General features: G+C 63.7%; 215 protein-coding genes, 4 tRNA genes, 1 pseudogene and 1 riboswitch (2 of these 221 running past the window's edge). Of the genes and pseudogenes, 108 read left to right on the top strand and 112 right to left on the bottom strand.

Annotated elements, in window-relative coordinates; translation table 11 throughout:
- Window positions 1-36, bottom strand: the beginning of a protein-coding gene (gene argH / locus DW352_RS22390) for an argininosuccinate lyase (RefSeq protein WP_115693406.1). The gene continues 1,347 nt to the left of window position 1, outside the view; only the first 36 of its 1,383 coding nucleotides appear in the window; it begins with the start codon at window positions 34-36; its stop codon lies beyond the left edge, outside the window.
- 30 nt (window positions 37-66) lie between these two features.
- Here argH and tlpA point away from each other — a divergent pair, with 30 nt between their 5' ends.
- The gene (tlpA, locus tag DW352_RS22385; protein ID WP_115693405.1) at window positions 67-726 is read left to right on the top strand and encodes a thiol:disulfide interchange protein TlpA; all 660 of its coding nucleotides are present in this window, start codon (window positions 67-69) and stop codon (window positions 724-726) included.
- A gap of 230 nt (window positions 727-956) precedes the next feature.
- On the opposite strand, the gene DW352_RS22380 is transcribed toward tlpA, so the two are convergent.
- Complete coding sequence (locus tag DW352_RS22380; RefSeq protein WP_115693404.1) at window positions 957-1,157, bottom strand: hypothetical protein; 201 nt, start codon at window positions 1,155-1,157, stop codon at window positions 957-959.
- A gap of 125 nt (window positions 1,158-1,282) precedes the next feature.
- Between DW352_RS22380 and DW352_RS22375 the strand changes: the two genes are divergently transcribed.
- Genes DW352_RS22375 through DW352_RS22365 form a run of 3 tightly spaced genes read left to right on the top strand, consistent with a single transcriptional unit; the run spans window position 1,283 to window position 3,110 of the window.
- Complete coding sequence (locus tag DW352_RS22375; RefSeq protein ID WP_115693403.1) at window positions 1,283-1,696, top strand: ArsR/SmtB family transcription factor; 414 nt, start codon at window positions 1,283-1,285, stop codon at window positions 1,694-1,696.
- Window positions 1,594-2,424: an SRPBCC domain-containing protein gene (locus DW352_RS27405; protein WP_245434216.1), complete on the top strand. Its 831-nt coding sequence runs from the start codon at window positions 1,594-1,596 to the stop codon at window positions 2,422-2,424. The genes DW352_RS22375 and DW352_RS27405 overlap by 103 nt, the downstream gene beginning before the upstream one ends.
- A 35-nt stretch (window positions 2,425-2,459) precedes the next feature.
- Complete coding sequence (locus tag DW352_RS22365) at window positions 2,460-3,110, top strand: glutathione S-transferase family protein (RefSeq protein WP_115693402.1); 651 nt, start codon at window positions 2,460-2,462, stop codon at window positions 3,108-3,110.
- 105 nt (window positions 3,111-3,215) lie between these two features.
- Here DW352_RS22365 and DW352_RS22360 read toward each other — a convergent pair whose 3' ends face one another.
- From DW352_RS22360 to DW352_RS22350, 3 genes are all read right to left on the bottom strand, one after another.
- On the bottom strand, window positions 3,216-4,097 hold the full coding sequence (locus DW352_RS22360; RefSeq protein WP_115693401.1) for a 3-hydroxybutyryl-CoA dehydrogenase: 882 nt from the start codon (window positions 4,095-4,097) through the stop codon (window positions 3,216-3,218).
- A 130-nt stretch (window positions 4,098-4,227) separates the two neighbouring features.
- Window positions 4,228-5,172 carry an electron transfer flavoprotein subunit alpha/FixB family protein gene (locus tag DW352_RS22355; RefSeq protein ID WP_115693400.1) on the bottom strand — a complete coding sequence of 315 codons (945 nt, stop codon included), beginning with the start codon at window positions 5,170-5,172 and terminating at the stop codon, window positions 4,228-4,230.
- Window positions 5,173-5,174: 2 nt separating this feature from the next.
- Window positions 5,175-5,924, bottom strand: a complete 750-nt coding sequence (locus DW352_RS22350; protein ID WP_115693399.1) for an electron transfer flavoprotein subunit beta/FixA family protein — start codon at window positions 5,922-5,924, stop codon at window positions 5,175-5,177.
- Between the two features lie 218 nt (window positions 5,925-6,142).
- Between DW352_RS22350 and DW352_RS22345 the strand changes: the two genes are divergently transcribed.
- From DW352_RS22345 to DW352_RS22335, 3 genes are all read left to right on the top strand, one after another.
- Window positions 6,143-6,337: a twin transmembrane helix small protein gene (locus DW352_RS22345; RefSeq protein ID WP_115694557.1), complete on the top strand. Its 195-nt coding sequence runs from the start codon at window positions 6,143-6,145 to the stop codon at window positions 6,335-6,337.
- 70 nt (window positions 6,338-6,407) lie between these two features.
- Window positions 6,408-6,980 carry a cob(I)yrinic acid a,c-diamide adenosyltransferase gene (locus tag DW352_RS22340; RefSeq protein WP_115693398.1) on the top strand — a complete coding sequence of 191 codons (573 nt, stop codon included), beginning with the start codon at window positions 6,408-6,410 and terminating at the stop codon, window positions 6,978-6,980.
- Between the two features lie 100 nt (window positions 6,981-7,080).
- Window positions 7,081-9,228, top strand: coding sequence for a glycosyltransferase (locus tag DW352_RS22335; protein ID WP_115693397.1), 2,148 nt, complete (start codon window positions 7,081-7,083; stop codon window positions 9,226-9,228).
- A 346-nt stretch (window positions 9,229-9,574) separates the two neighbouring features.
- Here DW352_RS22335 and DW352_RS22330 read toward each other — a convergent pair whose 3' ends face one another.
- The 4 genes from DW352_RS22330 to DW352_RS26965 form a co-directional block, all read right to left on the bottom strand.
- On the bottom strand, window positions 9,575-10,195 hold the full coding sequence (locus DW352_RS22330) for an acyl-homoserine-lactone synthase (RefSeq protein ID WP_162827133.1): 621 nt from the start codon (window positions 10,193-10,195) through the stop codon (window positions 9,575-9,577).
- A gap of 138 nt (window positions 10,196-10,333) precedes the next feature.
- On the bottom strand, window positions 10,334-11,062 hold the full coding sequence (locus DW352_RS22325; RefSeq protein ID WP_162827132.1) for a LuxR family transcriptional regulator: 729 nt from the start codon (window positions 11,060-11,062) through the stop codon (window positions 10,334-10,336).
- Between the two features lie 177 nt (window positions 11,063-11,239).
- Window positions 11,240-11,839 (bottom strand): SCO family protein, encoded by a 600-nt coding sequence (locus DW352_RS22320; RefSeq protein ID WP_115693394.1) that lies wholly within the window; start codon window positions 11,837-11,839, stop codon window positions 11,240-11,242.
- 20 nt (window positions 11,840-11,859) lie between these two features.
- Window positions 11,860-12,018, bottom strand: coding sequence for a hypothetical protein (locus tag DW352_RS26965; protein WP_162826667.1), 159 nt, complete (start codon window positions 12,016-12,018; stop codon window positions 11,860-11,862).
- A gap of 194 nt (window positions 12,019-12,212) precedes the next feature.
- On the opposite strand from DW352_RS26965, the gene DW352_RS22315 reads away from it, so the two are divergent.
- Window positions 12,213-13,103 carry a polysaccharide deacetylase family protein gene (locus tag DW352_RS22315; RefSeq protein WP_115694556.1) on the top strand — a complete coding sequence of 297 codons (891 nt, stop codon included), beginning with the start codon at window positions 12,213-12,215 and terminating at the stop codon, window positions 13,101-13,103.
- A gap of 48 nt (window positions 13,104-13,151) precedes the next feature.
- Here the strand turns inward: DW352_RS22315 and DW352_RS22310 are convergent, their stop codons facing one another.
- The gene (locus DW352_RS22310; protein WP_115693393.1) at window positions 13,152-14,114 is read right to left on the bottom strand and encodes a LysR family transcriptional regulator; all 963 of its coding nucleotides are present in this window, start codon (window positions 14,112-14,114) and stop codon (window positions 13,152-13,154) included.
- Window positions 14,115-14,205: 91 nt separating this feature from the next.
- Between DW352_RS22310 and DW352_RS22305 the strand changes: the two genes are divergently transcribed.
- Genes DW352_RS22305 through DW352_RS22295 form a run of 3 tightly spaced genes read left to right on the top strand, consistent with a single transcriptional unit; the run spans window position 14,206 to window position 17,677 of the window.
- Window positions 14,206-15,690, top strand: coding sequence for a glutamine synthetase family protein (locus DW352_RS22305; protein WP_162827131.1), 1,485 nt, complete (start codon window positions 14,206-14,208; stop codon window positions 15,688-15,690).
- A 23-nt stretch (window positions 15,691-15,713) separates the two neighbouring features.
- Complete coding sequence (locus tag DW352_RS22300; RefSeq protein WP_210209879.1) at window positions 15,714-17,087, top strand: aromatic ring-hydroxylating oxygenase subunit alpha; 1,374 nt, start codon at window positions 15,714-15,716, stop codon at window positions 17,085-17,087.
- Window positions 17,084-17,677 carry an aromatic-ring-hydroxylating dioxygenase subunit beta gene (locus tag DW352_RS22295; protein ID WP_115693391.1) on the top strand — a complete coding sequence of 198 codons (594 nt, stop codon included), beginning with the start codon at window positions 17,084-17,086 and terminating at the stop codon, window positions 17,675-17,677. Before DW352_RS22300 ends, DW352_RS22295 begins: the two co-directional genes overlap by 4 nt.
- Before the next feature lie 3 nt (window positions 17,678-17,680).
- Here DW352_RS22295 and DW352_RS22290 read toward each other — a convergent pair whose 3' ends face one another.
- Entirely contained in the window at window positions 17,681-17,899 is a 219-nt protein-coding gene (locus DW352_RS22290) for a hypothetical protein (RefSeq protein ID WP_115693390.1), read from the bottom strand.
- Window positions 17,900-18,219: 320 nt separating this feature from the next.
- Here DW352_RS22290 and DW352_RS22285 point away from each other — a divergent pair, with 320 nt between their 5' ends.
- A complete protein-coding gene (locus DW352_RS22285; RefSeq protein ID WP_245434215.1) occupies window positions 18,220-19,464 on the top strand; it encodes a lytic transglycosylase domain-containing protein in 1,245 nt (414 codons plus the stop codon).
- A gap of 66 nt (window positions 19,465-19,530) precedes the next feature.
- Here DW352_RS22285 and DW352_RS22280 read toward each other — a convergent pair whose 3' ends face one another.
- The gene (locus DW352_RS22280; RefSeq protein WP_115693389.1) at window positions 19,531-20,166 is read right to left on the bottom strand and encodes a L,D-transpeptidase; all 636 of its coding nucleotides are present in this window, start codon (window positions 20,164-20,166) and stop codon (window positions 19,531-19,533) included.
- A 313-nt stretch (window positions 20,167-20,479) separates the two neighbouring features.
- On the opposite strand from DW352_RS22280, the gene DW352_RS22275 reads away from it, so the two are divergent.
- Together DW352_RS22275 and DW352_RS22270 are read left to right on the top strand one after the other, a co-directional pair.
- A complete protein-coding gene (locus tag DW352_RS22275) occupies window positions 20,480-24,007 on the top strand; it encodes an EAL domain-containing protein (RefSeq protein WP_115693388.1) in 3,528 nt (1,175 codons plus the stop codon).
- A gap of 226 nt (window positions 24,008-24,233) precedes the next feature.
- Window positions 24,234-25,187 carry a 1-phosphofructokinase family hexose kinase gene (locus DW352_RS22270; RefSeq protein ID WP_115693387.1) on the top strand — a complete coding sequence of 318 codons (954 nt, stop codon included), beginning with the start codon at window positions 24,234-24,236 and terminating at the stop codon, window positions 25,185-25,187.
- 217 nt (window positions 25,188-25,404) lie between these two features.
- On the opposite strand, the gene DW352_RS22265 is transcribed toward DW352_RS22270, so the two are convergent.
- Together DW352_RS22265 and DW352_RS22260 are read right to left on the bottom strand one after the other, a co-directional pair.
- Entirely contained in the window at window positions 25,405-26,103 is a 699-nt protein-coding gene (locus DW352_RS22265) for a glucosaminidase domain-containing protein (RefSeq protein WP_162827130.1), read from the bottom strand.
- Between the two features lie 152 nt (window positions 26,104-26,255).
- Window positions 26,256-27,059: a GntR family transcriptional regulator gene (locus DW352_RS22260; RefSeq protein ID WP_115693385.1), complete on the bottom strand. Its 804-nt coding sequence runs from the start codon at window positions 27,057-27,059 to the stop codon at window positions 26,256-26,258.
- Between the two features lie 30 nt (window positions 27,060-27,089).
- Between DW352_RS22260 and DW352_RS22255 the strand changes: the two genes are divergently transcribed.
- The 4 genes from DW352_RS22255 (at window position 27,090) to DW352_RS22240 (ending at window position 31,009) form a co-directional block, all read left to right on the top strand.
- Window positions 27,090-27,986, top strand: a complete 897-nt coding sequence (locus DW352_RS22255) for a fumarylacetoacetate hydrolase family protein (RefSeq protein WP_115693384.1) — start codon at window positions 27,090-27,092, stop codon at window positions 27,984-27,986.
- Window positions 27,987-28,012: 26 nt separating this feature from the next.
- Window positions 28,013-29,005, top strand: a complete 993-nt coding sequence (gene dctP / locus DW352_RS22250; protein WP_162827129.1) for a TRAP transporter substrate-binding protein DctP — start codon at window positions 28,013-28,015, stop codon at window positions 29,003-29,005.
- A gap of 174 nt (window positions 29,006-29,179) precedes the next feature.
- On the top strand, window positions 29,180-29,698 hold the full coding sequence (locus DW352_RS22245; protein WP_115693382.1) for a TRAP transporter small permease: 519 nt from the start codon (window positions 29,180-29,182) through the stop codon (window positions 29,696-29,698).
- A 12-nt stretch (window positions 29,699-29,710) separates the two neighbouring features.
- Window positions 29,711-31,009 (top strand): TRAP transporter large permease, encoded by a 1,299-nt coding sequence (locus DW352_RS22240; protein WP_115693381.1) that lies wholly within the window; start codon window positions 29,711-29,713, stop codon window positions 31,007-31,009.
- Between the two features lie 36 nt (window positions 31,010-31,045).
- On the opposite strand, the gene DW352_RS22235 is transcribed toward DW352_RS22240, so the two are convergent.
- Window positions 31,046-31,119: transfer RNA gene (locus DW352_RS22235), tRNA-Gly, on the bottom strand.
- A 303-nt stretch (window positions 31,120-31,422) separates the two neighbouring features.
- Between DW352_RS22235 and guaD the strand changes: the two genes are divergently transcribed.
- Together guaD and DW352_RS22225 are read left to right on the top strand one after the other, a co-directional pair.
- Complete coding sequence (guaD, locus tag DW352_RS22230; RefSeq protein ID WP_115693380.1) at window positions 31,423-32,820, top strand: guanine deaminase; 1,398 nt, start codon at window positions 31,423-31,425, stop codon at window positions 32,818-32,820.
- A 14-nt stretch (window positions 32,821-32,834) separates the two neighbouring features.
- Window positions 32,835-33,800, top strand: a complete 966-nt coding sequence (locus tag DW352_RS22225) for a putative antibiotic biosynthesis monooxygenase (RefSeq protein WP_115693379.1) — start codon at window positions 32,835-32,837, stop codon at window positions 33,798-33,800.
- A 15-nt stretch (window positions 33,801-33,815) separates the two neighbouring features.
- Here the strand turns inward: DW352_RS22225 and DW352_RS22220 are convergent, their stop codons facing one another.
- Window positions 33,816-34,871: a 2'-deoxycytidine 5'-triphosphate deaminase gene (locus DW352_RS22220; RefSeq protein WP_245434506.1), complete on the bottom strand. Its 1,056-nt coding sequence runs from the start codon at window positions 34,869-34,871 to the stop codon at window positions 33,816-33,818.
- Window positions 34,872-34,992: 121 nt separating this feature from the next.
- Window positions 34,993-35,071, top strand: a riboswitch (SAM riboswitch).
- Between the two features lie 76 nt (window positions 35,072-35,147).
- Between DW352_RS22220 and DW352_RS22215 the strand changes: the two genes are divergently transcribed.
- Entirely contained in the window at window positions 35,148-36,335 is a 1,188-nt protein-coding gene (locus DW352_RS22215) for an O-succinylhomoserine sulfhydrylase (RefSeq protein WP_115693377.1), read from the top strand.
- Between the two features lie 149 nt (window positions 36,336-36,484).
- Here DW352_RS22215 and DW352_RS22210 read toward each other — a convergent pair whose 3' ends face one another.
- Genes DW352_RS22210 through DW352_RS22200 form a run of 3 tightly spaced genes read right to left on the bottom strand, consistent with a single transcriptional unit; the run spans window position 36,485 to window position 39,285 of the window.
- Window positions 36,485-37,345 carry an SGNH/GDSL hydrolase family protein gene (locus DW352_RS22210; RefSeq protein ID WP_162827128.1) on the bottom strand — a complete coding sequence of 287 codons (861 nt, stop codon included), beginning with the start codon at window positions 37,343-37,345 and terminating at the stop codon, window positions 36,485-36,487.
- A 21-nt stretch (window positions 37,346-37,366) separates the two neighbouring features.
- The gene (locus DW352_RS22205; protein WP_162827127.1) at window positions 37,367-38,080 is read right to left on the bottom strand and encodes an SGNH/GDSL hydrolase family protein; all 714 of its coding nucleotides are present in this window, start codon (window positions 38,078-38,080) and stop codon (window positions 37,367-37,369) included.
- 50 nt (window positions 38,081-38,130) lie between these two features.
- Window positions 38,131-39,285, bottom strand: coding sequence for an OpgC family protein (locus DW352_RS22200; protein ID WP_115693374.1), 1,155 nt, complete (start codon window positions 39,283-39,285; stop codon window positions 38,131-38,133).
- 92 nt (window positions 39,286-39,377) lie between these two features.
- Here DW352_RS22200 and apaG point away from each other — a divergent pair, with 92 nt between their 5' ends.
- Entirely contained in the window at window positions 39,378-39,770 is a 393-nt protein-coding gene (apaG, locus tag DW352_RS22195) for a Co2+/Mg2+ efflux protein ApaG (RefSeq protein WP_115693373.1), read from the top strand.
- Between the two features lie 10 nt (window positions 39,771-39,780).
- Here apaG and DW352_RS22190 read toward each other — a convergent pair whose 3' ends face one another.
- From DW352_RS22190 to DW352_RS22175, 4 genes are all read right to left on the bottom strand, one after another.
- The gene (locus DW352_RS22190) at window positions 39,781-40,482 is read right to left on the bottom strand and encodes a hypothetical protein (protein WP_115693372.1); all 702 of its coding nucleotides are present in this window, start codon (window positions 40,480-40,482) and stop codon (window positions 39,781-39,783) included.
- A gap of 22 nt (window positions 40,483-40,504) precedes the next feature.
- A complete protein-coding gene (locus tag DW352_RS22185; RefSeq protein ID WP_115693371.1) occupies window positions 40,505-41,518 on the bottom strand; it encodes an Hsp33 family molecular chaperone in 1,014 nt (337 codons plus the stop codon).
- A gap of 174 nt (window positions 41,519-41,692) precedes the next feature.
- Entirely contained in the window at window positions 41,693-42,619 is a 927-nt protein-coding gene (gene argF / locus DW352_RS22180) for an ornithine carbamoyltransferase (RefSeq protein WP_115693370.1), read from the bottom strand.
- Window positions 42,619-43,824 carry an aspartate aminotransferase family protein gene (locus tag DW352_RS22175; RefSeq protein ID WP_210209878.1) on the bottom strand — a complete coding sequence of 402 codons (1,206 nt, stop codon included), beginning with the start codon at window positions 43,822-43,824 and terminating at the stop codon, window positions 42,619-42,621. Before DW352_RS22175 ends, argF begins: the two co-directional genes overlap by 1 nt.
- A gap of 429 nt (window positions 43,825-44,253) precedes the next feature.
- Between DW352_RS22175 and DW352_RS22170 the strand changes: the two genes are divergently transcribed.
- Complete coding sequence (locus DW352_RS22170; RefSeq protein ID WP_115693369.1) at window positions 44,254-44,742, top strand: GcrA family cell cycle regulator; 489 nt, start codon at window positions 44,254-44,256, stop codon at window positions 44,740-44,742.
- A 193-nt stretch (window positions 44,743-44,935) separates the two neighbouring features.
- On the opposite strand, the gene phoB is transcribed toward DW352_RS22170, so the two are convergent.
- The 10 genes from phoB to DW352_RS22120 all read right to left on the bottom strand — a co-directional run bounded on the left by phoB (window position 44,936) and on the right by DW352_RS22120 (window position 54,273).
- On the bottom strand, window positions 44,936-45,637 hold the full coding sequence (gene phoB / locus DW352_RS22165; protein WP_115693368.1) for a phosphate regulon transcriptional regulator PhoB: 702 nt from the start codon (window positions 45,635-45,637) through the stop codon (window positions 44,936-44,938).
- Between the two features lie 15 nt (window positions 45,638-45,652).
- Complete coding sequence (gene phoU / locus DW352_RS22160; RefSeq protein WP_115693367.1) at window positions 45,653-46,375, bottom strand: phosphate signaling complex protein PhoU; 723 nt, start codon at window positions 46,373-46,375, stop codon at window positions 45,653-45,655.
- A gap of 31 nt (window positions 46,376-46,406) precedes the next feature.
- Window positions 46,407-47,225, bottom strand: a complete 819-nt coding sequence (gene pstB, locus DW352_RS22155) for a phosphate ABC transporter ATP-binding protein PstB (RefSeq protein WP_115693366.1) — start codon at window positions 47,223-47,225, stop codon at window positions 46,407-46,409.
- Window positions 47,222-48,058, bottom strand: a complete 837-nt coding sequence (pstA, locus tag DW352_RS22150; protein ID WP_115693365.1) for a phosphate ABC transporter permease PstA — start codon at window positions 48,056-48,058, stop codon at window positions 47,222-47,224. Before pstA ends, pstB begins: the two co-directional genes overlap by 4 nt.
- Before the next feature lie 4 nt (window positions 48,059-48,062).
- Window positions 48,063-48,977 carry a phosphate ABC transporter permease subunit PstC gene (gene pstC, locus DW352_RS22145; protein ID WP_115693364.1) on the bottom strand — a complete coding sequence of 305 codons (915 nt, stop codon included), beginning with the start codon at window positions 48,975-48,977 and terminating at the stop codon, window positions 48,063-48,065.
- Window positions 48,978-49,215: 238 nt separating this feature from the next.
- On the bottom strand, window positions 49,216-50,253 hold the full coding sequence (pstS, locus tag DW352_RS22140) for a phosphate ABC transporter substrate-binding protein PstS (RefSeq protein ID WP_425374619.1): 1,038 nt from the start codon (window positions 50,251-50,253) through the stop codon (window positions 49,216-49,218).
- Window positions 50,254-50,505: 252 nt separating this feature from the next.
- The gene (locus DW352_RS22135) at window positions 50,506-51,720 is read right to left on the bottom strand and encodes an ATP-binding protein (protein ID WP_115693362.1); all 1,215 of its coding nucleotides are present in this window, start codon (window positions 51,718-51,720) and stop codon (window positions 50,506-50,508) included.
- A gap of 3 nt (window positions 51,721-51,723) precedes the next feature.
- Window positions 51,724-52,776 (bottom strand): putative bifunctional lysylphosphatidylglycerol flippase/synthetase, encoded by a 1,053-nt coding sequence (locus DW352_RS22130; protein ID WP_115693361.1) that lies wholly within the window; start codon window positions 52,774-52,776, stop codon window positions 51,724-51,726.
- Between the two features lie 316 nt (window positions 52,777-53,092).
- Entirely contained in the window at window positions 53,093-53,944 is an 852-nt protein-coding gene (locus tag DW352_RS22125) for an SDR family oxidoreductase (RefSeq protein WP_342634882.1), read from the bottom strand.
- Between the two features lie 71 nt (window positions 53,945-54,015).
- Window positions 54,016-54,273 carry a hypothetical protein gene (locus tag DW352_RS22120; protein WP_115693359.1) on the bottom strand — a complete coding sequence of 86 codons (258 nt, stop codon included), beginning with the start codon at window positions 54,271-54,273 and terminating at the stop codon, window positions 54,016-54,018.
- Between the two features lie 301 nt (window positions 54,274-54,574).
- Here DW352_RS22120 and DW352_RS22115 point away from each other — a divergent pair, with 301 nt between their 5' ends.
- The 3 genes from DW352_RS22115 to DW352_RS22105 are packed head-to-tail and all read left to right on the top strand — an operon-like array spanning window position 54,575 to window position 57,367.
- Window positions 54,575-55,135, top strand: a complete 561-nt coding sequence (locus DW352_RS22115) for a sigma-70 family RNA polymerase sigma factor (protein WP_115693358.1) — start codon at window positions 54,575-54,577, stop codon at window positions 55,133-55,135.
- Complete coding sequence (locus DW352_RS22110) at window positions 55,132-55,809, top strand: hypothetical protein (protein ID WP_115693357.1); 678 nt, start codon at window positions 55,132-55,134, stop codon at window positions 55,807-55,809. The genes DW352_RS22115 and DW352_RS22110 overlap by 4 nt, the downstream gene beginning before the upstream one ends.
- A gap of 28 nt (window positions 55,810-55,837) precedes the next feature.
- A complete protein-coding gene (locus tag DW352_RS22105) occupies window positions 55,838-57,367 on the top strand; it encodes a S8 family serine peptidase (RefSeq protein ID WP_115693356.1) in 1,530 nt (509 codons plus the stop codon).
- Here the strand turns inward: DW352_RS22105 and DW352_RS22100 are convergent, their stop codons facing one another.
- Both DW352_RS22100 and DW352_RS22095 read right to left on the bottom strand, forming a co-directional pair.
- Complete coding sequence (locus DW352_RS22100) at window positions 57,368-57,553, bottom strand: hypothetical protein (RefSeq protein WP_115693355.1); 186 nt, start codon at window positions 57,551-57,553, stop codon at window positions 57,368-57,370. It lies immediately after the preceding gene.
- Window positions 57,554-57,579: 26 nt separating this feature from the next.
- Window positions 57,580-57,903, bottom strand: a complete 324-nt coding sequence (locus DW352_RS22095; protein ID WP_115693354.1) for a c-type cytochrome — start codon at window positions 57,901-57,903, stop codon at window positions 57,580-57,582.
- Window positions 57,904-58,078: 175 nt separating this feature from the next.
- On the opposite strand from DW352_RS22095, the gene DW352_RS22090 reads away from it, so the two are divergent.
- Window positions 58,079-58,273, top strand: coding sequence for a hypothetical protein (locus DW352_RS22090; protein ID WP_115693353.1), 195 nt, complete (start codon window positions 58,079-58,081; stop codon window positions 58,271-58,273).
- A 33-nt stretch (window positions 58,274-58,306) separates the two neighbouring features.
- Here DW352_RS22090 and DW352_RS22085 read toward each other — a convergent pair whose 3' ends face one another.
- Complete coding sequence (locus DW352_RS22085; RefSeq protein ID WP_210209877.1) at window positions 58,307-58,981, bottom strand: GntR family transcriptional regulator; 675 nt, start codon at window positions 58,979-58,981, stop codon at window positions 58,307-58,309.
- A gap of 187 nt (window positions 58,982-59,168) precedes the next feature.
- On the opposite strand from DW352_RS22085, the gene DW352_RS22080 reads away from it, so the two are divergent.
- Genes DW352_RS22080 through DW352_RS22070 form a run of 3 tightly spaced genes read left to right on the top strand, consistent with a single transcriptional unit; the run spans window position 59,169 to window position 61,861 of the window.
- On the top strand, window positions 59,169-60,008 hold the full coding sequence (locus DW352_RS22080; protein ID WP_115693351.1) for an ABC transporter permease: 840 nt from the start codon (window positions 59,169-59,171) through the stop codon (window positions 60,006-60,008).
- Between the two features lie 37 nt (window positions 60,009-60,045).
- Entirely contained in the window at window positions 60,046-60,840 is a 795-nt protein-coding gene (locus tag DW352_RS22075) for an ABC transporter ATP-binding protein (protein WP_162827126.1), read from the top strand.
- 25 nt (window positions 60,841-60,865) lie between these two features.
- Window positions 60,866-61,861, top strand: coding sequence for an ABC transporter substrate-binding protein (locus DW352_RS22070; protein ID WP_115693349.1), 996 nt, complete (start codon window positions 60,866-60,868; stop codon window positions 61,859-61,861).
- Window positions 61,862-62,177: 316 nt separating this feature from the next.
- Here DW352_RS22070 and DW352_RS22065 read toward each other — a convergent pair whose 3' ends face one another.
- The 4 genes from DW352_RS22065 to DW352_RS22050 form a co-directional block, all read right to left on the bottom strand.
- Window positions 62,178-63,182, bottom strand: coding sequence for an isopenicillin N synthase family dioxygenase (locus tag DW352_RS22065; protein WP_115693348.1), 1,005 nt, complete (start codon window positions 63,180-63,182; stop codon window positions 62,178-62,180).
- A 117-nt stretch (window positions 63,183-63,299) separates the two neighbouring features.
- Window positions 63,300-64,229: a LysR family transcriptional regulator gene (locus tag DW352_RS22060; RefSeq protein ID WP_115693347.1), complete on the bottom strand. Its 930-nt coding sequence runs from the start codon at window positions 64,227-64,229 to the stop codon at window positions 63,300-63,302.
- A 12-nt stretch (window positions 64,230-64,241) separates the two neighbouring features.
- Complete coding sequence (locus DW352_RS22055; RefSeq protein ID WP_162827125.1) at window positions 64,242-65,981, bottom strand: GMC family oxidoreductase; 1,740 nt, start codon at window positions 65,979-65,981, stop codon at window positions 64,242-64,244.
- The gene (locus DW352_RS22050) at window positions 65,978-67,168 is read right to left on the bottom strand and encodes a thiamine pyrophosphate-dependent enzyme (protein ID WP_162827124.1); all 1,191 of its coding nucleotides are present in this window, start codon (window positions 67,166-67,168) and stop codon (window positions 65,978-65,980) included. Before DW352_RS22050 ends, DW352_RS22055 begins: the two co-directional genes overlap by 4 nt.
- Window positions 67,169-67,316: 148 nt before the next feature.
- Between DW352_RS22050 and DW352_RS22045 the strand changes: the two genes are divergently transcribed.
- Window positions 67,317-68,279 (top strand): amidohydrolase family protein, encoded by a 963-nt coding sequence (locus DW352_RS22045; RefSeq protein ID WP_115693344.1) that lies wholly within the window; start codon window positions 67,317-67,319, stop codon window positions 68,277-68,279.
- A 14-nt stretch (window positions 68,280-68,293) separates the two neighbouring features.
- On the opposite strand, the gene DW352_RS22040 is transcribed toward DW352_RS22045, so the two are convergent.
- Window positions 68,294-69,520 carry an amidohydrolase family protein gene (locus DW352_RS22040; RefSeq protein ID WP_115694552.1) on the bottom strand — a complete coding sequence of 409 codons (1,227 nt, stop codon included), beginning with the start codon at window positions 69,518-69,520 and terminating at the stop codon, window positions 68,294-68,296.
- Window positions 69,521-69,882: 362 nt separating this feature from the next.
- Between DW352_RS22040 and DW352_RS22035 the strand changes: the two genes are divergently transcribed.
- Window positions 69,883-70,653: a ferredoxin--NADP reductase gene (locus DW352_RS22035; protein WP_115693343.1), complete on the top strand. Its 771-nt coding sequence runs from the start codon at window positions 69,883-69,885 to the stop codon at window positions 70,651-70,653.
- Window positions 70,654-70,743: 90 nt separating this feature from the next.
- On the opposite strand, the gene DW352_RS22030 is transcribed toward DW352_RS22035, so the two are convergent.
- The 7 genes from DW352_RS22030 to DW352_RS22000 are packed head-to-tail and all read right to left on the bottom strand — an operon-like array spanning window position 70,744 to window position 76,445.
- A complete protein-coding gene (locus DW352_RS22030) occupies window positions 70,744-71,079 on the bottom strand; it encodes a cupin domain-containing protein (RefSeq protein WP_115693342.1) in 336 nt (111 codons plus the stop codon).
- A 16-nt stretch (window positions 71,080-71,095) separates the two neighbouring features.
- A complete protein-coding gene (locus DW352_RS22025; RefSeq protein WP_162827123.1) occupies window positions 71,096-71,968 on the bottom strand; it encodes a branched-chain amino acid ABC transporter permease in 873 nt (290 codons plus the stop codon).
- The gene (locus tag DW352_RS22020; RefSeq protein ID WP_115694551.1) at window positions 71,961-72,734 is read right to left on the bottom strand and encodes an ABC transporter ATP-binding protein; all 774 of its coding nucleotides are present in this window, start codon (window positions 72,732-72,734) and stop codon (window positions 71,961-71,963) included. Before DW352_RS22020 ends, DW352_RS22025 begins: the two co-directional genes overlap by 8 nt.
- A complete protein-coding gene (locus DW352_RS22015; protein WP_115693340.1) occupies window positions 72,731-73,705 on the bottom strand; it encodes a branched-chain amino acid ABC transporter permease in 975 nt (324 codons plus the stop codon). Before DW352_RS22015 ends, DW352_RS22020 begins: the two co-directional genes overlap by 4 nt.
- On the bottom strand, window positions 73,677-74,402 hold the full coding sequence (locus DW352_RS22010) for an ABC transporter ATP-binding protein (RefSeq protein WP_115693339.1): 726 nt from the start codon (window positions 74,400-74,402) through the stop codon (window positions 73,677-73,679). The genes DW352_RS22015 and DW352_RS22010 overlap by 29 nt, the downstream gene beginning before the upstream one ends.
- Window positions 74,399-75,544, bottom strand: coding sequence for an ABC transporter substrate-binding protein (locus tag DW352_RS22005; RefSeq protein ID WP_115693338.1), 1,146 nt, complete (start codon window positions 75,542-75,544; stop codon window positions 74,399-74,401). The genes DW352_RS22010 and DW352_RS22005 overlap by 4 nt, the downstream gene beginning before the upstream one ends.
- Window positions 75,545-75,593: 49 nt before the next feature.
- Window positions 75,594-76,445 carry an IclR family transcriptional regulator gene (locus DW352_RS22000; RefSeq protein ID WP_162827122.1) on the bottom strand — a complete coding sequence of 284 codons (852 nt, stop codon included), beginning with the start codon at window positions 76,443-76,445 and terminating at the stop codon, window positions 75,594-75,596.
- Window positions 76,446-76,719: 274 nt separating this feature from the next.
- On the opposite strand from DW352_RS22000, the gene DW352_RS21995 reads away from it, so the two are divergent.
- The 9 genes from DW352_RS21995 to DW352_RS21955 all read left to right on the top strand — a co-directional run bounded on the left by DW352_RS21995 (window position 76,720) and on the right by DW352_RS21955 (window position 86,948).
- Window positions 76,720-78,786: a hydantoinase/oxoprolinase family protein gene (locus DW352_RS21995; protein ID WP_115693336.1), complete on the top strand. Its 2,067-nt coding sequence runs from the start codon at window positions 76,720-76,722 to the stop codon at window positions 78,784-78,786.
- Between the two features lie 5 nt (window positions 78,787-78,791).
- Window positions 78,792-80,339, top strand: coding sequence for a hydantoinase B/oxoprolinase family protein (locus DW352_RS21990; protein ID WP_115693335.1), 1,548 nt, complete (start codon window positions 78,792-78,794; stop codon window positions 80,337-80,339).
- Between the two features lie 194 nt (window positions 80,340-80,533).
- Window positions 80,534-80,848, top strand: a complete 315-nt coding sequence (locus tag DW352_RS21985; protein WP_115693334.1) for an STAS domain-containing protein — start codon at window positions 80,534-80,536, stop codon at window positions 80,846-80,848.
- Between the two features lie 159 nt (window positions 80,849-81,007).
- Window positions 81,008-82,636, top strand: coding sequence for a Na/Pi symporter (locus DW352_RS21980; RefSeq protein WP_162827121.1), 1,629 nt, complete (start codon window positions 81,008-81,010; stop codon window positions 82,634-82,636).
- Window positions 82,633-83,799 carry a PP2C family protein-serine/threonine phosphatase gene (locus tag DW352_RS21975; protein ID WP_115693332.1) on the top strand — a complete coding sequence of 389 codons (1,167 nt, stop codon included), beginning with the start codon at window positions 82,633-82,635 and terminating at the stop codon, window positions 83,797-83,799. The genes DW352_RS21980 and DW352_RS21975 overlap by 4 nt, the downstream gene beginning before the upstream one ends.
- A gap of 4 nt (window positions 83,800-83,803) precedes the next feature.
- Window positions 83,804-84,211 carry an ATP-binding protein gene (locus DW352_RS21970; RefSeq protein ID WP_115693331.1) on the top strand — a complete coding sequence of 136 codons (408 nt, stop codon included), beginning with the start codon at window positions 83,804-83,806 and terminating at the stop codon, window positions 84,209-84,211.
- A gap of 23 nt (window positions 84,212-84,234) precedes the next feature.
- Window positions 84,235-84,573 carry an STAS domain-containing protein gene (locus DW352_RS21965; protein WP_115693330.1) on the top strand — a complete coding sequence of 113 codons (339 nt, stop codon included), beginning with the start codon at window positions 84,235-84,237 and terminating at the stop codon, window positions 84,571-84,573.
- A gap of 45 nt (window positions 84,574-84,618) precedes the next feature.
- On the top strand, window positions 84,619-86,565 hold the full coding sequence (locus tag DW352_RS21960; protein ID WP_115694550.1) for a response regulator: 1,947 nt from the start codon (window positions 84,619-84,621) through the stop codon (window positions 86,563-86,565).
- Window positions 86,566-86,576: 11 nt separating this feature from the next.
- A complete protein-coding gene (locus DW352_RS21955) occupies window positions 86,577-86,948 on the top strand; it encodes a response regulator (protein ID WP_115693329.1) in 372 nt (123 codons plus the stop codon).
- Window positions 86,949-86,978: 30 nt separating this feature from the next.
- Here the strand turns inward: DW352_RS21955 and DW352_RS21950 are convergent, their stop codons facing one another.
- Together DW352_RS21950 and DW352_RS21945 are read right to left on the bottom strand one after the other, a co-directional pair.
- Window positions 86,979-89,399: a response regulator gene (locus DW352_RS21950; protein ID WP_115693328.1), complete on the bottom strand. Its 2,421-nt coding sequence runs from the start codon at window positions 89,397-89,399 to the stop codon at window positions 86,979-86,981.
- Window positions 89,400-89,477: 78 nt separating this feature from the next.
- Window positions 89,478-90,350, bottom strand: coding sequence for a cation diffusion facilitator family transporter (locus DW352_RS21945; RefSeq protein ID WP_115693327.1), 873 nt, complete (start codon window positions 90,348-90,350; stop codon window positions 89,478-89,480).
- Window positions 90,351-90,792: 442 nt separating this feature from the next.
- On the opposite strand from DW352_RS21945, the gene glsA reads away from it, so the two are divergent.
- Entirely contained in the window at window positions 90,793-91,794 is a 1,002-nt protein-coding gene (gene glsA, locus DW352_RS21940; RefSeq protein WP_115693326.1) for a glutaminase A, read from the top strand.
- 297 nt (window positions 91,795-92,091) lie between these two features.
- Here glsA and DW352_RS21935 read toward each other — a convergent pair.
- A tRNA-Arg gene (locus DW352_RS21935) sits at window positions 92,092-92,168 on the bottom strand.
- A gap of 270 nt (window positions 92,169-92,438) precedes the next feature.
- Here DW352_RS21935 and DW352_RS21930 point away from each other — a divergent pair.
- On the top strand, window positions 92,439-94,727 hold the full coding sequence (locus DW352_RS21930) for an efflux RND transporter permease subunit (protein ID WP_115693325.1): 2,289 nt from the start codon (window positions 92,439-92,441) through the stop codon (window positions 94,725-94,727).
- A 5-nt stretch (window positions 94,728-94,732) separates the two neighbouring features.
- Here DW352_RS21930 and DW352_RS21925 read toward each other — a convergent pair whose 3' ends face one another.
- Together DW352_RS21925 and DW352_RS21920 are read right to left on the bottom strand one after the other, a co-directional pair.
- Complete coding sequence (locus DW352_RS21925) at window positions 94,733-95,209, bottom strand: hypothetical protein (protein ID WP_115693324.1); 477 nt, start codon at window positions 95,207-95,209, stop codon at window positions 94,733-94,735.
- Between the two features lie 13 nt (window positions 95,210-95,222).
- Window positions 95,223-95,822 (bottom strand): nucleoside deaminase, encoded by a 600-nt coding sequence (locus tag DW352_RS21920; RefSeq protein WP_162827120.1) that lies wholly within the window; start codon window positions 95,820-95,822, stop codon window positions 95,223-95,225.
- Between the two features lie 184 nt (window positions 95,823-96,006).
- Between DW352_RS21920 and DW352_RS21915 the strand changes: the two genes are divergently transcribed.
- A complete protein-coding gene (locus tag DW352_RS21915; protein ID WP_245434214.1) occupies window positions 96,007-96,681 on the top strand; it encodes a DUF2147 domain-containing protein in 675 nt (224 codons plus the stop codon).
- Here the strand turns inward: DW352_RS21915 and hpnN are convergent.
- Window positions 96,631-99,225, bottom strand: coding sequence for a hopanoid transporter HpnN (gene hpnN, locus DW352_RS21910; RefSeq protein ID WP_115693321.1), 2,595 nt, complete (start codon window positions 99,223-99,225; stop codon window positions 96,631-96,633). The genes DW352_RS21915 and hpnN overlap by 51 nt on opposite strands.
- A 211-nt stretch (window positions 99,226-99,436) precedes the next feature.
- Here hpnN and dxs point away from each other — a divergent pair.
- The 4 genes and pseudogenes from dxs to DW352_RS21890 form a co-directional block, all read left to right on the top strand.
- Window positions 99,437-101,353: pseudogene (dxs, locus tag DW352_RS21905) on the top strand (1-deoxy-D-xylulose-5-phosphate synthase); the annotation flags it as partial.
- A 125-nt stretch (window positions 101,354-101,478) separates the two neighbouring features.
- Window positions 101,479-102,477 (top strand): 4-hydroxy-3-methylbut-2-enyl diphosphate reductase, encoded by a 999-nt coding sequence (gene ispH, locus DW352_RS21900; RefSeq protein ID WP_115693319.1) that lies wholly within the window; start codon window positions 101,479-101,481, stop codon window positions 102,475-102,477.
- On the top strand, window positions 102,440-103,606 hold the full coding sequence (gene hpnH / locus DW352_RS21895) for an adenosyl-hopene transferase HpnH (protein ID WP_115693318.1): 1,167 nt from the start codon (window positions 102,440-102,442) through the stop codon (window positions 103,604-103,606). Before ispH ends, hpnH begins: the two co-directional genes overlap by 38 nt.
- 118 nt (window positions 103,607-103,724) lie before the next feature.
- Window positions 103,725-104,822, top strand: a complete 1,098-nt coding sequence (locus DW352_RS21890) for a Spy/CpxP family protein refolding chaperone (RefSeq protein WP_115693317.1) — start codon at window positions 103,725-103,727, stop codon at window positions 104,820-104,822.
- Between the two features lie 191 nt (window positions 104,823-105,013).
- Here DW352_RS21890 and shc read toward each other — a convergent pair whose 3' ends face one another.
- From shc to DW352_RS21860, 6 genes are all read right to left on the bottom strand, one after another.
- Window positions 105,014-106,981 carry a squalene--hopene cyclase gene (shc, locus tag DW352_RS21885; RefSeq protein WP_115693316.1) on the bottom strand — a complete coding sequence of 656 codons (1,968 nt, stop codon included), beginning with the start codon at window positions 106,979-106,981 and terminating at the stop codon, window positions 105,014-105,016.
- Window positions 106,978-108,261: a hydroxysqualene dehydroxylase HpnE gene (gene hpnE, locus DW352_RS21880; protein ID WP_115693315.1), complete on the bottom strand. Its 1,284-nt coding sequence runs from the start codon at window positions 108,259-108,261 to the stop codon at window positions 106,978-106,980. Before hpnE ends, shc begins: the two co-directional genes overlap by 4 nt.
- Window positions 108,248-109,084: a presqualene diphosphate synthase HpnD gene (gene hpnD, locus DW352_RS21875; protein ID WP_115693314.1), complete on the bottom strand. Its 837-nt coding sequence runs from the start codon at window positions 109,082-109,084 to the stop codon at window positions 108,248-108,250. Before hpnD ends, hpnE begins: the two co-directional genes overlap by 14 nt.
- 8 nt (window positions 109,085-109,092) lie before the next feature.
- Window positions 109,093-109,971: a squalene synthase HpnC gene (gene hpnC, locus DW352_RS21870; RefSeq protein WP_115693313.1), complete on the bottom strand. Its 879-nt coding sequence runs from the start codon at window positions 109,969-109,971 to the stop codon at window positions 109,093-109,095.
- Entirely contained in the window at window positions 109,968-111,116 is a 1,149-nt protein-coding gene (locus tag DW352_RS21865) for a glycosyltransferase (protein WP_115693312.1), read from the bottom strand. Before DW352_RS21865 ends, hpnC begins: the two co-directional genes overlap by 4 nt.
- A 388-nt stretch (window positions 111,117-111,504) precedes the next feature.
- A complete protein-coding gene (locus DW352_RS21860; RefSeq protein WP_342634881.1) occupies window positions 111,505-111,852 on the bottom strand; it encodes a ribbon-helix-helix domain-containing protein in 348 nt (115 codons plus the stop codon).
- Between the two features lie 421 nt (window positions 111,853-112,273).
- Here DW352_RS21860 and DW352_RS21855 point away from each other — a divergent pair, with 421 nt between their 5' ends.
- From DW352_RS21855 to DW352_RS21815, 9 genes are all read left to right on the top strand, one after another.
- Window positions 112,274-114,589, top strand: coding sequence for a putative bifunctional diguanylate cyclase/phosphodiesterase (locus DW352_RS21855; protein ID WP_115693311.1), 2,316 nt, complete (start codon window positions 112,274-112,276; stop codon window positions 114,587-114,589).
- 221 nt (window positions 114,590-114,810) lie between these two features.
- Window positions 114,811-114,999, top strand: a complete 189-nt coding sequence (locus tag DW352_RS21850; protein WP_115693310.1) for a Flp family type IVb pilin — start codon at window positions 114,811-114,813, stop codon at window positions 114,997-114,999.
- A gap of 60 nt (window positions 115,000-115,059) precedes the next feature.
- A complete protein-coding gene (locus DW352_RS21845) occupies window positions 115,060-115,248 on the top strand; it encodes a Flp family type IVb pilin (RefSeq protein ID WP_115693309.1) in 189 nt (62 codons plus the stop codon).
- Window positions 115,249-115,297: 49 nt separating this feature from the next.
- Window positions 115,298-115,843, top strand: coding sequence for an A24 family peptidase (locus DW352_RS21840; RefSeq protein ID WP_115693308.1), 546 nt, complete (start codon window positions 115,298-115,300; stop codon window positions 115,841-115,843).
- The gene (cpaB, locus tag DW352_RS21835; RefSeq protein WP_115693307.1) at window positions 115,813-116,697 is read left to right on the top strand and encodes a Flp pilus assembly protein CpaB; all 885 of its coding nucleotides are present in this window, start codon (window positions 115,813-115,815) and stop codon (window positions 116,695-116,697) included. Before DW352_RS21840 ends, cpaB begins: the two co-directional genes overlap by 31 nt.
- Window positions 116,694-117,890, top strand: a complete 1,197-nt coding sequence (locus tag DW352_RS21830; RefSeq protein ID WP_115693306.1) for a CpaE/TadZ family protein — start codon at window positions 116,694-116,696, stop codon at window positions 117,888-117,890. Before cpaB ends, DW352_RS21830 begins: the two co-directional genes overlap by 4 nt.
- Before the next feature lie 2 nt (window positions 117,891-117,892).
- Complete coding sequence (locus tag DW352_RS21825) at window positions 117,893-119,266, top strand: TadA family conjugal transfer-associated ATPase (protein WP_115693305.1); 1,374 nt, start codon at window positions 117,893-117,895, stop codon at window positions 119,264-119,266.
- Between the two features lie 8 nt (window positions 119,267-119,274).
- A complete protein-coding gene (locus DW352_RS21820) occupies window positions 119,275-120,219 on the top strand; it encodes a type II secretion system F family protein (RefSeq protein ID WP_245434213.1) in 945 nt (314 codons plus the stop codon).
- 10 nt (window positions 120,220-120,229) lie between these two features.
- Entirely contained in the window at window positions 120,230-121,171 is a 942-nt protein-coding gene (locus tag DW352_RS21815) for a type II secretion system F family protein (RefSeq protein WP_115693303.1), read from the top strand.
- A gap of 52 nt (window positions 121,172-121,223) precedes the next feature.
- Here the strand turns inward: DW352_RS21815 and DW352_RS21810 are convergent, their stop codons facing one another.
- The 3 genes from DW352_RS21810 to DW352_RS21800 all read right to left on the bottom strand — a co-directional run bounded on the left by DW352_RS21810 (window position 121,224) and on the right by DW352_RS21800 (window position 123,319).
- A complete protein-coding gene (locus DW352_RS21810; RefSeq protein WP_245434212.1) occupies window positions 121,224-121,562 on the bottom strand; it encodes a TadE/TadG family type IV pilus assembly protein in 339 nt (112 codons plus the stop codon).
- A gap of 80 nt (window positions 121,563-121,642) precedes the next feature.
- The gene (locus DW352_RS21805; RefSeq protein ID WP_115693301.1) at window positions 121,643-122,107 is read right to left on the bottom strand and encodes a TadE/TadG family type IV pilus assembly protein; all 465 of its coding nucleotides are present in this window, start codon (window positions 122,105-122,107) and stop codon (window positions 121,643-121,645) included.
- Window positions 122,108-122,116: 9 nt separating this feature from the next.
- Complete coding sequence (locus DW352_RS21800) at window positions 122,117-123,319, bottom strand: DUF7305 domain-containing protein (protein ID WP_162827119.1); 1,203 nt, start codon at window positions 123,317-123,319, stop codon at window positions 122,117-122,119.
- Between the two features lie 431 nt (window positions 123,320-123,750).
- On the opposite strand from DW352_RS21800, the gene DW352_RS21795 reads away from it, so the two are divergent.
- From DW352_RS21795 to DW352_RS21785, 3 genes are read left to right on the top strand one after another with little or no spacing between them, the layout of a single operon-like run.
- Window positions 123,751-125,262, top strand: coding sequence for a type II and III secretion system protein family protein (locus DW352_RS21795; protein WP_115693299.1), 1,512 nt, complete (start codon window positions 123,751-123,753; stop codon window positions 125,260-125,262).
- Between the two features lie 22 nt (window positions 125,263-125,284).
- On the top strand, window positions 125,285-125,674 hold the full coding sequence (locus DW352_RS21790) for a hypothetical protein (RefSeq protein ID WP_162827118.1): 390 nt from the start codon (window positions 125,285-125,287) through the stop codon (window positions 125,672-125,674).
- A 33-nt stretch (window positions 125,675-125,707) separates the two neighbouring features.
- On the top strand, window positions 125,708-126,253 hold the full coding sequence (locus DW352_RS21785; RefSeq protein WP_115693297.1) for a tetratricopeptide repeat protein: 546 nt from the start codon (window positions 125,708-125,710) through the stop codon (window positions 126,251-126,253).
- Window positions 126,254-126,414: 161 nt separating this feature from the next.
- Here the strand turns inward: DW352_RS21785 and DW352_RS21780 are convergent, their stop codons facing one another.
- The 6 genes from DW352_RS21780 to DW352_RS21755 all read right to left on the bottom strand — a co-directional run bounded on the left by DW352_RS21780 (window position 126,415) and on the right by DW352_RS21755 (window position 134,532).
- Window positions 126,415-128,544 (bottom strand): serine protease, encoded by a 2,130-nt coding sequence (locus DW352_RS21780; protein WP_162827117.1) that lies wholly within the window; start codon window positions 128,542-128,544, stop codon window positions 126,415-126,417.
- On the bottom strand, window positions 128,510-129,445 hold the full coding sequence (locus DW352_RS21775; protein WP_115693295.1) for a S1 family peptidase: 936 nt from the start codon (window positions 129,443-129,445) through the stop codon (window positions 128,510-128,512). The genes DW352_RS21780 and DW352_RS21775 overlap by 35 nt, the downstream gene beginning before the upstream one ends.
- A complete protein-coding gene (locus DW352_RS21770; protein ID WP_115693294.1) occupies window positions 129,442-130,434 on the bottom strand; it encodes a S1 family peptidase in 993 nt (330 codons plus the stop codon). Before DW352_RS21770 ends, DW352_RS21775 begins: the two co-directional genes overlap by 4 nt.
- Window positions 130,431-132,545 carry a hypothetical protein gene (locus tag DW352_RS21765; protein WP_115693293.1) on the bottom strand — a complete coding sequence of 705 codons (2,115 nt, stop codon included), beginning with the start codon at window positions 132,543-132,545 and terminating at the stop codon, window positions 130,431-130,433. The genes DW352_RS21770 and DW352_RS21765 overlap by 4 nt, the downstream gene beginning before the upstream one ends.
- 131 nt (window positions 132,546-132,676) lie before the next feature.
- Complete coding sequence (locus DW352_RS21760) at window positions 132,677-134,008, bottom strand: LLM class flavin-dependent oxidoreductase (RefSeq protein WP_115693292.1); 1,332 nt, start codon at window positions 134,006-134,008, stop codon at window positions 132,677-132,679.
- A gap of 131 nt (window positions 134,009-134,139) precedes the next feature.
- On the bottom strand, window positions 134,140-134,532 hold the full coding sequence (locus DW352_RS21755; RefSeq protein ID WP_115693291.1) for an ArsR/SmtB family transcription factor: 393 nt from the start codon (window positions 134,530-134,532) through the stop codon (window positions 134,140-134,142).
- A gap of 344 nt (window positions 134,533-134,876) precedes the next feature.
- Between DW352_RS21755 and DW352_RS21750 the strand changes: the two genes are divergently transcribed.
- Genes DW352_RS21750 through DW352_RS21725 form a run of 6 tightly spaced genes read left to right on the top strand, consistent with a single transcriptional unit; the run spans window position 134,877 to window position 140,628 of the window.
- Window positions 134,877-135,734 (top strand): ABC transporter substrate-binding protein, encoded by an 858-nt coding sequence (locus DW352_RS21750; RefSeq protein ID WP_115694548.1) that lies wholly within the window; start codon window positions 134,877-134,879, stop codon window positions 135,732-135,734.
- Between the two features lie 9 nt (window positions 135,735-135,743).
- Window positions 135,744-136,877, top strand: coding sequence for an LLM class flavin-dependent oxidoreductase (locus DW352_RS21745; RefSeq protein ID WP_115693290.1), 1,134 nt, complete (start codon window positions 135,744-135,746; stop codon window positions 136,875-136,877).
- A gap of 6 nt (window positions 136,878-136,883) precedes the next feature.
- Window positions 136,884-137,198: an NIPSNAP family protein gene (locus DW352_RS21740; RefSeq protein ID WP_115693289.1), complete on the top strand. Its 315-nt coding sequence runs from the start codon at window positions 136,884-136,886 to the stop codon at window positions 137,196-137,198.
- 11 nt (window positions 137,199-137,209) lie between these two features.
- The gene (locus DW352_RS21735) at window positions 137,210-139,066 is read left to right on the top strand and encodes a TRAP transporter large permease (protein WP_245434211.1); all 1,857 of its coding nucleotides are present in this window, start codon (window positions 137,210-137,212) and stop codon (window positions 139,064-139,066) included.
- Between the two features lie 15 nt (window positions 139,067-139,081).
- On the top strand, window positions 139,082-140,080 hold the full coding sequence (locus DW352_RS21730; RefSeq protein ID WP_115693288.1) for a TRAP transporter substrate-binding protein: 999 nt from the start codon (window positions 139,082-139,084) through the stop codon (window positions 140,078-140,080).
- A gap of 59 nt (window positions 140,081-140,139) precedes the next feature.
- Window positions 140,140-140,628 (top strand): flavin reductase family protein, encoded by a 489-nt coding sequence (locus tag DW352_RS21725; RefSeq protein WP_115693287.1) that lies wholly within the window; start codon window positions 140,140-140,142, stop codon window positions 140,626-140,628.
- A 108-nt stretch (window positions 140,629-140,736) separates the two neighbouring features.
- On the opposite strand, the gene DW352_RS21720 is transcribed toward DW352_RS21725, so the two are convergent.
- On the bottom strand, window positions 140,737-141,630 hold the full coding sequence (locus tag DW352_RS21720) for a LysR family transcriptional regulator (RefSeq protein WP_115693286.1): 894 nt from the start codon (window positions 141,628-141,630) through the stop codon (window positions 140,737-140,739).
- Between the two features lie 155 nt (window positions 141,631-141,785).
- On the opposite strand from DW352_RS21720, the gene DW352_RS21715 reads away from it, so the two are divergent.
- Window positions 141,786-142,433 carry a hydrolase gene (locus DW352_RS21715; RefSeq protein WP_115694546.1) on the top strand — a complete coding sequence of 216 codons (648 nt, stop codon included), beginning with the start codon at window positions 141,786-141,788 and terminating at the stop codon, window positions 142,431-142,433.
- Between the two features lie 310 nt (window positions 142,434-142,743).
- Complete coding sequence (locus DW352_RS26960) at window positions 142,744-142,899, top strand: hypothetical protein (protein WP_162827115.1); 156 nt, start codon at window positions 142,744-142,746, stop codon at window positions 142,897-142,899.
- A 127-nt stretch (window positions 142,900-143,026) separates the two neighbouring features.
- Here the strand turns inward: DW352_RS26960 and DW352_RS21710 are convergent, their stop codons facing one another.
- From DW352_RS21710 to DW352_RS21675, 8 genes are all read right to left on the bottom strand, one after another.
- Window positions 143,027-143,914, bottom strand: a complete 888-nt coding sequence (locus DW352_RS21710; RefSeq protein ID WP_115693285.1) for a LysR family transcriptional regulator — start codon at window positions 143,912-143,914, stop codon at window positions 143,027-143,029.
- A gap of 370 nt (window positions 143,915-144,284) precedes the next feature.
- On the bottom strand, window positions 144,285-144,956 hold the full coding sequence (locus DW352_RS21705) for a DUF4286 family protein (RefSeq protein ID WP_115693284.1): 672 nt from the start codon (window positions 144,954-144,956) through the stop codon (window positions 144,285-144,287).
- 12 nt (window positions 144,957-144,968) lie between these two features.
- Window positions 144,969-145,403, bottom strand: coding sequence for a GlcG/HbpS family heme-binding protein (locus DW352_RS21700; protein WP_115693283.1), 435 nt, complete (start codon window positions 145,401-145,403; stop codon window positions 144,969-144,971).
- A gap of 9 nt (window positions 145,404-145,412) precedes the next feature.
- Window positions 145,413-146,315, bottom strand: coding sequence for a dihydrodipicolinate synthase family protein (locus DW352_RS21695; RefSeq protein WP_115693282.1), 903 nt, complete (start codon window positions 146,313-146,315; stop codon window positions 145,413-145,415).
- Between the two features lie 107 nt (window positions 146,316-146,422).
- On the bottom strand, window positions 146,423-147,673 hold the full coding sequence (locus DW352_RS21690) for a flavin-dependent oxidoreductase (RefSeq protein WP_115693281.1): 1,251 nt from the start codon (window positions 147,671-147,673) through the stop codon (window positions 146,423-146,425).
- 580 nt (window positions 147,674-148,253) lie between these two features.
- The gene (locus DW352_RS21685) at window positions 148,254-149,219 is read right to left on the bottom strand and encodes a Bug family tripartite tricarboxylate transporter substrate binding protein (protein WP_115693280.1); all 966 of its coding nucleotides are present in this window, start codon (window positions 149,217-149,219) and stop codon (window positions 148,254-148,256) included.
- 594 nt (window positions 149,220-149,813) lie between these two features.
- Complete coding sequence (locus tag DW352_RS21680) at window positions 149,814-150,188, bottom strand: hypothetical protein (protein WP_162827113.1); 375 nt, start codon at window positions 150,186-150,188, stop codon at window positions 149,814-149,816.
- Between the two features lie 261 nt (window positions 150,189-150,449).
- Window positions 150,450-151,379, bottom strand: a complete 930-nt coding sequence (locus DW352_RS21675; protein ID WP_162827112.1) for a LysR substrate-binding domain-containing protein — start codon at window positions 151,377-151,379, stop codon at window positions 150,450-150,452.
- 106 nt (window positions 151,380-151,485) lie between these two features.
- On the opposite strand from DW352_RS21675, the gene DW352_RS21670 reads away from it, so the two are divergent.
- From DW352_RS21670 to DW352_RS21640, 7 genes are all read left to right on the top strand, one after another.
- Window positions 151,486-153,243 (top strand): GMC family oxidoreductase, encoded by a 1,758-nt coding sequence (locus tag DW352_RS21670; RefSeq protein ID WP_115693277.1) that lies wholly within the window; start codon window positions 151,486-151,488, stop codon window positions 153,241-153,243.
- Window positions 153,243-154,163: a branched-chain amino acid ABC transporter permease gene (locus tag DW352_RS21665; RefSeq protein ID WP_115693276.1), complete on the top strand. Its 921-nt coding sequence runs from the start codon at window positions 153,243-153,245 to the stop codon at window positions 154,161-154,163. Before DW352_RS21670 ends, DW352_RS21665 begins: the two co-directional genes overlap by 1 nt.
- A gap of 1 nt (window position 154,164) precedes the next feature.
- Window positions 154,165-155,136 (top strand): branched-chain amino acid ABC transporter permease, encoded by a 972-nt coding sequence (locus DW352_RS21660; RefSeq protein ID WP_210209876.1) that lies wholly within the window; start codon window positions 154,165-154,167, stop codon window positions 155,134-155,136.
- Window positions 155,133-155,888, top strand: coding sequence for an ABC transporter ATP-binding protein (locus DW352_RS21655; RefSeq protein ID WP_115693275.1), 756 nt, complete (start codon window positions 155,133-155,135; stop codon window positions 155,886-155,888). Before DW352_RS21660 ends, DW352_RS21655 begins: the two co-directional genes overlap by 4 nt.
- Window positions 155,888-156,592: an ABC transporter ATP-binding protein gene (locus tag DW352_RS21650; protein ID WP_115693274.1), complete on the top strand. Its 705-nt coding sequence runs from the start codon at window positions 155,888-155,890 to the stop codon at window positions 156,590-156,592. The genes DW352_RS21655 and DW352_RS21650 overlap by 1 nt, the downstream gene beginning before the upstream one ends.
- A 30-nt stretch (window positions 156,593-156,622) precedes the next feature.
- Window positions 156,623-157,789 (top strand): ABC transporter substrate-binding protein, encoded by a 1,167-nt coding sequence (locus tag DW352_RS21645; protein ID WP_115694544.1) that lies wholly within the window; start codon window positions 156,623-156,625, stop codon window positions 157,787-157,789.
- A gap of 129 nt (window positions 157,790-157,918) precedes the next feature.
- Entirely contained in the window at window positions 157,919-159,367 is a 1,449-nt protein-coding gene (locus DW352_RS21640) for an NAD-dependent succinate-semialdehyde dehydrogenase (protein ID WP_210209875.1), read from the top strand.
- 109 nt (window positions 159,368-159,476) lie between these two features.
- Here DW352_RS21640 and DW352_RS21635 read toward each other — a convergent pair whose 3' ends face one another.
- On the bottom strand, window positions 159,477-160,547 hold the full coding sequence (locus DW352_RS21635; protein WP_162827109.1) for a mandelate racemase/muconate lactonizing enzyme family protein: 1,071 nt from the start codon (window positions 160,545-160,547) through the stop codon (window positions 159,477-159,479).
- A gap of 127 nt (window positions 160,548-160,674) precedes the next feature.
- Here DW352_RS21635 and DW352_RS21630 point away from each other — a divergent pair, with 127 nt between their 5' ends.
- The gene (locus tag DW352_RS21630; protein WP_115693272.1) at window positions 160,675-161,655 is read left to right on the top strand and encodes a LysR family transcriptional regulator; all 981 of its coding nucleotides are present in this window, start codon (window positions 160,675-160,677) and stop codon (window positions 161,653-161,655) included.
- On the opposite strand, the gene DW352_RS21625 is transcribed toward DW352_RS21630, so the two are convergent.
- The 5 genes from DW352_RS21625 to DW352_RS21605 all read right to left on the bottom strand — a co-directional run bounded on the left by DW352_RS21625 (window position 161,642) and on the right by DW352_RS21605 (window position 168,231).
- Window positions 161,642-162,724, bottom strand: coding sequence for an ABC transporter ATP-binding protein (locus tag DW352_RS21625; protein WP_162827108.1), 1,083 nt, complete (start codon window positions 162,722-162,724; stop codon window positions 161,642-161,644). The genes DW352_RS21630 and DW352_RS21625 overlap by 14 nt on opposite strands.
- Window positions 162,725-162,765: 41 nt before the next feature.
- Window positions 162,766-164,439 carry an ABC transporter permease gene (locus DW352_RS21620; RefSeq protein ID WP_115693271.1) on the bottom strand — a complete coding sequence of 558 codons (1,674 nt, stop codon included), beginning with the start codon at window positions 164,437-164,439 and terminating at the stop codon, window positions 162,766-162,768.
- Window positions 164,440-164,485: 46 nt separating this feature from the next.
- Window positions 164,486-165,544, bottom strand: a complete 1,059-nt coding sequence (locus DW352_RS21615) for an ABC transporter substrate-binding protein (protein WP_115693270.1) — start codon at window positions 165,542-165,544, stop codon at window positions 164,486-164,488.
- 153 nt (window positions 165,545-165,697) lie between these two features.
- Window positions 165,698-166,015 carry a YciI family protein gene (locus DW352_RS21610; protein WP_115693269.1) on the bottom strand — a complete coding sequence of 106 codons (318 nt, stop codon included), beginning with the start codon at window positions 166,013-166,015 and terminating at the stop codon, window positions 165,698-165,700.
- 83 nt (window positions 166,016-166,098) lie between these two features.
- On the bottom strand, window positions 166,099-168,231 hold the full coding sequence (locus tag DW352_RS21605) for a TonB-dependent receptor (RefSeq protein WP_245434210.1): 2,133 nt from the start codon (window positions 168,229-168,231) through the stop codon (window positions 166,099-166,101).
- Between the two features lie 411 nt (window positions 168,232-168,642).
- Here DW352_RS21605 and DW352_RS21600 point away from each other — a divergent pair, with 411 nt between their 5' ends.
- From DW352_RS21600 to DW352_RS21590, 3 genes are all read left to right on the top strand, one after another.
- Window positions 168,643-169,755, top strand: a complete 1,113-nt coding sequence (locus tag DW352_RS21600; protein ID WP_115693267.1) for an ABC transporter substrate-binding protein — start codon at window positions 168,643-168,645, stop codon at window positions 169,753-169,755.
- 62 nt (window positions 169,756-169,817) lie between these two features.
- On the top strand, window positions 169,818-170,819 hold the full coding sequence (locus DW352_RS21595) for a FecCD family ABC transporter permease (RefSeq protein WP_245434209.1): 1,002 nt from the start codon (window positions 169,818-169,820) through the stop codon (window positions 170,817-170,819).
- A complete protein-coding gene (locus DW352_RS21590; protein ID WP_115693265.1) occupies window positions 170,816-171,592 on the top strand; it encodes an ABC transporter ATP-binding protein in 777 nt (258 codons plus the stop codon). Before DW352_RS21595 ends, DW352_RS21590 begins: the two co-directional genes overlap by 4 nt.
- Here the strand turns inward: DW352_RS21590 and DW352_RS21585 are convergent.
- The 5 genes from DW352_RS21585 to DW352_RS21565 all read right to left on the bottom strand — a co-directional run bounded on the left by DW352_RS21585 (window position 171,589) and on the right by DW352_RS21565 (window position 174,169).
- On the bottom strand, window positions 171,589-172,212 hold the full coding sequence (locus DW352_RS21585; protein ID WP_115693264.1) for a hypothetical protein: 624 nt from the start codon (window positions 172,210-172,212) through the stop codon (window positions 171,589-171,591). The two genes, DW352_RS21590 and DW352_RS21585, sit on opposite strands and share 4 nt — an antisense overlap.
- Entirely contained in the window at window positions 172,209-172,811 is a 603-nt protein-coding gene (locus tag DW352_RS21580; protein WP_115693263.1) for a hypothetical protein, read from the bottom strand. The genes DW352_RS21585 and DW352_RS21580 overlap by 4 nt, the downstream gene beginning before the upstream one ends.
- 7 nt (window positions 172,812-172,818) lie before the next feature.
- Entirely contained in the window at window positions 172,819-173,340 is a 522-nt protein-coding gene (locus DW352_RS21575; RefSeq protein WP_115693262.1) for a hypothetical protein, read from the bottom strand.
- A 405-nt stretch (window positions 173,341-173,745) separates the two neighbouring features.
- Window positions 173,746-173,925, bottom strand: coding sequence for an avidin/streptavidin family protein (locus DW352_RS27660; protein ID WP_210209874.1), 180 nt, complete (start codon window positions 173,923-173,925; stop codon window positions 173,746-173,748).
- 154 nt (window positions 173,926-174,079) lie between these two features.
- Window positions 174,080-174,169, bottom strand: a tRNA-Ser gene (locus DW352_RS21565).
- Window positions 174,170-174,341: 172 nt separating this feature from the next.
- Here DW352_RS21565 and DW352_RS21560 point away from each other — a divergent pair.
- From DW352_RS21560 to mobA, 8 genes are all read left to right on the top strand, one after another.
- Window positions 174,342-175,034: an ABC transporter permease gene (locus DW352_RS21560; protein WP_115693261.1), complete on the top strand. Its 693-nt coding sequence runs from the start codon at window positions 174,342-174,344 to the stop codon at window positions 175,032-175,034.
- A gap of 2 nt (window positions 175,035-175,036) precedes the next feature.
- Window positions 175,037-175,756, top strand: a complete 720-nt coding sequence (locus tag DW352_RS21555) for an ATP-binding cassette domain-containing protein (RefSeq protein ID WP_115693260.1) — start codon at window positions 175,037-175,039, stop codon at window positions 175,754-175,756.
- 187 nt (window positions 175,757-175,943) lie between these two features.
- Entirely contained in the window at window positions 175,944-176,777 is an 834-nt protein-coding gene (locus tag DW352_RS21550) for an ABC transporter substrate-binding protein (protein ID WP_115693259.1), read from the top strand.
- Between the two features lie 5 nt (window positions 176,778-176,782).
- Entirely contained in the window at window positions 176,783-177,535 is a 753-nt protein-coding gene (locus DW352_RS21545) for a molybdate ABC transporter substrate-binding protein (protein WP_115693258.1), read from the top strand.
- Window positions 177,536-177,641: 106 nt separating this feature from the next.
- Window positions 177,642-177,851: a TOBE domain-containing protein gene (locus DW352_RS21540; RefSeq protein WP_115694542.1), complete on the top strand. Its 210-nt coding sequence runs from the start codon at window positions 177,642-177,644 to the stop codon at window positions 177,849-177,851.
- Window position 177,852: 1 nt separating this feature from the next.
- On the top strand, window positions 177,853-178,356 hold the full coding sequence (locus tag DW352_RS21535) for a hypothetical protein (RefSeq protein WP_115693257.1): 504 nt from the start codon (window positions 177,853-177,855) through the stop codon (window positions 178,354-178,356).
- Between the two features lie 59 nt (window positions 178,357-178,415).
- Window positions 178,416-179,291 (top strand): formate dehydrogenase accessory sulfurtransferase FdhD, encoded by an 876-nt coding sequence (locus DW352_RS21530; RefSeq protein WP_115693256.1) that lies wholly within the window; start codon window positions 178,416-178,418, stop codon window positions 179,289-179,291.
- A 264-nt stretch (window positions 179,292-179,555) separates the two neighbouring features.
- Window positions 179,556-180,188 carry a molybdenum cofactor guanylyltransferase MobA gene (gene mobA / locus DW352_RS21525; protein ID WP_115693255.1) on the top strand — a complete coding sequence of 211 codons (633 nt, stop codon included), beginning with the start codon at window positions 179,556-179,558 and terminating at the stop codon, window positions 180,186-180,188.
- 151 nt (window positions 180,189-180,339) lie between these two features.
- Here mobA and moeA read toward each other — a convergent pair whose 3' ends face one another.
- The 4 genes from moeA to DW352_RS21505 form a co-directional block, all read right to left on the bottom strand.
- A complete protein-coding gene (moeA, locus tag DW352_RS21520) occupies window positions 180,340-181,608 on the bottom strand; it encodes a molybdopterin molybdotransferase MoeA (RefSeq protein WP_115693254.1) in 1,269 nt (422 codons plus the stop codon).
- On the bottom strand, window positions 181,608-182,348 hold the full coding sequence (mobB, locus tag DW352_RS21515) for a molybdopterin-guanine dinucleotide biosynthesis protein B (protein WP_210209873.1): 741 nt from the start codon (window positions 182,346-182,348) through the stop codon (window positions 181,608-181,610). Before mobB ends, moeA begins: the two co-directional genes overlap by 1 nt.
- 83 nt (window positions 182,349-182,431) lie before the next feature.
- Window positions 182,432-184,429: a molybdopterin biosynthesis protein gene (locus DW352_RS21510; RefSeq protein ID WP_115693252.1), complete on the bottom strand. Its 1,998-nt coding sequence runs from the start codon at window positions 184,427-184,429 to the stop codon at window positions 182,432-182,434.
- Window positions 184,426-185,541 carry a MoeA family protein gene (locus DW352_RS21505; protein WP_115693251.1) on the bottom strand — a complete coding sequence of 372 codons (1,116 nt, stop codon included), beginning with the start codon at window positions 185,539-185,541 and terminating at the stop codon, window positions 184,426-184,428. The genes DW352_RS21510 and DW352_RS21505 overlap by 4 nt, the downstream gene beginning before the upstream one ends.
- Before the next feature lie 93 nt (window positions 185,542-185,634).
- Here DW352_RS21505 and DW352_RS21500 point away from each other — a divergent pair, with 93 nt between their 5' ends.
- Together DW352_RS21500 and DW352_RS21495 are read left to right on the top strand one after the other, a co-directional pair.
- Window positions 185,635-186,810, top strand: a complete 1,176-nt coding sequence (locus DW352_RS21500; protein ID WP_115693250.1) for a cobalamin-independent methionine synthase II family protein — start codon at window positions 185,635-185,637, stop codon at window positions 186,808-186,810.
- A gap of 120 nt (window positions 186,811-186,930) precedes the next feature.
- On the top strand, window positions 186,931-187,155 hold the full coding sequence (locus DW352_RS21495) for a sulfurtransferase TusA family protein (protein WP_342634880.1): 225 nt from the start codon (window positions 186,931-186,933) through the stop codon (window positions 187,153-187,155).
- Window positions 187,156-187,268: 113 nt separating this feature from the next.
- Here DW352_RS21495 and DW352_RS21490 read toward each other — a convergent pair whose 3' ends face one another.
- From DW352_RS21490 to DW352_RS21480, 3 genes are all read right to left on the bottom strand, one after another.
- The gene (locus DW352_RS21490; protein ID WP_115694541.1) at window positions 187,269-188,108 is read right to left on the bottom strand and encodes a nitroreductase family protein; all 840 of its coding nucleotides are present in this window, start codon (window positions 188,106-188,108) and stop codon (window positions 187,269-187,271) included.
- 29 nt (window positions 188,109-188,137) lie between these two features.
- Window positions 188,138-190,450: a xanthine dehydrogenase family protein molybdopterin-binding subunit gene (locus tag DW352_RS21485; RefSeq protein WP_115693248.1), complete on the bottom strand. Its 2,313-nt coding sequence runs from the start codon at window positions 190,448-190,450 to the stop codon at window positions 188,138-188,140.
- Window positions 190,451-190,536: 86 nt separating this feature from the next.
- Complete coding sequence (locus tag DW352_RS21480; protein WP_115693247.1) at window positions 190,537-191,292, bottom strand: GntR family transcriptional regulator; 756 nt, start codon at window positions 191,290-191,292, stop codon at window positions 190,537-190,539.
- Between the two features lie 190 nt (window positions 191,293-191,482).
- On the opposite strand from DW352_RS21480, the gene DW352_RS21475 reads away from it, so the two are divergent.
- The 3 genes from DW352_RS21475 to DW352_RS21465 are packed head-to-tail and all read left to right on the top strand — an operon-like array spanning window position 191,483 to window position 194,287.
- Window positions 191,483-192,472 (top strand): ABC transporter substrate-binding protein, encoded by a 990-nt coding sequence (locus DW352_RS21475; RefSeq protein WP_115693246.1) that lies wholly within the window; start codon window positions 191,483-191,485, stop codon window positions 192,470-192,472.
- A gap of 29 nt (window positions 192,473-192,501) precedes the next feature.
- Window positions 192,502-193,443 carry a 3-carboxyethylcatechol 2,3-dioxygenase gene (locus DW352_RS21470; protein ID WP_115693245.1) on the top strand — a complete coding sequence of 314 codons (942 nt, stop codon included), beginning with the start codon at window positions 192,502-192,504 and terminating at the stop codon, window positions 193,441-193,443.
- A gap of 4 nt (window positions 193,444-193,447) precedes the next feature.
- The gene (locus DW352_RS21465; protein WP_115693244.1) at window positions 193,448-194,287 is read left to right on the top strand and encodes an alpha/beta fold hydrolase; all 840 of its coding nucleotides are present in this window, start codon (window positions 193,448-193,450) and stop codon (window positions 194,285-194,287) included.
- A 112-nt stretch (window positions 194,288-194,399) separates the two neighbouring features.
- Here DW352_RS21465 and DW352_RS21460 read toward each other — a convergent pair whose 3' ends face one another.
- From DW352_RS21460 to DW352_RS21450, 3 genes are all read right to left on the bottom strand, one after another.
- On the bottom strand, window positions 194,400-197,072 hold the full coding sequence (locus tag DW352_RS21460; protein WP_115693243.1) for an acetate--CoA ligase family protein: 2,673 nt from the start codon (window positions 197,070-197,072) through the stop codon (window positions 194,400-194,402).
- A gap of 122 nt (window positions 197,073-197,194) precedes the next feature.
- Window positions 197,195-197,458 (bottom strand): hypothetical protein, encoded by a 264-nt coding sequence (locus DW352_RS21455; protein ID WP_115693242.1) that lies wholly within the window; start codon window positions 197,456-197,458, stop codon window positions 197,195-197,197.
- Window positions 197,459-197,610: 152 nt separating this feature from the next.
- On the bottom strand, window positions 197,611-198,180 hold the full coding sequence (locus DW352_RS21450; protein WP_115693241.1) for an HPF/RaiA family ribosome-associated protein: 570 nt from the start codon (window positions 198,178-198,180) through the stop codon (window positions 197,611-197,613).
- 172 nt (window positions 198,181-198,352) lie between these two features.
- Between DW352_RS21450 and DW352_RS21445 the strand changes: the two genes are divergently transcribed.
- The 3 genes from DW352_RS21445 (at window position 198,353) to DW352_RS21435 (ending at window position 200,946) form a co-directional block, all read left to right on the top strand.
- On the top strand, window positions 198,353-199,495 hold the full coding sequence (locus tag DW352_RS21445) for an alpha/beta fold hydrolase (protein WP_115694540.1): 1,143 nt from the start codon (window positions 198,353-198,355) through the stop codon (window positions 199,493-199,495).
- Between the two features lie 20 nt (window positions 199,496-199,515).
- Window positions 199,516-199,971, top strand: coding sequence for a DUF3775 domain-containing protein (locus tag DW352_RS21440; protein WP_115693240.1), 456 nt, complete (start codon window positions 199,516-199,518; stop codon window positions 199,969-199,971).
- 93 nt (window positions 199,972-200,064) lie between these two features.
- Window positions 200,065-200,946: a DMT family transporter gene (locus DW352_RS21435; protein WP_115693239.1), complete on the top strand. Its 882-nt coding sequence runs from the start codon at window positions 200,065-200,067 to the stop codon at window positions 200,944-200,946.
- Here the strand turns inward: DW352_RS21435 and DW352_RS21430 are convergent, their stop codons facing one another.
- A complete protein-coding gene (locus DW352_RS21430) occupies window positions 200,947-201,804 on the bottom strand; it encodes an HTD2 family dehydratase (RefSeq protein ID WP_115693238.1) in 858 nt (285 codons plus the stop codon).
- A complete protein-coding gene (locus DW352_RS21425; protein ID WP_115693237.1) occupies window positions 201,801-202,748 on the bottom strand; it encodes an amidohydrolase family protein in 948 nt (315 codons plus the stop codon). The genes DW352_RS21430 and DW352_RS21425 overlap by 4 nt, the downstream gene beginning before the upstream one ends.
- 232 nt (window positions 202,749-202,980) lie before the next feature.
- On the opposite strand from DW352_RS21425, the gene folD reads away from it, so the two are divergent.
- Window positions 202,981-203,862, top strand: a complete 882-nt coding sequence (gene folD, locus DW352_RS21420; RefSeq protein ID WP_115693236.1) for a bifunctional methylenetetrahydrofolate dehydrogenase/methenyltetrahydrofolate cyclohydrolase FolD — start codon at window positions 202,981-202,983, stop codon at window positions 203,860-203,862.
- An 18-nt stretch (window positions 203,863-203,880) separates the two neighbouring features.
- Here folD and DW352_RS21415 read toward each other — a convergent pair whose 3' ends face one another.
- A complete protein-coding gene (locus tag DW352_RS21415) occupies window positions 203,881-204,687 on the bottom strand; it encodes an AtaL-like protein (RefSeq protein WP_115693235.1) in 807 nt (268 codons plus the stop codon).
- A 271-nt stretch (window positions 204,688-204,958) separates the two neighbouring features.
- Here DW352_RS21415 and DW352_RS21410 point away from each other — a divergent pair, with 271 nt between their 5' ends.
- Both DW352_RS21410 and DW352_RS21405 read left to right on the top strand, forming a co-directional pair.
- Window positions 204,959-205,630 (top strand): TetR/AcrR family transcriptional regulator, encoded by a 672-nt coding sequence (locus DW352_RS21410; protein WP_115693234.1) that lies wholly within the window; start codon window positions 204,959-204,961, stop codon window positions 205,628-205,630.
- A 237-nt stretch (window positions 205,631-205,867) separates the two neighbouring features.
- Entirely contained in the window at window positions 205,868-207,106 is a 1,239-nt protein-coding gene (locus DW352_RS21405; protein WP_115693233.1) for an acyl-CoA dehydrogenase family protein, read from the top strand.
- Window positions 207,107-207,191: 85 nt separating this feature from the next.
- Here the strand turns inward: DW352_RS21405 and DW352_RS21400 are convergent, their stop codons facing one another.
- From DW352_RS21400 to DW352_RS21390, 3 genes are all read right to left on the bottom strand, one after another.
- Window positions 207,192-208,880 (bottom strand): thiamine pyrophosphate-binding protein, encoded by a 1,689-nt coding sequence (locus tag DW352_RS21400; RefSeq protein ID WP_162827106.1) that lies wholly within the window; start codon window positions 208,878-208,880, stop codon window positions 207,192-207,194.
- A 148-nt stretch (window positions 208,881-209,028) separates the two neighbouring features.
- Entirely contained in the window at window positions 209,029-210,003 is a 975-nt protein-coding gene (locus DW352_RS21395; protein WP_115693231.1) for a cyclase family protein, read from the bottom strand.
- A gap of 25 nt (window positions 210,004-210,028) precedes the next feature.
- Window positions 210,029-210,715: a TetR/AcrR family transcriptional regulator gene (locus DW352_RS21390; protein WP_115693230.1), complete on the bottom strand. Its 687-nt coding sequence runs from the start codon at window positions 210,713-210,715 to the stop codon at window positions 210,029-210,031.
- Window positions 210,716-210,808: 93 nt separating this feature from the next.
- On the opposite strand from DW352_RS21390, the gene DW352_RS21385 reads away from it, so the two are divergent.
- From DW352_RS21385 to DW352_RS21365, 5 genes are all read left to right on the top strand, one after another.
- The gene (locus DW352_RS21385) at window positions 210,809-211,690 is read left to right on the top strand and encodes a beta-keto acid cleavage family enzyme (RefSeq protein ID WP_115693229.1); all 882 of its coding nucleotides are present in this window, start codon (window positions 210,809-210,811) and stop codon (window positions 211,688-211,690) included.
- An 85-nt stretch (window positions 211,691-211,775) separates the two neighbouring features.
- Window positions 211,776-212,060, top strand: a complete 285-nt coding sequence (locus tag DW352_RS21380) for a hypothetical protein (RefSeq protein WP_115693228.1) — start codon at window positions 211,776-211,778, stop codon at window positions 212,058-212,060.
- Between the two features lie 69 nt (window positions 212,061-212,129).
- Window positions 212,130-213,044 (top strand): Bug family tripartite tricarboxylate transporter substrate binding protein, encoded by a 915-nt coding sequence (locus DW352_RS21375; protein WP_162827105.1) that lies wholly within the window; start codon window positions 212,130-212,132, stop codon window positions 213,042-213,044.
- A gap of 120 nt (window positions 213,045-213,164) precedes the next feature.
- Window positions 213,165-214,334, top strand: a complete 1,170-nt coding sequence (locus DW352_RS21370; RefSeq protein ID WP_115693226.1) for an enolase C-terminal domain-like protein — start codon at window positions 213,165-213,167, stop codon at window positions 214,332-214,334.
- 330 nt (window positions 214,335-214,664) lie between these two features.
- The gene (locus tag DW352_RS21365) at window positions 214,665-215,411 is read left to right on the top strand and encodes a GntR family transcriptional regulator (RefSeq protein WP_162827104.1); all 747 of its coding nucleotides are present in this window, start codon (window positions 214,665-214,667) and stop codon (window positions 215,409-215,411) included.
- Between the two features lie 19 nt (window positions 215,412-215,430).
- Here DW352_RS21365 and DW352_RS21360 read toward each other — a convergent pair whose 3' ends face one another.
- The gene (locus DW352_RS21360; protein ID WP_115693224.1) at window positions 215,431-216,777 is read right to left on the bottom strand and encodes an amidase; all 1,347 of its coding nucleotides are present in this window, start codon (window positions 216,775-216,777) and stop codon (window positions 215,431-215,433) included.
- Window positions 216,778-216,794: 17 nt separating this feature from the next.
- Window positions 216,795-217,175 carry a cupin domain-containing protein gene (locus tag DW352_RS21355; protein ID WP_115693223.1) on the bottom strand — a complete coding sequence of 127 codons (381 nt, stop codon included), beginning with the start codon at window positions 217,173-217,175 and terminating at the stop codon, window positions 216,795-216,797.
- 197 nt (window positions 217,176-217,372) lie between these two features.
- Here DW352_RS21355 and DW352_RS21350 point away from each other — a divergent pair, with 197 nt between their 5' ends.
- From DW352_RS21350 to DW352_RS21340, 3 genes are all read left to right on the top strand, one after another.
- The gene (locus DW352_RS21350) at window positions 217,373-218,344 is read left to right on the top strand and encodes a Bug family tripartite tricarboxylate transporter substrate binding protein (protein WP_115693222.1); all 972 of its coding nucleotides are present in this window, start codon (window positions 217,373-217,375) and stop codon (window positions 218,342-218,344) included.
- Between the two features lie 213 nt (window positions 218,345-218,557).
- The gene (locus DW352_RS21345; RefSeq protein WP_115693221.1) at window positions 218,558-219,757 is read left to right on the top strand and encodes an FAD-dependent oxidoreductase; all 1,200 of its coding nucleotides are present in this window, start codon (window positions 218,558-218,560) and stop codon (window positions 219,755-219,757) included.
- Window positions 219,758-219,804: 47 nt separating this feature from the next.
- Window positions 219,805-220,497, top strand: coding sequence for a DUF2848 domain-containing protein (locus DW352_RS21340; RefSeq protein WP_115693220.1), 693 nt, complete (start codon window positions 219,805-219,807; stop codon window positions 220,495-220,497).
- Window positions 220,498-220,666: 169 nt separating this feature from the next.
- Here DW352_RS21340 and DW352_RS21335 read toward each other — a convergent pair whose 3' ends face one another.
- On the bottom strand, window positions 220,667-222,340 hold the full coding sequence (locus tag DW352_RS21335) for a sensor histidine kinase (protein ID WP_162827103.1): 1,674 nt from the start codon (window positions 222,338-222,340) through the stop codon (window positions 220,667-220,669).
- A 340-nt stretch (window positions 222,341-222,680) separates the two neighbouring features.
- Between DW352_RS21335 and DW352_RS21330 the strand changes: the two genes are divergently transcribed.
- A complete protein-coding gene (locus DW352_RS21330; RefSeq protein ID WP_115693218.1) occupies window positions 222,681-223,625 on the top strand; it encodes a helix-turn-helix transcriptional regulator in 945 nt (314 codons plus the stop codon).
- 128 nt (window positions 223,626-223,753) lie between these two features.
- Complete coding sequence (locus DW352_RS26955; protein ID WP_162827102.1) at window positions 223,754-223,930, top strand: hypothetical protein; 177 nt, start codon at window positions 223,754-223,756, stop codon at window positions 223,928-223,930.
- Window positions 223,931-223,947: 17 nt separating this feature from the next.
- Here the strand turns inward: DW352_RS26955 and DW352_RS21325 are convergent.
- From DW352_RS21325 to DW352_RS21310, 4 genes are all read right to left on the bottom strand, one after another.
- Window positions 223,948-224,024, bottom strand: a tRNA-Arg gene (locus DW352_RS21325).
- Window positions 224,025-224,077: 53 nt separating this feature from the next.
- A complete protein-coding gene (locus tag DW352_RS21320) occupies window positions 224,078-224,620 on the bottom strand; it encodes an isoprenylcysteine carboxyl methyltransferase family protein (RefSeq protein ID WP_115693217.1) in 543 nt (180 codons plus the stop codon).
- Window positions 224,613-225,665 carry a type III polyketide synthase gene (locus DW352_RS21315; protein WP_115693216.1) on the bottom strand — a complete coding sequence of 351 codons (1,053 nt, stop codon included), beginning with the start codon at window positions 225,663-225,665 and terminating at the stop codon, window positions 224,613-224,615. Before DW352_RS21315 ends, DW352_RS21320 begins: the two co-directional genes overlap by 8 nt.
- A gap of 110 nt (window positions 225,666-225,775) precedes the next feature.
- A protein-coding gene (locus tag DW352_RS21310) for a sensor histidine kinase (RefSeq protein ID WP_115693215.1) crosses the window boundary here: on the bottom strand, window positions 225,776-226,597 show its 3' portion. Its footprint extends 663 nt past the window's final position; 822 of the gene's 1,485 nt are visible here — the last part of the coding sequence; its start codon lies off the right edge, out of view — the gene reads right to left on this strand; the stop codon is at window positions 225,776-225,778.

Here is a 226,597-nt window from a genome sequence, read left to right as displayed (position 1 = left end):
GGAGGCAAACCGCCCGCCCCACATTTTGTTGCTCATGACGTCCGCGACCTGAAGGTTTTTCCCGACATGACCGACCGATCTTCCAGCTTCGCCAAGAAACGGTTCGCCATGGTCCTGGCGGGCGGCGCGGCCGGCGTGATCGTCGGGTTGGGGGCGGTATACGGGATAGCCACCCTCACGCGCAATGCAGGGGGCGATAAGGCCTGCCGGCCCGCGGTGGCGCTGGCCAAGAAGGTCGCCCCCTTCGCCAAAGGCGAGGTCGCGGCGGTCAAGATGGCGCAGGACCCGCTCAAGGTGCCGAACCTGTCCTTCCACGACGTCGCGGGCAAGCCCGTCACGCTCGCGGATTTCAAGGGCCGCACCGTGCTTCTCAATCTATGGGCGACCTGGTGCGTGCCCTGCCGCACCGAGATGCCGGCGCTCAACGCGCTGGAAGAGAAACTCGGCAGCCCGGATTTCCAGGTGGTGGCGGTGAATATCGACACCCGCGATCCGGACAAGCCCAAGGCCTTCTTGAAGGAGGTCGGCGCCAATCACCTCGCCTATTACGCCGACGGCAATGCCAAGAGCTTCCAGGAGCTCAAGGCGGTCGGCCGCGCCTTCGGCATGCCGACGACGCTGCTGGTCGATCCGGCCGGCTGCGAGATCGGCACCATCGCCGGCCCCGCCGAATGGGCGAGCGAGGACGCGGTGAAGCTGATCACCGCGGCGCTGGGCAAGTCGTAATCCGAAGCACTGTCGCCGGGCCCGAACTAAACAGTGATGTCCAGATTCTGTCCGAGGTGATCCGGCAGGTTGCGACGCCGGTTGGCCGTCCCTGGATTGGGCCCCGCCGTCTCCTTGCCGCCATCGGCGCTTTCGCTGCGCCGGGCGCGCACGGGTGCGATCCTCTGCACCGCAACGAAGCGCGCCGTCACCATGCCGGCTGCTAGGGAGACCGGTTCCATGGCGCCCGATTAGACGGAAATATCCAGATTCTGGCCGACCCCGGCGCCGACATTGGCAAGGCGGTTCAGGTTCTGCGTCGCCGCGTCGAGCACCTGCGCGATCGCGCCCTGCGAGTCGGCGTTCATCTTCAGCATCTTGGCGGCGAGCGCCATCTGCACGCTGCCCATCTGGGCGCCGGCCATGGCTGAGACGAGAGAGGTCGGATCCATGACCCCTCTCATACGGTTTCCTTCCTCAACAAATGGCAAACGTCCGACTTGACTCCGGACGCCCGCAGGCAAATACTTAACCTATCGGTTTAGTATTTACACCCCCGCCCGACGAGCCACGCCCCATGAGCCTCGATCAAACCTTCGCAGCGCTCGCCGACCCGACACGCCGCGCGTTGCTCGCGCAGCTCTCCGAGCGCGACACTTTGTCCGTGAGCGAATTGGCGCGACCGCACGCGATGTCGCTGCCGGCGGTGATGAAGCATCTCGATGTCTTGTCGGATGCCGGGCTCGTCGAACGCAGCAAGACCGGCCGTACCGTGTCCGTGCGCCTGCGCGCCACGCCGATGCAGGAAGCCACCGACTGGCTCAACCGCTACCAGCGCTTCTGGAGTGAAAGCCTCGATCGTCTCGCGGCGTTTTTGGAGGAAGAAACATGTCAACCGACGTCGTCACCAAGCCAAGCCTCACCATCAAGCGCCGTTTCAACGTCCGCCCCGAAAAAGTCTTCCAAGCCTGGGCGGACCCGGAAAAACTGAAGAAATGGCTCGGGCCTGGCGAAGTTCGCTGTACGTCCGTCGAGGCCGATGCGCGGGCAGGCGGCCGCTACCGCTTCATCATGCAAAAGCCCGGCGCCCCGGAAGAGCATAACGTCGCCGGCGTCTATCGCGAGGTCGTTCCGAACGAGAAATTGGTTTTCACCTGGGCGTGGAAATCGACACCGGAACACGAGTCGCTCGTCACCGTCACGTTCAAACCGGATGGCGACGGCACGCTGATGACGCTCACGCACGAAAACTTCTTCGACGCGGATGCGCGCGACAGTCACAACCAAGGTTGGACCGGTGCCCTGCTCAAGCTCGAGACCTATCTGCACACGGCCGACGCGAAGCCGCATGGCAAGTTCATCTGGAACGAACTCAATACGCAGCATGTCAACGCCGCCCAGCGCTTTCTCGGCACCACGATCGGCTGGACCTTCGAGGCCATGGGCATGCCGGGCTTCACGTATTGGATCATCAAGAACGGTGATGACCGCGTCGGCGGCCTGTACGACACAAGCGCCGACGAGCGCTGCAAGGACGCGCCAGAACATTGGCTCTCGTACATCGCCGTCGACGATGTCGACACACGCTTCAAGACAGCGCTCATCGCCGGCGCCAAGGAAGTGCGCGCGCCGTCCGATATTCCGGGCGTCGGCCGTATCGCCATCCTCGAACAACCGGGCGGCGCCAAGATCGCGATGATCACGCCGCGGCCGATGTAACGCATCCGACTGTTGATCTAGGAAGGAGTAGTGACATGATTTCGGTAAGCGCTTTCCGCTGGGTACCCGAATTCGCGCGCGGTCTGGTGCGTGATCTGCGCGTGCGCTGGGCGTTGGAGGAAGCCGGCCTCCCCTACGATACATGGCTCATCGGGCCAAACGATCAGCAATCCGACACCTACCGGCGACTTCAGCCGTTCGGCCAGGTGCCGACCTACGAAGAGGACGGCTTCGTGCTGTTCGAGTCGGGCGCCATCGTCCATCACATCGCGACGAAGTCCGACACCTTGATGCCACGCGAGGAGAAAGCGCGCGCCCGCACGCTCACCTGGATGTTCGCCGCACTCAATTCGATCGAGCCGCACATCCAGAACCTGACCGCGATCGATCTCTTCCACGCCGATAAAGACTGGGCGAAAGAGCGCCGACCCGGCGCGCTGCAACTCGCGCAGTCGCGACTCGAGGCCTTATCGCAATGGCTCGACGGCCGTGACTATCTCGAGGAGCGCTTCACCGCCGCCGATTTGCTGATGGCCAGCGTGCTGCGCATTCCGCGTCACTGCGATCTGGTGACGGCGATGCCGGTGTTGGAGAACTATCGCCTGCGCTGCGAGGCGCGGCCGGCCTTCAAGCGCGCGCTGGCGGCACAGATGAACGACTTCGCGGAAAAGCCCGTGGCGGCATAGCGGCCGGCCTCGTCCCGAGGCGGGGGGCGCCCACATCCTTCGAGACGCGCTCCTTCGGAGCGCTGCTCAGGATGATGGCGGAGGGAGGTTGCGCGTAAAGAGCGCTTACCGCGTCGGCACCGGCTTTTCGCCGCGGTAATCGTAGAAGCCGCGCTTGGTCTTGCGGCCGAGCCAGCCGGCTTCGACGTATTTCACCAGCAGCGGGCACGGGCGGTACTTCGAGTCGGCAAGGCCCTCGTGCAGCACCTGCATGACCGACAGGCAGGTGTCGAGACCGATGAAGTCGGCCAATTCGAGCGGGCCCATCGGATGATGCGCGCCGAGGCGCATGGCGGTGTCGATCGCCTCGACGTTACCGACGCCTTCGTACAGCGTGTAGATGGCCTCGTTGATCATCGGCAGCAGGATGCGGTTGACGATGAAGGCCGGGAAATCTTCCGACACCGCGATGGTCTTGCCGAGCTTGCTGACGAAGGTCTTGCTGGCTTCAAAGGTGACATCGTCGGTGGCAATGCCGCGAATGAGCTCGACCAGCTCCATCAACGGCACCGGATTCATGAAGTGGATGCCGATGAAGCGCTCGGGGCGGTCCGTGGCCGAGGCCAGCCGCGTGATGGAGATCGACGAGGTGTTCGAGGCGACGATCGCCTCGGGCTTCAGCACCGTGCAGAGATCGGAAAAGATCTTGCGCTTGACGTCTTCTTTTTCGGTCGCGGACTCGATGACGAGATCGCAGTTCGTCAGGTCCTCGTACTTCTCGGCAGGCTTGATCAGCGCCAAGGCATTCTTACGCTCGTCCTCCGAGATCGTCTTCTTGGACACTTGGCGCGCCAGGTTACCTGTAACCGTCGCGATACCCGCTTTGATGCGGTCCGCCGACACGTCGTTGAGCATCACCGGGAAACCAGCAAGCGCGCAGACATGAGCGATACCGTTGCCCATCTGGCCTGCGCCGACGACCCCGACAGTTTTTATAGTCACAGCCATGTTCTTATTTCCGATCGATGGATATCCGGCGCACGCGGCCCCGAATGTCGTGAAGCGCGGCGGTTCGGCTCTCTTTGTACGCCGAACCGCCGGATCGCACCACCGGCGGTTCGGTCATTCTGACGCAGGCTCAGCGCTTGACCTTATCCAGCTCCGCCGACAGCTCCGGCAGCGCCTGATAGAGGTCGGCGACCAGACCATAGTCGGCGACCTGGAAGATGGGCGCCTCCTCGTCCTTGTTGATCGCAACGATGACCTTGGAATCCTTCATGCCGGCGAGATGCTGGATCGCGCCGGAAATGCCCACCGCGATGTACAGCTCCGGCGCCACCACCTTCCCGGTCTGACCCACCTGCCAGTCGTTCGGCGCGTAGCCCGCGTCGACCGCCGCGCGCGAGGCGCCGACGGCGGCGCCCAGCTTGTCGGCCACCGGCTCGATGTACTTGGTGAAGTTCTCACGGCTCTGCATGGCGCGGCCGCCGGAGATGATGATCTTGGCCGAGGTGAGCTCGGGACGATCCGACTTCGATAACTCCTCGCCGACGAAAGACGACAACGCCGGATCGCTCGCCGCCGTCGCGCTCTCGATTGGCGCCGAGCCGCCCTGCCCCGCCGCCTGGAAGGTCGAGGTACGGACAGTGATGACCTTCTTCGCGTCGGTCGACTTCACCGTCTGGATGGCGTTACCGGCATAAATGGGCCGCTCGAAGGTGTCGGGGGCCACAACCTTGATGATGTCGGAGATCTGCATCACGTCGATCAGGGCGGCGACGCGCGGCATGATGTTCTTGCCGTTGGTCGTGGCCGGCGCGACGAGTGCGTCATAAGAGCCCGCGAGCGAGACGATCAGCGCGGCCATCGGCTCGGCCAACTGATGCTCATAGGCATCGCCTTCGGCAACGAGCACCTTGGCAACGCCGTCGAGCTTGCTGGCGGCCTCGGCGGCGGCCTTAGCATCCTTACCCGCGATGAGGACGTGCACGTCGGCGCCGAGCGCCTTGGCCGCGCTTAGCGCCTTCGTGGTGGCATCCTTGAGCGACTTGTTATCGTGCTCGGCGATGAGAAGAGTGGTCATCGTTACAGCACCCCCGCTTCGTCTTTCAGCTTGCTCACGAGTTCGGCCACCGAGCCGACCTTGGCGCCCGACTTGCGGCCCGACGGCTCGGCCGTCTTGAGCACTTCAAGCCGCGGCTTCACGTCGACGCCGTAATCGGCCGGCGACTTCTCGTCGATCGGCTTCTTCTTCGCCTTCATGATGTTCGGCAACGAAGCGTAGCGCGGCTCGTTGAGACGCAGATCCGTCGTCACGATCGCCGGCGCCTTCAGCTTCACCGTCTGCAGGCCGCCGTCGACTTCACGCGTCACGCTGACGCTGTCGCCGTCGATGGCGAGCTTCGAGGCGAAGGTGCCCTGCGCCCAGCCGAGCAGCGCGGCAAGCATCTGGCCGGTCTGGTTGCTATCGTCATCGATGGCCTGCTTGCCCAGGATGACAAGGCCGGGCTGCTCGGCCTCGACGATGGCCTTAAGAATCTTGGCGACCGCGAGCGGCTCCACGACGCCTTCCGCCTTCACGAGGATACCGCGGTCGGCGCCCATCGCGAGCGCGGTGCGGATGGTCTCGGAGGCCTGCGCGGGGCCGATGGAGACGGCGACGATTTCCGTCGCTTTGCCGGCTTCTTTCAGTCGGATCGCTTCCTCGACGGCAATTTCGTCGAAGGGATTCATCGACATCTTGATGTTGGCGAGCTCCACGCCGGAGCCATCCGGCTTGACGCGGATCTTGACGTTGTAGTCGACGACCCGCTTGACCGGCACGAGAATTTTCATTGAGACCCCAGACCAGATAGACTTTTGGCGGAATGCGGCCGGAAGCTAATGGCGGTGCCATTGGCGTGTCAACGTCAATGCTGCGCCGCACGCAGGGCGCGCAATGCGAGCCGCCCTGCCCTGGCGGCTCCGTCTTCGTATACAGGCACTCCGGCGCGGCGGGCAGCCATGTCCAGACCGATTGGCCGGTCCGCAGCAAGGGTGCTAGAAGCCGGCGCATGTCGAATTTCATGTCGTTTTATCTGGTGCCGGCCGCCATCGCCGCCGTGGCGGTGGTGCTGCTGCTCGGGCTCGTCAATATGATGCGCGGCGGGTCGCCCAACCGCTCGCAGAAACTGATGCGACTGCGCGTGCTGCTGCAGTTCGTCGCTATCATCATCATTATGGCGACGATCTGGGTCATGGGCCGATAGCGTCCGCGACGCCCGCTCTGACTAAGATTGCGTCACGCTGAAGTTTTAATCGGCTATCGGGATCCGGAAAATGGTCGTGCTCAACCGCATCTACACCCGCACCGGCGACGACGGAACAACCTCGCTCGGCTCGGGGGCGCGACGCAAGAAATACGACCTGCGCGTGGACGCTTACGGCACGCTCGACGAGGTGAACGCCGTCCTCGGGCTGGTGCGGCTGTACACTGCGGGCAGTGCCGCGCTCGATCAGGCGCTCTCGCGCATCCAGAACGACCTTTTCGACGTCGAGGCCGACCTCTGCCTCGCCGAGAAGGGCCCGGGCGGAGCCCGGCTCACCGTGACCGAGGCGCAGGTCGCCTGGCTCGAGGCGGAAATCGACCGACTGAACGACACGTTGGAACCGCTACGGTCCTTCATCCTGCCGGGCGGCAGCCCCGCCTCGGCCTATCTGCACCTCGCCCGCACCGTCTGCCGGCGCGCCGAGCGCATCATGGTCGCGTTACAGGACCAGCCGGGCGAAGAGGTGTCGGCGCCATCCCTGCAATACGTCAACCGCCTGTCGGATTACCTGTTCGTCGCCGGCCGTTATGCCAACGACAAGGGTGCCGGCGACGTCCTGTGGCAGCCGGGACAACATCGCTAGCTGCGGCCTGCAACCGATTTTATATATTTTACAATTTAAAGTAGAAAAATAGAACGTACCACGATACGCTTGCCTGTGGTGGGGTAAGGGTGCGTGGGGCATGTCCGTTGCGGTCTTCGCCACAAGGGCCGGCGTGCGCGCCGCGTTCAAGCCCGGCGCGGCCGGCGTTCCCGCAACGGACGACCTGCCGCCGGACGGCAGCTTTCCCGAACTCGCATGCATTCGTCGCCACGTGCCGCCGGCGGGCCTCGCCATGGCGGAGATGCGCGCCGAGCGGGTCGGAGCCGGCGCCGACGTTGCGTTGGTCGCCGCGGGCGTCATCAGTGAGGAGGACTATGCGCGTGCGCTCGCGGCCGCGCTCGAGACGGCGTTCGAGCCGCTCGACGGGGCGCTGCGCGGGCGGTGCCCGGTCGACGACGTGCGGCTCATCGAGGGCGCGGCAGCGGGGCTCTTGCCGCTGGCGGAGGAAGAGGGATTGACGCTGGTGCTGGCGCCGCGCGGCGTCGCGGCGCGCCGCATCGTGCAGATCGCCAAGGACGATCCGAGGTGGCCGAAGCGCTTTCGCTTCACGACGCGGGAGCGGATGGTGCGCTTCGTCCTGCGCCACGCCGGCGCGACGCTTGTCGCGCGCGCCTGCAACCGGCTCAAGAACGAGATGCCGCTGTTCTCGGCCGCCGCCCCCCATCCCCCGAGCCGGATCGCGGCGCGCGTCGCGCTCGCGCTTGTCGCTGCGGCGGCAACGGTTGCTCCGTCCGCAACCCTGCTCGCCCTCTCCCCCATCTTGGCACTCGTATTTCTCGGCTGGCTCGGCTTGCGCTTGATCAGCGCCGCGACCGAGCAATCCCGCCCGAAGCCGTTGCCGGCCGTCGCGGACATCGAACTGCCGATTTACACCATCATTGCCGCGCTCTACCGCGAAGCAAGATCGGTTGAGGGGCTCCTGAACGCGATCGCGCGGATCGACTACCCGATTGAGAAGCTCGACGTCATTCTTGCGGTGGAGGCCGACGACCTCGAAACACGGTCGGCGATCGCCCGATGTCGAAGCCGCCTGCCTATCACCGTCATTCCGGTACCGGCCGCCGCGCCGCGCACCAAACCGAAGGCGCTCAACGCCGCACTGCCTTTCGCGCGTGGCGCCTTTACCGTTGTCTATGACGCCGAAGACCGCCCCGAACCCGATCAACTGCGCCGCGCTCTGCGCGCATTCGGCAGACATGGGGACGAACTGGCCTGCGTGCAGGCGCGGCTGTCCATCGACAACACGTCGGACAGTTGGCTCACGCGCCTCTTCACCGCGGAATATGCGGCCCATTTCGATGTGTTCCTCAACGGCTTGAGTCATCTAGGGCTACCATTGCCGCTGGGCGGCTCTTCCAATCATTTCTACACCGACGTGCTGCGCAAGATCGGAGCCTGGGATCCTTACAACGTGACTGAGGATGCCGACCTCGGCATGCGGCTCGCGCGCCTGGGCTATCGCTCGGCCGTGATCGACTCAACGACTTATGAAGAAGCGCCGGCGCGCCTCGGGCCGTGGCTGCGCCAGCGAACGCGGTGGTTCAAAGGCTGGATGCAGACATGGTGCGTACACATGCGCCAGCCGCGCCGATTGTTACACGACCTCGGCCCCGCAGGCTTTTTCGCCTTCCAGTTCGCGGTCGGCGGCAACGTGCTGGGAGCCCTGGTACATCCGTTCTTCCTCGCCGGCGCCGTCGCGTTCGTCATAGCCGGCCCGCCTGCAGGCGAAGAAAACGAGACGACTGTCGCCATCCTTGCGGCGTTGTATGGAATCAATGTTCTCGTTGGCTATTTCACCTCGGCCTTGCTCGCATGGATTGGCCTCAGCCGACGCGGACTGTTGCCGACGGCATGGATACTGCTTCTCACACCGCTGAACTGGCTATTGTTGTCGATCGCTGCTTGGCGAGCAGCCTATCAATTCGTGGCCGCGCCGTACCGTTGGGAAAAGACAGAGCACGGACTCGCCAAAAGCTCACGGCGCATCGACGCTCTCGTACGCTCTCTCACCGATCTCGAGCGCCAATTGCGCGGCAAAGCGGCGACCAGCACGCACTCTTTATCGAAGAAGGCCCGAGAGCGCATCGCGGCGCTGCGCTGGACATCGCGGCAGAGCGCTCACAAACGCCGCCCCCGCGCCCGCATGCGAGGACGCTTGGATACCCGAGAACGATCGACTGGCTTGCCGGAAGAATCCTCAGCCGGGCAATCGTCGAGGTCCGAGTAGCCGAACATGACCATGGTCAATTCGAGTTGGAGCATATCAAGAAGCTGGGTGGCAAAGCGCAGTTGGTTCCGCGCTGCCACTTCGTTAAGCTTGGAAACCGTCGACAACAACTCGTTGATCTCCTCGTCGCGCCCAGACATTCCTTCAATTCTCCAGACGTGGATTTTCAGATGACATGTTCACAGACGCGCTCAACCGAGCCGGGCGACACAGGCAGCGGAGCGCCGGATCCCGGTGAGGGACTCCGGCTTTTGAAAGCGTTCATGACGATCGCGGATCCCACGATACGCACCGCGATCGTTGAGTTCGTGGAATCGATGGCGGGCGCACATGCGCGAAGCGCCGACTAGGCCGTTGCAGCGATGGGTTCGGTCATCAGGATTGGGCCCGGCACACCCAGACATGCGCGGGTCTGATAGAGCGTGCTGAAATCGAATCGCATGTGTACCGCTACGACCTGTTCGCCTTCCATTTCCACCGGTAGCCCCAACAAATTCACCTCGAAGCCCATCTCGAGATGGCGATCGATGAATTTCGGATTGTACTCGACGACGACGTCGCGCACGCCATGCATGAACAGCCACTCCATGCCGGCGAGTTGCACGCGCGCTGCGACCTCACCCCATTTCGACCGCCCGCGCTTGAGCGGCTGGACACAATAACGGGTCCACTCCCAGATCGCCGGACCGCGCGGCTCGGGCCGCGCGCATAAATGCCCATGCACATCGGCCAGCAGATGCGGATGCGTTGTCGGCGTCATCCGCATGTGGCCAATGACTGAATTCCTCTCCAACGCCAGGACATAGATGCATTGAGGTCCGTCGAACTGATCGACCTCCCGCCCGTCCGGTTTGCGCAGATCTTCCCACCTCTTCTCATCGACGAAGACCCGATGGCGCAACTTGAACGCCCCCTCGAGCAGCCGGTCGCAGCCGGGGCGAATGCCTTGCAAAACCTTGATTTCCACGATTTTCTCCGCGATCGAAGCGATCGCGGAGAACCTGCGGGAACCCCCTCAGGTCGGGAATCATCGTTTCCTATGATTGACGTTGGCGCTTGGTCGCGACGCCCGACTGCTTCGCGGGCAAAATCGCCGTACGCCGCCCTACGACAAAATGCCCCAGCGAATGGCCCGTGCAGTCGCCTGCGCGCGAGTGACCACATCGAGCTTACGGCACAAATTGGTGATGTGGGACTGCACCGTCGGCAGCGAGACGGACAGAATGTCGGCGATATCCTGAGACGTCTTGCCCTCGGCGGTCCACTTCAAGACTTCGATTTCGCGCGGGGTCAACGGCCGCTGCTGATCCGGATGCAGCGGACGTACGCCCATGATCTCGCGCATTTTGTCGTGCGCGTAGATCGCGATCAGCAGAATCGCGGGCCTGTCCTCCCAGGCCACTTCGAAGCGATCGCCGGCGAACATGACCGTCGCGAGTTGTCCCTTCAGCGACTGGATCGGAACGTTGAAGCCCGTCAGCAGATCGAACTCGGTCGCTTCGTCCATGATCGCGCGGGCGGCAGCTTCCTTGCTGCGATCGACGGCCACTTCGTGCCACGCGAATGGTTGTGTGGAACGGCGCAGACGTTTGATGACGGGGTCGCTGTTGAGATACTGGCGTTCGAGGTAGCGCTCATGCCATCCCGCCGGCCACCGCTCCGCATACGAATAACGTTCGAAGTCTTGATGTGTGTGGGGAATGCTGGTGACGGCGCAGGCTTTGTTAAAGCCGAATTGGGCGCCGACCTTCGCCAAGATAGCCATGAGTTCATCCGGCTTCTCGGCGCGCTTTATCTCTTCAATGGTGTCGAAAACGAACGCCGTGCGGTCCATGCCGCGTGCCCGCCCCCTCGAACTCCCCATTGGCACTCTGAGAGGAAACGGATGTTCTCGCAAGGCAATGTTGCAGACCTAACGAATGATAATTAGTTCGATTAAGTAACCTCAGGTTGAATAATTTTCAGAGTACGATCTGAAGCATATTCACAAATGAAGCGACCACAACCTGCGCTACATGTAACGACGCAATTCGGTTGCAGCCTCTTCGGGGCTACGCTTCAAACTGAACGGCGCGACAAAGCGGCCTTGCTTGTCCATCAAGTAGACGAGCGCCGTGTGATCCATGGTGTAGTCGCCGCCGTCTGTCGGGATCTTCTTGGCGTAGACCCGATATGCCTTCTCGGCGACGTCGATCGCCGCACGATCCCCGGTCAAGGCCCGTAAATGTGGATCGAAGCTCGACAGATAGTCCTTCATGGCGGCCTGCGTATCGCGCTCAGGATCGACGGTAATGAAGTAGGCGGCCATCCGGTCAGCGTCCGGACCGAGCGCCCGCAGCACTTCAGAGACCTCAAACAGCGTGGTCGGGCAGACATCCGGACAATGCGTGTAACCGAAGAAGATCAGCGTCGGCTTTCCCTTCAGGTCTTGATCGGTCACCTGCTTGCCGTTCTGGTCGACGAGCTGGAAAGGGCCGCCGATGGCGCTCACCGCGGGAGCGCGGCCGCCCGTCAGCTGGCCTGTCGCGTAAAGGAAAACAGCGAGAAAAACCGCCAACCCGGCGGCAAAAGCGGCAAGAACGAGCAAGAAATGCTTGGCGCGCGCGGTCATGCTGGCCCTACGTCTTGAGTTCAGAAGCAGGCCACCCAGCCGGTACGGATGACTTCAAAGAACACCGCAGTACCATAGAAGACCCACAGGCCTGCCGTTGCAGCCAACAGCAGACCGCCGACCAGACCGGCAACGAGCAGCGGCCGTGCCATCACACCAGGGGTAACGATCGTGGACATGCCATAATCCGAATTCGACGAGAGTGAGATAGGCCCGATTGTCACTCAAAGCAATTCGGTGCGACACACGGCCGTTAACCATTGCGGCATTGAGGGTCATGGAACTGTGGCGAATCACCGACTCGCGTTGACTCAAAAGGTTAAAGTCGCGATGAATAAGGCGAACTTTTGCCATTTCCGACATGGAGACCGTAATGCGTAACGCTTTGGCGATGGCCGCAGCAATTTCACTGTCGTTAGCGGCCGGCAGTGCCTGGGCGCAGAATGCTCCAGCTCAAGCTCCCGCCGCCACGCAGGCGAAATGCGACAATCCTAATGCGCTCGGTGTCGCGCGCATCGTTCAGATCGACACTACCGGCGGTCCGGGCTTCGGCTTTGAGCACTTCAAGGCTTACGACTTCCTGCGCGACAAAGAGGTCGTGCTGACGTTCGACGACGGTCCGTGGCCGGGCCACACGCCGGCCGTGCTGAAGGCTCTGGCCGATGAATGCACGAAGGCGTTGTTCTTCCCGATCGGCAAGCATGCCGGCTGGTACCCTGAAATTCTCAAGCAGGTCGCGGCCGGAGGACACACGATCGGCTCGCACACCTGGTCGCATAAGGACCTGTCGCGCTTGTCGACGGAAGAAGCCACCGCCGAAATCGAAAAGGGCATCGCGGCCGTCAGCATCGGCCTCGGCAACAAGCCGACCGCACCGTTCTTCCGCTTTCCTGCTCTGCGCCACCCGCCGGAGCTCGTGAAGTATCTCGGCGAGCGCAATGTCGGCATCTTCTCCACCGACCTCGACTCGTTCGACTTCAAGATGCGTAAGCCCGACCAGGTCGTGAAGTCGGTGATGACCAAGCTGGAAAAGCACGGCAAGGGCATCATCCTGATGCACGACTTCCAGCAGGCAACCGCCCATGCGGCGGCCGATCTGCTCAAGCAGCTCAAGGAAAAGGGCTACAAGGTCGTGCAGATCGTCGGCAAGACGCCGCTCGAGCCGAAGAAGGAATATGTCGACATGGTCATGAAGGAGATCGGCGGCGGCCTCGAGACCGCTCGGCCGATGTCCAGCGTCATCCAGACCATCGAAGGCAACTAAGCAGCGTTCGTTCCTGATGGCCGGCCGCGCGGCACCCGCGCGGCCGGCTTATTTTTTGGCGCTGCGCAAATCGCGGGCTGCCCGCTTGAAGCAATCGACCAACCGTTGCGCGGCCGGCGACAGACCGCGCTCGCGCGTGTGCGCCATTACGACAGGCGATGGCCCGGCCAGGCGCGGCAGTTTCACGATGCGGAGCGCGCCGAGCTTGGCGAAGTAGTCGGCAATATCGGACGACAGCACCCACAGCAGATCGCGCTCGGCCATCAGCGCCACATTGGTCTGGATCGAGGACGATTCGATCAGCGCACGCTTGGGATGCTGGCGCAGACGCCCAAACAGCGCTTCCACGCCATTGCGCATGGGCGTGCCGGTTTCGGGCAGTATCCAGTCGTAGGCCAAGACCTCGTCCCAGCTCGGACGCGATCCGCGCGCGAGCGGATGGCGCGGGCCGCAGACGATGTTGGTTGATGGATTGTACAGCTCTTCGACGACCAGAGCCCGATCCGCGCCGCTGAGGTCGAGCCGGCCGACGATCAGGTCGAAGCGCCCGCCGCGCAGGCCTCCAAGCAGTTCCTCGATCGTGCCTTCACGGACACGCACGGAGATATTGGGCGCGCTGCCCAGCAAACTGTCGAGCGCGCGCGGCACCAGGGCATAACAGGAGCCGACGCCCGCGCCGAGGCTGATCGACCCGATAAGCCCCGCCTCGATTGCATCCAACTCGCCCTGGGCCCGGTCGAGATCGCCGACGAAGGTCGCGGCGCGGCGCAGCAGCGCACGCCCGGCCGCCGTCGGCCGCAAACTGCGCCCTGCCCGCTCGAACAGCGTCACACCGAGATCGACCGCTAACGTGTGGAGCAGCTTGGACGCGGCCGGCTGCGAGAGGTTCACTTCGCGGGCCGCCGCGCTGAGCGTCGGTGCATGATCGAGAGCCGCCAGGAGTTCGAGCTGTCGCATCCGCAAGCGGTTGCGCAGGCTGCGGCTGGGGGCGCGGCGGGCTTTGGTCGTCATATGCCTCTTTCGGTATGAATTAGCGCCAACAATTCATTTGATTATACTAAGTCGAAATCAGCACACTCGCAGCATGTCAGGCAATTCCCGGATGGCGTCTCCGCAAGGTTTCATCGAGAAGCACGGTCTGTGGACCGATGCACAACAAGCGCGGGCGGCGGAGATCAAGCGGCGCCTCGACGGCGGCCACATCAAGCTCGTCCGCGTCGCCTGGGCTGACCCGCATGGCGCCTCACGCGCCAAAACAGTGACCGCCGGGGCTTTCATCGGCGCCCTCACCAGCGGCTACAACATCAACGTCGCGACCACGACATTGGACTCGGCCGGCGCACGCACCTTCGCCTCGTTCACGCGCGGCGGCGGCATGGGCCTTACCGAGATGACCGGCTCGCCCAACCTCACCATCGTGCCGGACCCGTTGACGTTCCGTGTGCTGCCCTGGGCGGAAGACATCGGCTGGGTGCTGTGCGACGAGTACTTCAACGGTGGTACGCCCTATCACTTCTCGCCACGGCAACTGCTGAAGAGGCAACTCAAGCGTCTCGCCGACCGCGGCATGGAATGTCGTATCGGACTCGAGGTCGAGTGGTATTTGCTCAAGCCGCTCGAGGACCTGAGCGATGACCATGTCGGCGCGCCGGGTGTGCGCGGCCGCGCCCTCCGCACAGCGCCGATCGAGCCGGGTCTCTCCTATCATTCGGAGACCAACTTCGACCTGATGCAGCCGGCGCTGTCGATCATGGCCGACGCCTACGAAAAGCTCGGCCTGCCGTTGCGCTCGATCGAAAACGAATGGGGACCCGGCCAGGTCGAATGCACCTTTGCCCCCAAAACGGCGCTCGAAACCGCGGACAACATGCTTCTGTTCCGGACAGCCACCCGACAGGTCGCCCGACGTCTCGGCCTGTTTGCAACGTTCATGACGCGGCCCGCGGTCAAAGGCTGCGTATCGAGCGGGTGGCACCTGCATCAGTCGCTGGTCGATGTGGACGGACGCAATCTGTTCATGCCGGGCGCGAACGAAAGGCACCTCTCTTCGCTCGGGAAAACCTGGCTCGGCGGGCTCATCGAGAAGGCCGCCCCAGCGAGCCTGTTCTCGTGCCCGACGGTCAACGGCTATCGGCGCTACCGGCCGAGCTCGCTGGCGCCAGACCGCGCCTGCTGGAGCTATGACCACCGCGGCGTGATGCTGCGCGTGCTCGGCGGCCCGAACGACCCGGCAACCCGTATCGAAAACCGCGCCGGCGAGCCGATGGCCAACCCGTATCTGTTCATCGCCTCACAGATCATTGCCGGTCTCGATGGCGTCGATAACAAGCGCGATCCCGGACCGTCGGAGGAAGAGCCCTACACCGCCGACCGGCCGAAGCTGCCGGTGACGCTCGGCGATGCGCTCAAACTGGCCAGCGGCGATGCCCTCTACCGCGCCGAATTCGGGCCAGTCTTCATGGACTATTACACGCGCTTCAAGGGCACCGAACTCGGCCGCTTCGAGACCTTCCTTGCCGAGCGCGGTATCCCCGCCGGCAACGACACCACCGAGTGGGAGCAGAACGAGTACTTCGACTTCTTCTGAGCGCACGATAAGGAGCGCAGACAATGCTTGAGAAAGTGCCCGGACCGCGGCTCGAGATGCCACCCACCTACGATTGGGACGATCTCGTCCAGGCGGACCGCGTCCACCGTACGCTCTACACCGACCCGAACATCTTCGCGCTGGAGATGACCCATATCTTCGGCGGCACGTGGGTCTATCTCGCACACGAAAGCCAGATCCCGAACAACAACGACTTCGTCACCGCCAAGCTCGGACTGCGGCCGCTCATCGTCACGCGCGACGCCAACGGCAAAATCCGCGCGCTGTATAATCGCTGCACGCATCGTGGCACAACCTTGTGCCGCTGGGACAAGGGCAACACAAAGTCGTTTCAGTGCCCCTATCACGGCTGGAACTTCCTTAACACCGGCCAACTGCGCGGCGTGCCCTGGCCCGACGGCTACACGGCCGACATCCGCGATCCGAAGTTCAATCTGGCACAGCTCGAACGGGTCGAAAGTTATCGCGGCTTCATCTTCGGCACGCTCAATCCGGACATGCCGCCCCTAATCGAGTGGCTCGGGCCGATAACCAAGCCGATCGACGATTGGCTCGATCGCAATCCCGGCGGCAAGGTCGTCGTTTGTGAAGCCAATCGCCTCAAATACAAAGGCAACTGGAAGCTCGCCTACGACAACTCCTCCGATGGCTATCACGTCATCTATTCGCATCGCTCGCTGATCGAGACGGAAAATCGCTTCAACGATCCGACCGGCAAGGAAAAGGGTATGGCCTTTTACAAAGGCTCGCCCGACAAGCTGGAGATGTACGTCGCCTATACCGGCAACGGCCATCACTTCAAGGACAAGCGGCCGAACATCGAGAAGCGCGCCGGCGGCCTATGGGCGATCGAGTCGCTGCACCCCGGCATGGAGTATTACGCCGAAAAGTTGCGCAAGCGGCTCGGGCCACGCGCTGACGCAGCGCTAGACCTCGCCGGTTCCGAGCCCGTCAACATCAACGTGTTCCCCAACCTCTCGCTCTTGGGCAACCATATTCAGGTTTTCGAGCCGGTGTCGGTGAATGAAACCAATGCCGTCTGGTATGGCACGCGCGTCGAGGACGACGGCACCTGGGACCAGGAGACCATCGACGACATCAATGCGCTGCGCATGCGCACGCAGGAAGGCTTCCCGAATCTCGGCGAAGTCGACGACATCACCAATTTCGAGCAGATCCAGGTCGGACTTGGCTGCCTCGAAGATGAATGGGTCTACATGAACCGCGGCTTCGGCATGCCCGAACGCTTCCGCACCGACGAGCAGGGCGTGATCTACGGCCCCGCCACCGATGAAGTGTTCATGCGCGAATACATCAAGGAGTGGAAACGGCTGATGCAGGCCGATCCGAATCTCATTGTGAGGCGCGATCCATGAACGCACCGGTCAAACACGATCCCGCCCGCAGCTCCTATTATCTCGGCGACGACCTCTATCAGGAGATCGTCGACGGCTATGCCGACTGGCAGAACGACGCACTTCTCGTCGAGGACCGGAACGTCACGGCGCACTTTGAGCGCCTACTTTACCGCGAGGCACGATTGCTCGATCGCGGCCTCTATGAGGAATGGCTGAAGGTCTTCGCGCCGGAATTCGTCTACTGGGTGCCGGGCACCGCTGATGGTGGCGACCCGCGCCGTGAGATCGCCGTGACCTTCGACGACCGGCGCCGCACGGAAGACCGCATCTTCCGCTTTCGTACCGGCTACGCGTGGTCGCAGTCGCCGCCTTCGCGCACCGTGCACTTGATCGGCAATGTCGAGGTGTTCAGAACGGCGCGCGAGCGCGTGATGATGGTACGCTCCAACTTCTCGATCAGCGAGTTTTGGAGCGGCGCGACGCGCACGCTAACCGGCTCCTACGGCCATCGCTTCATCGAGATCGGTGGACAATGGCTGATCCGGTGCAAGCGCGTCGACCTGATCGAATGCGATCAGTGCCTCCGCAATCCGAGCATCGTCCTGTAGCGCTCAGCGCCGCGGCTTGCGGCGGCGCTCCGGCAATGTCTCGATATTGATCATTTGCGCCGCATAGACCTTACGGTGGCCACAGCGGGGGCAATTGACTGAAAACTCCTCGGCGACCGCCGCGAGCTTGCGTAGGTAGATCGGGCTTTGACATTTCGCGCAGGCGACCGCGCCGCGCTGATAGGTCCCGATTGTCTGGCGGGGCGATTGGTACAGCAACATCCTGTTTGCATCCTGGTTGGCTTTGAATCCAACTTGAATGAAATTGCCTGCAGTCGCCTTAAGCGTGGAACGACCAGAATATGAATCGCCGTTAGCGATGACGCAGAGCGATCCAGCGGCACAAACAGAAATAACTGTGCGATTCGGTATTCCGCTAGGCATTTTGCGCGGCAAGCGACGGAACTAAGGCGCGACTACGGCGCCACTGCCACAATGCCTCCCTCTTGCCGCGTCAGCTTCAAATAAGTGTCTCGTTCTGAGGCGACACGGGCGATCCGCGAGGGGGAATACTCCTTACCAACCACTCAAAGCAGCCGCGCATGCGCGGCGTGCAACAGGACTCTCAACGGATGCGGTGGCTGTTCGTACCCGCTTGCCTGGGCTTGACGGCGTTGTCGGCGCCGGTGGGCAATGACTTCGGCATACCGTTCGAACAGCTCAATCACGCACGTGTCGCGACGTCCGCTTCAGTGTCAGAGCCCCTCCCGTCAATTGCAGCCGACGGGCGCGAAGAACAAGCAACGGAAGAAGCCCTGTCGAACGACAAGCCGGCCGTTCCGACAGAGCAAGAAACGGCCTCATCGCAGATCGACAACGCGCTGATCGGCGTCGCGCCGCTTCCCAAGCCGAAGCCTGAGATCAAGCCGGTCATCTATCGCAGCAAGGAAGAAGTCTGCGACACGCTGACGAAGGCCGCGCACAACAACGGCTTGCCGGTACCGTTCTTCATTCACCTGCTCTTCCAGGAAAGCCGCTTCAGCCCCGGTGTCGTCAGCAACGCCGGCGCGCAAGGTATCGCGCAGTTCATGCCGGACACGGCATCGGAATGGGGCGTCGACAATCCCTTCGATCCGCTGCAGGCCATTCCCGCTTCGGCGCGGCTGCTGCGTAATCTGTTCGAGCGATTTGGCAATCTTGGCCTCGCCGCCGCGGCCTATAATGCAGGCCCCAGGCGCATCCAGGATTGGCTCGCCAAGAAGGGCTCGCTGCCGCAAGAGACCCAAGGATATGTGAAGACCATTACCGGCAGGCGGCCGGAGGGCTGGACCGGAAACGAAAGCGGCACACCCGCGCTGAAGCTGCCGCGCCATGCGCCCTGCCAGGACGAGGCTGGCCTGCTGGCCTGGAACGGGCCCGACGAAATCCCGACGCCGATCGTGGCACCGCATCGGCGGTCGAAGGAACCCGTGGTGGTCGCAGCTGCGGCACCGTCGAAGAAGGGCGATATCTCGGCCGGCAAGAATGCGAAGTCGGAGGCAAACACCGAGACAAAGGGCGAGGCCAAGGCCGAAGCGAAGGCTGGCGTAAAGATCACCCACAGCGGCGGCCATGCGACCGCGACGATCAAAGTTGCCGACGCCTCAGGCGGGCTCCCGCACGTTGCCTCCTTACGCGACAACGACAGGCACGGCGCACGCAAAAAAGACGAGCCCAAGAAAATCGTCGCCGAGGAAAAGAGCAAGCCAGCGGCTGAAAAAAAGGCGGCAAAAAGCAAAAACGCAAAGGAAGCGCTGCAACTGGCGGCGCGCAAGCATCCGCGCAAACTGCGCGTTTCCGAGCGCTAAGCCGTGACCAAAAGCTGGTGCCGTCGCTCACGCGACGACACCAGTTGTATTGCCGATTGAGCGCGGTCAGCCCTGGATCACCGTAACCGTGGTGCCGACCGGCACGCGGTTGTACAGGTCGATGATGTCCTGGTTGAGCAGGCGGACGCAGCCCGAGGACACCGCACCACCGATGCTGTCCGGCTCGTTGGTGCCGTGCAGACGGAAATAAGTGTCGTGGCCATCGCGATAGAGATAGAGCGCACGGGCGCCGAGCGGGTTCTCGATGCCGCCGGGTAACCCGCCGGCATAAGCGCGATAGCGCGGGATCGACGCGATCATGTTGGCCGTCGGTGTCCAGTGCGGCCACTTCTCCTTGCGGCCGATCACCGCGGTACCGCGGAAATTCAGCGCCTCGGAACGGCCGACGCCGACGGCATACCGATAGGCGCGCCCGCCCGGCTGGATGAGATAGAGCCGGCGCTCGGGGATGTTGACGACAATGCTGCCCGGCTTCTGCGGACCGCGCCAGGCGACCTCAGTGCGCTGCAGGCTCGCGTCGAAGTTGTCCGCAGCGGGGATGAGCACGCCGCCATCATTGACGGCGCCGTAGGTGCCCCAGCCAGCGCCAAAGCCGTCATTGTTTGTGACGCAGCCGGCGGCCAGAAGCGGAAGACCAAGAACGAAAAGGCGGCGGGAGAGACGATCTGCGGGAGGTACCATGGGAATGAATTATGAGCCGTTTCTGGCCGCGCGCTGAGCCGGTCTTCGAGATCCCCAGCAATCGTTGTCGAGCAGACGAAAGGCGCGGGACACACGTTTCATTGCAAAGCGACGTGGGCGACGTGAATGATAAGCTGTCTTGATATAACGGGCTAAGACGAAGCGTAAGTGACCGCGTGCACGCAGCCCTAGACGGTGTCGGCATGTGGCGCGCGGGCAACTATTTACAGCACATTCACCACCGCCGGTAAAATGGAACTAGGTGGCCGATCACCAGAATTTTAGTGAAAGGTCTCGGATTTAATCTGAGATCATGCTTGCGTCTCGGTTTTTTCCCCGCAAAGCCCTACGCGATCACGGCGCGGAGTTCCCGCAGCCGGACGGCGCGAATGCGCGCGCCACCGTCTTTGCATCTCCGGCCTCTCGGCACGCCAATCCCGCCCGGCTGATCGCCGCCGGCGGATTCGTCCTCACCGTTATGATCGCGGTCGCGACCTGGACACTCCTCGCCAGCCTGCGCGCGGATCAAATCAAAGAAACGCAGGGCAATCTGGAGAGGCAGACGCTAATGCTCGCCGAGCAGATCGACCGCAGCATGCAGTCGATCGAACTCATCCAGCAGGCGGTGATCGAACGCGTCAGAAGCCTGGGGATCGTCTCGACCAGAGACTTTGAGGCCCTGATGGTCGACTACGAGACGCACCGGCGTCTCAAGGACCAGATGCGGGGCATGCCGTACATCGACGCTTTGGTCCTTACGAGTCCTGACGGCAAGCTGCTCAACTTCACGCGCGCCTGGCCGATTCCGCAAGACCTTGGAATCCCCCAAAACGCCTTGCCCGCCTTTGAGGCGTTTAAGAACGACCCCGAGCGTATGGTCTTTATCGGCCGGCCGTTGCGCAACCCTATCAATGGCGCCTGGACCATACCAATCGCCCGCCGAATCACGGGCCATCTCGGCGAATATCTCGGAGTCACCTTCGGCACCATCAGCGTCAGCTATCTCGAAGACTATTTCCGATCCGTTTCGAGCAACCAAGACCACTCGATCTCACTGTTTCGGCGCGACGGCACCGTGATCGCCCGGTATCCGGTAAGCGAAACGGTACGCCAACGTTCGTTCGCCAATCGCCCGTTGTTCAATGATGTACTGCCAGCGCGGGGCTTTGGGACACTGATCGAACGCGGCGCGCTCGAAGATCGGCAGCTCATGGTGTCCGGCCGCAACCTGCAGCACTACCCCATGGCAATCGTCGTGATCAAAAGGCTCGACGATGCTTTGACAAGTTGGCGCTACGCCGCCATCTACATTGCCGGCGCCGCGCTCATAATTACGCTGCTGATTGTGGGCGGCGCTACGTTCATGGCGCGCAAATTCGGTCGCAACTTACAGGCACAGAACCGTAAGCTCGATGCCGCCCTCAACAATATGTCGCAAGGCCTGACGATGTTCGACGGCGCCGGGCGGCTGATCGTATACAACGACCGCTATCGTGACCTTTACAAGCTGCCCCCAGAATCACTGAAGTCCGGCATCGCGCTGCGCGACGTGCTGCAGCTCCGGGCCGAAAGCAACACGTGCTTCGTTCCGTCTCATAAGAGCGTGGACAACTACATCGACGAATTGCTTGCCAAGGTGAAAGAAGGAAGCCCGTACTCATTCATTAGCGAGATCGGCGACGGACGCACCATTGCGATCGTCAATCACCCGATGCCGGGCGGCGGTTGGGTGGCGACGCATGACGACATCACCGAAGCCAAGAGGCGCGAGGAATCCTTCCGTCTCCTATTCGATGGCAACCCTATACCAATGTGGGTGCACGATCTTGGCTCGATGCGTTTTCTTGCGGTCAACGAGGCCGCAGTCGCGCATTACGGCTACAGCCGCGAACAGTTCATGACCATGAATGTGTTCGACGTGCGAGTACCGGAGGAGCATGACGATCTAACCGCATTGTTCCGCCGCATCGACGACGCGACTTCTCACGAGCAGATTGCGCGGCACCGGAAAGCGGATGGCAGCGTCATCGACATCGTCGCCAACATGCGCGTCTTGAATTACGAAGGCCATCGCGCAACACTGGTTGCACTGCAAGACGTTACCTCGCGCAAGGCCGCTGACGAACAACTCCGCCGCACCCAGAACTTCCTCGACACAATCATCGAAAACGTGCCCGTTCCGATCCTGGTGAAGGAGGTTCCACCGGCGATCAACGACGTCGCCAAATATCGCTACACCCTGATCAATCGCGCCGCCGAGGACTTGTTCGGCATCAGCCGCGACTACATCATCGGCAAGACCCCGGCCGAACTCTTTCCCCCCGAACAGGCGCGGTTTATCACCACCAATAATGGCGCAACCCTGCACTCCGACTCACCGCTATTCCAGACCGACCATCCGATCGACACGTTCCTGAACGGCCGACGGCTGGCTACGGCGAAGAGCGTTGCCGTACGCGATGGCCACTGCCGGCCGCAATATCTCGTCACGGTCCTCGAAGACGTCACCGACCGACGGCGCGCCGAGCAGGGAATTGCCCGCATGGCCCACCACGACGCGCTGACGGACCTGCCGAACCGCACCGCATTCAACGCCGCCATCGAGAGCGCGATCGAAAGGGCGGAGAAGAACGGCGAAGCTTTCGTACTGCTCTCGCTCGATCTCGACGGCTTCAAGGAGGCGAACGACAGCTATGGTCACGCTGTCGGCGATGCATTGTTGCGCGAGGTCGCACGCCGCTTGCAACTCGCGGCGGACCAGGATTTCGCCGCGCGTATCGGTGGCGACGAGTTCACCGTGATCGTGACCGGCCGCCGCCAACCCGAAACGGCCTTCGTAGTGGCCGAGCGCCTGATAGCGAGCATCAGCGACGACATCGAAATCGACGATCGTCGCGTAAGTATCGGCGCGACGGTCGGCGGCGCGATTTACCCTACGGATGGCGCCGACGCCAGGATGCTGATGATCAACGCCGACATGGCGCTCTATCGGGCAAAGGCCGCTGCCCGCGGTTCGGTCGTATTCTACGAGCCGGCCATGGGCGACCAGCAACGGGAACGCCGTGCGCTCCAGGACGAACTGCGCTTTGCCATCGCCCGCGACGAACTGCTGCTCCATTACCAGCCGCAATTCAAGATCGCGGGCGAGATCGTCGGTTTTGAAGCTTTGGTCCGCTGGCAATCGCCGGGACGCGGCTTGGTGTCGCCAGCGCAGTTCATCCCGATCGCCGAGGAATGCGGGTTGATTATGCCGCTTGGAGACCTCGTCTTACGGCACGCCTGCCGCGAGGCGGCGCGCTGGCACATGCCGCTGACCGTGGCGGTGAACATTTCTCCGGCTCAGTTCCGCAACGGCGACTTGCCACATCAGGTGCACACCGTATTGATGGAAACTGGCCTATCGCCCGCCCGCCTCGAGCTCGAAATCACCGAGAGCGTATTGATCGACGATTTTTCACGCGCCATCTCGATCCTGTCACGTCTCAAGGCCCTCGGCGTTCGCATCACGCTCGATGATTTCGGCACCGGCTATTCGTCGCTGTCCTATCTGCACTCGTTCTCGTTCGACAAGATCAAGATCGACCGCGCTTTTATCGGCGACTTGGCGACCAATCGGCACTCCAAGGCGATCGTGCGCGCGGTAATCGACCTTGGGCATAGCCTCAACGTGCCGATCCTTGCCGAGGGCGTGGAAACGTCCGAGCAGCTTGCGCTGCTTGAACAGAGCGGCTGTGACGAAGTGCAGGGCTACCTGACAGGACGGCCAGAGCCAATCGCGGAATACGGCGACCTCACCGGCCGAATACATGTGCGTCCACGTGGCTATGCAGCCGCAGGCTGACGACGATCAGACTCCCTGCCGCGACAGCCATTAAAGCGATCGACCCACTGTTCCCCCGGCAACGACCCAGCGATGCGGCATCGCACCACATCACCGGGAACAGTCATTGCGCGCGTGCGTTGACGGCCCGCGGGGCACTCCTCGTGGCCTTCGCCGCAGATGCAATTCGACAAGATATGAACTAATTTCTACGACACGATTGAGAACTGCAAGAAGCGGACAAGCCGTGCCGGACATCGCCACCATCACCATCAATCCTGCCGTGGATATTTTCTTCAACGTCGACCGCGTGGAGCCGACGCGCAAGCTGCGCTGCTCGGCGCCCAAACGCGACCCAGGCGGCGGCGGCATCAACGTTGCGCGTGCCGCCCATAGGCTCGGCGGCAGCGTCGTCGCAATTTATCCGATCGGCGGCGTCATCGGCAAACTGTTACAGCGGCTGGTGGAGCGCGAAGGCATCGACAGCATCGTCACGCCATCCCACGTCGAGACACGCGAAAACTTCACCGCGTACGAAGAGTCGACGGGCGATCAATACCGCTTCGTCTTGCCGGGATCGACGTTGCACCGCGCGGAATGGGAAGCGTGCCTAGATAAGCTGGTCACGTTGCCGGAAAAGCCGAAATTCGTCGTCGCCAGCGGCAGCGTGCCGCCGGGCGTGCAGGACGATTTCTTCGGTCAAGTCGCGCGTGCCGCCGAGCGGCTCGGTGCGAAGACGGTTGTCGATACATCCGGCCCGGCGCTGGGCGAAGCGCTCAAGGAAGGCATTTGCCTGGTCAAGCCTAATCAGAACGAACTGAGCGAGTTCGTCGGAGCGCCGCTCAGTACTGATTCAGAGCGCATTTCCGCCTGCCGCAAGCTGATCGACGACAAGCGCACCGAAATGGTTGCGCTGACGCTGGGCGAGGATGGTTCGCTGCTGGTGACGAAAGACGGTGCTTGGCGCGCCGAGGCAATGAAGATCGACGTCGTAAGTGCCGTTGGCGCCGGGGATAGCTTTCTCGGCGGGCTCGTCGCGGGGCTCGCGAAGAGTTTGCCCCTCGATCAAGCGTTTCGTCTGGCGGTCGCTGCCGGCACCGCCGCTGTTATGAGCCCGGGCACGGAGCTGTGCCGTGAGCAGGACGTCAAGCGCCTTCTAACAGACGTAAAGATCACAGCGATCGCCACGGCCGCCGCTTGATCATTGGCTCGCGTGTTCTTGGCTCGTGGCAGGGTACAATTCATTCTGCACGACGCCATACATTCCGAGCCAAAAGATCACCGGCAAATAAAAGAGCATTGGCATTGACGTTAACTCCTATACGGCGGGCTAACGTCCGGCGTTTCAGGCGAGTTCCAACCGATCACGCGAGCGTGGCAATCGATCACGGCGCCGTGCGCGAAAGACAAACTGGGGACTAGCGGTTGGCCACGTTCTGCGGCCCGCAGAAGCGGCTCTCATACTTATCGGCGATACGCTGCATCGTGGTGGCATAGCCGTTCTTGTCGCTGCCGGTCCATTGCCGCGCGAGATCGCTGAAGGTGACGGGCCGCTTCAGACGGCGCATGACCTCCTGCACGTCGTGCTGCACCTGACGTGTGCGGTTGGCGACAGGTTCGGGCACCCGCGTCGTCGAGTACATCAACACGTGCTGCAGATGCGCTAGCACGCCGGTGGTAACGTCCTTGAAACGCTCGCCGGGTTTGCCACTGATCGCGGCGCCGACGCCCGCGAAGTTGTTGTCTTGCGGCACAACGGAGGCGGGCACGCCGTTCGGGCGCAGGAAGGTCAGGTAATTGGTCTCGATCAGCATTTGGAAGAACGCGTAATCCCAGCGCACGGCGACACATTTCTCCGGCGCGCGCGCAACGCAAGAACCGAGCCGCTGGTAAGTGGAGGCGATATCGGCAAAGCGCGGATCGACAGCCGGTGCAGGGTGACGCGCGCTGTTGCGCTCTTCGACGAACTGCATCAGGCGAGCCGGCTGAACACAGGCCGGCACGGCATTGTCTGGGCCGGCGACGATGGCCGGAAGGCTGCCGGCGATCGCAGACCCTGCGAGCAGCATACACACGGACAACACCGAGACACACACGGCGACGCGACGCAAAGACATGGGTCGACGCGTGTAGACAATTTTAGTTAATAGCTGCTTGAAGGCTCGCAGAACCGCCCGCCGCCTCATCCCCGTACCCCTGTTGTAGGGGCCGCGTAACACGCGGTGCGACGGAACCGGGCTTACTTCCTTACCGGCAGGTCCTTTGGGCCTTAGGTGTTGCTGCTTTTAAACAGGTCGGCAACGAAGTTCCATGTGCGGGTCAAGTGCTCGCGCAGCAGCCCGACTGCTTGCGGGTCGCGCCTCAGCGTCGCTTCGAGCAACGCGCGATGCTCCTGGGTGATGTCGCGGATCAGGAGTTCCGAGGGGCTGCGCAAGAGGCGCAGGGCGCGATAGCGCTCGGTCTGCTCCACCGTTTGTTCAACCAGCCGCAGCAAGCGCGGCGCCGGCGCTGCGACAACCAGCGCCGCGTGGAAAGCCCGGTGGCGCGCTTCCCATTCCATCGCCCGGCTGGCGCGCTCGTCTTCTGGGCCAGTACCCGGCAAAGGCGCACGCTCTAGCCGGTGGCAGGCAGCGACGGCCGCCGCTTCCCAGTGATCGTCGCCATGCTTCATGGCCAGGGCGAGGGCCTCGCATTCGAGCGCGATGCGGATGCGATAAACATCGTCGAGATCGGCGCAGGACGGCAAGGGCACCCGCACGCCCTTATGGCCGCTCGCCACCAGGAAGCCCTCGCCGACCAGGCGCGCCAGGGCCTCGCGCAACGGGCTGATGCCGCAGCCGTACCGCGCCAACAATTCGCGCGTCAGCAAGGCCGCGCCGGGCGTGAATGCCCCGGTCAGAAGGTCAGCTTTGATCTGTTCGTAGACTTGCTCGGCGACGGTCCGGCCGGCCCGGGCGGCATCCATGAGGGTCATGGCGCTTGTCTGCCCCGATTTGCGCGGCCCGTCAATGTTTTCCAATTTGCGTACTATTTTCCAAAATCCGTTGACTCGCGCCGAGACACGGACCAGCATGACCCTGCGAGACAAGGAAGAGGCGCGGACATGTGGGCTGTGGCGACGGCTGAAATCGACGGCAAGGCGGTGCCCTGCCTTCAGGTCGAGGGTCGGCTCTACCCTTTCCCGAGTCTCGACATGGGGCTGCCTTCGGCCACCATCGACCTGTTCGTCGACTGGGCGGGCGCCAATGCGCGGCTTGAGGACCTCGCCGCCAAGATCGCCAATGGCGCAGGTCCAGCGCCGCTGCCAGCCGGCAGCAAATTGCTGGCCCCGCTGCTCTATCCGGGCAAAATCCTCTGCGCCGGTGCCAATTACTACGATCACATGGCCGAGATGGGCTTCCCCGGCGTCAAAAAGGAAACGCAGCGGCTCTTCTTCTTTATGAAGCCCCCGCGTAATGCGGTCGTGGGTCCGGGCGCAACTGTGGTGAAACCACGCGGCACGCAGAAGTACGACTGGGAGATCGAACTCGCCGCCGTCATTGGCAAGACCGCGCGTTACGTCACGCCAGAGCAGGCGCTCGAGCACGTCGCCGGCTACACCATCGCCATCGACATGTCGGCGCGCGACTTCAACATGGCGCCCGACCAGTTCTACAAACTCGACTGGGTCGCCGGCAAAGCGACCGACACCGGCTGCCCGATGGGCCCGTGCATCGTGCCGGCATCAGCCTTCGCCGACGTGCAGAACATCCCGCTCAAGCTGTCGGTCAACGGCGTCGTCAAACAGGATTCGACGACCGCGCAGATGATCTTCTCCGTCGCCGAGCAGATCGCGCGCGCCTCCGAAATCATGACGCTCGATCCGGGCGACGTGATCCTCACCGGCACACCGGCGGGCGTCGGCGTGCCGAAAGGCACTTTCCTGAACGTGGGTGACCGCATCGACGCCGAGATCGCCGGCATCGGCACATTGTCGGTCAGCATCGCACGCGAAGCGTGAGCTCGATAACAGAGGGGATGAGAGCCATGACGACACGCAGACAATTCGTTGCCGGCGCGTTGGCCGGCGTTGCCGCCGGCAGCCTGATCGGCCGCGCCGAGGCGCAAAGCGGCACGCAGATTCGCATCTCGACCGCCGCGCCGCCGAGCGACTTCCTCGCGAAGGCGCTGGAGCAACTCAAGACCGAGGTCGAAGCCGCCAATGTCGGCCTGAATGTCAGCGTGCATCCGGCCTCCACGCTGTTCAAACAAGGCACCGAAGTGCCGGCTCTCCAGCGCGGCAATCTCGAAATGAGCACCATGACCACCTTCGAGGTGGCGCAACAGGTGCCGGCGCTCGGTCTGTTCAACCGCGGCTATCTGTTCAAGGACTACGCGCATATGCGCCGCGTCTTCGACGGCCCGATCGGCGCGGACTATCGCAAGATCGTCGCGGACAAGATGGGCATCGAGATCCTCGCCACGCCTTATCTCGGCACGCGCCAGGTCAACCTGCGCCAGAAGCGCAATGTGAAGTCGCCCGCCGACCTTGCGGGCGTGAAGATGCGCATGACGGCGGGCCCGGAATGGCTGCTGCTCGGCCGCTCGCTCGGCGTCAGTCCGGTGCCGATGGGCATGCCGGAAGTCTATCTCGCGCTGAAGACCGGCACCGTGGACGGCCAGGAGAACCCGCTCTCCATCCTCAATGCCGCCAAGTTCTACGAAGTGACCGAGCAGGTGATACTGACCTCGCACATGATCCAGCCGGTGTTCTTCAATATCGCCAAACCCGTCTGGGACAAGCTGAGCGCGGCGCAGAAGAAGGCACTGCAGGACGCGGCGATCAAGACTGCCAAGGCCGGCAGCGATGCCCGCCTTGCCGACGAGACCAACATCGCCTCGGCGCTGAAGCAGCGCGGTCTTTCGGTCGACGAAATCGACTTGGCACCGTTCCGCGCCGAAGCCGACAAAGTCTATGCCGGCTCCGACTACGCCAAGTCGTGGGACAAGGCGCTGCTCGACCGCGCGCTCAAGGCGTAAGCGCTGAACCTGATCCGTTGGACTGCAATCGCCTATACTCCGCTCGTCCCAGCGCAAGAAGCACAGCTCAGTACCAAGTCCCCTGGATTCCGGATTGCGCGGGAATGAGCGGAGCGTGTTGCAGCGTCACCGGAAAACAGCAATTCCATCAGATATACTGAAAATGTCGAAGTCATGAGCGCGCCGCAGCAGGACGATGACGCCAGCAACCAGCCCACCGGCTGGGCGGGCCGCGCACGCTCCTTCGCGAACCTCGTCTCGGGCCTGATGTTCGCGTCAGTGTTCCTGATCTTCAATTACAAGATCATCACCCGCTATCTCGAGCACGATGAGGCGGTGTGGGCCGACGAAGTGTCGGTGATCCTGTTCATCTGGATCATCTTCTGGGCCAGCGCTTTTCTGGTGCGCGACAAGGAACAGATCACCTTCGACCTCGTCTATCGCCATGTTGGCGACAACGCCAAGCGCTGGATGGCGCTTTGCCGCCTCGTCCTTGTCGGCGGCATCTTCCTCTGGGCCCTGCCCGGCTCACTCGACTACATCATGTTCCTATGGCGTGAGCGCACGCCGGTGCTCGATTGGCGCCTTGATTATGTCTACTCCTGCTTCGGCATTTTCCTCGTCGCCGTCGTCGTGCGCTCCGCCTTCGGCATCGTGAAGCTTCTCGGCCCGCATTGGCGCCGTTTCATCTAGAGGGCCGAGACGATGTCCGAAGGTCTGTGGGTCCTGCTCGGCGTATTCACGCTCGCCGCTGTGCTCGGGGCCCCACTCGGCCTGTCGATGCTGGCCGCGGGCTTCGCTTACCTCATCTCGTCGCATCAGGACGTTGGCCTCGTCGTCGATCAGACCATGAACGGTCTGTACAACAGCTATCTTCTCATCGCCGTGCCGCTGTTCATTTTCGTCGCCAACATCATGAACGCGAGCGGCGTGATCGAGCGCCTGCTCGGCTTCGGCGCGGCGATGGTCGGCCACCTGCCGGGTGGCCTCGCCCAGGTCAACGTCGTCTCGAACCTGATCTTCTCCGGCATGAGCGGCAGCGCGGTCGCCGACGCCTCGGGCCCCGGCCTGATCGTCGCGCGGATGATGACCAAGAACGGCCGCTACCCGGCCGGCTTCGCCGCGGCAACCTCAGTCGTATCGGCGACGCTCGGGCCGCTAATGCCGACGTCGATCCCGATGATCTTCTACGCGCTGATCGCCAATGCCTCGGTCGGCGCCATGTTTCTCGGCGGCCTCGTGCCGGCGGCGTTGATGGCGCTGTCGATGATGGTCGTCATCGGAATCGTCGCCCGCCGCCGCAACTTCCCGCGTGAGGAGCGCGTGCCGTGGTCGGATATGCCGCACGTGCTTGGTCGGGCGGTGCTACCGCTCGCTCTACCGGGCATCCTGCTCGGCCTCATCTACTCGGGCGTGACCACGCCGACCGAAGCCGCAGCCATCGCCGCGAGCTATGCGCTGATCCTGGCGCTCGTGGTCTACCGCACGCTCCGCCTGCCGCAGTTGCTGACCGTGATCTCGGACACGGTGCGCGCCACAGCGATGATCGCGCTGATCATGGCCGGCGCCTTCGTGTTCAACTACGCGGTGGCGAACGAGAACGTGCCGCAGCTCATCCGCAACACCTTTACGGCGTGGAATCTATCGGCGACCGGATTCCTGCTCTGCGTCGACGTGTTGATGCTTGGCCTCGCCATCGTGCTTGACGAGGTCACGATCCTGTTGGTGATAGTGCCCCTCCTGGTGCCGATCGCGCAAAGCCTCCACATCGATCTCGTGCATTTCGGCATCGTCATCGTCGTCAACATGATGGTCGGGCTGACGCTGCCGCCGCACGGCCTGCTGCTGTTCGTGATGGCCGGCCTCACCGGCACGCCGCTGTCGGAAATCTTCCGCGAGGTGCCGCCCTTCATCGTGGCGATGCTGGGCATCGTCCTCTTGGTGACGTTCTTCCCCGAGCTCGCACTCTGGGTGCCGCGCGTCGCCGGGCTGATCAAGCCCTGACGATCGCCGATTCTCGTTGGAAACCTGCGGGAAAGTTGGAGCGGGCGAAGGGAATCGAACCCTCGTATGCAGCTTGGGAAGCTGCCGTTCTACCATTGAACTACGCCCGCGTCGGCCGGGACCATAGCGAAAGCAGGGGCGGTCCGGCAAGCAGGACGTCGTCTTGGCCAGCTTCAGCCTGTCGGCGCCCGACTTTTACGGGGCCCTAACCAGAGGCGAGCATTCCGTCCCGCGCAACGGGACGAACCGCTTGCAGACAGCATTCCCCCGGTTCCGACTTAACCAAATCTAATGCCTGTATCGCCCATAAGTTGCCGCGACGCCTGTTGCGGCCTCGGCGCCGCACGCGTGCCGTTCACGACATCGCTCCCTGACCGCTGCGTTCAACATCCGCCTTACGGGAAACTCTCGCCATGAGCACCATCGGAATCCGAGGGACTTTTTTCGACTTCGTCGACGACCCGTGGAAACACCTTGGCAAGGAGCAGGAAGCCGCCCGCTTCCACCAAGACGGTCTGCTGGTCGTGACCGACGGCATCATCCGTGAGTTCGGCGCCTACGATACGCTGGCAGCCGCCCATCCCGGCATTGCGATCACGCATATCAAAGACCGCATCATCGTTCCCGGCTTCATCGACGGCCACATTCATCTGCCGCAGACCCGCGTGCTCGGTGCCTATGGCGAGCAACTCCTGCCGTGGCTGCAGATGTCGATCTATCCTGAGGAGATCAAATACAAAGACCGCAATTATGCCCGCGAGGGCGTGAAGCGCTTTCTCGACGCGCTGCTCGCCGCCGGCACCACGACCTGCCAAGCCTTCACCAGTTCGTCGCCCGTCGCGACGGAAGAGCTTTTCGAGGAGGCGGGCCGGCGCAACATGCGCGTCATCTCCGGCCTCACCGGCATCGACCGCAACGCGCCGGCCGACTTCATCGACACGCCCGAGAATTTCTACCGCGACAGTAAACGGCTGATTGCTCAGTATCATAACAAAGGCCGCAATCTTTACGCGATCACGCCGCGCTTTGCCTTCGGCGCTTCGCCGGATCTGCTCAAGGCGTGCCAACGCCTGAAGCAGGAACACCCGGACTGCTGGGTCAACACCCACATCTCCGAGAACCCTGCCGAATGCCGCGGCGTGCTGATCGAGCATCCCGACTGCCAGGACTATCTCGGCGTTTACGAGAAGTTCGGCCTGGTCGGCCCGAAGTTCTCCGGCGGACACGGCGTGTATCTCACCAACAGCGAATTCCGCCGTATGTCGAAGAGCGGCGCCGCCGTGGTGTTCTGCCCTTGCTCCAACCTCTTCCTCGGCAGCGGTCTGTTCCGCCTCGGCCGCGCCACCGACCCCGAGCACCGAGTGAAGATGTCGTTCGGCACCGACATGGGCGGCGGCAACCGCTTCTCGATGCTCAATGTGCTCGACGACGCCTATAAGGTCGGCATGTGCAACAACACCATGCTCGACGGCAGCATCGATCCGGTTCGCATGGATGTCGCGGAAGCTGAGCGCAACAAGCTTTCGCCCTATCGCGGCTTCTGGTCGGTCACGCTGGGCGGCGCCGAAGGCCTCTACATCGACGACAAGCTCGGCAACTTCCAGCCAGGCAAAGAAGCCGACTTCGTTGCCCTGGACGTCAACGCCGGACCGCTGGCGCAGGCTTGGCATCAATCGCTGATCGCCGAAGATGGCCGGCCGCACACCGTCGAGCAGGCGGCCAATTTGCTGTTCAGCGTGATGATGGTCGGCGACGACCGCTGCGTCGACGAGACCTGGGTCATGGGCAAGCGCCTCTACAAGAAGAACTGAGCGGATAGCGCCCGATGTCTGCCAGCCAGGAGCCCCCTGACGGCCCGGTCGCCCTCGTCATCCAGCGACGTATCGCCGACGAGGGCTTCGCCGCGTTCGCACGCTGGAACGGCAGGGTCGGCGAAGAGCTCAAGTCCTGGCCGGGCTTTCTCGGTCAGGAGGTGGTGGCGCCGCAGCCGCCGGGCATTGTCGACTGGGTGCAGGTCCTGCGCTTCGGCAACGCGGCGGGCGCCCGCGCGTGGCTGCAGAGCGATGTACGGGCCCGCCTCGTCGACGAGGTGCGACCGTATTTCGTCGGGCCGGAGGACGTTCACATCCTGCCCGACACCGGCGTGCAGAAGGACACGGCGGTTTCCGTCGTCATCTCCTTCAAGGTGCCACCCGGGCTGGAGCGCGATTTCCTTGCTTGGCAGCAACGCATCCAGGCCGCCGAGGCGAAGTTCAAAGGCTTCCTGCGCCACAAGATCGAGCACCCGCTGCCCGGTCTGCACGACGACTGGATCATCATCCTGGCCTTCAACAGCGAGACCAATCTCAACGCTTGGCTCGAGTCGCCGGTGCGTGAGCAACTGCTGAACGAGGGCAAGCGCTTCAATGTCGACATGAACCTGAAGCGCGCGGGCTACGGCTTCAATTTCTGGTTCCCCACCGGCCAGACCGCGCCGCAAGGTCCCTCTTTCATCCTCAAGAGCAACCTCATCGTCCTACTGGTGCTCTATCCGACGGTCTTTCTCTGGGGCCACTTCATCAGCAAGCCGCTGATCGACGCGCACGGCGTGCCGTTCTGGCTGTCGCTGTTCGTCGGCAATCTCGTGAGCACGCAGCTGCTCGGCTGGTGGTTCGTGCCGGCAGCCTTCAAGGCCTTCGGCTGGTGGCTCGACCCGAAAACCACGGCCGGGCGGGTCGGCGGCTATTGTGTCGTCGCGGCGCTCTATGCCGTTTCCATGGCCGTTTATGCCTTCTTGCTCGCTCGCAACTGAGGCAAGAGCGGGGACTTACGCCTTGAAGTGCTTGGACAGCTTCAGGGTCTGCGCCTGATAGTTCGAGCCAATGCCCTGGCCGTAGAGCTTGTCCGGCATCGCCAGCATCTTCTCGTAGACGAGCCGGCCGACGATCTGGCCATGCTCGAGAATGAACGGCACTTCGCGCGAGCGCACTTCGAGCACGGCGCGCGCGCCCTTGCCACCCGCGCCGGCATAGCCGAAGCCGGGATCGAAGAAGCCGGCGTAGTGGACGCGGAATTCGCCGACCAACGGATCGAACGGCACCATCTCGGCGGCGTAGCCGGGCGGGACCTGCACCGCCTCCTTGGAGGCGAGGATATAGAACTCGTTGGGATCGAGGATCAGGCTCTTGTCGGCACGCGCCGGAATTGGCTCCCAGAAATCCGGAACCGCATAGCCGGCCCGCCGCTCGACATCGATCAAGCCGGTGTGGCGCTTGGCGCGATAGCCGACCAGGCCGCCGGGGCCGAGACCGGACAGGTCAACGCCGACTGCCACGCCTTCGCTGACGTCCGCATTGTCGCTGTCGACCAGGCGCTCACGCGCATGCAGCGCGCGCAGGCCGTCCGCATCGAGCAGTGCGTGGCCATGACGGAAGCGGATTTGCGACAGCCGCGAACCCTCACGCACCAGCACCGGGAAGGTGCGTGGACTGATCTCAGCGTAGAGCGGGCCGTGATACCCGGCGGCGATGCGGTCGAAGCCGCGGATCTCGTCGGCAATGACGCGGGTGAACACGTCAAGCCGGCCCGTGGAGCTCTTCGGGTTGGCGGCCGCAACGATATCATCCGGCAGCGCCAGGCTCTCGAGCAGCGGCACAATGTAGACGCAACCGGTCTCCAGTACGGCACCGTCGGTGAGCGAGAACTCATGCAGCTTGAGCTCGTCAATGCGCTTGGCGACGGTTGTGGAGCCGGGCAGGAAGCTGGCGCGCACGCGATAGGCGACATCGCCGAGGCGCAAATCGAGGCTCGCCGGCTGAATCTGGTCCGCCGCGAATTGATAGGCGGGCAGGATCCCACCATCCGCGGCGAGCTGCGCGATCATGCGGTCAGGCAGAATGCCCTTGTCTTCGACGGCGAAAGTGAGAGCCACGACCTTTACTCCAGACGAGCCGATCTAACCCGACGGGTGCCTTGACGGGAAGCCGTGCGCCCCGCTACAAGCGGCCTTATCCCGTGGTCATTTGAGCCGGCCGGCTTGCAGCCACGTAAAACAAATCGCTAAAAGGCCGGGGACGCGTGTGCCCGGCCGAGATTATTCTCCGGCCGGTTTTTTGTTGCCCGCGCGGGACCGGAGCCCGGCAGGCTCAAGGAGGTCGGCATGGCTGCGTCTGAGAAGAATTACCGCCCCGAAACAATCCTCGTCCACGGCGGCACACTGCGCTCGCAATTCAACGAGATGTCCGAGGCGCTCTACCTCACGCAGGGCTACATTTACGAGAGCGCCGAGGCCTGCGAGGCCCGCTTCTCCGGCAAAATCCCCGGTTACGTCTACTCGCGCTATTCGAACCCGACTATGAGCATGTTCGAGCAGCGCATGGCGCAGCTCGAAGGCGCCGAGGCCTCACGGTCGACGGCGACAGGCATGGCAGCCGTCACCACCGCGCTGATGGGCCAGGTCAAAGCCGGCGATCACATCGTCGCGGCCAAGGCCCTGTTCGGCTCGTGCCGTTGGGTCATCGAGGACTGGCTCGGCCGTTTCGGCGTCACCTCGACCTTGGTCGACGGCGCCGATCTCAACCAATGGAAAAACGCCGTCACCAAGAACACAAAGGTGTTCTTCATGGAGACGCCGACCAACCCGACCTTGGAGGTCTATGACATCCAGGCCGTCGCCGACATCGCACACAATGCCGGCGCGACGCTCACGGTCGACAACGTGTTCGCGACGCCCCTCTACCAGAGCCCGCTCAAGCTCGGCGCCGATTGCGTCGTTTACTCTGCGACCAAGCACATCGACGGCCAGGGTCGCGTGCTGGGCGGCTGCATTCTCGCCTCCGAGAAGTTCATCATGGACAACGTGCACAATCTGATCCGGCAGACCGGACCGTCGTTGTCACCGTTCAATGCGTGGGTGCTGCTCAAGGGTCTCGAGACGCTGCCGGTACGCGTCGAGCGGCAGACCAAGAGTGCCGCCGCGATTGCCGATGCACTGGCCGGCCACAAGAAGCTCACGCGCCTGATCTACCCAGGGCGCAAGGATCATCCCCAGGCCGACGTCGTTGCCAAGCAGATGAAGGCAGGCTCGACACTCGTTTCATTCGAGGTGAAGGGCGGCAAGGAAGGCGCATTCCGTTTCCTGAACGGGCTCAAGCTCACCGGTATCACCAACAATCTCGGCGACTCCAAGAGCCTGATCACGCATCCGACCACAACGACGCATCAGCGTCTGACGCCGGAGCAGCGCGCTGAACTCGGCATCGGTGATGGTTTGGTGCGTTTCTCCGCCGGTCTCGAACATCAGGATGACCTGATCGAGGACCTGCTGACCGCGCTGGACAAAGTCTAACCGCGCGACCACGCGTCAAACATTCGGACGTCGCCGGCCGCGTTTACGCCTCGCAGGCGCGCGCTGGCGGCGATCCACACCCGAAAAACTATGGCGTCCGACGGTGCGGCTTCCGGGGCAGGCTTTCAGCCAGGCCCCGGCGTGACGGTTTATCGGGAGGAACGGACCGTGGCCGCCTGCACCGGGCGCTGTGCCGCTTCGGCGATCACATCGGCGAGACCTTTGGCCATACAGGCATAGCTCCAATCGTTCAGGTGCAGCCCGTCAGGTGAGACGAAGGTGTCGAAGCTCAGATGGTCGACCTGATACCAACGCTTCATCAACTCGTAGCGACGGAACAGATCGATATTCTCCTGCTTCGCGGTCAGCGCCAAAAACTCGACCATGCGCTCGGCATCCGGCTTGGCGATCACGCGGGGCACGTATTGCGGATCGATCAGCACGACGTCGGCGCCGATGGCGCGAATCTGTCTCAGGCCGTCGCGAATGAGAGACCCGTGGGCGCCGATCTGCTGATCGCGCATCACGGAATTGGTGCCAAGCTGCCAAAGCACCAGATCGGGCTTCAATGCCACAACGTCCGTGCCGAAGCGCTTGAGCATGTCGCCAATCTCTTCGCCGTTGACGCCGCGATTGAGCACGGTCAGCGTATGGCCCCGAAAGTGCGCCTTAAGCGCGGCCTCCAATTGGCTCGGATAGCTCTTGGCGGGCGAGCTCGCGCCGGCACCCGCCGTCGACGACGAGCCGATAGCCACGACCGTAATCGGGTCAGTGGTTGTCAGCCGATGCTGAAGTCGCTTCAGCGGACTCGCGAGACGGAGGAGATCGAAGGGGTTGTTGCACCGCGGCACGGCGGTGCCCGCCCAGGCGGCGAACGGAAACAAACCTGCAATGAGCGCGGCGGTCAGCGGCCGAACCGCGCGACGAAAAAGGGCATGCCTTAACAAGCGGCGTACTCCTGGCCCCCGGCGATGAGACTCACACTGCACAATCAGCCGGAAGAGCTTCAAGAGCAGCCCCTTTCTAGGGGATCACTTGTCAGGCGCCGGCGCGGGCGGCGCCTCCGGTTTCGCTGCGGCCACGATCAGGTCCGCCAGCAACCGCCCAATGCAATCATGAACACGCCCCGCTATGTCAAGTTTTTTAGTCGCGGAGTATAAATCAAAGGTTCCCAGATCGCCCCAAAGCTTCATCACGCTGAAACGATCGAACAAGGGGACTTCCCGCTGCACTGCAACCCAGCGAAGGGTTTCGCCGTACGAGCCAAGGGCGATCATCGCATCGGTGCGGGGACTGTACTGGGAGTTGACCAGGACCACGTCGGCACCAGCGGCCCGCGCCTTGGCTATGCCTTTGCCAAGGGCTTGGCTGAACTCATCTTGGTCCACCCCCTGCATGGCGTCGACCGTGCCGGTTTGCCAGACAACCAATTCGGGTTTGGCTGCCGCAATATCCTCCGGCAGCACCTTGACCATCTCCAGCGCGGTCCGCCTCGCCTTCACATCGGTGGCGAGCGAAATTTCGACACCGGGAAATTTTTCGGCCAGGGCGGCACGCAGCCGTGCTGGATACGCGTTTTGCGCGCCATTCGGTCCTGGCAATAGCGAGGAGCCGGCTCCGACGACCAGGATGGACAGACGTTTGTTGGCGATCGCCTTGGTGACGCGCGGCAGCGGAATCCCGTTCTCGACCAGATGCTCGGCCACCCGGCATTCCGCGGGCATGTCGCCCACAGATTGAGCCATCGCCGCTCCTACCGGCAGCTGCAATGCCAGCAAAAGTAGTACTCGCCCGATCATGCGTCGCCCCCCGCGTAGCCCGGCCTGGTCGTTGGCGGACGCGGTCCCTGTCGCTCGACGCGCTTATACCACGAAAGCAGCGCCGCCGCGCCCACCATCACGAGGATGCCGATGAGGCTCACCACGAACTGGACGAGCACGCGGTTCGATACCTCGGTGAAGACGAAGTGCGCGGCAAAGGACAGGAACACACCGAGGCAGAACGTTTCGAGCGAATGCTGGCCACATACAACGGCTGGCCATAAGGCTTTGGAGCGCAATGCCGGCCAGTCACGCGGGACGAAATAGACCGTGATGATGGCGAGCGATAGAAAGTGGAGGATCCGCAAGACATCGAGGTTAGTCTTGTCGATCGGATAAATGAGGTCGCCGACCACTTCCGGCACGTACGAGCCAAGCCGTGGAAAATACCACGTCAGCGCGATAAGAAATGCGAACAGCAGATAAGCAACGGCAAGGCCCACCAGCACCGGCGAATTGATCCACCGCGTCAGATTTCGGGCGCCGCCGAGGGCGCACCAAGCACCGAACACGAACAGCAACTGCCAAGCCAGCGGGTTGAATACCCAGCTGCCGCTCGGATAGGCAGGAAAATTCCAATCGAACAACCATGTCAGCGTATACAGCACCGCGGATGCGATAAGCGCCAGCGACGGTGCACGCAGCAACAACCACAACACCGGCGCAAAGCCGGCCAGCAACACGATATAGAGCGGCAGCACGTCCATGTTCACCGGTTTGAACTTCAGCACCAGCGCCTGAAGGATCGTGACGTCGGGGTTCTTCAGAAAGTCGAGGACACCCATTTCTTCCGTGTAAAGCGGGTTGTCGAAGGAATGGGCGACATAGGAAATCTCGGCGAGATAGATCGCAAACAAGAAGACATGTGCGACGTAGATCTGCCAGGCGCGTTTGAGCACGCGTGCCCCTGCCACCATGATGCCATGCTCCTGCATGGCGCGGCCGTAAACGAACGCCGCAGTGTAGCCCGAGATGAAGACGAAGATCTCGGTCGCGTCGGAAAACCCATAGTTGCGGATAGTGATCCAGCTCACCGCGTTCGACGGAATATGGTCGAGGAAGATCAGCCAGAGGGCCAAACCGCGGAACAGATCAAGCCGCAGGTCGCGTTCGGTCTTAACCGGAGCCATGGACGCCGTTTCTTTCGTGCGAGCTTTCGGTCATAATCCAGGCGCGGGTCGCGAGAGCAACAGCCGCCGTAAAGTAGCAGGATTCTAGATAGATGTATCGCGCGGTTACCCGCAAGATCGAGGTCACAGTGACGCCCCGCTTCGTTTCGGAGCGGTCGTCGCCCAGCAACGGTTATTACTTTTGGGCCTATACGATCGACATTACAAATCTTGGTGATGAAACTGTCCAACTCAAGACACGCCATTGGCGCATCACCGATGCAACCGGTCGCCTGCAGGAAGTCAAAGGCCCCGGCGTCGTGGGCGAGGAACCGGTGCTCAAGCCCGGCGAGTCATACGAATACACAAGCGGCGTGCCCCTGCCGACCCCATCCGGCTTCATGGTCGGCAGCTACGGCATGGTGACGGCCGACGGAGAACGATTCGACATCGAGATCCCAGCCTTCTCGCTCGATTCAAGCTACGCAGAGCGCACGATCAACTGAAGCACGACGGTCACGGCAAACAGCCCTTGAAGCGCTCGAGCGCCTGATGCGGCAGAATGGCGAGCACGGCACCGCTTTCGGCAAAGCGCTGGAGACTAATGAGCTGCGGCTCGGGCAAAGCGACGCAGCCGCCAGTTCCTTTATTATTCGGCGTCCACAGATGGACGAAAATGCACGAGCCACCGCGCGCCGCGCGGCTGGTGGGATAATCCACCAGGAGGCCATGCCGGTAGTAGGGCACGCGCGCCATGTTCTCGCCATGCACCTCGCTGCCGATGCGCGCACGCGAGGTAATGGTGTTGTAGGCAGGAGATGACGCGTCGTCGACGCAGACGGTATCGGCGCGTATCCGCAGTTGGTCCTGGCGTAACGACGGCGTAAATCCGAAGCTCGCACCGAGACGATAGAAGCCGATCGGCGCGCGCTTGTCGCCTTCGGTCTTGATCGGCTCGCCGGGCCGCGCCATGCGGCGAAACGCATATCCCCATGCGACGCCGTTGCGGCCGATCAGCGCCGTTGTCGGGCCTCCGTCTGCCAGCCACGGCGATTGAAGTGAGGCGCGGGTAAAGCGTTGCAGGCTTGCCGTGCTGCTTGCAAGCGTCGTGGCTGTCACCAGAACAAGTTTATGGGCGGCGGCGAGCGGTGCCGGACAACTTTCCGCACTTGCGGCGGCGGGCGCGATCACCAGCAGAGCGGCGAGAATCGGGCGCATGCCGCCATGCTAGCACGCGCCGTCAGCTTTCGTTGGCGCCCACATCGGCGGGCGCGAACTCGTAATTCGCGCTGCAGAACTCGCAGGTAACGGAGATCTTGCCGTTCTCGACCATGTGATCGCGGTCATCCTGCGAGAAGCTTTTGAGCATGCTCTCCACGGCGTCACGCGAGCAGGAGCATTCCGCGCGCACATCAGTGGCCTCGAACACGCGCACGCCCGGCTCGTGGAAGAGCCGATAGACGAGGCGCTCGCTCGACAGTTCAGGATCGATCAGTTCGACGTCCTCGACAGTCGACACCAGCGCGCGGCCTTCGACCCAGGACTCGTCCTCCACGACGGCATGCGCCTCGACGCCTTCCGGCGCATCGCCAGGATGAAGGTCGGCGACGCGCGCGCGGTCCGCTGACTTCGGCAGGAACTGAAGCATGATACCGCCGGCGCGCCAGCGATGCGTGGCACCGCCCTCGCGCGCGCGCAGTTCCTCCGCGACGGCAAGCCGGACGCGGGTCGGAATCTGTTCGGAGCGCAGGAAATACTCGTGCGCGGCATCCTCCAGGCTGCCGCCATTGAGGGCCACGAGCCCTTGATAGCGGCTCATATCGGGCCCCTGGTCGATGGTCATCGCGAGATGGCCGTCGCCGAGCAACGTACCGGCATCGGTCTTGCCCGCGGCAATAGCCTCGGCAACGCGATCCTGATCGAAGCGCGCGCAGGCGCGCACCTTGTTGGGCGCCATGAAATCGACCACCAGCATCCGCACCGGGCCATCGGCCTGCGTCTGCAAAATGAAGCGGCCCTCGATCTTGAGGGCCGAACCGAGCATCACCGTGAGCACCAAGGCTTCACCGAGAAGTTTGGCCACGGGTTGCGGGTAGGCGTGTTTCTCGAGGATCTCGTCCACCACGGGGCCGAGACGGACCACGCGGCCGCGCAGATCGAGGCTAGAAACCTCGAACGGCAGCACGGCATCGTCCACGGTGGCAGCGGACGGTGCCCGGGTCGGGATCGCTGAATAGTCGCTCATGTCGGTCATGACGTCTTATGTAGCGCACGAGCGCCGAATTTCGAGTCCTGAGATCTCGGTCGTCCCGTCCGGCTTTATGCCGGGCGTCCACGTCTTCTTAGCGACAGCAGTGTGGCTGGCCGGGCACATTACGGCCGCGCCGCCGGACGGCAGCGCGGGTGGATCCGCTGTAACGCCGCTCTCTCAGGCGTCGGCGTGCAGGCACCAGGCGAGGAGGCCCTTCTGCGCGTGCAGACGGTTCTCGGCCTCGTCGAACACCACGGACTGCGGCCCGTCGATCACCTCGTCGGTGACTTCCTCGCCGCGATGCGCCGGCAGGCAGTGCATGAATAACGCGTCCGGCTTCGCCTTGGCCATCAGGCTGGCATTGACCTGATAGCGCTTGAGGATGTTGTGGCGGTGCTTGGCCTCGCGATCGCCCATCGATACCCAGGTGTCGGTGAAGACGCAGTCGGCATCCTTCACCGCCGCTTCCGGATCATCGCCGATCTCGATCGCCGCCTTGGAGGACTTCACCCAGTCCATCAGCCACTTCTTCGGCTTGAGTTCCGGCGGGGTCGCGACGCGCAGACGGAAGTCGAAGCGTTCCGCAGCGTGCATCAGCGAGGCGCAGACATTGTTGGCGTCGCCCGACCAAGCCAGGGTGCGCCCCTGGATGGGGCCGCGATGCTCGACATAGGTCATGATGTCGGCCAGCACCTGGCAGGGATGCGACCGGCGCGTCAGCCCGTTGATCACCGGCACCGTCGCATAGCGCGCGATCTCCGCGACCGCCTCGTGATCGAGCGTGCGGATCATGATGGCGTCGACGAAGCGCGACAGGACGCGCGCGGTGTCGGCGAGCGTCTCGCCGCGTCCGAGCTGCATCTCCTGAGCGGTCAGCATGATCGCCTCGCCGCCGAGCTGGCGCATGGCGACGTCGAAGGACACGCGCGTGCGCGTCGACGGCTTGTCGAAGATCATCGCCAGCGTCTTGCCCTCGAGCGGCGCGCGACGCACGCCTTTGGCACGCTCGGCCTTCATCGCACGGCTCTTGTCGATGAGCCCATGCAGGACCGGCTTCGGAATATCAATCAGATCAAGGAAATGCCGCACGTCGTTGCCAGACATCAGGCGGCTCCCTTGGCGGGAGCGTGGGCCTGCGCCAGCCGCTGGCAGGCGCGATCGATGGCGTCGACTGCGAACGCAATCTCTTCGTCGCCGATGATCAGCGGCGGCAGGAGGCGCAGGACGTTGTCGCCGGCGGCCGGCGCCACCATCTTCTCGGCCCGCAGCGCATCCACCATTTCGGCGACCGGCGGCACCAAACGCAGGCCGATCAGCAGGCCTTCGTTGCGCACCTCGGCGATCACGGAGGCGTGGCGATCCTTCAGCTCGGCGAGCCGCTGCTTCAGCTTGAGCGTCTTTTGCTTGACGCCCTCGAGGAAGCCATCGGCCATCACCTCGTCGAGCACCGCGTTGGCGACTGCAACGGCGAGCGGGTTGCCGCCGAAGGTCGAGCCGTGTGTGCCCGGGGTCATGCCCTTGGCCGCTTCCGCCGTGCCGAGGAAAGCACCAATGGGGAAACCGCCGCCGAGAGCCTTGGCCAGCGTCATGATGTCGGGCTCCACGCCCGAGAGCTGATACGAGAACAGCGCGCCGGTGCGGCCGATGCCGGTCTGGATCTCGTCGAAGATCAACAGGAGACCGTGCTGGTCGCACAGCTCGCGCAGCGCCCGCAGGAAGGAATGCGGCACGACGCGCACGCCGCCCTCGCCCATCACCGGCTCGATGAGGATGCCGGCGGTTGCCGGACCGATGGCCTTCTTGACCGCCTCGATGTCGTTGTAAGGCACCTGGTCGAAGCCTTCGACCGGCGGGCCGAAGCCTTCAAGATACTTCTTGTTGCCGGTCGCGGCGAGCGCCGCCAGCGTGCGGCCGTGGAACGCGCCTTCGAACGTAATGATGCGGAACCGCTCGGGCCGACCCGATACGGCGTGATACTTGCGCGCCATCTTGATGGCGCCTTCCATGGCCTCGGTGCCGGAGTTGCAGAAGAACGCAAAGTCAGCAAAGGAGGCCGCGCACAAGCGATCGGCCAGCCGTTCCGCGCCGGGAACACGGTACAGATTGGACACGTGCCAGACCTTGTGCGCCTGCTCGGTCAGCGCCGCGATCAGCTTGGGATGGGCGTGACCGAGTGCATTGACGGCAACGCCCGAGGTGAAGTCGAGATAACGCTCGCCCGTAGCCGTATAAAGCCAAGCGCCCTCACCCCGCTCAAAAGCGAGATCGACGCGCGCGTAGGTCGGCAAAAGGTGCGAGGTCACGGCCAACTTCTTTCATCATCAGGCCGATCCTGCTCGGTATCGGCTGGATGTCTCCCCGCGCCGGTCGCCCGGGTTCGGGTGCATGCGCGGGCCAAAACGAAACGTGCCGCCTCGCCGGGCGGCACTGTTACGACGTATTTTATTGCCGGGCGGCTCCAAGTCAACCTTTTGGCGCCGAGCGATTCGCGGACTCAATTACGCCGCAAGCCCGGATTCTATTGGAAAACTGTTGGTAGCTGCGGTTTGGGCCCGCGCGGTGCTTGCACGCGAGTCACCCCATATTGTAGCGTTTTGGTCAAGTCAGTACGACATTTCGTACGGCGAGATAGATTTCTAGTTCATCCCTGGAGCGTACGCGTCCGGGTGCCCGCTTGGGGAGGCACCGGTCGTCGGGGATGGATTCTAACCAAGGCTAGGGCGCCTGGGAGAATACCGATGGGCTGGACGGACGAGAGGGTCGAACTTCTCAAGAAGCTGTGGTCGGACGGGCTTTCCGCCAGTCAGATCGCGGCCGAGCTTGGCGGCATCACCCGCAACGCGGTGATTGGCAAGGTGCATCGCCTGGGCCTCTCCGGCCGCGCCAAGAGCCCGTCCTCGGCCGCGCCGCGGCCGCGTAAAGCGCGCTCTTCCGGTCACATGCTGCGCGTTTCGCGGCCGGCAGTCCGCGGCAATACCGCGCTCGCTTACGAGTACGAGCCGGAGCCCGAGCCGGAACTGATCGAAATTCCGACGGAGCAGCGCAAGACGTTGCTGCAGCTCAACGAGCATACCTGCCGCTGGCCGGTGGGTGATCCGGGCGCGTCGGACTTCTTCTTCTGCGGCGGCGACACCTCGAACGAACAACCTTACTGCTCGTTCCACTGCCGCGTGGCCTATCAGCCGGCCAATGATCGCCGACGTGAGAAGCGGGCATTCAGAGGCTGAGCGCAATCAACCGATCACGAAAAAGGCCGGGCGCACTGCCCGGCCTTTTTGTTTTTGCTTTCTTATCCTTCCCTGAAAGGGGAGGGTCCGGCGCGCAGCGCCGGGGGTGAGTAACGTCGCAATTGAAAGCGACCCCCACCCGGCTCGCTTCGCTCGCCACCCTCCCCGCGAGCGGGGGAGGGATAAGCGCGCACTAGTTCATCCGCCCGAAGCGGTCGTCGAGCGCGTAGCCGGCGCCGCGCACGGTCCGTATCGGATCGGCGGCTTGGCCACGATTGATCGCCTTGCGCAGACGGCCGACATGGACGTCGACGGTCCGCTCATCGATGTAGATGTCCGAACCCCAGACGCCGTCGAGCAACTGCTCGCGCGAGAACACGCGACCCGGACGCTCCATTAGGAACTCGAGCAGGCGATACTCGGTCGGGCCGAGATCGATCGCACGGCCCGAACGCGAGACGCGTTTCTTTTCACGGTCGAGCTCGAGATCGCCGATGGTCAACACGTTGGCGACCCGCTCTGGATTGGCCCGGCGCAGCAGCGCGCGCACACGCGCAAGCAGTTCCGGCACCGAGAACGGTTTGACGATATAATCGTCGGCGCCGGTCGCCAGACCGCGCACCTTCTCGCTCTCCTCGCCTCGCGCGGTGAGCATGATGATGGGCAATTGCCGTGTTTCGGGGCGGGCCCGCAGACGACGGCAAAGCTCGATGCCGGAGAGGCCCGGCAGCATCCAATCGAGCACGACCAGGTCGGGGGTCGCTTCTTTCAGGCGGGTATCGGCCTCATCGCCGCGGGCGGCGGTTTCGACCTCGTATCCCTCCGCTTCGAGATTATAGCGGAGGAGCATCGTCAGCGGCTCCTCGTCTTCGACGATCAGGATGCGGGCGCTCATCTTATGGTCTCGCGGTTACTCCCCCGCCGCACGCAACGCCGGGATGGTCGTGGTGTCGCCCTTCGGCCGCTTGTCGGCAATCGGGCGCCCTTCGATGATGTAATGCACGGTCTCGGCGATGTTGGTGGCGTGATCGCCCATGCGTTCGATATTCTTCGCGCAGAACATCAGGTGGATGCAGAAGGTGATGTTGCGCGGGTCTTCCATCATATAGGTGAGCAGCTCACGGAACACCGAGGTGCACACCGCGTCGATCTCTTCATCGCCGCGCCACACCGACAGCGCCTTGCTGATGTCGCGGCGCACATAAGCATCGAGCACCGTCTTGAGCTGCTCGAGCAGTAGATCGGTCATGTGCTCGACGCCGCGGATCAGCTTCGGCGGGGGAAATTCCGCATTCAGCGCAATGACGCGTTTGGCAATGTTCTTGGCGAGATCGCCGATACGCTCCAGATCGTTGGCAAGGCGCAACGCGCCAACGATCTCGCGCAGGTCGACCGCCATCGGCTGACGACGTGCGATGGTGAGAACCGCCTTTTCCTCGATCTCGTGCTGCAGTTTATCGATGCTGGTGTCGGCCTCGGTGATGCGCTGCGCCAGCGCGGTGTCGCGCCGGGCCAGAGCGGCAACGGCTTCGGCCACCTGCTTTTCGGCAAGTCCGCCCATCTCGGCAACCATGCGGGACAAGTCCTGCAAGTCGGAATCGAAGGCTTTCGCGGTATGTTGCTGGTCGGTCATTTGTCGTTGTCCTTCGCGCTCTTGTCGCGCGCTAGCCGAAGCGGCCGGTGATATAATCCTGAGTGCGACGATCGGTCGGGGTCGTGAAGATCTTGGTGGTCTCGTCGAATTCGACCATTTCGCCGAGATACATGAAGGCCGTGAAGTCGGAGACGCGCGCCGCCTGCTGCATATTGTGGGTGACGATCGCGATCGTGTAATCGTCCTTGAGCTCGTCGATCAGCTCTTCGATCTTGGCCGTCGAGATGGGATCAAGCGCCGAGCACGGCTCGTCGAAGAGGATCACCTCGGGGCGCACGGCGACCGTGCGGGCAATGCACAGACGTTGTTGCTGGCCGCCCGACAGCGATTGTCCGTTGGCGTTGAGCTTGTCCTTGACCTCGTTCCACAGCGCGGCCCGCTCAAGGGCGCTCTTGACGCGGTCGTCGAGCTCCGACTTAGACAGCTTCTCATAAAGCCGGATGCCGAAGGCGATGTTCTCGTAGATCGTCATCGGAAACGGCGTCGGCTTCTGGAACACCATGCCGACCTTCGCGCGCAGCAGGTTGAGATCCTGCGACGGCGCCAGGATATCTTCGTTATCCAAGCGGACGTGACCAGCGGCGCGCTGGTTCGGATAGAGATCGTACATGCGGTTCAGGATTCGCAGCAGCGTGGACTTGCCGCAGCCGGACGGACCGATGAACGCCGTGACCTTACCCTTATAGAGCGGCACGTTGATATTCTTCAGCGCACGATGCTCGCCATAGAAGAAGTCGAGATCGCGCACGGAGATCTTCTCCGTCAAACCTTCGACGTTGATCGGCGCATTGTTGACGGTCGGAACGGTGAACGATGCTACGCTGTTCATGACTTTCTCTGTGCCGCGAGGGAACGTGCGGTGATGCTAAGCGCCAGCACCGCCAGGGTGATGATGAGAGCGCCGGTCCACGCCAGTTCCTGCCAGTCCTTGTAGGGACTCAGCGCAAACTGGAAGATCACGACCGGCAGGCTGGCCACCGGCGCATTCATGTTCATGCTCCAGAACTGATTGTTGAGCGCGGTGAACAACAGCGGAGCGGTTTCGCCGGAGATGCGCGCCACGGCTAGCAGCACGCCGGTGACCATGCCGGCGCGCGCGGCGCGGTAGGCGACTTTCTTGATCATCAGCGAACGCGGCAAACCGATCGAGGCGGCTGCTTCGCGCAGCGTGTCGGGCACGAGAGTCAGCATGTCCTCGGTCGTGCGAACCACCACCGGCACCACGATGACGGCGAGGGCGATGGCCCCGGCCCAGCCGGAGAAGTGGCCCATCTGCGCCACGACGATCTCATAGACGAACAGACCGACGACGATCGACGGAGCGCTGAGCAGGATGTCGTTGATGAAACGCACCACTGCGGTGAGTTTATCGTAGCGCCCGTACTCCGCCATGTACGTGCCGGCGAGCATGCCCAGCGGCGTACCGATCACGACCGCGATGACGGTCATGATCAGGCTGCCCATGATCGGGTTTAGCAGACCACCGGCCGCGCCAGGCGGCGGCGTCATCTCGGTGAAGACGCGCAGGGACAGGCCGCTGAAGCCTTCCCAGAGCAGGACCGCAAGGATCAGCACCAACCAAGCAAGGCCGAAGAGGGTTGCGGCGATCGCAAGGCCGACGGCCAACTTGTTGCGGGCGCGGCGGGTGTCGTAAAGCGCCATGGCGTTAGCCTCCCACCTTGGCATTGAGGCGCATCAGCATCAGTCGCGCGAAGGCGAGAACGATGAAGGTGATGACGAAGAGGATCAGACCGAGCGCGATCAGCGAGGAGGTGTAGAGATCGCCGACGGCCTCGGTGAATTCGTTGGCGATGGTCGCCGAGATCGTCGTGCCCGGCGCCAGGATCGAGCCGGATATGTGGTGGGCATTGCCGATGACGAAGGTCACCGCCATGGTTTCGCCGAGCGCACGGCCAAGGCCGAGCATGACGCCGCCGATGACGCCGACGCGGGTATAGGGCAGCACGACGTAACGGGCGACTTCCCAGGTGGTGCATCCGAGGCCGTAGGCCGCTTCTTTCAACACCGGCGGCACCGCCTCGAACACGTCACGCGAGATCGAGGTGATGAAGGGCAACACCATGATGGCGAGGATCAGACCGGCGGTCAGCACGCCGATGCCGTAAGGCGGGCCGGCGAACAGCGTCGACAGCACCGGAACGTTGCCGAACACCTCGATCAGGAACGGCTGCACATATTGCTGTAGGAAAGGGGCGAACACGAACAGGCCCCAGATGCCGTAGATGATGCTGGGGATGCCGGCGAGCAACTCGATGGCGATGCCGATCGGGCGGCGCAGCCACATCGGGCACAGCTCGGTCAGGAACATCGCGATGAACAGACCGACCGGAACCGCGATCAGCATGGCGATGACCGAAGTGACGATGGTGCCGTAGATCGGCGCGATCGCGCCGAAGCGCTCCGTCACCGGGTTCCAGGACTCATCGACCAGGAAGGTCAGACCGAACGCACGCAGCGCCGGCCACGAGCCGTAAACCAACGAAATAATGATACCACTGAGAATGATCAGAACGGTAATGGCCGCGGCACGCGTCAGACCGCGGAACACCGCGTCACTCATGCGCAGGCGTTGAAGAACCTTAGCCCGATCGACCTGCTGGGCCACGCTGGCAGCCCCGCCCTGTAACGCAACGTCCACCACGGGTCCCCTCCGGGATGATTGCACGCGGGCTCTCCTTCGGCTTGCACTGCGTCAGGGAGCCACTCAACCGACCTTGCGGCCGTAAGACAAGCCACCTCTGGCGAGGCGGTGAGAAAGGGAGAGGCACCCATGGCGCCCCTCCCCAACTTTCCTTGGATTAGAACAGCGACTTACCGCTGGCGTCCTTGATGTCGGACTTCCAGGTAGCCTCGATGTCCTTCACGACATTGGCCGGCATCGGCACGTAGTCGAGTTCTTCAGCCATCTTGCCGCCGTTCTTGTAGGCCCAAGCGAAGAACTTGAGCGCTTCGGTGGTGGCGGCAGCGTCGGCCGGCTTCTTGTAGACGAGGATCCACGTCGCCGCGGTCATCGGCCAGGACTTGTCGCCCGGCTGGTTGGCGAGGATCACGCCGTAGCCCGGCTGCGACTTCCAGTCGGCGTTGGCAGCCGCGGCCTGGAACGCTTCCGAGGTCGGCGACACGGTCTTGCCGCCCTTGTTGACCATCTTGGTGAAGGTCAGCTTGTTCTGCAGCGCGTAGGCGTACTCGACGTAGCCGATCGAGCCCTTGGTGTTGCCGACGTTGTTGGCGACGCCTTCGTTGCCCTTGGCGCCGATACCGGCAGGCCATTGCACCGCGGTGTTGGTGCCGACCTTCGACTTCCAGTCGGGGCTGACGTCCGACAGGTAGTAGGTGAAGTTGAAGGTGGTGCCCGACCCGTCCGAACGGTGAACGAGGGCGATCGCCTGCTTCGGCAGCTTGGCGTTCGGGTTCAGCTTGGCGATCGCGGCGTCGTCCCAGGACTTGATGTCGCCGAGGAAGATCTTGGCCAGCGTCGGGCCGTCGAGCACGAGGTCACCCGGCTTCACGCCGTCGAGGTTCACGACCGGCACGATGCCGCCCATCACCATCGGGAACTGCGAAAGGCCGGCCTCGTCGAGCTCCTTGCCCGGCAGCGGCGCGTCGGAAGCGCCGAACGTCACGGTCTTGGCCTTGATCTGCTTGATGCCGCCGCCGGAGCCGATCGACTGATAGTTCAGACCGTTGCCGGTCTCCTTCTTATAGGCATCCGCCCACTTGGCGTAGACCGGATAAGGGAAGGTCGCGCCGGCGCCCGAAATGTCGGCGGCGCTCGCCGGTACGAAGGCGGCGGCGGCAAGGAAGCCGGCGGCTGCCAGTGCGGTCCAATGTTTCACGGGTTTTCTCCATGTTGACGGCCAGAGACGCGCACGGAGCCGAACGCCCCATGACACCCTCGTTGCGCCCAACCTCGGGCGGCCGCTGTTGCTCAAAAATACGCTCTCCGTGCGTGCCTCAGAGGGCTTTGTCATTGCGCGAGCGCAAGCCGTTCCGAGATCGCGGGGCCAGCCATAGGCATCGCCCGTCACCGTTCTATGAACTTTAGATGACAGTACGATGACGTATCAAGTATATGATTTAACTAGATTTTATCCGCCGATGACGGACTCGGCGGTGCGCAAGGGCAGGTGCATTGTAAAACTCGCTCCCTGGCCCAAAGTGCTCTCGATCGACAGTCTGCCGCCATGGCGATTGAGCACATGTTTGACCAAGGCGAGGCCCAAACCGGTGCCGCCTTGCTGGCGGCTGTCCGCCACGTCGACCCGATAGAAGCGCTCGGTCAGCCGCGGGAGATGCTCCGGCGCGATGCCGGGACCGTAATCACGCACCGACAAGCGCGCCTCCGGCGCGCCGGCCCGGGTCTGGCCGGGCGCCAGCGTAATATCGACCCGCTTTCCGGCCGCGCCGTATTTGAGCGCGTTCTCGACCAGGTTCTCGAGCGCCCGGATGAGCTCGTCACGATCGCCGAGCACAATCACCGGCGCCTCCGGGGTCGCGACCTTGATCTCGACCTCACGGTCGCGGGCGAGGGTCTGCAAGCCGTCGACCACCTGCCGCACGATCACGGCAAGATCGACCGGCGTGCTGGGCTGCAAGTGCGCGTTCAGCTCTATGCGCGACAGCGACAACAGATCGTCGATCAGCCGCGCCATGCGGGTGGCCTGCGCCTGCATGATGCCGAGGAACTTCTCACGCGCCACGGCGTCGGATCTGGCCGGCCCCTGCAAGGTTTCGATGAAGCCGAGTAGCGCGGCGAGCGGTGTACGCAATTCGTGGCTCGCATTGGCAACGAAGTCGGCGCGCATTTCCTCAACCCGGCGCAGCGGCGTCAGGTCGTTAAACGTCAGCAGCAGAATGTCGGGCCGGCTGTCCGCCCCCCCAGCAAGCTTTACCGGCGTGACAAAAGCTTCAAACCAGCGGTCGAGCGGTACGCGCTCGAAAAATTCGACGCGTTGCGGCTCGCGCCGTTTGCCAGCCCGGCGAATGGCGTCGACCAGTTCGGGCATGCGCAGCGAAATCAGCGCCGGCTCGCCCCGGCGCAGAACAGGAGCGATCGATGTCGCCGCGCTGTTGAAGGCGATGACGCGGCTATCCCGATCCAGCACGATGGCTGGGCCGGGCAGGCCACCGATCAGCGACTCGATGAGTGGCGCCTGCGCATGGAAAGAGCCATTTGCCAAAGGCGGAATGGCGCCGGTCCCGTTGTCGATCGGCGTGCCGCGCAATACTTTCCAAGCCTGACGCAATCGGCCCGGCCAATTCGAGCGCGGCGCGCGACTGAGCGCTTCGTCATTCACGGCCATGGCTTAAACGGCATCGGTCTTTTCGGGCTCGAACTCGCTGCGCATAGGCTCGCTCGCATGTACCGATTTCAATTCAGGCTTGCGGCGCGCGCCATGCGTACTGAGCCAGAACTCGCGAATGCCAAGAATGACGAGCGCCACCGCGAACGGCACGAGATAATACAGCAACCGGAACAGGAGCAAGCCGGCCAGCAGATCTTCCTTGTCGAACTCCCACAGCGCCACAAGCATCGCGGCGTCGAACACGCCGAGACCGCCGGGCGCATGGCTGGCGAAGCCGAGCAACGTCGCCGAAACAAAGACGACGGCCAGGGTGACGAAACCGATTTGCGGCTCGGCCGGGATCAGCATGTACATGGCCAAGGCGCAGAAGCCGAGATCGAAGATGCCGATCACGATTTGCAGCAGGGTGTTCGGCCCGCTGGGCAGATGCACTTTCCAACCGCCTTTGCCGATCTCGCGCGGCGCGGTCCACACCCAGGCGACGTAAGAGCCAAGCACCGCCAAGATGCCGCAGGCGATGATGCGGTTGAGCCAGGCTGGAAGCTGGGTGATCGGCTCGGCGGCGTGCGGCGTGATAGCGACGCTCAGGCCAAGCACGGTGGCGTTGCCGAGCCAGAAGGTCAGACCGGCGACGAAACAGATTTTGGCAACGTCGACGGCATCCAGGCCGTAGGCGGAATAGATCCGGTAACGCACTGCGCCGCCGGTGAAGACCGTCGCACCGACATTGTGACCGACCGAATAGCTCGTGAATCCGGCCATCGCCGCAATGCGATACGGCACGTCGGCCTTGCCGATCGTGCGCAAGGCAAACAGGTCGTAGAACGTCAGCGTGAAATAGCCTAGGGCAACGAAAAGCGCGGCGAGCGCAATGTGCCGGCCTTCAACGGCTTTCAGCGCGTTGTAGACCTCGTTGACCTGGATATCGCGCAGCATGTGGAAGAGCACATACGCGGCGATGCCGATAATGGCGGCGCTGAGCACGACACCGATACGATTCCAGCCGATCGTCACCTGAAAAAAACGCGCCACCGCGCGCAACGCATCGAGCATCGTTCCTCCGGACTGGCGCCCCGGCCAACTGGCCTGCCCCCACAGCGCCATGCGCCATCGACGGCGCACCCATCCGCCCCCACTAGCAGAACTCCATGCTGCACGCGAGAGCGCCGGGTGCCGCTCACGGTGCTATGGCAAACACGGCCCGAATGAGGCCGGATACTGCAGGGGCCCGTGGCCGCGCCACGAAATCCCGGAAATGCGCTTTTTTGTCGCCTAGAGCGCCGGACATGGGCGGTCTCGCCAGACCGCCACGCAACCATGACAGTCTGACGAAGGGGATATTGCGCGAGGATGTCCGTCCCCACCCTGCTCAGATGGCGGTCACCGTCGTACCACCGTCGACGACGAGTGTTTGGCCGGTTACGAAGCTCGCGGCATCGGAACATAGGAACGCCGCGGCACCGGCGATCTCGTGCGGCTGCCCCCACCGGCCGAGCGCCGTGCGGGCCGCAAGCCGTGGCCCCACCTCCGCATTGTTCACGATACCTAGATTGGTTTCGGTGGCAAAAAAGCCGGGCGATATGGCGTTGACGGTAATGCCATGCGGCCCGACTTCGGCGGCGAGGGAGTGCGTCAGCGCCTCGAGCCCGCCTTTCGAGGCGACGTAAGCCGCGTCCGGCAAAATCGCCATGCGCGCCGCGATAGACGTCACATTGATGATACGGCCGTGCCGCCGTGGGATCATAACCTGCGCGGCGGCGCGCGCGAGCCACATCGCGCCGATGAGATTGGCTTCGATCTGCTCTCGGATCTCGGCGAGAGACAAATCGAGCAGGCCCTTGCGATTGCGCGTACCGACATTGTTGACGAAGCCGTCGAGACGGCCATGCGCCGCGGCAACCGCAGCAATGGCCGCGGCCGCGCGATCGAGATCCGTGACATCAAAGACCGCGGCAGAGGCCCTACCGCCCTCACCACGGATGGCCGCCGCGGCACCTTCGGCGCGTCCGCTATCCCGGCCATTGACGACAACATGGCCGCCGCAGCGCGCCAACAGCCGGGCCATCTCGAAACCAAGACCGCGCGTCGCGCCTGTCAGAAGCACGACCCGCCCAGTGAGGTCGAAAGGGTTAGAGGTGCTAGCGCTCATGTCCGATCGTTCCTTGCTCGGCGCTCCTGTCACAATTGACCCGCGGCGGAGTGTCAAGGGAAGCCCGGCCATGCGCAAATGACGAGAGCCCCGGCTCCGCCTTACGCGAAGCCAGGGCCATCAATAGTCACTGAGCGATCCGATCAGTCGCAGACCAGCACGCGGCGGAATTTCTTGCCGTAGGGCGTGAAGACCACACGGCGCACATAGTAGCAGTCGCCGCCGGCGGCATAGACCGGCGCACCGTAGAAGCCGAAGCCGCCGCCGTGCCAACCGTGATGATGATGCCAATGCGGGCCCTTAAACTTCGGGCCGGGGCCGGCCGAGGCGGCGGTGGGGGCAAGCGCGGCGGCGCCGAGAGCGGCGGTGGCAGCGAGGGCGATGGTAAGCTTGCGGAACATGGCGTCTCTCCTGGGTTCGGGGGGCGTGGTCATCACGTCCACGGCCATGGGTCGGCGCCGCCGCGGAAAAGGTTCATAAGTTTTTCCGGTATGCCGGCATTCCGACCTACCGGGCGTGGCGAAGTTCAAGAAATACAAACGTAATCTTGCGGCTACCGACGGTGACGCTTGCCCAAATGAGGCGGACAAGGGCAATTTAGGCGGCCTCTGCCAGATCCCGGCCGCGGCAATTTTCTTCGGTTTTGCTTGAACCTAACGCGGGTCCCGCACGACCCATTCACGAGTTGGTCGAGTTCTGGCGATGCAAACGAGTTCGGACGAGGTCCTGATCGGACGTATCGCAGGCGGCGACCGGCTCGCCATGCAGGTGCTGTATGCGCGGCATCATGTGCGGGTCTACCGGTTTGTGTTGCGGCTGGTGCGCAACGAGGCGACCGCCGAAGACCTCATCAGCGAGGTGTTCCTCGACGTGTGGCGGCAGGCAGGCAAATTCGAAGGCCGCTCCGCCGTGTCGACCTGGATGTTGAGCATTGCGCGCTTCAAGGCCCTGTCGGCCTTGCGGCGCAAGCCGGAAGACGAACTGGACGACGAGACGGCGGACGCGATCGAGGATCATTCAGACGATCCCGAAGTCACGCTCGCCAAGAAGGACAAGGGTTCGGCCTTGCGGCAATGCCTGGCCGGACTTTCGACGGAGCATCGGGAAGTGATCGACTTGGTCTACTACCACGAGAAGTCGGTGGAAGAGGTCGCCAAGATCGTCGGCATACCGGAAGCGACGGTGAAAACGCGCATGTTCTACGCGCGCAAGAAGCTGTCCGAGCTCCTCAAGCAGCAAGGGATCGATCGAGGTTGGCCATGAGCCAGAATACCCAGGACGCACAGCAAAGCGACATCGAAGCGCTGCTGCCGTGGCATGCGGCGGGCACTCTGAACCGCCGCGACGCGCAGCGCGTCGAGGATGCGCTCCAGCGCGATCCCGAGTTGGCGCGTCGCTATGAGCTGGTGCGCGAGGAGCTGGGCGAGACCATCCATCTCAACGAGACGCTGGGCGCGCCGTCGGCGCGTGCGATGGAGGCCTTGTTCTCCAAGATCGACGCCGAGCCGGCCCGCAAGAGCGCGGCGGCCGGTGGCGGCTTCGGCCTGCGCATGACGGAGTTCTTCGCAAGTTTCTCGCCACGTACCTTGGCTTATGCCGGCGCCGTCGCTGTGCTTGCCATCGTGCTGCAAGCCGGCCTGATTGGCGGGCTGTTGTTCAAGGAGACCTCCGGCGGCGGCTACCAGACAGCGTCGGCGCCTTCGACCGATCCGGGAGTTGGCGCCTTCACGCTGGTCCGCTTCGCGCCGCAGGCGACCTCGGACGACATCAATCGCTTCTTGTCGGAGAACAAGCTGTCGATCGTGGCGGGACCGATGCCCGGCGGTTTGTACAAAGTGCGGGTCGGCATGGCGGCGATGCCGAAGGCCGATCTCGCCGAGGTCGTGAAAAAGCTCCAGCAGGACAAGACCATAGGCTTCATCGCCGTCACGCAGTGAACGATACGCGACAACGGAGGTCCGCCCCATGTCGATCGCCATCCGCGTCCGCCGAACCGCCCTCGCATGCATGCTGGCCGCAACGACGTTGAGCGTCGTGGCCGCAAGCGCCTCGGCGCAGAAGTACGATAGCCGCAGCGTCAATATCGGCACCGGCCGGCCGCCGGTGACCACACCAGCGGCACCGACACCATCGCGTGGTGGTGGATCGGGGAGCGGATACAACGGCGGCGGCCATCGCGGCCCCGGCTGGGGCACGGTCGTGCCGGGCATCATCATGGCCGTGCCGGCGATGATTCCGCCATCCAATCCGCGCTTTGTCGACGACGGTACGGTCGTTGAAGACATCGATCGGCCACGCCGGCCGCAGCGTCAGCGCGCGCAACGTCCGAGCAATGCACCGGGCGCGAACGAACGCCGTATGGTCCCGGACGAAGTCGTGATCGAAGTCGCCCGCTCGGTGACGCCGCAGCAGATCGAAGGGTTACAACGGCGCCATCGGCTCACGCGCATCGAGTCACGCACGATGACGCTGACCGGCACCACCATGTTCCGCTGGCGCATCCCGGACCGGCGCTCGGTTGCCACCGTGGTGCGGGCGCTCGAAGCCGACCGCGTGGTCGCCTCGGCGCAACCGAACTACGTGTTCACGCTGCAAGAAGTCGTGGCGAAGGCCAGCGACGCGCTCCCTCAGTACGAGCTCGACAAACTCAAGCTGCCGCAGGCGCATGCGATCGCCAAAGGGGATGGCGTCCTCGTCGCTGTGATCGACTCCGGCATTGACGCGTCGCATCCGGAACTCGCCGGCAGTATCGCCGAGTCATTCGACACGCTCGACAAGCCGATGGCGCCGCATGCCCATGGCACTGGCGTTGCGGGCCTGATCGCCGCGCATGGCAAGCTCCAGGGTGCAGCACCGGATGCCCGCCTTCTTGCCGTCCGCGCCTTCGATCCCGACGATAAGGGCGCCCAGGGGACGACGTTCAACATCCTTAAAGGTCTCGACTGGTCCATCGAGCGCCGCGCACGCATTATCAATATGAGCTTTGCCGGTCCGCAGGATCCCGCCCTTGGCCGCAGCCTCGCCGCGGCCGCCAAGAAGAACACCGTGCTGATCGCCGCGGCTGGGAATGCCGGCGCAAAATCGCCACCGCTTTATCCGGCGGCCGACCCCCATGTGATCGCCGTGACCGCGACCGATACCAACGACAAACTGTTCGAGGCCGCCAACCGCGGCAAGCATATCGCCATCGCCGCGCCGGGTGCGGATATCCTGGTGGCCATTCCGGACGGCGGCTACGAAATCTCGTCCGGTACGTCGCTCGCCGCGGCGGAAGTGAGCGGCATCGCCGCGCTGATGCTGCAGCACAGGCCCGACCTCACGGCGGCGAAGCTGCGCGAGCGGCTCATGACGACCGCAACAGATCTCGGCCCGAAAGGTCGCGACGCGATGTATGGGGCGGGACGGGCCGATGCGTACGGCGCATTGGTCGCCGACGACGCACCGGTAGCGCAGACAATCCCGCTGCCGGTCGAGCGCGTGAGCAGCGACCGCTAGTCAGTGCGCCGTCCGCGGATGGCGGTCGTGCAGATAGACCGCAAGCGCCTCGCGAAAGCCATCGTCCTTGGTTTGGACCGCCCCTTCGAACAGGAGCTGCTGCGCTTCCTGCGACAGCTCGCTCCACCGCGCGATAGTCGCCTTGCCGAGCGCCTGCAGGAACTCGCCGTCGAAATCCGCCGCCATTTGCGTGACCCTCCGTTTGCCGCGGATCAACGTTGCGGCTCGGGACGCGGTTCCGGCTCCGCCTGGACCGTCCGCAAGTAATCGCGGACGGCGCGGGCGCTCGCTTCGTTGAACTTGAACTCGGGCATGTCGGGATGGTTCGAGGAGATGCCGCGCTCCAGCAATTGCGGAAAACGATCGAGATCGAAGCTGCGCGCCAAGGTCCGAAACGGCGGCGCGTCCGCATGCGGGCTCGCACCTGTCTTGCCCGTGGCATGGCACGGTCCACAGAACTCCTCGACGATTTGCCGGCCTTGCACGACCGGGTCTTGCGCCTGCGCCGGCAACGAAAACGTCAGAAGCGTCAACATCGCACCCGCCGACCGCACGCCGATAGCTCCGTCTGATGATTCGAATGGTGTCATTCTAACCGCAACCGCGGCCGATGTGGCGCCCAGCGGTCGAGGGGCGTACCGGAACTGGCGCGAGCACCGTGCGTTTGCGTTGTGAGCATGACGAATTGGCCCGATCGCGCGGAGGCATAACATGACGGCCGCCATCTACCGCATTGTCCCGGCGACTGACGGATTCTGCATCGAACACGATGGTGACCGCACCGGTGCCTACGCGACCCGTGAAGCCGCGCTGGAGGCAGCACTCGGTCCGGCATCGAACGCGATCAAAATGGGCTACGACGTGACCATTCAAATCCCGAGCACCGGCAGCAAGAACGCCAATTAGCGCAGCGTGGGCCGCTCAATCGCAGACAGCAATTCAATCATAGACGGCAATGAAATCCGCGAGATCCTCGCTGAGCAGGCTGACGTGGTGCCGCATCACCTCGTCAGCCTTATCCGGATCGTGTGCGCGGATCGCGTCGATGATCTGCTGATGTTCCGTGATCGTCGTCCGGAAGCGATGCGGCTTGTACGTCACGCGGCGCAGATATGGCGCCATGCGGTTACGCAAGCGGCGCGTTTCCTGCGCCAAATAAGCGTTGCGTGCCGCCCCGTGAATGAGACTGTGAAAGGCAAGGTTGATCGCGTCGAACTCGTCGACGTCGCTGCCCGCGGCGGATGACTTCAGGCGCTCGTGGATCCGCCCCAACTCCGCGTCCTGCTCCGGCGACATGCGCCGAGAGGCCAGCCGCGCGCACAGGCCTTCCAACTCGGCCAGCACCTGAAACATTTCGATCACCGTATTGACGCCGATCTTGCGCACGATGACGCCCTGTCGGCTGCGCAGGTCGACCAGATCGTTGGCCCCGAGCAGCCTGAACGCCTCACGCACCGGCGTCCGCGACACGCCATAGCGCTTTGCCACCTCGACCTCGTCGAGCCGGTCGCCGGGCTTCAACTCGCCTTTGAGAATGCCCTGCTCCAACTCGCGATGCAGGACTTCCGCCAGCGTCTCGCCGGACTCGCGTGGCGGGAGCGCACCTTCCGCCACGGCGGTCGTTTTCTTTCTCGCCTTTTGCATACTTCTTGTTCAGTCCTGCATACAAATTTGACGGCAAGGGTCTGCCGGGCGCTCGTCCGGTTATAAAATTAGGCCACAAAAGGCTCGTTTGCAACGAAATCCCCTGTATGCACATTGGCCCGGTCCTTGCTTCGATGGTCGCACACTGGATTTCGGCATGCGGACATCTGCAACAAATTTTCCCCATACGACCGCCGATGCAATTCCTGCGTCGGAGCCTGCGGCCACGCGCTTCTCCGGCTTCGGTCCGAACGCCACCGATGTGCTGATCAGCCTCATCTCGGTGCTGTCGCTCATCGGCGCCTGGTATCTCGGCTCGTGGGCGCTCTCGGAGAAAGTCCTTCCCGCCCCTCATGTGGTCGCGGAAGTCCTCTACGAGGCCATGGTCAAAGGCGCGATCTGGAAGGACATCGGCATCACGCTCGGCCGCATCGTCATCGCCTTTTCGATTGCCATGTCGATATCGGCGGCGCTCGGCTTCACCATCGGCCTCGTCCCGGCCGCCGCCGTGTTCTTCCGCGTCTGGATCGTCTGCTTCATCACCATCCCGGCGCTGGTGATCATGCTCACCTGCTACATGGTCGTCGGCCTCAACGACAAAGCCGCGATCCTCGGCGCTGCCATCCCGATCATACCGATCCTGACGATCAACATTCGCGACGGCGTCAAAGGCATCGACCCCAAGCTGCTCGGCATGGCCAAGGCGTTCCGCGCCAGCCGCGCACAACAGGTCTTCGAGGTCGTCGCGCCGCAAGTCGCCCCGATCCTGGTCGCATCGACTCGCTTCGGCCTCGGCCTCATTTGGAAGATGGTGCTGTTCGCCGAGTTGCTCGGCCGCGGCGACGGCATCGGCTACCAGATCGAATTCTATTACCAGATGTTCAACATGAAGGAGGTGCTCGCGCATGCGCTGAGCTTCCTCTTCGTCATGCTGTTCATCGAATTGGTCATCCTCGGAACCCTCGAGAAATGGATCTTCCGCTGGCGCTCGCAGTGATCGCCTGCGGCGGCCCTCTCATGATGGAAAACAGCGCGTGCCGCAGATCGATCTGAAACGCATTCGCAAGGAATTCGGCGGCAAGCGCGGCACTCGCCGCTGGACCGCGATCAATGGCGTCGATCTATCGGTGGAGGTGGGGGAGATTGTCGGCATTCTCGGCCCTTCCGGCTGCGGCAAGTCGACCTTGCTGAACATCGTCGCCGGTCTCGAAAGCGACTACGACGGCGAGTTCACGATCCAGGGCAAAGCGTTCGGCCAGCAGATCGCCTCCGGCTTCCGCGTCGCTTACGTTTTCCAGGAGGCGCGCCTGCTGCCCTGGAAAACCGTTCGCGGCAATATCGAATTCGCGCTGAAGGCGGCACAATTTCCCGCCAATGAATGGCGCGACCGCGTCGACCGCGTGCTCGAACTGGTCGAGCTCACGCGCTTTGCCGGCTTCTATCCGCAGCAGCTCTCCGGCGGCATGCAGCAGCGCGCATCGATCGCGCGCGCCTTCGCCATCGAGCCCGACATCCTGCTGATGGACGAGCCCTTCAGCGCGCTCGACGAGATGACGGCCCAGCATCTGCGCCAGAGCCTTCTGAAAATCTGGTCGGCCTTCCGCACCACAATTCTGTTCGTCAGCCACAACGCCATGGAGGCGTCGTTCCTGGCCGATCGCGTGATGGTCATGAGCCAGGGCCCGGGGGCCACCATCCGCGAGGAGGTCAGCATGGCCGGCGTCACGCGCCCGCGCTCCTACGACGACAACAGCCTGATCGAAAAGAGCAAGGCCGTCGTCAACGCACTGCGCCGCCACTCCGGCCGGTCCGAAGTCGCTCTCGTTTAGCCCGCGTCAACAAGGAAAGCCCCCGATGTCTCTGAGCCGCCGACAGTTCACGACCGCCGCCCTCGGCCTCGCCGCCGCGTCGACCTTGCCAAAGGGATCGTTCGCCGCCGCAAAAGGCAATGGCGGCACCATCCGCATGATGCTCAATCCGGCGGGCACGATGTCCTTTCCGCCCTTCGTCATCAAGAAATTCAAGCTGGACGAGAAGTACGGCTTCAAGTTCGAGACGATCAACTACACCAACGCCAACACGGCGACGGCGGCGATGCAGAGCAAAAGCGCCGAGATGATCGTCTACGAATGGCTGGCGACCGCGCGCATCATCGACGGCGGCATCCCGATCGTCGGCGTTGCGCCGTTCATGACCTACGTCAACACCGTGCTGGTGCCGAAGGATTCGCCGATCAAGACGCTCGCCGATCTCAAGGGCAAGCGTCTCGGCGTGCACAGCAAGACGTCCTACGACTGGATGATCATGCAGGCGGCCGCCAAGCAGAAGTACGGCGTCGACCTCGCCAAGGAAGTTACCATCCAGGAAGCGGCCGCGCCGCTGCTGCGCGGCTCGATCGACCAGGGCCAGCTCGACGCCACGCAGATGTGGAATTCGCTCGCCGCCGACATGCTGGCCTCCGGCAAGTACAAGACGCTGGTGACGATCCGCGCCATCACCGAGGACCTCGGCATTCCCACCGTGCCCTATCTCTTCTTCGGCATGCGCGCCGATTACGTGAAGGAGAACCCGGACAACGTGAAGGCCTTCGTCGCCGCCTATCAAGAGGTCTACGAAATCCTGAAGACCAACGACGACGTCTGGGAAGAGCGCGGCAAGGAAATGAAGCTGTCGCCCGAGGGCATCAAGGAATTCCGCGACCAGGTCCGCCGCGATCTGGTGAAGACCTTCACGCCGGACATGAACCCCGCATTACAGAAGACGTTCGACATCGTGCTCAAGGTCGCCGGCCCGGAAGTCATCGGCTTCACCAAGCTGCCGCCGAACATGCTGTCGCTGGACTACCAGTAAGCGCATCGCTGACGCTGAAATGAAAAGGGCCCCGCAAGGGGCCCTTTTTGCGTGGCGGCCTTCGCTGCGAGCAGATGGCGATTTGCCTCACTCTCCATAAACAGCTCTAGTGCGTCGTCGTTTTGGATTGAGTCGCCGCTCGCTCCCTTCACCTCTCCCATAGGGAGAGGTCGCCCGCCGAAGCTTTAGCGAAGGCGGGCGGGTGAGGGGTTATCGACATCGAGAGTCACGAGCCCCCTCACCCCAACCCTCTCCCCAACGGGGAGAGGGAGCGCGCAGTGCTCGCGGCGGGCGCTTTCACCTCACTCAATCATCCTTAAGCGGCCGCCTGCGCCTTGGCCGCGGCGCCGTAGCTGCGGCTGTACATTTCCTGCATGTGTTCGGCGACCGTCACGGTCGGGTATTTCGGCGTCTCGCCCGGCTTGAGGCAGCTCGGGATGCAAGCAAGCGGGTGATCGGCATTGCCAGAATAGAAGAACGGGATCGAATAGCGCTCCTTGCCGGAGACGTTGACGACCCGGTGCAAGGTCGAGCGATAGAGGTCGTTGGTCCAGCGCGCGATGGCATCGCCGATGTTGACGACAAACGTTCCCGGAATCGGCTTGGCGTGAATCCAGGTGCCGTCGACATCGCGCACCTGCAGGCCGCCATTGGCATCCTGCAGCAGCATGGTCAGCGTGCCGTAGTCGGTATGCGCGCCGGCGCCGATCTGGTTGGTCAGGGCGTCGAGCGGCTGCGGCGGATAATAGAGCAGCCGCAGGGTCGACAGCGGATCACGGTCGAAGCCGTCGAAATAGTCTTCATCCAGATCGAGCGACAGCGCGAGGCCGACCATCAACCGCTCGCCGAGATCAAGCTGCGCGGCGTGATAGGCGCGCATTGTCGCCTTGAAGCCGGGTAGATCCACCGGCCATTGGTTCGGGCCGTAATTGAACTTGCCGGCGACAACCATCGGATGGTCGAGCGGCAGATCGAGACCGAGATAGAAAGTCTCCTTCAGATCCGGCGGCGCGGTGACATCGAGCGACTGCGCCTTCAGCGGCTCCCAGCCGCGATTGCACTTGGACTGGGTCTTGGCGACCTGCGCCTTGAGGGCGTCGGGCTGGCTGAAGAAGCGGCGCGTCTGTTGCTCCACCGCTTCGATCAGCCCTTGCGGGATGCCGTGGTTCGAAATGTAGAAGAAGCCGTTGTCGATACAGGCGGCACGGATCTTGGCGCCCACAGCCTTGCGATCCTCTGCGCGCGAGGACGAGAGGCCGGAGACATCGATGACAGGAAGCTGGTTGGGGGAGATCTCGGCAGCGCTAAGAGCGTCGGGCATGGCGATCCTCGTTGAAGGCTGATGGGGCCGGCACCCCCGGTATCGGCGGCAAGCTTAGGCGGACTTGAGCGCTCTCCGAAAGCAGAGACAATCGCTCAGGGTGATGCCCTGGCGGCATCAGGCACCCGCCTCGGCTTCCTGCCGGGCGCGCAGTTCCTCACCCAGCCTCTGGCACAACAGATCGACCGGCGCGGGCAGCGAGGACTGCGCCCGGCACAGGATCGAAACCGTGCTGATGACCGGGCCGCCGGCATCGAGCGGCACATGAACGAGGGTGCCTTCGGCGAGCGAGCGGTCGATGCCGAACCGCGTCTGGATGCCAATGCCCACCTTGCTTTCGACCAGCGCCCGAATCGCATCGATGGAGTTGGTGCTCACCGTAGGCGACGGCCTGGCGTTGAGCCGGGCAAAGGCCGGTGCGAGAAACTGCATGATCGACACCGCGTCCTCCGGCAGCACCAGGGGATAGCCAAGCAGGGCGGATAATGGGATGCGCGCCTGCCGGCTCATCTCGTGCTCCGGGTGCATGATGACGCCGATCGCGAATTTGGCGGCGAAGACCTGGCGCAGGCCGGGCACCACCGGCAGGTCGAAACCGACGCCGAGATCGACATCGCCGGATATAAGGCTTTGCTCGATACGCAAGGACTCGGTCCGCCGCAGCGACACCGTGATACGCGGCGCCTTGGCGCGCAGCGCGGTGATGACCTGCGGCATCACCGACATGCAGATGCCTTCGGCCGCCGCCACCGTCACATGGCCAGCGTGGACGCCGACGAGTTGGTCGAGCTCGGCGCTCAACCGCTCGGCGTCCTGCAAAACAAAGAGCACATGCCGCGCGAAGACTTCACCCGCCGCGGTCAACCGCACGCCGGTGGCGATACGCTCGAACAGCGGCAAACCGATATCCTGTTCGAGCTGGAGAATCTGGCGGTTGACGGCGGAGGACGCAACATTGAGCCGGCGCGCGGCTTCACGGATCGAGCCGGAGCGGCGCACCGCGTCGAAGTAGAGCACGACGGTCGAATGCAGCCGCGGAAATCTCATGCGCTCTCCCGCTCAAGGCACCTGTCGCGCCGTCCGCGCCCGCAGGATCGCTTCGCTCAGCTTCTCCGCGATCATCATGGTCGCGAGATTGGTGTTGGCGCGTGGCAGCGACGGCATCACCGAAGCGTCGATGACGCGCAAAGCCTCGGCGCCATAGACGCGGCCTTCGGTGTCGACCACCGCCAGCGGATCGTCGGGCCGGCCCATGCGGCAGGTACAAGTGACGTGCGAAACGCTCATCGCGTAGGTTTTGAGATAGGTCTTGAGCGTGTCGGCATCGGCCAGCAACGCGTCGAGGCTCGGCGCGTTCGATAGCACACGACGTACCAGCAGCCGACGCAGCCAAGCCGGGCCGTCGAGCAGCTTGCCGAGCGCGCCCATGACCAAGCGGTTCGTCGCGTGGACCTGGGTCATGAAGCGGATGAAGGGACTGAAGCGCACGGCAAAAGGATGCTCGATGACGGCCGCCATGTCCCGGCCGCGAATAAGCCCGGCGATGAACCGGAAGCCGTCGGCAAGGCGGTCGACATCGCCCTCGGCGCCGAGCAGGTTCATGCGCACGATCGGCATGCTGCGCGGATCGGTGTCCTGCAGCACGACCTCGCCGGTCGAGCGCGACTTGTTGAGCCAGACATAGAAGTAGGCGACGCGGCGGCCGACGCCATGCCAGGCGGACGACAGGCCGCTGTGCATATAGAGGTCGGACGGCAGCGCCGCCGCCGACGACGAGGTGAAGCGCAGCGCCACGTGGCCGGATTTCTTCAGCCGCGCCGGCATGCGCGCGGCGGGCTTCACCAGCGCGCAGAGATGCGTGCCGGGATGATCGCGCAGGTTCTTGCCGACGCCCTCGCGGATGGCGACCACCGGAATGCCGTGCGCCGCCAGCACTGCGGCCGGACCGATGCCCGCGCGCATCAGCATCGCCGGGGTCTGCAAGGCGCCGAGCGCGAGCAGCACCTCGCCGGCGCCGATCGTGCGCGTACGGCCGCCCTTCTCAAGCGCGAGACCGTCCGCCCGGTTGCCGGCGAAGGTGATGCGATCGACGTTGCATGCCGTCACGATGGTGAGATTGGGCCGCGCGCGCACCGCAGGCGTGAGATACGCCATCGCCGCGGAAACGCGCTGCTGGTTCTCGTTGGTATAGGCCGGCGCGAAATAGCCGTCGGTGAAAACGCCGTTCTGGTCGCCGATATCGGCGAGGGCGGCCTGTTCGGCGGCGGCGGCAAGCCGCACCGAGAATTCCGGCCATTCGTCGCGCGGCACGCGATAGATCGGGATCGGCCCATCGGCACCGTGCATCTGGCTGTCGGCGCCATAGTCGACGTCCCGCTCCAGCTTGCGAAAATACGGCAGCACGTCGTGCCAGCCCCAGCCGGCCGCGCCGAGCCGTTCCCATTCGTCGTAGTCGTCCGGAAGACCGCGATTGCCAACCTGCGCATTGACGCTGGAGCCTCCGCCGAGCACGCGGCCCTGTTCGTAGAACCGCGACTTGCGGCGGTGCAAGAACGGAACGACGCGGAGCTTGGGCCACAGATACCGCGTGCCGTGGAAGATCGCGACCGGCGCCGGACTACGGATTTCAGCCGGCTCCTGGCCCGGCGGCGTATCGGCACCCGCCTCGACCAGCAGCACGGTGATAGACGGATCCTCCGACAACCGCGCCGCTGCCACGCAACCGGCCGAGCCGCCGCCGGCAACGACATAGTCGAACCGCGGCGGCAGCGCATCGATCGACTTAGCGTCGGCGTTCACGACTTCAACCGCGTCAAGTTGAACGTGGGCACGAGCGCGAAGGGCCGCAGACACCCATCCATCCAACGCAGCGCGTCGCGGATCGCCGGCTTGATGTCGTCGAGACGCTCGATCACCCGGTGATTGATGCGCATGGCGCGCAGCACATCCGGCGTCACCTCGCCGCCTTCGGCGAAGAATTCCTGATCGCCGGTGTCGCCACGGAATTCGGTAACGATGAGCGTCGGGATGCCGTAGCTCATATGGCCGCGCAGCAGATGATAGACACCGGCGAAAAGCCCGAAATTCTCAATCAGCGCCGCCGGCCGCCGTCCCGCGAGCCACGCGCCGGCGCAAAGGCCGAGGCCGGTCCCTTCGTGCGGCACAGAGATGTAATCGAACGTGCCGTCCCTGAGCAGCAAATCCTGCGCCGCCGAAAAGCCGCTGCACGGCAGACCGACCGCGAAGTCGATACCGTTCTCTTTCAGGCCCTCGTACAGCACCTGACCGAAACCCGATTGCCCGACATCGCGCAACGCCGGATCGGCCGCCGGCTTCGCGCCATGCTCCTTCGCCGACGGCTTGAAGATTTTCACCCCTTGGCTCTGCTCGACATGGCGAGCGAAACGATACTTGTTCTCTTTCAGATCCATCGGCAGCGCCCCGACGAACTGCTGCTCGACGCTGGTCTTGACCACGATGACACGCGGCCCGCCCTGCGGCTTGGCATCGAGCGCGGCGAGAAAGCCGTCGACGTCGGCAACGGTCGCAACCTGCGTTACGCCATAGACTCGCGCCAGCGCCTCAATGTCGACGCCCGCATGGCTCAACGAGCCCACCGCCGGCAGCTTGCCGGTCGAGACATAACCGCCATTGTCGAAAACGATCGCCGTCAGATTGGCGCCCGCTTGCGTGGCCATGACCCCAAACACGGACGGATCGAAGAAGATGCCGCCGTCACCATCGAGCGCGATGACGTTGCGACCTGGCAGCGCCAGCGCCAAGCCCAGCGCATAGGGCGTCACCATGCCCATGCCGACCGCGTAGAGGTTCGCGTCAGACGGCCGGACGGAAAACCACTCAGTGGCGGTGTTGGCGAGGTTGGTGACGACCAATTCGTCCGTCACCCGCGCGCCGAGCGCCTGGAGGAAGGCATAGCGCTTCACTTGACCGAGGCCAGTCGATTGTCCGGCAGGGAGACCGTGCATACAAGATTCCCAAAAGAACCGCTTCCGGCCTATCTTGCTCATACTCGAAGGGAAAAAGTAGCTTATAAATCAGCAACATTGCCTATATTTTTGGCATGTGTTTTTGCATACAAGTTTCTATCGTGTGGGCCCGAAACGGACCCTCAAGATGGACGCCAAAGCACCCGTCACCATCGCGATCGAAGAGCACTACAACGATCCGAACCTCGTCGCGCACTTCACCGGCCTCGATCTCCGCCGCCCCCCGACCATCGCCAGCAAACTGCTCGACCTTGGCGAAACGCGCCTGCGCGAGATGGACGAGGGGGGCGTCGATATTCAGGTGCTGTCGCATGCCGGGCCGACGACGCAGAAACTCGATCCGGATACGGCCGTGCGCATGGCCAAGGTCACCAATGACCGGCTGGCCGAAACCGTCGCCGGCAAACCCGACCGCTTTGCCGGCTTTGCCGTCCTACCGACGCCGGCCCCGGAGGCGGCCGCCGATGAGCTCGAACGCTGCATCACCGACCTCGGATTCAAGGGCGCCGTCGTCAACGGCCTGACCAACGGCAAATTCCTCGACGAGCGGCCGTTCTGGCCGATCCTCGCCCGCGCCGAGAAACTCGGCGTGCCGATCTATCTGCACCCCGCTTTGCCAAGCCCCGAAGTCAGCAAGGTCTATTACGACGACCTTAGCGGCCAGTACCCTGAGCTCCGTGGCCCCGTCTGGGGCTTCGCCGCCGAGACCGGCACGCAAGCGGTGCGGATGGTGTTGAGCGGCGCGCTCGCCGAGTTTCCGAACCTGCAACTCGTCCTCGGCCATCTCGGCGAGGCGATCCCGTTCATGCTGTGGCGCATCGACGATCTCTTGGCACGCCCGGTCTACGACGGCATGCGCTTTAGCGACGTATTCCGTCGCAACTTCCATCTGACGACGAGCGGCAACTTCTCCGACACGGCGCTGGCCTGCAGCATCGCCGAAGTGGGCATCGACCGCATCCTCTTTGCGGTGGATTGGCCCTTCGCTTCCAACAAGGCCGCCACCGACTGGTTGAAGCAAACCAGTCTCAGCGACGCCGACAAGGCGAAGATCCTCGGCGAGAACGCACGCCGCCTGCTCAAGATGTGAAGCGGCGCCGGCCGTCAGCGGCCGGCGATCTCCTTCAAGCGGACAAGATCGACGACCTTGCCGTGGCTGATGACGTGCAAGGGCTCGCCGTGAAAGCGGACAGCCTCGAGCACGTCGCGCTCGCGCGACACCACCAAGTTCGCAGGACTACCGACCGCGATCTTCAACGGCACGTTGATTGCCTTGCCGGCGTTCACGGTCGCAAGGTCGTAAAGCCGCTCGATTTCCTCGCGCGACATCATCCAGAGCAGATGCGAGGCGAGGAAGACGACTTCCAGCATGTTGTTGCGGCCGAAGGGATAGTAAGCGTCCGAAATATCGTCCTGGCCGAGACAGACATTGACGCCTTCGGCCAGCAGCTCCTGTACGCAGGCATGCAACGGCCCGGTGTGCGGATCGCTGACGACCGACACATCGGCCGCCCGCAAAGTGCCGATCAGCCGATGCAGATAAGGCTTCGGATAGAGGCTCATGGCGCGGCAATGATGCGCTAAAGCCCGCCCTTGCCAGCCGCGTTTGATCGCTTCGATAGCGAACATTTCCAGCGTGCGCAGGCCGGGATCGCCGGCATCGTCGAGCAACATCGACACGTCTTTATCGAACTCGGCCGCCAAGTCGAAACAGAAAGCAATGTGCTCGGCCGCCGCCGCATCGGTGTATTCGATCCAAGGAATGCCACCGACCACATCGGCGCCGCGCTCCATTGCCTCGCGCATCAGATCCTTGGTACCGGGCTCGCGCAAAATGCCGTCTTGCGCGAAGGCGACGACCTGCACATCGACGATGCCGCGGAACTCGTCGCGCACCTTAAGCAAAGCGTTCAAACCTTCGAGACGGGCCTTGCTATCGACGTCGGCGAAGGCGCGGATGTGCAGATTGCCGTAGATCGCGGCAAGCGCCACGGCGCGGCGCGCGTTCTCGACGATCCAGCTTTCGGCGTAGTTGGCCTTGACCCTGCTCGCGACCTCGATCGCACCCATGGCCTTGCCCATCTGTTCGCCGTGATAGTTCTCCCTCGCTTCGTCCTCCACCATGGACAAGGTCCAGACCTTGCACAGATGCAGATGCGGATTGGCGAAGGATTCCGTCACGAGACGGCCATCCGCATCGATGACGGCCTTCGCGTCGAAGGTCAGCGCCGGCTCTATCGCCGCAATGCGGCCGTCGCGAACGGCGATGTCCTGAAGGTCGGGGACACCGCGCAATCGCGCACGCTTGATGAGGACATCGCATTGGGCCATGACGTCGCCTCGCAATTCTTTGAGCGTCGACACATGCAAGCAATGGTCGTGCCAGGGCGCAATGCAAGAGGTCTGCTGGAGGCCGATCTGGCCGCGCCTGGATGCCGATCGGATCGGCGCCCGGCGCTTATAGCGTGCGAGCGCCCACTCCGGACCACCGCAACTGGCAGCGCACGCGTCCGTCGCCAGAGCCAAGTACCGACGCTTCTCACCGACGGGGCCGAGCGCTGCAAAGCCGGGAGAGCAGATATTGCGGATCGTCACTGGCGCGCGGCGCCGTTTCCGCTATACGAGGCGCGATCACCCAAAATCACCGGTGGCACGAAACGTGCCTGTGAAGGCTTCAAAGTGAGGCGCGTCGAATGAGTTTGAATGTTGAAACGGTCTTGGATGTTCGCCATTGGACGGACACCCTATTCAGTTTCGTTGCTACCCGAGACACAGGCTTTCGTTTCGTCAACGGCCAGTTCACGATGATCGGCCTCGAAGTCAACGGCAAGCCGTTGCTACGGGCCTATAGCATGGCAAGTTCCAGCTACGAGGAGAACCTCGAGTTCTTCAGCATCAAGGTCGACAACGGTCCGCTGACGTCGCGCCTCAAGCACATCAAGCCTGGTGAGAAGCTGCTCGTCGGCCGCAAGCCGACCGGCACTTTGATTCATTCCAATCTGCTGCCCGGCGAAACTTTGTATCTCCTGTCCACCGGCACCGGCCTCGCGCCCTTTTTGAGCGTCATCAAGGATCCTGAGACGTACGAGCGTTTCAACAAGGTCGTTCTGGTGCACGGCTGCCGCTTCATCGCCGAATTGGCTTACCAGGAGTTCATCACGCAGACGCTGCCCCAAGACGAATTCATCGGCGAGCAGGTCCGTCAGCAGTTGATCTATTATCCGATGGTGACCCGCGAAGAGTTCCGCAATCGCGGGCGGATCACCGACGGCCTTGCATCGAACAAGCTCACCTCGGACATCGGCCTGCCGCCGCTCGACCGCGAGCGGGATCGCGTCATGATCTGCGGCAGCCCGGCGATGCTGGCCGACCTGGTCACCATGTTAAAGGACCGAAACTTCGTCGAAGGCAGCGGCTCGGAGCCCGGCCACTACGTCATCGAGAAGGCCTTCGTCGAGCGGTAGCCGCTCGCGACCAGGCGCCGATCGTCACGCCGCCCGTTATTTGCGGATATCGCAGCGCCGCTGCGGCGCCCTAAGGGGCGCCGCTCTCATTCACGGCGCATATTCGGGGCGCTTGGGCGTGAACACGTCGAGGTTCATCACCGGTTCGTCACCGATCACCTCGCCCCAGTGCCGCACATTCGACGGGATCAGCACGAGGCCGCCTGGGCCGACGTCGCGCACTTCATCGCCGATGAAGAAGCGGATGCGTCCCGACATGATGTAGGCGATCTGCTCGTGCGGATGGCTGTGCGGCCTTGGCTCGTGCCCCGGCATCAACCGGTGCAGCGCGACGGTCGCGCCGTCGCCGGAAAACGCCTTCTGCTCCACCCCCGGGCGGATCTGCTTCCACTCAATCTTACTCCAGTCGATCGCATGAATGTCCATGACATCCTCACTTTGTTTACTTGGCGGGGCCGAGAAGCCCCGTCGGGCGGACAAATAGAAACAGCAACAGGATAGAAAGCGCCGCGACATTCTTGAAGGCGGAGCCGAGAAACACGATGGCGAGCGCCTGCGCAACGCCAAGCAGAATGCCACCCGCGAATGCGCCGAGCGGGCGGCCGAAGCCGCCGACGATCGCGGCGATGAAGCCGCTGATGGCAAACGGCACGCCGACGTTGAACGCCGTGTACTGCGTCGGCGTGATCAGGATGCCGGCAACGGCACCGAGCGCGGCGCTCAACGCGAATGCGAGCGCCAGCATGCGCGAGACGCGAATGCCTTGCAGCGCAGCCGCATCGCGGTTGATCGAGCAGGCCCGCATGGCCTTGCCGGTCTTGGTCGAGGAGAAGAACAGCGCGAGCCCGGCGATGACGACGACCGAGCAGCCGACGATCCAGAGGAACTGGAAACTGATGGCGAGGCCGAAGATCCGCAGCGGCGCCAGGTCGGTGAACACCGGCAGCGAACGCGGCTGATCGCCGGCCGCGATAAGCGTCATGCGTTCGACGACGATCTGCGCCGCCAATGTCGCGAGAATCATCACGAACATGGTCGAGCCGCGATTCCACAGCGGCCGCACCACAATGCGCTCGAGCAATACGCCGGAGGCCGCGACCACGATGACGGCAATCACCGCGGCAACGGGCAGCGGCCAGCCGAGCTTGGTCATCACGGCATGCGTCAGCATCCCGCCGAGCATCACGAAGGCGCCCTGCGCGAAGTTCACGATGCCGCTCGCGTTGTAGATCACGCAAAAGCCGATGCCGATGAGGCCGTAGATGGCGCCAACGCCGACGCCGCTCAGAATCGATTGAGCCAGAAGGTCAAGCACGGGCGGCCTCCTGGGTACCGAGATAGGCGGCGATCACATCCGGATTGCGCCGCACCTCGTCGGGCTTGCCCTTCGCAATCAGACGGCCGAAATCGAGCACCGCGATGCGGTCGGCAACGTTCATCACCAAGTTCATGTCGTGCTCGATGAGGAGAATAGCGGTGCCTTCGGCAACGATACGGCGCAACAAGATCGCGAGCGCATCGGTCTCCTGCCGGTTCAGACCAGCGGCCGGTTCGTCGAGCAACAAGAGCTTCGGCCTTGCCGCAAGCGCGCGGGTGATCTCGAGCAAGCGCTTCTGGCCGTAAGGCAGAACGGCGGCGTAAGTCCCGGCCTGAGTGGCCAGCCCGGTCTCTTCGACAAGCCGGCGCGCCGTTACCTCGACCGAGGCTTCCTCCGCCCGCGCGCGCGACAATGGCATCAGGGCGGCCAGCAGCCCGCCGCGCGTGTGCAGGTGGCAGCCGACCTTCACGTTCTCGAGAACGGTGAGCCCTTCGAACAGCTGCACGAGCTGGAAGGTGCGGATGAGGCCGCGGCGCGCGATGCTTTCCGGCGGCAGGCCGCTGATCTTCTGCCCGTCGAAGTGCACGCTGCCGGCGCTCGGCGGCATGAAGCCGGAGATCATGTTGAACAAGGTCGTCTTGCCGGCGCCGTTCGGGCCGATGATGGCGGAGAGGCCATCGGCCGGAATGTCCAGCGACACGTCGTCGACGGCGACCAAGCCGCCAAAGCGGCGCGTGAGGCCCTCGATGCGAAGGAGGCTCATGCTTTCCTCCCGCGCCATCGCGCCCAAAGCTCCGGCAGCGATGCGAGGCCGCGCGGCGCATAGATCAGGATGGCGATCAGCGCCGCGCCGTAAGCGAGGTCCTGATAGTCCTTGAAGGTACGGAAGCTTTCGGGCAGCGCCGAGATGATGATGGCGCCGAGCGCCGGTCCCGCGATGGTGCCGATTCCGCCGACATAGAGCATCGTGAAGGACAATACGACCATCGGCAGGCCGAACACTTCCGGGCTGACGAAGCCGACCGCGTGCACGAACAGAGAGCCGGCGATGGCCGCGTAGGCGGCCGAGATCATGAAGGCGATGAGCTTGTAACGGGCGACATCGATGCCGAGCGCGCGTGCCGCGTCCTCGCTGCCGGCGGCCGCAACGAAGGCGCGGCCCAGGCGGGAGCGGCGGATGCCCGCCGCCGACAGGAGCGCAAGCGCCGCCACGATCAGCAGAAACACCAGAATGCCGCGGTCCGACGTGACGGTGTAAGCACCGATGCCGAGAGGCGGGATGCCGGCAATGCCCATATAGCCCTTGGTCACCGAATCCCACTGCACCGCCACCTCGTAGACGATGAGGCCGATCGCCAAGGTCGCCATCGCAAGATAGTGACCGCGCAGACGCAGCACCGGGTAGCCGATCACCAGGGCGCAGATGAGCGCGCCGGCGAGTCCGACAAGGCCCGCCGACAACGGCTCCCAGCCGTAGGTCGCGGTCAACACGGCCGAGGTGTAGCCGCCGATGGCCGCGAAAGCGTTGTGGCCGAACGACACCTGTCCGGTGAAGCCCATGAAGATGTTCAACCCCGTCACCAGCACCGTGTAGATGAAGGCGAAGTGCAGAACGGCGATGAAATAGCCACCCGTCACGTACGAATAGAGGATGAGCGCTGCGGCAAGTCCCCACAGCACCAGCGCAACGAGATTGCCGCGGGCCTTAGCCCAGATAGTAATGAGCGAGTTCATCGTGCGACTTGATGGTGCGCGGGTCGATTTCGGCGGCGATCGTGCCGACCGAAAGGAGATAGGCACGGCGCGCGAGCGTGAGCACGAGCGGCGCCTTCTGTTCGACGAGAATGATTGACAGGCCCTGACGGTTGAGTTCGCCGAGCGTTTGCAGGATCTCCTCGATGACGCGGGGCGCGAGGCCGAGCGACGGTTCGTCGAGGAGCAGGATCTTCGGCTCGGCCATCAGCGCGCGCCCGACCGCGAGCATCTGCTGCTCGCCGCCGGACAGCGAACCCGCCGTCTGCGTCAAACGCTCTTTCAAACGTGGAAACATCGACAGCACGCGCTCGTGCCGGCGGGCGAATTCGCGCTTGTCGGAGAGCAGATAGGCGCCGAGCTCCAGGTTCTCCGCGACCGTCATCGGCGCGAAGATGCCGCGTCCTTCCGGCACCAGCACGATGCCGAGCGCCGCGGCCTCGGCGGGTGCGCGACGCGGCACGTCGCGGCCGCGAAACCGCACACGCCCTTCCGTCGGCACCAGTCCCATGATCGCATTCATGAGGGTCGATTTGCCGGCGCCGTTCGGCCCCAGGATCGCGATGAGCTCGCCGTCCTCGACATGCAAATCGACCGGGCGAAGAGCCTCGACGTGCCCATAGCGCGCCGAGAGCCCTTCGACCTCGAGAATGCGGGTGGTGGAGACGGACTGGCTCACTTCACCACTTTGACTTGGCCGCCAACAATCGTGGCGAGCAGCAGCGGATTCTCGGTGATGCCTTGGTGGTTGGTCGCCGAGAAATGATAGATGCCGGTGGTGCCCTGGAAGTTGTCCATGGTCTCCAAGGTGTCGCGCACCTTCGGCCCATCCACCGACTTCGCCTTCTCGGCCGCCGCCGCGATCAGCATCATGGCGTCCCAGCCGCGGCCAGCCCAGTTCGGATCGCGATCCTGATACTTGGCGCGCCAGGGCGTCAGGAATTTGCCGATCTCGGTCTTGAGCGGGCTGTCGGTCAGCCCGTCGTAGACCTGGGCCGGCGAGGCGACGAAGAAGAATTTGTCGCCGAGCACTTCGGCCACCGGCCGGAACACGGCAATGTCCTCGAGGCTCGTCAGCATGATCATGTCGAGACCGAGCTGCTTGATGTTCTTCGCAGCCGTGAGCGTCGTGCCGCCGAGACCGATCTTGATGATCGCGCGGGCGCCCGCCGCATACATCTTCTGGATCTGAACGCTGAGATCGGCGTCGTCGGTCTTGTATTGCTCGACGCCGACGATCTCGAGGCCGTAATCCTTGGCCTCCTTCTCGGCTGCCGCCTTTTGCGCGTTGGCATAAGGCGACGGATCGTGCAGCACGCCGATCTTCTTGATCTGCGTTTTCTTCTGGATGTATTCGAGCCGCGTTTCGACCTCGAAGCGCGGCGGCGGAATGGTGGTGAAGGCCCATTTCACATGATCGGGCTGCTGCGGCAGGATCGAGCAGAGCACCATCGGCGTTTCCGCGCGCACGACGAGCGGCGCCGCCGCGAAGTTGCCGGCGGAAACGCATCCGCTGGCGAAGACCTGCGCCTTATCGGACGAGATCATCTTGCGATAGGCTGTCACCGCCTCTTGCGGCTCGGAGCGATTGTCCTCGACGACGAGTTCGACCTTGCGGCCATTAATGCCGCCTTTGGCGTTGATCGCCGCAATCGCCACCTCGACGCCATCGCGCCAGGCGCGGTCGACCGTCGCTGCGTAGCCGGTCAGGCCGGCCGACATACCGACTTTGTAGACGCCTTGCGCCTGTGCCGTCAGCGCACCGGTCATTGCAGCCACGCCGCCGATAAGCAGCGCGGAAACCCACCGAAATTGCGACATATTCCCTCCCTCTGTTTTATAGCGTTTATGATTGTCGAACGTTCAAGCGTCAGTCGAAGATGAACTCCCGCAAATTTGGAATGCCGAGGCCTTCATAGGCCGTCGAATTGAGCTTCAACGAGATCGCCTTTGTGCACGCGCGCAAGAGCTTCAACTGCTCGGGATCGACCGGCTCGCGCACATACTGCGTCGTACCGACGATGCCGATGGCGCCGACGAGCTCATTCTCGTAATTCAGGATCGGCGCCGCCGCGACCGAGATGCCGAGCAAAGTCTCGTCCATGGAGACGTCGTAAAGCTCCTCGCGGATCCGAGCGAGGCGTTCGCGCAACTTCGCGGGCTCGGTCAGCGTACGTGGCGTGAACGCCTGCAGCTTGCGCGCCAGCACGCGCTGCTGCATCGCGCTTGGCGAAAAGGCCAGTGTGATGCGTCCCTGCGCGGAGGCGTGTGCCGGCAAGCGATAGCCGAGGCGCACGGAAATGCTCACCATGTTGGGGCTGTCGACGACCGCGCCGATGATGGCATCGCCATTGGCCGGCGTGCTCAACACCACCGTCTGGTAGGTGAGATCGCGCAAACGGGCCATGTAGGGCTCGGCAAGCCGGCGCAGATCGAATTGGTCGGTGGCCGCCTGCCCGATATGCACGAGCTTGAGACCAAGACGGTAGGTCTCGTTCTTCGGATCCTGATCGACGAAGCCTAAATGCTTCAGCGTCGAGAGGTGCCGGTGCATCTTGGCCTTGGGCTCGCCCAGCTGATTGGCGATCGCGGTCAGCCGCATCGGCTCGCCGGCGGCGGCGAGCGCCTCGATGATCTGGCCGGTCATCACGACCGATTGGATGAGTTCGGAGCCGCCAGCGCGCTCGTCATCTTCGCTGCGGTCGAGCGTCTCGAGCTTCATGACAGGTTCCCCAATGGGCGTGCACATGCGCGGCGACACGCGGTCTGCCGACGGTTTTTCACCGCTTTGCGCATCTGCGCACCCAAGGTTGTCTCCTGCCCAATATCTCGTTCTGAGAAACGAGGTTCTAAAATTTCATGACAGGCTATAGGCGACCGCTCGGGGCTGTCAACCAGGATGCGCAATTTGACAGGAAAATCGAAGCTCGTGTAGTTATAAATCGGAACACAGTATCGCTATAAAAAACTAAATAGGAAACGTGAGGGCGTGCCGAATGCCGAATTATGCCTTGGCCGTTGATATTGGCGGGACTTTTACCGACGTCGTTCTGCGTGATGCCTCCGGCCAGACCTGGGTCGACAAGACCCTGACCACGCCTGAGAGTCTCGACGTCGGTTTCTTCCGGGCCGTCGATTCCATCCTCGGGAAAGCGGCCATCAAGTCCGATGCCGTCACCGACGTCGTGGTGCATGCCACCACCGTGGTGACCAACGCGGTGATCGAACGCAAAGGACCGCTCACGGCCCTGATCGTCACCGAAGGCTTCCGCGACATCCTCACCATCAAGGACGAACATCGCTACGAGATGTTCGATCCGCAGATCGAGTTCCCCGAACAGCTCGTCTCGCGTGACATGACCTTCGGCGTGCCGGAACGCGTGCTTGCCACCGGCGAGGTGATGACGCCGCTCGACAAGGCAAAAGCCGCCGCCCTGGTCGATGAGCTGAAGGCCAAGGGCGTCGTCTCGGTCGCCATCTCATTCCTCAACGCTTATCTCAACCCGGCCAACGAGCGCGCGATGCGGGAGATCGTGCAGGAGCGTGCGCCGGCCATGTACGTCTCGATCTCATCCGATGTCGCGCCGCAGATTCGCGAATATCCGCGCACGTCGACGGCCGTGATGAACGCCTATACGGCGCCGATCACGGGGCCTTATCTGGACGCCTTGCGCGACGGCCTCAAAAAGCGCGGCTTCGCCAACGACCCCCTGATCATGCTCAGCAACGGCGGCGTGATCGGCATCGACATCGCCAAGAAATTCCCCGTGCGTATGGTGGAATCCGGACCGGCCGCCGGCGCGCTCGCCGCCGCGTATTATGCCGAGGTGCTCGGCCTCGACCGGCTTCTGTCGTTCGACATGGGCGGCACCACCGCGAAAGCCTGCATCATCGAAGATCGGCATCCGCTGATCACCGGCGATTTCGAAGTCGACCGCATCTATCGCTTCAAGTCCGGCAGCGGCCTGCCGATCCTCATTCCGTCAGTCGACATGATCGAGATCGGCGCGGGCGGCGGCAGCATCGCTTCGGTGAGCAATCTGGGACTCTTGAAGGTCGGGCCGCAAAGCGCCGGCTCGACGCCCGGTCCGGTCGCCTATGGTCGCGGCGGCCAGAATGCCACCGTCACCGATGCAGATCTCGTGCTCGGCTACCTCAGCGCCGACAACTTCCTCGGCGGCGACATGAAGCTCGATCTGGCCGGCGCCGAGAAGCAGCTCGCCAAGCTCGGCGAGAAGCTCGGTACCTCGACCCGCGACGTCGCGGCCGGCATCTACCGCGTGGTCGGCGAGTCGATGACAGCCGCCGCTCGCGCGCATGCGGTCGACCGTGGCATCGACTATCGCGGCGTTCCCCTGTTTGCCTTCGGCGGCGCGGGTCCGGTGCACGCCTGCTATGTCGCCGACTTGCTCGAAAGCCCGATGGTCATCTATCCGCCGCTCGCGAGCGTGCTGTCGGCCTTCGGCACGCTGGTGACGCCGCCCCGCCTCGATCTCAGCCAGGGCGCCCTCTCCCGCCTCTCGGCTCTGAACTGGGACGATGTCGACCGCGTCATCACCAAGCTGGTCGCCGACGCGAGCGCCGGACTGGCGAGCGCCGGCTGCAAGGCAGCGGATCTCACATTCCAGTTTGGCGCCGATCTGCGTTACTTCGGCCAGCAGAACGAGGTGACGGCGTGGTTCGACACCGACCCGCGCAAGAAGCACGACGCGACCTGGGTCCGCTCGGTGTTCGAAGACGGCTACGAGAAGCTTTACAGCCTGCGTTTGCCCAATGTCGATGTCGAGATCGTAAGCTGGCGCCTGGTCGCGACCGGCCCCCTCGCCGCCCGCGACAGCAAAGCCGCGCTACAGGGTTCACCCGCAAAGCCGACCGGCAAACGTAGCGCGCGTTTCAATGGGCGCGACGTCGATACACCCGTCTATGCCCGCAAGGCCCTGGCCAAGGGACAGGCGGTCGACGGGCCGGCGATCATCGAAGAACGCGAAACCACGATCATCATCCTGCCGGGCTGGCGCGCCAAAGTGGACGCGACCGGCTGCATCATGGCGACGAAGGAGTAGGCGACATGGACGGCATTGAACTTGAAATCGTCTGGAGCAATCTGATCAGCATCGTCAGCGAGCAGGCCAAGGCACTGCAGCGGATCGCCTTCAGCCCGATCGTGCGCGAGGCCGGCGACTTGGCCAACGCCTTGTTCGACCGGCAAGGTCGCATGGTGGCGCAGGCCGTGACGGGTACGCCGGGACACATCAACTCGCTTGCCGCCGCCGGAAAGCACTTCGTCGACGCCTTCCCGACGCAGACATTGCGTGAAGGCGACGTGCTGATCACCAACGATCCGTGGCTGTCGGCGGGCCACTTCTTCGACATCACCGTGATGCTGCCCGCCTTCCACAAGGGCAAACTGATCGGCTTTTTCGGCTCGACCATTCATCACACCGATATTGGCGGCTATGGTGTCGGTGCCGGCGCCCGCGACGTGCATGAGGAAGGCCTTTGGATTCCCATGCTCAAGCTTTACGACGCGGGCGAGCCGAACCAGACACTGCACCATATGATCCGCACCAATGTGCGCACGCCCGATCACGTGTTCGGCGATCTCGCCGCGCAGGTCTCGAGCGCCCGTCTCGCCTGCAAGCGCTTGTCGGCGCTGCTCGACCGGCAGGGCTACGACGACATCGATGAACTTTCGGAGGAGATCATCTCGCGTTCGGAGAAAGCGACGCGCGAGTCGATCCGCAAGCTGAAGCCCGGCACCTATCACGGCGAGAGCTCGTTCGACGTTCCCGGCGGCGATGTCATCACGCTCAAGACGGCCGTCACGGTGGACGCCAAGGACGGCACCATCACCATCGATTTCACCGGCAGCTCGGGTCCGAGCCCGCACGGCATCAACGTGGTGATGAACTACACCCACGCCTATTCAACCTTCGCGATTCGCTCCTGCCTCGATCCGGAACTGCCGAACAACTTCGGCAGCCTCGCGCCGATCAAGGTCGTGGCGCCCGAGGGCTGCATCGTGAACTGCAAGTACCCGGCACCGGTGAATGCGCGGCATGTCGTCGGCATGTATGTGCCCATGCCGATCCTCAAGGCGCTGTACCATGTGATGCCGGACCGCGTGTTGGCCGAAGGTTCCGGCGCCGTGTGGACGATCCAGATCCAGGGCAAGAATGCGAACGGCACGCCGTTCACATCCTCGATGTTCAACTACTCCGGCGGCATGGGCGCGCGCCAGACCAAGTCCGGCCCCTCGGCCACGTGCTATCCGACCGGCGTCGCCGCCGTGCCGGTGGAGGTGCTGGAGGCGTCGATGCCGATCCTGTTCACCCGCAAGGAGATCCGCGAGGGCTCGGGCGGCGCCGGCGCATCGCGCGGCGGCGACGGCCAGATCATCCAGTGGCGGATGCGGACCGATAGCGACTGGCTGCTCAACGCGGTGGCGAGCCGCACGAGCCTGCCCCCGGAAGGCCTGGATGGCGGCGCGCCGGGTGAAGCCGGCCGCTTCCTCGTCAACGGCAAGAGCGTCAGCGAAGCCCGCAAGATGGTCATGAAAGCGGGCGACGACGTGACACTGGAGACGCCGGGCGGCGGCGGCTACGGACGCGGCTGAACAAAGAACGCCGATCCCAACGCGCACATGCCACCCGAACAGCGGGCCGGCATGTGCCTTGGCGTCGACGCGGCAAGAGCGTCAGGGCGACCTAAGCGTCGCCCACTATTCATTATCACTAAGCTCCCGTTACTTTTTCTGTCACCAAGCTGTCATGAAAATCGGCGCCCAATGCGGCCGAAAAGGAGCTTCTCATGCAGATTGCCATCGACGATGCCGGGCCAGCCGCGACAGTGGTGCTGAACGGTCGGCTGGATATTACTGGAGCCGACGTTGTCGCACTTCCGCTTGCGACATTGTCGGGGTCCAAGGACACGCTCACGGTCGACATGTCCGGCGTCACATTCGTAGCGTCGATCGGACTTCGGCATTTGGTCGCCGCGGCGAAGGCCATCAGCCGGCGCGGCGGAACCATGATCGTCGCCAATCCGAGCCCGGCGGTTCTCGAAATCATTACGACCTCGGGACTCGGCGACATTTTGAACGTGCAATCCGGTGGCGCGGCGTAGCTGCGCTTCATTGCGCCTTTGACTTTTCCAAACCTGTGATGGACAAGGCGAGCTTGCTGGCCGGTGCTGGCGGGCTCAGTAATTCACGGACGATCGGATTGCTGCTGACCGAGCCAACCATTTGTTAACTTTGACTGGTCACTCGTCCGGATCGTGCAGATGCATACAATTGCGCCGTTTCTGACTGGCCTTGGGCTATTTTTCTGCGGCGTTCATTTCGTCTCGTCCCATCTCGTACCCCTCGCCGGCCGTCGTCTCAGGAACGTGCTCAGCCGGCTGGGCGGCCAGCCGATACTGGCGGCCATTTTCGGTTCGATCGCCGGCGCGATAACCCAAAGCACCAATGCCGTCACGTCCGTGATGATCGGTCTGGTGAGCGCCGGCATGATCGACAAACGCCGCGCGATCCTCATTCCGATCTGGTCGAATGTCGGCCTGTCACTGCTGGTCATTCTGGTCGCAGTCGATTTGCGGCTGGCCGCGAGCTATCTCGTCGCCTTAGCGGGCGTGGCGGTCTATTTCGGCCTCGATCGCACCGACCGTATCCGCCACGCGGTGGGAACGGTGCTCGGACTCGGACTGCTCTTCATCGGCATGCAAATGCTGAAAGAAGGAACCGAGCCGTTGCGCGACGGTCTTATGCAGGACGGCTTCATCGCAACGGCGGCCCGGTTTCCGGCTCTGCTGTTCTTGATCGGCGCCGGCCTTGCCTTGCTCTGCCAATCGTCATCCGTCGCAAGCGCATTGGCGGTCGCGGCGACCCATGCCGAGCTGATCGACGTCTCCAGCGCATTTTGGCTGGTCTACGGCGCCAACTTTGGCGCTGCCGGCAACTATCTGCTGGTGGCGCTCCCCTATCGCGGCGATGCGGCCCAAATTGCGATCATGCAGATCGTGCAGAAGCTGGCCGGTCTTCTCGTTGTCTTCGCGGTCCTGGCGGTCGGCGCAGTCGTCGGGCGACCCTTGATCGCCGAGCTGTCGGGCGTTTTCGCGCATTCCGCCTCCGCTCAAGTCGCATGGCTGTTTCTCCTGTATCAGGTCGCCGGCGCCCTGCTCTCAACGATCTTCATCAATCAAATTCTGCCGCTGCTCGAACGCATCGCTCCGCCCAGCAAGCTTCAGGAGCTGTCAAAGCCCGCCTATCTGATCGAGGACGCTCTAGTCGAACCGAGCACGGCGTTGGATTTAGTTGCGCGCGAAGAGCATCGTCTGCTGCAACGGCTGCCGGCGATGCTGGACACGATCCGCGCGGATACCGAGGGCGTGCCAATTCCACCTGCGACCCTGCGCACGGCATCCGCTACCATCACGGCCGCGATGGCCAGGTTTCTCGGATCAATTCTCGAATCGAGCCTCGACCGGATCGACCGCGAGAAGGCGGTACGCCTGCAGCACCGCACCGCCAACCTGAACGCCTTGTACGAGAGCCTGGACGAGTTCGTCCAAACTTGCAAACTTGCGCGTCAATCGCCGCCGAGCGGACGCGTCGCCGATCAGATGACCGAGGCCCTGCATACCCTCTTGATGGCGTTGGCGGACGCGGCAGACACTGACGACCAGTCGGAACGGGAAATGACGCTTGCTCTGCTGACCTATCGCGACGAACTGATGGAGCGGATCCGGCAGCGCGTCCTACGCGAGGACCCGGATATGCCGGCCAAGGCACAGGAAGCGCTGTTCGCGGCCACCATGCTGTTCGAGCGTATTGTCTGGCTGGCGCGGCGCACCGCGCTCTTGTTCTCCCCCGAACATACCGCGGAGCGTCAACCACTCGTGGTAGCGTCATGATCAACAAGGCTCGGATCCTTGTCGTCGACGACGTCCCCGAGAACCGGGACTTGCTGATGCGTCGGCTGCAACGGCTCGGTTTCAGCGCGATCGATCAGGCGGAGAACGGCATCGAGGCGCTCGCCGCCATCGCGGCGAAGGCCTACGACCTTGTCCTGCTCGACATCATGATGCCGGAGCTCGACGGATTTGGCGTGCTCGAAGCGCTCAAGAAGGACGGACGCATCAACGATCTGCCGGTGATCGTGATCTCGGCGCTGAACGAGATCGAGCCGGTGGTGCGGTGTATCGAGCTTGGCGCCGACGACTTCATCTTCAAGCCGTTCAATCCCATTCTGCTGCGGGCCCGCGTTCTCGCGACGCTCGAGAAGAAGCAGATGCGCGACCTCACCCGCGAAGAGTTGCGGCGCAAACAATCCGAGCTCAATGAAGCACGGACGCTGCAATTGTCGCTCGTGCCGCCGCGCTTTGCCGGAACGATGTCCGGCCGCGCGCTCACAATCGATGTGGTGCTCGAGCCGGCAAAAGAGGTCGGCGGCGACCTGGTCGATCATTTCCCGATCGGGCCGGATCTCGTCGTGCTGGCGCTCGGGGACGTGTCCGACAAGGGCGCCGGTGCCGCGCTGATGATGGCCCGGACGCATGCCATGACCCGCGCGCTTGCCAGCCGTCCGGACGCCGCGGAGCTCTTCAGCGCGCCCGAGCGCGCCGTCGGTCTGCTGAATGCGGCACTAGCCGAAGGCAACTCCGGCTGCATGTTTGTTACCTTCCTGCTCGCCACTCTCCACGTTACAAGCGGACGTCTCACATACGTGCGCGCCGGGCATATCCCTCCCTATCACCGCAATGCCAATGGCGCGCTGACGCGATTGGATCTGCTGAGCGGTCCACCGCTCGGTCTCGACGAAAGCGCGAGATACAAGCCAGATGCAGTGTCGCTCACGCCGGGCGATCGGCTGCTCGTCGTCACGGACGGGTTCACCGAGGCAAACGATCCTGACGGCGCCCTCTATGGCGACGAACGGGTCGCCACCTTCGTGACATCGCTCGAGCCCTCCGACCCGGCGCCGCTGCAGCGCCTCCTGGTCAATGTTCGCCAATTCGAGGCCGGCCGGCCGGCATCCGACGACACCGCCGCCATCCTTCTCTCTTTAGGACCTTGAGACCATGGCACCGCTCGAGATCGAGGTGCTCGCCACGTCCGAGGCCATATCCGCCTTGACCGAAAAGGTGCTCGCGTATCTGGAAGAACAGCAGGTCGACTCGCGCGCCGCGCACCATGTGGCGCTCGTCGTCGAGGAGATCGTCACGAATCTCGGGACTCACGGCAACTGCCGCGATAAGCCAGCGAAGATCCGGTTGATGGTCGAGCCGGCTCAAGTCACCGGCGAGATTATAGACACCGGACCGCCGTTCGATCTCCGGCTTGCGCCGGATCCCGCCATCGAGGCGCCCCTCGAAGAGCGTCCGATCGGCGGGCTGGGCCTCTATCTAATCCGGAAACTGACCAGCACACTTGAGTATTCTCATCAGAACGGGCAGAACTTGACCACCTTTGCGATCGCCCGTTCGTGAGCCGCGTATTGGAGGGGCTGCCTATGGAATTAGAGGAAGAGCGCGTCGGCGACGCCTTTGTCGTGACCGCGAGAGGTCGGCTTGACGGGGCATCCAGCTCGATTTTTGCAGACCGCATTAGCGGTCTGATGACAAATCAGAAGCCGAAGATTTTAATCGACTTCACCGGAGTGGATTTCGTGACCAGCGCCGGCCTGCGCGCCGTGCTGATTCTCTTGAAGAAGGTCAAAGCGGCGGATGGCTCCTTCGCACTTTGCGGCGTTCAGAACTCGGTCCGCGAAGTCCTCGACATCAGCGGCTTCACCGCGATGATCAACATTCATCCCGCCCGCTCGGATGGGATTGCCGCTTTAAGTCCGTGACAGGGACGCGGCGCTTGCCGGCTTGAGGGCCGCTCGATGCAGGAGATGACCAAAGGAAGTGTCGGGCGCGAAAGCGATTTGCTGAGGGCAACGCTTGAGAACATGGCCCAGGGCGTGGCCATGTACGACGCAGACCACAGACTGGTCACCTGGAACGACCGCTTCCGGCAATACCTAGAGATGCCTGCCGAATTTCTCGGCACCGACCGCACTTTTTCCGACTACATCCGCTATCTGGGCGAGCGCGGCGAATTCGGCGACGCCGACATTGAAACCGAGCTTGCCAAGCGTCTCGCCCTGCTCGATCAATCGCACTCCTTTGAACGTGTTCGCCCAGACGGCACGGTGCTGGAGGTGCGTCGCGATCCGGTGCCGGGCGGCGGTTTCATCGCCATCTACACGGACATCACGGAGCGCAAGAAGTCCGAATTGCAGCTCCGAAACGCGAAGGACGCGGCAGAGTCCGCCAGCCGCATCAAGTCCTCGTTCCTCGCCAATATGAGCCACGAGCTGAGGACACCGCTCAACGCGATCATCGGGTACAGCGAAATCCTGCTGGAAGATGCCATCGATCGCGGGGACACTCCGAGCATCGCCGACCTCGAGAAGATTCAGGGCGCCGGCAAGCATCTGCTCGGGCTCATCAACGACATCCTCGACCTGTCGAAGATCGAGGCCGGGCGGATGGACGTTTATCTGGAGCCGGTATTCCTCACGCGCCTGATCGACGAAGTGAAGACGATCGTCGATCCGATGATGAAGAAAAACGGCAACCAATTCGTCGTCGAGTGCCCAGGCGACATCGGCGCCCTACGAACCGATCAGACCAAGCTCAAGCAAAGTCTCATCAACCTCCTCAGCAATGCCGCCAAGTTCACCAAACAAGGCACCGTGACGCTCCGCCTATCGCGTCTCGAGGGCGACGAGCGGCCGCGCATCCGTTTCGAGATCGCCGACAGCGGCATCGGCATGACGCCGGACCAAATGTCGCGGCTGTTTCAGGCTTTCACGCAGGCCGACTCCTCGACCACGAGAAATTTCGGCGGCACGGGATTGGGACTGACGATCACCAAGCATTTTTGCGCGATGCTCGGGGGATCGATCGATGTGAGAAGCACGCCCAACGAAGGTTCGGTCTTCACGATCGAACTCCCCATCCAGAACGCTGAAGCCGGTAGCGCGGACAGTGCCGATGACGACTGGGCTGAGGCGGACGGCGAGTTACCCGCCGACGCGATGACCGTCCTCGTCGTCGACGACGACGCCGTCGTGCACGACGTCCTTGCATCGACGCTCGACAAGAGGGGCTATCGCCTCATGCACGCCAGGAACGGCATGGAGGCACTCGAACTGATGCGAACGACGCCGCCGGACATCGTCACGCTGGATGTGATGATGCCCAAGATCGACGGCTGGTCCGTGCTCGGCATCATGAAGTCGGATCCGCAGCTCGCCCATATCCCGGTCATCATGCTCACGATCGTCGACGACAAGAACCTCGGATTCTCGCTCGGCGCATCGGAATACATGACCAAGCCGATCGACCGAAACCGGCTGATCGCGCTCCTACGCAAGTTCGTACCGACCGACAGGCAGAACTCGGTTCTCGTCGTGGACGACAACGCGGATGTCCGCGGCCTGCTGAAATCGACCATCGAAGGCGTCGGCATGAAGGCGGCGGAGGCTATCGACGGTGTGACGGCTCTCGATTGGCTGAACAAAAACGGTCGCCCGTCGCTCGTGCTGCTCGATCTCATCATGCCCACGATGGACGGCTTCGCGTTCCTGCAGAAAGTGCGGGATATGCCGCATCTCGCGGGTCTGCCGATCGTTGTTTTGACGGCGAAAGACCTCACGGAAAGCGAGCGGGCCTTCCTGGCCGAGAACACCCTCTTGGTTCTCAGCAAGAGTGCGCAGCCGATCGGCGCCTTGGGGCAGGCGCTGGCGCGAATTGTTGGCCGCAGGCAAGGCGCACAGGCCGCGGCGAGTTGACAGGACTGGAAATGCCGAAAATTCTACTGGTCGAAGATAACGAGATGAACCGCGATATGCTGTCGCGCCGCCTCAACCGCAATGGATTTGAGGTGATCATCGCCGTCAACGGGCAAGAGGGCGTCGACCTGGCCAGGTCGGCCAAGCCGGACCTGATCCTCATGGACATGAGCCTGCCGGTGCTCGACGGCTGGGAAGCGACGAAGCTCGTCAAGGCCAATCCCGAAACCGCCCGCATTCCGGTCATCGCCCTCACCGCGCATGCGATGGTGACCGACAAGGAAAAGGCTCTGGCCGCCGGCTGCGACGAGTTCGATACAAAGCCGGTCGAACTGCCGCGGCTCCTGGAAAAGATCAACGCGCTGTTGCGCGCGGCAGGCTGACCGCGCAGGGCGAGGACCGCGCCCCGGCTCTCACGCCGGCGCCGGCTTGGCGCTCCCGCTCGAACCACGCTCGGCAATGGCGGCCAGCGCACGGCCCAACGTCCCTATCGGCTGCGCGCTCTTGCTGAGTATCAACATCGTGCGTTCGGCCAGGAAGATGCGCTCGTCTTCGGTGAGCGACTTGGCCGTGAGGACGACGACGGGGATGTCGGCCCAATCGTCGTTCCGGCGCATCTCGTCGAGAAACTCGAAGCCGTCGACCTCAGACATCATCAGGTCGAGCAAAATGAGCGCCGGCGCCGGGTTGTGGCGCAGCCAGTCAAGCGCCGCGCGACCATGCACCGCCTCCGCCACGTCCAGGCCCGCGCTCTCCACGGTACGGCGCACAATCGAGCGCACTTCAGGGTCATCGTCGACCACCAGGACGACGTGATCGCCGTCGGCGCGGGAGAACTGACCGATCACCGCGATCAGGCGTCCGCGGTCGATCGGCTTGGTCATGAACTCCGAGGCTCCCAGCGAATAGCCGAGATTGCGGTCATCGACGATCGTCACCATGATGACCGGGATGTCATGGAGCGCCGGTTCGGACTTCATGATGCCGAGGAGCGACCAGCCGTCCATCTTCGGCATCATCACGTCGAGTGTGACGATATCGGGCGGCGAGTGACGCATCATGTCAAGCGCCTCGACTCCATCCTGCGCGAACAGGACCCTATATCCTTCCTTGGTGAGGATTGCCGACAACAGGTCGCGCACGTCCGGATCGTCATCGACGACCAGAACCGTTATCGCGCCATCGGCCCCATCTTTCGCCGCCTTGCGGATCGGCGCGCTCGGCGCGGCCGGCGCATGCAGCACCTGGTCCGGCAGCGTGATCGTGAAGGTCGATCCCTCGCCTGGCTTACTGGCGACGTCGACCGCCCCGCCCAGCATCGTGCAGAAATGCTTGGTGATGGTGAGACCGAGCCCGGTGCCGCCAAAGTGGCGGGTCGTCGAGGAGTCGGCCTGGGTAAAGGCCTGAAACAGCCGGCCCATCTGCTCTTCCGTCATGCCGATGCCGCTGTCGGACACGGCGAAGCGGATGCTCGCCGGCCGGCCCTCGTCGGCGACCCGCGCGAGCGACAACCGCACCTCGCCCTGCTTGGTGAATTTCGCGGCATTGCTGAGCAGGTTGATGAGGCTCTGCTTCAATTTGGTCAGATCGGTGCGCAGCGAGCCGATATCCGCCGGACAGTCGATGACGAGCGTGTTGCCGTTCTTGCTCATGAGCGGCTCGACGATGGTGCGGACTTCCTCGATCAGCCTGGGCAGGAAAACCTGCTCGAGGTAGACATCCATCCGCCCCGCTTCGATCTTCGACAGGTCGAGGATGTCGTTGATGATGCCGAGAAGGTGCTTGCCGGCGCCCTTGATCTTCTGCAAATCGCCGACGCTGGCTTCGTCGCCGCGGTCGGCGGCATCCTCCATGAGCATCTCGCTGTAGCCGATGATGGCGTTCAGCGGCGTGCGCAGCTCATGGCTCATATTCGCCAGAAAGTCGGACTTGGTGCGGTTCGCCTGCTCGGCGACGCGGCGCGCCTCCTGCACGGCCGCCTCCGCCTGTTTGCGCTCGGTGATGTCGTTGATCCAGGAAATCAGCACCGGCTGGCCGTCATACTCCGTTCGTTTCCACGACAGGAGCGACCAGAAGGTGCCGCCGTCGGGACGACGGTTGTGCACCTCGGCATTGAGCAATTGGCCGTCGCGGCGGAAGATTTCGAGCAGCCGGTCGCGCTGCGCCGGATCGACATAGAGCTCGCGGACGTTCTTCGGCATCTGGTCCGCCGTCACGCCATAAAGCTCGTCGTGCCGATGATTGGTATAGAGCAACTGGCCGCCCGAACCGACGATGGCGACAGCCACCGGGCTCGAATCGAGCAACGCCCGCATCTGTTGCGCCGACCGCCTGAGCGCCTCGCGCTCGGCATCCTCGTGCGTGAGATCCTCGATCGTGATCATCCGCTCGCCGTCGATAGCGCGGCATGATATGCCCAGGACGAGGCCGGACGGCGTCCTCTGCGTGAATTTGCTGTCGGCGGTCGCGAGCTGGGTGAGGATGTGCGCGCTCGCCGTCGCGGCTTCGCCCGCGCCGTAGTCGCCGCGGGCAACCAGGCTGCCGACCAGGGAAGCGACGGACTTCCCCGGCGCGAGCTCGGCGGCGTCGACCTCCAACAGGCGCGCGGCCGCGGCATTCGACGCCTTCACCGATAGATCGTGATCGACGATCAATGCTCCAAAAGGCAGCCCCTCCAGGATGCGACCGAGTGGCGTGGAGACTGAGTGACTTTGCTGACGATCCACCGGTCTAACCTTTTGAACGTCCTGAACCGGGGAAATCCCACTGACCCGGCCGTTTAGAAGCAAAAAGCCGCGAACCATGCATATCGCTTTCGCGGCATGCAAAAGCATATCATGATCATTTTAGCATTTTTATACGATTTCGGCGCTTGTCCCGTTCGGCAGGCCGCCTGTTCTGCCGACCGGCCGTCATAATCCGCCTGCCGCCTTGCCACTTGCGACGGGGATAACAGAGACTAGCGCGCCGGGTATCAGTTCACCAATGTCCTTGGCCACACGGTCCACCACACACTGTATCTCGCCGATCGAGCGCATCCGCTCGAACCCAAGCTTCACCTCGATCATGGCGGTGTTGCCCGACAGGCGGGAGCTTACGCCTAGCAGATCGTCATAGGCCTCGAAGTGGCGCGCCAGCGCGCGATTGATCGACCTCTGCTGCGCCTCGTCCAGCGTCCGGTCGAGCAGCGACGGCAGAGCCTGACGTGCCATCGACACGGCAAGCTGAATCATGACGAGGGCAACAAAGGCCGATCCCAGCACGTCGGCAAGAAGTCCCCATTGGCCATCGCCGAGGGCGGCGTTGATGCAGAGCGCAACAAACACGATCGTCGATGAAATGAGCTTGGCGAGACGCGTGCGGACCTGACCGATCATGATCAGCGACGTGCCGTCGCGACCGGCGCGCCAGAGCGCCATCAGTGCGGCCCCATTTTGCACCACGTTCACGGCGCCGACCAAGGCCGCGAACCCAAGCCCCAACGCGGCTTGCTCGGGCGGATGCCACCAACGATACGCGGCCGTAATACCGACCCAAACTCCACCGAGTCCCATCACGGCGCCAATGCTTAGATTGGCGAACTGCTCCAGCTTACCCGCACCGTAATCGAAGTCATGAACTCGCCCGCGATGAATGCGGCGCAATAGAACGAGCAGCACCATCTCCAGCATGACCAGTAGCGCGCCACGCAGGCCTTCCGCCGCCATCATGAGGGAGTTGCCCCAGACCGCCGCCGCGAAAGCCGCAACGATGATCGCGACATCCGATAGTCCCGCGAACAACATGCTTCTTTCGCGCTTGAGAGCCGCCGGATCGATCGCGAGAGATAAGGCTCTCGGCAAGAATAAAGCTGTCTGTGACAGAGTTTCTGCTCCTTATCCCGAGAAGTACATAAAGATGGCGGCTTAAACCGCGCCTGCTTGCGAGGCGTGGAAACGCTGCGCCTTCTCGTTTCGACGGCGAGATGCTCCTCCGCGGATGAACAAGCGCCGGCTCCACCAGCTTCCTACACAGTTGAAATATCTAATTTTACAAAAGTCGGCGATCCAGCGTCGGCAGCTTGCATAACGGAACGTTACCGAAAACAGATCGAATTTCCTTACCTGAATGCAGCCCGTTTAACCCGGCGCACTTCTTGCATGAACAACACCAAGCGGCGCGAATGCGGCACCTCGCGGGGGTGAACAACGTCGCTCCCAGCGACGAATTGTACGGAGAACGAATTGTATGGAGACAAGCGGCCACCCAACCGGGTCTTACGTCGATCAACTTCTACGCAACATCCATGCGCTAGTGATCGGTGATAATAGTGGCGAGCTGGCCTCCTACATCCCCGGGCTTGCCAATGCCGATCCGGATCAGTTTGGCGTGGCGATCGCGACGGCAAACGGCAAGCTGTATTCGTTCGGCAACGTGGACGCCAAATTCACGATCCAATCGATCTCAAAGGCGCTGACCTATTGCCTCGTTCTGGAGATCAAGGGCCGGCGGGATGTCTTTGCACGTGTGGGCGTCGAACCGAGCGGCGACCCATTCAACGCCATCGAGTTCGACCCCCGTACGAGCCGGCCCTACAATCCGATGGTCAATGCCGGCGCCATCACCGTCGCCGGAATCCTGCGCGACGAACTTGGGCGAGACGCCTTCGATTTCATACTCACCCGGTTTTCGGAGGCCGCGGGGCGGCCGCTCGAGCTCAATGAAGAGGTCTATCTCTCGGAAGCTCGAACCGGGCACAGGAATCGGGCCATCGGGCACCTGCTGCTCGGCATGGGCGCTCTGAGTGATCGTTGCGAGGACGCCGTGGACCTGTATTTCCGTCAATGCTCGATCGACGTCGATACGTTGAGCTTGGCCACCATCGGCGCCACCCTCGCCAACCTCGGTGAAAATCCTTTCACCGGCAAGCAGGTCTTCGATGTCAGCGCCGTGCGCGACACGCTCGCCGTGATGTTCACTTGCGGCATGTACGACTATGCCGGCAACTGGGCATTCGATGTCGGCGTTCCGGCTAAAAGCGGCGTCGGCGGCGGCATTCTCGGCATCGTAAACCGCCAGCTTGGTATCGGCACGTACTCGCCGCGCCTCGATCGGAACGGCAACTCCGTGCGCGGCCTTACCGCCTTTAAGGCGCTATCCGATGAGCTCGGCTTGCATGCCTTCGATCCGACCAATGCCGGATCGTCACTCGTCGAGTCGTTCTTCCGCGACGACCCGCCGCATGTGTAGACCACGCGGTCCAGTTTCTGCGAAAATTTCCGCCGCCCCGTCGCAACATATGGCCGAATATATCCTGTGCACGTTTCCCGTGCCGGTCGGCTAGGCGCCGGGAGATGCAGGGACGGTCAGTCACGTGCGCCTCATAAGTCTGTCGGACGGCTCATCACCAAATGCGCGCTCACATCTCCAACCAATTGACACGCGCGCATCCCTCGCCCGATATCTTCCCGCAAGCTACGCGAGAGGCAGCGTGAGACCGCACCTTTCCGTGGCTACCCCTTCCCGAGTCGTGACGTTCATCTGAGTTGGCGCGCCGGAAGGGATTCGAACCCCTGACCCCCAGATTCGAAGTCTGGTGCTCTATCCAGCTGAGCTACCGGCGCATTGGCGGCAAATGCGGCTGCCCGACGGGGGCGCTTTGCGTCCGGCACTCTAGCGCACAAAATTGATTTTGCTAGCGAATTTTGCCCGCGGGCCAGCGCTGAACTTTGTGCCCCTCACCGCGTTTACGGCCGTACCCCGTTTTTAGTTCCCGGCGCGGGACCCGAAACCACAGGCCGCTCCCCATTCAACCGCCGAAACCATCATCGCCTGCCCCCGGCGAGCGCCTGCCGGCCGCCGTGCCACGCAAACTCGCGCTTGGGCTCGAGCGCATGGGTTTTGTCGCACTCCGGTTTCCACTCGCGACCGCCGTGGTTTTCCTATTGCTGCTCGTGGCCGGCGCGGTCGGCTTCGCGCGACTGAAGGTCGATGACTCGCTGAGCCAGCTTTTCCGCTCCGACACGCCGGAATACCAAACCTATGAGGAGGTCACGCGCCGCTTTCCGGCAAGCGAATACGACGTGCTCGTCGTGATCGATGGCGGCGCGTTGCTGACGCGGCCCTCACTCGAGAAACTGCGCAACCTCGCCATCGATCTGCAACTGGTCGACGGCACCCGCGGGTTGATCTCGATCTTCTCCGCGCGCGAACCGCCGCAGAACGGCGGCGTGCCCGCGCCGCTCTTTCCCCAACCGCTACCCTCTGGTGAAGCCTATAAGGCCCTCATCGACCGCGTGATGGCGAACGAGATCATCCACGGCAAGCTGCTCTCGGATGACGGGCGGCTGACGCTGATGGTGTTGGCGCTCGATCCGGCCGCCGTCGACGGCGGCAAGTTGGCAAATATCATCGGCGAGGTGCGCGAGACGGTGAACAAGGATCTCGCCGGCAGCGGCCTGAACCAGCAATTGTCCGGCGTGCCGGTGATGCAGCTCGAGATCCGCAACGCCATCGAGCGCGACCGCCTCATCTACAACACGCTCGGCTTCGCCGCGGGCTGTCTCATCGCCATCCTGTTTTTCCGGCGCGTGTCGTTCATGATCATCGCCGCCGCGCCGCCGCTCGCCGCCATCCTGATGGCGCTGGGTGCGCTCGGCTGGCTCGACTTCAGGCTCAACATGTTCCTGAACGTGATGACGCCGCTCATCATGGTCATCAGCTTTTCCGACAGCATGCAGCTCACATTCGCCGCGCGCGACCGTCTGATCGCCGGCGAAGACAAAGTGACGGCTTTCCGCAACGCGCTGTACGTCGTCGGACCGGCCTGCGTGCTGACGCACGCCACCGCGGCCATATCCTTCATCGCCTTGACATTCTCGCGCTCCGATCTGATCCGCGCCTTCGGCGAAGCGGGGCTGATCGCGGTCGTCGTCGCTATGGTGACGGTGCTGGTGCTCGTGCCGCTGCTCGGGCTGCTGCTGATCCGCCACGAGGCGCGCTTCGCCGAAAGCATGCGCGGCATGGATCGCGCGCTGGACGTTCTGCGGCGCGTTTGCGAATGGATCGCCGTGCGCATGGTCAGCCGCCCGGGCCTTTACAGTCTGATCGCCCTTGTGGCTGTCGGCTTGCTGTCCGCCGGCTACACGCAGCTCGTGCCGCGCTATCGCCTTGCCGACCAGGTGCCCGATCGCGAGCAGGCCGTCGCCGCGAGCCAGCGGCTCGACGCAAAGCTCACCGGCGCCAATCCCATCGATGTGCTGATCGAATTGCCGGCCGGTAAATCGCTCTACGATCCCGAGACGCTGGCTGCGATAGCGGACGTGCACGCGGCCGTGCAGCGGCAGGCCGGCGTCGGCAATGTCTGGTCGCTGGAAACGCTGCGGCGCTGGCTCACGGAGAAGCTGCAGAAGTCCGATGTCGCTACATTGAAGGAATACGTCGATCTGCTGCCGTCGTATCTGACACGCCGCTTTATCTCGGCCAAGCAGGACGCGGTCATCGTCAGCGGCCGTGTGCCCGATGTCGATGCCAGCAAGTTGCTCCCTGTCATCCAGACGCTGGACAAGCAGCTCGATGCCGTGCGCGCCAAATATCCCGGCTACAAGATCGCCGTCACCGGCCTGTCCGCCATCGCCGCGCGCAACAGCGCCATCATGATCGACAGGCTGAGCCAGGCTTTGACGATCGAAATTGTATTCGTCGCCGCCTTCATCGGCCTCGCCTTCCAGTCCCCGATCGTCATGCTGGTCAGCATCCTGCCGGGCATCTTCCCGATCGTGCTGGCCGGAAGCCTGTTGTGGCTCTTGGGGCTCGGCCTGCAATTCGCCAGCGTGATCGCGCTGACGGTCTCGTTCGGGCTGGGCCTCAGCGCGACGATTCACTTCCTCAATCGACTACAGATCGAAGATGCGATCGACGCCGATGCCAGCGTCGGCGTCGAACGGGCCACCGTTCTGGTCGGCCCGCCTTTGATCCTTACCTCGGCGGTGCTCGCCTGCGGATTGGCGATGACGGTGTTCTCGAGCCTGCCGTCGCTGCGGCTGTTCGGCTGGCTGTCGGCGTTCTCGATGATCGCCGCACTGTTCGCCGACCTGTTTATCCTGCGGCCGGTGGCGATGTACCTAAGCCAGGTCGCGCGCCGCTTCCAGCACCGGACTCTGGCCGGCCGGCGGGCGCGCTGAAGGCGTCAGTTGCGGCTGAGCGTCATGGTCGCGCCCTTGATGCGCGAATCCGGCTGCTGCGATTGGATTTGCACGGTCTGCCGCTGGCCATTCGTCACCAATGTCAGCGCGGCGGTAAAGGCCTGGCTGTTCGCAACCACGCGGATGCGATCGCCTTCGGCCCGGCCGCTGAGCTGCCCGCCGGCGTTCATCGTGGATTCGCTCCAAACGCCCGTCACCCTGCCGCGCTCGTAGTCGGCGCTGCTGCGCAGATCGAAATTGTAACTCTCGCTGGCGCAACGCAGGTTGAGCTGCAGGTTCATGCCGTCCTTCAGGACGTCATAGGCGGCGCGGCAGCGAAGCGGCTCACGGTTGCCATCCGCCATCTCGATGGTGCCGTTGCCCGACCACGTGCCGGCCAGGCGTTCGAAGGGGCTTGTCACCGCAAGCGCGGCGACCGGCAGCAAGACGAAAAGCGCAGACGCAACCACTGACCGTTTCATGTCACCATGTCCTTCACGTATTATGGAGTCGCAGGAGGGACCGCAGCCACCCATGCGGCGTCGGAATCGCGCTCAACGTTTCGACGCCATCGACTTCCGGCGCGTGCGCAAAACAGCCGCGCCGCACGATGATCGCCCAGATCAGCGGATTCCACGTTCGCCAAACCTTGGCGGCCTCCCGCCCCATGAAGCCGGATATGACCTCGGGCACCGGGCCGAAGGCTTCGGGCATGACACGGGAAAGCTCGGTGTCCCGCAGGATATTCCATCGCGAGGCACCCCCCATTTTCGGGGAACGGATCGCGTAGACGACCCGGCTGATACGCGACTCTCTGATGGGGAACGAACACATAGGACACGGTTCGATATTGGAATACAGTGTGCATCCGGATAGCCGCTTACGCCCCAAAGCCTTCTGCGCCTCGGAAATGGCGACCAGCTCGGCATGCCGCGTGATGTCACCGTCCTGCCGTACCAAATTGGTGCTTTCGGCAACAACGGTGTCACCCTCGCAGATGACACAGGCGAAAGGGAATTCGCCGGTTGTCGTTGCCGTGGCCGAAAGCTGGATGCAGCGCTGCATCATGCGCGAATCGATATCGGATTGATCCATACTTTCGGTCTGTACTCGCCGGCCGGGGCTTACGCTTACAAATGCCGGGTGCTGCGGATGGTTCCCGGGGCGAACCATCGCAGCTAATCTCCGGCGGACGACCGAGAATATCACGACGCCTTGTCGTCGTTTGGCCGATTTCGACGTTTAAGACGCAAGCAAATCAGCAAAAGGGCGAATACCCGTGCCGAACACGATTCTACCTTTGGCGGCCCCCGGCGGGGCAATAAACAAGTTTTCCTGGGCGCTTGCGACCGCCCTGACCCTCAGCGTGAGCGCCGCAGCGGCGGCACCTTTGCCAGATCCCACCGGCGAGTGGATGGTCGAAAAGGGCTACGCCACCATTCGAATCGTGGATTGCAACGGCGATCTCTGGGGCGTGGTCGCGTCCGAGCAGAAACCTGGCGGCATAGACAAGAACAATCCCGACCCTAAATTGCGCAGCCGTCCGACACTCGGAATGCCGATTCTCATCGGCATGAAGCCGTCGAATCAGAACGAGTGGAGCGGCGATATCTATAATTCGCAGGACGGCCGCACCTATTCTGCAAGCATCAGCCTGCTGGATCAGGACAAGCTGAAGGTACAGGGCTGCGTGCTCGGCTTCCTGTGCGGCGGCGAGAACTGGACCCGCGTGGCAACGCCGGATCAGGCTACCAGCACGCCCGGCGCGCCGCCGCCGGGCCAGAAGCCAGGCAAACCGGCGGCGCGATCCGGCGGGCCGGCGAAGCCGGCGCCTGGCGCCCGCTCCGCCGCCGGCACGCCGACCGAACACTCGCCGCAGACGCAACCGGCTGAGGAAATCTGCTCAGCTCTTGTCGGCGTCCCGGGGAGCACCCATGAGCGCCGGCTGAAATAGCACCGCCGCGCAGAGCGTCGTCACCAGCGACAACGCCAGAAGCTTGCCCATGCTCGACGTGCCCGGATGGTTCGACAGCCACAGGCTGCCGAACGCGGTCGCCGTCGTGAGCGCGCTCCAAATGACGGCGCGGGTCAGGCTCGACTGCAACAAGTTTCCCTGACCCGCTCGCCAGGCGGTGATGTAGTAGATCTTGAAGGCGACGCCGACGCCGAGCAGCAACGGCAAGGCGATGATGTTGGCGAAGTTGAGAGGCATGCCGATCAGCACGCAGATCTCCAAGGTCACCACGCCGGCGAGCACCAAGGGCACCAGCGTGAGCAGCATGTCGCCGAACCGGCGCAACACGATCCACAACAGAATGGCGATCGACAGCAGCGCGTAAAGACCTGCATGGATGAAGGCCGAGACCACCGTCTCGCCCGACTTCAGGATCGATACCGGACCACCGATCGCCTCGGGATAGACGGTCAACACCGCGCGCGCGAACTTTCGCAAGACCTCGGTGTCATTGGCGTCGCCGCTTGGAAAGACTTCCACGCGGCTCTTGCCGTCGGCCGTCACCCACTGACGCTTGAGGCCGTCCGGCAAATTGGCGCGCGTGACCGCTTGCGCGCCAAGGAAGCCACGTAGGCCTGCAAGGCTCACCTGGAGGGGCACCACGAATGCGTCCTGCGCCCGATCCCGCGTCGCCTTGTCCGCCTTGGCGAGGTTGACGAGATCGGCGGCCAGCCGCCTGGCGGCATCGGCGCCGGGTCCCTTGGCGTCGCCGGCCATGCCCTTGAGCTGGTCGGCACTGGCATTCAAGGCGGCGACATTCTCGGCATCGCTTGGGCCGCTGCGCGGTGCTGGATCGCGCAGCAGGAAACCGATCTGGTCATCCATGTCCTTGATAAGTTGGAGCTTTTTCTCCTGATCCTGCGGCACATAGCTGTCGATGGTGGCAACGCGCGACACTTCCGGCAGCTTGCGCAGCCGATCCGCCACTTCCGACATGCGATCGAGCGAGGGCACGATGACATTGATCGAGTTGAAGTTGACGTTCGGATCCTTCTGGACGTCGAGCAAAGTCGAGATCGATTCAGTCTGCGTGCTGCGCAAATGTACCGGATCGAAATCGAAGGTCAGATAGTACAGGAGCGGCGCGCCGACGACCGCGACACCGATCGTACCGGCGACGACACCGACGCGGTGGCGGCTGAGGAAATCGTCGACCGGCGCCAACGCACGATAGCCGATTTCCTCGGGCTCGCCGGGCGGATTGAGCACCGTGAGCAGGGCCGGCAACACGGTGATGCTCGTGAGATACGCGACCATCATGCCCGCACCCGCGATCATGCCGAGCTCAGAGACGCCGCGATAGGCCGTCGGTAAGAACGACAGAAAACCGCAAGCGACCGCGACGGCGGCCAGGGTCAGCGGCACCGCAACCTCGGATGCCGTGAGGCTCAACGCCTTGCGCAAGTCGGGAACGGCGTGCCGTTCGGAACGATATCGCACCGAAAACTGAATGCCGAAATCGACGCCAAGGCCGACGAAAAGCACCGCGAAGGCAACCGAAATCACGTTCAAGGCGCCCACCATCATCAGGCCGAGCGCAGCCGTAATGGCGAGGCCGATGACGAGGTTGACGAAGACGGCGAGAATGATGCGTCCCGACTTCAGCGCCAGCCACAAGATCACCAACACCACAACGACCGTGGCAGCGCCGTTGATCAATGCCCCTTCCTGCACCGTGGCGAACTCTTCGTCGCCCATCGGGATCTGCCCCGTCAGGCGCACGCGCGCCTGGTACTTGCCGGAAAGATCAAGATCGGCCGCCGCCTTGCGGATCGCATCGCTCGAGACTTTGCCCGGCTCCAGCGCGGAAAAATCGAGCACCGGCCGGACCTCGATGAAACGCCGCGTTTCGCTGACCGTCGGCTTATGGCCGCTGAGCAATTCCTGCCAGGAGAACACGGCGGGCTTCCCCGCCAACACATTGTCGAGCGTGTCCGACGCCATCGACATCGGCCGGACCATGTCGTCCAGCTTCGACATGCCCTGTTGCACCGCAGCCAAGCCGAACGACAGCGCGCGCGTGAGACCGCGCAGGCTGGGATCGCGGGCCAGCGTGCCGATCAGCGGCGCCGCGCGCGACATGCCATCGGTCAATTGCTCGACGTCATTGGTGGGCTGAAACAGCAGACCGTTACGGGCGAAAAATTCGTTACCGCTGAGGTTGTCGACGGATTCAAACAGCTTCGGCTGCTCGCTCAGCTTTTGCGCGAGCAGCCCCGCCGCCGCGCTCGCAAGTTCGGGCGTCGGCGCATCGATCACGATCAAAGTCGACTGGAAATGCCCGGGAAAGTCGCGTTCGAACGCGGCCTCGCGCTGACGCCAGTCAAGCGTTGGTGAGATCAACGTATCGATATTGGTATTGATGGCGAAATGCTTGGCCGTATAGACCCCGCTGCCGATCGCGGCGAGCACGCCTAAAGCAATGACAAACCAGGAAAATCGCGTGCAAAGACCGACCAAGCCGCGAACCGTGGAAACGAGCATTAAACGTGCCTTCTTCTAAATTGCCGAGGAGCCGGAGGGGTAAAACAGCACCAGAAATGAGCAGTGGACGGGAACCTTTGCGACTGCCCATAATTATCCCTGCTCGAAAGCCCTTTTTGAGGCAATCGCGACGGCTCCCTGAGGAGCCAGTGTAGGCGTTGTTCAGGGTCAATCATTTCTCCCACAGCGCTATTTTCGAGGTGGCCCCTGAATGACCGTACCCACCGGGATCTTCGATGTAACCCAACCTCGCCCCACGCTCGACTCTCTTAAGAGTCCTGCCGATCTGCGCCGTATCAATGCACATGACCTCCAGCAGGTTGCAGACGAATTGAGGGCCGAGACGATCAATGCGGTGGCTGTGACCGGCGGCCACCTGGGCGCGAGCCTCGGCGTCATCGAGCTCACGGTGGCACTGCACTATGTGTTCGATACGCCCAACGACAAGCTGATCTGGGACGTCGGCCATCAGGCTTACCCGCACAAGATCCTCACCGGCCGGCGCGACCGCATCCGCACGCTCCGTCAGGGCGGCGGATTGTCCGGATTCACCAAGCGCTCCGAGAGCGAGTACGATAGCTTCGGCGCCGCGCATTCGTCGACTTCGATCTCCGCCGGACTCGGCATGGCGGTGGCCCGCGACCTCAAAGGCGCCAACAACAACGTCATCGCCGTCATCGGTGACGGGGCGATCTCGGCCGGCATGGCCTATGAGGCCATGAACAATGCCGGCGCCATGGGCCGCCGTCTCATCGTCATCCTCAACGACAACGAGATGTCGATCGCGCCGCCCGTCGGCGCGATGTCGAATTATCTCGCGCGGCTGCTGTCCAGCCCGACCTTCATGTCGCTGCGCGATATCGGCAAACAAGTCGCGGAGCATTTGCCGACGTTTCTGAAGGATCGCGCCGCCAAGGCGGAAGAGCTGGCGCGCGGTTTCGTCACGGGCGGCACGCTGTTCGAGGAGCTCGGCTTCTATTACGTCGGCGTGGTCGACGGACACGATCTCAACCAGCTCGTGCCGATCCTGGAGAACGTGCGCGAAGCCGACATTGGTCCGATTCTCGTGCACGTCCGCACGCAAAAGGGCAAAGGCTACGCACCGGCGGAAGCGTCCAACGACAAGTATCATGGCGTCGTGAAATTCGACGTCGCCACCGGCAAGCAGAACAAGACCAAGTCAGCCGCGCCGTCCTACACCAAGGTGTTCGGCGACTATCTGGTGAAGGAAGCGCAGGCGGACGACCGCATCGTCGCGATCACCGCGGCTATGCCTTCCGGCACCGGGGTCGATGTCTTCGCCAAGGCCTTTCCCGACCGCGCCTTCGATGTCGGCATTGCCGAGCAGCACGCGGTCACCTTCGCGGCGGGCCTCGCCACCCAGGGCTTCAAGCCCTTCGCTGCGATTTATTCGACATTCCTCCAGCGCGCCTATGACCAGATCGTGCACGACGTCGCGTTGCAGCGCCTGCCGGTGCGCTTCGCGATCGACCGCGCCGGTCTTGTCGGCGCCGACGGCCCGACGCATGCGGGGTCGTTCGATGTGACATATCTCGGCTGCCTGCCGGATTTCGTCATCATGGCCGCAGCCGACGAGGTCGAGCTCGCCAACATGGTGGCGACCGCGGCTGCGATCGACGACCGTCCGTCGGCCTTCCGGTATCCGCGCGGCGACGGCATCGGTCTGCCGCTGCCCGAACGCGGTCAGCCTTTGGAGATCGGTCGCGGTCGCATCGTCCGCGAAGGCAACACGGTCGCGCTGGTGTCGCTCGGCGGTCGTCTCGCCGAATGTCTGAAGGCGGCCGATGTCCTCGCCGCGCACGGGATTTCGACGACCGTCGCCGATGCACGTTTCGCCAAGCCGCTGGATCACGATCTGCTCAACCGGCTGGCCAAGAATCATGAGCTGCTGATCACCATTGAAGAGGGTTCGATCGGCGGCTTCGGATCTTATGTGTTGCAGTATCTCACCGATGCCGGCGCGCTCGATCAGGCCGGCTTCAAGGTGCGCAGCATGGTCTTGCCGGACGAGTTCATCGATCATGACTCCCCGCCGGCCATGTATGCGAAAGCCGGTCTCGATGCGAACGGCATCGTCTCCAAGGTTTTCGCTGCCTTTGGCCAGAAGAGCGAGCCGATGATCGCTCGGAGTGCGGATGTTGCGGTTTCTTCGGCATTCGGCGGCGTCTCCGAACGCAAGCGACGGATGGCCGAGGCCCTCCAGAGCTCCGGCAGCAGCAACGGAAACGCCTAATGAAGATCGTCCTCGCTCAACCGCGCGGCTTCTGTGCCGGCGTCGTCCGAGCCATTGAAATCGTCGAACGCGCGCTCGAGAAATACGGCCCGCCGGTCTATGTGCGGCACGAGATCGTGCACAACAAATGGGTTGTGGACGCGCTGAAGGCGCGCGGTGCCCGCTTCGTCGAAGAGCTGTCCGAAGTGCCCTCCGGCGGCGTCACGGTATTCAGCGCGCACGGCGTCGCCAAGACGGTCGAAGCCGAGGCCGCCGAGCGCGGGTTGCATGTGCTCAACGCCACCTGCCCGCTGGTCTCGAAAGTGCACACCCAGGGCCGTCATTACCTGCGCAAAGGCCGGACGGTTGTGCTCATCGGCCATGCCGGCCATCCCGAGGTCGAGGGCACCCTAGGCCAGATACCGGGCGAGGTCCTCCTTGTGCAGACCGAGGCGGACGTCGCGAAGCTGGACCTTCCGACCGACACCCCCATTGCCTATGTGACGCAGACGACCTTGAGCGTGGACGACACCCGCGACATCATTGCCGCCCTCTACCGGCATTTCGACGATGTGGTCGGCCCGGGAACGGAGGATATCTGCTATGCGACACAAAATCGCCAAATGGCCCTGCGCGAACTGAGTAAGATCGTCGACGTCATCTTCGTCGTCGGCGCGACAAACAGCTCCAATTCCAACCGGTTACGCGAAATCGGCCTGGAGGCGGGCATTCCGACCTATCTCATTGCCAACGGCGATGAAATTCGGCCTGAATGGGTGCAAAACGCCAAAATCGCTGGTATTACGGCGGGCGCGTCGGCCCCGGAGGTCATGGTGATGGATGCGATCGATGCGCTGGGCCGCATCGCACCGCCCATCGAAGTGACCACCCTGCCGGGCCGCGAGGAAAATATGCAGTTCCGTGTTCCCGTCGAGCTTCTCGACGTCAAGAACGCGAGCAAAATCGGTAAGGACGGTAGTCTTGGGCATTCCACTTTTGCAGAAGCTGATTGTGGGTAGCTACGTCGTCCGGCAGCAGTTGGCCGGACGCAAACGCTATCCGCTCGTGTTGATGCTCGAGCCGCTGTTCCGGTGCAACCTGGCTTGCGCAGGCTGCGGCAAGATCGACTATCCGGACGAGATCCTTAACCAACGCGTCTCGTTCGACGCCGCCATGAAGGCGGTCGACGATTGCGGCGCGCCGGTCGTCTCGATCGCCGGCGGCGAGCCGCTCCTGCACAAGGAACTGCCGCAGATCGTCAAGGGCATCATCGCCCGCAAGAAATTCGTCTATCTGTGCACCAATGCGCTGCTCATGGAGAAGCGCATGAAGGACTACGAGCCTTCGCCCTATTTCGTCTGGTCGGTGCATCTCGACGGCGACAAGGAAGATCACGACAAGTCGGTGTGCCAGCAGGGCACCTACGACCGCGCCGTCGCCGCGATCAAAATGGCGAAGGCCAAGGGCTTCCGTTGCAACATCAACTGCACGTTGTTCAACAACGCCGATCCGGAGCGGATGGCGAAGTTCTTCGACGACGTCATGGCGATGGGTGTCGACGGCATCACGGTGTCGCCGGGCTACGCCTATGAGCGCGCGCCGGACCAGCAGCACTTCCTCAACCGTGAAAAGACCAAGACGCTGTTCCGCAACATCTTCAAGCGCGGCAATGGCGCCAAACAGTGGTCGTTCAGCCAGTCCGGCCTGTTCCTCGACTTCCTCGCCGGCAACCAGACCTATCACTGCACGCCGTGGGGCAATCCGACCTACACCGTGTTCGGCTGGCAGAAGCCCTGCTACCTGCTCGGCGAAGGCTACGCCAAGACGTACAAGGAGTTGATGGAGTCGACCAATTGGGACTCCTACGGCGTCGGCAACTACGAGAAGTGCGCCGACTGCATGGTCCACTCCGGCTTCGAAGCCACGGCCGTGCGCGACGCGGTGGCGCATCCGCTGAAGGCGGCGGTCGTCGCGCTGCGCGGCGTACGCACCGAAGGACCGATGGCCCCCGATGTGCGGCTCGATCAGGCCCGGCCCGCGGAATATATGTTCTCGCGTCACGTGCAGGCGAAGCTGGACGAGATCCGCACGACCCAGCCGGCCGCGGCGAAGCACACCGTGACGACGAACATGGCCGAAGCCGGCTGATGCCGGAAATGTGACCGCATGGCGCCGCGAGGGCGCCTGCGGGAACCCTAGCCGTACCGCACCCGTTATTCCCTGGGTTACAACATCCAGGGAGGTCGGCCACGGCCGACGGATAGCCATGCGGCGTTCTGCAATAATGGTGGCAGGCCTCCTCGCGGCATCGTCATTGCTGCCGACAACGGCGCAGGCCCAATTCCCCTTCGATCCCCGCGCCCTGCTCAACAGGCTCACGGCGCCACTGCGGCACGCGCTGCCGCATCCGCCGGCACGGCATCGCAGCGCTGGCCGGCCGGCGCAGGAGGGGACCGCCTCGCGCGCGCCGAGCGAACAGGAAGCGGTCGGCCTCGGTACCGTCGGCCCCCGCTCCTGGCCGGGCGCTTATGAAGACGTGATCGGTTACACCTTCTGGCCTAACGAATACGAGGCGGATTTTCGCCAGCACGGTTTCTCGGACATCGTGACTGCGGTTCTCGAGCAACCCGAACGCGGGCCGGCCGCCGCCAGTGCCGACCGCCGTCCGACCACGACCGGCAGCGCCGTCGCCTCGGTCGACCCCGATTGCGATGAGACGCGCGTGCGCAAGGACTGGCCCAAGGCCGACATCGAACGGACCGTGGAATTGAACGCCACGCAACGTAGCGCACTCGACCAGTTGCAGACCGCGATCACCAACGCCGCCAAGTCCGTTCGCGCCGGCGCGTGCCGGCCAAGCGACGCGGCCACTCCCGCCGATAGGCTGGAGACCTCGGTGCAACGGCTGTGGGCGGTGCAGAACGCCACGATCGTCATCCGCGGCGCGGCCAAGAATTTCTACGACATGCTCACCGACGAACAGAAGGCGAAATTCCGTGTCGCGCCGGACAAGGTTCGCGCGGAGGGCAAGCCGGGCGACAACCCGATGAATCGCCAGGGCTGCGCGCAGCAGGCCGATCTCAACGAGCGGCTGATGCGGCCGATCCAGCAGTCCGTCCGTCCGACACCGCAACAGAAAGCCTCGGTGGAGATGCTCGGCCGTACCGCCGGCGGCATGAACCAGTATCTGATGGCCGCCTGCGCACAGCCGACGCCGGACGATCCGCTGGCGCGTCTCGATGCGGCAAGCGGACGGCTCACGGCCATCAACTATGCGGCGACATCAATGGAAGTGGCCCTGAACCAGTTCTCGGCCTCGCTCACCGACGAGCAGCGCAAACGTTTCGACGCGATGGGGCGGTAGTCGGTTTACGAACGTTGCCGCGAACTCACTTCACCTCTCCCAATGGGAGAGGTCGGATCGCGAAGCGATCCGGGTGAGGGGTTAAAGAGCTTGCGAGTCATGATTCCCCTCACCCCAACCCTCTCCCCAACGGGGAGAGGGAGTTCGGCCGTGCCGGGCGGCACGCGCTCTAATCCTAGCTTGCGCGGCGGTTACATCCCGTAACGCACGGGCTGGTTCGCACCGCTCATGATATTGCGGTAACGCGCCATGGCCCAAAGCGGGAAGTACTTCCGGTAGCCGTGGTAGCGTAGATAGAAAACGCGCGGGAAGCCCGTGCCCGTATAGCGCTCTTCGTCCCACAGACCTTCGTCGTTCTGCGTGCGGGCGAGATAAGCGACGCCCTTCGCCACGGCCGCATGGCTCGCCTCGCCGCACGCCATCAAACCGAGCAGCGCCCAGGCCGTTTGCGAGGCCGTGCTCGGCGCCGGTTCATGCCCCTGGTACTCGAGCTTGTAGCTGGTGCCGTCCTCACCCCAGCCGCCGTCGGCGTTCTGAATGCTGAGCAGCCACTGCGCCGCCTTGCGCATCGCCGGGTCGGTTGCCGGGATGCCCGCCGCATTCAGCGCGCACAGCACCGACCATGTGCCGTAGATGTAGTTGAGGCCCCAGCGGCCATACCAGCTGCCATCGGGCAGCTGTTGGCTGCGCAGATAATCGACGCCGCGCTTGACCGCGTCGCTGTCCTTCTCGCCGATCTGCGCCAGCATCGAGACGCAGCGCGCGCCAACGTCTTCGGTCGGCGGGTCGAGCAGCGCGCCGTGATCGGCAAACGGAATGTTGTTGAGATAGGAAAACGTGTTGTCGACGTCGAAGGCCGCCCAGCCGCCATTGCTGCTCTGCATGCCTTTGATCCATTCGACGCCGCGCGCGATCGCCGGATCGTATCGATCGCCGACGCCCTCCTGACGCGCGCGATCCATGGCCATCAGAATGACGGCGGTGTCGTCGAGATCGGGGTAATGCGGATTGGCGTATTGGAAAGCCCAGCCGCCTGGTCGCAGATCGGGACGCCGCGCGATCCAATCGCCTTTGACGTCGAGCACCTGGAGCGGCACCAGCCAATCGAGCGCCTTGCGCGCACTCTCGACCGACTTCGGGCTTCCCTCTTCGAGCAAGGCCTGCGCGGCCAGCGCGCTATCCCACACCGGCGACAGACACGGCTGGCAATAGGCTTCATCGTCATTGATGACCAGCAAACGCTCGACGGAATCGCGCGCGATGGCCGCCTTCTTTTCGTTCTCGGGGCCGCCCAGCAAATCGAACATCATCACGGCGTTCGCCATCGCCGGGAAGATCGCGCCCAGGCCGTCTTTGCCGTTCAAACGCTCGGTGACGAAGTCATCCGCCGCCTTGAGCGCGCGCTGGCGCAAGGCCCGCGGCGACAACGCCGACAGCGGGCGTATAACGATATCGACCGCGCGGAAGAACGTGAACCAGCCCCAGTTCTGATGCGGCGCCTTGGCGGCCAGGCCGATGGAATGCGGCGGCTGCAGAAACAGCTCGTCGATACCGATCCCGCGCGGATTCTTGGCGCGCGGCTGCAAGGTCTGCAGTACCAGCAGCGGAACCATCACCGTCCGCGCCCAGTACGAAACCTTCGAGAAGTGGAACGGGAACCAGCTCGGCAGCAGCACGATTTCGACCGGCATGGTCGGCACGCTCTGCCACCGCAGCACGCCGAACAGCGACAGCAGGATGCGCGTGAATACGTTGCTGTGGATCGCACCGCCACGGGTGAGAATGGCCTCGCGCGCGCGCTTCATATGCGGCGCGTCGGGCGCATCGCCGATCATCTTGAGCGCGAAGTAGGCCTTCACGCTGGCGCTCATGTCGAAGTCGCCATCCTGGAACAGCGGCCAGCCGCCATGCGCCCCTTGAATACGGCGCAGATAGTTGCCGATCTTACGCTCGAGCTCGGGCGCATCCGGCTCGCCGCGATAAGCGCGCAGCAGAATGTATTCGGCCGGGATGGTGGCGTCGGCCTCAAGCTCGTAGAGCCAATGGCCGTCGGGCTGTTGCTGCGCGAACAGCGTGTCGCACGCCGTCGTGATCGCGCGGTTCAACGCTTCATCGACGCGGCCCGACGCCACGCGCGCTTCGAGATCGCCATTCATCATGCAGCGGCCCGTGTCGCAGCGCCATGTTGCGCGACGAGATCGGCGGCACGGTTGCCGGAACGGATCGCGCCTTCGATCGTCGCGGGCAGGCCTGTGGCTGTCCAATCGCCGGCGAGGAACAGATTACGCCACCCGGTCTCCGCGCGCGGACGTTTGGCGTTTTCTTCCGGAGTCGCCGCGAAAGTGGCGCGACGCTCCCGCACGATTTGCCAGCGCGGCAGCGGCTCGGCCGGAAGCTTCATCACCGCGGCAACGTCGCGCCAGATACGCTCGGCGACTTCCGTGCGCGGCAGATCGAGCAGATGTCCGGCGTCGCTGACCGTCACCGCAATGCGGCCGGGCAACGCGAAAATCCACTCCGCCGTGCTGTTGACCACGCCGATCATGCGCGGCTCGCCGGCGGGCGGGTCGGCGCGGAAATGCGCGTTGACGATGCTGCAGAACGTCGTCGGAGTCGTAAGGCCCGGCACGAGACTCGCGGCCGCGTAAGCAGGCACGGCGAGAATGACCTCGTCGCGCTCACCAAGCGGCGTGCGTTCGACTCCGAAGTCGAGGCAGGAAATCCGATCGCCCACGAACAGCAGACCATGCAAGCCATGGTGCAGCTTGATCGGCACGTTGCGTTCCGCGAGCCAACGCACGGCGGGATCCACCAGCGCATGGCCGATGCCATCCGGCGCGATCAACGGCCGGCAGGCCTTGCCACCGAGCGCCAGCGTTTCACGCACCACCGCGCTGGCAAGCTTTCCCGAGCCGTGCAGGGGCCGCACGTTGAGCGCGGCGAGCAACAGCGGTTCGACCAGATTCTGATAAACCGGACCGCCGCAGGTCATCAGTTGATTGAGCGGCCGGTCGCCCGACGCCCACAGCAGCCGTGCAAGCGCGAGATAGTCGCGCGCCCGCGTCTGCGGCACGCGGCGACTCTTGGCAAAGATCCACCAGGGCAGCGGCCCATTGTTCAGCCGCACCGTCCAGCGCGCGCCGCTGACCAGATCGGCGAACGGGAACTCCGCTTCGTCCGGTCCTTCCAAAAGCCGTTCGGCGCCGAGCGTCTTGAGATAGGCCATCGCGGCATGATTGCCCGACAACAGGATGTGCGTGCCGTTGTCGATCGTCATGTCGGTGACGTGGTCGTAGTACGACCGGCAGCGACCGCCTGGATGTCCGGTCGCCTCGTGCACGACCACGGCGCGGCCGGCTTCGGTCAAACGCACGGCGGCCGCCAGGCCCGCGAGCCCAGCGCCGATGATGTGAACCGTTCCGGCGTCAGAGGAATGCATGTCGCAACGCGACCTTCAGCAGATGAGCACGGCTGACATGGACACGGTTGCGTGGCCATGTCCAGCCGCGCGCAACCAAGTCGTCGAGGACCCGGCGATAGGCTTCGCTCATGATGCGCGGCGCCCGCACCGCGCGGCGCGGCGCCTTCGCCATCACCGCGTCGGCTTCGGCGTAATGCTGGCGCGCCCGCGCGACAAGCACATCGCAGGCTTTGCCTAGCGCAGGATCGGCGAGCACCGCGGCCGGGTCGTCGCTCAGAATGCCGGCCGAGGTAAGCGCCTCGCGGGGTAAATAGAGCCGGCCCATGCCGGCATCTTCGTCGACGTCGCGCAGGATATTCGTCATCTGCAGAGCGCGTCCGAGGTGATGCGCGAGCCGGATGCCGGCGCCCTCCTCCATGCCGAAGACGCGCACCGAGAGCCGCCCGACGGCGGACGCCACGCGATCGCAATAGGTATCGAGCGTCTCGAAGGCGGGTGCGCGGATATCTTCGATCGCGTCCATCTCCATACCGTCGATGACAGCCAGGAAGTCCTCTTGGCGCAGGCCGAACTGGCGGATCGCCTGGGTCAGCCCTTCGTGGCCGGGTAGAACTTTGCCCTCATAAAGCCCCTCGATGTCCCGGCGCCATTGCGCGAGCTGCTCCTGCCGCTGAGCGCGCGGCAAATCCGAATCCGCGATGTCGTCGACCGCGCGGCAGAACGAATAGATCTCGTACATCGCCTGCCGCTGCTCGCGCGGCAGAATGCGCATGGCGAGATAGAACGAGCTGCCGCTCGCCTTCGCCGCCACCGTCTCATTTTGTTGTGCGGGCGCTGACATCGGCGAACTCACCGACTGACTGGCGAAAACGACGGCGCGCCGCGCGAGAAGAGTCGCCGCGTCAGCGTCGACGCGGACGCGCGCAGAGCGGTCGTCAGCATCGCCGTCTTGGAGAGGTGCACCCGCTCGCTCAGCGGATCGCGTGTCAACAGCAACCCGATCAAACGTTCGGCCAGCGCCTGGATGGTGGCGATCTCCATGGCGAGCCGCGCATCGCCGACCATGCCGGCCAGCGGACGGCTTTGCGCGAGCAGCGTCGCGGTGCGCGTGGTCAGCCCGCGCAGACATTGCCTCAGTGCCGGGCTCGCCTGCGCTTGCCCGAGCGCGTTCACATCGGTGCCGCCGGCGGCCATCGCGTCGAGCGGGACATAGACGCGGTTGAGCGCGCGATAATCTTTGCCGCAGTCCTGCAGGTGATTGATGATCTGCAAGGCCGCGCACAAGGCGTCCGAAGCGGCCCAAGTCGCCTGCGATTCCCCGTGCACATCGAGCACGAAGCGGCCGACGGGCATCGCCGAATACTGGCAATAGCCGATCAGCTCGTCCCAATCGTCGTAGCGCAACTTGGTGACGTCCTGACGGAAGGCGCACAGGAGATGCTGCGCATGCACCGCCGGCAGCCCGCGCGCGGCAAGAACGTCACGCAGATGCGCGCCCTGCGGCTCGTCGTCGTTTTGGCCCAGGAGCGAGGCCTCGAGGCGATCGAGACGCGCGAGCTTTTCCTGCTCGGTGAGGGTCGCGTGATCCGCGATGTCGTCCGCGACCCGCACGAATTCATAGAAGGCGAGGATCAGCGCACGATAGCGCGGGCGAATGATGAAGGACGCGACGGGAAAATTCTCGTCGCCGGCGCCTTTGCCGGATCGCAGTTCGGCACTTGCGGTCATTGCACGCCCGGCGCGTTGACATGCACGCGCCCTTTCCATTGGCCGCCGCGCTTGCGTGCGTGTTGGTAGGCCGAGTCGAGCGTGTAACCCGCGTAGGCCAGGGCGATGACGGGAAGCGCAAGGCCCCACAACGGCGATACGCGGTAGAAGCGCAAGGTCGGCTGCATCGACAACGCCATCGCCACCCAGGCGAGGAGGCCGAGGAACTCCGGCAGCCCGGTCGCGAATATCGCCAGAAGCGGCGGCGCCATGAAGGTCAGCGCAAGGCCGAGCATGGTGCCCGCGAGCAGGAGCGGCGAGAAACGAAGCTGCGCGTAGGCCGAGCGCGCGATCATGCGGCGCACGCTGTCGAAGTCCTCATACGGGCGGATGCTGTGCGAGCGCTCGGTCAAACCCAGCCAGATCGGCCCAACCGCCTTCATGCGCTCCGCCAAGGCACAATCGTCGATCAGCGCATTGCGGATGCTGTCGATGCCGCCCGCGTCGCGCAGCGCCCCGGCCTTGAGCAAAACGCAGCCGCCCGCAGCCGCGGCCGTGGCGCGGTTCGTCTGCTTCACCCAGGTGAACGGAAAGAGCATTTGAAAGAAGTAGATGAAGGCCGGGACATGCATACGCTCGGCCAAGCTCGCGCAACGCAGCTTGGCCATGAAGGAGGTGAGGCCATAGCCGCCGGATGTCGCCTTGGCAACCAGCCAGGCCACCGTGTCGGGCGCGTGCACGATATCGGCGTCGGTGAGCAGCAGATAATCCGGACGAAAGCGCTGCTCGGCGACGGCGATGCCTTGTTTGAGCGCCCACAGCTTGCCAGTCCACTGCGCGGGCAGCCCCTGGCTGGCAATCACGGTGACCGGTCGGGCTCCTTCGCCCGCGGCAACGGCCAGATCGCCGGTGCCATCATCGCTGTCGTCATCGACAACGATGATGTCGAGCCGCCCTTCGTACATTTGCCCGGCCAAGGAGCCGATGCTGGCAGCGATATGCTCGGCTTCATTGCGGGCCGGCACAACCACCACCACCGCCGGCCACTGCGCGGGCAGCGGTGGGACGGCGTCGTCCCTGACCGGATTCGTCCAAAAGCGCCCGCGGCCCATCAGAAGATAGGCCCAGGCGATGGCGGTTACCCCTGCCACGAGAGCAATGAACACAGTGTCGTACGTCCGATCAGACCAGCGCGCGCCCTATCAATGTCCAGCGGGGGAAATAGTTCAATGGGTGGAACCTAAAATTCCTCAGGCATGTCCGCAGGATGACGCGATTTTGTCCACATTTCCCCACGGCCGGGACGAAAGGTCGCTGTCGCGGCGACTAACACCGGGCACAGCGGCCTACGACCGGGGAGCGGCCGCCTCGGGTCCGGTTCGGCCACCGGCAAATGAACCCAGAAAACGGTCGCCGAGGCAGGCGCCCGTCGATACAACGCCACGGTTGTCATGCCCGCGTGCGAGCTGCAACCTCTCGAAGGGGGACAGACTGCTTGATCCCGGGCCTCGCGCTGCGCGCCTGCCCGGAATCGCAGGTGCCGTGAGCGACCCGTCAGGTCGCCCTCGTCACTGCCGGGCTCTTACCGTCGCCCCGCTTGCGGCTTTGCTCGAAGACAAAAAGCCGGATGGCGGACGATAGATTTCCGTGCTGCCGTTCCGCGTCTATCCGCGCCACCAGTTGCGAGAGATGCACGCCCAGATCTTGGGCGATGGCGCGCAGTTCATTCCAGAAGACGTCTTCGAGACTGACGCTGGTCTTATGGCGGCCCACGACGATCGACCGCTTCAATACGCGCGACCTCAGATAGCCCCCATTTCCGGTGTTCTGAAGCCCGCCCTGCTCAATGTGGGATCCCACCTCGCGGTGTTCACCCTTCTTTTCTGAGTGCTTTTCCATCATGGCGTGGCGTTTCCCACTGTGAACCCATTCAAAAATTCACATAAGTAAGATAACACAACTCGCTTATAGGTTGCGGTAAAATTCGCGTTTATTAGTGCCAGCCAAGGTCTGACAGTATTTTTCAAGTTTTTGAATTGTTTGTACAAATATAAAATTAGGACGTCGAAAATTCGTCCAGGGACGTGACAACATTCGCCCACCGACAAACCCGTCCAGGTAGAATATTGCCAGTATACGGCCATTCGCCCGCCAATAGCTTTTATGCGGGGAGGTGCGCTACGGTATTTGACGCCCGTCAAGGGGCATTTGGGCGATTGATCGATACTGGCATTGGCTTAGCGCTATCGTCCTGCGTGGCGCTGTGGCCGGCGAGACTACCTTCAGTCAGCCCCTTCGCCATCGTTGGACCCGGCCGGCACGTATGAGCAACGACGATGCAGGGAATGGTGATCCTCCTCGCCTGACAAACCGGGGCAGCGCAGCGCATAACCAAGGCCCTGGCACTCCCTGTCGTGATGCCAACACGATTCAAGCAGCGATCAAACAATGCCTGATGGTACTGACGCGGTCCTCCACTGAGCCGGTTATCCCATCCATATGCACGTTGTTCGGCGACGCTTTGCGGGCCAGCCAGATCACCCTGTTTCAGAATATCGCTGGCGAGAACGATCGTCTCAAGCCGGAACGTCGCTATGTCTGGCGTGCCAGCGACCTAACTCACGATGAAATCGTCTGCGTGCTGCCCCGGCTCGACACCACATTGGCGGGCGTATCGGCACGACTAGCCCAGGGCGAGACGATCGCCATCGAGAGCGATGCGTTTGACGGCGCCCGCCAAGGACCGGCGCACGAGAGAGCGGGCCCGGCGGTCCTCATACCGGTCTTCGTCGACGATAAGTGGTGGGGCGAAGTCGAAATCGACCGACCGCGCGATAACCGACCTTGGTCAACAATCGAAAGCGAGGCATGCGAGCTGTTCGGTACGCTTGTCGGCGCCGCGGTCGTCCGCGCGCGAACCGTCAAAGAACTTGCCGATGCCGCTCGCGTCATCGACAACAGCGCCACGATCCTGTTTCGTATCTCGGCCCAGAAGCCGTACGCGATCAGCTACGTCTCCCCGAACATCACGCATTACGGATACAGCGTCGAAGAATTTCTGGAATCGCCACAGCGCTATCTCGAGCTCACGCACCCCGAAGACCGGCCCCGCGCGCTGGCCAACATGGACCGCATCGCGACGGGGCCGACGACCAGCGCCACAGCCGATCTGCGCTTACGCGCAAGCGACGGCCGATATCTGTGGTTCGAAGTCCGCATGTCCGCCGTTCGCGACATAAACGGCCTCGTCACCGAGATCGAAGGACTCGCGATCGACATCGACCGACGAAAGGCGACCGATTCTTACATCGTGCACTTCAGGTCGACCGACCAGCTTACGGGCCTGCCCAACCGCACAGCCTTCCTCGACGAAGTGCGTCATGCTTTCGCCGCGGCCAAACGCGGTGCCAAGCCATTCTCCATTCTCTATATCGATCTCGATCACTTCAAGGACGTCAACGACGTGCTGGGCCATAGCAAGGGCGACGCGCTCTTGAAGATGGTCGCCGTGCGCCTGCAGGGCGCGGTTCGTACGGGCGATATCGTGGCACGCCTCGGCGGCGATGAGTTCGGTGTATTGCAACTGGACATCGCCGACCCCTCGGACGCAGGCGCCCTGGCCTCTCGCGTTCTGCGGGAACTTGCACAACCACCCTACGATCTCGGCACGCAGGTTGAGGTCACAGCGAGTATCGGCATCGCTTTCTTCGACCGCTCCATCGTCGGGCCCGAAGAAATGATCAAACACGCGGACGTCGCGCTCTATCGCGCCAAGGACGCGGGCCGCAATCAATTCCACTTCCATTCCGAGGCGCTCGACATCGCCGTCATCGAACGGGTGACGATGGCCGCGGACCTGCGGCTTGGCCTCGAGCGCGGCGAGCTCGAACTTTATTACCAGCCGCAAGTCGATATCGATACGAACCGCATAGTCGGCCTCGAGGCCCTGGCCCGTTGGCGCCACCCAAAACTCGGTCTGCTGCTCCCCAGTCACTTCATTCCCGTCGCCGAGAAAAGCGGCACGATAGTCCCATTGGGCCGCTGGGTCATTGAACAGGTCTGTCGTCAAATTCGCGCCTGGCAAAGTGAGAAGCTTTCGCCGCCGCGGATAGCGCTGAATGTTTCGGCGGTGCAGATGAACGGCTCACCGGAGTTCGACGCCGAGATCATGCATATCTTGGCGCAATGGAACATCGATCCATCGGCCGTTGCCCTCGAGCTCACCGAGTCGGTTCTCATGGCCACGACACCTGAGCACCGCGACATCATCAACCGTCTAAACCGGCTCGGCATTGCCATCGCGATCGACGATTTCGGCACCGGTTATTCGTCGCTTGGCTATCTGCGGGCTTACCGCGTCAGCCAGATCAAGATTGCGCAAGAGTTCATCCGAAATATCGCGACTGAGTCTGGCGACCTCGCCATCGTGCGCGCGGCGATCAGCCTTGCACGAGAGCTCGGCATCGACGTTATAGCCGAGGGGGTTGAATCTTCGGCTCAACTTGCTCTGCTGAAACAAGCCGGCTGCCGCTACGTCCAAGGCTTCTACTTCAGCCCGCCGCGCCAAGCTGACGAACTGATCGCGCTTCTGCGTCGCGGGACCATCACCACCGTCGCTCAGAACGAGCGCCCGGACTAGGCCCGGCCGGCGCCGGCATGGACGGGGCTCCGTCGGTACGAATAATTCCGGTCCCACTGTCCGAACCAGCACTCAGTAGTAAAATAAAACTATTACCTGAAAATCTATAGGTAATATCGTATTTCACAGCGCATTACTGCTTAGTTTTGACATCCATCAATACAGTTTCCTGCACCCCTCAGTATTGATCATCCATTGTCCTTAACTGAGAGGGATCGCCAATGCGCAAAGTATCGAAGGCGGTCGCCGGCTGGTTCTCAATCGAATCCGAGCGCGGCGTCACCGCAATTGAGTACGGACTGATCGCATCGCTGGTCGCGCTGGCGATCATCGTCGGCATTACGTTGCTCGGCGTAAACTTGAACGCGCTGTTCACCTATATCGGCGGCAAGGTCAAGCCGCCAACCTAATGACGTTCGGACGCGTCGTCGCAGCGGCGGCGTCGCCCCGTTTTCACCGCGGAGATCACGATGCGAGAAGTATCGAAGGCGGTTGCCGGCTGGTTCTCAATCGAATCCGAGCGCGGCGTCACGGCAATTGAGTACGGATTGATCGCATCGTTGGTCGCGTTGGCGATCATCGTCGGCATCACGTTGCTCGGCGTAAACTTGAACGCACTGTTCAACTACATCGGCGGCAAGGTCGCCCCGCCGACCTGACCACTAGAGCTACAGGGCCACGACAGCGGCACGAGGAGAGGAGGCGACCATGAGTATTCTTCTCGTCCGCGCGGTGTTGTGGCCGATCGTTCTTGTCTTATTGTCGGTCGCCGCGGTGCAGGACGTTCGCGCCCGGATCATTCCGAACAGGCTCGTGCTGGCGGTCGCTGCGGTCGGCCTGGTCGCCGCCGCGGTGGAGAGGCCGGCCGCGCTCTGGCTCAGCCTGCTGTTCGCGTTTCTGCTGCTTGGCGGCCTCGGTGTGCTGACGCACTACGATGTGCTCGGCGCCGGCGACGCCAAGATGATCGCCGCCGTCACGCTGATGACGCCCCCAGAGCGCAGCGCGGTGGTGCTGTTTGCCATCGCCATGGCCGGCGGCGTGCTCAGCCTCGGCTACTTGATCGCATACCATACGCTCAAGCGGAGAAACGCCACCACCGGCACCACCGCTTTGGCCCGCTGGCGACGTAACGAGCGCGCCCGCATCGCCACCGGCCAATCCGTTCCATACGCCGTCGCAATCCTGGGCGGGGCGGTCGCTTATTACATCAGCGAGATTCAGCGATGTCTTTCCGTAACATCCTGCTCGCCCTAGGCGTGCTGTCGCTCGTCGGCGGGCTGGCTCTGTCCATTCTTTGGATGGGCCAGATCGGTACCGCGCCGCCGCCTGAAGGGCCTCCGCCGCGTCAAGCCGTGCTCGTCGCCACGCATGCCGTCGCTGCCGGTACCTTGCTACGCCGAGAGGATATGCGGTGGCGCGAAACGGCCGCCGGTGACATCCATCCCGGCAACCTCCTGCGCGGCCAAGTAGCCGAAGCTGACTTCGCCGGCGCGATCGCGCGCCGCGACTTCGCTGCAGACGAGCCGCTGATCGCCTCCGAACTGGTGCGGCCGAACGAGCGCCAATTCCTCGCCGCCGCGCTTAAGCCCGGCATGCGCGCGGTGTCGATCGCGGTCGATGCGCCGCAGAGCGCGGCCGGCCTTATTCTGCCCGGCGATCAGGTCGACGTGATCCTCACTCAGACCTTTGCCGATACCGCCGCCGATCCCAATGTGCGTTCGGTCGCGGAGACGGTGTTGCGCGATGTGCGCGTCATTGCCATCGACCAGGCCCTGTCCGGCCCGGGCCAACCGGCGACTGCCCCGGCGCGGGGCCTTGCCGCCACCGAGCCGCGTTTGCCACGGACCGTGACGTTCGAAGTCACCGAGAAAGAGGCGGAGCGCCTGATCGTCGCGGCGCAGCTCGGCCGCCTGCAGCTATCCGTGCGCTCGCTTGAGATCGCACCATCGCCACCCGTCGCAGTTGCCAGGCGCGAAGCCGCGCCGACCTGGGCGGCCGACGTGTCGCCCGCCCTCAATGAACTCACGCGACGCAAGCCGCCGGGCGCCGCCACCGCCGGTGTCGAAAGCGCCGTCCGCCGTCCCCCGCCCGATCAGGGTATGCCATGACCGACACACTCACCATTCCCACCACAGCCGCTCGCCCAGGCGCCACGACCGTGCAGGTCTTCGTTCCGGACACGGAGACGGCGGCCACCATCCGCCAGGCGCTCGGCAGCCTCGGTGTCGCGGATGCCGAGTTCGTCTCCGGCAACGCCGTGTCCGCGACCGAACGCCTGTCGCGCCAACCTTCGCCGCGCCTCCTCATCGTCGATGTCAGCGGCCTGGACAATCCGGCCGATGCGATCGATGCGCTGGCCGAGGTGTGCGAGCCGAACACCGGCGTGATCGTCGTCGGCGACCGCAACGACATCGTGCTTTATCGCGAACTCAAGCAGGCCGGCGTCTTCGAGTACTTCTTCAAACCGGTGGTCGGCACGCTGGTGACGCGCGCCTGCAGCGCCGTGCTCACCGGCAATTTGGAAGCGCAGGCGCCGGCGCGCACCGGGAAGGTGGTGTTCGTGCTCGGCGTCCGCGGCGGCGTCGGCGCCACAACCATCGCCGTCAACACCGCTTGGTATCTCGCCGAAGCGCGGCAGCGCTGGGTCATGCTGGTCGACCTCGACATGCAAGGTGGCGACGCGGCGCTGCAGCTCGACGTATCGCCAAGCCACGCCTTGCGCGAAGCGCTCGAACACCCCGAACGCGTCGACAAGCTGTTTCTCGAACGCGCGGCGATCCACATCGACCACCGCATCGACCTCCTCGCCTCGCTGGAATCCATCGCCGATCCGGTCGATGTGCAGGAGGCCGCCTTCCGCTCCCTGCTCGACAAGCTGCTCAACCGCTATCGCTTCATATTCATCGATCTGCCGCCCACCGTGGCGGCGCTGCTCTTACCGGCCCTGCAGATGCCGAGCACCTGCGTGCTGGTGAGCAACGCCTCGCTCGCATGCGCGCGCGACATGGCGCGCTGGCGCGAATGGATCGGACCGAACACACCCGACCGCTCGACGGTCCACGTCCTCAACCAGCACGGCGCCCCCGGCAGCCTGCCCGACGCCGAGTTCGCGCGCGCGGCGGGACGGCCCGCCGACATCGTCATCCCCTACGACAAGGAGATCAGCACCGCCAACATGCTCGGCATCAAAGGCGCGCAGCAGAGCATGGCGCTCAAGCGCGGCCTCGCACCCTTGCTGCGTCATCTATCCGGCGAACAAGTCGCGCCGTCGCGACCGCTGTTGCGCCGCCTGTTCGGTTAGCCATGTTCCAGTTCGGCAGAAAGTCCGACCAGAAATCGGAGGCTCCGGCGCCGCCGCCACCGCTGACGGCCGCGGCCGAGGTCGCGCCCGAGGAAGCCGCTCGCCCGACGTCGGCGGGAGACCTCATCCGCGACCAGGTCTTCCAGCGCATCGAACCGGCCGTCGCCGTGCGGCTCGGCAAGGCCGACTTGACCTTGCGCGTCGACGAACTGGTGGCGACGATCGCCAACGAGCAACGGCTGTTGCTCAACCAGATCGAACAACACGCTCTCGCCGCCTCGATCGTCGACGAGATGATCGGCCTCGGCGCGCTCGAACCGCTGCTGCGCGATCCGACCGTCACCGACATCCTCGTCAACGGGCCGCGCATGACCTATGTCGAGCGGCGCGGCAAGCTCGACCTCACCTCGCTGCAATTCCGCAACGACGCACACGTGTTGCACGTCGCGCAACGTATCGCCTCCTCGGTCGGTCGCCGCGTCGACGAGTCGAGCCCGATGCTCGACGCGCGTCTTGCCGACGGCAGCCGCGTCAACGTCATTATCCCGCCGCTGAGCCTGAAGGGACCTTGCATCTCGATCCGCAAGTTTTCGAGGACGATGATGGACCTCGCCAAATTCGTTCAGATCGGCACCATGTCCGGTGAGCTTGCCCACGCGCTGGAAATCATGGCGCATTGCCGCCTCAACATCCTCATTTCGGGCGGCACCGGTTCGGGCAAGACCACGCTGATGAACGCGCTCTCGCGCGTGATCGATCCCGGCGAGCGCATCATCACTATTGAAGACGCCGCCGAGCTGCAATTGCAGCAGCCGCACGTTATCCAACTCGAGACGCGCCCGCCCAATGTCGAAGGCCGTGGCCAAGTCTCGCAGCGCGACCTGGTGCGCAACGCGTTGCGGATGCGGCCCGACCGCATCATCGTCGGCGAAGTCCGCGGCTCCGAGGCCTTCGACATGATGCAGGCCATGAACACCGGCCATAACGGCTCGATGTCCACGATCCACTCCAATTCGGCTCGCGACGCGCTGGCCCGCATCGAGAATATGGTTCTGATGGCCAACATCGCCATCCCGATGCGCGCGATCCGGGCGCAGATCGCCAGCGCGATCGACGTCGTGATCCACACCGAGCGCATGCGCGACGGCGTGCGCCGCGTGACCGAAGTGCTGCAGATCGCCGGCATGGAGGAAGACATCATCTCCCTCGGCACGCTGTTCACCTACAAATACCAGGGCGAGAACATCGACGGCACGTTGCGCGGCAGCTTCGAACCGACGCGCGTGCGGCCGCGCTTCCTGCCGCGGCTCGATTACTTCGGCCTCGGCGCAGCGTTTCTCCAGACGCTCGGCCTGCCCGAACCGGAAGCGAGCTGACCATGCTCGTGTTCGCGCTCGCCATGGTCCTGCTGTTCGTCGTCAGCGGCGCAGCACTGGTGGCGGCGCTGATCCTCAGTCGGCGCGAACGGCTCGAGCTCGAGCGCCGCGTCGGTCTCGCTGCAGCCGCAACCGGCGCAGCCCCGCAACGAATGGACCTGCTGCGCGCGGCACGATCGCCGCGATTCGACACGCGGATGCGCCGCGCCTTCGTCGGCAGCCGGCCGATATGGGGCATGAAGGCCAGCGGCGCCCGCCTTCTGATAATGGCAGCGATCGCCGGCGGCGTGGTCCTGTTGATCGCTTATGCTGGTTTCCACTGGCCGCTGTGGCTGGTTGTGCCGTTGGTGCTGGTCGCCGCCTTTGTGCTGCCGCGCGTCATACTGCTGCGCCAGCAAAAGCAAGCCGACCAGCAGTTTACCGATCTGTTCCCGGATGCCGTCGTCGCCATCGCCCGCATGCTGCGGGCTGGCCTACCGATCACCACCGCCGTCCGCGCGGTCAGCCAAGAATCGCCGGCGCCGGTCAACACCGTATTCGCGACCATCTCCAACCAGATCGAGATCGGCACCCCGCTCGAAGTTGCGCTGGATGCGAGCAGCCGGCAGATCGGTCTCGCCGACTTCCGCTTCTTTACGATGGCCATCGTGATGCAGCACCTCACCGGCGGCAACCTCGCCGCGACGTTGGAAGTGCTTGCCGACATTATCCGCCGCCGCCGCGCGGTGCGCTTGAAGGCGCGCGCCACCACCGCCGAGATCCGTGTCTCCGCCTATGTGCTGGCGGCATTGCCTTTCCTCATCGTCGGCGCACTCCTTATCATCCAGCCCGGCTATCTCTCACCGCTGTTCAGCGATCCGCGCGGTCATATCATTCTGGCCTTGGCGGCCGCAGGCCTTGCCTTCGGCGGACTGACGATGCGGCAAATGATGCGCAGCGTGACGCAATTATGAGAGTCGTGTGATGTCAGCGCTCTTCTCAAATTTGGTATCGACGCTGCCAGCCCTGCTGGCGGCGCTGGCCCTGGCGGCCGGCGGCGCGCTGCTCATCGCGTCGGCGCTGCGAACGCGCGACGAAGCCTTGGCGCGCCGCGTCGCCATGGTCGAGCCACGCGGGACCAAGTTTACGCGGCGCGGCGCCCCGACCGGCACCGCCGAGTCCTTATTCCGACTGCCGGAAGGCGCCCTCTCCGCGGCCTCGCAGCGCGAGGTCGGCCGCATGTTCTCCGGCCTCGGCCTATCGCCGGCACGGGCTTTGACCGCCTTTACTATGATGCGGCTCGTCGTCGTCGCCGTGCTCGGGATCGGCACCTTCCTCTGGCTGCGCGGCTTCGGCGCCTTCGCCAACACGCCATTGCTGCCGGTCCTGCTCGCCGCGATGGTGGCCATCGGCGGCTGGTTCCTACCGATGACGATCGTCAGCTACCGGCTCAAGCAGCGCACCAAGGCGGTCCGCTCCGGCCTGCCGGATGCGCTCGAATTGCTGGTCGTTTGCGTTGAAGCCGGCTTGTCGCTCGAGGATGGCCTCGACCGCGTCGTCACCGAGCTCAAGCGCTCGCAGCCCGCGCTTGCCGACGAACTCAATCTAACGCTCGCCGACCTGCGCATCCTACCGAGCCGCGATCAGGCGCTGGCCAACCTTGCCGAGCGCGTCGATGTCCCGAGCGTGCGCTCGGTGGTCACCACTCTGGCACAGACGCTGCGCTACGGCACGCCACTGGTGCAGGCTTTGCGCGTGACATCCGCCGAGTTGCGCAACGATTCGCTGATCGAGCTCGAGGAGCGCGCCAACCGCCTGCCGGCCTATCTGACTTTGCCGGTCATCGTGTTTCTGATGCCAACCATCTTCCTGATCGTCGGCGGCCCCGCGGCGTTGCGTCTGATCGATGTTTTTATGCATCGATGACGGTGTTCGTCCTGCCTGCCACCGCCACACCCGCTGCCGCATTTACCGCGGCTCAACCTCCGACCGGATTGATCGGATAGCAGCTGGTCGCACTCAACGTGAGCGTTCCCAATGGGGTCGCTCCCACCAGCGCCGGTATCGCGAACACGAAGTCGTAGGTGCCGACGACCTGAACGCCACAGGCCGACGTAGTGACGGTGAAGGCCGACGTCGCGACATTCATGCCCCACGCTTCGGCAACCGCACGCGCCTGAATCTGTGCCGTGGTGCCGCAGTCGATGGTGTTGATCGCGCCACAACGTGCTGCAGCTTCGACGGCACGGTTGAGCGTGGTGTAGTTCCACAGCAGACGGCTGACATCGATGATGCCGATAATGAAAAGCAGCAACATGGGTAGGATTAGCCCGTATTCGATCGCCGCTGCCCCCCGCTGGGCTCGGAACCACGGCCTGCGGTGTCCGATCCTCATGATCAATTCAACCGGATGACTGAGGTGGCGGTGAACGTCGTCGGCAATGACAGGCCGGGATACGGCAGGATGGTCGAGTGACCGAGGGACGCATTGACCTGGACGTAGAGCCCTGGCGAGTTGCCATTGCCGCACTTCGTGCTGCTCGACGCCACAGTGGTGATGCCACCTTCGCTCGGACAACCCCAGAACTGGGTCGGCGCCGGCGTTGCCGTAAGGCCGGTGGTCGCGGTCGCATTGGTCACAGCCGTCGAGATGCCGGCCGAACTCCACCCGTTCTGCCCGGCATAAAGCGCGCCAGCCTCCGCGGCGACGTAGACCTGCATGCCCTCGTAGATCGCAAAGCCCAGTTCCACCGCGCCCATGAGCACCGTTAGCAGGAAAGGAATAGCAAGACCGAACTCCAACGCGGCCGTGCCGCGTTGGCCCCGCGTCGGGCCGGCAATGCCGCGCCTGATACCGCGCATGCGCCCTCCCTATTCGACCAATTGCACGGCGCCGCCGGCGGTCATCTGCACGGCACCGGTACCGCCGCAAACATTCTTGAGATTGGCGTTGTTCTGCAGTTGCACGATGCGCGCGATCAACTGGCCGCAGACTGGCGTGTTGATCGTCGCGTTGTTGCTGAGCAGCAACGTCTGGTTCGGAAAATAAATCGCGCCCGTGAGATTGATGATCGCATTGTTGCTGAAAGTCTGCGTCACCGATGACGATGCGGTGCGAATGCTTGCAAACGCAACGCCAGCGGTCGCGCCGGTGGTGGGCGCGGCGAGGTTCAAGGTGACGTTGTTGCCTATATTGATCGCATAATTGCCGTTGACCACGATGGTAACGCCGGACGTCGCATTCACGGTAACGCTGTTGCTGAGATTGAGACGGCTGTCGATGTAGTAAACGCCGGCTGCGAAATTGAGTGTACCTCCGTTGGTGTAATTGAGACCGCTGCTGTAGCGACCGGGCTGCAGATTGCAGGTGGTGCAGCCGGTCGGCTGCGTCCTCGACGTGGCGCCGGAGGCGCTGAGCGTCAGCGACGCATATGGATCACTGACGGCCGAGGCGCCGGACTTCGGATACGGCGACGTCTGGTAATAGAGATGAGCGTTGTTCGCGACCGAGTAGCGTCCGACCACCGACACGGGCCCATAGATCGCTGCGTTGTTGTCCAAGATCAGCGCTGTGCTGCTACGCGAATTGACGGCAACGCCGCAGGTTTTGCTCGCCACCACGCCGTTGTTGAGAATGCGCACCGTGGCCGATGCTGAAGTATCGAGGCCAAGGACGCAGAACTGACCACTGTCGCCCGGTATCGCCACCGCCCGCGCGCCGACACTGAACAAGCCGTTTTGAAACAGGCTGACGAGACTCAAGGTTTGCGATTGGCTGACGACAACTTCGACCGCATTGGTGTTGGTCGTATAATTGCCGGTGAGGGGCGGGTTGTTGACGGTAACGTTGACGCCGCCGACGCCGTTGACATAGCCGACCTCGGCGGTGGCGGCACGCGCTTCCAGGCCGAAATCGGCCGGATAGCCGGCCTGTTTGGCCACCGCCGCGCTGAAAGCCGCCGCATCGGCCGCGGCCTGCATCTGGCGATGCTTGTAGATCACGAAGGTGATCTCGACACCGAGCGCCACCATGCCGAGGATGACCGTCGCGGCGAGCGCCAGTTGAATCGCCACGCTGCCGTCCTCGCGACGGCCGATACCGCGCCACACGGTAGGCCACAGACGCCGCATCGCCCGCGCTCAGCTCCGATTCCGTAAACCGATGCAGACGCTTATGCGCCATTGCCGCAACCGCGCGATTGACCTCCGTCAAACGCTCCATCCGCCGCGGCCGAAACGGCGCCGCCGCGCCACGCACAACCGCCGGTAAAAAGTGTGGAGCAATGGAAAAAATGTCGCCGGTAGTATGTCTGTGCTAGCGCATCCCGCGCATCCGCCTGAATAATCGCCGTCGACGTTTCCAAGGGGAGATACGGAAGCGGAGTAAGCGAGCTCCACGTCGACGGTGGCCGATTGTCACACGCGGCAGAAACCGCGAAAGCGCGAACCGACACGGTCTAAGGAATGGCGTTCATCTCGCTTCGTTGCGTTTGGGGGAGCGGGGCATGTTTGGTGTGTCGCGTCGTATCGTTCGCGGGGGTGTTCGGCTTGCCGCCGTCCTGGCTCTGACGGCCAGCACGCAAGCGGCCGAGACGGTGGCGCCGCGCGGCCGCGCTCAGGGGTCCGCGCTCATCACCGTCGAGGAAGCCGTCACGCGCCACGTGGCCGTGCCGCAAAACAAATCCCGCACCATCCGCTTCGAGCAGCCCTTCGCGCAGACGGTGATCGGCTCGCCGGAAATCGCCGATGTGCTCGCGCTTTCGGACAGGGTCATCTACATCCAGGCCAAGAAGATCGGCACCACCAACATCTCGGCGTTCGACGCCGACAAGCGGCTGATGGCCGTGCTGGACATCGAAGTGACGGTCGACACGGAAGCGCTCGCCGCGCAGATCCGCAACTCGACCGGCACCGGCGGCATCCGCGTCGCCTCGTCGAACGGCCAGATCGTGTTGACCGGCGAAGCGCGCGATGCGCTCAGCGCCGACCGCGCCATGCAGATCGCGCGCGCCACCACGCCCAATCTTGCCGTCGTCAATGCGATGCGCGTGGCGGCCTCGCAGCAGGTGATGCTGAAGGTGCGTTTCCTCGAGATCACCCGCACCGCCGAACGCGACCTCGGCGTCAACTGGTACGTCGCCAACGGCGCCGGCAACCGCGGCTTCAACACAGGCCTCGGCGTGCCGAGCCAGGTCGGGCAGAGCCCGGCCGCGACGCCCGGCGGCATCCCGCTGTTCCAGGCGTTGAGCACCTTCGCCAGCGGCACGAGCGCCGCGCCCTTCGGCGTCGCGCTGGCCAATCTCGTCAACTCCAACAGCGCCCGCGTCGACCTGATGATCTCCGCCATGGAGGAGAAGGGCCTCATCCGCCGTCTCGCCGAGCCGGACCTCGTGGCGCTGTCCGGCGACACCGCGGCGTTCCTCGCCGGCGGCGAAGTGCCGATCCCGGTGGTGCAGCCTTCGGCCGGTTCGACGCCACTCATCACCGTCGAATACAAGCCGTTCGGCGTGCAACTCACCTTCATGCCGACCGTCACGACCGCCGGCATCATCAACCTGCGGCTCACCCCGTCGGTCAGCGAGCTCGACTACAACAACGCCGTGATCGTCTCGGGCTTCCGCATCCCGGCGCTGACCAAGCGCGAAGCGCGCACGACCATCGAATTGCGCGACGGCCAGAGCTTCGCCATCGCCGGCCTGCTGCAGAACGAAGGCCTGCGCAACCTGGCGCAGGTGCCGTGGGCCGGTTCTGTGCCGGTGCTCGGCGCGCTGTTCCGCTCGACCTCCTACCAGCAGAACGAGACCGACCTCGTCGTCATCGTCACGCCGCAACTGGTGCAGCCCGCGGCGCCCGGGCAACGGCTCGCGACGCCGATGGACGGCAGCCTGAGCGGCAACGATGTCGACCTGTTCCTGCTCGGCCAGAGCGAGGTGCGCAAGAAGCAGCCGGAGCCGATCGCGGTCGGCGCCTCGTTCCGTGGTCCGTCCGGCTACATCATGCCGGGGGATGCCAAGTGAGGACCGCCAAGTGAGGACAACCATGCGCAGGTCAGCGATAGGGATGCTCGGTGTCGGCCTCGCCCTCGGCTTGAGCGCGGGCGCGCAAGCCGGTGACGTCTTCCACTACGATTTCGCCGCGCCTTATCTGCAGCGCTCGGACAAGATCTTCGCCGGCGCCGGCGATGCGAAGGACGTGAACGCGGCCACCCATGTCATCGACCCGTGGCCGCGATACGTCGGCAACCGGCGCATTCCCGCCAACGGCGAGCGCATGGTCGGCGCGATCGAACGCTACCGCGACATCCGCCGCCTGCCGCTCGCGCCGCAACCGATCCTGCCGATCGAGATCAGCACCAGCGGCTTCTCCAGCAGCAACGCCAACCCGGGCGGCGGCGCCGGCGCGGCCGCGAGCACGACGACAGGGCGCTGATCGGGGTTCAGGGGGCGGACGTCGCAGGACGATATGAGGGCGCGAACACGGTCACCATTCAAGCGCGGCGTCGCTGCGCTCGTCGTCGCGCTTGCGCTCGCCGGCTGCCAGACCACGGGCCCCGAATTCATCACGCCCGAAACGCCGCTCGAGATCGAGCCATCGCCGCCGCCAGTGGCCGAGCCGATCGATTTCACGAACGTGTTGCCCACGGAGACTTTCCGCCTCGGCCTGCAGCACTTCAAGCGCGGCGAATACGGTCTCGCCGAGCGCTACTTCCGCGCCACTGTGGAGAAAGACCCGAGCAATGTCGAAGCGTGGATCGGGCTCGCCGGCGCCTACGATCACATCCGCCGTTTCGAGCTCGCCGACCGCGCCTACGCGGCCGCCATCAACATTGCGGGCGAGACGGAGCAGATCCTCAACAACCAAAGCCAGTCCTACATGCTGCGCAGCGACTTCCGCACCGCGCGCGCCAAGCTGCGCAAGGCGTTGCGCCTCGATCCCGGCAATCCGACCGTGATCAACAACATCCGCATCCTCGACGCCAACGATCCGGCGCTCGCGAAGCGACGCTAGCGGCCCACTTTGGGGAAGGAACACCGCGCCCGTCATCCGGCACAGCGCCTGTCATCCCGGGCGAGTGAAGCGAGACCCGGGATCCAGTACGCCGCAGCCTATCGACAGGGCACAGCGTACTGGATGCCCGCTTGCGCGGGCATGACAAGAGAATATGCAATTCACGGCGTGGGCGAACGGCGCACAGGCTTCGTCGCCGTAATCTTGGCCTCCACCTTCTTGTTCACCTTCTTCGGCGGCGGCGCCTCGGCGCGGCTGTTGCTGGCGACGCCGTTGCGCCGCGGCGCGGCGGGATTGCTGCCCGTCGGCGGCGCGATCGAACGAACCGCAGAGGGCGCAGGCGGCGCAGCAGCGACAGGCTTGCCGGCGAGGCGATCGGCGATCCAAGGCTGATAGGCCGAGACGCGCGTATAGACGCCGTATTTGTTCGGCTGGCCGCAGCCCTCGCCCCAGCTCACGACGCCGGCCTGATAGAAACCGGTGCCGTTGTTGACCACCAGCGGCCCACCGGAGTCGCCCTGGCAGGAATCCTTGCCGCCGGCGCGAAAGCCAGCACACAACATTCCCTCGGTAATACTGCCGCCATAGGCGCCCGGCGCGTTGCAGGTCTCGTTCGACACGATCTCGACGCCGACACGGCGCAACACGTTCTGCACATCACCGCCGTCGCCGGTCAGGCCCCAGCCGATCGCCGTCGCGTTCCGCCCGGGGCCGGCAAGACGCTCCGCCTCGGCGGCGGTGAGCAGCCGCACCGGTGCGATGGTGGCGCGCTGCGCCAGATGCAGCAACGCGATGTCGTTCTCCTGCGTGGCCTCGTCGTACTTCTCGTGCACGACGATGCGGTCCACCGGATAGAGCCGGCCGCCGGACGACAGCAGGTTGCTGCCGCCATAGACCTGAATGTTCGACGCCGTTTCGGGCTTGGCGCAATGCGCGGCCGTCAGCACCCAATCCGGCGCGATGAACGAGCCGCCGCAGAAGTGGCCGTCGCGCGGATTGGACCGGCGCACGCTGATCGAGGCCATGAACGGATAGGCGTTGGCCGGCGCGGGCTCGCCACCCATGATGCGCGGCTGCACCGCCAACACGCGCGTCTTGTTTTGCAGATATTGCAGCGCGTCGCGCATCACGATCGGCGTGCCGTCCTCCGCGGCGGCGGTCTGCGGATAGAGCGAGCGCGGCCCGAGTTGCAGCGGCTGCGGCGGCGCGACAGGCATGAGAGCCGAACGCGTTTGCGTCTGAACGGGCATCACGGCGCCGAGGCGCGGCACCGTCGGCGCCGTCAGCGGCAAGGCGGGCGTCTGCGCCACCTGCGGCTTGATTTGCCGCGGCGGCTGCGGCTTGCCGGCGAGGCGATCCTGAATCCACGGATACACCGAAGCGACGCGGGTATAGACACCGAACTTGTTGGGCCGGACGCAGCCCTCGCCCCAGCTGACGATACCGGCCTGCACATAGCTGCCCTGCCCGTCGCCGACCATCAGCGGCGCCCCGCCGTCGCCCTGGCACGAGTCCTTGCCGCCCTCGGGAAAGCCGGCGCACATCATGCCGTCCTTGATGACACCGGCATAAGAGGCGATGCCATTGCAGGTCTGGTTGCTGAAGATCTGCGTCGAAAGACGCCGTAACGCGTTCTGCACCTCGGTGCCTTCTGAAGTCAGACCCCAGCCGACGACGGTGCCGATGGCGCCAGTCGGCGCCAGCCGCTCGACATTGGCTGGCGTCAGCAAAGGCATCGTTCTGCCCTTGAACGGCGTGGCGAGATGCAGCAGGGCAACGTCGTTCTCCAGCGAGTCGTCGTCGAATTTTTCATGGATGACAACGCGGTCCACTGCGTAGACCGTTCCGCCAGTCTCCAGATTGTTGCTGCCGCCATACACCTGAATCTGAGGCGCCGAGTCGGCATTGATGCAATGCGCGGCGGTCAGCACCCAGTTGGGCGCAATGAACGTGCCGCCGCAGAAATGGCCGGCGCGCGGCTCGACGCCTTTCAGGCCGACCGACGCGGCCCACGGGTCGACGCCGGCCGGCGCCAGCTCGCCGCCCATGATACGCGGCTTCACCGCAAGGAGGCGCGTGCCGATGGCAATACTCTGAATCGCATCGCGCATCGCCAGCGTCGTGTTGCTGTGGTTCGATTGGACGACCACCGGCGGATAGATCAGGCGCGGACCGAACTGCTGTTCGTACTGCGCATGCGCCGGCGCCGCCGCGACAGCGGCCATCGCCACCAGCGCGGCGGCGAGACCGCGCGCACTATTGCGCGGCCGTGCGTGCGCCGGTGACACCATTGATCCAATCCCGATACTTGGTGACATTGACGTAGACGCCCGGGTAGCGCCTCAGCGTGCAGCCCGCGCCCCAGCTGACGATGCCGACCAATGTCGGCACGCCGCGTTCGTCGTAGATGAAAGCTGGCCCGCCGCTGTCGCCCTGGCAGGAATCCGCGGCGCCAAGCCCGCCGCAGAACATCTTGTCGGTGACGGCGCCACCATAGGCTTCGTTGCACTTGGCGTTGCCGACCACCGGCACGATCGCCAGCAGCAGATTGCCGGAAATCGGGCTGCCGACGCTGAAGGACGCGCTGCCCCAGCCGACGATCAGCATGCGATCGCCGTCGCGAATACCAACCGCGGCCAGCGCATCGGAGGCGATGAGGGCCGGCGTACCCGGCAGCGGCTCGGCGAATTGCAGCAAAGCGAGATCGTTTTCCGGCACGCCCTGCGCCGTGATCCGATAGTCCGGATGAACAACGATACGGGCGACCGGCTTTGAGACGCCGTCTCGGTACAACACGTTGGTGCCGAACAAAACCTGCAACTGCGTGGGAGAAAGCGGCGCGATCTGCGTCCGGCTGTCCGTGCCGCTGGCTTCGGCGACGCAATGCGCCGCCGTCAGCACCCATGTCGGGGCGACAAGCACGCCGCCGCAGAAATGGCCGCGCTGCTGCGGCACGCCGGCGACGCCGATCGATACGACATTGTCCTGCGCGCGATCCGGCATCACGCTGGCCGTTCCCAGAAAGACCTGCTGTGGCTCACCCGCCTTAAGAGACTCGAGACGCTGCTGATAGAGCCGCTGCACATTGGGCAGCGAGCGCAGGATGCCGTCCTGGGTTTGCGCGCGCGCAGCCGGAACGAACGCGAACCAGATCGCCGCGGCCAACAAACCTTGCTTGACGGGGTGCATCATTTGCCGGGCCCACCATTGGCCGCAATGGCGCTTTTGATCCACGGCACGAAGTGCTGAACGTCGAGATAGGCGTTCATCTTGTCCACGGCAGGCGGACACACCGCCGGCCACGACACCATGCCGCCGAGGTAACGCTCTCCCCGCAGATCGCGCAGGATCATGGGCCCGCCGCCGAAACGGTAACAAACGTCATGATGCGCGGCGAGCGAGGACGCGCAGAACACACCGGCGCCTTTGAGCCTGGGGAAGTTGCCGGCGGAAAAGCAGGCGTCGCCGCGCACGGCGACCTGCAGCAGTTGCTGCACCTCGCCCTTTTGCCGCGACAGCAGTTCGAGGTTGGTGACGCCCCAGCCTACCACGTGGCCGATGTCGCCCCGCCGGGTGATCGGCGACGGGCCCTCCAGCTTGAGCGGCGGACCGAAGCTTTGGCCTTTGGTGTCGATCTTCAACAGCGCGATGTCGTTCTTCAGCGTGCGGGCATCGTATTGCGGATGCGGCACGATCTTGCTGACCGCGATCTTCGGCCCGGGAAGCGACAGCCGCGTCGTGTTGAAAAGCACGAAGACTTCCGGATCGACCGGCCAGCGGCGCACCCAGGTGAAGGTGCAATGCGCCGCGGTGACCACCCATTGCGGCGCGATCAACGTACCGGCACAGACATAACCCTCCTGCGGCGGCCGCTGGTTTTCGACGATCGCCACCAGAAACGGAAAGGTGCGCTCCGGCACGATATCGAGCAGTTGCTCCGGCGGCGCGCCTTCGTCTGGGCCGAGCGGCGTTGTGACACGGCCGTCGTGATTGGTGCCGTTGTGGTCGCGCGTGCCGTCCGAATTCGGCCGCAACGCCGAGTTCGGCGGAAACACCGACGGCGCCTTGAAGGTCTCGTTGAGATTGCGAATGATGTCTTCTTCGCGTGTGATCGCCAGCGCGCGCTCGGCCGTCGCGAGCAACGGCGCGAGAAGCGCGATCGTGATCAGCGCGCGTTTCATCGCTGTCGCGTCCGCTTGCTGTTGACGGTCGCGCCGCGCCGGACGCGCTTCTCGGCGGTCGCGGCAGGTGCTGCTTCCGGCTGCGCGCCCGGAGCGGAAGTCGTGGTCTCTGGCGCAGCTGGCGGCGGCGCGCCGCTCGGCTGGGCACCGCCATTGGTGGCGATGGCGGCTTCGCTGATGCCTTTGTAACGGATAAGCTTATAGCCGTTCAGTTCGCTCGGCCGGTAGATGCGCTCGCACACGCCTTCGCACTGATAGCGCGTCGAGGCTTCGAGGACGGTGAAGGCGGTGGCGGCCCCTTCGGCATAGCCCGTGAACAGGCGGATGTGGCGCTGCGGCCAGTCGAAGGCGTCGCCGGGCTTGAGCGCTTCGAGATTGTCGATATCGGCGGCGACATCGAGCAGGCCGGAAGTGCCGCGCTTCTCGATGCCCCAGACCCGCGACACGAAACCGGAGCAATCGACGCCGGCGGAGTCCGCGAAGACGCAGTAATTGTATTCGGCCTGCCGGCAGGTGCACATGTTGCCAGCGAGCGCGCCCCATTCGGAGCGGGTGCGGAAGGTCTGCGGCGTGTCGTCGCCGCCCCAGCGGTACGGCATCGGCCCGATGGTGGTGCCGATCATCTCGCGGGTGAAGTGGCGCGGCCGCAGCCAGATATAGGAACTGCCCGGCGCACAGCGGTTCTCTATGCCGGGGCGCTCGAAGTTCTCGCGCTGCATCACCCAGTTGACGGTGAGATAGGCGCGCGCGTTCTCCAGCACCTTGGCGCGCGCGATCGGCGGCGACGGCGGCACCACGACCTCGACATGATCGCTGCCGTCATTGAACGGCGTCGAGGTGTCGCCCTGCACCGTCGTGTCGACGGGAATTTCCCGCAGCTTGCGGGACAGGCTGCGCAACTCGCTGTCGTTGAGGCGACGGTTGCCGGCGCGCGGCGGCGCGACGAAATCGTATTCGTCGATCCTGACGCCGTCCTCGGTCGGCCGCAGCACGCGGGCGCGGCCCGCGCCGGTGACGGCGACGATGTTGCGCGACACGAGCTCGAAGTTGTCGAGCGGCACATAGACGACACCGTTAAGGCGGCCCTCCCGGTCGAAGCGCTGCACGAACACGCGCACCGTCAGCGCCGGCTTGACGGCGGTGATCTCCTCGCTGACGACGAAGCGGTTGTCGCTTGTGCCGGGAGAGATTTCGTAGGCCTGCGCCAATTGGCCGCCGGCCAACGCGCGCACCGTGAGCGGATGCGTGCCGTTCTGCCGCTCGTCGTTGACGATCAGTTCCTGCGCCGAGCGCCGCTGCAGACGCCGGCGCCGGATTTCGGCATCCGAACCGTTGGGCGTGCTCTGCAGCATAGTCGTCGCCGCCGGATCGATGTTGCGTTGGATCGTGATCTGCGTGCGGTGCGAGAAATCGATCAGGCGGATCGCCGTCGGCTGGCCGATGATGTCCTCGGTGTCGAAACCGCTCGGAAACTTGGCGCGGCCGACGATACGGCCATCGTCGTCGAAGAACACCAGCGTGCCGTCGAGCGAATCGCGCGCCGCCATCAGGTCGTCGCGAATCCACATGAACTGGCTCGGCACCTGGCCGATCTGCTCGGGCGCGGTGCGGATCATGTTGAGCGTCGAGGGAACCGGCACCGCCGACACAGGCGGGGGAATGCGCGGGCGCGTGGCCGGCGCTGTTGGCGCCTGTACCACTGCCGGCATTGGCGCCGCGGGCGGCATTTGCGCGGGAGACGGCGGTCCCTGCGGAGCCACCTGCGGCATTGGCGGCACATCCGCCTGATCCGTTCGCGGCGTTGCCACCGGCTGGGATTGTTCGAAGCGCGTGCCTGGGGCCGGCGATGTTTCCGCGGCGGGTTGCGCGGCTGACGCGGGCGACGTCCGCACCGGCGTCTTCGGCCTGGCCTCGCCGCGCACCGGCTTCTTGACCTCGCGGGTCACCCGCGCCGGCTTCTTGCGCTCGGCCTTCTTTTTCTCCAGCGCGGTCTGCTTCTTCAGCTCAGCCGTCGTGCGATCCCGCGACGCCGTCTGCGCCGATGCCACGGCACCGCCGATCAGCACGAGGCCGATCAGCGCATACGCCAGGGGCCGCCCACGCCGCCGCATCACACGCCATCCCGGTAGTACTTGTATACTTCGGATACACAATCCGAACTATAACAACCGGGAGATGCGGACCAATCGGAGGCCGCCGTTAAGCTTACGCCCTAACGTTAAGAGAGCTGGCGCCCCGCAACTTAAGCCGGGGCGAAGAAGCGGTTGGACGGACGCGCGAGCCCGAGATGGTCGCGCAAGGTCGGGCCCTCATACTCGCGGCGGAACAGGCCGCGCCGTTGCAGCTCCGGCACGACCTTGTCGACGAAGTCGTCGAGGCCCGCCGGCAGAAACGGAAACATCAAATTGAATCCGTCGCTGCCCTCGCTGACCAACCACTCTTCCATCTCGTCGGCGATGGTCTTCGGCGTGCCGACGAACGCAAAGCCGCCGAAGCCGCCGAGGCGCTGGGCGAGCTGACGCACCGTCAGATTGTCGCGTTTGGCCAGGGCAATGGCGCGCTCGCGGCCGCTCTTGCTCGCATTGCTCTCGGGGATATCCGGCAGCGGGCCGTCCGGATCGAACTTGGATGCGTCGTGCCCGAGCGCGATCGACAAGGACGCGATCGCGTTGGCATAGTCGACGAGGCTGTCGACTTTGGCCCGCTTCTCACGCGCCTCCTCGACCGTATCGCCGACCACGACCAACGCACCGGGCAGGATCTTGAGGCTGTCGCGCGCACGGCCGAGCTTGTCGAGGCGCCCCTTCACGTCGGCGTAGAAGCGCTGCCCGTCGGCCAAGCTATTATGCGCGGCGAAGATCACTTCGGCGGTCTCCGCCGCAAGCTGCTTGCCGGCCTCCGACGCGCCCGCCTGCACGATCACCGGCCATCCCTGCACCGGCCGCGCGATATTGAGCGGCCCGCGCACCGAGTAGTATTTGCCCTTGTGATCGAGGACGTGCATGCGGCTCGGATCGAAAAAGAGGCCGCTCGTGACATCGCGCACGAAGGCATCGTCGGCGAAGCTGTCCCAAAGCCCGGTGACGACATCGTAGAACTCGCGCGCGCGACGATAGCGCTCGTCGTGCTCCATGTGATCGTCCAGGCCGAAATTCAACGCCGCGTCAGGGTTGGACGTGGTGACGATGTTCCAGCCGGCACGGCCACCGCTGATGTGATCGAGCGAGGCGAAGCGGCGGGCGACATGATACGGCGCGTCAAAGGTCGTGGAGGCCGTGGCGACGAGTCCGATCCTCTCGGTGGCGCCGGCCAGGGCCGACAGCAGCGTGAACGGTTCGAACGATGTGACGGTGTGGCTCCGCTTCAAGGCGTCTATCGGCATGTTCAACACCGCCAGATGATCCGCCATGAAGAAGGCGTCGAACTTCCCACGCTCCAGGGTCTGAGCAAACTTCCGCAGGTGGTTGAAATTGAAGTTCGCGTCCGGATAGGCGCCGGGATATCGCCAGGCGCCGGTGTGGATGCTCACCGGACGCATAAAGGCGCCGAGATGGAGTTGACGCGGCTTGCTCATGAGGACCCTCGCAATGAAACTGCGGGGGAAATCTGTTGGCCCGTCCGCGCACAGTCAAGGCACGGTCTGGTGACCGCGCTATGCATCCAAAGAGAGGGACCTTTCCTTGCGCCGCTCGGCCGGAGGACGCCTCAGCCGTAAAGCATCAAATCCGCGGGACCGGCGCCATCCGACTTTCGCCGTGCCGGCAACTGGTCGCACCAATCTTCCAAATGTGAAAACACCTCGCGCAGCGTCTTGACGATGCGCCCGGCGCGGTCGTCGGCGACGCGATAATAGACATGCTTGGCGTCGCGCCGCGTCGCCACCATACCGGCCTCGCGCAGTTCGCCGAGTTGCTGCGATAAAGTCGGCTGGCGAATACCGAGTTCGCTCTCGATTTCCGACACCGAACTCTCGCCTTCAAGCAGCAGGCAGATGATCGACAGCCGGTTGGGATTTGCCAGCGCCTTCAACAGGTCACTTGCCTCGCCGACACTGCGGCAAAGGCGAGGGTTGCGCCGCTTTTTCTTGCTATCAGCCATGACCACCTCCGCCTCGGTCGCTTATCGCAAAGACCGTCGTATGCAAACACCGCGTCGCGCCAACACCGCGTGACCATTCCAGCGGCGCGCGTGGCGCATTAAGTTGCATGCAACGAGGAAGCGACAAAACAACCCTTTCTCGCCAAGCACTCTCCGACAGAACGAACATGCCGCAAGCGCCCATTATTTGGACGACGCGAACTATTGACGTCAAAGACATTATATAAGAACGTATAATGACGTGCAACGCTGAAAAGCCGGTGAACATTGGCTTTTCGGCACACAAGAAGCACGACATGGGGCGGCGCGCCGGACGTGATTTGTGACATGAGGCCTGCATGCCGCTGCGTATTGGCGCTCACCCGAGCAATCTACATCTGACGCTGGCTCAGCATTGGCCCGGCGCATTCTCCGCACTCGATGCCCGGTTCGTGTCCTATGCGGAAGGCCGCGACACCGGCCGTCAACTCGCCGAAGACCAGATCGATGTCGGCGGCACCGGCTCGACGCCGCCGATCCTGTCGCAAGTCGCCGGACTCGATGTGCTGTATGTCGCCGCATCCGCGCCGCGGCCAGCCAATGGCGGCATCCTCGTCGCCAAACGTTCGGCGATCAACAGCGTGAAAGATCTCGCCGGCAAGAAAATCGCGCTGCTCGACGGCTCGTTCCATACCTACCTGCTGGCGCGCGTCCTGGAAGACGAAGGCCTGTCTTTAAAGGATGTCGAACGTGTCGAGCGCGCGCCGGTGCCGTCGCGTGATGCTCTTATCGCCGGCAAAGTGGACGCATGGGTCGCCATGGCGCCGCTGCTCGGCCAGACAATTGCCGATGGCGGTGCGCGGCTGCTGGTGCCCTGCGGCGCGACCATCCCCAATCGATCCGTCTTTTGGACGCTGGGCCGGCGCAAGCTTGCGCCCGAGACGATCGACGCCTTCGTAACGGAACTCGGCCGCATCGGCGCGGAGATCGCCGCCGACCCCGATCGCGCCGCGCAAATCCTGGCCGGCCTCAAACTCGGCGGCGTCGACGTCGGCACTTGGCGCAAGGCGGTAAAGGAGCGCGATTGGAGCATCGTGCCTGCCGACAAGACGATCATCGCCGAACAGCAGGACGAGGCCGATACCCTTTTCCGTCACGGCGACATTCCGCAGCGGCTCGAACTCTCGGCCGCAATGCGTTCGCCGTCCGCCTCGGCAGCATAGGAGAATGCGATGAACGTCCTTTGGTACATGTGCGCGCCGGATGGGCCTTATCCGTGGACCCCGGAAGGCTCACGGCCGGTCGACTACAGCTACTTCCAGCAACTCGCCAAGGCTTACGACCGATTAGGCTTCACCGGCGCGCTGTTCGCCACCGGCGCGCATGACGTCTGGGTGCTGGCCGCGGCGCTGTTGTCCGAAACCGAGCGCCTGCGCTTTCTCGTCGCGATTCATCCGGGCCTGATCGCCCCGACCTTGCTTGGCAAGATGTCGGCGACGCTGCAAGAGTTCTCGCGCGGCCGGCTGATGCTCAACATCGTCTCGGGCGACGCCAAGATGCTCGGCGCCTATGGCATGAAAATGCCGCATAACGAACGCTATGCCATGGCCGACGAATATCTGACGCTGTTCCATCGCCTGATGGCGGGCGAGAGCATCACCTATGAAGGCAAATACTTCTCGGTGGAGGGCGCCAAGCTTGCGCTGCCCGCGGGCGTCAGCATTCCGCCGCCGCCGCTTTGGTTCGGCGGCTCTTCGGCACCGGCGATCGATGTCGCCGCCAAGCATGTCGACACGTATCTGTCATGGGGCGAGACGCCGGAGCAGATCAAGCTCAAGGTCGAGGAGGTGAAGGAACGCGCCAAGCATTACGGGCGCGAGCTCAACTACGGCATCCGTCTCTATGTCATCGTGCGCGACACCGACGCCGAGGCCTGGGATGCGGCCAACTGGCTATATGATCGCATGGACGAGAAGGCGATCGCCGCCAACCAGCTGTTCGTCGGCAAGTCGGACTCGGTCGGCCAGCAGCGCATGACGCAGATGCATGGCGGCGTGAAGCCGGCGAACCCGCGCGATCTCGAAGTCGCGCCGAATTTGTGGGCCGGCATCGGCCTGGTGCGGCCGGGCCCCGGCACCGCGATCGTCGGCTCGCCGGACACGGTTGTGAAAACGCTGGAAGCCTATCAAGCCGCGGGCGTCGAGACCTTCATCCTGTCCGGCATGCCGCTGCTTGAAGAGGCCTATCGTTTCGCCGAGAAGGTGCTACCGAAGCTGCCGGTCAACCGCGACGCGCCCAGCGCGAAGCAATTCACCTGGTCGACTTTGTTCGACCGCGATCTCAATGCCAAGGCGGCTGTCGGATAAGGCACCATGATTCTCGACGAACGCAGCTATCTGATCAAACCCGAGCACGTGAAGGACTACCTCGACACATATGTGGCCGAGGGCATGGCCTTGCAGGTCAGCCATCTCGGCGACCTGGTCGGGTGGTTCACCACCGATTGCGGGGTGGTCAACGAGGTCGTGCATATCTGGCGCTACCAGGACATGGGCGACCGTGAGCGGCGGCGGGCCGCCATGGAGGCTGATCCGGCCTGGCAGGCGTTCCGCAAAAAGACATCGGGCTATGTCATGCAGATGCGGAACCGTATTCTGCGCCCGACCTCCTTCTCCCCGATGAAGTGAGGCGCCGCCGGATGAGCACGATGGACACGAGCCTCGAGACAGCCGCGCCGATCGGCGCCAGCGGGCGGGTCGCCGTCACGCTGGACATGATCGAGCTCGCCTTGAAATGGCTGGGCGGCGCCATTCTCGCCGTGACCTTCGTGCTGGTGATGACCTCGGTCACCTTACGCTACGTATTCGGCAGCGGGCTTATCTGGTCCGAGGAACTGGCGATCTGGCTCAATGTGTTGCTGGTTTCGGTCGGCGCGCCGCTGGCGGTGACCGGGCCGCTCGCCATGCGGCTCGACGTCATCGTCCGGTTCCTGCCGCGCACCGTGCAGCTGGCCGCGCGCGTGCTCGCCGATGCCATTGCCATCGATGCCAGCATCATCCTCGCGCTCGGCGCCGCCGGCGTCGTCGGCGCCATCGGCGGCACGTCGACGGTGCTCGGCCTGCCCGAGTGGCTGCGCTATGCCGCCGTATCCATCGGCGGCGGTCTCAGCGTGTTGCTGTTATTCGGCAGGTCCTACCTACAGGACGGTCTGCCGCGCGCGCTGCTGGTGCTCGCGATCGGCGCCGGACTCTACGTCGCCGCGCATGAACTGCAGATCGCGTCGCTCGCGACGCCGAGCCTGGCCGCCGGCGCCGTCGCGGCGATCGGCCTCATCGCCGGCGCGCCGCTGCCGCACACCTTGCTGGTCGGCGTATCGCTCGCCGCGCCGTTCGGAGCCATGCTGCCGGAGCCGGCGCTGGTGCAGAACACCATCGTCGGCGTCAGCAAGTTCCTGCTGCTGGCGATCCCGTTCTTCCTGCTCGCCGGCGGCTTGCTGACCGAAGGCGGCCTCGCCGATCGCCTCGTGCGCTTCGCCGCAAGCCTCGTCGGTCATCTGCGCGGCGGCCTCGCCCAGACGACTCTTGTTTCGAGCGTGATGTTCTCCGGCGCCTCCGGCTCGTCCATCGCCAACGCCGCCTTCGGCGCCAAGGTGATGGTGCCGGCGCTGGTCGCGCATGGCTACACGCTGCCGCGCGCGGCGGCGGTGGTGGCGGCGACGGCGATGCTCGACAACATCATCCCGCCCTCCATCGCCTTCCTGATCCTCGCGTCGGCCACCAATCTTTCGGTCGGCTCGTTGCTGGTCGGCGGCTTCATCGCCGGCGGCGTGCTGGCGCTGGCGCTCGGCGTCGGCATCTATATCACCTCGCGCGACGAGAAACCCGTGCGCGAGCCGGCGAGCGGCCGCGAACGCGCGCGCTCCTTCGTCGAGTCCTTACCGGCCATCGGCCTCGGCATCGTGGTCGTCGTCGGCATCCGCTTCGGCGTCGTCACCACGACGGAAGCGTCCGCGCTCGCCGTCGCTTACGCGCTCGTCGTCTGCCTGATGCTGCGCACGCTGAATGGCCGTTCGCTGGCTTCCGCCTTCTGCCAGGCCGCCGGCGAAGCCGCCGCCATCGGCCTGCTCATCGGCACCGCCGCGCCCTTCGCCTTCCTGATGGCGGTCGACCGCGTGTCCGATCTGGTGACCACCGTCGTGACGGCGCTCGGCGGCAGCGCGCTCGCGGTGATGCTCCTCGCCAATGTGGTGCTGCTCGCCGCTGGATTGCTGCTCGACATCGGCGCGGCGATCCTGTTGCTCGCGCCGCTGCTGCTGCCCGCCGCGACGCTCGCGGGCATCGACCCCATCCAGTTCGGCGTCATCCTCGTCGTCAACCTGATGATCCACGGCTTGACGCCGCCGCTCGGCATTCTCGTCTATGTCGCGAGCGGCGTGTCAGGCGCTCGGCCGGCGCAGGTGTTTCGCGAGGTCGTGCCGCTGCTGATCGCGCTGCTGTGCGCGCTCGCGGTGCTCTGCATCTTCTCGGCGCTGACCGCCGCTCCGACAAAGCTCTAGGCAAAGGAAAAGCTCATGACCGCTCCCATCACCCGCCGAAGCCTTTCGGGCTTTCTCGCCGCGAGTGTCGCCGCGCCTTTCGTGCTGCGCAGCGGCGGCGCACGCGCGGCAACCACCATCACGATCTCGTCCTTGCTCGGCGCCGACAAGCCGGAGACCAAGATCTGGTTCAAGGTGAAGGAGATCGTCGATGCGAAGCTGCCCGGCCGCTTCGACTTCCGTATCGTGCAGAACGCCGCGCTCGGCGGCGAAAAAGAAGTCGCCGAGGGCATCCGCCTCGGCTCCATTCAGGCCAGCTTGTCGACGGTCTCGGCGATGTCGAGCTGGGTGCCGGAATCGCAAATCCTCGATGCCCCCTTCGTGTTCCGCGACGCCGGTCACGTACGTCGCGTGCTCGAAGGCCAGATCGGCAATGAGCTGAAGACGAAGTTCGCGGCGCAGAACTTCATCGTGCCGGGCTACATCAATTACGGCGCGCGCCACCTGCTCGCCAAGGAAGCAATCACCAAGCCGGCGCAGCTTGCCGGCAAACGCATTCGCGTCATCCAGAGCCCGCTGCACACCGAACTGTGGAAAGCGCTCGGCGCCAACCCGACGCCGATCCCGATCACCGAGACCTACAACGCGCTGCAGACCGGCGTGGTCGACATGATGGACCTCACCAAGTCGGCCTATGCCGGCTTCAAGCTCTACGAAGTGGTGCCGTATCTCATCGAAACCGCGCATATCTGGGCGACCGGCGTCGTCTATTTCTCGGCGCCGTTCTGGAAGACGCTCAAGAGCAGCGAGCAAGAGGTGCTCGCGGCAGCGGCCCTTGAAGGTGCGCACCATTTCGACGCGCTGATCGTCGAGGATGAAACGGCATCCATGGCCAAGGCGGCCGCCGCCGGCGGCAAGACGGTTCAGCCGGAAGACCGGCCTGCCTGGGAAGCCGGTGCACGTGGGGTCTGGGCGGCGCTGGGGCCGAAGGTCGGCGGCGTCGACAAGATCGAAGCCATCGCCAAGACAGCGTGACGGTGCGTCGCGGACCAGGCAATGGCAATTCAGGTGGCGCAGGTCGCGGACGTAACGGAATGATTGAAGCTGCATTGTTCAAGAGCGGCATGCGCCGCCTCGCCGCCGGCGTGTCGATCATCACCACGACGTTCAACGGCGAACGTCACGGTCTCGTCGCCACCTCGGTGTGCTCGGTCTCGGCCGAGCCGCCGTCGCTGCTCGTTTGCGTCAACCAGGTCGCCTCGAGCCACACCGCCATTCAGCAAGCCGGCATCTTCTGCGTCAATCTGCTGGCGCTGGGCGACGACGAACTGGCCAAACGCTTCAGCGATCCGGCCGCCCGCGCGACGCGGTTCGCGGACCGCGAATGGACGACACTGGCAACCGGCGCGCCGGCCCTCGTCGGTGCCTTGGCCAGCTTCGATTGCGAGATTGCGGCGACGGTGCCATCCGGCTCGCACACGATCTTCATCGGGAATGTCCAGGCCGCCGAACTCTGGCAGAGCGAGAAGGCCCCGCTGATCTACCTCGACGGCCGCTTCGTCGCCTGCAATCCGCATCCGTGAGCGCCTCCTACGGGCGATCGACGATAAGGCTAGCAGAGAATGACGAACCTGATTGATTTGGTGCATCGGCTGTTGTGACGCCGGGATCGGCCTCCCGCCATTCGGGCTCTAGCGATCTACATCCGCGAGAGGCGGAGGCGGGTCGCAATACTCGATCAGCAGTTCGGTGAGAACCCGTATTTTTCGCGCGGGATGCTGGCCTGGCGCTCGGACGACATAGGCCCCTGCCGGAGGCGGCGGATGACGCGTCATGACCGGCATGAGCGCACCGGAAGCGATATATTCGTGAGTGAGGCAATCAGGCAGGTAAGCGATCCCGAGTCCTGCTGCCGCGGCGGCAACGAGAGCTACGCCGTTATCGGCCTTGAAGCGTCCCTGCGGACGAACCGTGATGATGTTGTCGCCGTCCATGAGTTGCCAACTCTCGGTGCCTTGCATGAGCGCCTCGTGAGCGGCGAGTTCCTCCGGCGTTTCGGGCGCCCCATGCGCCTTGATGTAGTCCGGGCTGGCGACAAGCTTTCCGTAGATCGGGCCGACGCGTTTGGCGATCAGGTTGGAGTCCGGAAGATAGCCGACGCGTATCGCACAATCATAACCTTCGGTGACGAGATCGACGAAGCGGTCGCTGTAGCATGTGTGGATTTGGAGCTGCGGGTGACGCCGCGCCATCTCCGCAAGCATGGGCGCGAAATGAGTCGGGCCGAAAGAAAGCGGCACGGCGACTCGCAAGCGGCCGCGAAGCTCGCCGGCGGGCGCGATCGTTTCCCTGGCCACGTCGATGTCGGCGCAGACTTTGGCTGCGTAATCCCGGAATGTGGCCCCCGCTTCCGTGAGCGCGGCGCCTCGGGTGGTTCGCGCCAGAAGCTGAACGCCAAGTTCCGCTTCAAGGCGCAGGAGCCGGCGGCTGACGATTGACTTGGAGACGCCGAGCCGTTGCGCCGCGGGAGACACCCCGCCAGCATCGGCCACTTCGACGAATGTCCGCAGTTCGTCAATGTCCATTTAGCGTTCCCCTTTCCGCGACACAGCTTGACGCGAAAGGGCGCTACCGCATCTCGAATGGGAAAGCCAATACTGATTTCAGGCAACGTCGCCGCTGGGGGCGCGTGTCTTGCGCAAAACCAACGCCGCTCATGGCGGCCGCAAAGGATGCAGTGATGACCTTTCGTAACGGCCTTGCTTCGCTTCTTCGTCCCGAAGATTCGGTGCTCGTTCTCATCGACCACCAGCCTTTTCAGCTCACGAACCTGAACAGCCACGATCCGCACATGGCGGTCAACAATGCGGCGGCGCTGGCGAAGGCGGCCAAGGCGTTCGGCGTTCCCACCATTCTGACCAGCGTTATCGCCGAGCGGGGCGGTCTCATTTTCCCGCAGATCACCGACGTGTTCCCGGGGCAGGAGGTGATCGACCGGACTTTCGTCAACACGTGGGAAGACAAGAAGGTGGTGGATGCGGTCAAGGCGACCGGCCGCAAACAGCTCATCATTGCCGGCCTGTGGACCGAGGTTTGCGTCGCCATGCCGGTGATCCAGGCGCTGGGCGAAGGCTGGGACGTGACGGTCGTTACCGATGCATCGGGTGGCGTATCGGTCGAGTCTCACGAAGTCGCCATCCAGCGCATGATCAGGGCCGGGGCCAACATGATGACCTGGCTGGCCGTGATGGCCGAGTGGCAGCGCGACTGGGCCCGCACCGAGACCGCAGGCAAGGTGACGGACGTGCTGTTGCAACACGCGGCTGGCAGCGGCATCGCGTATCTGTGGGAGCAGCAATTGCTCAACACGCCGGTGCCGAAAGCGTAATGCGGCATGGGATGCCGGGCTTTTCGCAGCGGCGCCGCATCATCGGCGGTTGCCTGCGAGCGCTCCGGCATCCCTCCGCAACGGAGAGAACGTTGACAGGTTGTCGGTCGATCGATCCCCAATCGGTCCGGAGACGGATGTTTTCCACCCGGACTTCCAAATCGGCCTGACATTGCTGTTGGCGACCACTCCTACGGTACACTGCCTGGCGAGCAGCTCCTGCGGATGACCGGGACGCACGCGGCCACGCGGCCGCCGATCGGGAATTCGATGATCGTCCGCTGCGCTACAAGACGCTGATGCTCGGGCAATGACCGCGTTGTTCCAGCGCCGCGAAGCTTCGGCAGTGGAGCGTCTCCAGGCTCGCGACTACATCCAGCACAATCCCACCATTCCTCAAGGCCGCGACGCGTTGCAGGCGCTCGTCGCCACCTATCGCCGGCCGTTTATTACGAGCCCGGCCTGATCGTTGCGGAGGGAGAGTTCATTGCCATAATTGGTGCCATGGTCGACGATTAATGGCACGGCTAGAAGCCGGGAGATGCGCTGCACCTCCACGATGCTCTCAAGCTCATAGTCGCGCCCAGATCGGCTTAAAGGCTTTCGCAAATCTTCAAAAACCGAGTCACAGGCTGCGCATCGCTATGACGGCGATAGGCAACGTTCAGCGGCACCGTAAAGCTGCTCGATGGCTCCAAGTCGCGATAGACAACACCGTCCACTTTGAATGCCTCTAGCGACTTCGGCACGATGGCGATGCCAAATCCGGCTGCGACCATTGTCACGGCGGCCAGGATGCGGCGTGTCTCGTCCACGATATGCGGCCGAAAGCCGTTTCGCTCGCATGCCGCCAGCAGCATATCGCCAATGCCGGATCCATTGGTCTGGCGAAAGAGAATCAGGTTCTCATCGCGAAGGCGGGCCAGGCGCAGCGAACCCTGTTCCTTCACGAGCGCGTGCGATTCAGGAAGTGCGACGACCATTGCCTCGTGCGCAAGACATTTGCTCGTGAGCGTCGGGTATCTGTCCACTGCGCTCCGCACCACGGCTATATCGAATCGCTCCTGCTCGGTCTGGTTCAGAATGTCATTGTTAGCTCCCTCCTCGATCCTTACGGATACGAGCGGGTACTTCTTTCGGAACCGGTCGATCGCCTTCATCGTCAACGCATGCATGGAAGCAGAACTGGTGAGTCCAATCAGCAAAACCCCTTCCATGCCCTTGTCGAACTGCCGAACGCGCTGCACAGCCTCTTCGACCGAGGCGAGGATATGCCGCGCGTCGCTCAGGAAGACCTTGCCGGCGGCATTGAGCGTGATCTTGCGCGGTTGGCGCATAAAGAGAGAGACGCCCAGCTCCTGTTCAAGATTCTGAATCTGATGACTGAGCGGCGGCTGCTGAATGCCGAGGCGCGCGGCGGCGCGTGTGATATGTTCGTCTTCCGCAACAGCGACGAAATATCGAAGGTGCCGAAGTTCCATTGTGATGCCCGCCCGCTGCAAATCCGAGAAGCATGACGCCTATCATACTCAAAAGATATACAATTCTCACGGGTGCCGATTATGCCCAGGCCCGCGCCGCACGGTGTGCTCGAAGACACTCTCGACCAGCCCGACAATGAAAATACTTCTGGCAACGCGACATGTGAGACCTGGCACCAAACAGGCCATGTAGTTGTATTGGTGCCTGCGGCGCCGTCAGCAGCACGACGGAACAGCACCGACAAGGCGGATTGACGCCACGGCTATTCGGACCATGGCGCATCCACTGCAGGACTTGTGCGGCGCACACTCGCGTTCCATTCGTCGGCGATCCGAACGCCTCACTTATCGCGCGACGCAAAAATCGCTCCTAGGCCTCGGCGGGCTCAGGTGCCGTGCTGAGATACCGAGCCCCGTATTTGTCGAACGCCTTATACTGAGCCTTGGAGAACCACGCCCGCTGGGCAAGCCGATTGCGCCACTCGGTCCCCCGCGCCTTTTCGCGTTCGGGCGAGTTGAGTGCAGTAGCACTGGAAAGGTAATGAACAGCAAGCCGGTTGAAGGGCACAGGCTCGCTTACGGTCAGATCGAACCGGCGCACAGCTTTCCAATCCTTACAGCCGAGCAAGATCGGAATATGGTCTTCCTCCATCCAGCCGTCGAAATCGTCCAGTTCGTCCTGCGGGACGTTGAACATCGCGGTGAAGATGACGGGCAACTCGATTGCGGACGCGATGTCGCCGTGACGAGAAATTTCATTGCCGAGATAGCGGGTGAACCCGGAGACATTCGCCAGCATCCAACGCGTCTGCTCGCTAGGCTGTGTTTTGACCTTCTCATATCCGGGCGTCGTCAGAGCGGCCATGGAGGTCATATCGTAGATCACGAGGTAATTCGCATCCTCAGATGCGCGATACCGCTGGACGCCCTCGAAACCCGGCAGACACATCCGCACTGGTATATGATCGTCATGATACCAGTCGTTGAACTCCTTCTCCCATGAAGGATCAGGGCGCATCTCCGAGAAGAGAATCGACTTCACTGGACGCACTCCTTACGCCTTGTATCCGGTTTTCTTGTGGAAATAGGCGACCGCGGCTTCGGCGACCTCGAGGTCTTGAACGGCCGTTCCCGCACTGATGCCAATGCCCCCGACGATCACCTTGTCGACCGTCACCGGCAGGCCTCCGCCGATGATCGAGAAATGACCGCCGTTGGTCACATGAATGCCGAACGTCGGTTGGCCTGGTTGGCAAAGTTGATTGTAGACATGAGTGCCGTTGCGGGCGACAGCACCGGTGAAGGCCTTATCGATGGCGATCGAAATCGAACTGATTTTGCCGCCGTTCATCCGGTCGAAAGCGATGAGGTGACCCGATTCGTCGCAGACGGCGATGCACATCGGAATGCCCATCTCCTCCGACTTCTTCGTGGCGCCTTCGATCAGTACTTTAGCCTCTTCGATAGACAACCTTTTGATGTCGAGCATTTGCGTTTCCTATGCCTTGCTTGCGAGGTCCATGGTGTCGACATAGGCCCGCAGCTTCGCGAGCGCATCGCCGCCGACCGGCTCGTAGGGCGGGTACGGATCACCGACCGGAATTCCGAGATGAGCTAGCGCCGCCTTCATCACCGCCGCGAGCCCGAACTCCATCCATCTCGCCGGGAACAAGGCCAGTTGGCTTTGCAGCCGCGCCGCTGCCTTGAAATCACCGGCCTCGAAGGCATCGAAGATCTTGCGTGTTATCAACGCCGCAGGCGGCGGAACCGTCACACCCGAGCCGCCGAGCGCCAACGTCGCAAGCCACATCTGCAAGGTGGTGAAGTACTGAGCGTGGCCAGCATGCTCGATCTCGAAGATCAGCCTGGATACACGTGCGAGATCGCGCGAGCTTTCCTTGATGAAGTCGATGCGATCGAGCTTCGCGATCTCGACGGTCGTCGGCACCGAGGGATCGGCACCCGGGCCCGGGTTGAGATAGAGCATCATCGGCAGCGTGGTCTTGTGCAGCACCGCCTGGAAATAGGCGACAAGTTCGCTGGTCTTGATGGCGCCGCCCGTCGGGCGCATGGGCGCAAGGAGTTGAAGTGCGCTGGCGCCCTTGAGTTGCGCAAACTCGGCGAGATCGATCGAGGTTGCGAACGAGGGATGCGAAATCCCGACGGCGACCGGGCGCCGGCCCGCGACGTATTCAATCGTTTTCGCGATGAGTTCCTTACGATCCGCCATGCTCAGGAATTGATATTCCTGGGCCTCCACACCCGCCGCCACGACCATCGAGGCGTTACAGTCCTCGACGACGTAGTCGACCATTCGATGCAGCTTGTCGTAATCGACTTTCCCGCTCTCGGTAAAAGGCGTCAGTGGCGGCACAATGGTGCCGCGTAGCTTCTTTTGCATGTTTCCTTCCCTGCGGCGCTGCCGCCGCCCCTCTTATGGAAGTGTTCTAATGCGGCTCGCGGCGGGTCCTTTGAGCGCGACGGAACGCCTTACAACGCATGTCACGATCAGATCGCGAGTTGCCTCTGGTGAAAGCCGGCAATCTTCTTGTAGCCTTCGGACATCTGCGCCATCTCTTCAGCCGAGATCACGTCGTTGATGCGTTTGAAAGGATTTCCGCTCGTCCGCTCGTAGACTTCGCGCAAGATCGCATCGGGCGGATTCTTGCGGTTGGTGAGGACGACTTTGGCAGTCGCCTCGACACGAACCTTGTCGTAGGCCTGTAGCGCAGCGGGCGTGGTCCCCATCTCGACCAGCCTATCGGTCAAGAACCGGCCATCCAGGATCGCCTGGCCCGCGCCGTTGGAGCCGCGCGGATACATCGGGTGAGCGGCATCGCCCAACAAGGTTGCTCGACCAAAGGTCCACGTCGGGACCGGGTCGCGGTCGACCATGGGAAACACCAACGGTGTTTCGGTCTTCATGAGAAGATCGGGAATATCGATCCACCCGAAATGCCAGTCCTTGTACGCATCGAAGAAGTCTTCGTGCTTGGCCGGTTTGTTCCAGTCGTACGATTTGGGGCGCGGCCGCTCCAGCGTCGCAACCCAGTTCATCAACTGGTTGCCCTTATCATCTATGTTGTTGCGAATCGGATAGACCATGATCTTGCCAACCGGCATCCACCCGACGCGAATTGTATTCGCGCCGCTGAGGAACGGCTTGTAAGGCGTCACGCCACGCCAGATGGTCAAGCCGGCATATACCGGTCCACCTTCGTTCGGATAGAACTGCTTACGAAGCGCCGAATGAATGCCGTCGCAACCGACAGCAACAGCACCCGTGGCGGACGGCAATGCGGCGCCGTTCGCATCAACGAAATTGGCCGTGACCGAGTCTTCGGTCTGCTCCACGCCGACACAATGATGGCCGGTTTTAACCACTTCGGCGCCGAGACGTTCGCGCACCGCATGCAGCAAAACCTCGTGCAGATCGCCGCGATGGATCGATATTTGCGGCCATTTGTAACCGGCCGCGATACCCGCCGGCTCGGTGTAAATGTGTTGGCCGTACTGATTGAAGTAGGAAGCGTCTTGCGTCTGGATTCCGACGTTAGTCAGCGCCGACAGCAGTCCGAGATCGTCGAGCTCGCGCACCGCATGAGGGAGAAGATTGATGCCGGCACCGACGGCGCGTATCTCCCGGACCGATTCATAGATACGGCAGGGGATACCTTTCTGATGCAACGACAGCGCCAGAACGAGACCACCGATGCCGCCGCCAATGATAAGAACATCAGATTGGGTTTTCGAAGTCATGTCACTCCTCGGTCGCGAAATGCCACCTTGGACCCAAGGCAGCGAGCAGGTCGTCTCGACTTATTGAGGACATTTATCTGCGTGTAAAATACCGACTTGCGGGGGCTTTGATATCTACCGAGTATGAATGAGATCGAGCGACATCCAATCTCGCAGCGCGGACGATGTATGGAATGCAGCACCGCAAATGTCCTTTGAGGCTCCAAAAGACGCCTTAACACGCGTATGGGCGGGATGCGCGGGACAGCGTTCTGCCGGCGACGTATCGGAAGATTGGAATACTGGCCGTCGGTCACGGCCGACATTGCCCAAGGCGTGATTGATCTGCGCCGGCGATGACCTTGCCGGTGGCGCACTCCCTCAATCGAACGCGATCCCTGAGGCGCGTTCGCCGAGCGCCCACCGCACCACCCGGCGAATAGCAAGGCGCTGCTTTACAGAGGCTGCGGCGGCGGCACCATAGCGACTCGTGTGCCGGAATGAATGATTGCCCGCAATCGAGCGCAGCCGAATGCCGTCACAAACGGCATATCGGCTGATCGACAAACCGCTGGGTATATCATGCCCCAGCCCATACCGGCTATTGCGATAGGATGCCGGCGGCCCTCGCGAGATTGTTGTTTAGTGTCAGCTCATCTTTGACAAAGGCCGCAAATTGTTCGTGACCCATCGACATCGGTTGAACGCCGAGCTTGCCCAGCTTCTCTCTCACTGTCGACGTCTTTAGAGCATCTTCGATCTCATTGCTCAGACGTTGGACGACCGGCGCTGGCGTTTTCGCCGGTACGAAAACCCCAATCCAGAATCGATAGGACGAATTTGGATACCCAGCTTCCTCCGAAGTCGGCACGTCAGGAAGAGCCTGAGACCGTGCGGGGCTGCTGACGACAAGAGGAATGAGCTTACCGTCGCGAATGAACGGAAGGGCCGGCAGGATCGGCGAATAGTAGACGTCGATCTGGCCCGTCATGGCCCCTAACAACGCTTCCGGCGCGCCTCGATAGGGAATGACCTCCACTTTGAAGCCGGCACTCAGCCGCAATCGTTCCATTGCCATCTGGATTGGGCTGCCGACCCCGATCGAGCCATAAGTAATTGGCCTCTTCTTCCCTAAGGCTGCGAGTTCTTGAATCGACTTGATGTTCTTTGACGGCGACACGACCAGGACATTCGGCAGATTTCCGAGCCCCCCGACCGGAATGAAGTCTTTGATCGGATCGTAAGGTAGGCTTCCCACCGTGGATGGCGCAATGACGTGAGCCGACGAGTGAGCAAGAATTGTGTAGCCATCCGGGGGCGCAACCGCCACCGCACGCGCTCCGATCGTACCACTCGCGCCAGGCCTATTGTCGACGACGATTGGCTGCTTCAGCTGCTCCGACAACTGTTCGAATACAACTCTCGGAATGATATCGGCGGCACTACCCGCGCTCAGCGGCACGACAGCGCGGATGGGGCGCGTGGGCCAGTCGGATGCACGAGAGACATCCCCTAACGCCACGCTGGCAAGCGCCACCGCGGCAAGTATACACACCTGCTTCTTCATTCTTCCTCCCCTTCGTTATTGGCAATCTTTGCGCAGCCACTACGTTTGCCGCAGAGACTTACGCACATTGCATCGTTTTTTTTCGGCGCGAAGAGCACATCCAGTCAGACACAACCAGCGCATCTAAGATGCGGAACCTTCTCTCCCTGGCGCTGAATAGCGGTTAAAACGCGCAAGACACTTGGATCTTGGCTCAATCACCCGCATTCAAATGTTCTGAACCCTTAAGTAATCGGCCTCCCGCATCCCCGCGCGAGATCGGATAGACCTTCACTTTCGCCCCTCGACATACGATCCCGAGGGGCCCAAGACCATCGAGCGGCCAACTCATATACTGACCAGAGCCTTGGACTCTCAGCTTAGACGTCAGCGATATGGTGTGAAAATACAGATTTCGTCCGATTTCATACTCACAATGTATGAACGGGGCTCGGAAATCGCCGCAACCGAATTGCGCGAAACGCCCCCGATCTTCTCTTCAATTTTCTTGAGAGAACGCATGCTCATCGCTAAGAGAGATCGCCATGCCCGCCGCACAAGTCATCGTATGCCTGCGCTGACTGCACTCGGCGTGCTGTCGGCTCCGGACGCCGCTTAGCAAAAGACGTCGATCGAGTTCAAAGTGGATGACTTGAGGGGCGCGAATACCGCGCCGCACCAGAACCCAGACATCAAGTCATATTTGTCGTCGAGATATTCGGCGATGCCGTGGCGCGATTCCTCTCGTGCATTGCCGCTTTGCGTTGATCCGACCGTTCTGGCCGATGTGCTGCCGTCGAGGGGGTGATCCTCGCTAAGTTTCGCAACATGGGCCGCGACTACGCCGATCGTGACGCCGTGGAATTTTCCAGCGGCTATGATTACAAGCGAGGGGACATTCGCCAGGACCACCGTAGTGGCCGGATTGGAGACCGCGTCACAACCGGCGCCGCCCCATTCGCCGTCGATCAGGCAGGATGGGCGCAGCAAGGAAGGGTCATTTAGGTTGAGCGCCAACCGCCGTGGCGATGGGGGACACTAAAGTCGTTCTCCATGCGGCAATGAGTGCTGCGCCGGCGACTAGAAGATCGACGCGGCGGGCGTCGAAGAGGCCAACAACCACCGCAGCTACAAAGTCGGCGCGTCATCACAATCGGCATCGTCGAGCGAAGGACGATCACGAGTCTTGGATGCACCGGAACGGCCGTCCGTTATCCGTCGTTCGCCGAACTGCATCCGGAGATTTGCCGCCTAATAAGCCGCCATTCGAAGGCATTCGACCAACAGCTTCAAGGACGGCGTGATGCTTCTGTCCGCTCGCATGATAATGCCAACGGGCAAAGACACATGAGGCAGCGCGACCGGAAGACGGACGATTGCGCCCGTCTCTTCATCGCGTTCGGTCACTGACTGCGGCAATGCCGCGACCATTGCATTCTCCGTCAACAGGCTCCGCACCGTCAAATACGAAAGGCATTCCACGTATTGCTTGGGCCGCGGCAGACCGTTCTGCACGAAGACCTGCATGATCGCCGCATGAACGAAGCTGCGCGGCGGCGGAAAGATCCAATCCACCTTCGCCAGATCGAGATAGCTGACGTCGGCGCGCGCAGCGAGCGGATGATGCTTGCCGGCGACGACAACGATCGGCACGTTGCACAAGACCTCGCGCACGAACTCGTCGTCCCGATCGGTTGGCGGCAGCCGGCCGACCATAAGATCGAGCGTGCCTTCACGCAGCCAATCGAGCAGCGTCTCCTCGGTGCCATCGATAAGACGCACCGCCGCGGCCGACGTGCGCTCGCGCATGAGATTCAGTGCGCGCGGAATGAGCTTGGGCCGGCTCACGAGCGCCGTCCCGATCGACATGATGCCGGAAATGCCAGTGCTCAGCGCTTCGATCTCATCGGAAACCTGTCTGAGCTCCGATTGAATGACTTTGCCGCGCGCCAACACGATCTGGCCGGTGGCCGTCAGCGACAGCCCCTGCGGCCCGCGCTCGAACAACGGCATGCCGATGATCTCTTCGACCTCACGCAAGCCTTTGGACACAGCCGGTTGCGTGATCTTGAGCACCTCTGCCGCAGCCGACACGCCACCCGCTTCGGCAACGGCCTCGACGAGCCGCAAATGCCGCAACTTCAAACGCGAAACGAGTTGCCGGTAGCGACGGCTTTCCATGGCCTCATCATATAACCAGATGGATATAGGAGCGGTACTAGAATTCATTTTCGTTGGACCCTTATTAAGCGCCTAATGAAACTGCTCGGAAATACGGCAGTGAGAAGTGAGCTTAGTGACAACTTTTGATTACATCGTCGTAGGAGCCGGGTCTTCCGGTTGCGCTCTGGCGCATCGATTAACCGAAGACGGCATGTCCAGGCTGCTCTTGATCGAAGCGGGCAAGGACTGGCCACCGGGCCGCGAACCCGCCTCGATGCTCGATAGCTTCCCGCTGATCGCCTACTTCACGCGGGACTTCATCTGGCCGGATATGAGAGTCACGTTCCGCCCGCGCGACCGCGCTGGGAACGCGCCGATGCGCAACTATGAGCAGGCCCGCGTTGTCGGCGGTGGCTCATCGATCAACGGACAGTTCGCAAATCGCGGCGCTCCGGCCGACTACGACGAATGGGCGCAGCTCGGCGCGGAAGGATGGAATTGGGACAACGTCCTCCCGTACTTCAAACGCCTCGAGCACGACCTCGACATGGATGGCCCACTGCACGGACGCGGCGGCCGCATTCCGATCCGACGCATATTCCCGCATTTGTGGTCTGGCTTCACCAACGCCGCCGTTCAGGCGTTTGAAGACAACGGCTATCGGAACATCTGGGACCAGAATGGCGAGTGGCAGGACGGCTACTTTCCTTCGACCTTCTCGAACGCGTTCGATCGGCGTGTTTCATCCGCAATCGGCTATCTCGATGCCGCGACACGCCTGCGTCCGAATCTGGAGATCGCATCCGAAATGTCCGTCACCCGGCTGCTGTTCGAGGGCCGGCGCGCGATCGGCGTCAAAGCACGGGCAGCGAACGGCGAGACGCACACATTCTTCGCACGTGAAATCATCTTGACCGGCGGCGCTCTCCACACACCCGCGATGCTCATGCGCGCAGGCATCGGTCCGGGCACCGAGCTCAAACGCCATGGCATCGATGTGGTTCTGGATCGCCCGGGCGTCGGCGACAACCTCAACGACCACCCATCGGTCGGCGTCGCCGCCTTTCTCGAACGTGCAGCGCGGCTCGATCCCGCGATCCGCCGCCATATCCATGTGAGTTTGCGCTACACCGCGCGCACGCCCGATGCGCAGCCGGGCGATATGTTCTTATGCCCGCTCAACCGCACGGCGTGGCACGCGGTAGGCCATCGCCTGTGCTCTTTGATGGTCATTTTAAACAAGCCTTATTCGCGCGGCCGTGTCCGGCTCACATCCGCACGGCCCGATGACGAGCCAGATGTCGATTTCAACCTGCTGTCGGACGAGCGCGACATGGCCCGCATGGTGGATGCGGTGCGCTTTATTGACGCGCTCTATCAGGCCCCTTCGATCAAAAGCGTCGCGCGCCACCCCTTCCTTGCGAGCTATACCGAGCGCGTGCGCCGGATGAGCAAGTACAACAAGGTGAATGCGGCGCTCACTCAGGCGGCATCGACCTTCCTCGACGCACCCGATGCCGTGCGCAAGAGCTTCCTGCGTGGTTTCATCGCGGAAGGCGAGCCGTTGAGCGACCTGCTTGCCGACGAAGCCAAGCTCCGCGAGAACCTGCTGCGCGTCGTCGTCGGCGTCTGGCACGCCTCCGGGACCTGCCGCATGGGCCGTCCGGACGACCCGTACGCCGTCACGGACTCCCGCGGCAAGGTGATCGGTGTCGAAGGGCTCCGCATCGCCGACTGCTCGGTCATCCCGGCCCTGCCACGCGCGAATACGAACATCCCAGCGATCATGATCGGCGAGAAGATGTCCGACCTTATTCGCGAAGACAATCGCGGGCTCAATTATGCCGCCGGAGGCGACACTCTTATCGAAGCCTTGCCCTGATGCTCGGATCGCTTTTCATCATCCAGACGCTGAACGGCATCCAATTCGGGGTGATGCTGTTCCTTCTGGCGGCCGGACTTACGTTGGTCTTCGGCATCATGAACTTCGTCAACATGATGCACGGCGCGCTGTACATGACCGGCGCCTATGTGGCGGCCACGCTCTACAACAAGACGGGCCTGTTCGTGATGTCGCTCCTGCTGGTGGTGCCGATCACGGTCGCCATCGGCGCGGTGCTGGAGCGGTTCGTCTTCAAGCATCTGTACGACCGGGACCATCTGGATCAGGTGCTGTGCACCTACGGCTTCATCCTGATCTTCAACGAGATGGCGCGTTCGTTCTGGGGGCCGTCGCCATATTTCATGGGCATGCCGGATGCACTCTCGGACACCTATGAAGTGCTTGGCGTCGGCTATCCGGTCTATCGCCTGGTGATCGTGGCGGCGGGCCTTCTGGCCGCGATCGGCGCCTACGTCCTGATTCATCAGACCCGTTTCGGCATGCTCATCCGCGCCGGCGCATCGGATCGCGCGATGGTCGCCGGGCTCGGCGTCAACATCAATCTGCTCAACACCATGATCTTCGGTCTCGGCGCAGGACTCGCCGGGCTCGCCGGCGCGCTTGCCGCGCCGATCTTGTCAGTCGAACCGGGCATGGGCGAGACCGTCCTGATACTGACCGTCGTGGTGATCGTCATCGGCGGCATCGGCTCGGTGCGCGGCGCCTTCTATGCCGCTCTCATCGTCGGCCTCGTCGACACGATCGGCCGCTCGATGCTGCCGTTCGTCTTCGAAAGCTTTCTCAGCTCCTCCCTCGCCGGTGCGGCTGGTCCGGCAGTCGCCTCGATGATCATCTATCTCCTGATGGCGCTTGTCCTGGCCTTCCGGCCGAACGGCCTCTTCCCGGTGCGAGGGCGGTGACATGACCACCATGTCGGCCCCGTCCCTCAATAGGCCTGCATTGCCAGCCTTCGCGGTGTGGCTTGTCGTCCTGGCCGCGGCAGCGCTCGTGCTGCTGCCGATCGCCGCCCGCTACGCCGAGACCCCGTATTACGTGGTGCTGGTGACGCGGCTGCTCATCTTCGCGGTGGCGGCGACCGCGCTCAACCTCGTGCTCGGCTTCGGCGGCATGGTGAGCTTCGGGCACTCGCTGTTCATGGGTATCGGCGCCTACAGCGTGGCGCTGTGCAGCTATTTCGGCATCGGCAACGGCTGGGCGCATCTCGCCTTCGCCATCGTCGTTTCCGCTTTTGCCGCCATGGCGACCGGCGCCGTGGCGCTGCGCACGCGCGGCGTCGCGTTCATCATGATCACCCTCGCCTTCGCGCAGATGTTCTACTTCCTGGTGATCAGCTTGAAGGAATTCGGCGGCGACGACGGCCTGCCGATTTCCATGGGAAGCCGCTTCGGCTTCGTCGACCTGAAGAATCCGACCACGCTCTATTACACGACCTTCGGCGTCCTCGCGCTGCTCATCTACGGTAGCTACCGCCTTTACCACGCACGCTTCGGCCTCGTGTTGCGCGGCTGCATGATCAACGAAGACCGGATGCGGGCGTTGGGCTTTCCGACCACCACCTACAAGCTCGTGGCCTATGTCCTGTCGGGCTGCGTCGCCGGCATTTCTGGCCTGCTCCTCGCCAATCTGACGATGTTCGCCTCGCCCTCCTATGCGTCATGGACCGTATCGGGCGATCTCATGATCATGGTGGTGCTTGGCGGCACCGGCACCGTCATGGGCCCGGCCTTCGGCGCCTTCGCCTTTCTGCTTATCGAGGATCTGCTCAAGCGTTTCACCGATCATTGGATCGGCGGCGTCGGCGTGATGATCGTTCTCATCGGTCTGCTGGCGCGGCGCGGACTCTGGGGCAGCCTGCCGGGGAGGCCGCGATGAACGGCGTAAACCCGGCGCTCTCGACGCGCGGCTTGGTGAAACGGTTCAGCGGCGTCCTGGCCTCCGACAACGTCGACTTCGATCTGCTGCCCGGCGAGGTGCACGCGATCATCGGGCCGAATGGTGCCGGCAAGACCACCTTCATCAAGCAGATCACCGGCGAGCACTTTCCGACGGCCGGCCGTATCACATTGGGCGACACCGACATCACCCGCATGCGGACCGATCGTCGCATCCTTCTCGGTCTCGGGCGATCGTTCCAGGTGACGTCGGTGCTGCGCGATCTCACCGTCTTGGAAAACGTCATCCTCGCGGTTCAAGCCAAGAGCGGCCATAGTTTCAAATTCTGGCACCGGGCAGTCGAGGCAAGCGAACTGCGCGAACCGGCGCTGGCGACGCTCGCCGACGTCGGCCTGCGCGCGAAAGCCGATCTGCCGTCACGCGTTTTGGCCTACGGCGAACTGCGGCAACTCGAGATGGCCATGGTCATCGCTTCCAATCCGCAAGTGCTCTTGCTCGATGAGCCGATGGCCGGCATGGGCACGGTCGAGTCTCGCCTCATGGTGGAGCTGCTTCAGAGCTTCCGCGGCCGCTTCTCGACCATTCTTGTCGAGCACGACATGGATGCGGTGTTCGCGCTGGCCGACCGCATCAGCGTGCTCGTCTATGGCCGAATTATCGCCACCGGCTCGCCGGCCGAGATCCGCGAAAACCCTCAGGTGCGCGCCTCTTACCTCGGAGAGGCCGCCTAATGTTGCTCGCTGTCGACAGGGTGGAATCGAGCTACGACGCGACCCAAGTGCTGTTCGGCGTCTCGATCGGCGTGGCGGCGGGCGACTTCGTCACGCTCCTCGGCCGCAACGGCATGGGCCGCTCGACGCTGATCAACACGATCATGGGTTTCATCAAGCCGCGCGCCGGCACGATCCTGTTTGACGGCAAGCCGATCCAGGCGCGGCCATGTCACGAGGTGGCGCGCTACGGCATTGGCTTGGTGCCGGAAGGCCGGCGCGTGTTTCCGACGCTGACCGTGTACGAGAACCTGATCGCGTTCCAGCGCGGCGAGCGCAATCGCGCCGCTGCCTGGACCGTCGACCGCGTCTACAAGCTTTTCCCGCGTTTGAAGGAACGCAAGGGACAGCTTGCCGCCACCCTGTCCGGCGGTGAACAGCAGATGCTTGCCATCGCACGGGCGCTCGTGACCAATCCACGCCTGCTTATCCTCGATGAAGCAACCGAGGGGCTCGCGCCGCTCGTCAGCGAGGAGATCTGGAGCTCGCTTCGCGAACTCAGGCGCGAAGGCCTCTCGATCATCGTCACCGACAAGAACCTGAAGCCTTTGCTGGATCTCGCCAGCCGGCACTACGTGCTGTCAAAGGGCCGCGTCGTTTGGGAAGGAACGTCAGAGGAGTTCAACGGCCGGCAGGATGAATTGAAAGCTTATCTAGGCGTGTAGCTTTTCATTGGAGGGGTAAGGATCATGACGATGACCAGGCTTTGCGCTGCGCTGCTGGCGAGCGCGGTGCTGACAACGGCCGTTCCGGCCGGCGCGGCCGACTTGAAAATCGGCTTCTTGGCGACGCTGTCCGGCTCGATCGGCGCGATGGGTCAAGACCAGTATGACGGCTTCATGCTCGGGCTCGAGCAGATGGGCGGCAAGCTCGGCGGCAAGACCATCGAGGTCGTCAAGGAAGACGACCAGTTCAAGCCCGATGTCGGCGTACAAGTCGCGCAGAAGCTGATCAGCGAGGACAAGGTGCCGATCATCACCGGCGTCTCGTATTCCAACGTGATGATGGCGATCAACAAGAAGATCACCGACGCCGGCGTGTTCCTGATCGGCTCGGCGTCCGGTCCCTCGCCGATGGCCGGCGCGGCCTGCTCGCCCCTCTTCTTCTCGACCTCCTGGCAGAACGACCAGATGAGCGAGGCGGTCGGCAAATATGCGACGGAGAAAGGCTACAAGAAGATCTTCGCGATGGGCCCGAATTTCCAGGGCTGGAAGGACGCGCTCGCCGGATTCCGCCGTTACTATAAAGAGCCGTTCGTCAAAGAGCTGCACACGCCGCTCAACCAGATGGATCTCTCGGCCGAGATGGCGCAGATCGCCCTCGCCAAGCCCGACGCGGTGTTCGCGCATTATGCCGGCGGTCTCGGCGTGAACTTCATCAAGCAGTATCGGCAAGCCGGTCTGCTCGGCAAAATCCCGCTGATCGTCGTTGCGACGGTCGACGGTCTGACCCTGCCGGCCCTGAACGAGACGGCGCTCGGCGTCATGACGGCGCAGGTGTGGGCGCCCGACACCGACAATGCCGCGAACAAGGCTTTCGTCGAGGCGTTCGAGAAGAAATACGGCCGCATTCCGTCGAACTTCGCCGCTCAGGCCTACGATTCCGCGAAGCTGCTCGACGTGGCCATCGGCCAGGTGAAGGGCGACCTGTCGAACAAGGAAGCCTTCGCGGCGGCGCTAAAGAACGCCAAGTTCGAGTCGGTGCGAGGCAAGTTCGCCTTCAACAACAACAATTTCCCCATCGAGAACTTCAATCTCCTCGAGGTAGGAAAGGATGCGAAGGGCCGCGTCTCAATGGTGACCAAGGGCGTTCTGCTGGTCGATCAAAAGGACGCCTATCATCAGGAATGCCCGATGAAGTGATGCCGCTTGACGGCGGCCGTTCCGTGCCGGGACCTCCCCGTGCCGGCGCACGAACGGCCGCCACCCTCTCGAGCCGACTGTTTGTTCGTTTGCGCCGCGAGAGCGTCGTGCTTGTTTAAGGACCCTGCCATGACGACCGTATCCGTCGATTTGCCGTCGCTGCTGTTGATGATCGACAACCAATGGCGCGCGGGTGGCGGCCAGGAGTGGCGCGAGGTCATCAATCCGGCGACCGAGCGTCCGGTCGGGCGCCTCGCGGTCGCGGCCAAGAGCGATCTCGACGAGGCCCTTGCGTCGGCCGCCGCCGGATTTGAGGTGTGGCGCAAGACACCGGCGCACAAGCGTGCGCAGGTTCTGCGCCAGGCCGCGCAATTGCTAGCAGGGCGCCGCGACGAGGTTGCCGCCAAGATCACTGCCGAGATGGGCAAACCGATCGGCGAGGCGCGCATCGAAGTGACGATGTGCGTCGAGACCTTTGCGTGGTGCGCCGAGGAAGGGATGCGGGCCTACGGCCGCGATATCCCGGCGCGCCTGTCGAATGTGACGCAACGTGTCGTGCGCGAGCCGATCGGTGTCGTCGCCGCCTTCACGCCCTGGAATTTTCCCGCCAACCAAGCGGCGAAGAAGATCGCCGCGGCGCTCGCCGCCGGCTGCGCCATCATCATCAAGGGACCGGAAGAGGCGCCAAGCGCCTGCATCGCGCTGGCCGAGGTGTTGGTCGATGCCGGACTGCCGGCGGGAGCGCTCAATCTCGTCTTCGGCCATCCGCCGATGATCTCCGAGTATCTCATTCCGTCACCGGTCGTGCGCAAGATGTCGTTCACGGGCTCCGTGCCGGTCGGCAAACACCTCGCCCGGCTTGCCGCCGGCTACATGAAACCCTGCACCATGGAGCTTGGCGGACATGCACCGGTGGTGATCTTCGATGACGTCACCGTCGATGACGTGGTGCCGAAGATCGTGGCCGGCAAATACCGCAACGCCGGCCAGGTCTGCATTTCACCGACACGGTTCTACGTGCAGGAAACGATTTACAAGCGCACAGTCGAAGCCTTTGCGGGGGCGGCCAAAGCCCTGCGCATCGGCAACGGCACCGACGCCGCGACGCAGATGGGCCCGCTCGCCAATAGCCGCCGGCGCGACGCCGTCGAGGCCATCGTCGAGGACGCGGTCAAGGACGGCGCCAAGGTCGCGGCAGGCGGCCGTCGTTCCGGCAATCACGGCTATTTCTACGAGCCGACGGCGCTGACCGACGTGCCGCGGACGGCGCGGATCATGAATGACGAACCCTTCGGTCCCGTGGCGCTGTTCATGCCGTTCGGACGTGACGACGAGATCATCGCTCAGGCGAACGACAGCCTGTTCGGCCTCGCCGCGTATGGGTTCACGAATGTGCCGGCGCGCGGCGACATGCTCATGCACGAACTGCAGGCCGGCATGGTGTCGATCAACCATTTCGGTTTGGGCCTGCCCGAAACGCCGTTCGGCGGCATCAAGGAAAGCGGCTACGGCCGCGAAGGCGGCTCCGAAGCGCTGGAGGCCTATTTCGTCACCAAATTCGTTTCGCGCGCAGCCTAGCGCCGGTGACGGTCATGCGCGGGCCCTGCCCGCGCATATAGCTTTTCCCGTACGAAGAGTAATGCCGAGGCGCACCGCCCGTGCGGCAGCCCCGGCAATCATCGTGTCATTACGCCGCGCGGCGGCGCACGCCCGTGCCGATCTCGTCCGGCACCGTGAGCTCGCCGTCGATCACCTCGAGTCCCTCGTAAGGATCGTTCTGCAGGCGCTCGAATTCAGCCAGCTCACAGGCGAAATCGATGTTCGGCAGCGCCGCCGCGACGTGCAACGCATGCGCCGCCAATAGCCGGCTGCCGACATTGGCGCCCATGCGGCAGCCGATGTTGTTGATCTCGCACAAGCGGGCCATGGTCATCACATTCAAGATGCCGCCGGATCGCGGGATCTTGAGGTTGACCGCGTCGATGCGACGGTTCGCGGTCAGGTCCATGACCTGCTCGACCATGGTGGCGGATTCATCGGCCTCGACCGGCATCGCGACGTTGCGGGCGATCGTTTCGAGGCTGGCGATATCGGCATCGCCGACCGGTTGCTCGAGAATGCTGACGTCGTATTCCTCGACACGGCGAGCGAACTCGATCGCGCTCTTGGTGCGATAGGCCTGGTTCGGGTCGACGCAGATGAAGACTTTATCGCCGACCGCCTGGCGCACAAGCTTCACGCGTTCTGCGTCCTCCTTCGGATTGCCGGCGGCCTTGATCTTCACATAGCGGTAGCCCTTGTCCGTGAGCTCCTTGGCCTTCTCACGCACTTCAGCGGGCGACTTGATCGAGAGAATGCGCAGCAGCGGCACCTTGGCGCGGGTCTTGCCACCAAGGACCTGATACAGCGGCACTTTGAGAACGCGCGCCAGAAGGTCGTGCAACGCGCAGTCCATGGCGCCTTTGGCCGGATTGTTGCCGCGGATCGTGCCGCGCACCACCGTCATGTTGGCCTCGATCGCCAGCGCATCGCGGCCGACGATGCGCTTACACATCGACTCCAGGGCTTGGTAGGTGCCTTCTTGCGTCGCGCCGAGATGGGCGAACGCGGCGGCATAGCCTTCTCCCTGCGTCCCGTCGTCCGCCGTCAGGGTGACGATGCAGCCGTCATTGGTCGGAATGGCGAAACCGGAGATGCGCCAATTGGGGTCAGCATCCGGCAGGGAGACGCGCTCGATCGTGTAGCTTTTGATTTTCAAGGTCGGCCTCATCGGAACTTTCGAGGAAACCAACGCTCGCACGCGGACAGAAGCCGAGAAAATATCGTTTGCATCCGCCGCTATAATGATTCGAATATGTCGGGCGGGCGTTTTGGAGTAGTACGGCATGGCAGATCGCGAGGCGCTGAGCGCGGAAGTCCTGCGGCGCAAGATTGTCACGCGATGCAAGCTGTCGCATTTGCGCGTCGTCCTCGAGGTAGCGCGTCAGGAGAGCATTTCGCGCGCGGCGAGCGTTCTGCACCTGGCGCAGCCTGCCGTGACGAAGAAGCTGCGCGAGGTCGAGACCCTGCTGGGCACCCCTCTGTTCGATCGGCATCCGCGCGCCGTCGTGCCCAACGCGTTCGGCGAGATCGTCCTGCCGCATATCGAGGCGATATTCGCCGAACTCAACCGGATCGGCGACAACCTGGCCGCCGTGCACGGCGGATTGACCGGCACGCTCGCCGTCGGCGCAACGATGACGGTACTGCCCTATCTGTTGCCGCAAAGCCTGATCGCACTGCAGCGGGCGCAACAAGGCATGGTGATCCGCGTTATCGAGGGCACCATCGACCAGATGGTACGGGCGCTGACGCAGAACGAAGTCGACCTCGTCGTCGGGCGCGTGCTGGGAACGTCCCGCTACGATTTCACGCAGGAGATCCTGTTCGAGGACCCGTTTGTGCCGGTGGTCGGCGCCAGACATCCGCTCGCGAGCGCAACGCATCCGATGCAGGAGATGTCCCGCTACGGATGGATACTCCCGCCGGACGGCAGCTCGGCGCGGGAGCCGGTCGAGCGCTATATGCTGCGCAATCACGTCCGTCCGCGCGAGCGCGCGATCGAGACGGTGTCGTTCCAGGTGACGATGTCGCTGCTGGAGAACACGGACATCATCGCCGTGCTGCCGCTGCATCTGGCGCGCCTAGGAGAAGTGCGCCGATCGCTGAAAATCATCGGTCCGGAGATCGGCGGCGGCAGCCTGCCGCTCGGCCTGACCTATCGCAGCGATCGGCCCCTGCCGCCGGTCGCACGGGCGCTGATCGAAACCCTTCGCGCCACCATCGCTTCGCTGACGCCGGCACCGGATCTCGTTACAGCACTTTGACCGCAGCGGGCGGAATCGCGAGCGTGACAGCCGCCCCCACGCGAAGGCCGTTATCTTTCGTGCGGACCGTCAAAACCGTGCCGCCCGACACCTCGACCTCGTATTCCGTAATCTCGCCCATGAAGGCGATCGTGCGGATGGTGCCTTGCAGGCGGTTGGCAATCGTCCCCGCAGGATCAATCAGGATCGTTTCCGGACGAATGATCGCATGCGTGCTCGCCGAACCGGAATGCATACGCGTCCCGCGCAACTCGCCGATCGGCGTGCGGACCGTGACCTCATCGCCGACGAGTAGCGTGGCAGCCTCGCATGCTAGCATGTTGCTGAGGCCGATGAAGCGGGCGACGAAGGCGTTTGCCGGCCGGTCGTAGATCGTGCGCGAATCGCCGACCTGCTCGACGACGCCATGATTCATGACCGCGATGCGATCAGAGATCGCGAGCGCTTCCGACTGGTCGTGCGTCACGTAGATGGCCGTGACCTGTGTCTCCTTCTGCAGGCGGTGGATTTCGCGCCGCATCTGATCGCGCAAAGCGGCATCGAGATTGCTCAGCGGCTCGTCGAGCAGGAGCACAGAGGGTCGATGCACCAGCGCGCGGGCAAGCGCTAGACGCTGCTGCTGGCCGCCGCTGAGCTTTGGCGCCGGACGATCGGCGAATGCGGCGAGGCCGACGATCTCGAGCACCTCCATGACCCGCGCGCGGATCTCCGCCGTGCTCATCTTCTGATGGCGCCCGTAGCGCAGCGGATAGGCCGCATTGTCGAACACCGTCATATGCGGCCATACGGCGTAGGACTGAAACACCATGCCGATCTGCCGGTTCTGCATCGGCACGTTGACGCGCGCTGCCCGGTCGAACAGGACGCGGTCCTTCAACGCAATACGGCCGCTATCCGGCTCCTCGAGACCGGCGATGCATCGCAATGTCGTGGTCTTGCCGCAGCCGGATGGCCCGAGCAGCGTGAAGAACTCACCCGGCTCGATCGCCAGATCGATGCCGAGGACGCCGCCGGCCGTTCCGCTGCCCTGCTCCTTGAATTCGCGGCGCAGTCCCTCAATCGACAACATTTGCCAAGGTCCTTCGAAGTTCTTATCGGCGCGTTTGTCCGCTATTGAAGCGACGTGCCAAATCGCCGTGCAAGGCCGAAAAATGCCAAGCTCAGCGCGGTCATGCCCGCGGTCCAGACGAGCCCCATGGCGGCGAGTTCGCCGGTCTGCCCATCCTTCCAGAGGTCGAACAGCGCCGACGCCACCACCGAGTTGTCCGGGCCGGCGAGGATCAGCGGCATCGAAACCGCGCGCACGGCCAGCAGAAACACCAGCAGCCAACACGCGACGAGAGACGGCGCGATCAGCGGCACAACCACCCTCAGGAAGGTCGTCGCTTCGCCGGCGCCACTCGCGCGGGATGCTTCCTCGAGCTCGGGGTGAAGCTGCGAGACGCCGACCGTGCCATAACGGATGCCGTAAGGCAGGCAGGCGATGGCCGATGCAATGACCAGCGAGGTGACGGTGCCATAGAGCGACACCGGCGCGGCCAGGAACAGCGTCAGGAAGCCGAGGCCAAGAACGATCGCCGGAAAAGCGAGCGAGGCGGAAGCCAGTTGGTCGAGCAGCCAGGCACCGGAATGACGGCGGGCGATGAACCAGCCGCCCAGAGCGCTGACCGCCGTGACGACACTCGCCGTCCCGACACCGAGAAGAATGGTATTTTGCAGGGTATCGCGGAACGTACCTGACGTGAATACCAAGCCGAAGAATTTGAACGAGAACTGCGAGACGGCTGCCAAGCTCACCGGTTGATAGAACGGCAGCAATGCTGCCCACGCAAGCATGAACACTGGCAGCCCGATGATGATGATGCCGTTGAGGATGATCATGGCGGTGGCGAGATAGCGCCAACGGCCGAGCGAAACCTTGCGCGGCCGGAAGCCCTTGCCCGTCACGGTGCGATAGCGATAGGCGTGGCGGGAGAGGCGTGAATAGAACCACAGCAATACCGTCACGCAGCCGACAAGAATGACGGACAGCGCTGCCGCCTGTCCGTAATTGGGCGGCGTTATCGCATAGATTTGCAGGAAGACGTCGGTCGTGAGAACGTAGAAGCGTCCGGGCATGCCGACCAGCGCCGGCACCTCGAACGACTCGATGGCGCGGATGAAGACCAGCAGGGCAAGCGCCAGGATCGCCGGTACCGCGAGGCGCAGGCTGATATTGCGCATCGTCTGGCCGATCGACGCGCCGCTCATCAAGCTGGCTTCCTCGAGCGAGGCATCGGCGTTGCGGAACACCGCAGCCAGCAGCAAAAACGCGACCGGCGTCCAGAGCAAGCCTTCGATCACGATCTGGCCGGTCATCGTATAGACGTTGAGGACCGGCGTAGCCGAGCCGGTGATGGCCTGGAGCAAAGCGTTCACCGGCCCGGCGCGCCCGAGAAACAGAAGCCAACCGACGGTGTAGAGCACGTAGGGAATGCTCAGCGACAGAATGGCGACCAGGTAAAGTAGCGAACGGCCATAAGCGTCAGTTCGTTCTGCGAGCCAAGCCTGGATCGTGCCGAGAACGATGGCCACGACCGCGGTGCCGAAGGCATAGAGGAGCGTGTTCGCTGCGTTCTCGAAGAACCGCGCGCTGTTCAGCAGCCCGACGAAAAATTTGACCGTCGCGGGGCCGTAGCTGCCGTCGATCTGGCTCTGATGCAGGCTGGTGAAGACGAGAAAGCCGATCAGCGGCAGCAGGATGAGCAGCAGAACGCCGATCAGCGCGAACCGAACGGCGCTCATGAGACGCTCTTTGCGTCGTCGCAGCGTAGGAGATGAAGCGGCACGATCAGCGGAACAGCTGCTGATAGATGTCCAAAGAGCGCTGCTGCTCTTGCGCGATCACAGCCGGATCGAGGAACAGCTCCTTGATGTTGGCGCGCTTGGGCAGGACCGGATCGAGGATCGGGAGCGGTGCGACATCCGGCCGGGCCGGGAAGTACTCGGCATCGCGCATGATCTCCTGGCCCTCCTTCGACAGAATGAAGTCGAGCAGCAGCATGCCGGAGCATGGCTGCGGGCCATTTTTGGGGAATAGCACCGAGCCATTGGTGGCGATGATTGGCGCGAGCGGCAAAGCCGCGACGGGCGCGCCGGCCTTAGCGCTGATGATCGGATGATGCAGGAAGGCGTCGAGCGAGATCGCATACTCGCCTGCCATGACCATGTTCACGACTTGGCGCTGGTTCACCGAGACGCTAGCGACGTTGTTCTTGGCGAGCGCCGTGAAGAAAGCCATCGCCTTCTCCTCGCCCATCGCCTTACGCAAGGCTGTGATCATCAGAGGCGCGCCGGTCGATTCCGAGCTCCATACCAGCTTGCCTTTCCACTTCGGATCAGCGAGGTCGGTCCAGTCCTTCGGCACGTCCTCTTTCTTCACGAGGTTCGTGTTGTAGGACGGGCCGAAATAGCTCATGCGGCTCGCCACCCAGTCCGTGCCTTTATACTCTGCGGGATAGGCATCGGTGGCCGGCGTCTTGAATGGGATGATGAGGCCGGCCTGGCGGGCAATGGCGTCGATACCGGTGGCCTCGATGATGCTCGCGACCGGGCGTCCGGCACGCGCCTCGGTCGTCAGCTTCTGCATCATACCGCCGCCGGTTTCGCGGACGTAGCCAACCTCGATGTAGGGATATTTCGCGTGAAACGCGGAAGCGATCGGGCGCAGCGCCTGATTGACGATCAGACTCGAATAGAAGGTGACCTTCCCCTCATCCTTCGCGCAGGCCTCGAGCTTGGCCTGACGGTCCGGGCCGGCGAGCGTTGCCACATCGCTCGCGGTCATCGGCGCCGCAAGGGCGAAACCTGGCGCGACCAGCAGACCAGCGATCAAAGCGAGCTTGTGCATGCGTATCTCTCCCCACCTCCGGCCGAAGCGGGCATTGTGCCATGCACAGCGAGCGATACCTATCGCGTTTGTGGCGGCCGATATATGCCATTAGTTATAGTATCGGCCGCCACAATTGGCGCAGGAAGCAGTCAGCGACGACGAGGCAGCAAATCAATTGCCTTCGGCGGTCTTGGGGGCTGCCGCCGGATTCCACTGGCCGCGGCGCATGCGCGTGACCTTCACCGAGCTGAACAACCCCGCCTTGCGGAACGGCTCGTTCTCCGAAAAAGCCTCCGCCGCCGCACGATTGGGAACGTTGACGATCAAAACACTACCGATACGCGTGTTCTTGTCATCGTCGCCGAGGAGTGCGCCCCCAAGAACGAGGATGTCTTCGTGCTTATCGAGATAGGCGAAATGTTCGTCGCGGGTCGCCGCGCGGATCGCAGCGCCATCGGGACGGTCTTCTTGATAGATGATGTAGAGCATTACGGTCTCCGGGTAGATGACCTCTAGCCCTTACTTCAGGAGAAACGACGCTTCAACTTCAATTGCTGCGATATGGCCGGCATTCAAAACGTATGCTGAACTTTCACCGTGAAATTGCGGCCAACTTCGAGGAGCGGGTTCGTCAACGACTGCGGATACGAGACATTCGCGAATGTCGATGCGTCGCGATAGGCCGTGTCGAAAATGTTCTCCAGGCCAAGGATCAGCTTGGTATCCCCCAGCGTCGGCGAGACAAGCTTGCCGAGGTGCAGCGTCGCGTAGATCTTCGGCACGGCATAGGCCGCGGTTTCGTATTCCTGCGACGTATCGATGCGGCTCTTCTGGGTCGCCCAGTCGACGACACCCATCACGGAATAGCTTGCGTCCGCCGCGACATATTGAACGCCCACGCGACCGCGGAACGGCGCGATGTAGGGCAGCGGCACACCCGTGGTGAGGTTGGTGCCGTAGGTGTAAGCCGCGCTGCCGAAGACATTGATCTGCGGCGTCGCCTGCCAACGGCCCTCGAGCTCGATGCCTTTGACCTCCGCTTCGGCGACGTTCTGGGTCTGCGTGTAGCCGGCCGCGCCCTGGTAACGCACGGCCACGGTTTGCAGGAAGTTCTCGTAACGGCTGTTATAGGCGGTGATCTTCACGTTCCCGCTGTCGGTATGGACGTTGAAGCCGCCTTCGTACGTGACGCCCTTCTCGGGTTCGAGATACGGATTGGGCACGGTCGTCGCCGACGCGCTGTACATTTCGGAATTGGTCGGCTGACGGAACGACGTCGCTACGTTGCCGATCAGGTCGAGCATCGGCAACACCCGATAGACCAGACCGAAGCTTCCGGTCGGCGCGGTATTGGTGACGTTGTCGCGGCCGATGAAGGCCGGCACCATCACCGCCGGGATCGGCGACAGGTCGCTGGTCGTATTGAACCAGTCATAGCGGCCGCCAGCCGACAGAGTCAGCGCACGGAACGGCGTCCACTCGTTCAGCACGAACGCGCCGACATTGGTCTGCGACGTGTCGGGACCCGACTTGGCGTTGCCGGAATAGGTCACGCTGGTGACCCTGCCGGCCGCGTTACGCGTCACCGTCTGCGACCACTGCTCGCTGCCCGGGCGCTCCTCGCGGAACGTGTCGGCGCCGATCGTCGTCTTCCACTCGCCCAGCGGGCCCTGGAATGGCATCGTGCCCTGCACCCTGCCGCCATAAACCAATGGCCCCATGACGTGGCTGCTCGACGTGACGGTGCGCGTCGCAACGGTGTTGTTGACGGTGCTCAACGTCGTGTCGAAGTAATTGATGTAGGTCGATGCCTCGATATGCCGGAACAAGCCGCTGTCGAAGTCGCCTTTGTAGGCAAGCCGCGCCATCGTCACTTCATTCGGGCTCTGCCGAACGGTCATGTACGGATAGCCGGGTGCGCCACCGACGCCACCGGCGCGGCCGTCAGTCTCGGTGTATTTGCGGAAAGTGAACTCGATGCGCTGATCGAGCGTCGGCGAATAGCCGAGCTTGAAGCTCCCGCCGAGGCTGCGATAGTCGCTATTGATCGCCGTGCCCGCAGGCGTCCGGTAGTCATTGCCCCAGCGGCCGCTGACGCCGCCGAGCACATCGAAACCGTGGCCCGCCCCTTGCGCCCATTCGTAGGTGTCGAACGAATTCGCTGCCGAGCCATAACCGGCCGACCAGCCGCCGCCGGTGAAGCGGAACGGGCCGTTCGGATCGCCCTTGGGCGAGCGCGTCACGATATTGATGAGGCCGCTGAGAGCCTCGCTGCCGTACAGAACCGACGCAGGGCCGCGCACGACCTCGACCCGTTCGATCTCCTCCGGCGCGAAGTAGCTGAGCTGCAGCGTATTGCGTCCGCGGAACCGATCGCCGTCGACGTACATCGGCACGCGGAATGAGTTGGTGGTGAAGCCGCGCAGGTAGACCTGCCCGCCGATGCCGCCGGCGCGTGCGACGGATACGCCCGGTACCGTTGCGAGAATGTCGAGCAACGAAGTCGGGTTGGTCTGCTCGATCTGACGACGCTCGACGACAGAGATGCTCTGCGTGGCGGTGCGAAGCATCGTCGGCTCCGGCAAGGTCGCGCCGAGCGGCTGCAGCGACGACGACGTCCCCTCGCCCTGCACGTCGATCGTCGGCAGCTGCACACGTTCGGACGTCGTGGCTTCACCGCCGCTCTCGCGCGGGGACGGCGTCACGCCGGATCGCGATTGCGCCGCGGCACCGCCCGCATGCATCGCCGCGAGGACGCACACGATGGGCGCGCAGGATCTCAGCAAGGAGCGCCGGAGGCCCGCCCGCTTGCCGCCATCCATACCTGTCCGGTTAATACTGATGCGCGACATTCTCAACCCCAAGTTATACTTTAAAATTTGACGTTGGGGTCGTCTTATTAGGAGCGTCCGCTCGAAGTAAAGTAATAAATACTTCCTTATGTTATTCTAATCTACGCAGGGCCTTGTTCTGAATTATTCTAATCTAAAAGAAACGTCATTTCATCTTTGTACTTGCATGTATTCGTCGTTGCAGAATAGAAGCGCTATCACGTTGAGAACGCCGTCCTATGCGCGACGGTCCACGCAACGGGCGGGCCGACCTTGAGACGACAGATGTTTCTCCTTGCACCCTTCCGGAACGCGCGGCCCACGGCGGTTGCTGCACACGTTCTCGCGACGGCGGCGGTCATTGTCGGCGCGAGCGCCGCGCATGCAGGCGAGATCACCGATCAGCGCGGCCGCACTTTCACCTTGGACAAGCCCCCGCACCGTCTGATCTTCATGCCGATTCCGGCGCCGTCGACCTTCATTACCATCGACGGTGACGCCAAGAAGATCGTCGGCATGAACTCGTATTCTGCGACGGCGATGCGCGACGGCATCATGGGCAAGATTTTTCCCGGCTTGTCGCACATCAAGACCGACGTCGTGATGAACACGAGCGACCCGTCAAGCTTCGCGCCGAACATCGAAAGCGTGCTCGCCTTGCAGCCCGATCTGATCTTCCAGTGGGCAACGGCGGCCGACAACATCGACGCCCTCGACCGCTTGGGCATTCCGACAATCGGCCTGCGCGTTTCCACGAACGACGATTTCGTCCGATACGTCGCGATCATGGGCCAGGTCGCCGGCAAGGAGCAGCGCGCGGCGACGCTACTGCAACGGCAGAATGCCGAGCGCGAGCGATTGAAGAAGGAGTTCGGCGCGCTCAAACCGGAAGAGCGGCCCCGCGTCCTCTATTTCAACCGCGCCACCAACATGCTCCGGGTCAGCGGCAAGGGCACCTTCAACGACTATTACATCGCTCTGGCCGGCGGACGGAATGTCGCCGGCGATACTTCGTCGATGAGCACCGTGACGATCGAACAGGTGCTGACCTGGGACCCGCAAGTCATTCTGCTCGGCAACTTCGACGACGCCACGCCAGCCGACATTTACGCCGACCCGCGCTGGCAGAGCATCGAGGCCGTCAGGAATCGCCGCGTCTATCGCATGCCGTTGGGCGGCTATCGCTGGGATCCGCCGAGTCAGGAATCGGCTTTGACCTGGGCATGGCTGGCGGGCCTGCTGCATCCACAACGGGACCATACCGACCTTCGGGCGGCCATGCGTGACTGGTACACGTTTCTCTATGCGCACACGCTGACCGACGACGAGATCGACGCCATTCTGTTCATGGAGCAGAACCGCGCGTCCGCCGGCTACGAGCGTTACAGCAGACGATGACACAAGCAGCACTGCCCAGGCAGAACGCGACGGACAATGCCCGCCCTTCTGATTCATTGTTCATGCCGGCCCTGTACACGGGCCTGGGGGTGGCGCTACTTGCAACGCTGCTGTGGAGCATCGCCTCGGGACGCTTCGCGGTACCCTTCGCCAAGGTAATCGCGATCCTCGCAGCCCATGTCGTCGAGCGTGCGCCATCGTGGACCCCGACCGAGGCAATCGTCGTCAACGTCGTGCGACTGCCGCGAGTCCTGACGGCGGCGATCGCCGGCGCCAGCCTGTCGTTATGCGGCGCCGTGCTACAGGGCCTATTCCGCAATCCGCTGGTCGGGCCGCAAACCATCGGCATCTCGTCCGGCGCGGCGCTCGGCGGCGTGACGGTGATCCTCCTCGCCGGCTTCGGCACGCTCGTTCCCATCGGCGCATTTGCCGGCGCCGCGGCCGCGCTGCTGGCGGTGCTCGCGCTTCAGCGCAGCGACAGCGTGTCGCCGGTGCTGACGCTGGTGCTCGCCGGCGTCGTGGTCAGCGCCTTCTGCGGCGCGCTAGTCGGCATCGTCACCTATATCGCCGATCCGGAAAGCAAACTGCCCGATATCGTGTACTGGCTGCTCGGCAGCTTCGCTTCGGCGACATGGCCGAAACTGCTGCTGATCGCGGGCTGGACCGTATTGGCGTCGGCCGTGATGCTCGGCATGCGCTGGCGCATCAATGTGCTGTCGCTCGGCGACGAAGATGCCAAGACGCTCGGCGTCAATCCCAATCGCGACCGCCTCCTGCTGCTGACCGCCGCGTGCGTGGCGATCTCGGCGCAGGTCGCCGTCAGCGGCACCATCAGCTGGGTGGGCCTGGTAGTGCCGAACCTTGCGCGCTTGCTGGTCGGCGCCGACCATCGCCGTCTGCTGCCGGTCTCGGCGCTCATCGGTGCAATTTTTCTCGTCGTCGCCGATACGCTGGCGCGTAACCTGACCGCCGCCGAAATTCCCGTCGGCATTGTCACCGCGGTCGTCGGCACGCCGATCTTCGCCGTGCTGCTGCGGCAAGCGACACGGAGCAGCGCCGCATGATCACGGTCGACAAGGCCGGCCACTGGTTCCGGCCGGAGCATTGGCTGTTCCGCGATCTGTCATTCGCACTGGCCCCGGGCAAGATCACCGCCGTGCTTGGCCCGAACGGCACGGGCAAGACGACATTGCTAAGAGCCCTCTGCGGCACGCTCGCCTTACGTGAAGGCAGCGTCAGCGCCGATGCAGCGATCGGCTACGTACCGCAGGCGCTCAACGCCGGTCACGCTTATAGTGCGCTCGACATGGTGCTGCTCGGTCGCGCCCGCTATCTCGGGCGCTTCGGCGTGCCGCGCCAGGCCGATGCAGAGCGCGCCTTCGAATGCCTTTCAGAGGTCGGCCTCGCTCACATCGCGACGCAACGCTACGACCGCTTGAGCGGCGGCCAGCGGCAGTTGGTGTTGCTCGCCCGCGCGCTCGCCACCGATTGCCGGGTTCTCGTGCTCGACGAGCCGGCGTCCGCGCTCGATCTCGCGAACCAGGGCGTCGTCTTGCGGCTCGTGCGCCAGCTTGCCGACCGGCGCGAGCTTGCCGTGTTGTTCACGACACACCATCCCGACCATGCGCTCGGTGTCGCCGATGAGGCGCTGTTGATGCTGCGCGATGCGCGCCACATCCACGGCCCGATCGAGAACGCGCTGACCGAGGCGAACCTGTCTGAGCTGTATGGCGTGCCGGTGCGTCGCGTCGACGCCATCGCCACCGACGAAGTGGCAACGGCCTTCGTCCCGCTCTACGGTCTACGCCGCGCGGCATCGCGCGCCGAAGCCTCCTAACCTGCCGCCTGCTGCCGCGCCCATGGCAGGAAACCGTCGAGGAAACGCGTCGTCGCCGGCATGAAGCCACTGCCGTGATGATAGAAAGGATCGAGCGTCGAGACGATCATGCGCCCCGCGGTCGTGACGCGATCCTCGTACAAGAGCACACCGCCGGCCGCATCCTCTTCCGGCGGCACCTCGATCAGCGGTCGCGCGCCGGCCGGCGGCGCCAACACGCCGTGAAAATGCCAAATCGTGTCAGCGAACGGCACCGCCTGAAACAGAGGATGGCCGGGATCGAGCAACCGATGCGGCGGCTGCGCGTCCGCCTCGAGCCACCACCAGAAATTGGTCGGCCGCGGTGTCCATGCGACGCCTGGTGCCCACGTCTCCGCCTCGTTCTCACCGAACACGACGAGCGTCTTGCCGGCGGCGAGAAAGGTCAGCAACAAGCCGCGATGTTCGCGCAGCAGATCCGGATTGATGCGGTCCGGCACGATCAGCAGGTTGACGCCGTCGAGGTCGCGTATCGCCATATCGCGTACGTAAATCGCGCGGTCGAACAGCGCGCGATAGCGCGGGCCATAGATGGTGTCGTGATGATAGAAGGTGCCGCCGTCGAGGACTGCCAGGGTCATGCTGCCCCTCCGAACAGCCAACCAATAAGCTGCGGGGCGATCCGCGCGGTGCTGTCGTTGCCGCCATATTGCCAGAGATCGTTGCCGCCATGCAGCAGCACGCGGCCGGCGCCGACGCGATAGATGAAGTCGAGCGGCTGCGCCTGAGCGCCGACCGTGTGAACGACCGTCGCCCCAGCCGGTGGCTGGTGGCCGCCGCGACCATAGAAGCCGGCCACGCCCCGCCGGAACGTCAGGTCCTGTTCGCTGACGCCATCCCAGATCGGATGTGCGGCGACGCGATGGATCGCGAGGTCCTTCAAGCCTTGCCCCGGCGACGGAATGTAACCGCCGACCTCGGGAAGATACGGATAGGCGATATGGCCATTAGCAACCACTGTGCCGCCGCGCTCGATATAGGCGGCGATGCGCGCGGCGCGCGCCGCCAAGAAGCGCTGATCGGCGTGCATACTGAACAACAACGCGTCGATACCATCGAGAGCGAGATTGTCGAACGCGTACAGGTCCTGGCGGGCGATACGCCCGGCCGCCGCCGGATGTTCGGCGAACGCTCCCATCGCGCGGTCCCGATAACCGAAAGTGAAGAGCAGCGCCGACACGCTTCGCCTATTGTGCCGTTACCGTGAAAAGCGATTCAGCCGGCTTCGCCAGCACATCGGCGGCAATCGATCGCTTGAGGCCGCTCAGTTCGCGCTCTTGTTCATGCGAACGCGACGGCGTGAAGTTCAGCGCAAAGAACCGCTGCGGCAGCGCATCGGGCTTAAGGCTCAGGATAGCGGTCCGGTCCGCCACCGTGATGCGAAAGCTGTAGGAGATGTTCGCGCCCGGCACCAGCCGGCCCTCCGCCAACGAGCGGTCGACGACGTAAGCATTGCGTGTGACGGCGCGCGTGATGAACTCGAACGCATCGCGCACGCCGGGCCCGGGATGGCCGCTCACAACCGAGATAGCGCTGCGCATCGGTGGAGAGGAAGGCGAAAGACGGCCCAATGCAAGCCTGAGCGCCTGGAACGTCACCGCGAGCATCGCAAGCGCGGCCTGACCGTGATAGGCCGCCACAGCATCGAAGCCGATCTCGATATCGTCCTCTTCGCCTTTGACTACGATCACCGGCCGCATAGCAATCATCGCTGCATTCCATGGCTGACCGCAGCACTTTATTCACTCGCGATTTTTCTGCAATAACAATGATTTAGATGCGTTCCAAAGAGTGGCGTCGTAACCGTGTGAGATGGAGCAGCCGATGCAAGCGGCGTGGTGGCGATGCATCAATCGCTTCGGGCCACCTTCGGAAAGCACATGAGTTATTATCGCGCACCGTGCGGTGACACCGGTCCTCATCTCACTTTGGAAAGATAGTCGGCGCCCGCATTGATCGAAGCCCACTCGTCACCGGGTCAACTTGCTTGGTCATCTGCCAGACGTATTGAGCGATGTCTGTGGCTTGTCGAGCTGGCCGACCCAAACCGTGATCGCTTGGACGTCGCTCCAATGCACAACCAAGGAAATCAGATCCCCGTTGGCATAGCCTCTTTACTGTCTTTTGGCTTGGCTACCCGAAGAGCTGACCGCGCTTCGATATTCGCCGGATAACTCAAAGTCGGACGGAGTGATTACCAGCTCAGCGCCGAGTTCGTTTTTCCAGGCGGCGGCAAAATTCACGACGACCACACTTCCAGGCAGCGCCCGAGCAAGAGCCTTTTCTCGGCTCATCGCTGACCTTCCCCCAAACGACATCCTAGCGTGGAATCAACCGACGATTGTGTCAAGGCCAAAGCCATGTGCACCGCCCGTGTGCATCAATCGGGCAGCGCCAACGCCTTGATTCACAAGGTATTCTTGATCGGTCAATGACTTAGCGGGGGACTGGCGGAGAGAGAGGGATTCGAACCCTCGATACGGTTTCCCGTATACACGCTTTCCAAGCGTGCGCCTTCAGCCACTCGGCCACCTCTCCGGACCTGCGCAATGCGCGCCGCTCTCATGACGGCGGCGGGCCGCTTTTGCAAGCCCCAATGCGGGTAACTGCATAATTATGTTCTTTTTTCCGGGTGCGGCCGAGCTTGGATTAAGGCCCGGAAGCCGCTACTAAAACGCGCGCGAGAGCCCGAAAGAGGCTGGGAGCTGCGATGTCCGGGGACGCGTCCGCCTTGCAACTGGTGCTGACCGGCGATCCGGTGCTGTTCGCTATCGTTCGGCTGTCCCTGATCGTCAGCCTGACTGCCGTCCTCTTCGCCACGCTGCTCGGCGTGCCCGCCGGCGCCGCCCTGGCGCTGACTCGCTTTCGCGGCCGCGAGGCCGTCATTGTCGTGCTGAACGCCGCAATGGGCTTGCCACCCGTGGTGGTGGGGCTCGCGGTCTTCCTGCTTCTGTCGCGCTCGGGCCCGCTCGGCACCTTCGGCCTGCTGTTCACGCCGACCGCCATGGTGATCGCCCAGACGATCCTTGTCGCACCCATCATCGCCGCGCTCGCGCGGCAGACGATCGAGGATCTTTGGGCCGAATACCGCGAGGAGCTCGCGGCGATGAATATCGGCCCCGCCGGCCGGGTCGCCACGCTGATCTGGGACGCGCGCTTTTCTTTGGTGACCGCGTTGCTCGCCGGCTTCGGCCGCGCGGCTGCCGAGGTCGGCGCGATCATTGTGGTCGGCGGCAACATCGACGGCTTCACCCGCACCATGACCACCGCCATCGCCCTGGAAACCTCGAAGGGCGACCTGCCACTCGCCATCGGCCTCGGCATCGTGCTGCTCGGCATCGTCATCGCGATCAACGCGCTGGCCTGGGGCGCACGCCGCGCCGGCGAGCGCCTGGCAGGATGACCATGCGCGCGCCCGTATCGGACCTGCCCCTGATGCTTGCCGGCGCCAAAGTGCGCGCTGGCGACACGACCATCCTCGACGTCGATCTGACATTCAATGCCGGCGCGCCGACCATCCTCATCGGACCTAACGGTTCGGGCAAGACGACGCTCCTGCGCGTCGCGATGGGGCTCATCCCGCTCGATAGCGGTCGCGTCACCTGGGGCGGCCGCGACATCGCGCAGCCGGACCGCCGCGCGATCGTTTTCCAGCGCCCCGTGATGCTCCGGCGCAGCGCCGCCGGCAATCTGCGCTACGCCCTGGCAGCCGCCGGCGTCCCGCGCGGCCAACATGCGGCCCGCATCGCCGACCTGCTGGCGCTTGTCGGGCTCGATGCGCTTGCCGATCGCCCCGCGCGCCGTTTGTCCGGCGGTGAACAGCAAAGGCTGGCGCTCGCCCGGGCGCTTGCCCGCGATCCCGATCTGTTGCTTCTCGACGAGCCGACGGCCTCACTCGATCCCGCCGCAACAAAGCAGATCGAGGACCTCGTCGCCGCCATCGCCGCGCGCGGCGTGAAGGTGGTGATGTCGACCCACGATCTCGGTCAGGCGCGCCGCCTTGCCGGCGACATCATCCTGATGCATCGCGGACGCGTTGTGGAACGAGCCTCGGCGCAGGATTTCTTCACTGCGCCCAAGACGAACGAGGCGCACCGGTTCATCGCCGGCGAGTTGTTGGTGTAAGGGGTTAACGAGCACAATCCTTATCCCGTCCTCATCCTGAGGAGGCTGCGAAGCAGCCGTCTCGAAGGATAAAGGACGGCCGAGGCCTCATCCTTCGAGACGCGCGCAAGAGCGCGCTCCTCAGGATGAGGGAGACAGGCCGCACGAGAGACTAGAATAACGAGAAACTAGGAATGGAGGATCACCCATGTTCAGCCGCCGCATATTGATCGCCCTGTTGACGCTGGGCAGCATCGCCCTCACCGGCCCGGTGTCCGCGCAGGAGAAATCGATCGTCGTCTCCTCGACGACGTCGACACAGGACTCCGGTCTGTTCGGCCACATCCTGCCGCTGTTCAAGGCCAAGACCGGCATCGACGTGAAGGTGGTCGCGCAGGGCACCGGCCAGGCGCTCGACACCGGCCGGCGCGGCGATGCCGACGTCGTGTTCGTGCATGCCAAGTCGGCGGAAGAGAAATTCCTCGCCGAAGGCCAGGGCGTGAAGCGCTACCCGGTGATGTACAACGACTTCGTGCTGGTCGGGCCGAAGAGCGATCCCGCCGGCATCAAGGGCATGAAGGACGTCGGCGCTGCGCTCAAGCAGATCATGGCCAAGGGTGCGCCTTTCATCTCGCGTGGCGACCGCTCGGGAACGCACATCGCCGAGATCAATCTTTGGAAGGCATCCGGCGTCGACATCGAGAAGGAGAAAGGCCCCTGGTACAAGTCGATCGGTCAGGGCATGGGCGCCGCCCTCAACACTGCAGCCGCCAGCAGCGGTTATGTGCTGTCGGATCGCGGCACATGGATTTCGTTCAAGAACAAAGGCGATCTCGCCATCGCGGTCGAAGGCGATAAGCGCCTGTTCAATCAGTACGGCGTCATGCTGGTGAATCCCGAGAAGCATCCCTCCGTTAAGAAGGAGCTCGGCCAAGCTTTCATCGACTGGCTGATCTCGCCGGAGGGGCAAAAGGCGATCGCCGATTACAAGATCAACGGCGAGCAGCTTTTCTATCCGAACGCGAACGATCCGAACGCCTGAGAGCGATGGCCGCGCCCACTGAAAGCATCTCGCTCTATGCGGCTGGCAGCCTGAAGGCGGCCCTGACGGAGGTCGCCAAGGCCTACGAAGCGCAGACCGGCAGTGAAGTCGTGGGTAAGTTCAGCCCCTCGGGTTTGCTCAAGGATGCGCTTCTCGCCGGCGCGGAGGCGGACGTCTTCGCTTCGGCCAACATGGCCCATCCGCAAGCGCTCGCCGACGCCGGCATGTGCGGCCCGGTCAAGCTGTTCGCCCGCAACCGGCTCTGCGCGCTGGTCCGCCCCGGACTCGCCGTGACCAGCGCCACTCTGCTCGATCGCATGTTGGACCCGCAGGTCAAGCTGGGGACATCGACTCCCAAAGCCGATCCGTCAGGCGATTACGCCTTCGCGGTATTCCATCTGGCTGAAGCCGTGAAGCCGGGCGCACCGGCCACGCTGGAGCGAAAAGCGCTGCGGCTGACCGGTGGCGATCAAAGCGCCGTTCCTCCGGAAGGTCGCAACGTATATGGCTGGCACGTCGCCGAAGGCCGCGCCGATATCTTTCTCACCTACTCTACCAATGCGATTGCGGCCCGGCGGGACGATCCGCGCCAGCAAATCATCGATCTGCCGGCAACCTTGGCGGTCGGCGCCGATTACGGCCTGACCGTGATGACGCGGGCCCGCCCCGCGGCTCCGGCATTCGCCGATTACGTCTTGTCAGCGGCCGGCCAAGCGCTATTGATGAGCCATGGCTTCGCGTCGAAGGACGCGACGTAACGGTTCCGGCTTCGGGTCTGCGCGCCCCGCACCTGGACTTCACGCGACATCAACCTTGGCAACGCCGTTCCGCGTCCCGCGGAGGACGGCACGCATGGAGTCGAGCATGAAACTCAGCGCGCGCAATCAACTCAAAGGCACGATCGTCGACATCAAGCCGGGGGCCACCACCACGCACGTCCGCATCGATATCGGCGGCGGACAGGTGCTCACCGCCTCGATCACCAACGAAGCCGCTGACGAGATGAAGCTGACGGCGGGCAAGCCGGCCTATGCCATCATCAAGGCCAGCAGCGTCATGGTCGGGGTCGACTGATATGCGCGGCATCGTCCTCATTGCGGCGGCCGTGCTTCTCTCAATGGGCGCGGCGCGGGCCGACGACGGCTGCGGTCAATTCGCTTGGCCGCTCGACAAGGAACGAGCCGCGCTTGCCGCCGCCGATAAGCAACCGATCAAAGCCGGCGACACGCTCGCCGCATGGCCAACAACGGCCCTCAAGGTGACGCTGCGCCCGGCGGCGGAGGCGGACTTCGTCATGCCGCCGGAGCGCAAAGCGAAGGCCGGCCCCGGCTATGGCGGCATCGTCCACCTGCCGGCGCCGCGCAAACCCGGCCTCTATCAGATCGCCTTGTCGGACGAGGCCTGGATCGATGTGGTGCAAGAGGGCCGCTATCTGCGCTCCGTCAGCCACAGCGGCCGGAACGATTGCCCCGGGCTGCGCAAGGTGGTGCGCTTCGACCTCTCGGCCACGCCCGTCGTGTTGCAAATGAGCGGGGTCGCGGGGGCAACGATCAACCTCGTCGCCGGACCGGCGGAGTAAGTACATCGAGGGCGCGGCGGGTGGGTGAAATCCGCCGCCGCGCCCTATACATTCCCCCCATGACCACCGACTCCTACATCATCCGTCCCAACCCGGACGACCCGCGGCTCACCGAGCGCGTCACCGGCGTCGACCAGACCGGGGCGCACATCGAGACCGCCGTCACGGTCGAGCGGGCGCTCACGATCTTCCTGAACAGCCAGGAGATCGTCACGGCGATGACCATCAACGACTATCCGGAATATCTGGCGATCGGCTATCTGCTCAACCAGCACATGCTGCTGCCGGACGATGAAGTGACCGGCGTCGACTACGACGAGGAGTTGGCGGTCGTCGTGGTGCGCACCAAACGCAAGACCAACTACGAGAAGAAGCTGAAGAAGAAGGTGCAGACCTCCGGCTGCGCGCAGGGCACCGTTTTCGGCGACCTGATGGAGGCGCTGGAAGGCGTCGAACTGCCGAAGGCAACCTTGCGCACCTCCTGGCTCTACAAGCTGACACAGGAAATCAATACGACGCCGTCGCTTTATCTCGAGGCCGGCGCGATCCATGGCTGCGTGCTGGCGCAGGAGGACAAGCCGCTCGTCTACATGGAGGACGTCGGCCGCCATAACGCCGTCGACAAGATCGCCGGCTGGATGTTCAAGGAGAAGGTCGCCGCGGGCGACAAGATCTTCTACACCACCGGACGCCTCACCTCCGAGATGGTGATCAAGACCGTGCGCATGGGCATTCCGATCCTGATCTCGCGGTCGGGCTTCACCGCCTGGGGCGTGGAACTCGCGCGCAAGGCTAATCTCACCTTGATCGGCCGTGCCCGCGGCAAACGCTTCATCGCGCTTGCCGGCGAAGACCGCATCGTGTTCGACCAGGACTTGGCCTATGTCGAGGAAGAGAGTTCGAAGCATCGACGCAAGGCCGCGGTGGATGATTGAGAATTTTCCGAGCCGAGATGCAACACCGAGCGTGCCGCTTGCTCGCTTCCCCTCTCCCCTTGCGGGAGAGGGTGGCGAGCGCGGAGCGATAGCGAGCGCGAGCTGGGTGAGGGGTCAGCGCCTCAGTTGCACCACCGACCCCTCTCCCGCCCTCGCTCGGCTTCGCCTCCGCTCGGGCACCCTCTCCCGCAAGGGGAGAGGGAAAGAGAGATCGCGGCCAATCTCTGCATTCATTTGAAGCACTACAATCACTACATACACCACATGAACACGCCCTACCCTCCCACTTTCGGTCTCGTCCTCGCCGGCGGCCTTGCGCGCCGGATGGGCGGCGGCGACAAGGCACGCATCGAAATCGGCGGCGTCACCATTCTTGACCGCGTGCTGGCGACGTTGTCGGCGCAGTGCGCCGGCATCGTGATCAACGCCAACGGCGATCCGGGGCGTTTCGCCGACACCGGCTGCGTGGTCATTCCCGACAATGTGGAAGGCTATCCCGGCCCGCTTGCCGGCATCCTCGCCGGTCTCGATTGGCTGGCCGCGCAGAACAACGGCATCGAATGGATGATGAGCGTGCCGGGCGACTGCCCGTTCCTGCCTGACGATCTGGTCGAGAGGCTGCATGCCGCGCGGCGCAAGATGGGCGCCGGCGTGCCGCTCGCCTGCGCGCGTTCCGGCGAATGGCGCCACCCTGTGATCGGCCTCTGGCCGTTGGCCCTGCGCGATGACCTGCGTAAGGCGCTCGTCGAAGAGGACCTGCGCAAGATCGAGGTCTGGACCGCCCGGCATGGCATCGCGATCGCTGACTGGCCGACCGATCCGATCGATCCATTCTTCAACGTCAATACCAAGGAAGACGCCGCCGAGGCCGAGCGCATCGCGCTTCAGCACAGCTAGAGCCAGTTGCGCTTAGATTGAATCGTCCCGTTATCCGCTCGTCCCCGCGAAAGCGGGGACCCAGCGCAGAAGTGCAAACTTGTTAGGGCGTGCTGGATTCCCGCTTTCGCGGGAATGAGCGGAGAGTGCTTCAACCTGATTATAAACTGCTCTAGCCGATCAGGCTGGCATATGAAAGAAAACCGACGCGATCGCCCGGCGCCACCGTTGTGATGTCTTCCGGCAGTTCCAGAAGCCCATCGGTCTGCGTCAATGACGTGAGGACGCCGGCGCCGTCCTGCGGGTGCTTCACCGCTTCAAGTTCGCCATCGGCGCCGCGCCGCAGCGCCACACGCACATACTCGCGGCGGTCTTTTTTCTTCTTGTAGGCAAAGCTCGAACGCACCGGCAGCGGTGTCAGCACGTCGGCGCGCGCACCGGCCAGTTGGCGCAGCAGCGGCCGCACGACGCGCACGAAAGTGACGAATACGGCGACCGGATTGCCCGGCAAGCCGATGAAGGCGGCGCTATCGTCAGCGTCACGGATGACGCCGAGCGCCACTGGCCGGCCCGGCTTGATGGCGACGCGCCAGAACACCAGGCTGCCGATGCGTTCGACGGCGGTTCGGACATAGTCGGCTTCACCCGTCGAGACGCCACCCGACGTGACGATGAGATCGTGCGTGCGGGCTGCCGCCTGTAACGCGTGCGCCAACGCTTCCGGTTGGTCGGCAATGATGCCGAGATCGGTCACCACCGCACCGAGTCGTTCGAGCAGCTCGCGCAGTAAATAGCGGTTGGCATCGTAGATCGCTGCGCGGCCGAGAGGCTTGCCGGGCTCGACCACCTCGTCGCCCGTCGAGAAGATCGCAACCGTCAGTCGCCGCCTCACGTCGAGAGACGTAATGCCCAATGCCGCGGCAAGCGCGATGTGCTGCGGCTCGAGCACCGTGCCGGCGGGCAGCACCGTCTGGCCTTTCGGCACATCCTCCCCCGCGAGCCGCCTGTTGGCGCCCAGCTTCAAGCCCTTCGGAACGACCACCGTCTCACCATCGACAGTGACGTCTTCCTGCATGAAGACCGTGTCGGCGCCGGCTGGCATCGGCGCGCCTGTGAAGATACGGACCGCCTCGCCCTTCCCTATGGCAGCGTCCGCCGCGCGCCCCGCCGTCACCCGGCCTGCGATCGTGAGCCGTGTGTCGGCCTCCTTGTTGAGATCGGCATGACGCACCGCATAGCCGTCGACAGCCGAGTTATCGAACGGCGGCAGATCGACGGGCGCGACGACGTCGGACACCAACACACGTCCGCGCGCGCCGCCGAGCGCTACGACCTCGCTCTCTTTGACGGGCGTAATGCGCTCGGCGATGAGCCGCTCCATGTCGTCCAGCCGCAGCAGCGGCCCGGAAAACGCGAAGCAGTCATCGGTGAGTTGGGCCATCAGTTGTCCCGAATGGCTTTGGCGTCCGACACCAATATTGCGTGCTTAAGCAACAGCTCGGCGATGCCCTCGACATCGTTGAGGTCGATCACCGGCACCCGCGCGTCCGGCAATTCGACGTCGGAGGCGATCGCCACGATATAAGGATCGACGGGCTGGATCAGCGGCTTGGCATTTTCGGCCCGGTGCACTTCGAGCTTGGGGAAGGCGTCGCGCTTGAAGCCTTCGACCAGGATCAGATCCACCGGCGACATCTTACGCACCAGGTCGGGCAGGTCCCACTCTTCTTCCTCGCGCAGCTCGTGCAGGATGGCCCAACGCTTGGACGAGGAGATGATGACCTCCGTCGCGCCGGCGGTGCGGTGGAAGAAGGAATCCTTGCCCGGCTGATCGAGATCGAAGCCGTGATGCGCATGCTTGAGCGTCGACACGCTGATGCCGCGCTCGATCAGGCGGGGGATCACCTTCTTGATCACCGTCGTCTTGCCAGAGCCGCTCCAGCCGGCAAGGCCGATAATCCGGGTCGCCCGCCTCCCCCCCCGCGCATCCGGGCCGTCGTCATCCTCGTTGGTCGCGTAGAGATCGGGCCGCAGAATCTTGCGGTGCACGCCCGTCACCGTTTCCACAGCGATGACCCGCTCGGCCGGAACGCGCGCCCAGTTCGAGACCGATGGCTGGGAAATGCCAAGGGCCCGCGCCAGTTCGCTGATGCCGCCGGCGGCCCGAATGGCTTTTGACAAACCAAGATCTCGCATGCGGTCGTCCGTATACTGTCAGTGGCGGGGGACCCTAGCGGCCCGGCAAAGCAGGGGTCAACTGTGCATCAGGTCACGTTTTCGTCGGCCGGCTCCATGCCTAATGCCTTGATTCGCCCCCGTGTTTCGTCGGCGCGGAGAGCGGCGAGAAAGGCCTCCACCGCCGGCCGGCCGCGCCGACTCTGGACCACCAGGAAATCATAGTGCTCCGGCGCCACCGGCAGAAAGCCAAGGCCATACAGCCTGGCGACCGGCTCAATGGCAAGGCCCCAGTCCGCACGATGCTGCGCAATCGCCGCCGCGACCGCGTTGTGCGATTTCGGCTGATTGGCGTAGCCAGGCGGCTTCTGTCCGTCGAGCAGCTTGTCCATCAGCACGCGCGTGCCGGCCCCGGCGTTGCGATTGACCATCAGCGCCGACGGATCCGCAAGCGCGTCGCGAAGCGCTTCGACGGCGGTACGGCTCTCGAAGCGCACGTCGCCCGGCCGGAAGAGAATGCCCTGCATGCGCCGCCAACCCGGCACCAGCGCAATGCCGGGGGTCGCGAGGTGCACATTATATTTTCCGGTCTTTGGATCGATCAGATGCACCGGCGCGATGTCGCATTCGCCGCGGTTGGCCGCAGCGACGCCGCCCAGACTGCCCACCGCGAGCACACGCGCAGAGAAGCCGCGCTCGCTCAACGCGCCCACCACCACATCGAGCGCAACATCGTGGCTGCCCATGATGACGACGTCGGGCGCGTGCGCTGCACCGCCAATCAGCGTCACGGGCACCTCGCTATCGGCATCGAGCGCCGACGCCAGCGCATCGATCTCGAGGAAACCGTCGGCTTGTGAAAAGCTCGTCACCGAGCCGGAGCCTTTGCCGGTCGGAAATGCAATGGGGCCATCAGCGCCCTCGACCAGCGAGACCAGCACGAATTCCTTGCGGCCGAGTTCTGACGCGATCCGCACCGGCACGCGCGCGGTCACCGTCTCGGCGGCCGCCGGCGGCAGGCCGGCAAAGGCGCGGATCACGGGCGCGACGAAGGCGTGGAAGGTGAAGATCGCCGAGGTTGGGAATCCTGGCAGCACGATAATGGGCTTGCCGTCGACGACACCGAGACACAACGGCTTGCCGGGCTTGAGCGCGACGCCATGCACGACGATGCCGGGCGTGCCGAGCTTCGAGATGATCGTGTGCGACAGATCGCCTGCGCCTTTGGAGGTGCCGCCCGACAGCACGACCATGTCGCACGCGACGAGCGCCTCGCGCACGGCCTTTTCCAGCACCGCTTCGTCGTCGGGAAAAGCGCCGAAAGCCACCGGCTCGCCGCCCGCTTCGGCCACGGCAGCCGCGACGATCGCACCGTTGCTGTCGTACACACCGGCAGGTTTCAATGGCGCGCCTGGCGGCACCAATTCGTCGCCAGTGGAGAGGACGGCCACTCTCGGCCGGCGTACGACGTCGACGCGGCCGAGCCCACAGGCCGCCAGCATGCCGATCTCGCGCGAGCCGATCCGCGCGCCCCGCCGCAGCAAGGTCTCGCCGCGCGCGATGTCCGACCCAGCGTAGGAGATGAATTGTCCCGCTGCCGCGGTGCGGCGCAAGTCGATCTGCGGCGGGGCACCTTCGAGCAACTCGGTGTGCTCGATCATCACCACCGCGTCGGCACCACGCGGGATCGTGCCGCCGGTGGCAATGGCCGTTGCGGTGCCGGGAGCAACGACGAAGTCCGGCGGGTGACCACAGGCAATGACCTCGGGATTGAGCCGCAGCACTTTCGGGCTGGCATCGTTCGCACCCACCGTATCGGCCGCACGCACCGCGAAGCCATCGACGTTGGAACGATCGAACGCCGGCGCATCGACCGGCGCAACGACGTCATGCGCCAAGACTCGCGTGAGCGCATCGCCGAGCGATACGCTCTCGGCTAACAGCGGCTTGAGATCGAGCTGCGCAGCAAAACGCGCGCGGGCTTCCTCCGCCGAAACGACTTCGAGGAACTGTTCCTGCCGCGCGGCGGCGCGCACGCGCGCGAGCAGCGTCGCATCGTCCGGGGACTTGGCTCGGGCCGAACTCATGGCCACGGCCTTACCGCAACCGGCGTGCCGGCGGAATAGCCCTCGCTGTCCGGCGGAACCTGGATCCAGCCGTCCGCGCGCGCGAGCACCGACAAGGGCAGATAGCGCGCGCCGAGCGGCTCAGCCTCGCCGCCGACCACACGGACCGGTACGAGTTCCGTCATTCCGATGGTCGAGGTCACCTTGCGGGAGAGCGGCGCGGTCGTCGCGATATCGTCTCGCGGGTGGCTGCCGGCAAGCCGCGCCAGTATGCGACGCCCGACCAAGAGCCACACGGCCAGCGCCGCATCAAGCCGCCCCGGCAGCAGCAGCACCGGTTGCGTGCCGGCATAACCCAAAGCCGCGGTCTCGCCCGGTGTCACGGCTAGGCCGTGCACCGCCAGCCGGCCGTCGCGGGTGAGCGTCAGTATACTCGAATCATTGCGTCCGGTGCCCGTACCGCCCAGCCCCACAATGATGTCCGCACTGTCCGCAGCGATAGCCACATCGAGACCGCGGCCCCCTTCGTCCAGACGCGCCACACCGCCAAGCCGCTCGATATCGCTGGCGATAACCCGCGCCGCCGCGCTGACGATGCCGTTGCCGCGCACCGGCAGCACGCGCACGCGCGGCTCGCGGACGGTGACACGGCTGAGCCCCAGCGCGCCGAACGCAGCCAGATCGGTGAGCCGCAGATGATCGCCCGCGCGATGCAATGGGATCGATGGATCGCTGTCGCCACCGGCAGCCAATACGCCATCGCCGGGATTGATCGTGATGAGCGCCTCGGCCTGCCCGTTCACGACACGCACGGCATCGAGCGACGCCACGCTGTCGGTGCCCGGCGGCATGGCCTGACCGGCATCGACGCGCGACGGCACGCGCATCAGCGCCGCCGGCGAATAACCGCCGGCGCCCAAAGTCTCGTCGGCGCGTAAGGCCCAACCATCTTGCAAGGCCGTCGGCGCCGACGGCCGCATCGGCGCAGTCGTGTCAACGGCCAGCACACGACCGAGCGCGGCCTTGATGTCGAGCGTGCGCGGCGTCACCGCTTTCACCTCGGCATCGATCATCGAAAGCACATCGGCGAGCGGCGTCAGCCGCGTAATCACTTGTGTCGTAAGGGCCGCCATCTTGCGTGCTTGACCTCGAATTTGCGCGCACTCACTCTAGCGCAACAATGCAACGAAAAGCGTAGCTTTTCGATAAGTGAAAAGGGGAAACGCGTGTTCACCACCACCAAGGACAAGGCGCTGCTGACCACCACGACCGGAGCGCTGCCGCGCCCTGCTTGGTACACCGAAAACCTGCGCGGCTTACCTTTGTCGCACGGATTTTCACGCCTTGCTTACCGCGACCAGCACTTCGACTGCCTCGCCTGTCACGTGGCAGCGCAGCACCGCGCCGGCATCGATATCATGGTCGACGGCGACACCCGCCTCGACGACGACGTCGCGGGCCGCGGCTGGGTGAGCTACGTGACGGAGCGGGTCGAAGGCATTGGCGCACCGCGCGTCGAAGTGCCGCCGGCCGGCTTCATGAAGGACAAAGGACCCGGCGACCTGATGTGGGAGGTGATCGAGACCCGCATGACGCCGCCGGTGTCGGGCAAGATCGGCAACACCCAGCTCGAACTCGACCGCGCCTACAAGGCGATCGCGCCGATGACCGACAAACCGGTGAAGATCGGCACGATCTCGGCGCAGATTCTCGCGTTGATGCTGACCAACGAACACTATGGCGACCGGCTCGAGTTGCTGATGGATTTGTCGGCGGCGCTGAACAAGGAATATCACGCACTAGCCGATGCCGGCGCGCCGCTCATTCAAATCGAAGAGCCGGCCATTCATCAGGTGATCGCCGACCCCAACCAGAGCATCAAACCCGAGCAGTGGGTGGAGGCATTCAATAAGGAGGTGAAAGGCCTGCGCCAGCGTTGCGAGGTGTGGTGCCATACCTGCTGGGGTTCGCCGGCCGCGCAGCGTGTCGCCAGCAAGGATCAGAGCTACAAGGCCGCGCTGCCTTATCTCAACGAACTCGATGTCGACGTGATCACCGTCGAAGGCGCTTTCAACAAGGGTATGGACCTCGAGCATTTCGGCAAACTGATCGGCAAGGACAAGAAGATCGCGCTCGGCGTCATCAGCCACCGCACCTTGCAGGTCGAGCGGCCGGAGGAGATCGCGGATCTGATCCGCAAGGCTCTGCAATACATCGAGCCGGAGCGCCTCATTTTGACGAGCGACTGCGGCTTCGGCCGCCAGGGCATGAGCCGCATGCACGCCTTCTACAAGATGGTGGCGCTGACGCGTGGCACGAACATCGTGCGCAAGGAACTGGGCCTGCCGGAGGCCCACATCCCGGCGACCGACCCGAAGCTGTCGATGGTGCCGTTGAGCTAGGCATCGCTCGTTCCCAAATGGGGCTCAAGAGCCGCGATGGCGCCCATTTCGTGGGGCTCCGTCTGCGGAGAGCCCCCGGGCAATGTTTGCGGACGCGGCGGCATGCGCTAAATGGACGCGATGACGGAAAAGACAGTCAATCTTCGCGGTCTGAAGTGCCCGTTGCCCGCCCTGCGCACGCGCAAGATCTTGAGCGGCATGGCGAGCGGCGACCTGCTGACGATCGAATGCACCGATCCGTTGGCGGCAATCGACATCCCGAACCTGCTGCGGCAGACGGGCGATGCGCTGGAGAACAAAGCGCAGGCCGACGGTGTGCTGACATTCGTGATCAGGAAGAAATAGCGCCTTGGTCGTTCCGGCCAAGCGAGCTCTTGCGAGCGCGAGCCGCGCCCCTATGCCGCAGCCTATCAGAGAGCACGGCGTATGGGTCCCGCTTATCGCGGGGACGGCAGAGGTCAATCCAATTTGAATCCCTTGCCACGCACAAAGACGCCGAAATCCGTGCGTTGCGGCTTTGCATACTGCCGCGCTTTGTCTTCCGACCAGCCATAGAACGGCGCAGCCCCGAAGCGCTCGGGCTCGCGCTGACGGCGATAGGGGCGGATCGCCGCGCGCCGCTGGTCGTAAGCATCGATGTGCGCCGCCAGTCCGTCTTCAGAGAACGTCTCCTCGTGCACGGTCACGTCGAGCGGCAGCCGCGGCGAGATCGCGCCGTCCTCGGCCGGCCAGCCCAAGCCCATGCCGGCGACCGGAACGACCTTATCCGGCAGCGCCAACATCTCGCTCGCCGTCGCCGCGTGATCGCGGATGACGCTGATCGGACAACACCCAAGCCCGACGGCTTCAGCCGCGCGCACGAAGTTGGCGAGCACAATGGCCGCGTCGACCGTCGCGTTGAAGAACAGATCGAGATGATCGTTCGGAAACGGCGTGCCGCGCATGGCGGCGATCTGCGGCACCCGCCGGCCGTTGGCGAGGAAGACGAGAAACACCGGCGCGTCCATCAGCCAGGGCATCTCGGGCAGCAGGCGGCAAATCGCTTCGCGCTTCGCCTTGTCGCGCACGATGAGGATATCACCCTGCTGCAGGTCGCTTTTGGTCGGTGCCGACAGCGCCGTAGCGCAGAGTAGACGCAGCAAGTCGGGGCTCACATCGCGCGGCTGATAGCGCCGGCAGACGTGATGCGCGGCGATATGTGCCAGTTCGTCCAGACCGGCGAGGCCTTCCGGTACCGGAAAGCTCTCGCCAAACCGCTCGAACAGCGCCGCCCTCAGCCTGTCGATCGTATCCGCCATCGCCACCCCCTTGCCGGTGCAGCGGCAGCCTAGCCCGCCGCTTTCGCCGCCGCGATAGCGTCCCAAATGCGGGACGGCGTGGCGGGAATGTCGAAGTGCTTCACGCCGACACTCCGCAGCGCGTCCATCACCGCGTTCATGCAGGCCGGCATGGCGCCGGTCGTGCCGGATTCGCCGACGCCCTTGGCGCCAAGCGGATTGTTCGGGCTCGGCACATTGTGTTCGACGAGATCGATCGCCGGCAACAGATGCGCACGCGGCATGCAGTAGTCCATGAAGCTGCCGGTGATCAGCTGCCCGTTGCTCTCGTCATAGGCGCAGTGTTCGCCGAACACGTGCCCGGCGCCCTGCATAATGCCGCCGAGAAGCTGGCCGTTGGCCAGCGTGTGGTTGATGGCATTGCCGATGTCGTCGACCGCCGTGTAGCGCACCACTTCGATGTCACCGGTATCGGCGTCGATCTCGAGCTCAACCACATGCGCGCCGCTGGGAAACGCCATGGACGGCGGCCGCTCGGCAACGGTGTCGAGCGGGTGCGGGCTATCGGAGGCGTGGCGCTCGATGACTTCCGTCATCTTCATCGTGCGGTCGGTGCCCGCGATAGTGAACACGCCATCCTTGAATTCGATGTCCTCAGGCGGCGCTTCCAACGCGTCGGCGGCGAGCTTCTTCGCTTTCTCGACGACAACCTCTGCCGCGATCTTGAAGGCGCTGCCGAGCGTCATGCCAGACCGTGAGCCGATCGACGGCGCGCCGGTGAGCCGCGGCCCCTTGGGGTCGCCGGAATGGCTCACGATGCGTTCGACGGGGACCCCCAGCCAACCTCCGACCAATTCCGGAAACACCGTCTCGTGTCCCTGCCCGCTCGGCCCGGCGGCGTTATGGATGACGATGGTGCCGTCGTTCTGGAACACCACGGCCACTTCGTCCTTCTTCACGCCGCCGCCGCCCGACGGCTCGATGAACAGGCCGCAACCGATGCCACGCAGTTTGCCGGCCTTGCGCGACTGACGCCGGCGCGCCGCAAAGCCCTTCCAATCGGCCTTTTCTTTCGCTGCCGCGAGGAGACCGGGAAAATCGGCGCTGTCGAAACGCACGCCCGTCGGCGTGTTGTACGGAAACTGTGCCTTGCGCAGCACGTTGCGGCGGCGCAGTTCGAGCGGATCGACGCCGAGCTTGGCGGCGGCCTCGTCGACCAGGCGCTCGACGATGTAATTGGCTTCCGGCCGGCCCGCGCCGCGATAAGCGTTCGTCGGCGAGGTGTTGGTGATCACCTGACGATGGCGGCCATACACAGCCTCGATTGCATAAGCACCGGCGCCGACCACCTTGCCATTGACTGAGTTCGTCAACACGCCGGCGGGCGCGAGATAGGCGCCGGAGTCGCACAGCCATTCGGTGCGCAGCGCCAGGAACTTGCCTTTGTCGTCATAGGCGAGTTCGCCCTTGAGCGACACGGCGCGGCCGTGATTGTCGGTGAGGAAATCCTCCGACCGCGTCGACAGCCATTTGATCGGCTTCTTGAGCTTCTTCGCCAGATAAAGCATGGCCGGATATTCAGGGAACGGCGCCGTGCGTGCCCCGAAGGCACCGCCGACATCGACCATATGCACGCGCACGCGGTCGGCGGGAACGCCGGCCATCAGCGCCAGATCCTGGCCGAAGGCTGGGCCGCCTTGGCTGGCGCAATAGACATCGAACGAGTCTGCCGCGGCATCGTAGGAAACAAGGGCGCCGCGCACTTCCATCGGCGTCGGCGCCACGCGCGGGCTTTCCGCTGTGAGGGTGACGACGCCGGCAGCGCGGGCAAACGCATCGGCCGTCTTCTGCTCATCGCCGTACTCGAAATCGAAGCAGATGTTGCCGGGAATGTTGTCGTGAATGACCGTCGCGTCCGCGGCCATCGCGTTCTCAAAGCCGATAAGAACCGGCAGATCGTCGAAATCGATATCGATCATATCCGCCGCATCGCGCGCGGCCGCCGCGGTCTTGGCGACCACCACGGCGATTTCCTCGCCGACAAACCGCACGCGATCGCCCGCCAGCACCGGCCGTTGCGGCACCAGAATTCCCTGACCGCCGCGTCCCGGCGGCGGGGAGATCGGCGGCAACGTTGCAAAGCCGGCATCGGCGACATCGCGGCCTGTGACCACGGCGACCACGCCCGGCGCACTCGCGGCAGCGCTGGTGTCGATCGACTTGATGATGGCATGGCCGCGATCCGAGCGGCGGAACGCGGCGTAGAGCTGACCCTCCAAATTCCAGTCGTTGGTGTAGCGGCCCTGGCCGGTGACGAGGCGCCGGTCTTCACGCCGGCCTTTGAACGTTCCGTTATCCGACATTCAACACGCGCTCCGAATTCCAAGTCATGAAAGGCGTTGCCCCATGCGAGCGGATCTCCCGCTTCGCGCCCGCCGGGACGACGAAGTCACCGCAGCTCGATCTCCATGGAGATGGCGTCGCCGCGATAGATGCCATGGCCGGCATAAAGAATGACGCCGTCCTTGTCGATGGCGACGCGGTCGACCAATGCCACGGGTGCATTGAGCGGGATATTCAGCATCCCGGCAACCTCGACGTCGGCAGTGCCGATCGTCACCATCTGCCAGGCGCGGCCGATGCGATGGCCGGCGATGCGATGGAGAATCGGCAAGGTCGGCAGCCGGCGGAATTGCAACGGCGGGCCTTCCGTGAAGAGTTCGTACTCGAGATAGAACTGCGCGATCAGATACGGCCGGCCGTCGCGCAGGTGCAATCTTCTCATCATTTGATATTTCGGCGCCGGCGTGCCCTTCTGCCGGACTGCAACCGGCAGTTCGGCCGTCACGCGCTGTTCCAGCACCTCGATCTTGGCGCCCTCGTGCGCCGAGATCAGCGATTGCCAATCGATGGCAAGCTTGTGCGCGTGCGTGTCCGGCGCGCTGCGCACGAAGGTGCCCTTGGCGCGCATACGCTCGAGCAGCCCTTCCTGTTCGAGGATCCCGAGCGCCTCGCGCATGGTGCCGCGCGCGACGGCGAATTCAGCCGCCAGTTGGTCGACGTTGGGGATGCGGCCGCCGACCGGCCATTCTCCCGACGCGATGCGATTGCGAAAGAGGGTGGCGAGCTGAATATAGCGGGCCACCGGGCTGCGGCTGAGATCCGTCCCGCCCGCCGCGCTCCGCAATGCACTTCTCGCCGTCATCGTTGGCCCATCCTGCAAACCCTTGGGGTGGCATCATAGCGGCCTCACCGGGTCTGGCGGAAAGAATGCTGCGCGCCTGGCGGGCGGCATCCACAAGCCGGTGAGCCGGCTCGGAGGGCATCGGCATTAAGTCAATAGTATGGACTTTCGATGATTGCGGCGGTAGTGGTCTAGACGACCGGGAGTTGCCATGAGCCGCCTACCCCTCACGATTGCCAGCTGGGATTACGACCGCGTGCGGCCGCTGCTCGATGGGCGCGTCAAAGTCGAAGGCTGCGACGTCAATTATCTGACCATGCCGGTCGAGGAATGCTTCGAGCGCGCCTATTTCCATGGCGAGTTCGAGGTGGCGGAGATCGGCTTCAGCCCATTCCTGATCGCGCTGTCGCGCGGACCGACGCCCTATGTGGCACTCCCCATCTTCCTGTCGCGCATGTTCCGCCACTCGGCGGTTTATGTCCGCGCCGACCGCGGCATCGAAAGCCCTGCCGATCTCGCCGGCAAAACCATCGGCGTGCCGGAATATCAGATGTCGGCGGTGATGTGGTTCCGCGGCTATCTACAGGACGAGTTCGGCATCAAGGCGGCCGATATCAACTGGGTGCAGGCAGGACTGGAAAATCCCGGCCGCCGCGACAAGTTTCCGCTCAATCTGCCCGAAGGCTTTCCGCTCGTCGCGCGCAACGACGTGACGCTGTCGCAATTACTGGCCGACGGCGCCATCGACGGCGTCATGTCCGCGCGCGCACCGTCCTGCCTCATCGACGGTCACCCGAAGGTGCGGCGCTTGTTTCCCGACTATCGCGCCGTCGAACAGGCCTACTTCAGAAAGACCGGCATCTTCCCGATCATGCATGCGCTCGGCATCCGCCGCGACATCCACGAGAAGCATCCCTGGCTCGGCGCCAGCCTGTACAAGGCGTATCTGCAAGCCAAACGCATTGCCGATGCCGACCTCGTCGAAGTGACTGCGCTCAAGATCGGCCTTCCCTGGGTGAGCGCCGAATACGAGGCGACGCAAGCACTGATGGGCGCGGACTTTTGGTCCTACGGGCTCAACGACGCCAACCGCAGGACGCTCGCCGCCATGGCGCGTTATTCCTACGAGCAGGGGCTGGCGACACGCCTGATCGACGTCGATGAAATGTTCGCCAACGGCATAAGCGAAACGCGCGTGTAGCAAGCACGCCGGGAGATGTGGAGGGAACCATGAGCATCCAACTGATCTGCGCCTCGCACAGCCCTTTGATGTTGACCGATGTCGAGGAGACCGAGAACGGCGTGCACGCCGAGTTCTTCCGCGAGCTCGACCAGTGCGCAACGGCATTGCACAAGTTCAACCCCGACCTCGTCGTCGTGTTCGGGCCGGACCACTTCAACGGCTTCTTCTACGAATTGATGCCGATGTTCTGTATCGGCACCGCCGCGCAGGGCACCAAGGACTGGCATCTCGAAAGTGGCCCGTTGAGGGTGCCGCGCGCGCTGGCGATCGACTGTGTGCGCCACCTGCACGCCAAGGACATCGACGTCGCGATCTCGCACGAGATGAAGGTCGACCACGGTATCACCATTCCGCTGTACAAGCTCACCGGCGCGCTGGCGCGCTATCCGGTGCTGCCGATCTTCATCAATTGCGCCGCCGATCCGCGACCTTCGTTCAAGCGCGTGCGCACCTTCGGCACGGCGATCGGCGAGTTCCTCGCCGACAAGAACCTGCGCATCAGCTTCATTGGCTCCGGCGGCTTGTCGCACGATCCGCCGACGCCGCGGCTGGAAATGAGCCCGCCCGATGTCGCCAAGCGGTTGATCCAGCGCGCCATCCCCAGCCAGGAAGAGCTCGACGCGCGCGAAAACCGCGTCATCCGCGCCGCCCGCGACCTCGTCGTCGGCAAGGGCCCGTGCCTGCCGCCGAGCGAGCAATGGGATCGCGACTTCCTGCAGAACTTCGTCAGCGGCAAGCTCGACGCCTTCGACGCGATGACCGATCAGGACATCGACCGTATCGCCGGCTTCGGCGCGCACGAAGTGCGCACCTGGGTCGCCGCCGCTTCCGCCGCCAAGGCGATGGGCAAGCTTCAGACCGAGCTCAAATACTATCACCTTGTGCCGGAATGGATCACCGGCATGGGCATCGTCACGGGGCTAGCCTGAGCCGATGACGCACACAACTGGCCGCGTCCGTTCAAGCGACGTCGATATCTTCTATCGCACGTTCGGCAGGCCCGGCGGCACGCCGATCCTCATCGTGCACGGCCTGTCCTACTTCTCCTACGACTGGATCGAAGCCGGCACCTTGATGGCAAAGGACCGCGAAGTCGTCGCCATCGACATGCGCGGCTTCGGCGAGTCATCCTGGAGCCAGACGCGCGACTACAAGCTCGAGACCTTGAGCAACGACGTTATCGCCGTGATGGATCATCTCGGCTGGGACAAGGCCGTGCTGATGGGACACTCCTTCGGCGGCCGCGTATGCCTCGCCACTGCCGGCTGGAAGCCCACGCGCGTGGCTGGATTGATCCTTGTCGACTTCGCGCCGGACATCGCCGCGCCGGGCCGCAAGTACACGGCGCAACGCATCGGCGGCCAGCCGGATGTGTTCGCCTCGGTCGACGAAGCGATGACCTACGATCATGACGACCCGAGCGACGCCAAGCGCCGCGCGCGCTGGGAAGCTTTCCTGACCAAGACCGACAAAGGCTACGCGCTCAAGCGCGACCTGCATTATCGCGACAACTTCCGGCGCGCTCTCGAGACGGGTCAATCCTCACCCGTGCCGACCTTCCTATGGCCGATGCTGAGCGAGATGGCGATCCCGACACTGGTCATCCGCGGCAGCATGTCGAACATGTTCGAGGCTGCGACGCTCGGCAAAGTGCGGCAGATGAACCCGCGCGCCACAGCCATTGAGATCGAAGGCAGCCACGACCTCGCCGGCGACAATCCGAACGGGTTGGCGACGGCGGTCCGTGAGTTCTTGGCGACGAGCGGATTGTGATCACCCGTCGTCGTCGCCCTGAGGTGTCCGCCGTAGGCGGCCCTCGAAGGGTGCGGGTCGATTCTGTGACCGTCTTCCTTCGAGGCTCGCGCTTCGCGCCTCAGGATGACGGTTAGAGCTTCTTCGTCGCCCGCAGCACGGCCGCATCGTCCGGCGACGGCGCGACATCGAAACCGAGCTCCACGGCGATCGCGTTGATGCGCGCGAGCTTCGCCGGATAGACCAGCACCGCACGGCGCACGCCCTGTCCGGCAATGGCCGCAAGCTGCGCTTGCAGAAGCTGCCGCGCCAATCCCTTGTCGCGCAGATCGGCACGGATGATCGCGGCCGCTTCCGCCGCGTCGAAATCCGGATCGGCCGTCGAGCGCGCCAGGCCCGCCACGCGACCGCCCTCCCAGGCCAGCATCGTCATCTCGCGGTCGTAGTCGATCTGGCTCAGGCGCGCGGCCGTCTCATGGCTGCGCTCGCGCAACAGCGAAAAGGCCGAATGCCAGAGATCCTGCGTATCCACTTCGGCCGCGAAACGGCTTAGCGCCGGCTCGTCTTCGGGCCGGATGGGACGCACGACATAGGCCTTGCCGTCCGGCGTTTTGATCTCGCTTTCGAGATTTTGCGGATAGGGCCTGATCGCCAATCGCGCCTCGGCCGACCCAGCCGCCTTGCGAACGCGGATGCGCCCATCGACGCCAACCACGCCTTGCGCATCGCAAAGCAACGGATTGATATCGATCTCGGTGACCTCGGCGTGATCGGCAACGATACGGCTGAGCTGCATCAGCACGTTCACGACGCCCTCGATATCGGCGGGCGGGCGGTCGCGATAGCCTTTCAAGAGTCGGGCGATACGTGTGCGCTCGATCTGCGCGCGCGCCAGCGCCGTGTTGAGCGGTGGCAATTCGAGCGATTTGTCCCCCAGGATTTCGACCGCGGTGCCACCGTGCCCGAACAGGATCACGGGACCGAAGGTCACATCGGTCGAAACGCCCGCGATCAACTCGAAGGCTCCCGGCCTGTGCACCATCTCCTGCACAATAAAGCCCTCGAGCTGCGCCTGCGGCCTCGCTTTGGCGACGCGTGCATTCATCGCCTGCGCAGCCGCCTCGACATCCTGCGGCGTCGCAAGATCGAGCGCGACACCGCCGACGTCGGACTTGTGCGTGATGTCGCGCGAACGGATCTTCAGCGCCACCGGCGCTTTGATCTCAGCGGCAAGCCTCGCAGCGCTCGCCGCATCGGCAACAGCCTCGGTGCGCGCAAAGCGCACGCCGTAGCAGGCGAAGAAGGCACTCACCTCGGCTGGATCAAGCCACTCGCGGCCATCCGCCAGCGCCTGCGCAATGAGCGCATGGGCGCGCTGCGTATCGGCCTCGGCGCTGGCCGTCGCCGACGACGGCGTCTCAAGAAGTAAATCCTGGCTCTGGCGATAGCGCACGAGATACATGAAGGCGCGCACGGCGCGCTCGGGCGTCTCGAAATCCGGCACCTTGGCGGCGACCAGCGTTGCGCGCCCTTCCTGCACGCTGGCGTCACCCATCCAGCACGCGAAAACGTTCTTCTTCTGGACGTCCGATTTCTTCAACACATCGACCAATCCCTTGGCCGCATCGGCCGACGAGCCAACGGAGGTCGGGCAATAGGACACCAGCAGGGCATCGCTATCGGGATCCTGCAGCATCACCTCGACCGCGTGCGAATAACGCGCGGCATCCGCGTCGCCAATGATGTCGATGGGGTTTGCATGACTCCACGTCGACGGCAGAACGGCATTGAGCTTGCCGATCGTTGTGTCGCTCAAGGAAGCCAGCTTGCCGCCCTCTTCGATCAACCGGTCCGTCGCCAGCACGCCGGCGCCGCCGCCATTGGTGACGATGGCGAGCCTGTTGCCGGGCTGCGGCGACATGGTCGCGAGCGTCGCGGCCGCATCGAACAATTCCTCGACCTCGTTCACCCGCAGCATGCCGGCACGGCGGAAGGCGGCGTCATAGACGACATCGGCGCCGGCAAGTGCACCGGTGTGCGAGGTTGCCGCACGAGCGCCCTCTTCAGCCCGGCCACTCTTCACCACGATGACGGGCTTGACGCGCGCCGCGCGGCGCGCCGCCGACATGAACTTGCGCGCCTGCGTCACCGCTTCGGCATAGATGATGATCGCCTGCGTCGAGTCGTCGAGCGCGAAATAATCGAGCAGATCGCCGAAATCGACGTCGCTCATGTCGCCCATCGACACAATGGCCGAGAAACCGATGCGCCGTGGCAAAGCCCAATCGAGCACGGTCGTCGCCATGGCGCCGGATTGCGAAAGGAACGCGATGTTGCCCGCCAAAAGCGGCGCCGGCGCGAAGGTCGCGTTCAGACCGATGCCGGGCACCGCGATGCCGAGGCAATTCGGACCGACGACGCGCAACAGATGCGGGCGTGCCGCAGCGAGCAGTTGTGCGGCACGTTCGCGGCCGACCCTCGCTTCGCCTTCGGCAAAGCCGGCCGTGAGGATCACAGCGGCGCGTGTGCCGCGCGCGCCGAGCTCGGCGATCAACGGCGCGATCGTGTCCGGCGGCGTGGCAAGCACGGCAAGTTCAGGCGTCAGCGGCAGGCTCGCCACGTCCTTATACGCCATGATGCCATGAACCGCCGCCGCGCGTGGATTGACCGGCAGGATCGGCCCTTCAAAGCCGGCATGCGTGAGATTGCGCATCAATGCCGAACCGACAGAACCCGGCCGTTCGGAGGCGCCGATCACCGCGATCGATCGCGGATGAAACATCTTGTCTAGATTGCGAATGGACATGGGGACCTGCGAACAACCGGATCGCGTCGATCACCCGCTTACCATGCGCGTGTGACCCTAAAAATGCGGATGCCCGAACCTAAAGACGGTCCGGGCATCCAATCGCCTACGCTGCGATCACCTCAGCAGCGGACATAACGCTTCCTGCCGGAATGCGTGTAGTAATAGCAACGGCCCGGACGAGTGGCGTCGGCGATAATCGCACCAGCCGCCGCACCGATCAGGCCGCCTGCGACGGCACCACCCGCGGATTGTGAAGCCAGACCGCCGATCAGCGCGCCTGTGCCGCCACCGATCAAAGCACCGCCTGCAACGCGATCTTGCCGCGCCGTCTCACAGCCGGCGAGCGTCAAGGCCAGAGCGGCCACCACGAGAACTTTCTTCATCCGAGACCTCCATAACGGGTTCGCTAATATCGCAAATGTGAAGGGAACTTATTGATGTCTGTCAAAGGAACGGCGACGCAAATCATCGGCAAGGTTGCCGTAGCGTTAGCAGTTCGTCGACAAGGCGATCATACCCGGAACGATTGATTCGTTCATACCTTCAGGGCGTGCTTGCCCATCGGCTTCACTGTGGTCGCCTGTGGCCCTTTGTCGCCCATCGTCTCCGCGAAGGTCACACGCGCGCCGACCTTCAGATCGTCGAAGCCGCCATTGAGCACGCTGTTGCGATGAAAATAGATCTCGTGCCCGTCCGACGCTTCGATGAACCCGAATTCGCCGGACGCATCCAGTTGCTTAACCGTCGCGATCGGCGGCGCCTCATGCGTCTTCACTTTGCCCTGAAGACGATGCGAATGGTCTTCCAATTGCCGGCGCGCGCGCTTGAACGCATCATTGATGGCGAAGCTCAAGTCCGACTGGCGCTCGTCCTCCGACGCGGTGCGCCCGACATTCACCTCGCGGCCCTCCGGCAGCGACAGACGAATATTGATCTCGAAGAGCCCGCCAGTGCGATGGTGACCGCCCGGCGCTTTGAGCACCACACGACCGGCGGTGACGCGGCCATAGCGTTCCTCGAGCAGCGACAGATGCTTGGCGATGGTGCCGCGAATGTCGGCCTTCGCCTCCATGCCTTGGAAATCGATCTGAACCGGCGTCTGCATGGCTTTTTCCTTATTGTTGTCAGGACCAGCAGAGCGTCCCGCGCGTCGGATCACCTGACATTGATTTGCCTCAAGGCCGCATCTTCAGCGAACCTTGTACTTAAATACCCATTGCCTGGACCGCATTTCTACCCAGCATGGAAACGCGCAAATCGTGGCAGACGAGATCGCCATGAACGAGCCACCCGGACGCCTGCTTTCTCACCTTGCATTCATGTGGCCGGCGCTCGCCGCGACCTCGGCAAGCGAACTTGCCGCCACGCTCGCGAAGGGTTGGACCGAGCTGGCGTTTGGTGGCGACGAAGAGCAAGCGCCTGAGCCGCCATGGGCGACCGAGAACACCGTCGCCCTCGAGCTGAGCGCGGTCCGTCTGCGCGATTTCAGCACGGCCGCGACCGGCAGGCCGGTCTTGCTGTGCGCGCCATTCGCGTTGCACGGCGCAACGGTCGCCGACTTCGCACCCGGCCACAGCCTCGTCGCAACGCTGCGTCACGCCGGCGTGGAACGGCTGTTCCTGACCGATTGGCGTTCGGCGACACCCGATATGCGCTTTCTCGGTATCGACGATTATCTTGCCGCGCTCAACGTGCTGGTAGATGAACTGGGCGGCGTGGTGGACATTGTCGCGCTGTGCCAAGGCGGCTGGCTGTCGCTGCTTTACGCGGCGCGCTTCCCAACGAAAGTGCGCAAGCTGATCATCGCCGGCGCGCCGATCGATACCGCGGCAGCCGGTTCGACCTTGTCCGCCATCGTTGACAGCAATGCGCCCGCCTTTTTCAGAGAGCTCGTCCATGTTGGCGATGGCCGCGTGTTGGGACAGAAGTTTCTCAAGTTCTGGAACCCGATGGGGTTGGGCGACGACGACATCGGGCAAGTGCTGCAAACGCATCGCGCTGACGACGACGGCGACTTCGACGCCCTCGCGGCGCGCTTTCGCAACTGGTACGCAGCCACAGTCGATCTTCCCGGCGCCTACTACCTCGAGGTCGTCGACAAACTGTATCGGCAGAACGCGCTGGCGCGCGGCCGTTTCGTTGCGCTGGGGAAGACGATCGATCTTTCAAAGCTCGAGACGCCGCTTTATTTGCTGGCGGCGCGCGACGACGAATTGGTGCCGCCACCGCAGTTGTTCGCTCTCGCCGATCTGGCCGGCACGCCGGCACGGCACGTCGTCAAAGCGTGCGCCCCTTGCCGGCATCTCGGCCTGTTCACGGGCACGGACACCCTGCGGGACTTTTGGCCCGATATCGTTCGATGGCTCGATCAACCTTTATCGGCCGCACGGGCGGGAACGCCTGAGGTGTCCACGCATTAATCCCCACCGAGGTGATTGTCATGGCCAAACAGCCCGCCGAAACGACCGACTCCCCCGATGATGACGAAGGTCCGCTGACCATCTCGCCGGAGAAGGTCTGCTTTCTCATCGTCAAGGCGCGTGAGTTCGACGCCAAGGATGTCGTCACCGAGCCGGACACAGGCTCGAATCCCTCCGACGATGGCGACGCCGCTGTGCTCGAGGATCATGGCAACGATCCCGTCGTGCAGGAGATGGTGTCGCTGATCAACGCGCTCAGCGTGGACGAGCAGGTCGATCTGGTTGCTCTGACGTGGCTCGGACGCGACGACTACACCGCGGAGGATTGGGCGGAAGTGCGCGAAGAAGCAGCGCGTCAGCACAACAACCGGACCGCGGCCTATCTGCTCGGCACCCCCACCGTCGGCGATTTCCTGGAGGAAGGCCTGTCGATGCTGGGCTATTCCTGCGAGGAGTTCGAGATCAACAGGCTCTGAACTGCGTTCGCGGCGCGGACTATCTTTTCTCTAACGGCCGGCCCGCGGCGCTCTTGCCCCCGGCCAAACGATGTTGTTCATGCTTTCCCGGGCATGAGGAATAATCCCTTTCTTCTCTTGGCTTTGGCTGGCCTGTGCTGGTCCGGCAATCACCTCGTCGGCCGAGCCATGGCCGGAGAGGTGCCGCCGATCGGGGCATCGACATTGCGCTGGCTGGTGCCGCTCGCGCTGGTCCTGCCGCTGGCGCGTCCGCACCTTGCCCGCGACTGGCCTGAAATCCGCAAGCATTGGCCGGCTCTGCTTTGGCTCGGAATGACCGGCGGGGCGATGTTCAGCATCCTGCAGTTCGTCGGCCTGCGTTACACCACGGCCCTCAACGTGTCCGTGCTCAATTCGCTGGTGCCGGTGTTGATCATCGCGGTCGGCACGCTGATGTTCCGCGACCGCATCACCGGTTTCCAAATCGCCGGTATCATCACCTCATCGCTCGGCGTCCTCGTCGTCATCAGCCGCGGCCAGTTCGACACCTTGCGCCAGTTCGCCTTCAACTGGGGCGACCTGCTGACCGTCCTAAGCATGCTGTTCTTCTCGGTCTATGCCGCATGCCTGCGGTTGCGGCCGCGGATCAACGGCTGGAGCTTCTTGGTCGTGCTGGCGGCGATCTCCGTCGTGGTCACCTTGCCGCTGGCGATCGCCGAGGCCTATACGGGCACGACGTTCAAAGCGACGTGGCTCACCTTCGGCTCGCTGGCCTATGTGAGTATCTTTCCCAGTGTCGTCGCCTACGCCGCCTGGAATCGTGGCGTCGAATTGATCGGCGCCAACCGCGCCGGCCCATTCCTGCACCTCGTGCCCATCTACACCGCCATCCTCGCCACCACGCTTTTGGGCGAGCCGCTGGCGCTGTTTCACATCGTCGGCTTCGGCTTGATCCTCAGCGGCGTCTGGCTCGCCTCGGTGCGCAAGCCGGTCTGATCAGCCAACCGCAGCGGTCGCCGACATCGCCGTGACGCCATCGGCGCGCTCGGCCCGGACCGCGATGGCACCATCCCTGACACTGCCCACCAGCCGGATCGGCTGGTTGACGAACGTGGGCGCCTCACCGCGGAAGGTAAAGCGCGTCTGCGGACGCCCGGCGAGCCGGCCGGCGAAGTCGCACAGCCGCGTCGCCGTCAGCGGCCCGTGCACGACGAGGCCGGGATAGCCTTCCTCGTCCATCGCGTAAGGCAGATCGTAGTGGATGCGGTGGCCGTTGAAGGTCACCGACGAAAACCTAAAGAGCTCGACGGTCGTCGGCAGCCACTCTTCGGACGTTTGCCCCTCCACCAGCGGCTTGCGGGGCGCAGGCTCGACGGGCGGCACGCGCGCGCCGGCGCCGCGATAGACGATGGTCTGCTCTTCCTCGACGCAGGGCTCGCCGCCTTGGCTCAGCGTCATTGCCACCCGCACGAAAACAAGATGACCGGTCTTGCCGTGGCGATGATCGACCGCCGCGATGCGCGAGACGCGCGTCACCTGTTGGCCGATGGTCAAAGGCCGCAACATCCGCACATCCGAGCCGGCGAACATGCGCCGCGGCAACGTCACCGACGGCATGAAAGCGCCACGCGGCGGATGGCCGTCGGTGCCGAGCGCGCCGGTCGGCACGGTCGTCAGGAACAGACCGTAATGCCATAGCGGCGGCAAGGTCGTCCCACTGTGCGGCCGGTCGAGCGTCGCCGCATACAGCGCCGCGACATGCGCGCCCACGACATCGGATTCGCTCAATGTGCGGCCGATGCAGGCCTTGTAGCTATCGACCTCCGCAGCCGTGATCTCATCCGACAAGGTCACCGTCCCGTTTCAAGCCAGGGCATTATCCGCAAGGCGTTGCCGCGTTCAATGGCCGCAAGATCGGCCTCCGGCAGCTTGAGGGCGGCAAGCCCTTTCACCGTCCCGGTCATTGTGTCCTCGGGCGCGTAGGGATAGTCGCTGCCGAACACGACCTGCTCGACCGCGACGAGACTCATCAGCGTGTTCATTGCCAGTGCATTGGCCGACAAGGCGGTGTCGTAATAAAGCCGCTTGAGCTCGGCGATGACACCTTCAGGCACATGCGCCTTGAAGTCAGGCCGCCGCTCCAGCCGCGCGAGGCGCTCGGCCAGGAACGGAATGGCGCCGCCGGCATGGGAGAAGATGAATTTGATGTCGCGGCAGCGGTTGAACGTGCCGCCGAACATCAGACTGGCGATGGTCCGCGTCGTATCGAACGGGAACTCGAGCGAAGCCGGCGGCAGACCAATATCGCAGGCACAGCCTTCGGTCGGATGTACATAGACCACGGCCTTGCGCCGATTGAGTTCTTCGAACACCGGGGCAAAACAGGCATCGCCGAGATAGCGCCCGTCATAGCTGGTCAGGAGGCAAATGCCGTCGGCCTTCAACACATCCAGGCTGCGCGCGATCTCCTTCAAGCTCGCATCGACATCAGGCAGCGGCAAACCGGCAAAGCTGCCGAAGCGGCCCGGGAAATCGGCGCGCATCTTGGCGGCGTAGTCGTTGCACCGGCAGCACAGGTCGGCCCGCTTGCCCTCGTCGCACTGAAACCCGGGCGCCGAGATCGACACCATCGCGGTCGCGATGCCGTTACGGTCCATCGCGTCGATCGAATGCCGGGGCGTCCACTCCGGCGCTTTGCCCGATACCAACGTGCGCGCCACGGCCTCGGCACCAACCTCCGCCAGGTAGAACGGCGGCACGAAATGATGATGGGTATCGATCCGATGGGGAGATTGCATGTCCGTCCTATGCTCCGTGGGCAGCAACTGCTGGCTAGCCCACCGCCCGCGGGCCGAAATGGATTTAGATCAAATTACGCCCAGAGCAACCGGAGAGTTGCCGGGGCCGAACTGCAATTCACCCGTGCACCCCGCAAAGACGCATATGCTGCCACGCGCCCCGCATGCTTGCATTTTGGCCTCCAACTTGCGAAGCACTTCCCGAAAATTCCGCATCGACGGCCAGTAGGACATGACGGCAAAAATCATCGACGGCGTTGCTGTTTCCGGCGCTATCCGCAAGGAAATCGCAGAGCACGTGGCGCGCCTGCGCGAACGCGGCGTCACGCCGGGCCTTGCGGTCATCATGGTCGGAAACAACGCCGCTTCCGCCGTCTACGTGCGCAACAAGATGCGGGCCTGCGCCGAGGTCGGCATTCAGTCCTTCAAATACGAGTTTACGGCCGATACGCCCCAGGAAAAAGTGCTGTCGCTGATCGGCGAACTCAATGAGCGCGACGACATCCACGGCATCCTGGTGCAACTGCCACTGCCGCCGCATTACTCGATTTCACAGATCCTGCAGACAATTTCCGCCGACAAGGACGTCGACGGCTTCCATCTTTACAACGTCGGCGGGCTGGTTGTGGGCGATACGGTATTTCCGCCCTGCACGCCGTACGGCGTGGTCAAGCTGCTCGAGCACGAAGGCATCGAGATCGAGGGCAAGAACGTCGTTGTCGTCGGTGCCAGCAATATCGTCGGCAAGCCGATGGCGCTGATGCTGATGCAGCGCGACGCCACGGTGTGCATCTGCCATGCGAAAACGCGAGATCTGGCCCAATTCACCATCCTCGCCGACATCCTGGTGGTCGCGGCCGGCAAGCCGAAGCTCATCCTGCCCCAGATGGTCCGCACCGGCGCCGTGGTGATCGACGTCGGCATCAACCGCCTGCCCTCCGGGCAACTCGTCGGCGACACCGACTTTGAGGGGCTGTTGGAGAAGGCGTCCTACATCACACCGGTGCCCGGCGGCGTCGGACCGATGACGGTGACCATGCTCTTGTACAACACCGCCGAGTCGGCCGAGCGGACGCTGGCGCGCGCGCAGGGCAAAGTGCCCGCGCACGCCTGACATGCGCCGGCCGCCGACTTAGTCCGCATAAAGCGGCGCGACGTCGATGAAGACGCGCAGCTCGCCCACCTTGTCGCCCTCCGGCCTGAGAATCGACACGCACGGCAGCGTCACCGACCGACCGTCCTTGCGGCGATAATCCACCACGGCTTCGATGATGGACTCCTGCGGATTGTCCCAACGATTGACGAAGTTGTGTTTCAGTCCGCCGACGGTTGACCAAAACTGGCCGATGGCGCCGGCAATCTGCTCCGGCCCTTGCAGCACCGGCGCATTGGCGAAGACAAGGCGGGCATTGTCGCTGTGCATGGCCTTGAACGACTCGAGATCCATCGAATCTACAGCGTCGAAGTAGCGCTTGATCAGGACATCACGGTCGCTCTTCATCCGCCGGATCGCCGCCAGCGTCGCATCCACCGCCTTCAGGTAGTCCTTCTCCACCACGGCCCCGTAAGCGACCTCCGCCGGGCTTCCGTCCGCCTCCCCCGCGAGCGTCAGGCCGAAGCTGAAGCGCAGGCCCAATCCGTCGTCGCCGTCCTCGATCTCGTTGAGAATGGTACCGAGCACGGAGCCATCCAACCGCTCGAAGGTCACACGCTGTTGCGGCTGGAGCGTCACCCTTTCGCGGCAGCGCTCGCCGCGGAATTCGATCTCGCGCACGAAGACGTTGCTGCCTTTTCGTTCCAGCACCTGGCAATGCGTCATCGCTGGAACGAAGGGCAGCGCATTGTCCGCCTTCATCACTAAGCCTTGCCAAACGTCCGCGCGCGACAGTCTCGGCTGGCCGGCCTCGTTCACCGGGATGCGTCGAGATACCTTGATCATGACCTGCTCCGTTGGCTGCAAATGGCGGTTAGACACATCGACGCGGGGCCAGGAGCGCCACGTCTGAAAGAAAGCGCAGCCTCAACGCGTGGTCATCGCGCCGGGCGACGACACCCTTCCGATGCTGTTCATACCGCCTCCTCCCAATGCCCGGCGATTCGAGCCGCCGCCTTCTTTGTCGTACCGTACGTTACGGTATTAGCAGCTTGCAACCGAGTCAAAGCGTTTTCCGGCTGGCCTCGACGCGCAATCCTTGCCATAGGTGGCGATCATGGATTCGGCAGAAAAATCAGGCGCCGCCCGGACGGACAACGGCAAGACCGGAGCGGGCCCGACCGGAGCCAAGCGGCCCGCCAGCCCGCGCGAGCGCATCGTCCGCTCGGCGGCCAAGCTCTTTCTCGAAAAGGGCTACGACAAGGTTTCCATCAACGACATTATCGACACGGTCGGCGGTTCGAAGGGAACGATCTATTCGCACTTCGGCAGCAAGGAAAAGCTCTTCGAGGCCGTCGTCGAACAGATGTGCGCGGACGTCACGATCCATATCGATACGCGGCCCATCGGCACCATCGAAGAACAGCTGACGCGCATAGGCCATACGTTCGTGTCGAACGTCGTGTCGCCCCCCATCCTCCGTTTCCATCGCCTGATGACGTCGATCGGCCGCGATTTCCCCGCGGCTGGCCGGCTTTTTTACGATACCGGACCGCGCCAGGCGCAGATGATGATCGGCGATTGGATCGCTCTGCACCAACGCGCGGGCAACATCCGCGACGACGTGGACGCCTTTCGCCTGGCCGTTCTGTTTCACGACATGCTGATCGGTGAGCAGCATCTGAGCTGGCTGACGTCCGCCCTCAGCGACAAGGAACGCGGCAAGCGCATCGACGAGACGGTGCGGCTTTGCGTCGCGATTTTCCTGCAAGGTTGCGCGCGGCGCTAGGCGGGCACAGTTCGATCCGACGATCGGTCGCGATTAAAACTATCGGCACGCGAACAATTCTGTTCCGAATTCGATAAGCCGAACAAGGCTTCGCCGCAACGCACACCTCCCATACCCTCGCGGTGGCTTTGCCGTTGTGTCGAGCGCGACGGCAAATGCCATTGTCGATTTGTCAAACCCGCCGCGACGGTGCAGACTGAAACCGTAACGACTGGTACAGTCGGGGAGGAAACAAAAATGCAAATCGAAGCCACGAAGGTCGAAGCCATGCGTTCGTCCGTGGCGCCGATTTCGGCGCTACGGCCGGAGTTCAACGATATCCTCGCGCGCATTCGCAAGCTGCGTCCCGAAATCGCGGCACGAGCGCTTGCAGCCGAGAAAGCCAGACGCGTGCCCGTCGAGACCATGGATGCCTTGCGCGACACCGATGTGTTTCACGCGATGCAGCCGCGGCGTTTCGGCGGTTACGAGTACGGCCCTGCAGAGCTCGCACAAATCGGGTTCGAACTCGGCCGGGCCTGCGGCAGCACCGGCTGGTGCGGCACGCTCGCCGTCTGCTTCGGCTGGATGACGGCATTCTTTCCGCTCGAAGCGCAGCAGGAAGTCTGGGACGACACAGACAATCTCCTCGCCGTCTCCTACACGCCGACGCCAAAAGTCGAGAGCGTTGACGGCGGATACAGGATCGCCGGTCAATGGCCGTGGGCGAGCGGCGTCGACAACGCCGCGTGGCTCATCCTTGCCGCGTTACTTCCCAACAATGAAGGCCCGCCCGCGTTAGCATGGTGTCTGGTTCCCGTCAGCGACGTGAAGGTCGACCACGACAGCTGGAACGTCGGCGGTCTGCAAGGCACCGGATCGAAGACAGTGGTTGTGACCGATCCGATCTTCGTGCCGAAGCATCGCGTGCTGCCCTTGAGCGCTATCTTCTCTGGCAAGGTGCCGGGGCTCGAGGTGCCCGACAACGAGCAGGCGCGCTTCGGCTACCCGACCTTCGGACCCACAGCATTGGTCTCTCCGATCGTCGGCATGGCGCAAGGTGCGCTCGATACCTTCACCGAAACGGCCCGTGGCGCAAAGCGCATGGCGCGGCCGGGCGTGTTCGAGAAAGTTGCCGAGTCGGCACTCATCCAGAGCCTCATCGGCCAAACCGCGGCGCGCATTGACGCGGCACAGACAATGATGGTGAGCAGTCTCAGAGAAGGCCAGGAAATCGTGCGCGCCGGCGGCGTACTCGACACCGAGCAACGCGTCCGCATCCGCCGCAATCATGGTTTTGCAGCGCGCACCGCAGCGGAGGTCGTCAACGAGCTCTTCGCCAAATCGGGCGCGGCGGCGGCAGACGAGAAGAATCCCATCCAGCGGTTCTGGCGCGACGCCAACACCGCGGCACTTCATTCCAGCATCGATTGGGACACGCTCTCGGCGCTCTACGGAACGCAGCAACTCGGGCTGCAGCCTCAGGGCATTTTCTAGCCAGTCAGGCAGGGACCACACGCCAAAGCCGACCATCTAAAGCGCCGGAAGCCGCGGCCGGCCGCCGCGGCTTCCGGACGTAACGTCAGGCGACGGCTGTCGGCGCCAAGGCCTCGATGTCGGTGGCGACGTCGATCACCGCGGGCCGCTTCGACGCGATCGCCTTGGCAAGCGCCGGGCCGATCTCCGACGGCTTCTCGACGCGAATGCCCAGCGCACCGATGTCTTCCGCGATCTTGGCGAAGTTCATCGGATTGTAGGTCCACAATTCGCGTGAGCGGTTGTTGCCCTCGCCGCCATAGACGCGGTCAAAGCCGCGCTTCGACTGGTTGCCACCGCCGTTGTTGTTGACGAGCGTCACCGACGGGATGTTCCAGCGCACCTGTGTCTCAAGCTCGCCGATGTGATACCAGAAGCCGGCATCACCGGTGAACACGACCACCGGCCGCTCCGGGCACGCCGCCTTGGCGCCGATACCGGCGCAGAAGGCCCAGCCGAGATGGCCGGCACTGCGGATGTAGCTCTGCGTATCCTTGCGCAGGTCGTACAGGCCGCCCATCCACATGCCGGCGTGGCCGGTGTCGACAATGACGATCGCGTCGTCCGGCACGTGCTGCGTCAACTCGTGGCAGATGCGCGCCGGGTTGATCGGCATCGCGTCCGATTCGAGCAACGGCTTATATTTCGCGTACCACTCCGCTTTGAGCGCGCCGATCTCCTTCACCCAGTTGGCGCGTTTGGCCGCGCTCGCCTTGTCGGCCTGTGCCAGCATCGCGGCAAGGACGGACTTGGCGTCACCGAGCACGCTCGCTTGCAGCGGATAATTGCGGCCGATCGCTTCAGGCTCGATGTCGATCTGAATCGCCGGCGTGCCGATCTTCGGCACCGCCCAGAAATGCGTGGTCATGCCGCCGGTCTCGGTGCCGATGAAGCAGACGAGATCGGCACGGTTGACGGCGCGATTGGCGCTCTCGCGCGAATAGCTGCCGACGACGCCGACCGACAAAGGATGCACGCCCGGGATCGTGTCCTTGCCGTTGAGCGAGGTGACGACCGGGATTTGCAGTGCTTCGGCGAGCTGCACGAGTTCACGGCCGGCGCCGGAGGCGCGCACGCCGCCGCCGGCGACGAAAATCGGCCGCTCCGCGTTCTGCAGCAACGCCAGTGCGGCGGTCACGTGTTCAGGTTGCGGCTGCGGCCGGAACGGCGGCACCTGTGCGAATTGCTTTTCGACCAGGGCTTCCATCTCGCCTTCCTCGGCGTCGAGCTGGCCCTCATTGCCGCGGAACTGAAGATGCACCGGACCGGGCGCGCCTGTCGTCGCAACGCGGAAGGCCTGACGCAGCATGTCCGGCGCGCGGGTGATATCGTCGATGGTGGCGTTGAACTTGGTCACCGGCTCGAAGGCCGGGATGTCGTCGATCTCCTGATAGACCTTGCGAAACTTGGTCTTGGGATCGCGGCCGCCGGTGATGGCGATCACCGGCGAATGCGCGAGATACGCGTCGCGCAGGCCGGCGGCGAGGTTGAGCGCGCCGATCACCTGCGCCATGCACACGCCCGGCTTGCCGGAGGCACGCGCATAGCCGTCGGCCATATAGGCCGCGGACTTCTCGCCGTGACAATGGATGCGCGCAATGTTGGTGCGCCGTTCCATCTCGGCAAAGGTGCGGCGCAGGACCGCCGGCACCATGAAGACGTGGCTGACGCCGTAGCCGGCGAGCATATCGGCGATGACTTCCGCGCCGAGGCGCTTTTGATTGTGACCGAGCATTTGTCTGTTCTCACTATCCATTCAGCATTCTCGGCGTCATGCCCGGCCTCGGGCCGGGCATCCACGTCTTCATGCTTTAAAAAGGCGTGGATGGCCGAGACAAGCCCGGCCATGACGGGCGGATGGCTATGCGCTGGTCTCGGATGACCTACTTGATCGCCAGCGGATTGACGGGCGAGCCGACCGCGCCGGTGATCGGAATCGCGGGCGCGACGAACAGGAACTCGTAGACCTTGTCGGCGGCGCAATCGTCCGCCAGTTCCTTGAGCTCGAAGATCTCGCCCATGGTCATGCCCATGATCGGAATCGTAATCCAGTGCCAGGGCTGGTTGATGTTCTCGCCCTCGGCGACTTGGTTCGGCCGCACTTCGCAGCCCCAGGTGTCGGCAGCGAGTGCCGCGAGTTCGGTCTGCTTGACGAAATCGAGCGTCTCGAAGGAAAAGCCCGGCGCGTCGCCGCCCGGATAACCATCCCAGCTGCCGACTTTCTGGCAGCGCTCCATCATGCCAGTGCGCACGATGACGTAATCGCCGCGCTTGAGCTCGACATTCTGCTTCTTCGCGGTGCCGTAGAGGTCGTCGTTGGTGATGCCGTAGCCGTCATCGAGCGAGTCGACGCCTTTGTACCGAGCGACGTCCAGCAAAACGCCGCGGCCGACCATCTTGTTCTTGGTCTTCTCGATGCCGCACTTTTGCGCGCCGGCCGACGTCACCTCGCGGCAGTCGTAGCCGTTCCACATGTAGTTCTCATAGAAGACATGGCCGAGCCCGTCCCACTGCGTGCCGCACTGGAGCGGCATCACCACCATATCGTCGGCGGCGCGAATGCCGCGCTTGTCGAGCACGCCGGAATAGGCGTCGGTGCCGGTGCGCAGCATCGTGTGGATCGGGTTGGTGCGGCCCATCGACGGATACTTGCTCTTGGCGCCCTGCGGACCGGTGTGGTCGAAGTTGAGCGCAAGCGAGATGACCTTGCCCTTCTTCACCAGGCGCGTCGCGGCGACGATGTCCTCGGCCGAGGTGTAGTTGAGCGTCCCGATCTCGTCTTCGGGACCCCATTTGCCCCAGTTCTTGTACTTCTCGGCAGCTTCGCGCATGTCCTGGCGCGTGATCTTGCGGGCCATTCCTCTTTTCCTTTTCTCGTTGATTTCAAGGCACCGCCGCGGAGCGGAAGCCCGCGGCTAAGAACGGGATCATGTGACGCAGCGCGCTTTTGACGTTGCCCGGGTCGATGCGTCCCTTGGTCAGCGCCTGGATGCGGCCGGAATCCGCCATGGTGTAGAACATGGCGCCGAGCATGAAATGGAAACGCCATTCGACTTCGGCGCGCGGCATCTCCGGCAGCGCGTCCGCGATCGCATCGATGAATTTGCGGCTCGATAGATCGAAGGCTTTCGACAGGATCTTGCGCGACAGCGCCTCCGGCTCGGTCGCGAGCCGCGCCCGCAGCTTGACGAAGGCTGGACCGCCGAACTGCGGCTGCACGCCCAACACCAGCGCCGGCCTTAGGAAGGCGTCGAGGATGTCTTCGAGGTTCGGTTTGGCGGACGCTTCGTAGCACTGCGCCAGCAAGCGCAGCCGCTCTTGCGCGATCGGCTCTGCGCGCTGCGCAAACAGCGCCTCCAGCAACCCATCCTTTGAGCCGAAGTGATAGGCGATCGACGCAAGATTCACCTGGGCCTCGGCCGAGATGGCGCGCAGGCCGACGCCCGACATGCCGTGTTCGGCGAACAGCCGCTCGGCAACTTCGAGAATGCGTTCGCGAACCGATTGGGTCGCCGCAGCCTTGTTCGCGCGCGGCGCGGCTGCAGCGGTCTTTGGTCGCGGTTTCACCATGCCGATCGCCCGCACGCTTGACTCGTCTCCCGACCTCTGCGCAATGTAAACAGTCGTTTGTTTACATCGCCCACCTCGTCTACGCAAGCTGTCATGGCCCCTCCGAAGAAAACCATCCTCACCGTCGCCGTCACCGGCAATCTCACGACGATAGAGCAGAATCCCAACCTGCCCTGCACGCCGGAGCAGATCGCGAACGCCGCGCTCGAATCCGCGAAGGTCGGCGCCGCGATCGCGCACATTCATGTGCGGCATCCCGACGGGCGGCCCAGCACCGAGCTCGCGCATTATCGCGAAGTCGTCGAGCGTATCCGCGATAAGAACTCCGAATTGATCATCAATTTGACCACCGGTCCCGGTGGCCGCTTCGTGCCGAGCAAGGACGATCCGAAGATCGCCGGCCCCGGCACATCGGCGATGCATCCGCTCAAGCGCGTCGAGCATATCGTCGAGCTCAAGCCCGACATCGCCACGCTCGACTTGAACACGATGTGGTCCGGCTCGGCCGCGGTGATCAACCCGCCAGAGAACGTCACGCTGATGGCAAATGAGATCCAGAAGGCCGGCTCCAAGCCGGAGCTGGAAGTGTTCGATTCGGGCGACATACAGCTCGCGCACGCATTGCTGGATCAGGGCATCATCAAGCGGCCGCCTCTGTTCCAGATCGTCATGGGCGTTCGTTACGGCTTCATATCCACGCCACAGACGCTGATGTATGCGCAGTCGCTGCTGCCGGCGGATGCGGCCTGGGCGGCCTTCGCCATCGGCCGCTGGCAATTTCCGATGCTCTGCACGGCCTGGCTGCTCGGCGGCCACGTGCGGGTCGGCATGGAAGACAATGTTTACCTGAGCAAGGGCAAGCTGACTCCGAGCAACGCCGCATTATGCGAGAAAGCCGTGCGTATTCTCGACGACATCGGCGCCGAACTCGCCACGGCGAAGGAGGCACGCGCAATCCTCGGTCTCAAGCCGTAGTATTGCGAGGCGCGTGAAAAGCGCGCCAAGTTAGATCGCTGCGATCCGCCGCTTCAACAAGGTGGACGCATGGGAGGAGGAACGGATGAAGACGCTCAAATGCGCGTTTGCCGGCCTGCGCCTCGTACCGTTCGGGGCATCGGCGATGGCCCGGCAACGCTACTCCCGGCGACAAAACGAAATCATCGTATCGTTCGCGCCCGCGGGCTCGACCGAGACAATGGCGCGCGACGCCCTCGGTTTCGAGGCGATCGCCGATACGGTCGCGCATTCTGCCGCCCGCCTCAAAGCACAACCGCCGAAATGGGCGGCGATGATCGATCATACAAAATTCAAAAGTGAAATGAGCTGCTCAAACAGCCGTTCTTAACCGGAGGAGAAGATGAAAGTTGTGATGCGCACAATGGCCGTAGCCGTGGCTCTCGCCGCGGGTATCGGCATGGCTTCAGCTGCCAATTATCCGGACCATCCTGTCCGCGTGATCGTGCCGTTCGCCGCGGGCGGCCCGACCGACGTGATGGCACGATTGGTTGCTCAGAAGCTGTCTGAAAATCTCAAGCAACAATTCTTTGTCGAGAACCGGCCCGGCGCCGGCGGCAATATCGGCACCATGGCGGCGGCCCATGCACCGGCCGATGGCTACACGCTGCTCGTCGCAAGCTCGAGCTACGTGGTGAACCCGAGCCTCTACGCCAAGAATCCTTACAACGCCTTCACCGATTTCGTGCCCATCACGTTGGCCGCCGCCTCGCCGAACATTCTGGTGGTGAATGCCAGCTTCCCGGCGAAGTCGGTGAAGGAGTTGGTCGAGCTGCTCAAGAAGGAGCCGGGCAAATACTCGATCGCCAACCCCGGCATCGGCACGACGCCGCAACTCGCAGCCGAATTGTTCAAGCTGTCGCTGAAACTCGATGCCGCTAGCGTGCCGTTCGGTGGCGCCGGTCCAGCGATCCAATCCGCGGTCGCCGGTCATACGCCGATCGCTTTCACGGCGCTGCCGCCGACCTCGCCGCAAGTGCAAGGCGGCGCCTTGCGCGGCCTCGCCGTCACCTCCGCGAAGCGGTCGGCGGCGCTGCCTGACGTGCCGACACTCGCCGAGGCCGGCTTCTCCGAGCAGGAGTCGGAAACGATGCAAGGCGTCTTCGCACCCGCCAAGACCCCGAAGGAGATCACCGATCTGCTCTACAAGGAAATCGCCAAGATCATGGCGATGCCCGATGTGAAGGAGAAGTGCGCGCAACTCGGCTTCGACCCAGTCGCCAACACGCCGGACGAGTTCGCGGCCTACATCAAGAAAGAGGTCGAGAAGTGGGGCCGCGTCATCCGCGACGCGAAGATCAAGCAGATCGAGTAGAAACCCACCCCCCGCAGTGTCATGGCCGGGCTTGCCCCGGCCATCTCGCTTAGGCGAGCACTGTGCCGCCCCGAGCGGAATGCGCAGGTCAAGCCCTCGCATAACAACTGAGAGGCTCTCATGCGTATCGTCGACATCCGCGAAACCGCGGTCCCGCTGAAATCCAAGCTCGCCAATTCGAGCTTCGACTTCAGCGAGATGACGACCTCGGTCGTCGCCGTCATCACCGACGTGATCCGCAACGGCAAGCCCGTCTGCGGCTTCGCCTTCAATTCCACCGGCCGCTATGCCTGTGGCGCGCAGATGCGTGCGCGCTTCATTCCGCGCATCCTTGCCGCGCCGCCCGACACGTTGCTCGACGACAGCGGCGCCAATTTAGACCCGGCCAAGATCCTCGCGGTGATGATGAAGCGCGAGAAGTCCGGCGCGCATTCGGAACGCTCGATCGCCATCGGCACGATCGAAGTGGCTATCTGGGACGCCGTCGCCAAGATCGCGGACAAGCCGCTCTACGCAGTGCTGGCCGAGAAGTTCAGCGGTGGCCGCGTGCCGACCGAGGTGTTTTGTTACGTCGGCGGCGGCTGGTACTGGCCGGGCCAAACCATCAAGGACCTGCAAGACGAGATGCGCCGTCATCTCGATGGGGGCTACACGATGGTGAAGATGAAAGTCGGCGGCCTGCCGCTCGATGAGGATTTGCGCCGGCTCGAAGCGGTGCTCGAGGTCGTCGGCGCCGGGGAGCACCTGGCCGTCGATGCCAACGCCAAGTTCACGCGCGACGAGGCGCTGCGCTATGCGCACGCCCTTGCGCCTTTCAAGCTGCGCTGGTTCGAAGAGCCGTGCGATCCGCTCGATTACGCGCTGTTCTCCGAGCTTGCCAGCGTCTATGCGCCGCCGCTCGCGACCGGCGAGAACCTCTACTCGACGCAGGACGTCCAGAACCTCGTCCGTTTCGGCGGCTGGCGCGCGCAACGCGACATCATTCAGGTCGATCCGCCGCAGGCCTATGGCATCACCGCTTACGCACGCATGCTCGACATGCTCGCGCACAATGGCTGGCAGCGTACCGCGCTGTTTCCGCACGGTGGCAATCAGATGTCGCTCGCCATCGCCGCGGGCTTCGGCCTCGGCGGTTCGGAATCGTATCCCGGCGTATTTGGCGACTTCGGGGGCTTTGCGGACGATGCACGCGTCGAGAACGGGGCTCTAAGTCTGTCCAGCCGTCCGGGCATCGGCTTTGAAGGCCAAGCGGCGCTGTACCGAATCATGCGAGACTTAGCTGGCCTTTGATCCGGGCGACGCCTGGCGAAGGCGCGAGATCGCCTCTCACGCGCTGAAATATCAATAAGCAGAGCACTACCACCGGGCTGTTATCGGCACGCCGGAACCTGTGCATTTTGTGCAGGCCGATGCGCGTATAGAAAGCTTGCCGCGGCCGGTAAGGGCCCCTAATCATGCCTTTTGCGGTCGCGTAAAGTATTTGCCCGCTGGACCATCCGCGCTCCGCGTGGGGTGCGATGCGCGCCCAATGTGATGTATCAGGCGCAGGCCGGCGGAACCAGCAACCGCCCGGATGAGCATGTGAGATGATGCGCGCTGCAACCAGGATGGATGACTAACATGGCCTTCGCTGCGGCGCGGACGACGGGCGGCAAAAAGACGGTCGTGAAGAAGGCCAAATCAAAGGGGCCCACACGCGCGGCGCGACCCTCGTCAGGCCCGCCCGAGGTTTCGCTCAAGGAGCAGGCCTACCAGCTCATCAAGCACCGCATCATTACCTGCGCGTTCCGGCCGGGCGAGAACCTGAACGAGGCCAGCGTCGCGGCCTTGCTGAAGTTCGGCCGCACGCCGATCAACCAGGCCTTCGATCGCCTGCGGATCGAAGGCCTCGTCGACGTCCTGCCGCGCAAGGGCATCGTGGTCCGGAGCATCGGACTGGAAGAGGTTATCCAGATCAGCGAGGCGCGTGTCCTGAACGAAGGTTATTGCGTGCGGCTCGCGGCGGAACGCGCGAGCGCGACCGAGATCGCCGAACTGGGAGAAGTGCTGGCCGAGCTGGTGAAGCCGGACAACGAACTCGAGCGTTTCATGATGCTCGACCGCGATTTCCATCTGCTCATTGCCAAGGCCGCCAAGAACGACGTTCTCGCCGATATCCTGCTCAACCTCAATGAGCGCTCGCTACGCATGTGGTCACTGACGCTCGCCGACAACCGCCATCAGGCGAGCGTAAACACCGATCACCGCGACATTTTCCGCGCCATCTGCCATCGCAACGCCGACGAGGCGGAGCAGATCATGCGCCGACACATCACCTCGTTCCGCCACACGATCCTGGAAAAGCTCGCCAGCCTGCAGACCGAGTGAAGACGCCTCAGCCTGCCGCCTAGACAACGGGCTCCGCGGCGGCGGCGAGGGTCAACAGCATGCGATCGGCGCCCGCGATACCGGCCAGCATAAGGCCGACCGGCGCTTCGCCGCCCGCATGGATCGGCAGCGAGATGGCGCAGCCGTCGATCATGTTGATCAAGGTGCAGTTGCGCAGCGCCAGCAGGTTGGCCCGGCCATAGGCCGCGTCGTCCGCCAGATCGGCGATGCGCGGCGGCGTCATGGCAACCGTTGGCATTACGACCGCGTCGAAAGCCGACAAACGCTGCGTCGCGCGCGCCACAAGAGAACGGCGTGCGGCCATGAGATCGATGAAATCCGCGGCGCTCTGTTCCGCGCCGCGCATAATACGGATCGAGACGCGCGGATCGTAAGCATCTTTCTTGGCTGCCAGGAGTAGGCGATGCCATGCATAGCTTTCGGCGGCGGTGAAGCCGCCCTTGGCGTTGATCGTCGCGACCTCGTCGAACTCGGGAACGGCCACGCGCACAATCCGCGCGCCTGCGCGCTCAAGTTGACGCACCGCCTTTTCAAAAGCGGTGGCGACAGCCGGCTCGATATTATCGAAGGCGACGCCTTCCGGCACAACCAGCCGGATGCCGGCAAGCTCGCGTGGCGGCAGCGGCGCGGGCGTCTCGCCCGCCAGCACGGCGTCAATGATGGCGCAGCAGCCGACCGATCGCGCGATCGGGCCGATGGAATCGAGATGGGCCGACAGCGGCAGAGCGCCATCGAGCGGCACGCGTCGCGCGGTCGGCTTGAAGCCGACCAGCCCGTTGAAAGCAGCGGGAATTCGGCATGAGCCGCCGGTGTCGGTGCCGAGCGCGGCATGCGCCATGCCGTCGGTAATGGAGATGGCAGCGCCCGACGAGGAGCCGCCGGGCACATGCCCGTCATTGCGGCGCCACGGGCTACGCGGCGTGCCGTAATGCGGATTGATGCCGAGGCCCGAATAGGCGAACTCGGTCATGTTGGTGCGGCCGATGACGACAAACCCGGCGCGCCGCAGACGCGCAACGGCGACTGCGTCGGTTGTCGCAGCCGTCGCATCATTGAGGACGACCGAGCCCGCCCGCGTCACCTGCCCGGCAATGTCGAACAGATCCTTGATCGAAACCGGGATGCCGGCATAGGGCGACAAAGACGCGCCCGCCGCGCGCATCTTGTCCATCGCGTCGGCGACATGCCGCGCACCATCGGCATCCACCGCGGTGAAAACGCGCGCACCTTCGCCATCCTTGTCTTGGATGCGCGCGAGGCATCCTTCGACGAGGTCGCGCGACGTCGTTCTTCCGGACGCGAGATCGCGCGCCAGCTCATCCAGTGTTGGGAAAACAGCCGTCACGACCGGACCGAACGGGCTTAGACCGGATCGTAGTAGTGGATTTCCAGAAGGACGCAGCCGCCTTCGGACTTGAACGGGCCGTGATACGCGCCCGGCGGACGGCAGGCATAGGTGTTCGGCGGGAAGGCCGTGCCGCCATTGCCCTTCTCGTCGTTGCCGACGGTCAGGTCGCCCGACACCAGGTAAACTTCTTCCCAGTAGTCGTGCACGAACGGCTTGGTGGTGAATTCACCGGCCGCGAAACGCAGAAGGCGCGTGCGCGTGCCGCGCTTGTTCACCTCATCGAGTCCGCCCGACAGAATTTTCTGTTGGATGCCAGCCGGATAGCCGGTCGGCACTTCCCAGCCCACCGCCATATCGAGGGTGTAGAACTCATCGTGACGCTTATTGACGGGCATGAGCAGGTTCCTTGCGGTCCGCGCCGGGATGACAGGGCCCGGCCAGGGCCGGATACTTGCTCTGATACATCAGAAAATCAAGCACATTAGCGAGGCATTATGCGCGCATTTATTGACCTTGACGGAACCGGCTCGCAATTGAAATATCAGTACCGTCCAGACACACGGCGCATAACAAGCCGCGGGGAGATACCATCATGTCACTGAAGAAACTCGGCCTTGCCGCTTTGGCGTTCGCCCTAGCCCTCTCGCCGGCCATGGCGGCAGATTATCCGGATAAACCCATCACCATCATCGTGCCGTTTCCAGCCGGCAGCAGCAGCGACATGATTCCGCGCCTGTTGGGCCCGACGGTGAGCAAGGCGCTCAATGGCGTCCCCGTCATCATCGAAAACAAGCCGGGCGCCAACGGCTCGCTCGGCGCCGTACGCACCGCGGGCGCCGCGCCCGATGGCTACACCATCCTGATGGCGACGACGGGCGTGCTGGCAATCAACCAGTGGATTTACGCCAAGCCGCTGTACTCGCCCGAAAAGGACTTTACCCCGATCGTCAACGCCGCGGCGACGCCGAACATGATCGTCGTCAATCCGAACGTGAAGGCATCGAACCTCAAGGAGCTCATCGCGCTGGCGAAGGCCGAGCCGGGCACCTTGTCCTTCGCTTCGGCCGGCAACGGCAGCACCAGTCACATCTGCGGCGAAGCACTGAAGGTTCTCGCCGGCGTGAATATCATGCACATCCCGTATCAGGGCCCGGCGCCGGCGCTTCAGGACGTGCTCGGCGGGCGCGTGTCGATGATCTGCGACAACTTCTCCAACGTCGTAGAGTATGTGCGCACCGGCAAGCTGAAGGCGATCGCCGTGACGGCGAAGACGCGCGCGCCGCAGCTGCCGGACGTGCCTTCAACGGCGGAGGCCGGCCTCCCCGATCTCGAAGCCGGCATCTGGTACGGCTTCGTCGCGCCCGCGGCGACACCGAAGGATATCGTCGCGAAACTGAACAAGGCCTTCGTCGATGCCTTGCACGATCCGGTCATCGCGTCGCGCCTGCAGGGCGTCGGACTGTCGGTCGTTGCCGACACGCCGGACGAGTTCAAGGCCTTCATCGCCAAGGAGTCGGCGCGGATGGAGAACATCGTGAAACGGTCGAACGCGCGCATCCAATAAGCGCCGTAGACACAACGCCATCGCGGCGGCTGCGCCCATGCACGTGGCGAAGCCGCCGCGAAATCTCGGCACCGCCCGATATCATAATCTGATACATCAGCAATCTTGCAGATATACTCCGTAATCATACGCATATACTCTGGCCTTGACGGATACTTCTCGCATCTGAAATATCAGCCTGGTCAATCACGCGATCGAGGGCAGGATTAGAGAATGGCGAGCGTAGAAGAACGTGTGCTGATTGCCGGTGCCGGTCCCGTCGGACTCACCGCGGCGGCATTCCTGGTCAAGCAGGGCATCCCCGTCACGGTCTTCGAAGCCGGACATGAACTGAGCCTCGAATCGCGCGCGTCGACTTTCCACCCGCCGACCCTCGACATGTTGTCGGAAGTTGGCGCCGCCGAGCCTTTGATCGCCGGCGGCCTGAAGGCGCCTTATGTCCAGTACCGGTCGAAGCGCGACGGCATTCTCGCGCAGTTCGACTTCGGCGAGATCGCCGACCTCACACAACATCCCTTCCGCCTGCAGGCGGAGCAATTCAAGCTGACGCGCATCCTGCTCGATCAGCTGAGCAAAGAGAGCAAATTCTCCATTGAGTTCGATTCCGCTGTCGAAGCTGTCGAACAGGACGACAACGCCGTCCGGGTCCAGCTTCGTCGCGGCGACAAATCGGAGAGCCGTAGCGGCCGCTGGCTGATCGGCGCCGACGGCGCGCGCAGCGCGGTGCGTAACGCGCTCGGCATCGAGTTCGAAGGCTTTACCTGGCCCGAACGGTTCCTGGTGCTGTCGACGCCCTTCGACTTCCAGTCGATCATGCCGGATCTGGTCTCGGTCAGCTATGTCGCCGATCCGGAATGCTGGCACTTCCTGCTGCGCGTGGGCCCGGTCTGGCGCGTGATGTTTCCGATTCCGACCGACGTCAGCGACGACGCGGCGACGACGCCGGAGTTCGGCCAATCGATGCTTCAGCGCATCGTGCCGGGCGCCAGTTACGAGGTGCGCCACAGGACGCTCTACCGCGTGCACCAGAGGGTGGCGAAACAGTTCGCCCTCGGCCGCACGTTTCTCGTCGGCGACGCCGCGCACATCAACAATCCGCTCGGCGGCATGGGCATGAACGGCGGCATCCACGACGCCGTCAATCTGACGAGGCGTCTCGGCGCGCACTGGAACAGCAACGGCCGCGAGGGCGATATCGAACGCTACGACCCGCAACGCCGGTTGGTGACGCTCGAATACGTGCAGAACCAGACGATCCAGAACAAGCGCGACCTCGAGGCGGCGGATGAAGAAGGCCAGAAAGCCTTCCGCGACCGCTTGCACAAAGCCATGAGCGATCGCGACCAGCGCCGCGCCTATCTCCAGCGCATCTCGATGATCGCCAGCCTGCGCCGCGCCGAAGAGCTCGGTTGATCCATCACGCTTCAAGTATCCGACACCACAGGACCGCAGGTAACACCATGACCAGCCGCAAGCTCTTGCTGACTTTCGTCACCCGCGCCGGAACCACGCAGGGCAACGTCGCCATCGACGAATGCGTGGTCGCCGGCTGGACCGGACGCGATCAGGTGGCGCTCGAGAAGCATATCCGCGAACTCGAAGAGCTGGGCGTGAAGCGTCCGGCTACGACGCCGATCTTCTATCGCGTTTCGGCCAGCCGCCTCACGACGGATCCGGCAATCGAAGCGGTCGGCGCCGCATCGAGCGGCGAAGTCGAATATGTGCTGCTGCAGCACGCAGGTCGGTTGTGGGTGGGCGTCGGCTCAGATCACACCGACCGCGAGGTCGAGACCTACGGCGTCACCGTCTCGAAGCAGATGTGCGACAAGCCGATCGCTACGACCTTCTGGCCGTTCGACGAAGTCGCCGGCCACTGGGACAGCCTCATGCTCCGCTCCCACATCGTCGAGAACGGCGCGCGCGTGCTGTATCAGGAGGGCGCGCTCGCCGGCATGCTGGCGCCCGCAGACCTCATCGCCCGCTACACGAATGGCGGCCAGTTGCGCGAAGGCACGTTGATGTTCTGCGGCACCTTCGCCGCCAAGGGCGGCATCCGGCCGGCGCCGCATTTCGACTACGAGATCGTCGATCAGACGCTCGGTCGCGAGATCCAAGCGGGCTATGACATCGTTACCTTGCCGATTCTGGGCTAAGCGGCGCAGGCCGGCGAGCGAGGAAACAGCGCTCCGCACAAGAGATTGCGCCGCGTAGTGCGGGCGTAGTCTTCGTGCGGGTCCGCGTATGCGCGGCAATGGAACGCGCCGGTGACCGATGACGGGCAAGTGTGCCGTCGCTCCACGGCCGCAGCCGTTCGGCCGAACGTCAGGGGCTGACCTGCAGCGGCAGGGCGATGCGGAATCTCGCGCCATCGCAGAACGACATGTCCGGCTCGATTGTGCCGCCGTGAGAAGTGACGATCGAGCGGCAGAGGGTGAGGCCGATGCCCATGCCGCCCCGCTTTGTCGTCTCGAAAGCCGTAAACAGCCGGCCGGCCTGCTCGGGCCGAATTCCCGGTCCGGTATCTTCGACCACGATTTCGATGTGGTCGCCTTGCCGTGCCGTCGAAACCGTGACGCAGCGACGCGAACACTGGCCCTCGGCAATGGCCTGCGCGCTGTTCCTGATCAGATTATGTATGACCTGCTGTAATTGCACTTCATCGCCGAACACAGGCGGCAGCCCGTCCTCGAGATTGAGGACCAACGCGACTTGCCGGGACTGCAGGTCGTGTTTGACGAACAGCGCCGTGTCGGCAATCGCGGCGTTGACGTCGACGCTGGTGCACTGAGCCGCTTCGTTGATCGCCATTCTGTGGATGCGCTGGATGATGGCGCTCGCCCTCTCCGTTGCCTTCAAGATGCCTTCCAGACCTTTGACGGCCCGGTCGACAGCCGGTGGCTCCGTCGCAAGCCAGCGCATCGTCGCATCGCCATGCGTCGTGATCGCCGCCAGAGGCTGCCTGAGTTCGTGGGCAATGGACGCCGTCAGTTCGCTGAGCATCGAGATACGGGCCGCGTGCGCGAACTCGTCCTGCAACTCGCGAAGTTGCGCCTCCGCCTGCCGCCGGTCCGTAATATCGATCATGCCGACCAGACAATCGCCGTCGATGTCATCCGGCGGCGGGAATGCCATCGACATCACGACATCGACAACTCGCCCGTCGATACCGCAGACCTGAGTCTCCTCGGTATACTGCGGCAGACCGCGATATCGGGCGCCGATAACCCGGCGCAGGGTATCGGGCCGCGCCGTCCAGTAGCTGCGGATGGGGCGAATGAAATCGACGCCTGATCTTCCGCCGAACAGCTGCACCGTCAGGTCGTTGACCTCGGCAATGGTTATGGAATCCATCGCCAGATCGAGAAGTTCCGGATGACGATTGAAATGGGCGACCAGGTCGGTCACGCCGGCATCCCTCGCATCGCCGAGAAGCGGCTTTACGCCGCGCGGATCGACGCGCCAAAGCGCAATCGGCATCCGTTGGAAAAGCCGGCGGTAGCGCTCCTCATTCTTGATCAGCTCGTCGAGCGCGGCGTCCGGCAGAGAACTCTCGCTGCCCACCAGAACGAGGCGGTCGTCCCCTTCGCCCGTTCGGGCGGCCAGAAGGCGAATTCCGACTGGCGCGCCCTCGGTCGTCAGCAGGCATACGTGCGTCACTTCGACCGAGCCGACGCGGGCCTTTTCTAGAAGCTCCGCCATGGCAGGACGCGATGTCATGGCCACGAAGCGAGCGAGGCTGGCGCCGGCCAGTTCATCGGCCGATGACGCCTGTAGCAATCGCCTGGCCTCGCCATTCAAATCGATCAGACTTGTGCCGACCAGAAGCTCCTCGACTTGGAGGATTTCGGTTTTCGACGACCGCGGAAGTTCGACATACCAGCGACCGACCAGCCGATCGGCCAGTTCGGCTTCCGGCCCATCCGGGCTCGCGTCGAATGCCCTCTCCTGCTCGATGAATTGAATGCCACTACGCGTCTGTGCGACCGCGTCCATCATGGTCCAGCTCGCCCTGTGCTGACACTCGAATGCTGCTATCGATAGAAACCGGGGCATCGCCCCTGCCTGACGCACCGTCAGGATTCATTTGAACGCTAATGAACCGTATTAAATAATCCGGTCGAGGGCCGGTCTTTCAAAAAAACGAGCACGACTTTCACATTCCGGCAGCATGATCATGGACCGCGATTTCCTGCCTAGATTTGCTTACGTTTATCGTGCTGATTCAGAAGAAAAATCCGGCAACCATTGTATCAATGGAAGCACCGCGATAGAGTTTTCAAGTTTTGGTGAAGATAAGCCGTAGCAATGTCCGTCGAGATTTTATCCGGAGACTGCAATGGGCAAGGCCTCACCCGACCGGAAACCGATCGGCGACGACTTTGCGGCCGTGTACCGTATGTCGAGTTCGCGATGGCACCGCGAGCGCACTATGGGCAGAGGCTCACTGGCGGTCACCGAACTGAAGTTCGATAAGCCGGCCCCCGACCTCAGCGAACCGCTTCCGTACGACGATGCGTTTCTTGTGTCTGTCCTGCTTCTTCCTGTGGCCGATCATGAACTCTGGAAGAATGGCAGGCCGGTGTCAGTCAATGAAGTAAGAGAGGCCGGCCACACGCACTTCTTTGATCTGCGGCAGAGGCCGCAAGGCTTGTTCCGGCGGCCCTCCCACGTGCTGCATTTCTATATGCCGCTGGCCACGCTGAACATGTTCGCCGAGCAGGAGAATGTTCAGCCGATATCGGATTTCGATTACAAGCAGAGCGTCGGGAAAGATGATCCTGTGATGCGCCACTTAGCGGCGGCGACGCTTGCGGCTTTCGACGACCGCCACGCGGGCAGCGACCTCTTGCTGGATTCGATCCTGACGGCAGCCGGCGTTCACGTGCTCGTCAAATACGGGGCCTCCTCCCGGAACGCCCGCGAGCAACGCGCCTACGGTCTCGCGCCCTGGCAGGAGCGCCACGCCAAAGATCTTATGGAGGCAAGCCTCGACATCAGCCTGACGGACCTGGCCAGGGAGTGCGGACTATCCGTCTCGCAATTCAGGCGCGCCTTCCGCAGGACGACCGGCCTCGCCCCCCACCAGTGGCTGCTGGCCCGGCGCGTCGATCGAGCCAAGACGCTGTTGTCACGGTCGGAATTTTCATTGGCTGAGATTGCACTCGCCTGCGGATTTGCCAGCCAAAGCCATTTCAACACCACGCTGAAACGACTGACCGGGGCCAGCCCCGGCCGCTGGCGCCGTCTTTTGAGTTCGCCGCCCATCATTGCCAAGCGATGAAGCCGTTGCCGAGACCGCGCTCACTCCCAGTCAAAGCCATTTCAACCGCGCAATGAAGCGCATGACCTGCATCGGCTCAGGCTGTGCAGGCGAATCCGGGAGACCTCGGCGGGATTACGCGAGACATCGTGGCCGATGACGGCCCGCTGATCCTGGATCAAGGCATCGATCTCTCGCTCGTGTCCGACGGCGACGAGTCGATCATCATCGTGGGCTCGCCGGATGTTATCCACCCGGGGAACGCTCAGACCTACAGTGTGAAAGAGGCCGGCTCCGACTATCTCGGGACCTCGGTCGAGGTCTGATCCGTTAAGCCGAATAATGGCGCGCCCGAAAGGATTCGAACCTCTGACCCCCAGATTCGTAGTCTGGTGCTCTATCCAGCTGAGCTACGGGCGCTGATGTCGCCGTCGACGAAGCCGAGCGGGACGGGCCACTAGCTATCGTCTTGGCTACCCCTTGGCAAGTGTTGCTGACACATTTGCCCCCGGCAATGGCCGCTGGCCTACCGCCCACGCAAGGACCTGATTTTCCAAGCGAATGCGCCAGGCCAGCATGACGGCATTGGCCAAGGTGAAGGCCAGGGCCACCCAGGGCAGACCCAGCGCCAGGGGGACCACGGCGATTTCGAGCGCCACGACGAGGTAATTCGGGTGCCGCAGCCACCGGTATGGCCCCCGCGACACCGGCGGCGCCCCCGGCAAAACCAGGATCCGCGTGGTCCATCGCCGGCCGAGACTGGCAATCACCCAGACCCGGGCGGCCTGCAGCATCAGGAACGCGCCCAGCCAGCAAACGTCGACCGGACGGTCGTAGCCCGCCCAGGCCAAGGTCACGAGCCACGTAGCATGCAGCGCCACCATGACGGGATAGTGGCCCGCGCCGAACTCCACCGCGCCGCGGCCCCTGAGCCGTGCCGTATTCCGCGCGGCGATTGCCAGTTCGAGCCCCCGTTGCACGACCAGGAAGCCGACCAGCCAGGCGCCCTCACCCATGACCGACCTCGAGCGCGGCGAAGCAGACGGTGAAGCCCGGCCCCATAGCCGAGAGCAATGCCGGTCCGCGCATCCCCCGTTGCAGCGCGCGTTCGAGCACAAAGAGAACCGTCGGTGACGACATGTTGCCGTGCGTGCGCAACACCTCTCGCTCGTGGCGCAATGTGCCCGACTGTAGCTCCAGCGCGCGCTCGACGGCCTCGAGCACCTTGGCCCCGCCAGGGTGGAAAACAAGCTGAGGCGCCGTCAGCGCCGCGCGCCTCACGAAGCGGCGCGCCGGCGCGGCCAGACGCTGCTCGATGAAACGCGGCAGCGAGCGCGACAACACCACACCGAACCCTGCCGGATCCATCGTCCAGCCCATGATGTCGAGCGTGGAGGGCCAAGTGTGCTCGGCCGTGGCGCCGATCGCGATGCTGCCCTCGTCATCGCCGACGCGCAGCACCAGCGCGGCGGCACCATCGCCGAACAGGGCCGAGGAGATCACATCGGCTTTGGTCGAACGGTCGGCGCGAAACGCCAGCGTGCACAATTCGACCACGACGACGAGAACGACTTCGCCGGGCGCCGCCTGCGCCAGACGCGCGCCGAGCGACAGACCCACAACGCCGCCGGCGCAGCCGCGCCCGAACACGGGCACACGCAATGCGTCGGGACGAAAGCCCATCTCGACAGCAACCAAGGCTTCGAGGCTCGGCGTGGCAATCCCGGTCGACGATATGGTCACGACAACATCAACATCACGTGCGTCGAGCCGCGCCCGCGCGAGCGCGCGTCGTGCCGCTTCGATGAACAAGGCGCTCGCGCCTTCGATGTAAGCCTGCGTACGCTCCGGCCAATCGTGGGGCGCCTCGAACCAATCGAGCGGCTGCGCCGAGAAGCGCTGCTCTATGCCGGTGTTGGCATAGACATCGACAAGCTTGGGATAGCGCGCAAAGCTGTCGGCATAGACCCGACGCGCAAGCGCGGCGACCGCGGATTGTTCGAGACGATAGGGCGGAACGGCCGTCGCCATCGCCAGCAAGGCCGCCTGGTGAGTACGCATGTCAAACCTTCAAGACGTAAGTTGCGACGCCCGCTGTGGTAGAACACCGCGCGCGCGCAAATCGTCATTCGCAACTGCGTGAAGGTTTTGTGAGAGCCGAATGCTCCGGATCAGGCGCTGGCGCGTTCGCCGCGGCGTGCGGTGAGATCAACCGCACGGTCGGGAATCGTGATGCGGAAGGTCGCGCCGATCGTGCCTGGCACCAGATGGATCTCGCCGCCATGCGCACGCACAAGCTCGGCGGCAATGGCGAGGCCGAGCCCAGAACCGCCAGGCCGTGTCGAGCCCTGGAACGCTTGGAAAAGATGAGCGCGCGCCTTCTCCGGCACGCCCGGACCGGTATCGGACACTTCGATCACCGCCACGCTGCCTTCGCGCCGGCCGGTGATGCGGATTTGATCGCGGGCGGGATCGCGCGTGCCGCGGGCATCCAGCGCCTGCATGGCATTGCGCGTGATATTCACCAGCACGCGGAACAACTGGTCGTGATCGGCATCGACCGTGAGGCCGCGTTCGACCGCGACGATCCAACGGATCGGCACGTCGAGACCCAAGCCCAGCGCCTCGTGCACTTCGTCGATCAACTGCTCGAGCTGAATGGTCTTGCGCTCCGGCGGCGGTTCGTGCGCGCCGCCATAGGAGAGTGTCGACTGGCAGAATGCGATCGCGCGCTCGATCGCGCGCATCAGCTTGGGCGCGAAGCGCTGCACCTTCGGATCGGGCAAAGTCGAAAGCTGATCCGAGAAGAGCTGTGCCGAAGCCAACAGGTTACGTAGATCGTGATTGATCTTCGACACCGCGAGGCCGAGCGCCGCGAGCCGGCTTTGTTGATGCAGCATGGTGGCGAGCTCGCGCTGCATGGCAGCGAGCTCCTCTTCGGCCGTACCGATCTCGTCATTCCGACCGGAGCTGTCGATGATGCGCGCTGGGTT

Source organism: Pseudolabrys taiwanensis (assembly GCF_003367395.1).
Taxonomy (GTDB): Bacteria; Pseudomonadota; Alphaproteobacteria; order Rhizobiales; family Xanthobacteraceae; genus Pseudolabrys; species Pseudolabrys taiwanensis.
Note: the sequence above shows the minus strand (reverse complement) of the source record. Positions and strands in the feature narration are given on the sequence as shown.

What these genes read in the sequence shown, in the direction of transcription:
- tlpA (WP_115693405.1), top strand. Translation starts at nt 67, where the DNA reads ATGACCGACCGATCTTCCAGCTTCGCCAAGAAACGGTTCGCCATGGTC.
- DW352_RS22380 (WP_115693404.1), bottom strand. Translation starts at nt 1,157, where the DNA reads ATGGATCCGACCTCTCTCGTCTCAGCCATGGCCGGCGCCCAGATGGGC.
- DW352_RS22375 (WP_115693403.1), top strand. Translation starts at nt 1,283, where the DNA reads ATGAGCCTCGATCAAACCTTCGCAGCGCTCGCCGACCCGACACGCCGC.
- DW352_RS27405 (WP_245434216.1), top strand. Translation starts at nt 1,594, where the DNA reads ATGTCAACCGACGTCGTCACCAAGCCAAGCCTCACCATCAAGCGCCGT.
- DW352_RS22365 (WP_115693402.1), top strand. Translation starts at nt 2,460, where the DNA reads ATGATTTCGGTAAGCGCTTTCCGCTGGGTACCCGAATTCGCGCGCGGT.
- DW352_RS22360 (WP_115693401.1), bottom strand. Translation starts at nt 4,097, where the DNA reads ATGGCTGTGACTATAAAAACTGTCGGGGTCGTCGGCGCAGGCCAGATG.
- DW352_RS22355 (WP_115693400.1), bottom strand. Translation starts at nt 5,172, where the DNA reads ATGACCACTCTTCTCATCGCCGAGCACGATAACAAGTCGCTCAAGGAT.
- DW352_RS22350 (WP_115693399.1), bottom strand. Translation starts at nt 5,924, where the DNA reads ATGAAAATTCTCGTGCCGGTCAAGCGGGTCGTCGACTACAACGTCAAG.
- DW352_RS22345 (WP_115694557.1), top strand. Translation starts at nt 6,143, where the DNA reads ATGTCGAATTTCATGTCGTTTTATCTGGTGCCGGCCGCCATCGCCGCC.
- DW352_RS22340 (WP_115693398.1), top strand. Translation starts at nt 6,408, where the DNA reads ATGGTCGTGCTCAACCGCATCTACACCCGCACCGGCGACGACGGAACA.
- DW352_RS22335 (WP_115693397.1), top strand. Translation starts at nt 7,081, where the DNA reads ATGTCCGTTGCGGTCTTCGCCACAAGGGCCGGCGTGCGCGCCGCGTTC.
- DW352_RS22325 (WP_162827132.1), bottom strand. Translation starts at nt 11,062, where the DNA reads ATGGACCGCACGGCGTTCGTTTTCGACACCATTGAAGAGATAAAGCGC.
- DW352_RS22320 (WP_115693394.1), bottom strand. Translation starts at nt 11,839, where the DNA reads ATGACCGCGCGCGCCAAGCATTTCTTGCTCGTTCTTGCCGCTTTTGCC.
- DW352_RS26965 (WP_162826667.1), bottom strand. Translation starts at nt 12,018, where the DNA reads ATGTCCACGATCGTTACCCCTGGTGTGATGGCACGGCCGCTGCTCGTT.
- DW352_RS22315 (WP_115694556.1), top strand. Translation starts at nt 12,213, where the DNA reads ATGCGTAACGCTTTGGCGATGGCCGCAGCAATTTCACTGTCGTTAGCG.
- DW352_RS22310 (WP_115693393.1), bottom strand. Translation starts at nt 14,114, where the DNA reads ATGACGACCAAAGCCCGCCGCGCCCCCAGCCGCAGCCTGCGCAACCGC.
- DW352_RS22305 (WP_162827131.1), top strand. Translation starts at nt 14,206, where the DNA reads ATGGCGTCTCCGCAAGGTTTCATCGAGAAGCACGGTCTGTGGACCGAT.
- DW352_RS22300 (WP_210209879.1), top strand. Translation starts at nt 15,714, where the DNA reads ATGCTTGAGAAAGTGCCCGGACCGCGGCTCGAGATGCCACCCACCTAC.
- DW352_RS22295 (WP_115693391.1), top strand. Translation starts at nt 17,084, where the DNA reads ATGAACGCACCGGTCAAACACGATCCCGCCCGCAGCTCCTATTATCTC.
- DW352_RS22290 (WP_115693390.1), bottom strand. Translation starts at nt 17,899, where the DNA reads ATGTTGCTGTACCAATCGCCCCGCCAGACAATCGGGACCTATCAGCGC.
- DW352_RS22285 (WP_245434215.1), top strand. Translation starts at nt 18,220, where the DNA reads ATGCGCGGCGTGCAACAGGACTCTCAACGGATGCGGTGGCTGTTCGTA.
- DW352_RS22280 (WP_115693389.1), bottom strand. Translation starts at nt 20,166, where the DNA reads ATGGTACCTCCCGCAGATCGTCTCTCCCGCCGCCTTTTCGTTCTTGGT.
- DW352_RS22275 (WP_115693388.1), top strand. Translation starts at nt 20,480, where the DNA reads ATGCTTGCGTCTCGGTTTTTTCCCCGCAAAGCCCTACGCGATCACGGC.
- DW352_RS22265 (WP_162827130.1), bottom strand. Translation starts at nt 26,103, where the DNA reads ATGTCTTTGCGTCGCGTCGCCGTGTGTGTCTCGGTGTTGTCCGTGTGT.
- DW352_RS22260 (WP_115693385.1), bottom strand. Translation starts at nt 27,059, where the DNA reads ATGCTGGTCCGTGTCTCGGCGCGAGTCAACGGATTTTGGAAAATAGTA.
- DW352_RS22255 (WP_115693384.1), top strand. Translation starts at nt 27,090, where the DNA reads ATGTGGGCTGTGGCGACGGCTGAAATCGACGGCAAGGCGGTGCCCTGC.
- dctP (WP_162827129.1), top strand. Translation starts at nt 28,013, where the DNA reads ATGACGACACGCAGACAATTCGTTGCCGGCGCGTTGGCCGGCGTTGCC.
- DW352_RS22245 (WP_115693382.1), top strand. Translation starts at nt 29,180, where the DNA reads ATGAGCGCGCCGCAGCAGGACGATGACGCCAGCAACCAGCCCACCGGC.
- DW352_RS22240 (WP_115693381.1), top strand. Translation starts at nt 29,711, where the DNA reads ATGTCCGAAGGTCTGTGGGTCCTGCTCGGCGTATTCACGCTCGCCGCT.
- guaD (WP_115693380.1), top strand. Translation starts at nt 31,423, where the DNA reads ATGAGCACCATCGGAATCCGAGGGACTTTTTTCGACTTCGTCGACGAC.
- DW352_RS22225 (WP_115693379.1), top strand. Translation starts at nt 32,835, where the DNA reads ATGTCTGCCAGCCAGGAGCCCCCTGACGGCCCGGTCGCCCTCGTCATC.
- DW352_RS22220 (WP_245434506.1), bottom strand. Translation starts at nt 34,871, where the DNA reads ATGATCGCGCAGCTCGCCGCGGATGGTGGGATCCTGCCCGCCTATCAA.
- DW352_RS22215 (WP_115693377.1), top strand. Translation starts at nt 35,148, where the DNA reads ATGGCTGCGTCTGAGAAGAATTACCGCCCCGAAACAATCCTCGTCCAC.
- DW352_RS22205 (WP_162827127.1), bottom strand. Translation starts at nt 38,080, where the DNA reads ATGGCTCAATCTGTGGGCGACATGCCCGCGGAATGCCGGGTGGCCGAG.
- DW352_RS22200 (WP_115693374.1), bottom strand. Translation starts at nt 39,285, where the DNA reads ATGGCTCCGGTTAAGACCGAACGCGACCTGCGGCTTGATCTGTTCCGC.
- apaG (WP_115693373.1), top strand. Translation starts at nt 39,378, where the DNA reads ATGTATCGCGCGGTTACCCGCAAGATCGAGGTCACAGTGACGCCCCGC.
- DW352_RS22190 (WP_115693372.1), bottom strand. Translation starts at nt 40,482, where the DNA reads ATGCGCCCGATTCTCGCCGCTCTGCTGGTGATCGCGCCCGCCGCCGCA.
- DW352_RS22185 (WP_115693371.1), bottom strand. Translation starts at nt 41,518, where the DNA reads ATGACCGACATGAGCGACTATTCAGCGATCCCGACCCGGGCACCGTCC.
- argF (WP_115693370.1), bottom strand. Translation starts at nt 42,619, where the DNA reads ATGTCTGGCAACGACGTGCGGCATTTCCTTGATCTGATTGATATTCCG.
- DW352_RS22170 (WP_115693369.1), top strand. Translation starts at nt 44,254, where the DNA reads ATGGGCTGGACGGACGAGAGGGTCGAACTTCTCAAGAAGCTGTGGTCG.
- phoB (WP_115693368.1), bottom strand. Translation starts at nt 45,637, where the DNA reads ATGAGCGCCCGCATCCTGATCGTCGAAGACGAGGAGCCGCTGACGATG.
- phoU (WP_115693367.1), bottom strand. Translation starts at nt 46,375, where the DNA reads ATGACCGACCAGCAACATACCGCGAAAGCCTTCGATTCCGACTTGCAG.
- pstB (WP_115693366.1), bottom strand. Translation starts at nt 47,225, where the DNA reads ATGAACAGCGTAGCATCGTTCACCGTTCCGACCGTCAACAATGCGCCG.
- pstA (WP_115693365.1), bottom strand. Translation starts at nt 48,058, where the DNA reads ATGGCGCTTTACGACACCCGCCGCGCCCGCAACAAGTTGGCCGTCGGC.
- pstC (WP_115693364.1), bottom strand. Translation starts at nt 48,977, where the DNA reads ATGAGTGACGCGGTGTTCCGCGGTCTGACGCGTGCCGCGGCCATTACC.
- DW352_RS22135 (WP_115693362.1), bottom strand. Translation starts at nt 51,720, where the DNA reads ATGGCCGTGAATGACGAAGCGCTCAGTCGCGCGCCGCGCTCGAATTGG.
- DW352_RS22130 (WP_115693361.1), bottom strand. Translation starts at nt 52,776, where the DNA reads ATGCTCGATGCGTTGCGCGCGGTGGCGCGTTTTTTTCAGGTGACGATC.
- DW352_RS22125 (WP_342634882.1), bottom strand. Translation starts at nt 53,944, where the DNA reads ATGGCCGGGCTTCCCTTGACACTCCGCCGCGGGTCAATTGTGACAGGA.
- DW352_RS22120 (WP_115693359.1), bottom strand. Translation starts at nt 54,273, where the DNA reads ATGTTCCGCAAGCTTACCATCGCCCTCGCTGCCACCGCCGCTCTCGGC.
- DW352_RS22115 (WP_115693358.1), top strand. Translation starts at nt 54,575, where the DNA reads ATGCAAACGAGTTCGGACGAGGTCCTGATCGGACGTATCGCAGGCGGC.
- DW352_RS22110 (WP_115693357.1), top strand. Translation starts at nt 55,132, where the DNA reads ATGAGCCAGAATACCCAGGACGCACAGCAAAGCGACATCGAAGCGCTG.
- DW352_RS22105 (WP_115693356.1), top strand. Translation starts at nt 55,838, where the DNA reads ATGTCGATCGCCATCCGCGTCCGCCGAACCGCCCTCGCATGCATGCTG.
- DW352_RS22100 (WP_115693355.1), bottom strand. Translation starts at nt 57,553, where the DNA reads ATGGCGGCGGATTTCGACGGCGAGTTCCTGCAGGCGCTCGGCAAGGCG.
- DW352_RS22095 (WP_115693354.1), bottom strand. Translation starts at nt 57,903, where the DNA reads ATGTTGACGCTTCTGACGTTTTCGTTGCCGGCGCAGGCGCAAGACCCG.
- DW352_RS22090 (WP_115693353.1), top strand. Translation starts at nt 58,079, where the DNA reads ATGACGGCCGCCATCTACCGCATTGTCCCGGCGACTGACGGATTCTGC.
- DW352_RS22080 (WP_115693351.1), top strand. Translation starts at nt 59,169, where the DNA reads ATGCGGACATCTGCAACAAATTTTCCCCATACGACCGCCGATGCAATT.
- DW352_RS22070 (WP_115693349.1), top strand. Translation starts at nt 60,866, where the DNA reads ATGTCTCTGAGCCGCCGACAGTTCACGACCGCCGCCCTCGGCCTCGCC.
- DW352_RS22065 (WP_115693348.1), bottom strand. Translation starts at nt 63,182, where the DNA reads ATGCCCGACGCTCTTAGCGCTGCCGAGATCTCCCCCAACCAGCTTCCT.
- DW352_RS22060 (WP_115693347.1), bottom strand. Translation starts at nt 64,229, where the DNA reads ATGAGATTTCCGCGGCTGCATTCGACCGTCGTGCTCTACTTCGACGCG.
- DW352_RS22050 (WP_162827124.1), bottom strand. Translation starts at nt 67,168, where the DNA reads ATGCACGGTCTCCCTGCCGGACAATCGACTGGCCTCGGTCAAGTGAAG.
- DW352_RS22045 (WP_115693344.1), top strand. Translation starts at nt 67,317, where the DNA reads ATGGACGCCAAAGCACCCGTCACCATCGCGATCGAAGAGCACTACAAC.
- DW352_RS22040 (WP_115694552.1), bottom strand. Translation starts at nt 69,520, where the DNA reads ATGGCCCAATGCGATGTCCTCATCAAGCGTGCGCGATTGCGCGGTGTC.
- DW352_RS22035 (WP_115693343.1), top strand. Translation starts at nt 69,883, where the DNA reads ATGAGTTTGAATGTTGAAACGGTCTTGGATGTTCGCCATTGGACGGAC.
- DW352_RS22030 (WP_115693342.1), bottom strand. Translation starts at nt 71,079, where the DNA reads ATGGACATTCATGCGATCGACTGGAGTAAGATTGAGTGGAAGCAGATC.
- DW352_RS22020 (WP_115694551.1), bottom strand. Translation starts at nt 72,734, where the DNA reads ATGAGCCTCCTTCGCATCGAGGGCCTCACGCGCCGCTTTGGCGGCTTG.
- DW352_RS22015 (WP_115693340.1), bottom strand. Translation starts at nt 73,705, where the DNA reads ATGAACTCGCTCATTACTATCTGGGCTAAGGCCCGCGGCAATCTCGTT.
- DW352_RS22005 (WP_115693338.1), bottom strand. Translation starts at nt 75,544, where the DNA reads ATGTCGCAATTTCGGTGGGTTTCCGCGCTGCTTATCGGCGGCGTGGCT.
- DW352_RS22000 (WP_162827122.1), bottom strand. Translation starts at nt 76,445, where the DNA reads ATGAAGCTCGAGACGCTCGACCGCAGCGAAGATGACGAGCGCGCTGGC.
- DW352_RS21995 (WP_115693336.1), top strand. Translation starts at nt 76,720, where the DNA reads ATGCCGAATTATGCCTTGGCCGTTGATATTGGCGGGACTTTTACCGAC.
- DW352_RS21990 (WP_115693335.1), top strand. Translation starts at nt 78,792, where the DNA reads ATGGACGGCATTGAACTTGAAATCGTCTGGAGCAATCTGATCAGCATC.
- DW352_RS21985 (WP_115693334.1), top strand. Translation starts at nt 80,534, where the DNA reads ATGCAGATTGCCATCGACGATGCCGGGCCAGCCGCGACAGTGGTGCTG.
- DW352_RS21980 (WP_162827121.1), top strand. Translation starts at nt 81,008, where the DNA reads ATGCATACAATTGCGCCGTTTCTGACTGGCCTTGGGCTATTTTTCTGC.
- DW352_RS21975 (WP_115693332.1), top strand. Translation starts at nt 82,633, where the DNA reads ATGATCAACAAGGCTCGGATCCTTGTCGTCGACGACGTCCCCGAGAAC.
- DW352_RS21970 (WP_115693331.1), top strand. Translation starts at nt 83,804, where the DNA reads ATGGCACCGCTCGAGATCGAGGTGCTCGCCACGTCCGAGGCCATATCC.
- DW352_RS21965 (WP_115693330.1), top strand. Translation starts at nt 84,235, where the DNA reads ATGGAATTAGAGGAAGAGCGCGTCGGCGACGCCTTTGTCGTGACCGCG.
- DW352_RS21960 (WP_115694550.1), top strand. Translation starts at nt 84,619, where the DNA reads ATGACCAAAGGAAGTGTCGGGCGCGAAAGCGATTTGCTGAGGGCAACG.
- DW352_RS21955 (WP_115693329.1), top strand. Translation starts at nt 86,577, where the DNA reads ATGCCGAAAATTCTACTGGTCGAAGATAACGAGATGAACCGCGATATG.
- DW352_RS21950 (WP_115693328.1), bottom strand. Translation starts at nt 89,399, where the DNA reads ATGCTTTTGCATGCCGCGAAAGCGATATGCATGGTTCGCGGCTTTTTG.
- DW352_RS21945 (WP_115693327.1), bottom strand. Translation starts at nt 90,350, where the DNA reads ATGTTGTTCGCGGGACTATCGGATGTCGCGATCATCGTTGCGGCTTTC.
- glsA (WP_115693326.1), top strand. Translation starts at nt 90,793, where the DNA reads ATGGAGACAAGCGGCCACCCAACCGGGTCTTACGTCGATCAACTTCTA.
- DW352_RS21930 (WP_115693325.1), top strand. Translation starts at nt 92,439, where the DNA reads ATGGGTTTTGTCGCACTCCGGTTTCCACTCGCGACCGCCGTGGTTTTC.
- DW352_RS21925 (WP_115693324.1), bottom strand. Translation starts at nt 95,209, where the DNA reads ATGAAACGGTCAGTGGTTGCGTCTGCGCTTTTCGTCTTGCTGCCGGTC.
- DW352_RS21920 (WP_162827120.1), bottom strand. Translation starts at nt 95,822, where the DNA reads ATGGATCAATCCGATATCGATTCGCGCATGATGCAGCGCTGCATCCAG.
- hpnN (WP_115693321.1), bottom strand. Translation starts at nt 99,225, where the DNA reads ATGCTCGTTTCCACGGTTCGCGGCTTGGTCGGTCTTTGCACGCGATTT.
- ispH (WP_115693319.1), top strand. Translation starts at nt 101,479, where the DNA reads ATGAAGATCGTCCTCGCTCAACCGCGCGGCTTCTGTGCCGGCGTCGTC.
- DW352_RS21890 (WP_115693317.1), top strand. Translation starts at nt 103,725, where the DNA reads ATGCGGCGTTCTGCAATAATGGTGGCAGGCCTCCTCGCGGCATCGTCA.
- shc (WP_115693316.1), bottom strand. Translation starts at nt 106,981, where the DNA reads ATGATGAATGGCGATCTCGAAGCGCGCGTGGCGTCGGGCCGCGTCGAT.
- hpnE (WP_115693315.1), bottom strand. Translation starts at nt 108,261, where the DNA reads ATGCATTCCTCTGACGCCGGAACGGTTCACATCATCGGCGCTGGGCTC.
- hpnD (WP_115693314.1), bottom strand. Translation starts at nt 109,084, where the DNA reads ATGTCAGCGCCCGCACAACAAAATGAGACGGTGGCGGCGAAGGCGAGC.
- hpnC (WP_115693313.1), bottom strand. Translation starts at nt 109,971, where the DNA reads ATGACCGCAAGTGCCGAACTGCGATCCGGCAAAGGCGCCGGCGACGAG.
- DW352_RS21860 (WP_342634881.1), bottom strand. Translation starts at nt 111,852, where the DNA reads ATGATGGAAAAGCACTCAGAAAAGAAGGGTGAACACCGCGAGGTGGGA.
- DW352_RS21855 (WP_115693311.1), top strand. Translation starts at nt 112,274, where the DNA reads ATGAGCAACGACGATGCAGGGAATGGTGATCCTCCTCGCCTGACAAAC.
- DW352_RS21850 (WP_115693310.1), top strand. Translation starts at nt 114,811, where the DNA reads ATGCGCAAAGTATCGAAGGCGGTCGCCGGCTGGTTCTCAATCGAATCC.
- DW352_RS21845 (WP_115693309.1), top strand. Translation starts at nt 115,060, where the DNA reads ATGCGAGAAGTATCGAAGGCGGTTGCCGGCTGGTTCTCAATCGAATCC.
- DW352_RS21840 (WP_115693308.1), top strand. Translation starts at nt 115,298, where the DNA reads ATGAGTATTCTTCTCGTCCGCGCGGTGTTGTGGCCGATCGTTCTTGTC.
- cpaB (WP_115693307.1), top strand. Translation starts at nt 115,813, where the DNA reads ATGTCTTTCCGTAACATCCTGCTCGCCCTAGGCGTGCTGTCGCTCGTC.
- DW352_RS21830 (WP_115693306.1), top strand. Translation starts at nt 116,694, where the DNA reads ATGACCGACACACTCACCATTCCCACCACAGCCGCTCGCCCAGGCGCC.
- DW352_RS21825 (WP_115693305.1), top strand. Translation starts at nt 117,893, where the DNA reads ATGTTCCAGTTCGGCAGAAAGTCCGACCAGAAATCGGAGGCTCCGGCG.
- DW352_RS21815 (WP_115693303.1), top strand. Translation starts at nt 120,230, where the DNA reads ATGTCAGCGCTCTTCTCAAATTTGGTATCGACGCTGCCAGCCCTGCTG.
- DW352_RS21810 (WP_245434212.1), bottom strand. Translation starts at nt 121,562, where the DNA reads ATGTTGCTGCTTTTCATTATCGGCATCATCGATGTCAGCCGTCTGCTG.
- DW352_RS21805 (WP_115693301.1), bottom strand. Translation starts at nt 122,107, where the DNA reads ATGCGCGGTATCAGGCGCGGCATTGCCGGCCCGACGCGGGGCCAACGC.
- DW352_RS21795 (WP_115693299.1), top strand. Translation starts at nt 123,751, where the DNA reads ATGTTTGGTGTGTCGCGTCGTATCGTTCGCGGGGGTGTTCGGCTTGCC.
- DW352_RS21790 (WP_162827118.1), top strand. Translation starts at nt 125,285, where the DNA reads ATGCGCAGGTCAGCGATAGGGATGCTCGGTGTCGGCCTCGCCCTCGGC.
- DW352_RS21785 (WP_115693297.1), top strand. Translation starts at nt 125,708, where the DNA reads ATGAGGGCGCGAACACGGTCACCATTCAAGCGCGGCGTCGCTGCGCTC.
- DW352_RS21780 (WP_162827117.1), bottom strand. Translation starts at nt 128,544, where the DNA reads ATGGTGTCACCGGCGCACGCACGGCCGCGCAATAGTGCGCGCGGTCTC.
- DW352_RS21775 (WP_115693295.1), bottom strand. Translation starts at nt 129,445, where the DNA reads ATGATGCACCCCGTCAAGCAAGGTTTGTTGGCCGCGGCGATCTGGTTC.
- DW352_RS21770 (WP_115693294.1), bottom strand. Translation starts at nt 130,434, where the DNA reads ATGAAACGCGCGCTGATCACGATCGCGCTTCTCGCGCCGTTGCTCGCG.
- DW352_RS21765 (WP_115693293.1), bottom strand. Translation starts at nt 132,545, where the DNA reads ATGCGGCGGCGTGGGCGGCCCCTGGCGTATGCGCTGATCGGCCTCGTG.
- DW352_RS21760 (WP_115693292.1), bottom strand. Translation starts at nt 134,008, where the DNA reads ATGAGCAAGCCGCGTCAACTCCATCTCGGCGCCTTTATGCGTCCGGTG.
- DW352_RS21755 (WP_115693291.1), bottom strand. Translation starts at nt 134,532, where the DNA reads ATGGCTGATAGCAAGAAAAAGCGGCGCAACCCTCGCCTTTGCCGCAGT.
- DW352_RS21745 (WP_115693290.1), top strand. Translation starts at nt 135,744, where the DNA reads ATGAACGTCCTTTGGTACATGTGCGCGCCGGATGGGCCTTATCCGTGG.
- DW352_RS21740 (WP_115693289.1), top strand. Translation starts at nt 136,884, where the DNA reads ATGATTCTCGACGAACGCAGCTATCTGATCAAACCCGAGCACGTGAAG.
- DW352_RS21735 (WP_245434211.1), top strand. Translation starts at nt 137,210, where the DNA reads ATGAGCACGATGGACACGAGCCTCGAGACAGCCGCGCCGATCGGCGCC.
- DW352_RS21730 (WP_115693288.1), top strand. Translation starts at nt 139,082, where the DNA reads ATGACCGCTCCCATCACCCGCCGAAGCCTTTCGGGCTTTCTCGCCGCG.
- DW352_RS21725 (WP_115693287.1), top strand. Translation starts at nt 140,140, where the DNA reads ATGATTGAAGCTGCATTGTTCAAGAGCGGCATGCGCCGCCTCGCCGCC.
- DW352_RS21720 (WP_115693286.1), bottom strand. Translation starts at nt 141,630, where the DNA reads ATGGACATTGACGAACTGCGGACATTCGTCGAAGTGGCCGATGCTGGC.
- DW352_RS21715 (WP_115694546.1), top strand. Translation starts at nt 141,786, where the DNA reads ATGACCTTTCGTAACGGCCTTGCTTCGCTTCTTCGTCCCGAAGATTCG.
- DW352_RS26960 (WP_162827115.1), top strand. Translation starts at nt 142,744, where the DNA reads ATGACCGCGTTGTTCCAGCGCCGCGAAGCTTCGGCAGTGGAGCGTCTC.
- DW352_RS21710 (WP_115693285.1), bottom strand. Translation starts at nt 143,914, where the DNA reads ATGGAACTTCGGCACCTTCGATATTTCGTCGCTGTTGCGGAAGACGAA.
- DW352_RS21700 (WP_115693283.1), bottom strand. Translation starts at nt 145,403, where the DNA reads ATGCTCGACATCAAAAGGTTGTCTATCGAAGAGGCTAAAGTACTGATC.
- DW352_RS21695 (WP_115693282.1), bottom strand. Translation starts at nt 146,315, where the DNA reads ATGCAAAAGAAGCTACGCGGCACCATTGTGCCGCCACTGACGCCTTTT.
- DW352_RS21690 (WP_115693281.1), bottom strand. Translation starts at nt 147,673, where the DNA reads ATGACTTCGAAAACCCAATCTGATGTTCTTATCATTGGCGGCGGCATC.
- DW352_RS21685 (WP_115693280.1), bottom strand. Translation starts at nt 149,219, where the DNA reads ATGAAGAAGCAGGTGTGTATACTTGCCGCGGTGGCGCTTGCCAGCGTG.
- DW352_RS21675 (WP_162827112.1), bottom strand. Translation starts at nt 151,379, where the DNA reads ATGGAAAGCCGTCGCTACCGGCAACTCGTTTCGCGTTTGAAGTTGCGG.
- DW352_RS21665 (WP_115693276.1), top strand. Translation starts at nt 153,243, where the DNA reads ATGCTCGGATCGCTTTTCATCATCCAGACGCTGAACGGCATCCAATTC.
- DW352_RS21660 (WP_210209876.1), top strand. Translation starts at nt 154,165, where the DNA reads ATGACCACCATGTCGGCCCCGTCCCTCAATAGGCCTGCATTGCCAGCC.
- DW352_RS21655 (WP_115693275.1), top strand. Translation starts at nt 155,133, where the DNA reads ATGAACGGCGTAAACCCGGCGCTCTCGACGCGCGGCTTGGTGAAACGG.
- DW352_RS21650 (WP_115693274.1), top strand. Translation starts at nt 155,888, where the DNA reads ATGTTGCTCGCTGTCGACAGGGTGGAATCGAGCTACGACGCGACCCAA.
- DW352_RS21645 (WP_115694544.1), top strand. Translation starts at nt 156,623, where the DNA reads ATGACCAGGCTTTGCGCTGCGCTGCTGGCGAGCGCGGTGCTGACAACG.
- DW352_RS21640 (WP_210209875.1), top strand. Translation starts at nt 157,919, where the DNA reads ATGACGACCGTATCCGTCGATTTGCCGTCGCTGCTGTTGATGATCGAC.
- DW352_RS21630 (WP_115693272.1), top strand. Translation starts at nt 160,675, where the DNA reads ATGGCAGATCGCGAGGCGCTGAGCGCGGAAGTCCTGCGGCGCAAGATT.
- DW352_RS21625 (WP_162827108.1), bottom strand. Translation starts at nt 162,724, where the DNA reads ATGTTGTCGATTGAGGGACTGCGCCGCGAATTCAAGGAGCAGGGCAGC.
- DW352_RS21620 (WP_115693271.1), bottom strand. Translation starts at nt 164,439, where the DNA reads ATGAGCGCCGTTCGGTTCGCGCTGATCGGCGTTCTGCTGCTCATCCTG.
- DW352_RS21615 (WP_115693270.1), bottom strand. Translation starts at nt 165,544, where the DNA reads ATGCACAAGCTCGCTTTGATCGCTGGTCTGCTGGTCGCGCCAGGTTTC.
- DW352_RS21610 (WP_115693269.1), bottom strand. Translation starts at nt 166,015, where the DNA reads ATGCTCTACATCATCTATCAAGAAGACCGTCCCGATGGCGCTGCGATC.
- DW352_RS21600 (WP_115693267.1), top strand. Translation starts at nt 168,643, where the DNA reads ATGTTTCTCCTTGCACCCTTCCGGAACGCGCGGCCCACGGCGGTTGCT.
- DW352_RS21595 (WP_245434209.1), top strand. Translation starts at nt 169,818, where the DNA reads ATGCCGGCCCTGTACACGGGCCTGGGGGTGGCGCTACTTGCAACGCTG.
- DW352_RS21590 (WP_115693265.1), top strand. Translation starts at nt 170,816, where the DNA reads ATGATCACGGTCGACAAGGCCGGCCACTGGTTCCGGCCGGAGCATTGG.
- DW352_RS21585 (WP_115693264.1), bottom strand. Translation starts at nt 172,212, where the DNA reads ATGACCCTGGCAGTCCTCGACGGCGGCACCTTCTATCATCACGACACC.
- DW352_RS21575 (WP_115693262.1), bottom strand. Translation starts at nt 173,340, where the DNA reads ATGATTGCTATGCGGCCGGTGATCGTAGTCAAAGGCGAAGAGGACGAT.
- DW352_RS27660 (WP_210209874.1), bottom strand. Translation starts at nt 173,925, where the DNA reads ATGAGCCGAGAAAAGGCTCTTGCTCGGGCGCTGCCTGGAAGTGTGGTC.
- DW352_RS21560 (WP_115693261.1), top strand. Translation starts at nt 174,342, where the DNA reads ATGTCCGGGGACGCGTCCGCCTTGCAACTGGTGCTGACCGGCGATCCG.
- DW352_RS21555 (WP_115693260.1), top strand. Translation starts at nt 175,037, where the DNA reads ATGCGCGCGCCCGTATCGGACCTGCCCCTGATGCTTGCCGGCGCCAAA.
- DW352_RS21550 (WP_115693259.1), top strand. Translation starts at nt 175,944, where the DNA reads ATGTTCAGCCGCCGCATATTGATCGCCCTGTTGACGCTGGGCAGCATC.
- DW352_RS21545 (WP_115693258.1), top strand. Translation starts at nt 176,783, where the DNA reads ATGGCCGCGCCCACTGAAAGCATCTCGCTCTATGCGGCTGGCAGCCTG.
- DW352_RS21540 (WP_115694542.1), top strand. Translation starts at nt 177,642, where the DNA reads ATGAAACTCAGCGCGCGCAATCAACTCAAAGGCACGATCGTCGACATC.
- DW352_RS21535 (WP_115693257.1), top strand. Translation starts at nt 177,853, where the DNA reads ATGCGCGGCATCGTCCTCATTGCGGCGGCCGTGCTTCTCTCAATGGGC.
- DW352_RS21530 (WP_115693256.1), top strand. Translation starts at nt 178,416, where the DNA reads ATGACCACCGACTCCTACATCATCCGTCCCAACCCGGACGACCCGCGG.
- mobA (WP_115693255.1), top strand. Translation starts at nt 179,556, where the DNA reads ATGAACACGCCCTACCCTCCCACTTTCGGTCTCGTCCTCGCCGGCGGC.
- moeA (WP_115693254.1), bottom strand. Translation starts at nt 181,608, where the DNA reads ATGGCCCAACTCACCGATGACTGCTTCGCGTTTTCCGGGCCGCTGCTG.
- DW352_RS21510 (WP_115693252.1), bottom strand. Translation starts at nt 184,429, where the DNA reads ATGAGTTCGGCCCGAGCCAAGTCCCCGGACGATGCGACGCTGCTCGCG.
- DW352_RS21505 (WP_115693251.1), bottom strand. Translation starts at nt 185,541, where the DNA reads ATGGCGGCCCTTACGACACAAGTGATTACGCGGCTGACGCCGCTCGCC.
- DW352_RS21495 (WP_342634880.1), top strand. Translation starts at nt 186,931, where the DNA reads ATGACGGAAAAGACAGTCAATCTTCGCGGTCTGAAGTGCCCGTTGCCC.
- DW352_RS21490 (WP_115694541.1), bottom strand. Translation starts at nt 188,108, where the DNA reads ATGGCGGATACGATCGACAGGCTGAGGGCGGCGCTGTTCGAGCGGTTT.
- DW352_RS21485 (WP_115693248.1), bottom strand. Translation starts at nt 190,450, where the DNA reads ATGTCGGATAACGGAACGTTCAAAGGCCGGCGTGAAGACCGGCGCCTC.
- DW352_RS21480 (WP_115693247.1), bottom strand. Translation starts at nt 191,292, where the DNA reads ATGACGGCGAGAAGTGCATTGCGGAGCGCGGCGGGCGGGACGGATCTC.
- DW352_RS21475 (WP_115693246.1), top strand. Translation starts at nt 191,483, where the DNA reads ATGAGCCGCCTACCCCTCACGATTGCCAGCTGGGATTACGACCGCGTG.
- DW352_RS21470 (WP_115693245.1), top strand. Translation starts at nt 192,502, where the DNA reads ATGAGCATCCAACTGATCTGCGCCTCGCACAGCCCTTTGATGTTGACC.
- DW352_RS21465 (WP_115693244.1), top strand. Translation starts at nt 193,448, where the DNA reads ATGACGCACACAACTGGCCGCGTCCGTTCAAGCGACGTCGATATCTTC.
- DW352_RS21460 (WP_115693243.1), bottom strand. Translation starts at nt 197,072, where the DNA reads ATGTCCATTCGCAATCTAGACAAGATGTTTCATCCGCGATCGATCGCG.
- DW352_RS21455 (WP_115693242.1), bottom strand. Translation starts at nt 197,458, where the DNA reads ATGAAGAAAGTTCTCGTGGTGGCCGCTCTGGCCTTGACGCTCGCCGGC.
- DW352_RS21450 (WP_115693241.1), bottom strand. Translation starts at nt 198,180, where the DNA reads ATGCAGACGCCGGTTCAGATCGATTTCCAAGGCATGGAGGCGAAGGCC.
- DW352_RS21445 (WP_115694540.1), top strand. Translation starts at nt 198,353, where the DNA reads ATGAACGAGCCACCCGGACGCCTGCTTTCTCACCTTGCATTCATGTGG.
- DW352_RS21440 (WP_115693240.1), top strand. Translation starts at nt 199,516, where the DNA reads ATGGCCAAACAGCCCGCCGAAACGACCGACTCCCCCGATGATGACGAA.
- DW352_RS21435 (WP_115693239.1), top strand. Translation starts at nt 200,065, where the DNA reads ATGAGGAATAATCCCTTTCTTCTCTTGGCTTTGGCTGGCCTGTGCTGG.
- DW352_RS21425 (WP_115693237.1), bottom strand. Translation starts at nt 202,748, where the DNA reads ATGCAATCTCCCCATCGGATCGATACCCATCATCATTTCGTGCCGCCG.
- folD (WP_115693236.1), top strand. Translation starts at nt 202,981, where the DNA reads ATGACGGCAAAAATCATCGACGGCGTTGCTGTTTCCGGCGCTATCCGC.
- DW352_RS21415 (WP_115693235.1), bottom strand. Translation starts at nt 204,687, where the DNA reads ATGATCAAGGTATCTCGACGCATCCCGGTGAACGAGGCCGGCCAGCCG.
- DW352_RS21410 (WP_115693234.1), top strand. Translation starts at nt 204,959, where the DNA reads ATGGATTCGGCAGAAAAATCAGGCGCCGCCCGGACGGACAACGGCAAG.
- DW352_RS21405 (WP_115693233.1), top strand. Translation starts at nt 205,868, where the DNA reads ATGCAAATCGAAGCCACGAAGGTCGAAGCCATGCGTTCGTCCGTGGCG.
- DW352_RS21400 (WP_162827106.1), bottom strand. Translation starts at nt 208,880, where the DNA reads ATGCTCGGTCACAATCAAAAGCGCCTCGGCGCGGAAGTCATCGCCGAT.
- DW352_RS21395 (WP_115693231.1), bottom strand. Translation starts at nt 210,003, where the DNA reads ATGGCCCGCAAGATCACGCGCCAGGACATGCGCGAAGCTGCCGAGAAG.
- DW352_RS21390 (WP_115693230.1), bottom strand. Translation starts at nt 210,715, where the DNA reads ATGGTGAAACCGCGACCAAAGACCGCTGCAGCCGCGCCGCGCGCGAAC.
- DW352_RS21385 (WP_115693229.1), top strand. Translation starts at nt 210,809, where the DNA reads ATGGCCCCTCCGAAGAAAACCATCCTCACCGTCGCCGTCACCGGCAAT.
- DW352_RS21380 (WP_115693228.1), top strand. Translation starts at nt 211,776, where the DNA reads ATGAAGACGCTCAAATGCGCGTTTGCCGGCCTGCGCCTCGTACCGTTC.
- DW352_RS21375 (WP_162827105.1), top strand. Translation starts at nt 212,130, where the DNA reads ATGGCTTCAGCTGCCAATTATCCGGACCATCCTGTCCGCGTGATCGTG.
- DW352_RS21370 (WP_115693226.1), top strand. Translation starts at nt 213,165, where the DNA reads ATGCGTATCGTCGACATCCGCGAAACCGCGGTCCCGCTGAAATCCAAG.
- DW352_RS21365 (WP_162827104.1), top strand. Translation starts at nt 214,665, where the DNA reads ATGGCCTTCGCTGCGGCGCGGACGACGGGCGGCAAAAAGACGGTCGTG.
- DW352_RS21355 (WP_115693223.1), bottom strand. Translation starts at nt 217,175, where the DNA reads ATGCCCGTCAATAAGCGTCACGATGAGTTCTACACCCTCGATATGGCG.
- DW352_RS21350 (WP_115693222.1), top strand. Translation starts at nt 217,373, where the DNA reads ATGTCACTGAAGAAACTCGGCCTTGCCGCTTTGGCGTTCGCCCTAGCC.
- DW352_RS21345 (WP_115693221.1), top strand. Translation starts at nt 218,558, where the DNA reads ATGGCGAGCGTAGAAGAACGTGTGCTGATTGCCGGTGCCGGTCCCGTC.
- DW352_RS21340 (WP_115693220.1), top strand. Translation starts at nt 219,805, where the DNA reads ATGACCAGCCGCAAGCTCTTGCTGACTTTCGTCACCCGCGCCGGAACC.
- DW352_RS21335 (WP_162827103.1), bottom strand. Translation starts at nt 222,340, where the DNA reads ATGATGGACGCGGTCGCACAGACGCGTAGTGGCATTCAATTCATCGAG.
- DW352_RS21330 (WP_115693218.1), top strand. Translation starts at nt 222,681, where the DNA reads ATGGGCAAGGCCTCACCCGACCGGAAACCGATCGGCGACGACTTTGCG.
- DW352_RS21320 (WP_115693217.1), bottom strand. Translation starts at nt 224,620, where the DNA reads ATGGGTGAGGGCGCCTGGCTGGTCGGCTTCCTGGTCGTGCAACGGGGG.
- DW352_RS21315 (WP_115693216.1), bottom strand. Translation starts at nt 225,665, where the DNA reads ATGCGTACTCACCAGGCGGCCTTGCTGGCGATGGCGACGGCCGTTCCG.